This window comes from Streptococcus sp. 29892 (assembly GCF_032594935.1).
In the GTDB taxonomy this organism is placed as follows: domain Bacteria; phylum Bacillota; class Bacilli; order Lactobacillales; family Streptococcaceae; genus Streptococcus; species Streptococcus hyiners.
The window spans coordinates 1126404-1357089 of sequence record NZ_CP118734.1; the positions used below are offsets into that span (position 1 = coordinate 1126404).

Below are 230686 nucleotides of genomic sequence, written 5' to 3' on the forward strand. Positions count from 1 at the left end.
AAATGATGGCAACCATCTGATTTTCCATCCAAAATGGAACCAGGAATGGCATAGACTTCTCTTCCTCCTTCCAAGGCACGTTCGCAGGTAATGAGGCTACCAGACCGCATCTTAGCTTCGCAGACTACCAATCCTTCCACCAAACCAGCTATAATGCGATTGCGTTCTGGAAAATGATATTTGAGAGGGTCTGCACCTGGTTCGTATTCAGTCAAAACTAAATGGTGTTTTCCGATATAGGTCTGTAATTCTCTGTTTTCTTTGGGATAAATCTTATCCAAACCCGTTCCAATGACGGCAATGGTTTGTCCACCATTTTTCAGGCTAGCAATATGGGCAGCTGTATCAATTCCCCTTGCCAGACCACTAACAATGACAAAACGATTGCTCAATTCCTTGATAATTTTCTGAACAGACTGAATACCATTTTTACTTGCATTTCGTGTACCAACGACTGCCAGCTTGGATTTTTCCAGCAATTCTAAATCCCCTTGATAAAACAAAAGTACAGGTGGATTATAAATTTGCTTCAATGCTAGTGGATAGACATCATCCAAAATCGAAAAGGATGGAAACTTGTTAAATTCTTCCCGACAAGATTTGATATCCAAATTCTTATAGTTTTCCATGAATAACACTGGATTTTTACATTCAGAAACGACAGCGATATTTCGCAAAGTCAATTTTTTACCATGTAAATCTTGATAGGCCAAAACCTTATTAATATTAAGATTTGTCAGACCTGCTTTTTTCCATTTAAACAATTCAAAATTATTCATTTTCTTCACCTCACTTACTCTATTCGCAAGGCAAAGAAAAAATTCTCCCGAAGAAGAATTATTTTTTAGGTATTTCTTTGATAACACGCGCAGGATTGCCCGCTAAAACGACATTATCACCAAAAGACTTAGTCACAACAGAACCAGCACCAACAACCACGTTGTTGCCCAAGGTCACGCCAGGTAAGATTGTCACACCACCACCAGCCCAAAAATTATCACCAATGGTAATTGGAGCTCCATATTCCAAACCAGAATTTCGTTCATCAGGATCTAGTGGATGAAGTGGAGTTAGCAACTGTACATTTGGACCAAGCATGGCATTTTTGCCAATGGTAATGGGACAAACATCCAACATGGTACAGTTAAAATTTGCGTAAAAATCCTCTCCGACATGAATATTACTTCCGTAGTCACAGTAGAAATTTGGCTCCATGTAGATACGTTGGCCTGTAGTTCCAAACCAGTTCTTCAATTGATCCGAACGAACCTTACCATCAAGTTCATCGTTAAATCGTTTCATATTTTGACGAGCTAAAATCCGCATCTGAACCAATTCTGGATCACCAGCCTGATAAAACTGACCTGTAATCATTTTTTCTCTTTCTGTCGACATACCCCTACTCCTATTTTTTAATGATTAGATTGATGGCTTGAGCAAGACGAGCTTCTTGTTCTTCAGGGTTTTCAGACGGATGAGCAATACAGTCTTGGACCTTCTGAGCAATGACCATTCCCATCATACTATTGATACTGGAACGAACAGCACTCAACTGAGTTACAATATCGATACACTCTTGATCTTCTTCAATCATTTTCTGGATGCCTCTGAGCTGACCTTCGGCCCGTTTCAAACGGTTAATCATCTTTTTCTTATCAGTATTCATACCCTATATGGTACTGCTTGAAGTGAAAAATGTCAATTTTTTACCTTGACATCTTTTGAATTCCTTGATATATTTTAGATACCCCTAAGGGTATAAAAAGGAGTAACAATGTTTAAACAACTATTATCTGGAATTTTTTCAAACTCTGACAGTCTTCCGATAACTGATGTAGAACAAGCAATACAATCATCGAATGCTGTTTTGCTTGATGTCCGCGAAATTGACGAATTTGCTAGTGGTCATATTCCACAAGCTATCAACCAGCCCTTAAGTCAGCTTGACCAATTTAAAGGCGACAAAACCAAGAACTATCTTATCATTTGTCAATCTGGCATGCGTAGCCAACGGGCGACAGAATATCTAAAATCCCAAGGCTATCAAGCAATCAACGTTAAAGGCGGTATGAATGCCTGGACAGGAGGAATAGCATGAAAATAATTATTGTAGGTGGTGTCGCTGGTGGTATGTCAGCAGCTACTCGTCTCCGTCGTCTGATGGAAGATGCTGAAATCATCGTTTTTGAGAAAGGACCTTATGTTTCCTTTGCCAACTGCGGTTTACCTTATCATATTTCTGGAGAAATAGCAGAGCATGATAGCTTATTGCTTCAAACGCCAGAAAGTTTGAAACAACGCTTCAATCTAGATGTCCGCCCCTTTCATGAAGTCATTAGTATCGATGCTGACAAGCAGACTGTCACAGTGAATACTCCAAGTGGACAAATCACAGAAAACTATGACAAATTGATTTTATCACCCGGCGCCAAACCTATCATTCCAAATCTATCTGGTATTGAAGAAGCAAACAATCTCTTTACTCTTCGGAATGTACCTGATTTGGACAAGATTATGATTAAACTAGACCAGATCAAGTCTGGTCATGCTGTGGTAATTGGTGCTGGATTTATCGGTCTAGAGATGGCTGAAAACTTAGCTTTAAAAGGCTTGAAGGTGACACTTGTCGAACAGGCTCCCCATGTTTTGCCAACATTTGACCTAGAGATGGCTCGATATGTGGAAGCAGAGTTAACAAGTAAGGGTGTCGAGGTTATCACTGGGCAGTCTGTCACTGCTTTTCATGAAAAAGGACAGGTTCTAGAATTGTCAAATGGCCAACACTTGGCATCTGATGTGACCATTCTCTCAGTTGGAGTTGCCCCAGATAGTCAACTGGCTAAAAATACTGGGATTGAGTTAGGACTACGAGGAGGTATCCTTGTTGATCAGAACTACCAAACCAGTCAAAAAAATATTTACGCCGTTGGGGATGCTATTGTCGTCAAGCAAGAAATTACTGGTCAAGACACCTTGATTTCTCTGGCTTCTCCTGCCAATCGTCAGGGACGACAGGTAGCGGATGTCATTGCTGGACTTGCTAGAAAAAATAAAGGTTCTATTGGAACAGCTATCGTTAAAGTCTTTGACCTAGCTGCCGCGTCAACTGGTTTAAGTGAACGTACTGTTCAATCACTCGGATATGAGCATGCCGTTATTCATACTACTGGAAAAGACCATGCTGGTTATTATCCTGGTGCGACTGATATTGTGCTGAAACTCATTTTCTCTCCAACTGACGGCAAAATTTTCGGTGCCCAGGCAGTCGGTCAAAAGGGAGTAGATAAGCGGATAGATGTCCTTGCCACTGCTATCAAGGCTGGACTAACGATTTTTGATTTGCCTGAGCTTGAATTGACTTACGCTACGCCATTTGGCTCAGCCAAAGACCCTGTCAATATGATTGGCTACGCTGCTATGAACATCGCAGAAGGGATTAGCCAAAACATCCAGTGGCACCAGTTAGATGAGGAGCTAGCAAACGGAAAAATCTTGCTTGATGTTCGTAATCCTGGCGAGGTAGCAAAGGGCCAGTTCAAGGAATTCATTCATATTCCTTTAGACCAACTCCGTGAGCGAATTGGAGAACTGGATGCTTCAAAAGAATACATTGTCAGCTGCCATAGTGGACTTCGTTCTTATATTGCCGAACGCATCTTGAAAGAAAAGGGTTTTGACGTTAAAAACCTAGATGGTGCCTATTCACTCTATAAGATGGCATTGCCTGAAAATATAATCCATCCATAAGCAACTAACCTTCTGTGATTTTGGGTCCAGAAGGTTTTTTCTTGACTTTTAATATGCAATATCTTACAATCTAGTTATTATTACTAGATATAAGAAGGTTGATAATCTATGAAACATTCCCTCCCCTACTGGCATGAATTACCTGATTTGGACCTCTATTTAGACCAAGTTCTGCTCTATGTTAATCAAGTAGTCAATTCTCAGGAAAGCCTTGAACAGAAAAGTTTATACTCAATGAAAATCAACAGTAGCCTAGAAAACGAAGCCGATGATAGAACTGGGGTTCATCAAGGCAAGTTGACAACGGATAATGTTGATATTCGAAGAGTATTAACGGCTGCCATGATCAATAACTATGTCAAACACAAGCAGCTCGAAAAACCTGTTAAGAAAAAATACCAGAAGCAGCAAGTGGCGCGCTTGATTGCCCTCACTATCTTAAAAAATGTCTTTTCCATTCAAGAAATCAGTCAGACCTTACATCTTCTTCTCCAGACAAACAGTTCTGAAACACTATACAATCATTTTGTTGACTGTATGCGAAACGAGGAAAATGAAGAAACACCTGACATCATTCGCTACGCTTGTCAATCCGTCAAACTCTACTACAAAACCCGTCAACTCACTGTTGAATTAGAAAGGAAATTTCATGAATCCTAGTTTGAAATTAAGTCTAAAACTTTCATTTGGTGAAGAAGTCGCAAATAGTGTCACACATGCAGTTGGGGCCTTGCTTATGCTGATTTTACTCCCTATTACTGCTATTCATTCTTTTCAAGATTATAATGTGACAGCGGTAGTCGGCATGTCCATCTTTGTTATTAGCCTCTTCCTCATGTTCCTATCCTCTTCCATCTACCACTCCATGCCCTATGCTTCTACTCACAAGTACATCCTGAGGATTATCGACCATAGCATGATTTACATTGCCATCGCTGGGAGCTACACACCTGTTGCCCTTTCCTTGGTCGGTGGTTGGTTGGGGTATCTAATTGTTGGTCTACAATGGGGATTAACTATTTTTGGTATTCTATACAAAATATTTGCCAAAAAAATCAATGAGAAATTCAGCCTCTTTCTCTATCTCTTTATGGGCTGGTTGGTTGTCTTTATCTTGCCAGCCATTCTTCAAAAGACTGGACTTGTTTTCGGCATTCTTATGCTGGCTGGTGGATTATCTTATACTATTGGAGCCCTCTTCTACGCCAAGAAAAAGCCCTACTTCCACATGATTTGGCATCTCTTTATTCTACTGGCTTCCGCACTACAATATATGGCCATTGTCTATTTTATGCTATAAGAAAACAGCGTCTAGATTGTTCTAGAGGCTGTTTTTACTACATTAAACTAACTATCATACCAAGCAAGTAAAGGACTGACACGATTCCCAAAAATACCAAATGCGCCTTTCGGCTCATGACCACATAACCTACAAATTCACGAATGAAGGCATTAAGGCTAAAGTAAAATTTGGTTTTGGCGCCATAGCCGATACACTTGATTTTCAATTGTCGGGCCAATAGCAGAGCTCTGAAAACGTGATAGTAATTGGTTACAAGGGCAAATCGGCTGCCTGGTTTCATCAAGGCATAGGAGAATTTCAAATTTTCTTCTGTATTGGTCGATTGGTTTTCAATAATGATATCTCCCGCAGGGATACCCTGTTCCATAGCATAATTTGCCATTGCCTGTCCTTCTGCTATGATTTCATCAGGACCTTGTCCGCCTGACATGATCAGCTTGCTGCCAGGATGTTTCTGGTAAACCGCTATGCCTTTATCAATCCGAGAAGCCAAAAGTGGCGTCACCTTGTCACCAATCAAACCAGCTCCAAGAACCACCACATAATCAAGCTTCCCAGGGAAAAGATTGACCAAGTTGACAAAGCTAGATGTCGTATAAAGCATACTGATGATAATGGCATAGGACACTAAAAATCCAACATAGACAAACACTATATTGAAAAAACTGATAGCAGAAAGGGTGCTTGCTACAGACGGCGCGATAAAGAAATAGAAAGTTAAGCTGATAGCTAATCCTAACGATAAAAAGTTATGAAAACGGACACCTTCTCGCTTCAAAATCCGAAAACCGTTCAGATAGAGGGTAATCAGCAAGACAAATGGACCACTCAAGAAGGCTAGAGCCAATACCATTGCCAGAGCGATTGCCAACAACCGCAAGATTTCATTCGTTTCTAAAATACCTGTTGAAACAATCCAAGCCAAAGCCCAGACGAGGATGTTCAAGACAAAAAGAGAGATAAAAATCGACCGTCGCTCCCGGAAATAAAGAAGAGCAAACAATCCTACGGAAGCTAATAAAAGCCAGAAAAAGACTGTCACGACGATTTCCCTCCTGCTAGCATGGACTTAATAGGCTCAAAGGTCTTACGGTGAATAGGCGTAATTCCTTGCTTGTTCAAGCCTTCCAAATGCTCTGCTGTTCCATAACCTGCGTTTTTAGCAAAACCATAGCCAGAAAACTCCTTGTCATAGTCCGCCATCATCTTGTCCCGCGTCACCTTGGCAACGATTGAGGCTGCTGCGATAGACAGGCTATTGGCATCTCCCTTGATGATGGAAGTTTGCGAAATAGGCGTATCCAGCTTCATGGCATCGATGAGCAGGTGGTCAGGTTTCTGGCTTAATTTCCCCAAAGCCTCCAACATGGCTAACTTGGTCGCCTCGTAGATGTTGACCTGGTCGATAACAGCAGCATCTTTTATTCCCACACCGACTGCCACCGCTCGCTCCATGACCTCTTGGTAAATGGCCTCGTGCTTGGACTTAGGGATTTTTTTGGAGTCGTTGAGGTAGCGGATTTTACAACCCTTGGGCAAGATGACCGCCGCTGCCACCACAGGACCTGCTAGAGGCCCCCGACCGACTTCGTCGATTCCAGCGATAAACTCCATCCCATTTTCATAAAGGGCTTTTTCGTAACATAGCATAGCTTCTAAGCGGGCATCTTCTGCCGCTTCTTTTTCCAGCTCCTTTTGGCGTTTCTTGATGGCGGTCTGGACCCCTGCTCGCTCATCCTGAGATAGTTGGTCCCAGACTGGACTGTCCAGACTGTCTACCTGAGCCAGCAGAGCAGTCACTTCCTTAATCGTTGCCATCTAAGTCACTCACCCTGTCTAATGTATAAGTGCCCAAGCGACCGTCCCGAACCTCCTTGACAAAGAGATTGTAAAAACGGTCATAATCATCACGGAAACCTAGTTTTCTTGTCCAGTCCATGATGAGTTCAGGCGTTTCCTGCTCCAAATCCATACCCTTAAACCGCTCTTCTAGGCGTTCTGGATAGTTTGCCTTGAAATAGTCCAGACCAAAAATGGTCACTTCATCCATTGGCAAGAGTTGGTCCTTGATAGCCCCAGTCAGAGCCAACTTGAGACCGACTTCTTGGTCTTCAAACTTAGGCCAGAGAATCCCTGGTGTATCAAGGATTTCGAGGTCTTTGTTGGACTTGAGCCACTGTTGGCCTTTGGTTACACCTGGTTTGTTACCGACAACGGCAATCTTCTTCCCAGCCAGACGGTTCATGAGGGTGGATTTGCCTGCATTTGGAATACCGATAATCATGGTCCGCAAGGTTTCTTTTTGAATACCTCTCTCTCGGAGGCGTTCAATCTTGTCTTTCATCAGACTCTTGGCTGCGTCGGTCACCTTTTTCACCGTCGCTTGTTCCTTTGAGTTGATTGCAAGGGTGCGAATTCCTTGACCTTCAAAGTAGCTCTGCCATTCTTTTGTACGAACAGGGTCTGCCAAATCAACCTTATTTAAAATCATAAGCTTGGGCTTATCACCAACAATTTTGGTCAACATGGGGTTTTGGCTGGATAGGGGCAGACGGGCATCGACTAAAATAGTCACGAAATCAACGTGCTTGATGTTCTCCTGTACCTGTCGACGAGCCTTGGACATGTGGCCCGGAAACCATTGAATAATTGCCATGTAAAACCTCCTTTGTATTACTTCATTGAAAAAAGCCGTCAAACGGCTTGTTTTGTCCTATTATAGCAAAATTAAGACAGTTTGTCATATTCATTGATAAATGAATATGAATAGTTGCTTATTAGGGGAACAAAAATAAAAATACCTACAATCTTCGTTTACATACTTAATTGTAGGTATTTAAATTCTAAAATCTATTGGTTAAAACAATTCTTTATAAAAAGCGATGGTTTCTTCCAATGTTGGCATGAATGGGTTACCCGGTGCGCAGGCATCAATCAAGGCATTCTTAGATAGGTATTCAAAGTCAAACTCTTCTTCCTTGATGTCCAACTCTGTCAATTTCTTAGGAATACCAACTTTAGCCGACAATTCTTCAATTTGTGCAATAGCGTAGTCTGCACATTCCTCATCAGATTTACCTGCAATATCAAGTCCCAGTGCTTTAGCAACATCACGGAAGGCTGCAGGCACACGTTTGGCATTCTCACGTTCGATGATTGGCAAAATCATAGCGCAGCAAACACCATGCGGCAGGTCATAAACAGCACCCAACTGGTGAGCCATTGAATGAACATAGCCTAAGCCAGCATTATTGAAACTCATACCTCCAAGGAAAATAGCATGAACCATAGCTTCTCGAGCTTCGATATCCTGTCCATTCTCAACTGCACGAGGTAAGTACTCTTTAATAAGCTCAATCGCACCCATAGAGAGTTTCTTAGTCACGCCATAAGCACCCGGTGTTACCAAAGCTTCAATAGCATGAGTTAGAGCATCCATACCTGTCGCTGCTGTCAGAGCCGCTGGTTTAGAGAGCATGAGTTCAGGGTCATTGACTGACATGACAGCCAAGCTATTTTTGTCTACCATAACCATTTTTACCTTACGTTCTTCATCGGTAATAACATAGTTAATGGTAATTTCAGCAGAGGTGCCCGCTGTTGTGTTGATAGCCACAACAGGCAAGCCAAGTTTTTCAGACTTATGCAAACCTTCATAGTCTTGTGGCTTACCACCATTGGTTGCCATAATAGAAATACAGCTTGCCGCATCTTGAGGGGATCCGCCACCAACTGAGATGATGAAATCACAGTCATTTTCTTGAAGAGTAGCTAGTCCATCATAAACATTTTTACAGGTTGGGTTTGGATCAACCTGACTGAATACTACATAGTTTACTCCTGCTTCATCCAGAGGCTTGGTTACCTTAGGAAGAATATCGCTAGTGCGGATAAATTCATCCGTTACAAGCAGAGCCTTCTTATAACCCAAATCCTTAACGTAACCACCGATTTCATTGACACAACCGCGACCAATCAAGTTGACCGCTGGGACGTAAAATGTTGCCATAGACAACCTCCTGTAAGATTTATAGTAGTTAATGACATTGTTTTCTTTATGTTATTATACTATAAACATCAGATATATTCAACTATTATGTGACGTTTTTAACAAAATAAAATGATATCTAAAACTCCTAATCTTGCTTGCAATCACATCAAATTTCATTCTGATTTACTCAGCTGGCAATTTGAAATATCCCTGTCCAGTTTGCAAAGGCTTCCTTACGCATTTTTTCAATTTCTACTCGGAAAGCTTGGACAAGACTGGCACGATTGAAGGATGGAGCTATTTTGTGTCTATCTGTCATCACTTTTTGAACTAGAATTTCTACCTCTTCCCCATCCCTAATTCCTATATTCCAAAGTTCTTGTAGAACACTTGTATGAAACTGTTTCTCGTATTCTTTCATAGCCTCAATAGTCCAGTAATATTCACTACTTTCATCTTTTAACCATTTCCAAACCAAATCAGCTTTCTTAGACTTTGGCTTTTCTACTTCACAGGCCTGACACAACAATAACTGGTTGGACATGCTTTCTACATGAAACCATTTCCCTGAAACAATCGGAACATTTTTTACTCCACAAGTGCTGTGGCAGCGCCAGCAAAAAGGATTTAATGTTTCAGTATTCTTTAAAATACCTAAGTCCAGCAATTGGTCCGACCAATATTCTACAACTGACAAGAGGTTTGTCGTTTTCTTATTCCAAATAAACATGTTCATATCTACCTTTCTACATTCTTTCCAGCATCTGGGCTTGAACTAAACTAGCTTGTATCATTGCTAATTCTACAAGACAAGCAAGATTGGTTAGGTCTGCATTTTCAAACATTCGGTGAGAGATAAATAACTTTGGTTGCAATCTCGTGAGCGGTTTTGCCCAGGCTTGAACACAGACATCAAACTGTTTGACCGACTGAAAATAAACTTGACTAACCAACATATAGGCTCGGCTATTTAACAAATAAGCATAATCCTGCATTAAATCACGACAAAATGAGGCTAGCCATACTGCTGCATACTTTTCTTCATCCTCTAGATAATGATTTAATAGCTGAAAAGTTAGCAGACTACCTCTGCTCATTTCAGGACTAACTACTTGAAACTTGCTTTCCTTGCTCATCAAGGGATGCAAATGGAAATGTTCTGCATAGACTTCCCATTCTCTGTAAATATCTGCCCAAGTAATCTCAAGATTATTTTTCATTTTTACACGCTCCAACTAGGATTTGATACCATCATAACACCATTTTTTATTTTTGTCAAACATGTTAAACAATATTTGTCAAAAAAATAGTCTTATGGTATAATATGTTAAACAAAGCGAGGTACAAGCATGATTTTGGGTGATATCTTAAAAGAATTTCGAACTAAAAACAAACTATCTATGGATAGGTTTGCAGAACTTTCTGGTTTAACAAAGGGATATATTTCTATGTTAGAAAAAAATCAGCATCCTAAAACAAAAAAAGCTCTTCTTCCTACCATGGAAACACTGGAGAAGGTTGCAAAAGGCATGAACATAGCTGTTTCTGATTTGGTTCAGAAACTTGATGACGACCAAGCTATAGCCCTGACGCTTACCCCTGCCCAATTTGGACAATTTAAACAATCTATTTCTCAGCAAGCGCAGTCCTTAGATCAAACACTGAAGGGTGAATTTCATGACAGGTGGATTGCTTTCGGGCAAGAACAAGTAGCAGCAATGCAAACCTCTAATTCTAAATCAGCAACTGTACTTCATCTAGATGACTACCGTGAACGAACGGAATTGGCTGTTCCTGGCAAGGTTTCAGCTGGTACTGGCTACTGGCAGGATACAGACTTTGACAACATGGTGTCCTTTTATATCGAAGATATCCCTGAAAATTATCAATATGATACAATTGCTCAGGTTGTCGGAGATTCCATGGCACCTAGTATTCAGGATGGGGACTACCTCTTTATTCGTCTGACGCCAGACATTCCTCTGAACTCAATTGGGATTTTCTCAGTTAATGGGGAAAATTTTGTTAAAAAATACAAGGGTTCTTACTTACAATCCCTCAACCCTGACTATGAGGATATTGATTTAAACCAGGAAGATGACATCCGTCCTATCGGTAGAGTAATTGATGTCTATAGTCAATCCTAACATATAGGAAAGCCAAACATAACAATAGCGAAAAGGAGGCCTTTCAGCCTCCCTTTTGTCTTTTAAATTGGAAAAGTCCATTACCAAAGTTACACGACAATTAGTTAATGATTAAGTAATTATTCTGCTACCCTTATGTCTTTGATTGTCCTCTTATTTTGTTGTCTAAGTGTGGAGATTGCTTATTATGATGAAAATCACTAGAGGTTTTCTGATTTTCTTGGTTGCTAGCCAAGGATCTACCTTGACCATACAGTATTTACGACACGAATAAGGATTAGCCTACTTTTGATTGAACTGGGTAGCAAGGCTAAGTGTGAGTGAATGCTAAGCATTTTGCCAACAGATGCCTTCAGGCACCAAAGTAGGGATAACGGACTTTTCCCCTATTAGCCATCGTCCTTTGGAGAAAATGGCTAGTAGTTAGCTTGATTAAATGAACGCTTGAATACTCCTTTCAACCAAAATAGATGGCGTTCAACATCTCATCTTCATTATCTGATTTCTTCTAAGAATAGTATACCACTTTTAGAAAACGCTATCAAACAATTATGTGCTCGAATGTTATTTTTTATTGCTCCATTTTTTTAACATATGCTTCCCACATCTTCTGCTGGGGTTTGGCAAAGGGATAGATAGGAAAGTCTTCTACGGAAACCCATTTTAATTCTTTGGTTCCTAGAAGTTTGGTTGTTTCTGCAACTCCTTCGACCAATTCTATCTGCCATTTGCGGTGACTGAAAATGTGCTGAACGGTATCAAATTCTTGCTTCTGCCAATCAACAGCCATATCATAATATTCTGTAAAGCTCTGTCGTATATCTAGCTGAACAACTTCTTCTGCAACTTCAAAGAGCGAAACTTGTTTGTCAACGACTGCCCCTTTTTCCAAAAGCGGAAAGGACCAAAAACCTGATAAGAGTCCCGCTTCATTATTTTTTTCCAATAAAAATTGATTATCTTTATTGCGGATAATAAAGCCTTGATAGGCAACTGGAACTGGCTTTTTCTTTGGTGCTTTGATAGGGTATTTGTCCATGGTGCCATTTAAATAAGCTGCGCTAAAGTCTTTGACTGGACTGTCCTGGGGGCGTGGGTTGACTGGTGATTCTATATCAGAACCCAAATCCATCAGGGCTTGGTTGAAATCTCCGGGTCTATCTGGGTCAATCAAAATCTCCATCATGGCTTGAAAAATCTTGCGATTAGTCGGTAAGCCTATGTCATAATCCACTTCAAATAGACGACTGAGAACACGCATAACGTTGCCATCTACTGCTGGCTCTGGCAAATTAAAGGCTATACTTGAAATGGCTCCTGCAGTATAGGGGCCTATGCCTTTCAAACTGGAAATTTCCGCATGCGTGGTCGGAAATTGCCCTGCAAAGTCGTCCACCATTTGTTGAGCTGCCTGTTGCATATTGCGAACACGGGAATAATAACCCAGTCCTTCCCATAGTTTGAGAATGACCTCCTCTGGAGCTTTAGCCAAATCAGCAATAGTCGGCAAGTGATGAAGAAAACGTTCGTAGTAAGGAATAACAGTATCCACCCGTGTCTGTTGGAGCATGATTTCGGACACCCAAATTGCATACGGATCCCTGGTTCTTCTCCACGGTAAATCTCTTTTATTGGCATCATACCAGTCCAAAAGTGCCTTACGAAAAGCTTGAACCTTTTCTTTCGGCCACATATCAATTCCATATTCTTTCAAATCTAACATGAATCTAGTATAACACAAAGAAAAGGGAGTGAGAAAGAACTCATCTGATAAAAAGAGTTCGTCAACAAGTCCTTATTTCCAGTTGTTGATACGAACTCTGAGAAATGGCGTTGGACTTTATACGAAAACTCAAAAGAATGCAAAAACTCCCTCCCTATGATATAATCAAAGTGAAAAAATTTTTTATGTTAGGCTACTAGCTCGTCCCTAGTAGTCTTTTTCTGTGCTAAAAATTCAGGATACGTTATCTGCTCTTGTAAGAGGATATAAGCTATTTTTAATAATTGATGTGCGAGTGCAATTGTTGCTTTTTGTGAACCACGCCGACTTTGAATCTGATAAAATCGGTCTGCTAAAGGACTTCCTTTTTGTTTTTTGACAGCAAAAGCGGCTTGGCATAAACATTTCTTCAAATAAGAATTTCCGTGTCGAATCTTAGTACTTCGTTTTTTACCAGCACTCTCATTATTACCTGGACAAAGTCCAGCCCAAGAAGCTAAATGTCCAGCAGTGGGAAACTGACTCATGTCAACACCAACCTCAGAAATGATAACAGAAGCTGTAATGACATCAATGCCTGGGATGGAATCCAATATTTCTACATGGTTTTCATATTGTGATAGATAAACATTAATTCGCTCTTCCAACAACTCAATCTGCTTCTGATAAAAATCATAAATCTCTAAGGATTGCTTTAACATGAAGCGATGATGGTCAGAAAAATAGCCATCCAAGGCTTCCAGAAGCTGCGGCACTTTCTTCTTCAAGCTGGTGTAAACTGATTGATGGACAATGCGAGGTGTGATAGGCGTCCCATCAACCAGTAGCTGAAGGAGATTGCGACCAGATAGTCCCATTATATCTTCGATATAGGTTGTTAGCTTGATACCACCTGATTGAAGAATTTTATGGATACGGTTTGTTTCTCGATTGCGACTTTCCACATAATGTTTTCGTTGTCTGGTCAACTCCCTCAATTCTTGAATGGTTTCATCGGGAACGAAACTCCGAGGAAGCAGACCAATTCGTGTTAATTTGGCAATCCAGTGAGCATCCTTCTTGTCGGTTTTCTGACCTGGAATAACCTTCATGTGGGCTGGTTGAGCGAGTATCAACTTGAAGTCATCACATAGAGCATGCCAGACAGGTCGCCAATAAACACCTGTACTTTCCATACCAACAGCTTCCACATGAAATTGACTGAGAAAATCGTGGCAAGCACGTAGGCCTTTAGTCGTTGTATCAAACGTAGCCATCTCACGCTTTGGACGAGTTGAGGTGAGTGGTCCGTGTAGGATACAGACAACGATATTGGCTTGATGGACATCAATACCTGCACAAGATTGATAGAGAACATCCATGATAATTCCCTCCTTCTAAAAATTAGAGAGCTTATCTACCGAATTTTTGTCGTATTTTTATACTCATGCCTATCGCATATTTTGGGGTGCTCGTCAGTAGAGTGGATCAGTTTTGCCCTCGATTATTAGAATCATTAAGTCGTCAACCACAAAGCCCTCACTAAGATTATACACCTAGTGAGGGCTTTATGTTCGTTTTCATTATTCTGTGGGTGAGGGCGGAGCCATCATGGATGTATTGCCCAGCCTCATAAATATATCAACTAAGGATCCTATATTTGTTAATCAAACTAGATAAGGCTTTCCATACTCATCTTTCTAGCTATTTTGCATTTGGTAATAGATACCTTTTTTAGCCATTAAATCATCATGATTTCCTTGCTCAACAATTTTTCCAGCCACCATAACTAAAATCAAGTCAGCTGATTGAATGGTTGACAATCGGTGGGCAATGATGAAGCTGGTCCGCCCTTCCATCAACTTGCCAAAGGCTTCTTGTACCAAGAGTTCCGTCCGTGTATCAATGGATGAGGTTGCTTCATCTAATATCAGGATTTTAGGGATTTTAACAAAGACACGCGCTATGGACAAGAGCTGACGTTGGCCTTGTGATAAAGAAGCTCCACCATCTGATAGTACAGTATCGTACCCTTCTGGCAACTGTCGAATAAAGAAGTCTGCATTGGCTGCCCTAGCCGCTTCAACGACCAATTCCCTTGTGGCATTGGGATAGCCGTAGGCAATATTATCATGAATGGTGCCAGATTTGATCCAGGTTTCCTGTAAAACCATGCCAATCTGCCTACGAAGGTCCTCACGGCTATACTGACTAATGGGAACCCCATCTAACACAATCTGACCAGCCGTCACATCATAAAAACGCATGAGAAGGTTAATCATAGTTGATTTCCCAGCTCCTGTTGGTCCAACAATGGCAATTTTTTGACCGGATTTGACATCAATATTCAGGTCTTCAATCAAAGATTGCTCATCTCTATAAGTGAAAGACACATTTTCAAAGGAAATAGCTCCCTTTAACTCCTCTGAATCGATTTTCCGCTCTGCCTGATCGTCAATACTAGCTTGAGCCAAGATAACAAACAGCCTGTCTGCACAAGCTAAAGCGCTTTGCAATTCCGAAAGGACCGAAGAAATATCATTAAAGGGCTTACTGTACTGACTAGCATAATTGAGAAAAGTTGTCAGCGAGCCAACGGTAAAATTGCCAGCCATAATCCTCATGGCCCCCAGACCAGCTAGCAAGGCATAGATGAGTGCATTGACAAAGCGGGTACTTGGATTGACCGTTGATGAGGAAAAAATGGCTTTTTGAGAATAGGTCGCATACTGGTCATTGACTGCTTGAAAATGCGCTGTAAATTGCTCCTGAGCATTGAAAGACTGAATCAAGGTCAACTGACTGATGGATTCCTCAAGCAACTGGGACTGTTGACCACGCGCCTGAGTTTGCTTTCTATAATAACCATAGGACTTCTTGGCGATATAGCGTGCTATAATCAGCGAAAGCGGGGTCAAGGCTACGACGACCAACATCATGGTCATATCTAGCCTAGCCATTGTAAAAATGGTTAGGAATATGGTTAACAGACCAATGAAAAATTGGTTAAAAATCATTAGCAAGCCATTGGTCAACTGCTCACTATCACTAGAAAAACGAGCGACCAAGTCACCAACAGACTGACGGTCTAAATAAGATAAGGGCAGCTGATGCAACTTGATATAGACCTGCTCACGCAAATCTGCAACCATACCATAGACCAAACGATTGGTTTCAAGGGGGAGATAGGATTGCACCAAGGTATTGAGTACGATAACAAGACCCATTTTCCCCAGTAAAACAAGCAAAATCTGCCTATCTGCTAGCAACACCGCATCAACAGCTTGACCAATCAATATTGGTAGATAGACTGTTAACAAGACCTGTGCCAAGGTTCCCACCAGCATGAAACTTATTCTAAGAGGCTGCTTGCAAACCAATCGAATCAGTTGCTTAAAACTAGATTGCTTCATGGCTATCCTCCTCCCTATGTTGAGATTGGTCGATTTCTTGGTAAATAGCAGAGCTTCTCAGCAAATCTTCATGGCGACCAAGTCCAACTTGGTGACCTTGATCCAAAACTAAAATCTGATCTGCCCTACGCAAACTATTGGTTCTTTGTGACACCATAATCAAGGTCTGCTCAGGAAATTCTTGACGAATTGCTGCCAATAAGCGACTTTCCGTCAAATAATCCAGAGCGGATGTTGCATCATCCAAAATCAATATTGGAGCCTTCTGTAAAATAGCACGCGCAATGGTCAAGCGTTGTCTTTGTCCGCCAGAAAAATTCTTCCCAAAGGCTTCTACAGGACTATCCAGACCACCTTTTTCCTCAACGAAAGATTTAGCCTGTGCAATTTCCAATGCAGACCACAAGTCGCTATCCGCCACAGTGTCTAAGCCCAATGAGAGATTGGAACGAATGGTTCCGGCGAAGAGTTGAGCCTCTTGAGGAACTATCGCTATTTGTTGCCGCCAAGTTTTCAAATTCCGAGGACTTTTCCCGTCAATAGAGTGAGAAAGCTGTTGTATCGGTAAGGAATAAAGTGCTTGTAACAAATCCACCAAGGTCGATTTACCAGAACCTGTACCACCAATTATTCCCATAAACTGTCCCTTAGGCAGTTCAAAGGTTATATCCAATAGGACCTTCTCTGCAGATTTTGGGTAAGCAAAAGAAAGATGGTTGACAGAAAAAATCAGCTCTTTATCCTTACTAAGTCCTTCTGGCAAATCAGCTTCCACATCCTCAGATTCTTGTTCAAAAACCTCTTGGATACGCTGGGCTGAAATATAGGTCTGATTAAGGGTAGAAACAACCATAATCATCTTAACCAGCTCAACCAGAATTTGCAAAAGATAGTTGATGAGGGCAACCAACATCCCTTGTTCAAGTAAGTTTTGTGAAACTGCACCATTTCCCTGCCAGATGAGAATGAGCAAGGTGGTATTAACAATAAGAAAAGTCAGGGGAGATAGGAGGCTAGACCAAAAACCAGCCTGCAACTGGTGTTTCTTGTAGGTCTGATTGATGCCCTGGAAAGTCTTGATCTCACGCGCTTTTTGTCCGAATGCACGAATAACCCTCCAACCCATAACCGTATCTCCTACCTGCCCTACCAGACTATCTACATCCTTGCGGATGGATTGATACATGCGGCTAGTAATAATGGAAATTCCTGTCACTATGATAAGTAAGAGGATAATCATTCCTAGAAAATAGACAGACAAACTAGGACTAATGTAGAAGGCCATCATCAGCGAACCAAATACAACAATCGGCGCCCGTAAAAATAAGCGTAAAAATGTATTGATGCCTGTCTGAATTTGCAAGGTATCACTGGTCAGTCTGGTCAATAGACTTGAAGACGAAAGAATATCCCGACTAGATTTTGGAAGCGAAAGAACCTTCTGGTACAAGTCATTGGTCAAAGCTTTTGTCACTCCAACTGCTGCCTTGGCCGAGAAATACTGGGCAGTAAGTGAAACGAGAATACCGACACAAGATAGACCGACCAATAATAAAAGCATGGCAACCAGGTCCCCCTGATTGCCATTTGGAATGATTGTATCAACAATGAAAGCGATAATTAAAGGGACTAGGAGCTCAAAACTAGCTTCTAATAGTTTAAAAACCGGACCTAGAATCGCTTCCTTCTGATAGGGTTTAAAATATCTAAAAAATCTTTTCATCCGTTTATTCAGCAGCAATTGCTTGTGCAGCTGTGATGATACCAAGCTTGTAAACATCTTCTGAACTGCATCCACGTGAAAGATCGTTCACAGGCTTATTCAAACCTTGCAAGACCGGACCTACCGCTTCGTAACCACCAAGACGCTCAACTACTTTGTAAGTAATGTTGCCTGCTTCAATAGCTGGGAAGACAAAGACATTGGCTTGACCTGCTACTGGACTTCCAGGTGCTTTCAAACGTGCTGTATCAGGAACCAAGGCAGCATCCATCTGCAGTTCACCGTCAATCAAGAGGTCCGGACGAAGTTCTTGAGCCAAGCGAGTTGCTTCTACAACCTTGTCAACGCGCGGACCTGAACCTGAACCTTTTGTTGAGTATGAAATCATAGCTACTTTTGGATCGATACCAAATGTTTTAGCAGTTTCTGCTGATTGGATTGCAATCTCTGCCAAGGTTTCTGCATCTGGTTCAATGTTGATTGCACAGTCACCAAAGACAAACTTGTGCTGGTCTTTAACCATCAAGAAGACACCTGAAGTACGTTTTACACCTGGTTTTGTCTTAATAATTTGAAGGGCAGGACGTACAGTATCTGCTGTTGAGTGGATAGCACCTGACACCATACCTTCTGCTAATCCCATTTGCACCAACATAACACCAAAGTAGTTGACATCACGCAAAATTTCATCTGCCTGCGCCTCATCAACCTTGCCTTTACGAAGAGTAACAAATTCATGTTTCATGGCATCAAAGTTTCCGTAGTTATTAGGGTCAATAACTGTGATACCAGGGTTTGAGAAACCAAAATCTGTCAACAAAGTATGGACAGCTTCCGGCACACCGAGGATAATTGGCTCTACCAAACCTTCAAATTTCAAACGAGCTGCCGCACGCACAACGCGCTCATCTGTACCTTCTGGGAAAACGATACGTAGTCTTTTACCTACGATTTTTTGCTTCATTTCACCAAATAAATTCCGAATTTCCATCTAAATTCTCCTTAAAATTTTATTTATTAGTTAACATTTTGATAACAGCCTGAAAATCGTCTGGAAGACCTGCTTCCAAGTCAATCCTTTGGGCTGAGAAAGGATTGTCAAAGGCCAAGTTGTGACAATGTAAGGCCTGACGTTGAATACCACATTCTAAACTGCCACCATACATATCATCTCCCAATAAAGGAAATCCAATATGTGAAAAATGAACACGAATCTGGTGGGTTCGACCTGTGTGCAACTGAATATCCACTAGATGAATATTGCCCCAAGATTGAACAAGTCGATAGGAAGTATGGGCATATTTACCCGTCTTGGTCACACAGCGTGTGATAATACTATCTTCTGGACGACCAATTGGAGCAATGATATCCCCCTCAGCTTCCAAAACACCATCTCCCTTAACCAGAGCATAATAGCGTTTGTGAATGAGCTTGGCCTGCAACTGCTTGTCCAGTCGAGCATGGGCATAACCATGCTTGGCAAAGAGCATGACCCCCGATGTATCCCTATCCAAGCGCGTGACAATATGAACCTGTTTGTTTTCATAAGCTTGATCGACCAGATAGCCCTTGACAAAATTGGCAATGGTAGAAGAATGGAGTGCTGAGGGTATCGAAGCATATCCAACTGGCTTATTGATAGCAAGAAAGTGGTCATCTTCATAGATAATATCCAGCGGAAAAGAAATCGGTTTCAAACTTCCGGTCAAATCCTCCTCAGCTGGTATGTCAATTGTAACCCTATCTCCAATATCAAGCAAGTAAGTTGCATTGCGTTCTATATCATTAACCCAAATATTGCCACCTGTGTACTTGATTTTTGCCAACAAGCCCTTGGAAACACCATGTTTCTTCAGAAAGGTTTTAATCTTGGTATGCTGGTCAGCTATAAATTCAAACCGCATTACTCCACCTCTCCAATGAAGGCATCTTTGACCCGATTCCAGAAACTGGTGTGGCTAGGGGTAGCAAGAAAATGAATTTTATGCTGGTCAATCTGGTACTCTATCTTTTCGATATTATCATAAACATAGGTCTTGTTATCAACGGCAATAGAATAGCGGTCACTATGTTTGGGCTCAATGACTATCTTGTCTTTTTTGGGAACCACAATAGAAGAACCCAAGGTCCGATAAACGCGGTTATTTAGACTGGCTACTTCTGCAATCTGCAAGGCCTCAATGGTCGGATGCAAAACAGCACCACCTAAAGATTTATTGTAGGCCGTCGAACCAGTTGGAGTAGATACTGAGATGCCATCTCCCCTAAAGCGTTCAAACGGTACATTGTTGATAATGACATCCGCCACCATGGTTTTGGATAAACGCTTGATGGTCGCCTCATTCAGAGCACGCGCCTCCACAACCCGACCATCCAGTAGTTTGACCTTGACATTCAAAATGGGATAGGACACCCTTGCACCTGTATCTAATTTAAGGTTTTCAATCAGTTTATCTACTTCAAAGTCACGGTAATCCGTATAAAATCCTAGATGGCCTGTATGAATACCGACAAAACGCACACGGTCAATCAACTTTTCATACTTATGAAAGGCCGACAGGAGCATACCATCACCACCGATTGAAATCACAATATCAGGATTTTTAGGTGTCAGTATGAAATTTGCTTCTTTCAATTTTGTCCAAAGTTCTTTGGAAACTGCCTCACTCTTTGGATTTCGGCTAGCGAGCAGAGCGATTTTTTTTCTACCTGTATTCTTCATCTGTATCATCACTATTTCCGACACCGTCATTCAGCTTCCTATGTGCAGGATCGAATAAGGCCTGGGCCTCCTGAATGTCGTTACGGATTTTTCGCATCTCCTCATCTAATTCATAGGCAATCTTTGCTGTTACTTCCAAGCGTTTCTTGATTTCTTCAGGAAAATTTCCCTTATACTTATAGTTGAGGGAATGCTCAATAGTCGCCCAGAAGTTCATGGAAAGAGTACGGATTTGGATTTCTGCCAGTACCGTTTCATTGCCATTTATGGTGTCCACGGGGTATGAAATAACTACATGATAGGACCGGTAGCCAGAAGCCTTTCGGTAGTTAATATAATCCCTTTCGTGGACAATCTGCATATCCTTGCGCTTGCGTAAAATCGCCAAGACTTCCTCAATATCGTCCACAAATTGAACCATAATTCGAAGCCCAGCAATATCCTGCATATCTTGAGCAAGATTTTCTAACTTAATCTGTCGTAGGGCCATCTTTTCCTTAATGGATTCAATAGGCTTTACCCGACCAGTCACGAACTCTATAGGAGAGTGGCGATTGGCTTTCCGGTACTGCTTGCGAATACCACGCAGTTTGATTTTCAACTCACCTACTGTCTGGATATAGGGGTCTAAAAATTCTTCCCAGTTAAAGTCCATACTGCCCCTTTCTTGTCAAAATTTTTAAATTGTATTAGAATAACACAAAGACTATTCTATTATAACACATTGAAAGGGTTTACTGCATGAAAAACCACCTTGAAATTGAGTATAAAACCTTATTAACCAAATCCGAGTACCTACGCCTTCTCTCTGATTTTTCAGACGTAAGCCCTGTTCTTCAAACCAACCACTATATTGACACTCCTGATTTAGATATGAAGAACCACCGTTTTTCACTCCGTATACGGACTTTTAAGGAAATAGCAGAGCTGACCTTAAAAATTCCCCAGGAAATTGGCAATCAAGAGTACAATCAAGTTCTAGACATCCAGACTGCTCATCAGTTAATCGAAAACTTCCAACTGCCCGCAGGACACATTGCCGACATCATCTCAGCCACAGATGTTCCGATTGACAAACTGGCTGTCTGGGGGAGCCTGACTACCAAACGTCATGAAAAAGAAACCTCCATCGGACTTATGGCTCTAGATGAAAATGAATATGCCGGGCAAGTGGATTACGAACTGGAAGTTGAAGTAACTGATGCCCACCAAGGAAAAATTCTCTTTGAAGACTTTCTCAAGAAGAACTCCATCCAATTTAAATATGCCCGTAGTAAGGTTGCACGAACTGCTAGCCATCGAAAATCAGTCCAATAAGGCTGATTTTTTTACTTGAATACTGAAAAAATTTCTTTTTTTTGATAGAATAGAACCATCTATTGTAAAATTTTCTTTTATGTTTCTCATAAAAGCTTAGTGTGTAAAAGGAGTTACTTGAAAATGGGTCAACCACTCGGTGAAAATAACATTAAAATCTTCTCACTCAATAGCAATCGTGCCATCGCTGAAAAAATTGCCGCATCAGCTGGTCTTCCACTAGGAAAATTATCCTCACGCCAATTCTCAGACGGTGAAATCCAAATCAACATTGAAGAATCTGTCCGCGGTGTAGATGTTTATATCATCCAATCTACTAGCTACCCAGTCAACAACCACTTGTGGGAATTGCTGATTATGATTGATGCCTGCAAACGTGCAAGTGCAAACACTATTACTGCTGTTATGCCTTATTTTGGCTATGCTCGTCAGGACCGTACCGCATCTCCACGCGAACCAATCACTGCTAAACTTGTTGCCAATATGTTGGTCAAAGCAGGTGTTGACCGTGTCCTAACACTCGATTTACACGCTTCTCAAATTCAAGGTTTCTTTGATATTCCAGTTGATAATCTTCTTACAGAACCTCTTTTCGCGTCTTATTACATGGAAAAAGGACTCTGTGGTGAAGACGTTGTCATCGTTAGTCCAAAAAATTCTGGTATCAAACGTGCGCGTAATATCGCGGAATTCTTGAATGCTCCTATTGCTATTATCGACTACGCTCAAGATGATTCTGAGCGTTCAGAAGGTTACATCATCGGGGATGTTGCTGGTAAAAAAGCTATCTTGGTTGATGATATCCTAAATACTGGTCGGACCTTCTCACAAGCCTCAAAAATCGTTCAAGAGGGCGGAGCTACTGAAATTTACGCTGTTGCCAGCCATGGTCTGTTCGCGGGTAGTGCGGCGGAACTTCTGGACGCTTCTCCAATCAAAGAAATCCTTGTAACCGATTCAGTCGCAAGTAAGGAACAAGAGCCTAAAAATATCGCCTTCATCACTGCTAGTGACTTGATTGCTGATGCCATCCATCGTATTCAAGAACACCAACCACTTAGCCCACTCTTTAAGTTTACAAATCCTGAAAAAAATAACTAGGAGTACCTTATTTGATTTATTTAGATAATGCAGCCACCACTGCCCTATCTCCCACTGCTCTCCAACGGATGTTGGAAGTAGCGCAAGAAACCTATGGCAACCCTTCCAGTATTCACCAGGCTGGTCGCAAAGCCAACCAAATTTTACGCCAAGCCAGACAGGATATCGCCCAAGTTCTCGATGTCCCAGCAGATCATATCATTTTTACAGCTGGAGGGTCTGAGGCTGATAATTTGGCTATTCAGGGCTATGCCCTTGCCAATCAAGCCAAAGGCAAGCACCTGATTACTACTGCTATCGAGCACCATGCAGTTCTTCATACCATGCAGTATCTTGAGGAGCGTTTTGGATTTGAAGTAACCTATATTCAGCCGATCAATCATGTCATCACTGCCCAGCAAATCCAAGAAGCCCTACGCCCAGATACCATCTTGGTTAGCACCATGTTTGCCAACAATGAAACTGGTCAACTGCTTCCCATTAAAGAAATTGGTCAACTATTGGCCGACCATCAGGCAGTCTTCCATGTAGATGCTGTGCAGGCAATCGGAAAAATGGATGTGAAGCCCGCTGACTATGGGATTGATTTTCTAGCTGCTTCTGCCCATAAATTCCACGGACCAAAGGGAGTTGGTTTTCTATATAGTCGCTTGCAAGGATTTGACGCACTTATTCATGGAGGTAAGCAAGAGCGACAACACCGAGCAGGCACAGAGAACCTACCAGGAATAGCTGCCATGGCACTTGCCCTCAAGGAACAAATCCAGTTACTTGAGCTACATACAGCCCATATCGAAAGTTTGAAAGAACATCTCATTTCCGGACTAGATGGGGCTACATTTTATATCAATCAAGCTGGTTCCCATCTCCCTCATGTCATCAACATAGGTTTCCCAGACAAGCTCAATGAGCAAGTTCTGATGAGATTAGACCTGGCTGGAATTGCAGTTTCAAGTGGGTCAGCTTGTACTGCTGGCGTTGTTCAGAACAGTCATGTACTTGAAGCCATGTACGGAACAAATTCCCATCGGCTAAAAGAATCCATCCGTATCAGCCTATCTGAAACAAATACTCTAGAAGAGATTGATATTCTTCTTACAGAATTACAAAAAATCATTGGAGGATAAAATGGCCTTTCAACAATCAGTTAACCTAAAAGATTGCGCATTTACCTATCACATTAGCTCTAACATCAAAAAATACACCCTGAGAGATACCACTTTTGAACAAACAAAAGCAGGGCACTACCAACTCACGCGCCTCTTGGAAGAAGTTCCTAACTCAAATCAGGGTTTTCTTTTAAAGATTATTGTCAATAAAGAGTTGAACGGTTTTAAAATCAACATCACAGACAAATCTGGCTTGCACTTGGTCAATATCTTTAAAGAAAATGGAAACAAGGTCATCCAGGAAAAATTCTACTTCTTGATGGATAGCTTAGTGGACCGTGACCTATTTACCAAGGAAGGTTAAGCATGATTATTATTCACTATCAAGATGCTTACAAAATAGACAGAAAACAGGAATTTGACAATCTGGATGCAGCCAAACTGGCCTTCTCAGGTTGCCTCACTCTTCCTGATTACTATCCTGTAACCAAACTAACACGAGATGGTCACGAGTTAGATTATAAAGGAACCATTGGTGACCTCTACCGCTACTTTCAAACACTAGACTAGGCAAGATTTCATGCTTAGTCTTTTTCAATCCAATCTGTTGATTTTTTCACAATCTTGGACTAGAATAGAAGAAAGAATTGAAAATGAATGAAAAATTGGTAGGCCTATACTCAAGTAAAATAAGCATTAGACCAGTCAGCTAGTATAGTATTGTCGCCAACCATATTTAAGGAGGTCATTGTGAAAAACGAAAAAAAAGCAGATATCCCGCGCGCAACTGCCAAGCGCCTTTCGCTCTACTATCGTATCTTTAAACGCTTTTATGCCGGAAATATTGAAAAAGCTAGCTCCAAGGAAATTGCAGAAGCCATCGGTATCGACTCCGCAACCGTGCGCCGTGACTTCTCCTACTTCGGTGAACTAGGTCGCCGTGGCTTTGGCTACAATGTAAAAGAATTGATGGATTTCTTTGCGGAAATTCTCAATGACAATTCGATTACAAATGTTATGCTTGTCGGTGTCGGAAATATGGGCCGTGCCCTACTCCACTACCGCTTCCATGAGCGCAATAAAATGAAAATTGTCATGGCCTTTGAAGCGGATGACAATCCAGCGGTTGGAACCGTTGATGAAAATATTCCCATCCATGCTATTTCTGAAATCAAGGAACGTATTTTGGAAGCAGGTGCCCAAACAGCTATTCTGACTGTCCCAAGTATCAAGGCTCAAGAGGTAACCGATATATTAGTAGAAGCTGGTGTCAAAGGCATTCTCAGTTTCTCTCCGGTCAATTTATCGGTTCCCAAAGATGTAGTCGTTCAGTATGTTGACCTGACCAGCGAGTTGCAAACCCTTCTCTATTTCATGCGCAAGGGTGAATAATGAACAGAGGAACCGAATTCCCGGCTCCTCTCTTTTTATCCTCTAAAATAGCTCACTTTCTTCCCTAAAAGAATAATAATCCTTATTGCCTACAATCAAATGATCCAACAAGACCAGTCCTAGTGTTTCGCAGGACTTTTTTAAATTCTCGGTAAACAATAAATCGTTCCTACTTGGCTCAACGGATCCCGACGGATGATTATGAACAATGATAATGGATGTTGCCATGCATTTTACCGCGTAATGCAAGATCTCTCTTGGCTCAGCAATACTCCGGTTGACACTTCCTATAAAAATAGTCTTTTGGCAGATAATCTGATTTTGCGTATTGAGATAGAGGGCAACTAGATGTTCTTGTTTTTTATCTCCAAGTTCTTGGATCATCTTTCGACCCAATTTCTCACTGCCTAAAATTCGTTCATTCAATAATAGCTCCGACTGGTTAATCCGTTTTCCTAGCTCAATCATGGCCTTGATTTCAATCGCTTTAACACGACCGATGCCCGTCAAGCTCTGCAATTCTTCAATGGAGAGCTCCCTTAGGGCGGCCAGACTTTCCAAGCGATTGAGTAGATTATTGGACAGGATAGAAACAGGCTCATTTTTGGTTCCAGTTCGGATGAAAATAGCCAATAATTCCTGATTACTTAATTTTTCTGCCCCAACTTCTAACAATCTTTCTCGTGGCAAAAGTGCCTCTTCCTTAAAATCAATTTGGTACATAAAATCCTCCTCACTTATTTTATTCGTAAACAAGCAAGAAAATGAAAAAAGACTGAGAAAATTCTCAGTCTTAAACCTTACTGACCATAATCATATTGGTTATATGATTTGTTAAATGAATCAAGTATATCTTGTGAGGTTTCAGTATAAGGCGTTGTTGATTCTAGCACACCTTTTACGATAATCCGTGCAGTCGCATCATAGTCTGTACAAGTTACCAATGTTACTTCTGTACGTCCTTCTACATCATCAATGACATAGACACTCTCAGGTGTAACTGTCTGCACACTGTCAATCACATAAGTATAGACATTGGTCTTGTCAGTGATATAGATTTTCATACCATTCTGGGCCCTATCCAATGGAGAGAAGAGAACATCCGCCGCACCGGCTACACCAAAAATGTGGTGACTAGCCAAAGCATAATTCCCTTTCCCCATTTCCTGGGTTTCCTTCATGGTTCCAGCACCGTACATTAGAGATGTGTTCCCCACACCTTTGAAAATAGGTAAATTGATTCCAAGTTCTGGGATTGAAATACCACCAATTACTGGCAACCGTTGCGCTTCCCATTGGGCCGCCAATATGGCTTCCGTTGAAATTGCCTGAACCTGTTCAAAATCAAAAGTAGTTTCTGCCTCTTTGTTTTTTTCAATGTCCTCAGCAGTCACTTTTGAAATTTGGTATTTATTGGTATTCCATCCAATTATAAAATTACGGATAGAGGTGTTAAAGATGAGAGCTAGAGAAATCAAAACCAGCAGCAAAGCTAGAAGATTACGCCAAATCCCACTTTTTCCTTTTTTACTTTTAGCACGTTTTGACATAGAACTACTCCTGCTCTTCTTCAGTCTTAGCATCTGCAGCATCTACCAGTGCAAATGTCATAATTTTTGCCTCATCATTTAGACGCATGACCTTGACACCCATGGTTGAACGACCAGTTTGGGAAATATTGGCAACACTTGTACGAATAATCACACCTGTATCGGTAATGACCATAATGTCCTCATCACCAGATACCGTTGTCAAACCAGCCAGAGATCCATTTTTCTCAGCAACTTTGAGGGTCCTAATCCCCTTACCACCACGGCCTTTGGTAGGATATTCGCTGGCTGGTGTTCGCTTACCAAAACCTTTTTCTGTCAAGACAAGGACTTCTTGTTCATCTGAAATCATGGTCGCACCAACCAACTGATCTCCCTCACGTAAATTGATACCACGAACACCCGTTGCAGTACGCCCCATATTTCGAACATCTGTTTCTGTAAAGCGAACAGAGTAACCAAATTTGGTTCCCATGATAATATCCGCCTGACCATTTGTCAAGAAGACGTTAATCAATTCATCATCTTCTTTCAAGTTCAAGGCCTTAAGACCACTTTGACGGATATTGCCAAATTCTGAAACACTGGTCCGTTTGACAACACCCTGACGGGTTGCGAAGAAGAGATAACTGTCTGCTTCCTGGTCCTTGGTCACGTTGATGATGGTCTGGATTGCTTCATTTTCTTCTAGCTTGAGCAAGTTGACAACTGGCAATCCCTTAGCCGTACGGCCATACTCTGGGATTTCATACCCCTTCAAACGATAAACACGACCTTTATTGGTAAAGAACAAGAGGCGGTCATGGGTGCTAGTCGAAACCAACTCACGCACAAAATCATCGTCCTTGACACCTGTTCCTTGAACACCACGTCCTCCGCGTTTCTGAGCCTGGAATTCATCCTGAGCCAAACGTTTTATGTATCCTTGATTTGACAGGGTAATCAAGACATCTGTTTCCTCAATCAAGTCCTCATCTTCAAGAGAAAGAACTTCTCCGACCATCAATTCTGTACGACGTGGGTCAGCGTATTTGCGTTTGACCTCATCTAATTCTTCCTTGATAATGGTCACAACACGCTCTGGTTTGGCCAAAATATCAGCCAAATCAGCAATCAAGGCAATCAGCTCATCATATTCAGACTGAATTTTGTCACGTTCCAAGCCTGTCAATCGACGGAGGCGCATATCAAGAATAGCCTGGCTCTGACGTTCAGAAAGCTCAAATTTCTCCATCAACTCAGCCTGGGCAATAGCATCTGTTTCTGAATTACGGATAATGCGAATGACCTCATCAATGTGGTCAAGGGCAATCAGCAAGCCTTCCAAGATATGAGCACGCGCTTCTGCTTTTTCTTTATCGAATTGCGTACGACGAGTGACTACTTCCTTCTGGTGTTCAATATAGGATTCTAAAATCTGACGGACAGAAAGAATTTTCGGCACCCCGTTTTGGATGGCCAACATATTGAAACTGAAATTAGTCTGCAACTGAGTTTGCTTGAAGAGATTATTCAAAATAACATTGGCAGAAGCATCGCGACGAACTTCGATGACAAATCGCACACCCTCGCGGTTGGATTCATCACGAACAGCTGTAATCCCATCGATACGCTTCTCTTGCACCAATTTGACAATATGCTCTTGTACCTTGGACTTGTTAACCATGTATGGAAACTCAGTAACGACAATGCGCTCACGGCCGTTTCCATACTCTTCAATCTCCGTACGAGAACGAAGGGTAATAGAGCCTTTCCCTGTTTCATAGGCACGGTGAATACCAGATTTGCCCATGACCAAGGCACCAGTCGGAAAGTCTGGCCCAGGAAGGACTTCCATGATTTCACGAGTTGTTACCTCTGGATTGTCCATCACCAGCTTCACAGCTTCGATGGTTTCGCCCAGGTTATGTGGCGGAATATTGGTTGCCATACCAACGGCAATACCAGTCGTACCATTGACCAAAAGGTTAGGGAAGCGAGCCGGTAGAACTTCTGGCTCACGCTCACTGGCATCATAGTTGTCCGCAAAGTTTACCGTGTTCTTGTTAATATCACGGAGCATTTCCAGAGCAATCTTGCTCATACGAGCCTCTGTATAACGCTGAGCAGCAGCTCCGTCACCGTCCATAGAACCGAAGTTTCCGTGGCCATCAACTAGCATATGGCGGTAGCTCCACCACTGCGCCATACGTACCATAGCTTCATATATGGCACTATCCCCGTGCGGATGGTATTTACCCATAACATCCCCTGTAATACGGGCAGATTTCTTATGGGGTTTATCTGGTGTAATCCCTAACTCATTCATTCCGTACAAAATACGGCGATGAACAGGCTTGAGACCATCACGCACATCTGGCAAAGCACGTGAAACGATAACACTCATCGCATAGTCGATGAAGGAAGATTTCATCTCATTGGTCAGGTTTACCGTTACTAAGTTTTTATCTTGCATCTTATGCCTCTTTCAACAGTCATTGTGCCTCTATTATACCATATTTTACGACAAAACTCTTTATTGAAAACTATCATGTAAACATTTTCAAAGTCCCTTTCACAAGTGACAAAATGTATAAAAAGTGCTAGAATGGTAGATGGTTGGGATGATATCATCCCCAAATAAAACTAAGGAGATGTTTAGAATGACTGCAACTAAACAACACAAAAAAGTTATCCTTGTCGGTGATGGTGCCGTAGGTTCAGCTTATGCTTATGCCCTTGTTAACCAAGGTATCGGTCAAGAATTGGGTATCATCGATATCAATAAAGACCGTACACAAGGTGACGCAGAAGATTTGAGCCACGCATTGGCCTTCACTTCACCTAAAAAAATCTACTCTGCTGAGTACTCAGATGCTCACGATGCAGACCTAGTTGTTTTGACAGCTGGTTTGCCACAAAAACCAGGTGAAACTCGTCTTGAATTGGTAGAGAAAAACCTTCGTATCAACCAACAAATCGTTTCTGAAATCGTTAAATCTGGTTTCAACGGTATCTTCCTTGTTGCTGCTAACCCAGTTGACGTATTGACTTACTCAACTTGGAAATTCTCAGGATTCCCTAAAGAGCGCGTTATCGGTTCAGGTACTTCTCTTGACTCAGCTCGCTTCCGTCATGCTTTGGCTGAAAAAATCGGTATCGACGCACGTTCTGTCCATGCTTACATCATGGGTGAACACGGTGACTCTGAATTTGCGGTATGGTCACACGCTAACGTTGCTGGTGTGAAATTGTATGATTGGTTGCAAGACAACCGCGACATCGATGAGCAAGGTCTTGTTGACTTGTTCGTATCTGTCCGTGATGCTGCTTACTCTATCATCAACAAAAAAGGTGCTACTTACTACGGTATCGGTGTTGCTCTTGCTCGTATCACAAAAGCAATCTTTGACGATGAAAATGCAGTTCTTCCATTGTCAGTATACCAAGCTGGTCAATATAAGGGTGTTGAAGATGTCTTCATCGGTCAACCAGCTATCATCGGTGCACACGGTATCGTTCGTCCAGTAAACATTCCATTGAACGACTCAGAATTGCAAAAAATGCAAGCTTCTGCTAAGCAATTGAAAGACATCATTGATGATGCCTTTGCTAATCCAGAAATTGCTGCTGGTGTTAAAAACTAAGTAGACTAAAAAGGTGAACCATTGGTCCACCTTTTTTCTATTTTCGTATATCATACCGTAACATGGCAATGCCATCGGTTACTGTAGACTCTACTAAAATCAATTTCTGCTCTTTAGTCAGGCCATCAAAAAGTGAAATACCCTCACCTAAGATTATTGGAATAATCCCAATAATGAAATGGTCAATCACTCCAGCTTCTAGACAGGTTTGAACCAAGCTAGCACCACCAAAAAGCCAGATATCACCACCTTCTTCTGCTCGCAATTGCTCGATTTCTGCAACAATGTCCTTTACAAATCGTACATTGTTATAGTTAGCATATTCAGAACGACTGGCAATAATAAACTGCTTTTCCTGATATCCCTCAATCATCTCCAGAGGGCAATCTTCCAATGATTTTCGCCCCATGATGACCGTATCACAGCTACTGAAAAATGCAGGATTATCGAATTGCAAGGTAGTGTCATATTTATCTGTACCATGCCCCTCTATCCAATCATAACTCCCGTCTGTTCGAGCGATATAACCGTCTAAACTCATTGCAATATTCAAAACTAGGTGTCTAGCCATAACTTTCCTCCTCACATATTCTCGAGTAACCAAGTATAACATAAAAATCTATATTAGGCAGAAGATGGATTTTAATTTCGAGCAAAAAGTGTCATCTATGCTGCCAGACTAGTTTGCCTTATGATTTTCAAGCTCATGATAAAAAGGTCCACTGGACCTTTACTCGCCTTCGAATTTTCATGCTCGTGAAAAAACAACCCGTCGGGGTTGTTATTCGCTCTCCAGTTTTCAAGCTCATGATAAAAAGGTCCACTGGACCTTTACTCGCCTTCGAATTTTCATGCTCGTGAAAAAACAACCCGTCGGGGTTGTTTTTTGGCTCTATAATTTCTGTAGTGGGTAAAACCACCATGGAGATTGTGGAGCCTTTTGGAGTGTAGAAAAAAGTCCCATATGACCTATAATGAAAAGCGACTAAACAACTCATTAGAAAGGGTTCATATGGAACAACTAAATCTTATCACAAATTTTCTCAGAATTAAAGACAAAAATATTACTATCTCTAATGAATATGACCTGGGAACTCACTTAGAACTCCACGGTCACTTGGATTACACAGCCCCTAAATGTCCCTCCTGTAAGGGACAAATGGCAAAATACGATTTCCAGAAAGCCTCTAAGATCCCCTACCTAGAAACAGCTGGTTTCCCACTGCTTATCCGTCTTCGAAAGCGTCGCTTCAAGTGTAAAGATTGCGGAAAAATAGCGGTCGCTGAAACTCCTCTTGTCAAGAAGAACCACCAAATCTCCGTCGCTGTTAACCAGAAGATTGCTCAATTACTCATCGAAAATCAAGCAATGACACATATTGCACACAGGCTATCTATCTCAACCTCATCAGTTATGAGAAAGCTTAATGAGTTCAAGTTTGAAACAGATTGGAATACCTTACCTGAGGTGATGAGCTGGGATGAATATGACTTCAAGAAGGGGAAAATGAGCTTTATCGCTCAAGATTTCAACTCCCTAAATGTCATAACTATTCTGGACGGAAGAGCACAAGCAACCATCCGAAACCACTTTCTACGCTATCCTAGAAAGGTTAGAAATCAAGTCAAAGTCATTACCATAGATATGTTTAGTCCTTACTACAAATTGGCTAGACAGCTATTTCAAAACGCCAAGATTGTTCTGGACCGCTTTCACATTGTGCAGCACTTTAGCCGTGCTATGAACCGCGTTCGTATTCTAATTATGAATCAATTCGACAGAAAATCGCAGGAATACCGATCCTTGAAACGCTACTGGAAACCTCGCTTTCTTATTTCTAGGCTCAGGCTAAATCAGTCCACCGGACTGATTTACTTCAATAAGATAGCCGTAAACTCAGCGATAAATGATTCTATCGCCCTATGTTTCGCATGCACTTGACTAACAAGGAAATTCTAGAAAAACTCAGTTCATTTCTTTGACCTTATCGAACAGGAAATAGCCAATGTTGATCCTATTTCCAGACGGTATTTAAGACATTTCTAAAGGATAAAGAAAAGGTTTTAAACGCCATGGAATTGCCTTATTCCAACGCCAAACTGGAAGCTACCAACAATCTCATCAAAATCATTAAGAGAAATGCTTTTGGTTTCAGGAACTTTGAAAACTTTAAAAAACGGATTTTGATTGCTTTGAACATAAAGAAAGAGAGAACGAATTTCGTCCTCTCTAGGTGTTAGCTTTTCATCTACCCACTACAGTTGACAAAGAGCCTGTTTTTTTACTTCGATTTAATATAGTTAACGCCGTCGGCTTTTGGTGCTACTGCTTTTCCGAAGAAGGCAGAGAGGGCAACGACTGTGATTAGATAAGGCGCGATTTGTAGATATACTGTCGGAATATCTTTCAAACCTGGAAGCTGACTTCCAACTACTGCCAAACTTTGAGATAATCCAAAGAAAAGACTAGCTAACATGGCACCAATTGGGTTCCACTTACCAAAGATAACGGCAGCCAAGGCAATGAAACCTGAGCCAACGATTGTTGTTGCTGAGAAGTTGATGTTTACGGATTGGGCACTTACTGCACCACCAACACCACCAAGGAAACCAGCAATCAGTACACCTGCGTAACGCATAGCATAAACATTGATACCAAGTGTATCAGCTGCTTGTGGGTGCTCACCAACTGAGCGAAGACGAAGTCCAAACTTAGTTTTATAAAGAATAAACCATGCAAGGAATGCAGTTGCGATAGCAACATAGCCCATCAAACTCGTATTCTTAAAGAAAATATCTCCAATAACCGGAATATCAGCCAATACTGGAAATGAAAACTTACCAAATGACTGAGTAATACTGTCAGTTTGTCCCTTGTTATAGATAACTTTGACAAGGAAGACACCCAAGGCTGGAGCTAGAAGGTTCAACACTGTACCAGATACGACGTGGTCTGCACGGAAGTTAATGGTAGCCATAGCATGAACTGCTGCAAATAGAACTCCAGCTAAACCACCAACTAGAATTGCTAACAAAGGAGTTGCTTTTCCAAAGGTTTCAGCAAATTCAATGTTGAAAACAACGCCAGCAAAGGCACCGATAACCATAATTCCCTCCAAACCAACGTTTACGATACCGCCACGTTCAGAGAAGACACCACCAAGACTGGTAAAAATCAGGGGTGCTGAGTAGATTAACATCTGCGAAATGAGTAAGGCAAGAATGGAAATATTCATCTTATTTCGCTCCTTTCGCTTTATTTTTTGCTTTAAGCAATTGCTCAAAGATAAATTTCACACCGATAAAGAAGATGATAGACGCTGTAACAACGTTAATCAATTCAGGTGGAATTTGGGCACGAACCATACCTGGTGCCCCAACAGAGAGAACACCAAATAGGAAGGCTGCCAATGGGATACCAAGCGGTGAGTTTGAAGCCAAGAGGGCAACAGACATACCGTTGAAACCAATATCCAAATTACCACTTTGAATGTAGACATTTTGGAAGGTACCAAGACCCTGGATAGCACCAGCAAGACCCGCAAGGGCACCTGAGATAACCATTGAAAGAATGATGGTACGTTTAGCTGACATACCTGCGTAGTCGGAGGCCGTTGGATTCAAACCAACCGAACGGATTTCAAAACCGAGAGTTGTTTTAGTTAACAAGAACCAGATTACAAGGACGGCAATGATGGCAAAGAAGATACCCAAGTTCATCCGTGAATTGTCAGTCAAAGCGCGAAGCCATTCTGTCTGGTAAGAAGCATTGGCTGAAACGTTGATCGTCGAATCCGTATTCTTCATCAAATCATCGGCAAATATTTCACGAATGATATAGTTACATGAGTAAAGCAAGATGTAGTTCATCATGATTGTGACGATAACTTCACTGGTACCAAGATAGGCACGCAAGATACCTGGAATGGAACCAGCTATACCACCGGCAATCATAGCGATGATGACTGTCGCTAAAATAAGAACTGGACGGGGCAAATCTGGATTTGACAAGGCAAACCAGCCTGCGAATACCCAGCCCACATAGGCTTGACCAGGCAAACCGACGTTGAAGAAACCAGCACGGCTAGCCACTGCGAAACCTAAAGCGGTAAAAATCAGTGGTGCCATAGCACGGAAAATCTCACCGATTGATTTTACATTACCAAAAGCTGAATAGAATAGTTCTTCGTAGCCCCAAATTGGGTCATAACCGAAGACAAGCATGATAATGGCACCTAACAACAGACCAGAAAATACTGCCAAAAATGGAAGGGCCACATTGTGATATTTCTTAGGCATGACTTTCTCCCTTCTCTAATTTTCCACCTGCCATCAAGACACCCAACTCCTGCTTGTTTGTCGTCGCAGGATCGACGATACCATGGATAGTACCGTCATGGATAACAGCAATGCGGTCTGAAACATCCAAAATTTCATCCAATTCAAAGCTGACAACAAGAACTGCCTTGCCCTTGTCACGCTCTGCAATCAAACGTTTACGAATGTACTCGATAGCGCCAACGTCCAAACCACGAGTTGGTTGGCTAACGATGAGAAGATCTGGGTTACGGTCAATTTCACGGGCGATAATGGCTTTCTGCTGGTTACCACCTGACAAGGCCTTAGAAGGAACTAATTCACTAGCACCACGCACATCGAACTCTTCCATTAGCTGACGTGCCTTTTCATTGATAATATTGTAATTCAGAATACCATTCTTAGAGTTTGGCTCTTTATAATATGTCTGCAAAGCAATATTTTCTGCAACAGACATTTGCAAAACCAAACCATCACGATGACGGTCTTCAGGAACGTGGCTGACCTGCATCTCAGTGATTTTACGAGGTGTTTTACCAACAACTTCCTCACCCTTGATGGTAATGGAACCTGATTTAACCTTACGCAAACCTGTAATGGCTTGGATAAGCTCACTCTGTCCATTTCCATCGATACCAGCAATACCAACTACTTCTCCAGCTCGAACTTCAAGATTAAGACCTTTAACTGCCGGAATGCCACGGTTTTCGTTTACTACCAAATCCTTGATAGATAGGATAACCTCCTTTGGATTTGAGGCGATTTTTTCTGTTTTGAAAGATACAGAACGTCCAACCATCCACTCAGCCAAGTCTTCATTGGTTGCACCCGCGACATCAACTGTTTCAATAGATTTACCACGACGAATAACGGTTACACGATCCGCAACGGCACGAATTTCATCCAGTTTGTGAGTAATCAGGATGATGGACTTGCCTTCTTCAATCAATTTCTTCATGATTTTGAGAAGCTCTGCTATTTCCGCAGGAGTCAAAACAGCCGTTGGCTCGTCAAAAATCAAGAGGTCTGCACCACGATAGAGGGTCTTCAAAATCTCTACGCGCTGTTGAGCTCCGACAGAAATATCTGCTACTTTAGCTGTCGGATCAACTTCTAGGCCGTAACGCTCGGACAATTCTTTGATTTCAGCAATGGCTTTTTTGAGGTCAATCACACCTGCCTTGGTTGTTTCTGAACCAAGAATGATATTTTCAGCAACTGTGAAAGCATCAACCAGCATAAAGTGCTGGTGCACCATACCAATACCTAAATGGGCAGCTTTAGAAGGTGAGTCAATTGATACAACCTCACCGTTAATTGCAATTTCTCCGCTGGTAGGCTCCAAAAGACCTGCCAACATATTCATAAGAGTTGATTTACCAGCACCATTTTCACCGAGAAGGGCGTGGATTTCACCTCGTCTGACATGTAAGTTGATGTGGTCATTTGCTACAAATTCACCAAAAATCTTGGTAATATTGCGCATTTCAATGACATTATCCCTAGTCATAATCTTCTTCCTTTCTGACGATCATTTTTGTCAGTAAAACCTACCAGCTTCTGATAGGCTTTACTGAGAAAAATTCTCAGCTCCGAAAAGGGCGACCGATTTCAGCCGCCGCTTCGGAAAATGCTAATTCAAAAGATTAGTTTTCTGGAGTTTCTGGAACTTCAACCTTACCATCGATGATTGCTTGTTTCGCTTCAGCGATAGCTTTTGAAGCATCTTCTGAAAGGTTGGTTTCAGCCAATTCTACACCTTTATCCGCAAGCGAGAATTGAACTACAGTACCACCAGGGAATTCTCCTGCAACAGCTTTTGTTGCGATATCTTTAACAGCAGTACCAACCTCTTTGATTGTAGAAGCCAATACGAAGTTAGAAGCTTTGCCATCTTTAGATGTGTACTCACCCTCTGCAGATTGGTCACGGTCAACACCGATTACCCAAACTTTATCAGCTTCGTTACGAGTTTCGTTTTCAGCTTTTGCAGCAGCAAATACACCGTTACCTGTACCACCTGATGCGTGGAAGATTACGTCAGCACCTGCAGCGTATTGAGCAGCAGCAAGTGTTTGACCCTTAGCAGCATCACCAAATGAGCCAGCGTAGTCAACTGTTACTTTGATAGATGGGTTAACAGATTTAGCACCTGCTACGAAACCAGCTTCAAAGCGGTCGATTACGACACCTTCCATACCACCGATGAAACCAACGTGGTTAGATTTTGTTGATTTAGCAGCTGCAACACCTGCCAAGTATGATGCTTGGTGGTCAGCAAAACCAACGCTAACAACGTTGTCAAGGTCTGGTACAACAGAGTCAACGATTACATAATGAGTATCTGTGTTGTTTGGAGCAACTTCAGCAATTGCAGATTCCAAGGCGAAACCGATACCAAATACAAGGTTGTATCCACCTGAAACAGCTGAATCAAGGTTCGTTACATAGTCAGATTCGCTAGCTGATTGGAAATAGTCATAGCCATTACCTTTTTCAAGACCAGCTTCTTTACCCCATGCAGTCAAACCTTCCCAAGCTGATTGGTTGAATGAACGGTCATCAACACCACCGATATCAGTAACGATCGCAGCTTTTACTGATGACTCAGCAGTTTCGCTACTTGATGAGCTATTTGATGTACGGCTACCGCAGGCAGCAAGAGTAAGTGCTGCAAGTGATACAACACCCAAACCAACAAGTTTCTTGTTCATTTCTGAACCCTCCTAAAAAATTCTTTGGCAACATTTCGTTGCAATGATAAATGGTTTCAGTCTAACGACTGGCTTACAAACTTAGGTCAAGTCTGTAAAAGAATATGGAAGTAATTCCCCGACTGTCATCTCGACTGTCGATTTATCTTTAGCGACCAAGGTCACTTTTAGATCCTGTTCAAAAAATTCTGCCATCACTTGACGACAAGCCCCACAAGGGGAGATTGGCTTTTCTGTTTCACCATAAATGACGATTTCAGAAAAATCAAGAACCCCCTCGGAAACAGCCTTAAAGATTGCTGTTCTTTCCGCACAATTGGTAAGACCAAAGCTAGCGTTTTCGATATTTACTCCTGTAAATATTTGACCATCTTTAGCAACCAAGACTGCACTTACTGGGAAGTGGGAATAGGGAACATAGGCCTGACGGCTATTTTCTACAACCAAATCAATCAGTTTAGTAGTCGCCATCCGCCTTTTCTCCCTTCATGATTGCAACACCTGATGAAGCACCAATACGAGTTGCACCTGCTTCAATGAAGGCAATTGCATCTTCATAAGAACGAGCACCACCTGAAGCCTTGACACCCATATCTGGTCCAACCGTTTTTCTCATGAGTGCAACGTCTTCAACAGTTGCACCACCTGTTGAGAAGCCTGTTGAAGTTTTGACAAAATCTGCACCCGCTTCTTTTGACAATTGGCAAGCTTTTACTTTTTCCTCTTCTGTCAAGAGGCAGGTTTCGATAATCACTTTGACCAGCTTATCACCGCTAGCAGCCACTACAGCCTGAATATCTTCTAAGACCAATTCATCGTTTTTAGACTTCAAAGCACCGATATTGATGACCATATCAATTTCATCAGCACCGTTTTCAATAGCATCTTTGGTTTCAAAGGCTTTAACAGCTGGTGTGTTTGCACCCAAAGGGAAGCCGATGACGGTACAAACTTTTACGTCACTATCCTTCAATTCTTGGGCTGCGTAGGCTACCCAAGTTGGATTGACACAGACACTAGCAAAGTCATATTCTTTGGCTTCTGCCAAAATCTGAGCAACCTGTTCTTTAGTGGTTTCTGGCTTTAAAATGGTATGATCGATATATTTATTAAGTTTCATACTTTCTCCGTACATTATGAAATAATCTCGATGATTTCTTTCGTTTTTACACTTACTTTATCTATTTTAACATTTTTCTTGAAATTTGTAAGCATATTTTCCGAAATATTTTCATTTGCGTAAATTGTTGCGATTTTTTCACCCTCGGCAATCGCTTCTCCGACTTTCTTATGGAAGACAATTCCTGTTTCATAGTCCAAATCGTCTGTCTTAACAGCCCGACCAGCACCAATTCTCATAGCAAATAGTCCGAATTCCAAAGCAGGAAGTCCAACGATGTAACCATCTTCATCAGAGAGTACGTCAACCTGATTAGAAACTTGAACCGGACGGTACAAGTCTTCCAAATCTCCGCCCTGAGCTACAACCATTTCTTCAAATTTCTTGAGGGCTGCTCCGTTTTCAATATGCTGGCAAACTTCTTCAACCGTTTTTTCAACGTTTGCTAAACTGAGCATGATTTGAGCCAATTCACAGATAAATTCTGTCACATCTGCTCTGCCATTTCCCTGAAGAATTTCCAAGGCTTCCAAAATTTCCAAGCGATTACCAATTGAGGTACCTACTGGCTGGGACATATCCGTCAAGACGGCTACTGTCTTGCGACCAACAGCTTTTCCAAGGTCAACCATGGTTCGTGCCAGAACACGCGCATCTTCGATGTTTTTCATGAAGGCACCTTCGCCAACCGTTACATCGAGAAGAATAGCGTCCGCACCAGCCGCAATCTTTTTAGACATGACCGAACTTGCAATCAAAGGAATGATATCCACAGTTGCCGTCACATCGCGCAGGGCATAAAGTAATTTATCAGCCTTAACCAGATTGTCCGATTGACCGATAACAGCCACACCCGTTTCCTGAACTTGCTTGATAAAGTCTTCTTGACTTATTTCGATTTGGTATCCTTTAATGGATTCCAACTTATCAAGTGTTCCACCTGTGTGGCCCAGACCTCGACCGCTCATCTTTGCAACAGGAACACCAAAACTTGCCACAAGCGGTGCCAAAATCAAGGTAACCTTATCACCTACACCACCAGTTGAGTGCTTATCAACCTTAACACCTGCAATCGCTGAAAGATCAATTTCCTCACCCGAATGCACCATAGCCATGGTCAAGTCTGAAATCTCTCTGGTAGACATTCCTTTAAAGTAGATAGCCATAGCCAAGGCTGACATTTGGTAATCAGGTACACTGCCATCCACATAACCATCAATCAACCACTGGATTTCCTCTGTAGTCAACTCTAAACCATCTCGTTTTTTCTGAATTAAATCAACTGCTCTCATTCTTTCACACTTTCAAGGATATAGTATCCCTTATCCTTTTTAATAATCTGGCAATTTCCAAACACTTCTTCCATCCGTTTTTTAGCGCTCGGTGCCCCTTGTTTTTTCTGGATAACTATTGTTAAGCTCCCACCGTCAACCAAGTGTTCCTTGGCACCTGTAATCACTTCATGCACAACTGATTTGCCAGCTCGAATGGGAGGGTTAGAAATCACATAATCAAAACTACCCTCAACTGCTTCATAGACATCGGATTGGAAAATCGTCGCAGAAACACCATTTTTCTCAGCATTTTTCTCGGCTAGCTCTAAAGCTCTGCTATTGACATCAATCATGGTAACATTTAGGTCATAAACTTTTGCTAAGGTCAATCCCAGAGGTCCGTAGCCACAGCCTACATCCAAGAGAGTTTTTCCCTTCGCTAGTTCTAGGGAATTCAAAAGCACCTGACTTCCATAATCAACCATTTTCTTACTAAATACACCAGCATCTGTTAAGAAAGTCATAGGAGTATCCAGCAAGCTGACACGGAGTTCATGAATATCATGTGCTGCACTTGGATTCTTTTCATAATACATATTAGACATACTCCGATTATACCATTTCTTAAAAACGTTTTCAAGAGTTTTGCAAGATTGGAAAATATGATAAAATGTAAGTATTATGTAAAACGCTTACTTCTATTAGAAAGAGTAAACTATGAAGAATGAATTTTTAAATTTTGAAGAAATCGACCGAAAAACCTGGCAACAGCTCCATCGTAAGACCACTATTCCCCTGAGCCAAAAAGAGCTCAATTCAATCAAGAGTTTCAATGACCGTATCCAACTGCATGAAGTATCTGATATCTATCTACCCCTTATCAACCTTATTCATATTTATCGGAAGGCTCGAAAGGACCTCAATTTCACCAAGAGCCTCTTCCTGCAAAAATCCATCAAACCTCAGCCTTTTATTATCGGTGTTTCTGGTAGTGTGGCCGTAGGAAAATCCACCACCAGCCGCCTGCTTCAAATCCTAATCGCCCGTACCTTTAAACACGCCAAAGTTGAATTGGTCACAACAGATGGATTCCTCTATCCAAATGCCATTCTGGAAGAGCGCCAGATATTGAACAAAAAAGGATTTCCAGAGTCCTATGATATGGAAAAATTGATTGATTTCGTGGACAAGATTAAAAACGGCTACGATTGTCAAATCCCTGTCTATTCTCATGAGATTTATGACATCGTACCGGATCAGCTTCAGGAAATTAAGGCCCCTGACTTTCTGATTGTGGAGGGTATCAATGTGTTTCAAAATCCACAAAACCAACGACTTTATGTCAGTGATTATTTCGACCTGTCCATTTACGTTGATGCCGATGTGGAACATATTGAAACCTGGTACCTAGAACGTTTCCAAAAATTATTAACTCTGGCAAAGAATGATCCCAACAACTACTACCATCGTTTTACTCAGATGACCTATCCAGAAATCATTGCCATTGCCCAAAATACTTGGAAAAATATAAACCTAGCTAATTTGGAAAAGTTCATCGAACCTACCCGAAACCGTGCAGACATTATTCTCCATAAGGCTGATAACCATGAGATTGATAAAATTTATCTAAAAAAATAAATTTCACTTGTCAAAACCTATCTTTTCAGATATAATGGTATAGTTAGTACAAGAAAGGGTGGAGGTGAAACCATTGGCAAACATTAAGTCAGCTATCAAACGCGCTGAATTGAACGTTAAACAAAACGAAAAAAACTCAGCACAAAAATCAGCTATGCGTACGGCAATCAAAGCATTTGAAGCTAACCCATCTGAAGAGCTTTTCCGCGCTGCTAGCTCAGCAATCGATAAAGCAGAAACTAAAGGTTTGATTCACAAAAACAAAGCAAGCCGCGACAAAGCACGTCTTGCATCAAAACTTGCTTAATAAAAAAAGAAACCTTCGGGTTTCCTTTTTTTTTATTCTCTCATACTCACCAACCTGTCACTTCAAACGTATAGGTCTGGTTATTATAATAGTACTGATAGGTATAGACATAACCCAGGGCATCAAAGAGGGAATTGTTGTCAGTTCCAGCTAGGTTTACCATTTCCTGCAAAGCTTGCTGGTTTGAAAATTGCAGAAAAATCCTCTCTGCTCCCTGCTCTTTCTGCTGACGAACACTTTCTAAGATAGCTAGCTCATCAAAGCTTGGGAAATAGGCTCCCATCTGCATATAATAATTAAGGGAATTGTCTTGAGCAGATGGATAGGCCAAGGGCCTTGACTGAAAAGGGTATTCCTTGCCCCAGTAAGCCAGTAAATCACTATCAGCCTTTCTACTTCTATTTAAAAATTCATCCGTAACACAGAGATAGTCATAAGAAATATCTGATTTCGCTTGACCACCCATGGCTTCTTCAAAGACAGGATCACCCCAGGTCGTGTCAATACCGTAGTACTGACCGCCAATCTGAACCAGGTTCCATGCATGGCCGATTTGGTTTCCCTGCTCACTATTGGCCATTCCACTCACATAGATACAATCTATACCAGCTAATTTACATAAATACTGAAAGGTTCGACTATAGCCTGCACATACAGATTTCTGTTCAAGAAGAACACTGGTAATGCCTTGTTCTTTCCAAGAAAGACTGTCATTGGACAGGGCCTCTAAATCATAGTCAGTTTGTTTGATAATAGTTTCGTAGAAAAACTTGACCATCTCATAATCTGAACCTTTAGGAGCTTGTTCTATAATAGTTCGGGCAAGATTTTCAAGTTGCCGACTGACTTGCTCAACATCATCAGGATAGGTAGGATTTGATAAGTCTGAAAAACCAATGCCATCAACCATGGCATCCGTTAACCAATAGTATTCTGGGAAATCATTGGCAACAGAAAAATAGACACGAGTATAGGTTTCCTGGTTGACCGAATCAATCTCAATCCTGCTTTCTCTTTTTCTCAAGCCATTGACAAATTGGAGATAGGCACGCCGTTCCCTATCTGTATCCAACTCTTGAAAATAAAAATTCCCCGCTACTTCTTCCCTTAGCGCAGACAATTCTGCCTCACGTTCTTTTTTCTCCTGAACAAATTCAAATTGCAGGTCTTTTAGTTTGTCTGCAACTTGGTCAGTTGAACAAGCAGTCAAAGTGATTACCGAAAGACTGAGCAGAGTAAGTAGGGATAGTTTGCGTGCATAGAGATTGTCTTTCATGGCTCACTCCTAACAACTATTGGCTCTTGAACTAGTAAAAAGACAGATTCCAGAGCTCTTACAAATTAGTATATCATACTTGACAAAAAAGAGGAGTAGGGAAACCTGTTTAAAGGTTACCCTACTCCTCCTAGTTTATCTCATTTATTCAAGAACCAATCTTGCTTGTATTATTTAGGAAGATGAACTTCAAAAATACTCCCTTTTGGTTGATTATCTTTGACAAGAATTTGACCATTGAGGGATTTGATAATCTGTTGAGCCAAAGAAAGTCCCAGACCAAAACCACCTTTTTGGCGTGTCCGTGCCTTATCAACCCTATAAAAGCGGTCAAATATTTTCTTCTTATCTGCATCTGAGATACCTAGACCATTATCAGCTACAGCGATGGAAACATGGCGCTCCTTCATAGTAGCCGTAATGTGAATGTCACCATTCTCATCCGTGTATTTCATTGCATTATCAAATAATATCGTTAATAATTGCTTCAACAGAACCCTGTCCGTTCGGAAGGACTTTTGAATGAGATTGTTACACTTAAATTTCTTGCCATTTTCCTCAGCAATGATACGGTAGTTTTCAAACACTTCATCCAAGTAGGCAGGGCTCACCTCTACCATATCTAGCTTAAATCCATCATCACGCCGAGCAAGATTGAGCAGATTGGTCGTCAGTAGGCGCATATTTCGTACTTCTTCCAGACTAGAACCAATACTCTCACTACTGTCCAAAATCGTTGCTTCTGGATGACGGAATAGACTTTCCAAGCGATTTTGCAATACTGCTAGTGGTGTACGCAATTCGTGGCTAGCATTCTCAACAAAATCCTTTTGCTTTTGATAGCTAATTAAAATTGGTTTCATGCTGAGATTAGCCAAGTAAATACTAGCGACAATCGAAATCAACCAAGCTGAAATCATAACTACAGCTACGGTTGATTCATAAGTTCCAATAGAAGACTTTATCTGACTGACATTGACCAAAATCGTTGCGCAGGTAATATCATAGTTAGAATAATAGCCCAAATCCTCTGCGGATAATTCAACCGTGATATAACGGTAATGTTCCTCGGAACCAAATGGAGTTTCAACCGTCAACTCCTTGATTTCCCCCAACTTTTCTTTATCGACTTTCAAATCGGATAAACCTGTAAAATTATCTGGGTTCAAAAGCGCACCACTCTTGCTGTAGAGCAAAACATGGGTATTGGTGCCCAACCTCATTGGTTGATCACCTTTCTTATCCTTTGGTTGTGGATCCTCCGATGAAGCAGTAGTTGAAGAGGAATTTGTTGCAGAAGGTTGCTCACCTTCATCATGGATAATAAATTCAGAATCTGGCTCATAGGTCCGCGCAATTGCAAAACCAATCATCATAGAGGGTTCATCCTTAATCCGACTTAGTGTATCATCTGTCGTCTGATACATAGTGGAGCGCATGAGCTGAAAGATGATGGCTGTCATCAAACCAAATATCAGGGTAAATACAGCAAAATAGCGAATAAAGAAGGAAAAACTTTCCGTATTGACAATCTTTTTATATCTCTTAAACATTCTTTAGAATGTAGCCAACACTGCGAAGGGTTTGCAGATTTTCTCCGAAGGCCGTTCCTTTCAATTTTTTACGAACTTTTGACACATAAACTTCCACTACTGAAATGGTCGTATCGCTGTCAAATCCCCACAAGCGATCGAAAATCTGTGTCTTAGGTAGGATAACATTTTGATTTTGTAGGAAATAGACCAATAGTTCAAACTCTTTGCCCAGTAGTTCAACTTCTTTACCATCTACCTTTGTGGAATTAGTCGCAAGATCAACTGTCACATCACCGTAGGTCAATTGATTGTCGTTGAATTTACCTGAACGTTTAAGGAGGGCTTGAATACGCATTTTCAACTCTTCCAAATAGAAAGGCTTGGTCAAATAATCGTCCGCACCCAATTCAAATCCATGACCTTTATCTTCAAGACTTTCCTTGGCTGTTGTAATCAGAACAGGGGTTGTCACTCCTTTTTCACGCAATTCTTTCAATACTTGGAAGCCATCCTTCTCAGGCAACATCAAGTCCAAGAGAATAAGGTCATATACACCTGACTCAGCCTCGTAAATTCCTTCTTCTCCATCAAAAACCTGCATGACATCTGCAAAGTCATCCAGGAAATCAAAAACAGAGTTAGATAGACTTAAATCATCTTCTACCAACAAAATCTTTATCATATTTTTCACCTTTTTCTACTATGTAAAATCGTTCAAGGAACTAAGGAAGAACTTGAACTTTGATTTTCTGTCACTTTTATCGAGCTCACTCTGTATGACCAACAAAGCTGGGTCAATTATACCACTTTTTTCTTATTTTTCCTATTGGTTTGATGTTACGGAACTACCTGAAATTTGTGCTTTTATTTCTTTATTTTTCTCTTTTAGGGCATTGACTTCATCAGAGGAAGTATTCGACTGACTAGAACCACTTGTAACATCGGGTGGTATTGTAGCTTGATTAGGTGACATTCTATTGGTATTAGCATTGTGATCGGACGGCACTCCTCGCATTGCTCCATTTTTTCCAGGAGGCATACCTCGTAAACGACCATTAGGTGCTGGAGGTGTTTGGTTTCCAAGGATTGAATGATCTTGGTTTTGCGCCAAAGTGGCATGGCTTTGACTAGTCGCTATTCCTACACTTTTTGCAACGGACATCCCACCAGCAAATCCTACAGTGGCCGCAGTTATAGCAACCACTGCCAATACTGTTTTCGATTGCGACTTTAATAGATTGATGATTGACATGAAATCCCTCTTTTCAATTTATATTTATCAGAATAATGGTAACCATCTGATGATAAAAATAGTATAAAATGAAAAACTTAAAGCAAACTAAAGGTAGGTAGCACATTCTTATTCCATAAAAAAAGAAGTCCTTTCGGACTTCCATCTTACAATTCAGTGATGTCGCCTGTTCGTAGGTAAACAACCCACTCACAGATATTTTTAGCATAGTCACCAACACGTTCCAAGTAAGTCAACACTTGGAAATAGTCACGACCAGCAACCAAAGAATCTGGATTTTTCTTGATTTCCTCAGTTGTCAATTCTTGGATAGATGAGTAAAAACCATTGACCACTTCGTCACGTGCCGCTACTTCATAAGCACGCTCCATGTCCGCATCACCAAGGTAAAGTTCCAAGGTTTGCTCTACTAGTTGACGAACCTCGCGACCCATTTTCTTGATTTCTTCTTCAACAACAGGAATGCGAACTTCCCCCTTCATACGAATCGCAGCCTTGGCAACTGAAACAGCATGGTCACCCATACGCTCCAAGTCACTAGTAGCCTTCAAAACAGTGATAACACGACGAAGGTCTGTTGAAACAGGTTGTTGTAGGGCAATGATTTCAAGTGATTTTTTCTCTAGTTTCACTTCAAAAGCATTGATTTTCTTATCCGCTTCAATCACTTCTTTTGCTAACTCACGATCATGAGTGGTGAAAGCACGAACGGCATTATTGATTTGTGCCAACACTTCGTTACCCATGGCATAAAATTGATTATGGAGTTTGCCTAATTCTTCTTCAAACTGAGCTCTTAACATACGAACCTCTTTTCTATTTCTTACGGCCTAGCCGAATTTACCTGTGATGTAGTCCTCTGTTTCTTTACGTTTCGGACTGAGGAACATTTCTTTGGTCAAGTCATACTCGATCAAATCTCCGTCCAAGAAGAAACCAGTTCTATCTGAAATACGTGACGCTTGTTGCATCGAACGCGTTACCAAGACCATGGTATATTTGTCCTTCAAACCATAAAGCGTATCTTCAATCTTACCAGCTGAAATTGGATCAAGGGCTGATGTTGGTTCATCCAGCAAGATAATCTTTGGACTGGTTGCCAGTACACGGGCTACACAGACACGCTGCTGCTGACCACCTGACAAACCAACGGCTGAATCATGCAAGCGATCCTTAACCTCGTTCCAAATAGATGCTCCAGTCAAAGCGCGTTCAACTGTTTCATCAAGAATTTGCTTATCCTTAATACCGTTAATACGAAGACCGTAAACAACATTCTCATAGATAGACATAGGGAATGGGTTTGGTTGTTGGAAAACCATACCGATTTCCTTGCGAAGATCTACTGTATCTGTACGAGGACTGTAGATATTTTTCCCATTGTAATCAATAGCACCAGTCAAGGTCACTTCTGGGTTCAAATCGCCCATGCGGTTAATAGCACGCAAGAGAGTTGACTTACCAGAACCTGACGGACCAATCAAGGCTGTAATTTCATTTGGATAGAAATCAATTGAAACGCTATTCAAGGCCTTTTTCTTATTGTAGTAAACAGATAAATCTTTTACTTGTAAAATAGGTGATGTCATAGTTTTCCTTTCTATCCAAAGTGACCAGAAACATAGTCGTTAGTTGACTTGAGTTTTGCATTTTGGAAGATATTAGCTGTCTTGTCGTACTCGATTAAGTCGCCGAGATAGAAGAAAGCTGTGTAATCACTTGCACGGGCTGCCTGTTGCATGTTGTGCGTTACGATGATAATGGTGTAGTCTTTCTTCAACTCAAACATGGTTTCTTCCAATTGCATAGTCGCGATTGGGTCCAAGGCTGAAGCAGGTTCATCCATAAGCAAGATTTGCGGTTTTACAGAAATCGCACGAGCGATACACAAACGTTGCTGTTGTCCACCTGACAAGGTAAAGGCTGACTTGTGCAAATCATCTTTCACCTGATCCCAGAGGGCTGCTTGTTTAAGAGAAGTTTCAACGATCTCATCCAAAACTTTTTTATCTTTCACACCTGCACGCTCATGGGCAAAGGTGATGTTGCGATAAATTGATTTTGCAAATGGGTTGGGACGTTGAAATACCATTCCGATATGCTTACGAATTTCGTAAACGTTCATCTCTGGTCTGTTGATATCAATACCTTCATAAAGGATTTGGCCTGTTACCTTAGCAATGTCAATCGTATCATTCATACGATTTAGACTGCGAAGATAGGTTGATTTACCACAACCCGATGGACCAATCAAGGCTGTGATTTTATTTTTTTCGAACTGCATATCAATGCCCTTGATAGCTTCATTTTTACCATAGTAAACATGAACATCTTTTGTCGAAAGGGCAATATTTTCTTCTGGGAAAGTAATGATATGGCGTTCATTCCAGTTATAATCTGCCATTTTTTCTCCTTATAAGTCAGACTTCTAAGCTGCTGAAGTCATTTTCGCATGAAGTTTCTTACCGATATAACGAGCAGAAAGGTTGAAAATCAAGATGAATACCAAGAGGATGGCTGCTGAACCAGCTGACACTTGAGTTGCATCTGGGATTGTCCCTTCGCTGTTGACCTTCCAAATGTGAACCGCAAGGGTTTCAGATTGACGGAAGATAGAAATCGGACTCGTAACACTCAATGGATTCCAGTTTGACCAGTCAAGGGCTGGTGCTGATTGACCTGCTGTATAGATGAGGGCTGCTGCTTCACCAAAGATACGACCAGATGCCAATACAATACCTGTTACAATACCTGGAAGAGCTTCAGGAATAACTACGTGAAGAACCGTTTCCCAACGTGATAAACCAAGGGCCAAACCAGCTTCACGTTGCGTATGGTGAACGTGACGAAGGCTATCCTCAACGTTACGGGTCATCTGTGGCAGGTTAAAGACTGTCAGAGCCAAGGCTCCTGATAAGATGGAGAAACCATACTCAAACTGTACAACGAAAATCAAGTAACCAAACAAACCAACGACAACGGATGGCAGTGATGACAAAATCTCAATACAGGTACGGATGAAGTTTGTCAAAGGACCTTTCTTTGCATATTCTGCCAAGTAAATGCCTGCTCCTGTTGACAAGGGAACAGAAATCAAGAGCGTTACAACCAATAGGAAGAATGAGTTGTAGAGCTGAATTCCGATACCACCACCAGCTTTATATGAAGATGATTTGCTGGTCAAGAAATGCCAGTCAACATGTGGCAAACCACGGAGCAAGATATAGAGAATAAGTGATGTCAAAATAACAACAATCACCGTAGCGATGGAGTAAAGAATACCAGTCGCCAATTTATCAAATTTTTTAGCGTGCATAGTTTTTCTTACCCTCTCTCGTAATAAATTTCATAATCATGTTAAAGATAAGGCTCATCAAGAGCAAGACAAGGGCCAATGACCAAAGAACATTGTTTTGAACTGTTCCCATAACCGTATTACCAATACCCATGGTCAATACAGAAGTCAAGGTCGCTGCAGGCGTTGTGAGAGAAGTTGGGATAACCGCTGAGTTACCAACTACCATCTGAATCGCCAAGGCTTCACCGAAGGCACGCGCCATTCCGAAGATTACGGCCGTGAAAATACCTGGTTTAGCGGCATTCAAGATAACGCGCCAAATTGTCTGCCAACGAGTTGCACCCATTGCCAAACTTGCTTCACGGTAGTGACGAGGCACCGCACGCAAACTATCGACCGTCATAAAGGTTACTGTTGGTAAAATCATGACAAAGAGGACAAATACCCCTGACAAGATGCCAAAACCAGTACCACCGAAGATAGAACGGACAAAAGGCACAACCACTTGCAAACCAATGAAACCATATACTACTGACGGAATTCCGACTAGAAGCTCGATAACAGGTTGCAAGATCTTAGCACCACGCTTAGGTGAAATTTCTGTCATGAAAACTGCTGCACCGATAGCAATTGGTGTTGCTACGATAGCTGACAAAATCGTAACAATGAAAGAACCTGAAATCATCGGCAAAGCCCCAAAGATTTTAGAGCTTGGTTCCCACTTGCTTCCAAACAAGAAATCAGTGATGCTCACACCATCCACAAAGAAAGTCGATAAACCACGTTGCGCAACGAAAATCAAAATCATGGCAACGATAAAGACAATCAGCGATAGGCATAGGAAGGTAATGACCTTACCAAACTTCTCCAAGCGGGAGTTCTTAGACGGAGAAGATAATTCTTTAGCTAGTTGTTCGTTTTTCATGCTTACTCCTTCTCTGTCACTGTGCCATCAGCACTCTTTTCAACCTTCATATCATTGATAGAGATATAGCCCATGCTTTCAACGATACCATCTTGAACCTCATCAGACATCATGTAGTCCAAGAATTCCTCCGTTAATTCAGTTGGCTCACCCTTGGTGTACATATGCTCATAAGACCAGATCGGCCAAGCATTGGTTGCCACGTTTTCTGCAATTGGCTCAGCACCGTTTAGCTTGATGGTTTTTACTGAGTCATCAAGATAAGCGAATGACAAGTAGGAAATAGCACCCGGTGTTTGAGCTACGATAGACTTGACCATCCCGTTTGAATCCTGCTCTTGGCTTTGTGCCGCTGTATGACCATCCATAATAATACTATCAAATGTGGCACGGGAACCAGAACTTGCCGCACGGTTAATGATAGAAATCTCCAAATCCTTGCCACCAAGCTCCTTCCAGTTGGTAATCTCACCAGTGAAAATCTTACGAAGATCTTCTGTAGTAATATCGTCAACTGTTACCTTTTCATTAACAATAACGGCTAGACCCGCAACGGCAACCTGATGGTCGACCAATTTGCTAGCATCGATACCATCCTTCTCTTCCGCAAACACGTCCGAGTTACCAATCTGAACAGCTCCAGACTGGACCTGGGACAGACCTGTACCTGATCCACCGCCCTGTACGTTAATAGATTTTCCGATATTGACACTACCGAATTCATCTGCTGCGGCTTCAACTAGAGGTTGAAGGGCTGTAGAACCGACTGCAGTAATAGACTCTCCACGGTCAATCCATGAGGAACAACCAGCAAGAGCTACACTACTCAAAAGAAACAAAGCTGCAATTCCAAGCTTCTGCTTTTTTTTCATTTCGTTTTTTCCTTTACATTTTTCAGTGGAATCTCCTTATGATTTCCTTGTATTTTACAAGGAATTTACAAGTTATTTCCACTCATCCACTATATCATATAAAAAGACAAGTTGCAAAAAAAATCTGCTTAATTCAACTAAAATCTCAAGCCCTTAGGAAAGGCATTTTTAAGGATACCAGAAACAATTTTCGCAAATCCTAGACCATTTCCCTGAACTGCTACTTGGTACCAACCATTAGGTAGGTCCTTAGAAACTGCAACAGTTTGTCCAGAAACATAGGCTGGAAAATCATCTAAGATGATGTCAACTCTATGCTTGACTTCTGAACTGTGAAGTGCCAAACCCAAGGCGAAACTAGGTTCAAAGCGCTTCTTCTTGAAAGTGCCTAAATGAAGTCCATTCCGTGCAATCTTAACTTTAGACAAATCTGGCAATCCATCAGGCAAGAGATAGAGATTATCTCCAAAAACCTGTAACAAACCGGACAATTGAACAGCTAAATGCTTCTGCTCAAATTCTTTCCAGAGAGCTTGTTGTTCTCTATTTAAGTTTGATTTTCCTGGCTTCATTTTTTTCTGCTTGGCTTCACCTCTATATCTAAACTTGGCTACAAACTGCCCCTCTCCTGCAAAATGATGGGGATACATGCGAGCCGTTTGAGGATAGCCAATCCCTTCCGCCATGCCATTGATTTTGGGAATATCAATCAACTCTAGCTCATAATTCTCCAATAGCCAAGCGGCGATTTCTTCATTTTCCTCAGGTGACCAAGTACAGGTCGAGTAAATCAATTTTCCACCTGGCGCTAACATATCCAAGGCAGATCCTAAAATCTCTCTCTGCAGACTTGCACACTGGGCTGGATAGTCTTTGGACCAGTACTGAATGGCCGCAGGATCCTTTCTGAACATACCTTCACCAGAACAAGGAGCATCTAAAACAATCATGTCAAAATAGGCTGGAAAGACCTTGGCCAAGCGGTCGGCAGACTCATTGGTCACGACTACATTTCTTGCTCCAAACCGTTCAATGTTTTCAGCCAATATTTTTGCCCGTTTGCTTGAAATTTCATTACTCACTAGCAGTCCGGTATTGTCCAGATAAGAAAGCAGGTGGGTTGATTTTCCACCCGGTGCAGCAGCCAGATCCAAGACCTTCATTCCCTTTTCAGGACTGGCAACCTGTCCGACAACTTGGGCAGCTGGTTCTTGTGAATAGACCAAACCAGTCACGTGTTCTGGCGATTTTCCTGAAACCTTTCCATAATAGGACCAAGGCATATCTGGAATTGGTTGGTCAAAAGTGACTTGATGTTCCTTCAAGGGATTTGTCCGAAAACCTGAAATAGCTGGCTCATCAAAACTCTCAAAAAATGCTTGGGCTTCTGGACCAAGCAAATCACTATATTTATCAATAAAATCCTGTGGTAATTGCATTAGAATAAATACCTCTTCACTTCCTCTAAGTGTTGATTGGCAACGAGGACAACATGTTCTCTCTTATCAAATGAAGGGACTTCTGCTTCCAAACTCAGCAAACTAAATCCCAATCCTTGACCTAAGATACTAGCTGCGGCATAATCCCATGGATACAAATAGGAAGCGTAGGCAAATAACCTTCCTTCTAAAACATGGGTGAAACCAATACCTGCACTGCCAACTGACCGTGTGCCTAATGTTTGATTTGCTAAATCAGCCAAACCATGTTGATTGGCTGCGTAGAGTTGAGCATTCAAGCCCATCAGACTTTGCTGGAGGGGAGCAAATGTCTGTTGCTTTAACGGCTTCTCATTGCAACATACTAGAAAGTTTCCACCTCCGTGAAACAACTTGTCCTGTATCACATCATAAATCAGACCAAACTGTCCAACTCCGTTTTCAAAATAGGCGACCATAATGGCAAAATCATTTTTCTGTGCAATAAAATTGCTAGTTCCATCAATCGGATCGATGACCCATACATTTCCCTGTGAAATAGAACTGACGTCGCCACCTTCTTCACCAAAAATGAAGTCATTGGGATAATTTGTTTTAAGTTTATTAGTAAGATAATCTTGAACTTCCTTGTCCAAGTGGGTTACCAAATCCCTGGCACTAGCCTTTTCTTCAATTTCCAATTGATCATCTAAATGCTGACGTAAGAAATCACCCGCAGCCAAAACAAGTGATTGGGCTAAGCGATACTTAGTTTCCAAGACGGACAACCCCTTTCCCTTTCTCCTTGGCAACCTTGACAACTTGATAGGTAGAATAACCAGATACTTCTTCAAATTCTCGATCAATCTGGCGCTCCTGCCCCTTACTCTTTACAACATCCTTAAATTCTTTATAGCTGGTAAGGATAGCACTTGCATCCGCACCTTTTTCATAGGCTGCCTCCACCTGATTTAAAAAAGAAAGCACGGAGGAAATCTCCTCTGTGCTCCACGAAAAATCAAGTGGATATGAATAATTTTTGTTCATATCTTCTAAATCTATCTTTCTTATCCGATTTCTGCCCTCAATGTAGCATTTTTTAGTTCTTGTTTGCGGTATTTGCGTGGTAAGAATGCACGAATTTCATCCTCATTGAAACCGATTTGCATCCGTTTCTCGTCCAAAATAATGGGACGGCGCAAAAGACTTGGGTAAAGCTCAATCAGCTCAATCAACTGTTTAATGGACAACTCATCTACATCAACATTCAGCTTTTGAAAAACCTTGGAACGAGTAGAAATCAAATCATCTGTTCCATTTTCAGTCAAAGCCAATATCTTTTTCAGTTCATCCGCCGTCAAAGGGCTGGTCATGATATTGTGTTCAACAAAAGGGACTTCGTGACTGGTCAACCAAGCACGCGCCTTACGGCAACTGGTACAACTCGGTGATAAAAATAACGTAATCATCCACTAATCCCCCCTTCTACATTATCCTACAAGTCTATTATAATGCATTTTAGCTCAGTTTTCAATAGGAATTTTAGTCTAATTCTCTTAATTTTTCTAAAGCTTCTATTTTAGCTTCTAATCGCTTGATTATCTCTGTTTGTTCATCCATTTTTGAAAGCAATAAATCCAACTTGGTTTCTTTTTCTGTTTCAGAGAAAAAGCGGGTAATGGTCGAAGTCACCATACCAAAGGTACTAATTCCGACCAACATCAAGAGGATGGCGATCACTTTGGAAATGGTATCTTGAGGAACAATATCCCCATAACCCACGGTTGTCATGGTAACGATAGACCACCAAACTGCGTCAAAAAAGGATTTGCCTTCAATGGCTGATAACAGGACGCTAGCAGTCAAAACGGCCGAAACATTTAACATCAAGACTTTGGACAAACTGTTTGTATGTAAGAGCCTGTTAACCGTATTCCAAAAACGATTGGAAAGGGCAAAAATGCGAGCCACCTTGACCAACCTAAATAGCCGAGCCAAACGCCCCAAACGAAGAAAACTAAAGACGGAATCGAAAGGAATAATCGCAATCAATTCTAAAATATGGGTTTGAATGTAGTCTATACTATCATCTGCATAATAGAGGTTGACAAAGTAGTCACAGACGAAGATAAACCAAAGTAGCCAGTCTAAGGCGTTATAGCCAGCCGAACTTGCAATACTGGCATCTATCAGCTCAAGAATAATCAAAAAAACATAAACGATAGCTAGATAGGTCATCCCTTTTTCATATCGGGGATCTTGAATTATTCTTTTAATCATTTTTCCCCCATTGCAGAGCGAATACTTCATCCAACTTCATCTGTTCCATTAGGCTATCAATCCCATCAAATTTGACCATGTCGCGAATTTTTTCGAGCCAGAAAATAGTGATTTTTTCACCGTAAATAAAGCGGTCAAATCCAAAAATATGGGCCTCAATCCGCATTTCTGTTCCGTCAAAAGTGACATTTTTCCCAACGCTTGTCATGGCACGATAGCGTCTGCCATCCACTTCAACATCGGCTACATAGACCCCTTCTGATGGCAAATGTACTCGGTCAAATGGAGCCAGATTTGCTGTAGGATAGCCAATTGTGCGGCCTCTGGCATCTCCATGCACCACAATTCCTTCCGTCATAAAAGTATAGCCTAACAGACGATTGGCTAATGCAACATTTCCTGCTTGAATGGCTTGTCTGATACGGGTAGACGATACCTTTTCTCCATCTAGACAGACTTCTTCTACGATTTCAACCTGCCCATCAAATAGACTGGTCAAATCCTGGACATCTGCTCTGCAATTGCCGAAATGATAATCAAAACCAGCCACCAAGACCTGGGCATTAAGACCTCTTATGTAGCGGTCCAAAAACTGCTGTGGAGTATTGGTGGCAAATTCACTGGTAAAGTTTGTCAAAACCAGCTGATCCACACCGTATGTTTCTAGGAGGCGATAGCGTTCCTCTTGACTGGTCAAATGAAGCAAGAGCTCTGGAGCGAAACGAGCAAAGGCAAGGCGAGGGGACTCTGGAAAGGTCAGTACGGTCACCGACAAACCCTTTTCATCCGCCACCTTCCTAGCTCGGTCCAGGAGTGCCTTGTGCCCCAGATGAATGCCATCAAAATAACCTAGAACCAAAACAGTCGGCTCTTCCTGATGGAGTTCTTGATAATTTTTAATCGTTCTAATCTTCATAGTGTTTATTTTATCACAACTAGGCTAAAACTTCTTCAAGAAAAACCTTGCGAGGCTTATAGACTTGGTCACGTTTTTCTAGGATAGCCACCAGTTTCTCCTTATGAAAACCTGCCAACAAATTCGCCTGACTATCTAAGCTTATAAAACGACCAAATCTGGCATCAATAACTTGCTCAATCGTCAAATCAACAATAGGCAAATCACCAATTCCTTGTTCAATGGGACGAAGGAAGGAATAGTCAGCTTGAGCTACCTTGTCAGCAATTTCCTCGATTGTCAGGGCGTCAGCCAGGCTCATACCAGCTGAACCTGTCCGCTCCAGCTTAGACATATGGCTGGCATAGCCTAGTTTAGCTCCCAAGTCAACAGATAGGGTACGGACATAGGTTCCCTTGCCACAGCGAACTCGAAAGGTAAAACGGGCACAGTCATCTGCTAACTCAATCGGGCTGGTTCTCTCAAAACTGTATATGTCAATTTGGCGTTGAGGACGTTCGACTTCTTCACCCGCTCGTGCGTATTCGTAGAGTTTGCGGCCATTTACTTTGACGGCAGAGTACATGGGTGGAATTTGGGTAATGGTCCCTACAAAGCTAGCCATGGCCTCATCAACTGCCTGCTCTGCTATGTCCAAAACCGGTGTCCGCTCGACGATATCGCCCGAAGCATCTTCTGTCGTGGTTGAGTAGCCGAGGGTAATCTCCCCCTCGTAAATCTTGCCCTCTTCCTGCATATACTCAATCATGCGCGTGGCCTTGCCGACTGCGATGGGCAGAACGCCTGTCACATCTGGGTCCAAGGTTCCACCGTGACCAATCTTTTTCTCCTGCAAAATCTTGCGGAGCTTAAAAACAACATCATGCGAGGTCATCCCCGCCTCTTTTTTTACATTAATAATTCCTGAAATCATGTTTTCATTATAACACAAAGGACCGCTCTTGTGGGCGGTCCTGTATGATTTAGATATCCCGATGAAAATCGCTATCAATCTCAAAAAATGGTTGAATATCCTGGACATATTCCAAAACGCCTTGAAATTCTCCTTGGTCATCACGCACCGCCTTATAGACCACATAGACAAACTTGCCCATTCTCTCGGACTTGAACCACATGGTAACCTGGTCTTTTTGCCCTGTGCGGAGCAATTCAAAAATCTTCTTGACCTTGTCTACTATTTTGGGAGGATGGCAGAGCTCCACATGGCGTCCAATCTGACTGGGCGTTCGTTTGAAAATCATGTCTTCGACAGGGTGGCTGTCATTGTAATATTGGAAAATGTCATCCTTGTTGACAAAGGTTAATTCCAGCGGTAAATGATTGAGAATAAGATTGGCCTGCTCAACAGATAAATAACCGTTGCCGAAGGTCTGCGGACTGGTTCTGTCCTGAACAGTTTCTGACTTTTCCTTGGGTGTGAAGGTAATGGTAAACTGGCCTTCTGGCGTGTCGATAATCTGCTGGTTTGGGCTAGCTGGCTGCGGAGAAATGCTATCTGCGGCCTGCTCTGCTATTTCTCCAAAAACCTCCCGATGAGGCACCCACTTGGCTGTCGGCTTAACAATGGCGTAGCCGTAAGCGTCGCTGTCTGCTGCCACTTGGAGCCAGTCGTCCTGGGTGAAAATCTCCAGCAAAATCATGAGAAGTATGGCCTCTTCCTTGAACATCATCTCTTCAAATTCCTTGGCAAATGTTTCAAAATGGGCTTTTATTGCTGCTAGGTCGCCTGTTGCAAGGGTTTTGCGAGCCGTTTTGAAGAGGTCCCGAATCTCATCGTCCACACCCCACATGACCTTGGGCGGTGCATCATGACCGTAGCGCTCCATAATGGGAAAGAAGACTTTTTCCTTGCGGGTATAGTGGTTTTCAAACTGCCCCAAGAGGTCAAACTGGCGAGTCAGACCTTGCAGGAGCTGGTCTTGCAGTTCCGCATCCTCTGTCTGCTCATACTGGTCGAGGATACGACGGATGCGTAAAAGAGCCGCCCGCAGTGCTAGGTTTTCCTGCTTGAAGACATAGACAGGGTGCCCTTCCTGGTCTATATCCGCCACTTCCACATCTGCAATGGCTCCCTTGAAGAGGTTGGCGTGGATATTGCAAAGGCTCATGACGTCTTCAAAAGTGATGCCCGTATCACTGGACATGAGTTCATGCTCCATCATGGAGATTTCCAAAGCAGAAACTCCCGTGAAATGCTGATTAAACTGGTCCTGAACAGACTCTGGACTGGCACCATTGTGCAGGTCCAAGAGAATATTCTTTAAAATGTCAATCCGTTGTTCCATCATGCTTCTCCTCCTATTACCTCATAACCGTTGCATTCCAAGACCTGTTGAATACGGTCTAACGGAATCTTGGTCATCTTGGAGCCTGTCTTAAGACTGGTCACCTTACCAACTGTGTTGAGCATAGCTGGATTTGCCAAGGGCTTGAAACCAAGCTCCACCAGTATCTCCTTGACTTCTGGGTGCTGATTGATAATCTCTGCCACAGGCAGATTTAGGTCGATGGTGTTCATGAAAAGTACCTCTCTAGAAATTGCTTGATGGCTTGAGCCAATTCCGCTGGTTTATGAACATTTAATTCATGCCCTCCATCTTCGATGATAACAAGCTCAGCCTGTGGTATTAATTTGTTCAGTTCATGTGCAGGTTTCAGATTGGGTTTGTCCGTTGAGCCACAGATTAGCAAGGTGGGCCGACTGAGTTGACTAATTTCTTTCCTTAAATCAAGCTGACGCATGCTTTTCTGCAATTCTAACAACTGAGCCTTATCTAGTCCTTGTTTATTGTAAAAAGACTTGGGAAGCAAGGACATAATCGCGATTTGAAAACCAAACAACCAATTCCCCTCTAAGCGATACTGGGCCCCTGAAACAACCAGCCCTCGGCACTTAGGCAAGTGATTGGCTAGTGACAAAGCTAGAACACCACCTAGCGACAATCCAAAAAGTACAAAAGGACTGCTTTCCTGTTGCAACCTGTTCCGTAATTGACTGCAAAGGTGTTCAAAATTCTTTGCCTTTGGCAATTCCAATACATCGACCTCAACATCGGTCAAAGAGTTTTTCAAGTCATCGTAACTGGCCACAGTCTGACCTAGACCATGTAAAATAATGAGTTTCATCTGATTTTCTCCCGTATTTGCCTCATCTGCTCTTCCACAAATCGTTTTGCTAACTGCCTATCAATTACTGCCTCTAATCGTTCTCCCTTGTAAACTGCTAAAGTATCTTCTAGCAGAGTTTGGTACATAGGATGACAAACTGTGAGCACCCACTCCCCACTTTCTCTTTTTGATAGAATAATATTCTCATCAAGGTAGGCTAGCGTTCGACAAAGATTTAGTACCGCGTCAACAGGTCGTTCCAAGACTTTATTCTCGTAATCTTGAATGTCAAACCAAATACTGTCTAAGTAATCTTCTCGCCTTGGTTCTTCAAACAGTTGTTGTATATCTGGACCACATAAATTAATTCCTCTATGCCAGATAACCATAATATGTGCAGTTAAATCTTCGTCCCTTCCCTGCATATTATCACAATATTTTTCTATATTATCATGGATAGCCTGAATATGCATATTTGAAAAATGCAGTTCATATGGGACAGGATAATCACATGGTTTAAGACAACTTTTCAATACAATACTCATCTCCAACCCTTTAGGAGGAGCTTGGGGCAACAAAGTATAAAGAGATTGAATTATTCTTATTTTTTCTATCTGTGTTAAGGAATGTTCAACAACTACTAAAAAATCTACATCACTATTCTCCCAGATAAAGCTACCTGTTGCAAGAGAACCATGCAGATAGATACCAAGTAAATTCTCTCCTAATTCATTTTGGAATATGATACAAATTTCATTCAGTAATTCTTGAATATCATTCTTTCTCATCTTTCAACGCCTCAAACTTGGCCTTCATCGTTGGGTTATTGCGAGTGAGTTTTTTGACAGAAACGTCTTCCAGCTTGTTATTAGCCAGTCGGAGCTGGTTTTCGCTGGTAGTCAAGGCTGCCTTGACCGCCTCCATTCGCTTGATGGCCTTGTCGATTTCATCAATAGCCTTTTTGAAATTGGAGCTGGCTGACTGGTAGTTCTTAGCAAAGGCTGTTTTGAAGGTCGCCAAATCTTCTTCAAAATGGGTAATGTCGATATGCTGTTCTCTGACCAATGCCAACTCCTGCTTGTACTTCAAACTGTTGAGCGCAGCATTTCGCAAAAGCCCTATCAACTGAATAAAGAACTGGGGACGAACCACATACATCTTCTCGTACTTGTGGCTGACATCCACGATACCCGTGTTGTAGTAGTCGTTGTCCGCCTCCAACATGGTCACCAAAACAGCATACTCGCAGTCCTTCTCCCGACGGTCCTTATCCAGTTCCTTGAAAAAGTCCTCGTTCTTGTGCTTCTTGACCGTATCGTCCGCCTCGTTCTTCATCTCAAACATAATGGAGATGATTTCCACCCCATTCTCGTCCAGCTCCCGATAAATGTAATCGCCCTTGGAACCACGCGCCGACACCTGATTATCCTTCTCAAAGTAGGCATTGGGAAAGGCCAACTGCCGTACCTTATTAAACTCCGCCTCAGCATAGAGCTCCAAACTCTCGCCGATCGCCTTGGTCGATTGCTGGGCCTTGAAATTTTTGTAAAATTCCACCTGCTCGTCCGCCGCCTTGAGCCGCACCTCGTACTCCTGACGGGTGGTCGCCAGAGCCAATTCCTGCTTCTGCTCCTGCATAGCCAAAGCATTCTGAGCCGCGTCACGCTCCTTCTCCACCTGAGCCACCGCCTGCTGCAACTCCAAGTCCTTGGCTAGCTCGACTTGCCCCAATTGAGCCTTGAGTTCTTGGATTTCTTGGTCTTTTTTGGAAATAGCAGAGCTGATTTCAAATTCTGTCTGACTAGCCAACTTGTCCAACCTTGCAGTCAGTTCAAGGATTTCCTTGTCCTTTTGGGACATAGCAGAGCTGATTTCAAATTCTGTCTGACTAGCTAGTTTGTCCAAGCGTGCAGTCAGATCAAGAATTTCCTTGTCCTTGTCACCCAGTTTGGCCTGTAAATCATTTTCAGCCTTCTGGGACAATAATTCCCGTTCCCGCTCCAAGCGGTCGTGGATTTCCTTATCAAACTCCGCACCACGTACCTGGGCCAAAAGTTGACTGTATTCTGTTTCATTGACCGTAAAAACGGTAGCGCAATGAGGGCAAGTAATATTGTGCATAATTTTTCCTTTCATCAATCAAGCAACAACAGTTGCAACTATTTCCTCTTCCTGCGAACAAGATAGAAAATCAGTTCATATGTGACATATACAAAGCCAAGTATCCACAAAAAGTAAAAGAAGCGAGGGATATTCCGTGGATCGATAAAAAATAAGCGATAAAAAACGTAGATAGTCAAAGCTAGTATCCACCGCCAGCCCCAAGTCATTTTTCTCTTTATGAACCACTCCAACCAATCCTCACCTGAATTGTAACGTGTTTCATAATATTCTTCTCGTATTTGAGCCCACCATCTCTTCATTTGATACACCTCATTTTCTACAACTTCAATTCCTTTTCTAAGAAAGCCAACCATTTTTCCTGTAATGGTTGACCTGCAGGCAGATCATGACCTTCTAAGAGGTTTTTGATACATTCATTCTGCACCAACCAACCTGTCATATCTTTTTTGGCATCCGCATAGTCATTGCCAAAATCAACTGGGATTTCTTCCTCAAAGACAATCAACGTTCCTTGCTCCTGCTGGCTCAAGCTGAAAGAAACTTTGGCAGAGTCCCATGTGTAAGCAATTTTTTCCTGTGGTTGATAGGCTAATAAATCCATGGTTTCACGAAAGTCTTCCATTTCAAATATCAACTTGTCACCCTCAACCCTCAACTGAGGAAACCAGCGAGCAAAGCCACTATCCGTCGCCAACAAATCCCATGCCTCCGCCAAATTAGCTGGAACAGAATAGCAAATGCTGAGCAGGTAGTGCCCCGCCTCTTTCTTCACACTAATCTTCATATCATGCTCCTATTCTATCCTTCTATTATACCAAAAAACACCGGTCTATAACCGATGTTCTCCATTGTCTATAATTTTTTAATCATCAGCAAGCAGGGATTCCATTCATCCCAGAGGGTCGGAAATACCTCTAACTTGACAAAACCACAGGATTTATAAAAAGCAATGGTCTGGTCGTATTCCTTATAATGCCCTTCATCCACTGTCTTGACTTGCAAGTAGGCATAGTCCTTCCGAGCCTCTTCCTCCAAGGCTTGCATGAGCAAACGTCCAATTCCCTGGCGATGATAGGCTTTCTTGATGCCCATACAATGAACATCTCCGCAAGCCTCCGAAGAATTAGTCAGGGTCACAAAACCAACAGCTTCATCAGCATCATAGGCAGCCCAGCGGCAAGGCAGAACCATCTTGAATGTAAGCTCTGGTACTCTCAGGCAAACCAAACCATTCTGGCAAGTCCGCTAACACCTCCTCGATAATCCTTGCCTTGTCAGCGACAGTTGATACAGTTACAATCTTCATTTTTACTCCTTTTGGGAGATTAGTTTCTGATAACCTCCCCTTGATTCATTTTTTCTACAGCAATTCTATTTTTTAATACTTTCATCTCAATCGCCTCCTTTCTATTTTGTTCTATTATATAGCATTTCTTTTAGTATTTCAATCCGTCCTCTCCCGATTTGTGCTATACTAGATGTATTGGAAACAAGGAGGAATATATGATTAAATTACTCGCCCTTGATATGGACGGAACGCTCTTAAATGAGGAAAAAGAACTGATGCAACCACAGATTGATGCTATTCATAAGGCTGTAGAGGCTGGTGTAACTGTCGTTCTCTGTACAGGTCGGCCCTTGGTTGGCGTCAAACCCTTTGTTCAACAATTAGGATTTGATACTGAAGACGAATACATCATTGTTAACAATGGTTGTTCAACGCATTCAACAAAGGATTGGGCACTGATTGACTGGGAAGAACTGTCTATTGCTGATATTGACTATCTTGCTACTTTTATTGAGAATGACCATGTACAGATTTCCCTCTTCGATGAGGAAGACTATTTCGTTCTTGCGGAAAAAGCCAATGACCGAGTGAACTTGGATGCTAGTTTAGTCGGTATGACACCGCAGCCAATTGACTTGGACGAGGCAACGTCTGGTAAACACCGCTTCTTTGAAGCCATGTTTGTCGGTGAAAAAGAGCATATCGATATCTTTGAAAACCAACATAACTCTGTACTCAGTCAGAAATACTCCACCGTTCGTTCACAAGACTATCTCTTGGAAATTTTACCAAACGGTGCCAGCAAGGCAACTGGTTTGAAAAAACTGGCAGACCACCTCGGTATCCTCCCAGAAGAAATCATGGCTATGGGAGATGCCAACAACGACCTTGAAATGATTGAATTTGCTGGTTTGGGAATTGCCATGGGCAACGCCAACGAGCAGGTCAAGGCTATCGCCCAAGACATCACGGATACCAATGAGAACAACGGCGTTGCCAAGGCCATTGAAAAACATATTTTGAACAAATAAGGAGATACTATGAAATACCCAACACTCTTAGACCGTTTTTTAGTCTATGTAAAAGAAAATACCCGCTCAGATGAACACTCAACCACCACACCTTCTACTCAGAACCAAGTTGAGTTCGCACAGAACATCCTCTTGCCTGAAATGGAACGGATTGGCTTGCAGAATGTTCACTACCTGCCAAATGGTTTTGCGGTGGGAACACTCCCTGCCAACGACCCGAGTTTGACACGCAAGATTGGTTTTATCGCCCATATGGATACGGCTGATTTCAACGCAGAAGGTGTCAATCCGCAAATCATCGAAAACTACGACGGCAATCCAATTGCTTTGGGAACTTCTGGCTATGAATTGCATCCAAAAGACTTCCCACAACTGGCTAACTACCACGGTCAAACCCTGATTACGACAGATGGTACGACCTTGCTAGGTTCTGATGACAAGTCCGGAATTGCAGAAATCATGACGGCTATCGAGTACCTAGTCCAAAATCCCGACATCAAACATTGCGAAATCCGTGTCGGTTTTGGTCCTGACGAAGAAATCGGTGTCGGTGCAGACAAGTTTGATGTGGAAGACTTTGATGTGGACTTTGCCTACACCATGGACGGTGGACCTCTTGGCGAACTCCAGTACGAAACCTTCTCAGCAGCTGGTGCCAAAATTGACTTCCTTGGACGCAATGTCCACCCTGGTTCTGCTAAAGACCAGATGATTAACGCCTTCCAGATGGCTATTGATTTCCACAATGCTCTTCCTGAAGCAGACCGTCCTGAAAAAACTGAAGGTTACGAAGGTTTCTTCCATTTGATGAACATGGAAGGGAGTGTCGATACTGCTTCTACCACCTACATCATCCGTGACTTCGAGGAAGCAGACTTCCAAGCCCGCAAACAGCTCATGCTGGACATTGCAGAAAAGATGAATGCCAACTTTGATACGCCACGTGTCATTGTCAACTTACATGACCAGTACTACAACATGAAGAAAATCATCGAAAAAGACATGACCCCAATCAACATTGCCAAGGACGTCATGGAAAATCTGGATATCAAGCCACTGATTGAGCCAGTTCGCGGAGGAACTGACGGCTCTAAGATTTCCTTCATGGGCATTCCAACGCCAAACATCTTCGCTGGTGGTGAAAACATGCACGGCCGCTTCGAGTTCGTCAGCCTGCAAACCATGGAAAAAGCTGTTGATGTGATTTTAGGTATTGTAGCTTACAAATAAAAAAGAAAAGTAGGTTTTCTGAAAAAATCTACTTTTTTTGAAAATTGTTCGACATAACTATTGTATTATTTAAATAATACTGCTATAATAGAACCATCAAAAAGAAATGTAGTTTTATTATGATAGAAGAAACAGTTGCACAAGGTTTATTGGTTGGTATCTGGGGAAGTGTTGTGGTTTTCTCACTCATTTGGAATATCCTCCTTGCCATTTCCAATTAAATCCTCTTTAAAAAAGCTGGCTACGCTGGTTGGAAATCCCTCATTCCCTTCTACAACCTCTATGTTCAACAATGCATCACATTCGGGGAAGATAAAGGCTGGTTTATCTTCTTCTTGCTCATTCCACTTGCTGGACCGCTCTATGGCATCTATCTAACCTATTGCTACGGTAAAGCATTCGGTTTGTCAGATATTCAAGCCATCTTCTACGTATTGTTTACACCACTGTTCAACCTCTACATTGCCTTCAATGACGGAAGCCGTTACCAAGGTCCACAAACTTTCTTTATTGACTAATCCAAAACGAAGCAACTCCTCTGCTCACAGAAGGGTTGTTTTTTACTTGTTTAAAAAAAATATATAAAAAATTTATATAATCACTTGATTTTAGTAAAACATAGGTATATAATTTATATATAAATAATTTACATAAAGATAAAGAGGTGAGTTCATGTACTACCCCGTATCCTCTATCTTGATTGAATTTCTAGTCTTAGCCATCGTGGAAAAACAGGATTCCTATGGCTATGAAATCAGTCAGACCATCAAGATAGTTGCTGACATAAAGGAATCCACTCTCTACCCTATCTTGAAAAAATTGGAAAAGGCTGGCTACGTTACCACCTATACCCAAGAATTTCAAGGGAGAAAGCGGAAATACTATACCATCACACCTGCTGGACGTGAGCACATCCCCTTCCTGCAGGCTGAATGGAATACCTACAAAGACCATATTGACGGAATTATAGAAGGGAGCCTACGAAAATGACACGCGCAGATTATCTGAACCAACTGGAACAAGCACTATCTCAACTCCATCCAAGTGCCAGACAGGAAGCTCTGGACTACTTCAATGAATATTTCGACGAAAAAGCGGATGACGCGGCAGCTATTAACGAACTTGGAACAGCTGAAGAAGCTGCAAAGGAAATCATAGCCAACCTGCCCGAAGATGCCCTCATTGCTAAGGAAGACCAAGGCACTTCACAATCAACTAAAGCATTTGATTTCGATTTTGACTTTGACTTTCAATTTGACTGGGATGGTTTTTTCAACAATTTCAAACATTCAGCCTTTCAAGCTAGGAAAAGGATTGAATTGAAGGCGAAGATTGAAGAATTACCTAATTTTACAAGTTTACAGATTGTTCTCGAAGACCAAGCACTTAGTGTGCAAAGCTATGAAGGTGACAAGGTAGTATTACACAATCCATTTTCTGAAGAAATGTCCTATCAGGCTTTTGACCATCAACTAGTCCAAGATAGTTTGTACCTATCTAGCAAGCCACTCCCAGACCACCTCTACTTTTCCAACCAGCAAACTAGCTCTGCTATTCTCAAAATCCCTAAAAAACTCCTGCCCCTTACTAGTCTCAATCTGAAAACGACAGATAGTAGTCTGACGATGGCGGCTGTGCAGGCGAGCGAACAGCTAGTCATCAATGCAGAAGATAGCAGCATCAGCATGACGAAAGTGAGCTGTCCAAGCTCTGCCCTATGGTTAGAGGACGCTACACTAACTATCTCAGATGGACGACTGGACGAGTTGAAATTGGAAGCCAGCGATGCTGTTATCACTCTCTCAAGCATGAGCTTTTCAGATGCAAGGATAAGATTAGAAGATTGTGTCTGGAAGTTGAAGGATTTTGTCCTAGAAAAGAGCCTAAACTGTCAGGCTGAAGATTCTGTCCTAACCTTTAAACCGAATACAGACATCAGTTTGGACATCTGGGAGGAAGATTCTAGCCTTAAACTTCCAAAGGATATGGCGTTTACAATGATGAAAGAGAGGGACATCACTCATCTCAGCTACAAGCAAGAAAATAGCTCTGCTCAGCTAGCTATTCATTGTCAAGACTGCCAGCTTACTGTAGGATAAAGGAGGTTCCTATGAATCGCAAGGAATATTTACAGAAGCTTGAAAAACATCTCAAACACTTGCCTAAAGAAGATTTTCAAGATACCTTGGACTATTTCAATGAATTTTTCGATGAGAAAGAAAACGACGAAGAAGCTATTCAAGAATTAGGCAGTCCTAAAGAAGCCGCAAGTGAAATTCTAGCGACCCTCTACGAAAAAGAGCGGACGGAAAATAAGCCAAATACCCGCAATATGGTCTGGTTGACCATCCTCGCCATCCTTGCCGCACCAATAGGCATTCCCCTAGCGATTACCCTAGTTGCCCTCTTCATTATCCTACTCCTGCTCATCCTCAGCGCCTTTCTACTCCTTATCTCACTTTGGATTGTCCTCCTCAGTCTAGCAATCGCCCAGCTTCTCCTCGCCTTCGACCTCCTCACACTCTCATGGTCCTCCTCCCTCCTCTTCACAGGGCTAGCCCTCATCTGTTTGGCACTCACCCTCTTGGGTAGTAAATTCACTCTAGACCTTGGAAGCAAAACCTTCTTGCTTGTTTTACACTGGATACAAAGAACCATTCGCAAAGGAGATTATCATGAAAGAGCTTAAACCATTTACGAAAATTTGTTTGAGCCTGCTCAGTCTTGGAGCCATTCTCAGCCTTATCGGCTACCTAGCTGGCGGTTGGACAAATATGAAATTTGTAGCAGAAAACTATTTTCAGCCCCAAACTGCCAGTTTTAGTAACATTAGGGCAATAGAAGTTAATGAAAAACTGTCCATTATGCCCTCGCCCGACAACCAATTCCACCTCCACTACTATCGAAACCAGCATAAAGATATCGACCTTCTCAGTCACCAAGTTCAAGATGGAAAGTTAAGCATTTCTAGTGCCTTTCAAGGTATCATTTCTTATGATGGTTTGCTCGAACCTATCTTAAATCTTGTCAATGACCAGAATATTTCCTACTACCAACCTGTCTTACAGGTCCCTAAAAATAGCACAATCGAATCACTTTCAGGCAAGCTTGAAGGAGATCTGTATCTGGATAAAGTGACTATTCAAGATCTTGAACTCACTGTAGAAGATGGTGACATGTTGATTGAAAACAGTCACGTCAGCTTTACTCATTTATCACACCTCAATGGAGAAGTAGCAATCAATCATTCCACATTAACAAGTCCGAAAGACATTTCCAATACTGTTGGCAGTAGCCTAAGGATTGAGGATGGGGATTTTAAAGCTGAAAACCTAAAACTAGAAGGAAGACATGACATCAGTAATTACGATGGCTCAATCGACATCTCTATTCATTCACAAACAAAATCGGACCTCTACATAGATGCCAGTCAAAATAATATTAGAATGGAACTGCCAACCTATTCCAATACCCAAGCCAATAATTACCTCTTCATCTCTACACTGGACGGAGAATTGACTATTCGGTAATTGCAAAAAGCCCTCCTCAACGGAAGGCTTTTTAACTTATTTAAATAACAAAATAGAGATCAGTGCCAAGATGGCTGGTCCACCTTGGGTCAAGATAATTTTTGGACTAGATGTCACAGCTCCATAACCTGCTGCTCCAATAACAAACAAGACAAAAATAGTTGTAATTTCCAGGTTTCCTGTGAAAATTCCATATAAGAGGAAAATAGCCAACAAACCATTGTAAATACCTTGGTTTTTGAAAAGTGTCGTCACAGACTTACGTTGCAATTCATCCTTTGTCATATTAAAGACACGACTAGTAGAATCTGAATGGGTTGCAAAGGTTTCAAGATACATAATGTAAAGATGCTCAAGAGCTACGATACTGGCTAAAATAGTTGTAAAAATTGACATAGGTTTATTCTCCTTTTTCTTCAATAACTGTTTCAACTGGGAGGGTTTGAAGACCAGAAACTAATTTCTCCAGAAGATAGCTCAACTGTTCTTCTTCACTCTCGGATAAAATGTCTGCCATAGCTGCTTTCACAGCTAGGTGCTGGGCTGGCGGTTGGTCCTGTAAATCAGCCAAAGCAAGCTGGGTAGGTTGAACCAGCATTTCCCTTTGATTTTCAGGGTTACGCTCTCTACTGATATAGCCATTTTTCTCCAACACCTTTAGGTGACGGGTAATGGCCGCGCGGTCAATTTGAAGTTTTTCCTGTAATGTTTGCTGAGAACACGGATAGTCTTCCAGCAATTGCTGCAGGAGCTGGTACCTAGTTAAACTGATGCCCAAACGTTTTTCAAATAGACCTGTGACCGCTTCATCAGCTAATTTTATCTGATAAAGTAAACGAGAAAGATCTGGCATACTTTCCTCCTTTTTATTGATTTATCAATAGTTGATAAATCAATTATATCAAAAAATGAATATTCCTCAAGAATTTTGCTTGACTTTATCCAACTTTTTCATATAAAAATAAAGTTTTGGTATAATAGGATGAAATAGGGAAAAGGAGATTACCATGGAAGATACGAAGGAACTCAACTTAGCCATTGATGTGCTCATGCTAGCTGGGGCCATTCTCTTACAAAGCGGTGCTGAAATCCACCGTGTTGAAGATACCATGATTCGTATTGCTAAATCACAGGGGATTGAAGCAGTCAACGTTTTGGCTATTCCTGCTGCTATCTTCTTTTCTATTGACCATACGAATATCTCTCGGATGAAACGGATTGTCAATCCAGTGCACGATATGCAAAAAGTCTGTCAGGTCAACCAGGTTTCACGCTCCTTAACCGCTGGACAGGTCAGCTTAAACCAAGCACTAGAAGAATTAACCTCTATTCGCAACCAACCCCTCCCCTATACTCAACTTCAAACCATTCTTGCTGCTGTCCTAGCTGCACCATTTTTTACTATCATGGTAGGTGGTAATCCTTTGGAGGCTGTCGCAACCGCTTTTGTAACCCTTGTCGCCTTCCCCTGCTCCCTCCTGATTGACCGTCTAATCAGAATTGAATTTGTATCTAAATTTGTAGGCGCCTTGATCTTCTCCCTCCTAGCTTTGCTACTGGCAAACTATACAGATCTTGCCCTCAATCCTAATATGATCAATGCTGGTGCAGTCATGCCCTTTGTCCCTGGTATTGCCTTTACCAATGCCGTTCGAGATTTGATGACCAACCATCTCAATACCGGTATGACAAAAATCTTCCAAACCTTACTTGTCATCCTCTCCTTGGGAGCAGGGACAACTGTTGCGCTTTTGATTGTGGGGTAAACTATGGATAGTCTTCATTTTTTCTTACAGGCCCTGGCCTCCTATATTGCGATTACCGCCTTTCTCATTGTCCTCAATGTCCAGAAGCAACTGCTGGTTCCCGGTGGTTTATTAGGCATGGTTGTCTGGCTACTTTACCTAGTCCTCCTCGGTCCAACAAATGTTGTCATTGCAACCTTTATTGCTGCCATCGTCGGTTCTTGCATCAGCCAAATCATGAGCATCATCCTCAAAACACCATCAGTTATTTTTTCACTGGCCATCCTAGCACCTCTTGTCCCAGGCTACAGAGCCTATCTGACAACGACACAGTTTGTATCTGGAAGTTACAAAGAAGCCTTGGTCAATACCACCACTGTTCTCACATTAGCCTTAGTCATTCCTATCGGCATGGCCAGCGGAACAGTCTTGCTGCAACTCTATCGCTACCTACAAACGAAATCATCACCAGAAAAGTCTATCTAAGTTTCTTGAAACTGGGTAGACTTTTTGTTAGAATAAATGAATATGTTTAGGAGGAGCTATGAACCAACAAATTCAGAATTTAAAACTTGCCGAGCGTGGTGCCATCATTTCCATTTCAGCCTACATTATCCTCTCTGGAATTAAGTTAGCCGCAGGACATATTTTCCATTCGGACGCTTTGACCGCCGATGCCTTTAACAATATTTCGGATATTATCGGCAATGTAGCTGTCCTTATCGGACTGCGAATGGCACAAAAACCAGCTGATACAGACCATAAATTTGGACATTGGAAAATGGAAGACTTGGCCAGCCTGATTACATCTTTTATTATGTTCGTTGTTGGGTTTCAAGTTCTCTATTCTACTTTCATCAAAATCATGAGCAACCAGCCTGTCGAGATTGATATGACTGGTGCTGTAGTTGGGGTATTCTCAGCCCTTGTTATGATTGGTGTTTACCTTTATAACAAATCTCTTGCTAGGAGAGTTCATTCAAAAGCCTTAGAAGCTGCTGCAAAAGATAACCTATCTGATGCCGTGACCTCTATCGGAACATCCGTTGCCATCATCGCAGCTGCCTTCAATTTCCCCATCGTCGATAAATTCGCTGCTGTTGTCATTACCTTCTTCGTCTTAAAAACAGCCTACGATATATTCATGGAAAGTTTCTTTACCTTATCAGACGGCTTTGATGAAGAGCTCCTCCACAAATACGAAGAAGATATTCTCAAATTGCCCAAAGTAGTTGCCGTCAAATCACAACGTGGCAGAACCTATGGTGCCAACATCTATCTTGATATTGTATTGGAAATGAACCCCGATTTGTCCGTCTACGAAAGCCATGAAATTACCGAACAGGTAGAACAACTCCTTACACTGAAATACGGTGTTTTTGATGTAGATATCCATGTCGAACCTTCTGAAATCCCTCATGACGAAATCTTTGAACACGTCTTTGACAAACTCTACCGCTTCGAATCCGAAATCCAAGCGCATGAAGTTGGCTATGAAGACCTGATTGATGAGAATTACTTACTGATTGATGCCAAGGGGCGCTACCTTAATAAAATTGAAATGCTCCAAGCCCATCCTATACAATCCACCTACCTATCCAACTACCAGATGACCTCTATCAGCCAGAAATCCAAGCTGGTCACCTTTGAAATCGGTGACTATGTCCACACATCCCTCTGGCGACGCCATGAAAACTGGACAGTCATCTTCCATCAAATTTCAAAGAAACAAGCCTAGTCAGCTAGACCAGGCTTTTCATTTGGACATATAGTCATTTGAAGAGCTTTGATACATCGTCACTTTCGGCTTGCCGTACTCCACGAAAGTGACTTGCTTCGCAAGTCTTACTACCAACCTAGAACAGCCTTTAGGCTGTTCTAGCTGCCTGCACCTCAGTTCCTTGTCTGAAAGCTAATTCATTCGACTATACAAAAAGAGCACATGGCTCTTTTTCTTATATTATTAGTTTTTTACTGCATCTGTAGCAACATCTTCACCAAACCATTTTTGTGAAATTTCTTGGAAGGTTCCATCGCTATATAATTCTGTAAAGGCTTTATTGATGTTTTCAACCAGTGTCGTATCTGACTTACGAGCACCGACTGCGAAAGTCTCATTTTCAAATCCAGCATCAATAATGTTGTAATCTGCGATGATACCTTCTTGTTGCAAGTAGTAGTTGGCATACACACGGTCAATCAAGAGACCATTGATACGATCATTTTTCAAGTCAATCAAGGCTTCATTGAATGTAGCGTATTGACTAGCGTCATTGTTTTGAACAATGTCTTTCAAAATGGCAGGTTGTGATTCAAAGACTGAATAACCTGAAGAACCTGCTTGTGCGCCCAAGAGCTTGTCCTTCATATCAGATACTTGACTGATATTGGATGATTTTTTCGTCACAAGGACTTGTTGGTTATCCATGTAAGAATCTGTAAAGAGGACCTTCTCCTTACGCTCATCTGTTACAGAATAACCATTCCAAATCAAATCAATGTTTCCATTGTTCAATTCGGTTTCTTTCAAATCCCAGTCAATGGGCTGCCATTCAATAGCAATACCGTATTTATCAAATACTGCCGTTGCTAAATCAATATCAAATCCAGTGTAGCTACCATCTGTTTCTTCAAAGCCCATTGGGACAAAAGTCTTGTCAAACCCGATTGTGATGGACTTTTCAGATTCGTAAGTTGACCAATTATCAGACTTGGTCGTTGACTGGCTTGAGCCACAAGCAGCAAGGGCAAAAGTCGTTACAAGAGCCGCAGCTCCAAGCATCATTTTTTTCATATTCATCATCATATTTGTTCCTTTTCTTAGTGTTTTGGTTCAATTTTGATGATTTCATCTGCGATATTTTCAGCAAACTGCATATCGTGGGTGACCACAATTTGCGTAATTCCAGTAGCCCTATTTTCAAGAATGAGTTTTTCGACTTCTTTTCTTAATTCAGGATCTAGGGCAGAGGTTGGTTCGTCATAGCCGATAATCTCAGGATCAATCATCATAGCACGCGCCAAAGCCACACGTTGCTTTTGTCCACCCGATAGCGAAAACGGATAGGCAGTAGCATGGTTAGCTAGGCCAAGAGTATCCAAGAGTTTAAGGGCCTTGTCTTCCGCCTCTGAACGCGACATATTCTGCGTTTTCATAGGAGAGAGAACCAAGTTTTCCAATACGGATAGGTGTGGGAAAAGCTGGAAGTCTTGGAAGACAAAGCCCAGCAGATGTCGTTTACCCAACTCCTCAAGTGGCAGTTCCTGACCGTTGTAAATCAGGGTACCTGAATCAATGGTTTCCAAACCAGCCAACATCCGTAAAAGAGTTGTCTTTCCACCGCCTGATTGACCAACGATGGCAATGATTTTCCCCTCTGGAATAACCAAATCATAGTTGGAGAAAATCTGTTTATTATCAAATCGTTTGGATAGATTGCGTAGTTCTAACATGACTTCCTCCTATCTATAATAGTCAAATTTCTTTTCTACCTGCTTAGAAACAAGGGTCACAGCTCCAATCATCAAGAGATAGATAGCACCTGCGATAAACATAGGGGCTAGGCTAGCATCACGGTTGGCTGCTGTACGGCTGGCAAGCAAGAGGTCGCTAACACCCAAGGCATAGACCAAGGATGTATCCTTGACCAAGGTCATGACTTCATTGAAAACACTTGGTAGGACAATTTTCACGACCTGGGGCAATACGATATAGCGAATGGTCTGAACAGGTGTAAATTTCAAGACCTTAGCTGCTTCATACTGACCTTTGGGAATGGCCTCAATACCACCACGGAAAATTTCAGAGAAATAGGCCGCATAGTTGAGGGTAAAGGCCAGAATAACAGCAGGCATGCGGTCAAAGGTAATACCAACACTTGGCAGAACATAATAAACAAAAATCAGTTGCAAGAGCAAGGGGGTCCCACGCATAATTAAAACATAGAAATGCAAGAGCCATTGCAAGGGTTTGAACTTAATCTGCATCAAAAAGGCAAAAACAGCTCCCAGAGGCAAGGACAGTAACAATACTAGAAAAAATACTTGCAGGGAAACCACTGCACCATTTAATAGACTGGGCAGAACTTCCATAACATAATCCATAAAGTTCTCCTAAAAGAATGATTAGGTTCTAGTATAGCAGAAAATATCTTGTATTACAAAGAAAAGTTTTCAATTTTCTAATAATTTCCCTATAAATTGTATAAAATTGCAAAAGCCATCAAAATGAAAAGCGAACAAGGTTCATTTTCTGCAAAACAGAAAAACTTGTTCGCTTTAGTTCATTTGTAAACCTCCACACACTAGAGGCGCAATTTAGATGATAGCTACAATTTCTTCAATCAAGGCTGGTTCTGTCAAGCCTGTCACTTCTGCTACAACTTCTGGCAAGGATTTTTCCTGCAAAAGAGCTTGCAGTTGAACGGATTGCTCATCTGTTTCATCCTTGTAACCAAAGATATAGCTGACAGTCGCAAGGAGGTTATCATAAGACAAGCCACGTTCACGGAGTTCACGGATTGGGCGGATAAAGCGTTCGTCATAACCAAGCTTACGGATTGGCGTCCGAGCTACGCGGGCAATGTCATCCACGATATAAGGATTTTCGAAGCGGCTAATGATGACTTTATGGTAGTCCACCAAGGCTTGCTCGTCAAAGTTCCATTTGGCAATCAAAAGACTACGGATTTCTGCCAGCACAGCCTCAACCTTGCTTTTCACCTCAGGATTTTGCAAGGCTTCTAGGATAGTGGTCGCCCCAAAATGCGCACCTGTGTAGGCAGAAGTCGCATGACCTGAGTTGACAGAGAAGAGTTTACGTTCAATGAAAGGCTCCAAGTCCGCTTCATAGTGAACACCCTCTAGCTTCAAGTTTGGATTTTTCATGCCCTGGGTTTCAACCACCCACTCATTGAAAGGCTCAACTACGACAAAGAGTGGATCTTCATGACTTTGGGCTGGGACAATGCGGTCCACCGCTGCATTTGGGAAGCCGACAAACTCTGCTGCGTAAGCCAAACCTTCCTCTGACAAGTGTTTTTTGACTTCTTCGTAAAGAAAGGCAGAGCCACCAATCATATTCTCACAAGCCAAAACATCAAACGGTTGGGTATTGCCTGCTTGACGACGGGCTTCAATCCCCTCAGCAACTAAGCCAGCAATGAAAGGCAGGATGTTTGGTCCAATAGCTGTCGTTACCAAATCAGCTGTAGCAATAGCTGTGACAACTTCTTCAGGATTAAGACGGTTGTTAATCCCACGCACCCCTGAAACTGCGATATGGCGTTGACCTTCTTCTGCTATTTCAATCTCGTAAGCATGACGCTGGTTCAAGGCATCAATAATGGTTTCATTAACATCGACAAAGGCAATCTCAAAGCCGTTTTCAAATAAGATTTCTCCAATAAAGCCACGTCCGATATTTCCTGCTCCAAAGTGAACTGCTTGTTTCATCTCTTCTTCTCCCTTATCCTACACTATTTAACAGGGCGATTACTTCGTCTTCTGACTGAGCATCTGCCAATTTGACCACATTGTCCACATCCGCACAGAAAATTGAAATCTTTTGAATAATATCCAAATGCTCATCGCCCACGCCTGCAATTCCAAAGAGGACAGTCGCAATTTTCGGAGCTTCTTCTGTACCAAAGTTAACACCTGCTGGCACTTGCACTATTGTAATACCTGATGATAGGACTTCCTTTTTCGCCGCATCTGTTCCATGAGGAATGGCAATAAAATTGCCCATATAAACAGACAATTCTTGGTTCCGCTCAATCATTGCCTCGATGTAGGCTTCATTGACATGACCAGCTTGAACCAACTGACGTCCACAGTAGCGAATAGCCTCTTCTTTCGTTGTAAAGGCCTGGTTTAGTTTAATAAGGTTCTGTTGTAATTCCATGTTATTTCTCCAATTTCTTGATAGTTTCGGTAAAGATTGAATTGAGCAACTGGTAAATGATTTCCTGATTGCCCGTCCGGTAAATCTCTGTATAAAGTTTGTTTTCGATAATGGATTGACTGATGGCGGTCATCAATTCGCGGACTTCTTCCCTCTCGCCTATCGGCGTCAACATGACCAAAATGCGTTGAACTTCTTCCTGCTGATTGTTCATGGAAAGAGCAGAAACACTATTTTCCAATTCAGCGATGACAAATTGACTACGGCTCACCTGACTAGACTGAGTATGTATGAGGGCTAGATTTGTCTGAGGAATGGCTAGCGGGCTGGCAGCAAAACGTGTCAATAGTTTGTCTGCCAAGTAGGCTCTATCAGCCACATGGTCCAACTCTCCAACAGCAGCTACCACTGCCTCTTCAAAACTAGCCTGTTGACCCAGCTGGATTAAGCGAAAGGATTGCAAGACTTGGCTACTGGCTTTTAAATAGGCCTGCAGATCGTAATGATGCTCCTCTTTGATGTCTTCCCGTATCAAGACCGTGCGATTTTCTTGAATAGTTTGTAGGGTTTCCTGCAAGTCCAGAATTTCCTGGGTATTTGGGAAGGTAGAAATCAAAGCCAGTCCGTCTTGTCCGACAGGCTTGGTTGTCAGGCAATAATCATAGTGCTCCAAGTTCAACTGAGACAGATTTGTCGTACTCTGCACATCAATCCATTCCACAAAAGGTGCGATATTTTTGATTTTTGACACCAAAACACTTGTCGTCAGCGGTCTTTCGTCCGTCACCAAGAGCAAACGAATTGGATAAATGTCTGGACTTCTGCGCAAGCTTGATGCAAAGTGCAGGGTGACCAGTTCATACTCATATTCATTATGTAAGTAGGTCGGGAAGATATCCTGCATAACCAAGCTGACCAGTCGATGTAGGAAGGGATTTTTCTGGGTAGCCAGATAGGCAACATTGGTCGTGGCATGATCTGGAAAGAGCATAGGCACTGCCAAACTTAAACGAATGTGATTAAATAGCAGAGGAAAGAGAAGCCGATCCTTGATAAAATCAATTTTGGTAAAGCGTGATACCGAGTCAATCAGCTGGGAGATATTGTAGTAGAAGCTACTATCAAAGCTTTCCCGGAAGAGTGGCACCTCCTGGCGCTTGATAATCAACTCATCTAAGATACTTGCAAAGAAGATAATTTCTTGGATACTGTAAAAGCGTTTGCTGGCTTGGGCCAGACGCATGAAGACCTTCTGGGAAAAATCCAAGGCTTCCTTGGAAACGCCAACTCTATGGTCTAGCTCTCCCTGATTGTCAGCTAGGCTCAAGAGAATAATCAGCAACTGCTTAAGTTTAGAATCAATATCACCCAAAACAGTTTGGTGACTTTCAAAGGCACGACGACTTTCCTCTACTACTTCCTTGTCCAAACTTGGATAGTTGTCATAATCATCCTGCCAGAAGTCTTGAATAGCAATCGCATTGGCTAAAAGGATAGCTAAAAGTCGCCTTTTCTGACTATTTGTACCCTCTATTCCATAACCTTTGTGACGCACAAGACACAGGTCAAAATCCGCCAAGCGTTTTTCAATGACTGCAATATCCTGAATGACCGTCACATTGGAAACTAAGAACTGTTCTTGAAATTGTTCATTGGTTATCACTTCCTGACTGGTCAAGAGCTGATAGGTCATGAGTTCCAAGCGTTGACTAGGAGAATAGGAATCCAAAGTCTTGTAGTCTTCCAGAGCCGACAAATCACCAGACAAATAATACTTCTTCCCGTCCTTAACCAAATCGATTTCATGCTCGACCAAAAAATCTGTCAAATCAGACAAGGTCCGATAAACCGTTCGTGAGGACACTTGTAAAATATCAGCCATTTCTTTCAATGAAAGCTTCCCTACTTGGAGGAAAGCTTTCATCAATTGTTCTTCACGTTTTGTTAATAGCATAGCTTTATTATACTACATTGTTTCAAAAATTACTTGTGCATGCGAGCGACAATTTTGTCATACTCTGGTGTAGTCACTAGACTATCAACTACCAAGAGTTGCGCATTTGGAGCAGCCTGTTGTACTTCTGCTTGTTTGGCGATAGTAGTAACAATCAGAATGTTTTTAGCATTGTGCTCTGCTAATGTATCATAAGGAACAGTGGCAACTGGAATACCAATCCCCTTATTTTTAAAGATAGCTGCTAGAGTTGCTTGACCCATTGTAGCAGAACCTTGGGCTTGACCATAGGCAAAGACCACTTCGTCGATGTAGTTCAAATCTACTTCTGCTTCTGCTTCTAAACTTACTTGCCTGGGAGAAACCTCTTGGGCTTGACCGACTAGTTTAGCAACAATTTTATCATACTTTGGTGAGGTTAAGAAGTTATCAACTGCAACATGAATAGCGCGTGGGGTACGTTGAGCAGCACGGTCCGCCAATTCTTGCTGAGTAACAATCAAGGTATATTCTGTATCTTGCAAGTTGGCAATAGCCTTATTGGTAACAGGAATGTCCAATCCAGCTTTTTTAACTTTATCACGGAGAAGCGAAGCACCCATAGCAGAGCTACCCATACCAGCGTCACATGCGAAGATGATTTGTTTAACAGAATTTGCTGAGATTTCTGCTGCGACTGTTTCGACCGCTTGGCCTTTTGCAACAGCCTTGGCAGCTTTTGTTGCAGCCTGTGCTGCTTCTAATGATTCTCCTTCTGACTTGTCAGCTTTCAAGATGATAGAAGCTACCAAGAATGAAGCAAGAGCGCCTGCAAGAACACCTGCATATACAGCGAATACGTTTCCAAGGTAGCCATCACCTTTTGGCACCATACCAGTAATAGCAATAATTGAACCTGGAGATGCTGCTGCTGCAAGTCCTGCATTAAGAGTTTGGAAAACAAAAGTTCCAGATACACCACCAGCGATAGCCGCAAGGAAGAGAGCTGGTTTCATCATCACATATGGGAAGTAGATTTCATGGATACCACCGAGGAAGTGAATGACCATTGCACCCCATGAAGATGATTTAGCAGAGCCTTTTCCAAAGAAGGCATAAGCAAGCAAGATACCAAGACCTGGACCAGGGTTAGCTTCCAAGAGGAAGAGAACAGACTTACCGGCTTCCAATACTTGCTCTGTTCCAAGAGGGGTAAAGATACCGTGGTTAAGGGCATTGTTTAGGAAGAGAACTTTAGCTGGCTCAATGATGATATTAGCAAGTGGCAAGAGTTTCATATCGACAATAGCTTGTACACCATCACCAATCACTCCTGTCATACTTTCAACAAATGGACCAACAATCTTAAAGGTTACTAGCATCAAGGCGAAACCAATCAGACCAGCAGAGAAGTTATTAACCAACATTTCAAAACCTGGACGGATAGTTGGTTGTACTTTCTCATCAAATTTCTTGATTGCAATTGCTCCTAATGGACCAACTACCATAGCTCCGATAAACATTGGAACGCTAGAACCAGCAATCACACCCATGGTCAAGATGGCACCCATCACACCACCGCGTTGGCCATAGACATTATAACCACCTGTGTAACCAATCAAGAGTGGCAAGAGATAGGTAATCATAGGACCAACAATGGTCGCAAAGGTTTCATTTGGCAACCAACCTGTTGGAATAAAGAGTGAGGTTAAGACACCCCAAGCGATAAAGGCACCGATATTGGGCATGACCATGTTAGACAGCGTTGTCCCCAGTTTTTGAAGACGAACACGAATTGAAGTATTTTCCATATTATTTTTCCTCCTATTTTGTAAGTTTATTATACAAAACCTCTTAACACAATAAAACTCAAATCTTGTCACAATTTTTGTGACAAAGCAATCTTCAAAAATAAAAAAGACCAATGCATTGGCAAGAAGCCAGCTACATTCGTCTTTATATCTATCTATTATTCAACCGTAACTGCTTTTGCAAGGTTACGAGGTTTATCGACATCCAGACCACGCTGGAAGGATGCATAGTAGGCAATCAACTGAGTTGGGATCACCATAGAGATGCTTGACAAGAATGGATGCACCTTGTTAACAACAATATCATCACCTTCACGGTCCAAGCCTTCTTCCACCACGACCAAAGTGTTAGCACCACGGGAAACTACCTCTGCGATATTACCACGCGTGTGAGCGGCAACTTTTTCATTGGCAGAAAGCAGAGCGATAACTGGAGTACCGTCTTCAATCAAGGAGATGGTTCCGTGTTTCAATTCTCCAGCCGCAAAACCTTCTGTTTGAATGTAAGAAATTTCTTTTAACTTTAGAGCTGCTTCAAGAGTTACATAGTAATCTGTACCACGTCCGATATAGAAAGCATTACGCGTCGTTGCCAAGAGTTTTTCAACCTTGTCTGCAATCAAGTCTTTCTCAGAAAGGGTCGCTTCGATAGACTGAGCAACGATGGACAACTCATGTACCAAGTCAAAGTCGATGGCTTCTTGTTTGCCATTTGCTTCACCGACAGCTTTTGACAAGAAGGCAAGAGCAGCTACCTGAGCAGTGTAGGCTTTTGTAGAAGCTACCGCAATTTCAGGACCTGCGTGGAGCAACATAGTGTAAGTCGCTTCACGTGAAAGAGTTGAGCCAGGTACGTTTGTAATAGTCAAACTTGGAATACCCATTTCATTGGCACGCACCAAGACCTGACGGCTATCTGCCGTTTCACCTGACTGGGTCAAGAGGATAAAGAGTGGCTTCTTGCTAAGAATTGGCAAATGGTAGGCCCACTCAGACGCCACGCCCAACTCAACAGGGGTATCTGTCAAGGCTTCAATCATGTTCTTAGAAGCAAAACCTGCATTGTAAGAAGTACCTGCCGCCAAGATATAGATACGGTCTGCTTCTTGCACAGCCTTCACAATCGCAGGGTCAACTGTCATCTTACCGTCCGCATCTGCATAGGTTGAAATCAACTTACGCATAACAGTTGGTTGCTCGTCAATCTCCTTGAGCATGTAGAACGGATAAGTCCCCTTACCGATGTCTGACAAGTCCAATTCAGCCGTGTAGCTGCCACGCTCAATGGCATTGCCTTCATAGTCTGTTACTTGAACACTGTCTTTGGTCACGATTACCAATTCTTTGTCATGGATTTCCATATATTCACTGGTTTCACGAATCATAGCCATGGCATCTGAGCAGACCATGTTGTATCCGTCGCCCAAACCAATCAAAAGTGGAGATTTGTTTTTGGCAACGTAGATGACATCAGGATTTTCAGCATCAATCAAGGCAAAGGCATAAGAACCTTGGATGATATGAAGAGCTTTTTTGAAGGCTTCCAATACAGACAAGCCGTCTTCTTCTACGAATTTCCCAATCAAATGAACAGCAATTTCTGTATCTGTCTGACCTTTGAAATCATGACCAGCCAAGTAGTCGTTTTTCATTTCGAGGTAGTTTTCGATCACACCGTTGTGAACAAGTACAAAACGACCTGTTTGTGAGGTATGTGGGTGGGCATTGTCCTCAGTTGGTTTACCGTGAGTTGCCCAGCGCGTATGACCGATTCCTGTTGTTCCCTCAGTCTTATCGCCAACTTTTGCAGATAATTCAGCAATGCGACCTACTGCTTTTACCAAGTGAGCCTGCTCCCCACCTGTTACGAAAATACCTGCTGAATCATAACCACGGTATTCTAATTTTTCAAGTCCTTGAATCAAAATATCAGTTGCGTTTGTATTTCCAACAACACCAACGATTCCACACATATCATTTCACCTACGATGTTTCTTAACATCGGCTTTCATTTTTTCATAAATTGGTCTAGTCAACTTTTTTAAGAAAAAGACCAGTGAAATCAGTATATAACAAGTCATATCTATTGTCAAGAAAAAAATTGGTCTAGTCAGATTTTGAAAATAAACCAGAAAATTGATTGAAAAAAAGACCAGTCCTACTGGACCAGTCCTGTCTTGATAAAGCCAAATTCTGAGAGGGGACTTAAACGGAAGGTCAGTCGCCCAATAATCTGTTTTTCAGCAATTAAACCAAAGCTACGGCTGTCCTGTCTATTTGTCCGAACGTCGTTCAGAACCAGATAATGCTTTTTGGGAATACTGATATGTTGGCCACCAGTCAGGGTTGTGAGATTGAAATCTTCTGTATAACTCTCTTGAGAAGACGGAGTATGCAAATAATTCTCTGCAACAATCACATCGTTTTTATATAAGACATCATCCATATATGTAACTGTTTCGTCTTCTATGGCTATAATGCGACTGACATATTCTTTACCTTCATGCCTATAGAGAACGAAATCCCCATGTGTTAAGTCAGCCTTGCGAACAGTTACAATAAAGTCGCCTTCTTTGATATAGTCATTTGCCATCTGGGATGTGATAGTTACTGGTTCAAAAAACCATACTCTCAAACCAATCAATCCTAAAATCAACAGAATGACCAAACTTATCTGCTTTACTAAATCTCTCTTTACCATAATCTCTCCAATCAATACTATTATACCATAAACTCAGGCTATCCATTGATAAGATGATGGTATATTTCCTCTGCAATGACTTGATTTCCAAGAGGTGTCAAGTGCAAGCCATCGCTATAATATTCCAAATGCCCCTTGGTTAAGGGATAGAGGTTGATAACTGGCACATCCAATTCCTGACCAATTGCTGCAATAATGACTTGTAATTCGTCTTCAATAATCTGATTATTGAGCCCGAAGCGACTGGTTGGCACGAATGGTGGAATGACCAAGTAAAGATCTGGTTGACTAGGTAAACTCAAGTACCGCTCTGCCATTTCCTTGTATTCGCTAATAAATCGCTCCTTATTCCAGTAAGGACCACGGCTGTCATTACTGCCAATCATGATAATGACAATGTCCGCCTCGCTCTCAAGGGACAACTGGGCATTTTTCTCTTTAAAATAGGGATAATCCGACGTCGACTGAAGCGAACGGCCGCTCAAACCGAAATTAGACACCTGATAAAGATGCCCCAGCTTCTCTGCTAAAATACAAGGATAGGCATCTTTTTCACGGTTCTCCAGTCCGTAACCGTAGGTCAGGCTATCGCCAACTGTTGCAACTTTTATGGCCCCACTTCCGACTGTCAGGACCTCTGGATACATAATATCTGACACGTGAACTCCTCTGTTTTTCTTATTTATCTATTGTACCATCTTGAAAAAAATAAATAAACCCATGAATTTGTGATATAATGAACATATGAAAAACGTGATGATTATAGGCGGAGGGATTGTCGGCTCAACAGCCGCCTTCTACCTCTCCCAAGATGAAACTGTCAACCTCACCCTCATTGACCACGGTGTCGGCACCGCTACCCGTGCTGCTGCTGGGATTATCTGCCCTTGGATGGCTCAAAAGAAAAATAAAGATTGGTATAAACTGACTTCCGAAGGCGCAGTCTTCTATCGCAAATTAGTCGCAGATTTAGAGGCTACTGGAGCCAAGGATATTCCTTTCAAGCAAACTGGAACAATCGGCTTGAAGAGCAAGCCAGAATTGCTAGAAAAAATCCAAAAGATTGCGGAAGACCGCCGTGTCGATACTCCCACCATTGGTCAAATTACAAGCTTGCAAGGCGAAGAAATCAGCGATTATCTCCCTCTCCTCAAACCTGACTTTTACGGCATTCATTTAGAAGGAGGCGGCCGTATCGATGGTGGGCGTTTGATTGACATTTTGCAAGAAGAAGTTTTGAAAAATGGCGGAGCGCGTCTACAAGGACAGGCAAAATTGCTAGACGCTCACACTATCGAACTAGATGGACAAGAGCTGACAGCCGACCACATCATCCTAGCTACAGGTGCCTGGCTACCACATATCCTAGAACCTCTTGGTTATCAGGTTGATGTTCGTCCACAAAAAGGACAATTGTTAGAATTAGATACCCAATACGACACTAATAACTGGCCAGTCTGTATGCCCTATGGGCAAATTGACATCTTGCCTTTCGAAAATGGCAAAATCATCATTGGAGCTACACACGAGGATAAGATGGACTACGACCTGACACTTGACCCGGAAAAAGTCCAAGCTATGCAAGATAAGGCTGCTGAATTTATGCCAGACCTAGCCAACTATTCCGTTGCCAGAACACGGATCGGAACCCGTGCCTACACTTCAAACTATGCACCATTTTATGGTAATATCGAAGACATGAAGAATGTCTGGGTTGCTAGCGGTCTAGGTTCCTCTGGTTTGACAAATGGTCCATTCATCGGCTGGCAGATCGCGCAAGAAATTTTAGGGAAGGAAACCAGTTTCGACCGTACTGCCTATTCACCTAATAACTATATCCAAAAACTATAATATAGCTAAAAGGCCACTCGCTATGAGTAGCCTTTTTATTTACTGTTTCCTTTTTAAAAATGATGAAGCCAATAACCAGTAACTCATTAAGCCCGTCACTAAGAGAGCAAAAACAGCCAAATAAGGCAAGGGAACATGGCTACTCTCCATTTCATCTTTTGAGTCTATCATTACTTTTACTAGTTTTTCCTGTGTAGATGTATCTTGTTGTTGGGACAGTGTACTTCCAATTTTAGCAAGGCTAGCATCTTGTTGTCCATCTACTGTTTCATTTTTGAAAATCATCTCATCATGGCTTACGAAATACCAGCCATAATTTATAAGTTCGAATCTAGTAGATTCTTGAGAGGCTGCTTCCAAATGATTTAAATGTTTTAACTGAAGAGAAGGAAATTCATTATCATTAACACTAGTTATCACATGAACCGTCTCCGCCATCCTATTCCTTGATTCACTTACATTTTCTATTTTTGTATCTTTCTCTTTGATAGTACTGCTAAAAATTGAAATGTATCCTACTTGAAAATCATGTCGAACTGAATCACCATGAATGGATAGATGACCTAAAGGCAAATCATGTCGAACTGAATCACCATGAATGGATAGATGACCTAAAGGCAAATCATGTCGAACTGAATCACCATGAATAGATAGATGACCTAAGGGCAAATCATATTTAACTGAATCACCATGAATAGATAGATGACCTGAGTGCAATTCGTATCGAACTGAATTACCATGTATAGATAGATGACCTGAGGGCAATTCGTGTCGAACTGAATCACCATGTATAGATAGATGACCTAAAGGCAAGTCATATTTAACTGAGTCACCATGAATAGATAGATGAGCTAAAGGCAAATCATGTCGAACTGAATCACCATGAATGGATAGATGACCTAAAGGCAAATCATGTCGAACTGAGTCACCATGAATAGATAGATGACCTAAAGGCAAATCATATCTAACTGAATCACCATGAATGGATAGATGAGCTAAAGGCAAGTCATATTTAACTGAGTCACCATGAATAGATAGATGACCTAAGGGCAAGTCATATTTAACTGAATCACCATGAATAGATAGATGACCTGAGGGCAATTCGTGTCGAACTGAGTTTCCATGAACAATAAGATTCCCAAACGGTCTATCGTAAGCTAGAGCTTGCCCAACAGATTTCATGGGAATCCGTAAACTTTGCAGAGCGGATTGCAAGATTTCTGATAGTTCCTGCTTTTCCCTAACTTGATTGATTTGCTCCAGACCCTCAAGATATGTTTCTTTGATTAGGGCAATATAAGACCTTTCTTCCTTCTCCGAAAAACCCTCTTGATCACGAATAGCTTGGTGTAAGACTAATTTAGCTTCAGAAAGCTTCTGTCTAGCAGTCTGTTTTTCATCTTCCAATCCATTGAAATAAGTTTCCCAGTGCTTCCTACCAAGATTGATGGTATGAACGTAGTCCAAGTGTGAACCAAAAGAATTTCTGACAACATTATTATTCAGACGAGGATTTCCAGAAGTATCACGGGTAATACCCATTCGTTTCAAACCAATGGGACCATGCTGATCATCAGAATCCGTAATGTAGACCGCACGAATTTGCCCCTTATCATCATACTCTGCTCCCCATACCGTTACAATATGAGTAGTCGTCCCAAAGGTTCTATAGGACAGGCCAAGCAAGCTTTGATTTTCTAAGTTGGTTCGAACCAAATTCCCAAAATAGCGGTAATCTCCACTATACATTCGGTCAGTCAGCTTTTTCTCGTGAAAGACCTCATGGAAAAAACCACCCCGTTTATCTGGCACTAAATCTGGATTTTCTAAATTGACCCCTCCATGATTTTTAGGGGAGTAGCCATTGATAAATAAGTCCACCAAAGCATCAGACACAAAACCATTCAAGCGGTGCCCATAGTAGGTCTTGAAAAGGTTAAAAATACGGCTATTTTGTTGGTCTTCAAAAGAATTTGGATAGCGTCGTACATCCGTCAAAGGATAATCTTGCTGATTTTCTGCTGAACTATATTTTTCCTCAATGAAACGCTGAACATACGGACCATTCTGTTCCAACCACCAATGCAACATATTAGAAGAAACGGCAGCAAAACACAAGTTCAAATCTTCTAAGGAAGCATCCAAGCTCTTATTTGCATCATAATAACCCTTTCCGGCTATATAAGGCATGGTATACTCAATGAATTCTCCCGTTACTTCTTTTTTAAAATCACCACCTTGCCCCATGCTAGGAGGCGTTATACCTTGTGCCCAAATAATTTCTCTGTACTGACCATCTTCGCTAGTATAAAAACTGATAGGCTGTTCAACCACATCTTTCTGAACTGCTACTGGTAGATTAGAAGGGAGGCTACTATCTTCGTGCTCAGGGATGACCATCGTCTCCAAGTCTGCATGGATTTCGATACTAGTAGGATCTAAAAGCTGATCAACATTCGGTTCAAGCAACTCATTTTCCTGCTCAGAAGGGGCTACTTCATTCTCACTAGCTTGAGCTAGGTTGTCACTTTCCACTAAAATATTCAGACCTGTAAGCGCGCCAGCATTCTCTTGCTCTTCTGCCTCCTCTATGATTTCAAGCGACTGTGGTACCAAAGCTCCCTCCACCTGGATAGCTTCTCCTTCCAAAGCAGAAATCATTTCTGCCTTGGCAGATAGAGTAAATTGATTGGTAAGAAAAAGAAAAGCTACTGGAACTAAACCAACTGCTAGTTTTCTCAACGAAAAACGAATGTGAATGCCCATATGTCCATCTCTTTCAACTTATTCACCTCATATTATATCAATACAATTTGAATTTTGCAAAATCATACCATATATTCAAACAAAAAGCCTATCATTCAAACTAAGGAGCTTGATTGAATAGGCTTTTTCTTTATACATTATTTTACAGTGCGGATACGCATAGTGTTTGTTGAACCAGCAACACCTACTGGAACACCTGCAACGATAACAATATCATCGCCTGCTTCAACCAAACCTTGCTCTTTAGCAACACGCTCAGCCAAGTCAAACATATCATCAGTTGAAGCTGGTTTTTCAGTCACAACTGGAATGACACCCCAGTTCAACATCATTGATTTTTGAACTTTTTCAGTGAAGGTTACAGCCAAGATGTCTGAATCTGGACGGTATTTAGAGATAGCACGTGCTGAATAACCAGTTTCAGTAACAGTAACAATCAACTTGATGTTCATTGAATGGCAAGCATCCTTAACAGCTGATGCAACAACCTCTGTCTTAGAAGCACGATTGAAGTTATCTGAATTCAAACGACCGTATTCGTTCAAAAGAGTTTGTGCATTCTTAGCGATTGCTGCCATTGTACGAACAGACTCAACTGGGTATTTACCGTTTGCAGACTCACCAGAAAGCATTGTAGCATCAGTACCGTCGATAACAGCGTTAAATACGTCTGAAACTTCTGAACGAGTTGCACGTGGTTTTTCAGTCATTGTTTCCAACATGTTTGTCGCTGTGATCACTGCTTTACCAGCTGCATTCACTTTCGTGATAATCATTTTTTGGTAAACTGGAACCATTTCAAATGGAACTTCGATACCCATGTCACCACGAGCAATCATGATACCATCTGAAGCTTCAATGATTTCATCAATGTTGTCGATACCTTGTTGGTTTTCGATTTTTGAGAAGAGTTGAACGTGCTCATTACCTGTTTCTTTAAGGATGTTACGCACTTCTTCTACGTCTTTTGCAGAACGAACGAATGAAATAGCGATAAAGTTCAAACCTTGCTCCAAACCGAAGCGGATGTCTGCGTTATCACGATCTGCAAGCGCTGGGAAAGGAATTTTAGTGTAAGGAATGTTTACACCTTTTTGTTTAGCAATAACGCCGTCGTTTTCAACAACTACTACAAATTCACGTTTTTCAGCATCTTTTTCAACAACAGTCAAGCCAAGCTTACCATCGTCAACAAGAACTTGTTTACCAACTTCAACATCATCAAAGACATCCAAGCCACCAGCAACGTTCAAAGCGATGACTTCACGAGTTGACTTGATACCTTGCTTAGTTGCAACACGGATTTTCTCACCAGTTGTGTAAGCAAACTCTTTAGCTTCACCTTCAAACAATTCTGTACGGATTTCTGGACCTTTTGTATCCAACAAGAAACCAACTTTTTTACCAGCGATTTCTTCTGCACGACGTACAGTCGCCATACGATCACCTTGCTCTTGGTGGTCACCATGTGAGAAGTTGAAACGGAATACGTTAGCACCTTCAGTAATCAATTGGGCAATATTTTTTGCTGAAGCTTCAACATCTAGTTTTTCACCCCAGTAACCATCTTCACCGAATTTTTTACCGCCACGGATTTCTACCGCAGGACCAAGGGTTGCAACGATTTTTACACGTTTATTCATCTAACAAAAACTCCTTTTAAATATACTGGTCTTATGACCCTAGTTAACAAATGTATTCAGAAATTAGAACGAGATTTCTCTGTTCAAGGTAGCAAGACCCAAGTCAGCCTTGTGTGGGTTGTTGACAATGATCTTACCATCTTCTGTCAAGCTGAACAAGGCTCCTTCTTCAGCTGTACCAAGGATTGGGTTTTCAACCATTTGCTCATTTCGGATACCAACAGCAAGACCACCGCGACCTTCTTTGAGCAATTTAACAGCATGAGCACCCATGCGTGAAGCAAGGACACGGTCACGCGCAGTTGGTGAACCACCACGTTGGATGTGACCTAGTTCCGTTACACGAAGATCACTCACATCACCAGCAGCCTTCAATTCTTCAGCGAATTGGGTAACAGGCATAACACCCTCAGCCAAAACAACAATACTGTGTTTCTTACCAGTTTCATAGCCTTGCTTGATTTTAGCAACTACATCTTTGATATCAAAGTCTTCCTCTGGAACAACGATAACATCTGCACCAGCAGCGATACCAGACCAAAGAGCGATATCACCTGCATGACGACCCATTACTTCGATAACGAAAGTACGACGGTGACTAGATGATGTATCACGGATCTTATCAATAGCATCCATAGCAGTTGTAACAGCTGTATCAAAACCGATTGTGAAATCTGTACCAACGATATCGTTGTCGATTGTACCAGGTACACCGATTGCAGGGAAACCATGTTCTGTCAAACGCATAGCACCGTGGTAAGAACCATCACCACCGATAACAACAACACCTTCAATACCGTGTTTTTTCAACTGCTCAATCCCTTTCAGTTGGCCTTCCAACTTGGCAAATTCTGGGTAACGAGCAGAACCAAGGAAAGTACCACCACGAGAAATGATGTCACCAACTGAACGGATTGTCAATGGGTGAATATCACCGGCTACCATACCAGCGTAGCCTTCGTTGATACCATAGACCTCCATCCCTTCTGAAATTGCTTGGCGAACAACTGCACGGATGGCAGCATTCATACCAGGGGCATCGCCACCACTGGTCAAAACACCAATACGCTTCATTTCATTTGCTCCTTTTACTTTTCAATTTAACTGCCTTATTATAACACACTTAGGCAGAACTTGCTTGACTTTTTGCCATTTTTTAACGAAAAACCGTTTTCATGACAAATTCTCTCAACTCTTCCTCTAATTGAGGCGTTTTCATAACCTTATAATGCTCCGCTTGAATAGTCTGATTGGTATCTTGATAGTGGAGAATGACCGGAATACTTCCCTTATATTTTTCCAAAATCCGAGCAACTGCATGGTCATGCTCCCTGTTTTCCAACAAAATCCAAAATTTTTCCAGACTGACTGGCTCCATTTGTTCTAAAACCAGTTGCATTTGTCCATCTCGCTCCTGTACCCTTCCTGTCATGTAGGCAATTGTCCCTTCTCTCAGGTCTTGAGAAAATTGACGATAACTTTCTGGAAAGAGCGTCACATCCAGCTTTCTCTTGGTATCGGTTACCTGAAGAAAGGCCATCTGTTCACCCGTTTTCTTAGTCCGAATCAAGCGGATGGATTGAATTTGTACTAGGATGGTCACCCGACTAGCAGCCACCAAATCAGTTAGGTCTGTAAGAGCTCGCTTGGACTCACGGCAGATGTTGACCAAGGGATGTGGACTAATACCAACTCCCAACAAGCCCTGTTCCAATTCGAATTTTTCAGCCTCACTAAAATCCTCTGCCTCCGTCCAGCTATAATTTTCCTCCGCAAAAAAGGTCCCAAATGCCTCAGCAAAGACAAAGAGATTGTCTAGGTTTTCTAGAATTTTCTTTCTATTGCTTTCAAACTCATCAAACAAACCGATTTGAATAAGAGGGAGCAAGAGTTCTTTCTTCTTATAATTGTCAGGAAGTTTCAAGACAAAATCTTCCACAGACTTGTATGGCCGTTGATCCAGTATCCAGAGGGCAAAATCCTTAGGCAGACCTTTCAAGGTTTTCAAGCCCAGAAAAATCTGATCCTTGTCAAACTTATCATAGTAGGGTACGGTATTGATAGATAACTTGGCAACTTTAAAGTCAAATTGCAAGGCATCCTCGATGTAAGCACTGCTTGAATGATTGAGCATGACGTCAAAGAAGACATCTGGATAATGGCTCTTAAAGTAGGCCATCTGAAAGGCTAGGGCCGAATAGGCATAGGCATGACTGCGGTTGAAACCGTAACCTGCAAACTTGGCCATCATGGCAAAAATTTCTCGGGCTTTTCCTTCCTCATGCCCCCGCTCACGCGCACCTGCCAGAAACTCGTTTTCCATGGCCTGCATTTCTTGGACATTTTTCTTGGACATGGCCCTACGAAGCAAGTCGGCTTTCCCCAATGTAAAACCTGCATAGACCTGAGCTATCTGCATAACCTGCTCCTGATAGAGCATGATGCCGTAGGTCCCTTCCAAAATCGGTGCAATGGATAGATCCAGCAGGTCAATTCTTTCCTGCCCATGTTTGCGTTTGACAAAATTATCCGAGTAATCACTGGCACCAGGTCGGTTCAAACTGGTAGTGGCTACCACATCCTCAAATCGCTCTGGGCGAACCCGTTGTAACAGGCTAATGGCACCCGGTTGTTCAAACTGGAAAATCCCCTTGGTCTTTCCCGCTGCAAAGAGTTCCAAGGTTTTTCTATCTTCTAAATCAATCTGGGCAATGTCAATTTCTTTCTGGTAGCGTTCTCGAACCCCTTCTGCCATTTTTTGTACAAAGGTCAGATTTCGCAGACCAAGAAAGTCCATCTTGAGCAAGCCATTGGCCTCTACTGCATGGGCGTCATACTGGGTCACCAGCATATCATCCCCTATTTTCAAGGGAATGGTATTTGTCAATTCCTCGTCACTCATGACCACACCGGCTGCGTGAATGGAAGTCTGACGGGGTTGGCCCTCGATTTGCTGAGCAATGGCAAAGGCTTTTTGGTACTCGACTTTACTGTTGATAATCTGCCGGAAGGCTGCGTTACGTTGATATGCTGATGAAAGATTATCCTTAAATGAGATTTTCTTGGTAATATTGGTCAACTCATACTCAGGAGTTCCAAAGCGTTTGAAAACATCGCGAATGGCCTGCTTAGCACCAAAGGTTGAATAGGTCACGATCTGGGCAGCGTGAGTCCTACCATAGCGATCCCGTACATAACGAATAAAGTCAGGGCGATGAATATCTGGAATATCGATATCAATATCCGGCATGCTATAGCGTTCATTATTTAAAAAGCGTTCAAAGAGCAGCTGGTGTTTAACGGGGTCAATACCTGTAATATTCAAGGAATAGGCAACCAAGCTCCCCACCGCAGAACCACGTCCCATCCCCATATAGTAGCCTTGACTACGTCCAAAGCGGAGCAGGTCCCAGACAATCAAAAAATAATCATCAAAGCCCATCTCGTGAATAATGGACAACTCTCTTTCCAGGCGTTCCTGATAGACAGCCCCCGTCAATCCTTTTTCTTCCAAGCCCTGATAGGCTTTCTCCTGCAATTCTTCCACCGCAGGTCGTTCACGGTTGAAACGAGGTAACTTCAAGTCAGTGTTTAATTGGTAGGAAATACCTGCTACCAAATCACGCAGATTGTCTAGCGCCTGAGGAAAGCGACTGGAAAATAGACTGGTTAAACTATCCGCAGATAAAAGAATTTGTCGCTTGTCTATATCCGCCACTTGATTGAGTGGCACATTATCCCGAATGGCATGAAGAAACTGCAAGCTCTCCAACTGTTCCTCTTCAAAGAAACGAACGGTATGCATAGGAAAAATCGGGCCATGAAAATCTTGAACAGGTGTATCCCTTGTCACTCCGACATAATAATCCAGCCCAATATCCAGCTCTTCAATCCCTGAAAAGTAGGGAATGATGATAGCGATATCCACTAAATACTGGCGAATATCTTCAAAGTTATCCTGTCCAGTCATTTTTGCAGTCGATATTTTCAAGAGATTTCGATAGCCCTTGGTGGTCAAGGCAATCAACTGAGTTGTCACTTCTCGCTCCTGCCCCTCCAACTGCCAGTCCAATTCACAACCGATGATTGGCTGTATTCCTGCCTTCTGACAAGTTTCCATAAAACTGTAAGCCGCATATAGACTATTCTTATCCATCATCCCCAAGGCTTGGTAGCCCAGCGACTTGGCTCTACTTACATATTCTTCAATGGTCACCATGCTATCCATAAAGGTATAGACGGTTTTTGTATCTAGTTGTGCCAGCATGGTCTTCTCCTTTTTATTTCTTCTATTATACCAAATATTCTAGGAAAATTTTTTCAAGAAATGCAATCAAAAGACTTGCAATTTATCATGTTTTATTGTATTATTTTGTTAGAACATAGGTATTGGCGAAAAATGCCTAGAAAGGAAAGAATAATGGCTTGGAAATTTGACAACAATATGCCCATATATATTCAAATCAGTAATACTATAAAATTACAGATTGTGACCAATCAATTGAAATCGGGAGATAAATTGCCAACCGTGCGTGACTTGGCTGAAATAGCTGGCGTCAATCCAAACACGGTGCAACGGGCCCTGTCTGATTTGGAAACGGAAGGATTTGTTTACTCGGTTCGTACAACAGGACGTTTCGTCACAGACAATCAAGAATTGATTTCACAGACCCGCCTGCATTTGGCACAGAAAGAACTTGAAAACTTTGTGACCAATATGCTGGACTTGGGCTTCAATCAAGATGAATTAACCCACCAGTTAGATGATTATTTGAAAGGAGTGTCTTATGAATAACGCATATACCCTGGTCGAATTACAACAGGTTTCAAAATCCTATGGCGGTGCTGTAGCTCTCAATAATGTTAACTTGAAATTGACTGCTGGTAAGATTATTGGACTTTTGGGACCAAATGGTTCTGGTAAGACGACGTTAATCAAACTCATCAATGGACTATTGCAACCTGAGTATGGTCAAGTCCTTATCAACGGTCGCACTCCATCACCTGAAACCAAGGCAATCGTATCCTATTTGCCAGATACGACCTATCTTGATGAAAGCATGAAGGTTTCTGATGCTATCACCTTCTTTACAGATTTCTATGCAGACTTTGACAAGGAACGTGCCCTCCATCTCTTGCAAGACTTGGGAATTGACTTGAACAGCCGTATGAAACACCTGTCAAAAGGGAACAAGGAAAAGGTTCAGCTGATCTTGGTAATGAGCCGTCAGGCACAACTCTATGTCTTAGATGAGCCAATTGGTGGTGTTGACCCTGCTGCTCGTGATTATATTTTAAAAACCATCGTCAACAACTATTCGCCTACTGCCTCTGTTATCATCTCCACGCATTTGATTTCAGATGTTGAACAAATTCTGGACGAAGTAATTTTCCTTCAATATGGTAGCGTTATTCGCCATGAAAACGTGGATGACCTTCGTATTGAAAGTGGCGAGTCCATTGACGAACTCTTCCGCCAAGACTTTAAGGCTTAGTTAGAAGGAGATTGCTATGTTTAAGAAATTAGTCAAATATGAATTTCAATCCGTTGGAAAATGGTATTTAGGAATTTATGCTGGGGCTTTAACCCTATCTGCCATCCTTGGATTCTGGTTACAAGCTTTGAACCTACGAACACAAGCTGGAACCACTGAACCTGGAGGTGCTGAAATGGTCCTTTTCGGTACATTCTCAATGACCTTCGGTATCTTAATTGCAGCACTTGGTTTATCCACCTTTTTCATGGTCATCAATCGTTTTAGAAAAAATGTCTATGGCCGTCAGGGCTATTTGACCATGACCTTGCCTGTCTCCAGCCACCATATTATTTTAAGTAAACTCTTGGCATCTTTAGTTTGGTACTTTTTAGCAGGAGTTACCATTATTCTTTCTATCGGGATTGTTTTAGCGGTGCTCATGCTCGGAACTGAGGAAATCATGATTCCTGAATTGCATACTGTTGTACAAGCATTAGACTGGTCTGTGATTTTTGCTCATTTATTTTATTCACTTATCGAGTCAACAATGGGAATCTTGCTCATCTACTTCTCCATCTCTGTCGGTCAACTGTTTAAAGACCACCGACTACTGTTTGCCATTTTAACCTATATCGGCATTTCAATTGTAGTTGGTGTGTTTGGAACTCTCGTTTTTACCAACAACCTTGAGAACCTTTATAATGCAGCACAACCATTATACCCAAGTCCTATCTTAGCCTTGATCAATATTATTCTGGCCTTTGCCTACTATTTTGGTACACACTATATCATGACTAAGAAATTGAATTTGCAATAAGAAAAAGCTCTTTGCCTGTCGTTCTGACATGGCCTAGAGCTTTCTTTTTACAAATTATACTTTTGAGCTAGGACATCAAGTAAGTTTGCCTTTTCTTCCTCACTGGCAAAGCTTGCTTGGATAGCATTTCTATTGAATTGATAAAATTCGTCCTTGGTCGTTCCAAAATACTCTACAAATAGCTGATATTCTTTATTTAGGTTTGTATTGGAAACCGTTCGATTATCAGTATTGATGGTAATATTTGCTCCCGCTTGAACCAGCTGTTCATAGGGGAAGTCTGCTAGAGTTTGAGCTGCTCCGGTCTGGAGATTTGAAGTCAGGCACATCTCAAGCGTTGCTCCGCTATTGACAAAAGCCTGAATAACCTCAGTTTGACCACTAAGAGCCGTTCCGTGTCCAATCCGCTTGATACCCAAGGCCAGAGCTTGGGCTACATTGGTCACGCAACCACACTCACCAGCATGGAAGGTCATGGGGTAGCCTAGAGATTGTGTGTAGTCAATCAACTCAGCCAACTCTTGAGTTGGGTAGTCTGCTTCATTTCCAGCAAAATCAAAGCCAACCAATCCTTTCGGTGCCAAATCAGCAATAACCGAAAAGATTTCTCTGGTCTGACTTGGATCAGTTTGTTTCAGGCCACAGACCAAGAGCTTGGCAACTATACCAAAATCATTCTGAGCCTTTTCCATCCCACGCAAGACTGCATTCACAGCTTCCAGGATAGTCAAACCCTTGTCAGTCGATAATTCTGGTGCAAAACGTAGCTCAATATAAATAACCCCATCCTCTGCTGCTTGACGTAACACATCGTAGGTAGCTAATTCTAATGCTTCTACGGTTTGTAAAAGCGGACGGATAAAGTCAAAGGTTTTCAAATAGGTCATCAAGCTATCAACCTTGCCCTCTATACTGACCAATTTTCTGAGTTCCTCATCCTTGTCTGGAATGGAAATTTCTGCCAGTTGGGAAAGTTGTCGGATTACCGATAAAGATAGGGAACCATCCAAATGGCAATGTAATTCTGTCTTGGATAATTCTTGTACATTCAACATCAACACTTCCTCTTTCGTAAGTATATTGTTAACTATCATATCACATTTTTGACAAATTACAAGACAATTTCTACAAAAAATGAACATTATACTTATTAGATAATTTCAAGTGCAAGAAAAAAAGAACGATTTCCATCGTTCTTGCCATACGGAAGACATGGGATTCGAACCCACGCACGCTGTTACACGCCTACCGCGTTTCCAACACGGCCTCTTGAGCCTCTTGAGTAATCTTCCATATATGGAGCTGGTGGGAGTCGAACCCACGTCCAAACACCTGCTAACTTATTCGTCTACAACCATAGGTTATGTCTTGCTTTAACTTGGGCTCGATACATAACTCAAATCCAGACCAAGCGAGTTAGTATATCTCTTTTGGGACAGCCTAACTCAGCCCCAACGTAGCTTGTTATTTTAAGACCAATCAGCAAACACAAGCAATTCGCGACTGGTCACGCAGGCAGGTTATTAAGCTGCTAATGCGTAAGTGTTTGTATTTTTTGCAGTTATATTTAACTGGCATTTTTACATCTGCCGATGGGTTGCAGAACAAGCCTCATAATGCCTGTCGAATCCGTAACAACCCCTTAGGTTTGATACGAGAATTATTATAGCAGATTTTTTCATAAATAGCAAAGCTATTTTTTACAATTTTAAAATTTTTTGAAATATGGTACAATGTTATTATGTATAAATTTTGGCAAAAAACGATCCAAGTATTAAGTGTTGTTACACTTATCGGGACATTTGTTTTTCTTTTTTGGTTATATAAAATTGGTATTTTAAACGATCAGAATGTCTTGTCCGATTGGATTAAACATCAAGGTGCCTTTGGTAGCTTGTTTTTCCTAATCCTACAAATTATTCAAGTTATTTTCCCAATCATACCAGGCGGGGTCACTACCGTCGTTGGATTTCTTGTTTTCAATTTCTGGTGGGGATTTTTCTTAAATTATGTTGGCATATCCGTCGGTAGTATTATTCTCTTCTGGTTGGCTCGTCGTTATGGAAAAAAATTCTGTTTACTGTTTATGAGTGAAGAAACTTTTTTCAAATATGAGAGTAAAATAGATAATAAACGTGGTTATGAAATTTTCTTCATTCTATGTATGCTCTCACCCATTTCACCTGCTGATATTGTTGTCATGATTTCAGGCTTAACCAGTATGAGCTATCGAAAATTTATCACTATTACACTTCTCTGTCGTCCATTTTCCATTGTTGCCTACAGCTTCTTTTGGATTTATGGAAGCCAATTTTTGCAACAAATCCTTAAATAATAGACGAAATAGCCTTATCATCTGACAAGGCTATTTTGTTTATTCCGAAATACGTCGATACATATGTGGTCTACGGTCTCTAAAGAGTCCCCAGTCTAAGCGCTCACACGCACCCTTATCCAAGTCATAAGTAGCTAGCAAGACTGTTTCGTCCTCCCGTCCAGCCTTGGTCAAAATGTCTCCTGTCTCATCTGTCAAGAAAGAGGAACCGTAGAAACGCAAGCTAGAAGACTGTCCACCATTTTCTGCAGAAGGTTGTACTTCTTCCAAGCCAATCCGATTGGCCGCAATGACCGGGGTGATATTGGCCGCCGCATGGCCCTGCATGGTCCGCTGCCAATGACCTTGGCTATCCGTGTCCAAAATCGGCTCCGAACCAATGGCTGTTGGATAAAAGAGCAATTCCGCCCCATTCAAAGCTAGGCAGCGGGCGGTTTCTGGAAACCATTGATCCCAGCATATTCCGATACCAATCTTGGCATAACGAGTTTCCCAGACTTTAAATCCAGTATTTCCAGGTGTGAAGTAAAATTTCTCCTGGTAATAATGGTCGTCAGGAATATGGGTCTTGCGGTAAACTCCCAAAACTGTCCCATCCGCATCAATAACTGCAATCGAGTTATACAGGCTATTTCCATCTTTTTCATAGAAGGAAATAGGCAAGACCACCTGTAACTCCTTGGCAATAGGAATAAAGTGCTGAACAGCATCATTTTCCTCTACAGACTTGGCGTAGTTGTAATAATCATACTGGCGTTCCTGACAAAAATAAGGACGCTCAAAGAGTTCAGGCAGGAGAATAATCTGCGCGCCCTGCCCAGCAGCCTGTCTGACCAAACGCTCTGCGGTCGCCAGATTTTCGCTAAGATTCTGACTACACTGCATCTGGACAGCTGCTACAGTAACATTTCTCATAATTTCAATCCTTTTCGTAAGTTCTTTATGGGCGATACAATGGCTCTGAGACAAGGAAGACCGGAGCCGGCTATACTGGAGTATGCCAATCCGGCTTGACGCTGTATCAGAGTCATTTAGCCCCATAAAGGGGAATCTGCTGGGTGATACAGTGAATATTCCCACCCCCAAGCAGGATGTCACGGGCTGGTATACCGACGACTTTTCTGGTAGGAAAAAGCTGCGCGAGGAGCTCAAGTGCCTGCGCATCATGCTCATCAGTAAACTGAGGTACCAGAACCGCACCGTTGCTGACGTAGAAATTCACATAGGAAGCCGCCAAGCGTTCGCCTGCAGTTCGTTCTTCTTCCCCCTCTTCATAAACATAGCCTGGCAAATCCTCTTCTGTCACCAAAATGGGATTTTGGGGAATTGGCAGTTTGTGGACGGTCAACTTTCTGCCCTTGGCATCAACCTCTTTTTCCAAATAGTCCAAATCGGCCTTGGACATGGCATATTGGGGATCTGCCTCATCATCTGTCCAGGCTAAAACTATCTCAGCTGGACCAACAAAGGCCGCAACATTATCTACATGCTCATTGGTTTCATCGTTGAAAATGCCGTAAGGAAGCCAGAGAACCTTTTCAGCACCTAGACTATCTAGAAGCACTTGCTCAATCTGGTCCTTGGTCAGATGGGGATTACGACCTGGGCTGAGCAGGCAGGATTCGGTCACCATGATGGTTCCTTCGCCGTCACTATGGATGGCTCCACCTTCTAGGACAAAGGGATGGACATCATGGACTGGCAGACCGATGGCCTGACTAAATCGACTAGCCACCTGATCATCTGCTTCGTAGTCCTGATAAAGACCATCATAGCTTCCGCCCCAAGCGTTAAAGGCCCAATCGACAGACAAAGCTCTGCCATTTTCATGGACCAAGACCGTCGGACCTGTATCACGCGCCCAAGCGTCGTTGGTGGGGATGTCCAGGTAGGTTACACCATCACCCAGCATGGATTGTGCCTCCTCACGGTGTGCCTCGTCCACCAAGAGATAGACCTGCTCGCTTTCAGCAATGGTTTTAATGACCTGACTAAAGGCTTTTTTTGCCCCCTGACCATCAAAGGGCCAGGATCCTGGGCGAGTCGGCCACACCATGAGGGTACCATGATGGGGCTCATACTCAGCTGGCATGCGGTAGCCAGCAGCTTTTGGACTTTCTATCATGACAACCTCCCCTTGAAATCTCCATAGCCAAATTCTTTGATAATACGGCAGTCGCCTGTCTGATCCATCAAGACCAGACTTGGCAGACCGATGCCGTTGAAGGTATTGTTTTTAACAAAAGAATAGATGGCCATGTCCTCAAAATAGAGTTTGTCACCAATCTCCACAGGCTTTTCAAAGGAATAATCGCCGATGATGTCCCCCGTCAGACAGGTATTGGAAGATAGTCGGTAAGTATAGGCCTTTTCACCAGCCTCAAAGCCATGGCGAAGCGGTGGGCGATAGGGCATTTCCAAGACATCCGGCATATGGCAGGTAGCCGATGCATCCAGAACCAGGGTTTCAATGCCATTTTCAACGATGTCTAAGACCTCAGTCACCAGATAGCCTGCATTGAGGGCAATGGCTTCTCCTGGCTCGATATAGACTTCCAGCCCATAAGTTTCCTGCATGTGTTGGATTGAGGAAATCAGCAATTCTACATCATAATCTGCTCTGGTCACATGATGGCCTCCGCCCATATTGAGCCATTTAATACGGTGTAGATAGGGGCCGAATTTGTCCTCAACAGCATCCAAAGTGGTTTTCAAATCATCCGAATTTTGCTCACAGAGGGTATGGAAATGCAGGCCATCCACCAAGTCCAGCAGGTCTTCTGAAAACTGGTCAATGCGAACACCAAAACGAGAGCCTGTTGCACAGGGATCATAGAGGGCATGTTCACCTTGGGTGGAACATTCTGGATTGATCCGCAGGCCGACACTAACTCCAGCTGCTCTGCATTTGTCCGCATGCTTGCGGAGCTGGCGCGCTGAGTTAAAAACGATATGGTCTGCAATTTCCAAGATTTCATCCAAATCCGCATCCTTAAAGGCTGGGGCAAAGACATGGACTTCGCCCCCAAATTCCTCACGACCCAGCTTGGCTTCATAGAGACCTGATGCGGTGGTTCCAGCTAGGTATTGGCTAATCAGCGGATAGGTGGCATACATGGAGAAGGCTTTTTGAGCCAAGAGTACCTTACAGCCTGTACGGTCTTGAACAGACTTGAGAATTTCTAAATTGTTGACCAGCTTGGCTTCATCAATGACATAGGCTGGTGTTGGAACTTGTTCAATTCTCATCTAGTCCACCAAAACAGGATTTTCTACTACCTGCCAAGGCAGACCATATTGATTGAGCAAGTCCATGAATGGATCTGGATCCAATTCCTCCAAGTTGTAAACGCCTGGCTTCTTCCAAGTTCCGTCCATGACAAGCTTGGTTCCAATCATAGCTGGCACGCCAGTTGTGTAGGAAATAGCCTGTGAACCAACTTCCTTATAGCACTCTTGGTGGTCACATACATTGTAGATGTAAATAGTCTTCTCTACACCGTCCTTGATGCCTGTGAAAATACAGCCGATGTTGGTTTTCCCAACAGTACGTGGACCAAGGCTAGCTGGGTCTGGTAATAATGCCTTGAGGAATTGGATTGGCACCACTTCTTGTCCGTTGAAATTGATTGGGTCTGTCCGCAAAAGACCAACATTTTCCAAGCACTTCATGTGGGTCAAGTAGGATTGACCGAAGGTCATGAAGAAGCGGATGCGTTTGACACCTGGAATATTCTTAGCCAGCGACTCGATTTCTTCGTGATGGAGGAGGTACATGTCTTTTTGACCCACTTCTGGGAAATCGTACTCTCGCTTGATAGACATGGCTTCAACTTCCACCCATTTGCCATTTTCCCAGTAGGAACCTGGTGCTGAAACCTCACGCAAGTTGATTTCTGGGTTGAAGTTGGTCGCAAATGGATAACCGTGGTCTCCACCGTTACAATCTAAGATGTCGATGTAATGAATTTCATCAAAATAGTGCTTGAGTGCGTAGGCTGAGAAAACGCTGGTCACCCCTGGATCAAATCCGGATCCCAAAAGAGCTGTCAGGCCTGCTTTTTCAAAACGCTCCTTATAAGCCCACTGCCATGAGTAGTCAAAGTAAGCCGTAAATCCTTCTTCTGCACAGCGTTTTTCGTAAATAGCCCTCCATTCTGGATCCTCGGTGTCCTCGCACTCGTAGTTGGCCGTGTCGATGTAGTCCACACCTGTCGCCAAGCAGGCATCCATGATGGTCAAGTCTTGGTAGGGAAGGGCCACATTCAAGACTGCCTTTGGCTGGTAGCTTTCAATCAAGGCAATCACTTCTTCTACCTTGTCCGCATCCACTTGGGCAGTTTCAATTTTTACGGACGTTTTTTCTTCCAAAACAGCCTTCAAATCATCACACTTGGACTTGGTCCGGCTGGCAATCATGACTTCCTTGAAGGTATCTTCTGCCTGGCAAACCTTGCTGATGGCAACTTGGGCAACTCCGCCACAACCAATAACTAACAAACGACTCATTATTTTTTCTCCTCTTCTTCTAAAATGTCTTCCACGTATCGAGGCAAGAGAAATGCTCCGATGTGGAGGTTAGCGGTATAGTATTCTGTGAAAAGCTGGCGCGCTTTCCATTTTTCCTTGTCAAAATCTTCTATAGGATGGTATTTTTTAGAGGCAAAGCCAAATAACCAATAACCCGCCGCAGATGTCGGAATATGGGCCTGATAAACACGGCTGATAGGGAAGGATTGAGTCGCCTTCCGATGCATGGAACGAAAGGCAGACTCATCTTCGTCATAAAATGGTGAGCCATGTTGGTAAACCATGATGCCATCTTCCTTCAAAGCTCGGTAGGCGTTTCCATAAAATTCCTTAGTAAATAGCCCTTCCGTATGTCCAAATGGATCAGTCGCATCATTGATGATGATGTCATATTCGTTTTCACAGTTGCGCAAGAAACGCAGACCATCCTGTAAATAAACCTCGACCCGCTCATCTTCCAAGCCAGAGGCATAGTCTGGGAAATACTGACGACACACTTCAACCAACAACTCATCTGGCTCTACTACATCAATGCGTTCGATTTCAGGATACATACTGAGAACTTGGGCTACACCACCATCTCCTCCACCCAAAATCAAGATTTTCTTAGGATTGGGATGAACTGCCATGGGCACATGGACAGCCATCTCATTGTAGACAAAGTCATCTGCATCCGAGAATAAAACACGACCATTGAGGGTTAATATTTTTCCAAAGGCTGGTGAATCCAGTACAGCAATATCCTGAAATTCACTCTTGCCAGCGTAGAGCTGCTGGCTGGTCCGAATGGATAACTTGACATCTGGTGTTTGGACTTCTGAAAACCACATTTCCATCTTTAGCCCTCCTTTATAACGTTGATGTAGTTGACATCTGGATCTTCCGTACCTTGGACGGAGCAACCGCGCTCCTTGGCAAAGATGATGTAGTCAACAATTTCTTGGGTCACTCGTTCACCTGGTGCTAAAAGCGGAATACCAGGCGGGTAGCACATGACAAATTCCCCACAGACCTGACCAACTGCTTCTTGCAGGGAACGGCTTTCACGCTCTGCATAAAAAGCCTGCTGCGGTGACAATACCAGCTGCGGCTGGATGTATTCACCTGAAATCAGGTCCGAACCATCTCGTGAATAGAGACGCTTGATGTCAGCCAAAGCACCCACCAGCCGCTCAATGTCCTGCAAGCGGTCACCGATGGAGATATAGGCCAAGATATTGCCAATGTCGCCAAATTCAATCTGGATGTCATACTCATCCCGCAACAAATCATAGACTTCAATCCCTGTCAGACCAATGCCCTGCGTATAGATGGAGAGCTTGGTCACATCAAAATCATGCACCGTTTTACCATCAATCAATTCCTTAGAATAGGCATAGTAGCCACCGATTGCATTGATTTCACGACGAGCATACTCAGACATTTCAATGACTTTTTCAAAAGACTCTTTCCCTCGAAGGGCCAAATTTCTCCGTGAAATATCCAGACTAGCCAGCAAGAGATAGGAAGCGGATGTAGACTGGGTCAGATTGATAATCTGGCGGACATACTCCACATTCATATCAGGACCGACCAAGAGGAGCGAGCTCTGGGTCAGGCTGCCGCCTGATTTGTGCATGGAAACAGCTGCCATATCAGCTCCCACATCCATAGCTGCCTCTGGCAATTGGTCCGAAAAATGCAAATGAGCTCCGTGGGCCTCATCTACCAAAACTTTCATACCCGCTGCGTGAGCTTTCTCAGTCAAGGTACGCAGGTCCGAGCAGATACCATAGTAGGTCGGATTGTTGATCAAGACAGCAACCGCATCAGGATGCTCAGAAATCGCCCGTTCAAAAGCATCATTTTCCAAGGCAAGAGCAATACCAATCCGTGGCTCCACGCTCATATCCACATAGACCGGGATGGCACCACATAGAACCAGGGCATTGAGGGCTGACTTGTGGACATTTCGAGGGAGGATAATCTTATCGCCTGCCTTACAAGTCGCCAAAATCATTGTCTGGACAGAAGAGGTTGTCCCTCCAACCATGAGAAAGGCATGGCTGGCACCAAAGGCTTCTGCCGCCAATTCCTCGGCCTCCCGGATAATGGACACAGGATGCCCTAAGTTATCCAAGGGTTTCATGGAATTGACATCAATCCCCACGCATTTTTCGCCAAGTAGTTCTACTAATTCAGGATTTCCCCGCCCCCGTTTGTGTCCAGGCACATCAAAGGGAACAATCCGTTTTCGGCGTAACTGTACCAATCCCTGATAAATAGGGGCTTGGTGTTGATTTTTCATATCGAAAAACTCCTTTGCTTGATGGACTCCTACCCTTTTTAACAAAGCAAAAAGAGCAGGGTTCATCCTGCTCTACAATCCAAATTGACGTTTTTTATTCTTCTCTTGAGTTTATGTGCCTACCGTTTCCTACTCTCCAGTGCAAATATATACGTACTTTATTGACCGTTTCACAAGATGACGTGTGCTTTCACCACACTGACAAAATTAGAAATTAGGAAAAACTTCCCAACATCAACTTATAAAATGTAGGCTTTTAACCCTATCAATAATGTGGCTTACGCCACGCTTCGGCATTCGACCCGCCTGTCCGTAGGCTTTGGTTATGATAAATAGCAGAGCTACCCATCCCATATAGGTCTGATATTTGCTAGAATAGGTATAATAACTTTTCCTAGGCACGTTTATTGTAACACGAATATTCTGATTTGACAAGTGGAAAATTGATATATTTTTCAACAAAATAATGAACAATTCTAAAAAAATGACTTCGAATATTCGAAATCATCTTTTTTGAAACTATTTAATTCCTAAAGCAATTCGAGCGTAACGGCTCATTTTTTGAACTGTCCAGGCCGGTGACCAAACCAAGCGAACATCTACTTCCGTTACCTCTGGAACATCTTTTAAGACATCATGAATTTGATCGGTAATCAAGTCAGCCAAGGGACAACCCATGGTTGTCAGAGTCATATCAATCTCGGCCTTACCTTCAATAAAACGAATTTCATAAATGAGCCCCAAATTGATAATATCAATCCCTAGCTCAGGGTCAATCACGTCTTCTAGAGCATGAAAAATACGCTCTTGAATTTCTTTTACCTGTTCTTCTGTATAAGCCATTTTTCTCTCTTTCTTTTTCACTATTGCATTGTCATCTAAAGGAACAAAAATTTCATCCAAATGAGCCATGAACTATTGAAGGTTGGAAATGAAACAAACCAAGTCACTGGACGTTACGCTCGTTTCTAGTTTTTAGCGAGCGGTTGATTTTGTCTCCCAGACTCTCGCTTGTTGCCAATTTTTAGCAAGCGACCTGATAAGTGCCACAGGACTTTGTCCGCTTTCGGATTTCTAGGCGGACGTTGAGAAAGCCTATCCGTAGGCTTATGCCTCGCTTTCCTATTTCTAGGCTCGGGTTAAAACACCACGGGGTTAGCCTGCTCTCTTATTTTCAAGCAGGCGTTAAAAACCTCCCCCGGAGGTTTTTAATCCTCAATAAAATCTCTGAGTGGTTTGCTGCGGGATGGGTGGCGGAGTTTACGAAGGGCTTTGGCTTCGATCTGGCGGATACGTTCACGAGTTACGTTGAAGACTTTACCTACATCTTCAAGAGTTCGCATTTTTCCGTCGTCCAAGCCAAAACGAAGGCGGAGAACATTCTCTTCACGGTCTGTCAGAGTATCTAGCACTTCATCCAATTGCTCACGAAGGACAACACGAGTGGTATAGTCAACTGGGTTCTCAATTACTTCATCTTCAATGAAATCTCCCAAATGGCTATCATCTTCTTCACCGATTGGGGTTTCCAAAGACACTGGCTCTTGAGCAATCTTAAGGATTTCACGGACTTTTTCAGGTGTCATATCCATACGCTCTGCAATTTGTTCTGGCGTTGGATCCTGTCCTAACTCTTGCAAGAGATTGCGTTGTTCGCGAACCAATTTATTGATGGTTTCAACCATGTGAACAGGGATACGAATCGTACGAGCTTGGTCTGCAATAGCACGGGTAATGGCCTGACGAATCCACCAAGTCGCATAAGTTGAAAATTTGAAACCTTTTGAGTAGTCAAACTTGTCAACGGCCTTCATCAAGCCCATGTTTCCTTCTTGGATAAGATCAAGGAACTGCATACCACGCCCCACATAGCGTTTAGCAATAGAAACAACCAAACGCAAGTTAGCTTCAGCCAAACGTTGTTTTGCTTCAGGATCGCCAGCTTCAACCGCCAAGGCTAATTCTTGCTCTTCTTCGTTGGTCAAGAGTGGCACAACACCGATTTCTTTCAAGTACATGCGGACGGGATCATTAACCTTTGCGGACGTGCTTCCTAGCAATTCTTCGTCAGATAATTCTGGTTCTTCTTCAACCTGCAAAGCACGCGCAGATGGGTTACCTTCCTTATCCACAATCGAAATTCCTGCATCCTGAATTCGTTGAAGCAAGTCATCAATCCCATCAGCATCAAGTGTAAACGGAATAACCAGCTGGTCATTGATTTCATCATCGGTTGCCGAACCTTGTTTCTTGTGATTACGAATAAATTCAGCAACTTGCACATCAAAGGTCGTTACTTCTGTCTTTTTATCTTTTTTGTTTGTCATATTTACTCCATTTGTTTTCTTTTCTCGAGCAATTTTTGTAACTCATCGAGGGCAATATCAGCATTTCCTACATGGGAATGTTCACGGATTTTCCGTGTTAGGTGTTGATTTTCCTTTCGTAACAATTCCTTGTCACGGCGAAATTCCAATTCTTCAATTTCATTTTGCGCCACTTCCTTTGGCAGACGCTCTTCCAAAATCCGATACCAGGCTTGTTGGACGATATCATCTAACTGGGATAAGCCAAAACTACTAATCTCACCTTGATTTTTCAGTAATTCATACAATACCTGCAATTCCGGTGTCGCAAAATAAAAATCTTCTCGCAAACGAAATTCATTTAAAATATAAGGGTGCTCGACCATACGGTAAAGCAGGTGATTTTCAGTTCGGATAAGACCTGTCAGCCGGGAAATAGCCTGAACAGGCGGTGCATAGACCTGTTCCTTCTGTTGATGATAGGCTTGCTGACTTCGTTCCTGTCGCTGATGTAAGCGAACAGCATTCACAGCCTGCTCCACCTGACCATAGTCAAAATCGGATAGGACTTCCGCAACCTTATAAATATAAGAATTTTGCGCTGTAATCGACGAAACCCTTGCGATAATCGGAGCAATCCTATCCACAAATTCTATCTGCATTTGTAGATTATCTGGGTTTTCTGGCTTCAGATAGTGGATTAAAAATTCCACATCACTAATGCGGGATTTTGTCAAAACCTCTCGCAAGGCTTCTTCAGAATTTCTTTGTAAAAATTCATCAGGGTCCATATTGTCAGGCAGACTGACAATATCCACCTGAAAATCTCCTAATTCGTCCAAAGCCTTCATGGTAGCTGCCTGTCCGGCCCTGTCACCATCGTAGGTCAGAACGATCTTCTTGCAAAACTTGGCCAGATGACCAACGTGCTCTCTAGTCAGAGCAGTTCCCATAGAAGCAACCGCATTTTCAATACCAGCACGGTGGGCCGCAATAACATCCAGAAACCCCTCCATCAGATAGACTTCCCGCTGTTTCTTGATGACCGCCTTGGCCTTATCCAAATGATATAGTTCGTAACTTTTATTGAAAATAGCTGTGCTACGAGAATTCTTATACTTGGCTAATTGCTTGTTCTGCAGGTCTTTTTCTGTCCAAATCCGACCTGAAAAGGCAATCACTCGACCATATTCATCGGTTAGCGGAAACATGATCCGCCCTTGAAAAGCATCGAAAATCATATTCTGCTCACTGGGATTGAAAAGACCCGAATGAAGCAGGCTTTCTTCATCGTAGTTCTGGGAAAGTTTCTGATAAAGAATATTTTGCCCATCAGGTGCTAAACCTAGTTGAAAATTCTTAATAACTTCATCCGTTAAACCACGCTGATGGAGATATTTTCTAGCTTCCTCGCCCATCTTTGTCGTCATCAACAAGGCATGGTAAAACTTTGTCGCATCTTGATGGATATCATAAAGAGCTTGATGTGGATTTTCCTTCTTAGGCTGAAAATGATTGGTGGATACTTCTACCTGAAACCCAGCTTTTTCTGCCAAAATGGCTACCGCGTCAGTGAAAGAAACACCACGGGTTTCCTCTATAAATTTAAAAACATCTCCAGACTTACCACAACCAAAACAATGATAGAACTGTTTATCCTCAATGACATTAAAGGAAGGAGTTTTTTCTCCATGAAAGGGACAAAGACCAAGAAAATTGCGTCCAGCCTTGGTCAAAGCAACTGTTTCACCAATCACATCCACGATATTGAGGGCTTGTTTGATTTCTGTTATTTTATCTTTTGACAGCATATATCCTCCTCAACATCCTATTTGCTAATTGAAAAGTGGACACTCTTCCCTTAGTTTAACATATTCTATTTTATACCAAAACTTGAAAAATGTAAAATTTCTGAAACAAATTGCTTGTAAAATATTTTTTTATGGTTATAATAGATAGAGTAAAATTTTTTATGAAAGGACATATTTAGGATATGTTGAAAGATTTAAAAGCGTTTTTGTTCCAAGGTAATGTTATTGACCTTGCAGTTGCAGTAATTTTTGGTGCTGCCTTCAAAGCCATCATCGATTCATTCGTTGCTGACTTGATTACACCATTGTTGCTTACACCAGCTTTGAAAGCTGCTGGCGCAGATAAAATTGCTGACTTGAGCTGGAATGGTGTTACTTATGGTAACTTCTTGAGCGCTGTTATCAACTTCTTGATCATCGGTACTGTTTTGTTCTTCATCGTTAAGGCTGCTGAAAAAGCAATGCCTAAGAAAGAAGCAGCTCCTGCTGGTCCAACTCAAGAAGAATTGCTTGCAGAAATCCGCGACTTGTTGAAAAAATAATCAATAAGATAGTGAAACAGGCCCTGTGCCTGTTTTTCTTTTGCACTATGACAAAAATAAGATGTGAGCCAATACTCACATCTTTTCTTATCCTTCATATCCATTTGGATTTTTAGACTGCCAGTTCCATGTGTCGCGGCACATATCCTCAATCGTTTTCTCTGTTTTCCAGTTGAGTTCTGCTAAAGCCTTGTCTGCATTAGCATAGCAGGTCGCTACATCACCAGGACGACGGTCAACGATTTTATAAGGTACCGGTACACCATTCACTTTTTCAAAAGCCTGAACCAGTTCTAAAACACTGGTTCCTTGACCGGAACCAAGGTTATAGGTATGGACACCTGCTGTCGTTGAGATTTTTTCCAGCGCCTTGATGTGACCAAGAGCCAAGTCAATGACGTGGATATAGTCACGAACACCTGTTCCATCCACTGTATCATAGTCATTACCAAAGACGCTGAGTTCTGGACGTTTGCCAACAGCAACTTGAGCCACAAACGGCATAAGGTTGTTTGGAATACCAGCTGGATCTTCACCGATTAGACCTGATTCATGGGCACCGATTGGGTTGAAATAACGGAGAAGAGCAATGCTCCATTCCTTGTCTGCCACTTCTACATCACGCAGGATTTGTTCCAACATGACTTTTGTATAACCATAAGGGTTAGTTGCGCTGGTTGGCATGGTTTCAACTAAAGGCGATGGGTTGTTAAGGCCATAAACCGTTGCGCTGGATGAGAAGACAATCTTCTTGACACCAAACTCTGCCATAACTTCCACCAAAGCCAAAGTGGACATGATATTATTTTCATAATACATGACTGGTTTTTCAACAGATTCACCAACCGCCTTGTAGCCAGCAAAGTGAATTGCTGCCTCAATACTTTCTTTTTCAAAAACCTCACGCAAGGCAACCTTATTTGCTACATCCAATTCATAGAAAGTTGGACGTTTGCCAGTGATGGTTTCGATACGATCCAAAACCAAAATACTTGAGTTGGAGAGATTATCTACGATGACAACGTCTTTTCCCAACTTCAACAACTCCACAACGGTGTGACTACCAATATAGCCAGCTCCACCTGTAACCAAGATACTCATATAGAACTCCTTTTCACCTGGACAATATTTTATATACTTATTATAAGTTAGACAGGCTGAAAAGTAAACAAAAAAACAGCCCTCAGGCTGTTCAAATTCAATTAGAATTTTTTACGCTTGCGAGCTGCTTCTGATTTACGTTTACGTTTTACAGATGGTTTCTCGTAGAATTCGCGTTTGCGTGTTTCTTGAAGAGTACCAGCTTTAGTAACCGCACGTTTGAAACGACGAAGAGCATCATCAAGTGATTCGTTCTTGCGTACTACTGTTTTTGACATTATTTTCACTCCCCTCAATTTCAAAGTCTTACTTATTTTACTGTAAATTCACCACATTGTCAAGAGGTTTTTCTTGGCTAATGTTATTTTTTAACCATCCTAAGCCACAGCAAAGAGAGCACTTCATATAGGATGAAAAAGAGAATAAAGCAATGAAGGAAAAAATCCTGTGGAAGTATATAAATAACCGGATCTTTCAGCGGGTCAAAGAGCCAGGTCGAATCACCAGGAAAGAGCAGATGATGGAAGAGGACAAAAAAGCTATCAAAACCAATCAGCATGCCCATCACTGCAATCATCACTGGAGCAAGAGCCATCCACATAAAAACAGTTCGATAGAGTTTTCCATATCCTTTTCGCACCACTTCTTTCCAAAAATAGAAAACCGCAGGCAAACTAATCAGGAAAATAACCTGTGCCAGATGAAAGAGACCTTTCACATCCGCAAAATGTTTCAGACCATCAGCTGAAGAGGAAAAATTTGGCATGTCTAAAACACTTGCAAATGGATTGGTCAGATAGTTCATCAAGATATTAAAATTATAGGAAATATCTGATGACTTCATGTAAACAACTTTTTCCAACCCTAAAAAAGAAATCTCAAGCGGATAAACTAGCCAAGCTAGATAGATGGTTCCTAGAACTGCTGCCGACAAGACAAATAAAATCGTTCCGATAATCTGTAACTTAGTTCTCATCAAAACTCCATTCATCTAGGCTGTTGAGGACATGGGTCGGAGCAAGGGGCAAGCCTTCTACTTCTTCTGGCTTGGTAAATCCAGTCAAGACTAAAAGAGTTGGAAATCCATTGTCAATCCCTGCACGAATATCCGTCAGGTAGTTATCCCCCACCATAACCGTTTGACTGCGTTCTGTTCCTAAAATCTCCAGAGCTTTGTCCATGATAATGGCTTCAGGCTTGCCAATAAAGATCGGCTCAACACGGGTAGCAGCTTTCAAGAGTGCAATCAATGAACCAGCACCCGGCAGGTGACCTCGCTCCGTCGGAATGTTCAAATCAGGATTGGTACCAATAAAGGTCGCCCCCTTTTGAATAGCCAAGGTAGCAATAGTCAGTTTTTCATAGGTTAACTGAGTATCCAAACCGACAACAACATAGGCTGGATTTTCCGTATCTTCCACATAACCTGCCTCAAAAATAGCAGATTTGAGCCCGTCCTCGCCGATAACATAGGCGGTCTTTTCCCGCCCCAAGTCATTCATGTAGTCCACAGTAGCCAGACTGGCTGTATAGATGGCTTCAAGCGGTGTCTCAATGTTAAAATTCTCCGCCAACATAGCTTGTACCGTTTCAGGACGACGGGTGGTATTGTTGGTCACAAATAGATAGGGAATGTTGCGCTCCTGCAATCCATGAATAAACCGTTCACCAGCTGGAATTCGTTTCTTCCCCTCATAAATCGTTCCGTCTAAATCAATCAAATAGCCTTGATAGGTCATGCTTTCTCCTTAATCAAATCGTGTTTCCCAGTGCTCAGATCGACTGGCTTCCAAGCAAAGCGCTAATTGTTCTGGTGTATTTTTCCCAAGCGAGAGCGGTGGTAAGTCATCCAGACTGAAAAAGCCACTGGCAACTGTTTCCGAATTGGGCTGAAACTTCCCGCCAAGAAGACGACATAGAATGAAGACCTTGGTCACGCGGTGGGCAGACTTGGCAGGATTGTTCTTGTGCTTGTCCAAAATCGCAACGACTCGCAGAGCCTCCACATCCAGCCCCGCTTCTTCCTTGACTTCCTTGACTACATTGTCCTTGACAGACTGGTCCACATCGCACCAACCACCTGGTAAAGACCAGAGCCCATCGTTTTCCTGGACAAGTAGGATTTTATCCTCTTGGAAAATAGCTGCGCGGGTATCCAACTTAGGTGTCTGATAGCCTGTTTCATTGCAAAACAAGTCATTCACCACTTCCAAGGGCTGCCCAGACGGCTCCACCAACATTTCTGCCGCAATCTGTCTGATTTCTTCGAAACGCTCCATGTCATAAACATCTTTTCCATAGGCCAAACCTGTCTGAGCCAAGGCCTGTAAACGTACGGCCCATTCCAACCACTTATCCTGCGACATGATCTTCCCTCCATTCTATGACAGCTTGCGCATGGATATGCCCATCTACCACGATCTCATGCTGGCTGATGCCATCTACTGCCACCATGCGTGAACTCACCAAGCTAGTCGCCTCTACCTCCTTGAGATACTTGAGTTGGATTTTTTTAGGGACATGGCAGAGCAGAAAATCATAGCCCAGTGCTTCATACATCCATTCCAGATACTTGCCATTATTGACATGCCCATTCATATCCAAGTCAAAATAGCGAACAGGAAATTCTTGAACAGATGGATTTTCCAAGAGCTGATACTTAGGAGCCCGAGGCAATTTCTTGACCTGCTCAGACTGATAGGGTGCAATCAAGGCTTCTGGCACAGGCGCCACCTTGCGAGTTTCAAAATCAATCAGAACAAAATAACAAAGAATATCCAACAAGAGATTGCCGGCCTCATCATAGATATAAAACATCCGATGACAGAAAAACTTGTTATAGGCAACCGCTTCTGTTTTAATGGTAATGGATTCATTGTACTTGGGTAGGGCTTGAATAGTCAGTTCATAGTCTGTCACCACCCAAATCAAGCCAAATTCCTGAAAAACATAGAGATCACTGCGACCCAGTTCCTCTGACTGTCGCCCTGACACGCCAAGACAGTAGGAAATCAAGTCGGGCAGTTTGATGTCTTGTTTAACATCCACCATATCAAAAGGAATGGTGAACTCTTCTTGGTAGCTTAGTCCCATTGTGTCCTCTTTCTAATCTTCTATAATGAAACGCTCAGCAACTGTGTCGCCTAGGAACAACCCTTTTTTGGTCATCCGAAGCCAACGGTCTTCCTCTTGTAAGAGACCTTCATTTTTCAAGTCCCTGACCACCTGACCATAGCGGTCTTCAAAGGAGATACCAAACTTTTCCTCAAATCGCTCGATGGACACGCCAGTTTTTTTCCGTAGCCCTAAAAACATCTCTTCTTCCATCTGCTCGGTCTGGCTGAGGAATTCTTCATGCAAACGAGAATGACCTTTTTCGCGGATGGATTTGAGGTAGTGCTGGATAGGGCCGCGATTGCGGTAGCGCATGCCGTCGATGTAGCCCGAAGCCCCTGCTCCCAAGCCGTAATACTCGGAGTTGTCCCAGTACATGAGGTTGTGGCGGCTTTCAAAGCCGGGCTTGGTGAAGTTGGAAATCTCATAATGCTCGAAGCCGTTTTTCTCCAACTCCTGAAGAATATAGTCGAACATATCGGACTCCACATCTTCGTTGGGTAGATGAAGATTGCCACGACGCTGACGGTTCATGAAGACCGTATGATTTTCCAAAATCAAGCTATAGAGGCTCATGTGGGGAATGCCCAGCTCCAAGGCCTTGGCGACATTATCGACCACCTGCTCCATGGTCTGACCAGGCAGGGCATAAATCAGGTCAATGGAAATGTTGTGGAACCCAGCTTCCTTGAGGGCAGCAATGGTTTCATAAATCTGGGCCTGATTATGGCTACGACCGATTTTTTTCAACATCCGATCGTCAAAGGTCTGGACACCTAGCGACACCCGATTGCACTTGGATTTTTTTAGTACTGCAATCTTGTCTGCCGTCAAGTCACCAGGATTGGCCTCAATGGTAAATTCTTCTAGCTCCGACAAGTCCAGCAAGTCCTCCAGATTGGTCAAAAGGTAATCCAACTGGTCTGCCGAGAGAGCCGACGGTGTTCCGCCTCCGATGTAGAGGGTCTTAAGGGCTGGCAGGTCGTAAAACTTGACCTCTTCCATAAGGGCTGCCAAATACTCATCAACAGGCTGGTTCTTGATAAATACCTTGGAAAAGTCACAGTAGTAACAAATTTGGGTACAAAATGGAATGTGGATATAGGCAGATGTCGGTCGTTTTTTCATAAGAACTATTATAGCATACTGTCAGTGAAATTATTTTCTAGATACTTTATCCTCCCCCTCAAATAATGATATAATGAAATAAAAAGGAGGCCCTCTATGAGAAAAGAAGCTATCTATGACTGTATTAACCTGATCCTGTCATTTCTGCTCTGTCGCTGGCTCTTCATGACCTTTCTCTTTTACCAGTTCACGGCCATATTCATGACGATTGATTTTTGGCCGACACTTGCCGCAATCCTGTTAATGACCGGGTTTTGCTTTACCCTATTTCGACTTGTCTATAAGCCCCACATTTCGCGACTGACACTTTGGTTTTTCTACGCTTGCTACGGGCTTCTGCTAGTCTATCTTCTCTTTTTCAAAAGCATGGGCATCCAAGGTGTCAACTTGGATCTCCTTAGCACCTTCTCTCAAGACCTATTTCTCAATCCTGCTATATTGGTCTTTAATCTCTTACTCTTTTTACCACTTGGGTTGCTCTTTTCATTTTCTTGGAAAAAACTTTCTCTCTTTGTTGGGGCCATATTGCTAGTTGAAGCATGTCAATTCTTCTTTTCACTGGGCTTCTTTGACCTTGGTGACATCTTGCTCAACACCTCTGGTTTTGCCCTTGGAAACTTCCTGGGACAATCCGCAATCTCTCAATCTTTTAAAAATAGAATACAGAAAAAATGACCCCGCAAGGTCATTTTTAATTTATATTATTTACTTAGCTTCCAAATGCCAGATATCTTCATTGTACTGTTGGATAGTACGGTCAGATGAGAAGAATCCTGCTTTGGCGATGTTAACGATGACTTTGTCCAACCAGCTGTCACGGTCTTCGTAATCTGCCAACATTCTTTCCTTAGTTTCAATGTAGTCTTCTAAGTCTAGCAAGGTCATGAAGTGGTCATTATGCTTGAGGTTGTCCTGCAAGCGCCATAGACGTTCATCAATACCACCAGCATGACGAATGGTATCAGATGTGATGAAATCAATCAATGGACGGATAGCATCTCGTTCGTAGAATGCATATGGATGGTAAGTTCCATTTGCATAGTGGTCAATAACAGTTTGGCTATCTTGACCGAAAATATAGATATTTTCATCACCGACCAACTCATGAATTTCCACGTTTGCACCGTCGTCTGTACCGATAGTTAAGGCGCCGTTGAGCATGAATTTCATATTACCAGTACCTGATGCTTCTTTAGACGCAAGAGAAATCTGTTCTGAAATATCTGCCGCTGGGATGATGAAGCTTGCTTCGGTTACATTGTAGTTTTCAATCATAACCAGCTGCAAGTGTGGTGCCACTTCTGGATCATTTTTAATAACCTGTGACAAGACCAAAATCAAGTGAATGATGTCTTGGGCAGTTGTGTAGGCTGGAGCTGCCTTTCCACCGAAGAAGACAGTCAGTGGACGAGTTGGAATATTGCCAGCCTTGATATCCAGATACTTATGGATCACATAGAGGACATTCATCTGTTGACGCTTGTACTCGTGCATGCGCTTGATTTGTACATCAAAGATGGACTCTGGATTGACATGTACACCTTGAGTTTTGGCAATATGACGTTGTAGTTTACGCTTGTTGTGCTGCTTGGTTTCTTCCAACCATTTCTTCAATTCTTTACTATCTTTGTGGTCCAAGAGTTTTTCCAACTCGCTAGCATCGTGGTGGTATCCATGTCCAAGCAAACCATCCAGGTAGCTAGCTAGGCTTGGGTTAGCATGCATGAGCCAACGGCGGAAGGTAATACCATTTGTCTTGTTGTTAAACTTCTCTGGATAGAGCTCGTAGAAGGCTTTCAACTCAGAAGTTTTCAAAATCTCTGTATGGAGGGCTGCCACACCGTTGATAGAGTATCCATAGTGAATATCCATGTGGGCCATATGGACACGACCATGCTCATCGATGATATTAACGGCTGGGTCATTTTTCACCTCTTTTGCTCGACGGTCCAATTCCTCGATAAATGGCACCAAGTGTGGCACCACACGATTCAAGAAATCAAGTGGCCATTTTTCAAGGGCTTCTGACAAGATAGTATGGTTAGTATAGGCAGTCATCTTCTTAACAATTTCGATTGCCTCATCAAAGGAAATGCCACGAAGCTCCAACAATCGAATCAATTCTGGAATAACTAGCGATGGGTGGGTATCATTGATTTGCACTACTGCATAGTCTGGCAAGTCATGGAGGTTTGAACCTTTGGCTACTGCTTCGTCAATCAAGAGTTGGGCTGCGTTTGACACCATGAAATATTGCTGGAAGATACGGAGAACTTTACCTTCATCCGTTGAATCATCTGGGTAAAGAAAGAGAGTTAAGTTGCGGAAAATGTCTTCCTTGTCAAATTCAATCCCATCGTAGATGATATTGTCATCAACAGAACCAAGGTCAAACAAGCGCAGACGATTCTTACGCTCTGTCTTATAACCAGGTACATCGATATCGTACAACTTAGACGTCAAAGTAAAGTTAGCGAAAGGTACTTGATAAGAAATTGGTGACTCGGTCAACCAAGAGCGTGGCGTAATCCATTCATTTGGCACTGCCGATTGTTGGTGGTATTCAAACAACTGACGGAAAAGACCGAAGTGGTAGTTAAGACCAACACCATCTCCGTTAAGACCAAGACTAGCAATGGAATCAAGGAAGCAGGCTGCCAAACGACCCAAACCACCGTTACCAAGAGATGGCTCCATCTCCACATCTTCAATGGCAATCAAGTCCTTACCTGCAGCTGCTAACTGGCTTTTCACCTCATCATAAACACCCAAGTTAATCAAGTTGTTAGACAAGAGTTTACCAATCAAGAATTCCGCAGAAATGTAGTAGACTTTTTTCTTCTGCTCATTGGTGTATTTTGCTTCACTCTGTTGCTTTGTAAATGCGAGCAAAGCATAATAAAGTTCATGGTCGGAACAGTCCTCGATACGCTTGGCATACATGGATTGGACAAAATTTTGTAAGTTAATCACTGCTTATCTCCTTTTGTATATGTTAATGTAATCATTCAGAAACGTTTCTTATTTTTTTGTAAACGTTTTCTATATGATAATTATACCCTATTTAACGAAAAAAGGCAAGCTATTATACCATCCTGTATATAGTTCGCCTTTTTATTTTATAGCATTCAGAATGGACTGATTAGCCCTGTCCCTTATTTTTTGCGATTATCTTTAAATTTTACAACCACACGAAGTTGACGCTCAGGGTGTTCAGTCAAATCAATCATTTGAACGCGGGCTTCAAGAATGTCACCATGTCCATAGAATAACATACGACTAATCAAACTATTCTTGTGCTTTGGAATGTAACCTAACTTTTTCCCTTGATACAGAATTACAACAGCCTCTGAATCATAGGGGTTAGTTGGCTCCGCAAGCATTTCCAAAGAAGTTCCCAGCTTCAACTCTTTTAACCATCGCTCCCTTCTCGTTTTCAAGGAGCGAGCTCAGACAGTCCACTGGACTGTCTGACTAGTAAGCAAATCCTGCCAAATGAAAATCTTCAACATGCCGTGTCGGTTCAAAGTTGGCAAATGTCATAAGTAGCCTCCTTAATAAAATCGTTCAGCTTATTCTGCAATCAGAGTTTCCAAGCCGACCTTCATCATGTCTGTGAAGGTGTTTTGACGTTCTTCTGCTGTGGTGTCTTCTTCTGGATTGACCAAGCTATCTGAAATGGTCATAATAGCAAGTGTTTCAACGCCAAATTTAGCACCCAAATAGTAAAGAGCTGCCGCTTCCATTTCAACTGCTTTAACACCGATTTGCCCCAGTTCCAAGTTACGACTGAAGAGTTTTGGTGAGTAGAAACTATCTGAAGATAGAACATTGCCCACATGAGTAGTAATATCGAGTTCCTTAGCAATATGGTAGGCCTTGTCCAAGAGATTGAAGCTAGCAATCTGTGGCAGGTCATATTCTGGCCAATCAATGTTCATCATTTTAGAGTTGGTTGCTGCTGCCTGAGCCAAGACCAATTCCCGAACATGGACATCCTTGTTAAGCGAACCTGCTGTTCCCACACGGATAAGCTTCTTAACGCCGTAGTCGTTGATAAGCTCATGGGCGTAGATAGAAATGGAAGGCATTCCCATACCTGTTCCCATGACAGATACGCGATGACCTTTGTAAGTACCAGTATAGCCAAACATATTGCGGACTTCATTGAAGCAAACTGCGTCTTCAAGAAAGTTTTCCGCGATAAATTTAGCACGAAGTGGATCACCAGGAAGCAAAATCTTATCGGCAATTTCACCTGGTTTAGCAGAAATATGAATAGACATGTATTGTACCTCTTTGTTCTATTTTCGATTGCTTACAATTCAGCCAAGATAGCTTTCACCAATCCCTTGAAGTTGCCCTTGATTTGCTCGGTTACTTCTACGACTTCCTCGTGGTTGAGTTCCGATTGGAAACCAGCCGCAAAGTTGGTGATGGCAGAAATTCCCAAGACTTTCATACCTGAGTGGGCCGCCACGATAACTTCTGGCACTGTTGACATACCGACTGCGTGGGCACCCATGGTCTTGAAGGCCAAGATTTCAGCTGGCGTTTCGTAGGTAGGACCTGTCACACCAAGGTAGACACCATTGTCCAACTTGATACCCAGTTTTTCCGCAACAGCATGGGCTTTCTCACGGTATTCTTTGGTGTAGGCGTTGGACATATCTGGGAAACGTGGACCAAATTCTTCCAAGTTTTCACCAATCAATGGGTTTTGACCTGTCATGTTGATGTGGTCTGTAATGGCCATGAGGGTACCTGGACCGTAACCGATACCACCTGCGGCATTGGTGACAATCACGCCTTCACAACCAAGAGCTTTCATGACACGAACTGGGAAAGTCACAACTTCCATCGGATTTCCTTCATAAAAGTGGAAACGACCTTGCAAAGCCAAAACCTTGCGACCAGCCAAATCACCGTAAACCAACTTACCAGCGTGCCCAACAACTGTTGATTTACCCCAGTTTGGAATATCTGCATAGTCGATGACAATGGCATTTTCAACTTCTTGGGCCAATTCACCCAAGCCAGAACCCAAAATCAAACCGAATTCAGGTTTAATCATTCCTTTTTCTTCTAAGAAATTTTTTGTTTCATAAATTTTTGCAAGTAAACTCATTTTTTCTCCTTTTATAAATAAGTTGACCAGTCATATTCTGGCATGTTTTCTTCGATAATGTCAAGGGGACGGCAGAGAAAGGCTGTCTGTTCTCGCTCGATAATAGGACGGTTGAGCAAGGCAGGTTCTGCAACTAGACGTTGAAAAATGTCTGTTTCAGACAAACCTTGTCGTTCCTCCTCCGTCAACCGAACGACTGCTGAAGGTTGATTGCCCATTTTTTCCAAAAGAACTGTCAATTCTTCCGCAGTCAAGGGATTTTCTAAATAATTAATCCACTTAACATCAAAGCCCTGACTTGGCAGTAAGATTTGTAATTTCTTGCACTTGCTGCAGTCGGGATTGTAATAGACCGTCAGTTGTTCCATTAAACCAGTCCGTCCAAGAAACTCTCACCAATCATGGCTTTTTCGACACCGAAGTTTTCTGCGATAGTAGCGGAAATATCTGCAAAATGTCCAACTGGCAAGACTCCACTTCCCTTGAATGACTTGCTGTAAGCCAAGAGTGGCACATACTCACGAGTATGGTCCGTACCTGCATAGGCAGGGTCATTTCCGTGGTCAGCCGTAATCAAGAGCAAATCGTCCTCACGCATATTTTCGATAATTTCTGGGATACGGGCATCGAATTCCTGCAAGCAATCGCGGTAGCCTTCGATATCACGGCGGTGACCATAAACAGCATCAAAGTCCACCAAGTTGGTGAATGAGAAACCTTTCTCAAAGTCAGCTAACTGCAAGGTTTCAATCAAGACATCGACACCGTGCATATTTGACTTGGTGTGGCCCATGTCATTTGTGATACCTGATGCGTTGAAAATGTCGCTGATTTTGCCGACAGAGTAGGTTGGCACGCCTGCATCAGCAAGTTTGTTGAGGACAGTTGCTTCAAATGGTGACACGGCATAGTCATGACGATTGGCAGTCCGAGAGAAATTGCCTGGCTCACCGACGTATGGACGGGCGATGATACGACCAAGAAGAGCTGGGCGTTCAAGGGTGATGGAACGAGCATATTCACAGATACGGTACAATTCATCCAGTGGAATAATGTCTTCGTGGGCTGCAATCTGAAGGACAGGGTCTGCGGAAGTATAGACGATTAACTCCCCAGTTTCCATTTGGCGAGGACCAAAGTCATCAATGACAGCTGTACCTGAATAGGGCTTGTTTGCCTCGCGGATGATTTTACGACCTGAGAACTCTTCGATTTTTGTCAAAATTTCCTCAGGGAAACCGTCCCAGAAAGTGTCGAATGGCTCAGTGATATTAAGACCCATGATTTCCCAGTGACCTGTCATAGTGTCCTTGCCGAGCGATACTTCTTCCAACTTAGTCACATAGCCAGTTGGACTTTCCTCAGCTGGAACAGTGGCAAGAGCTGTGTCACGAGGGATATTTCCAAGACCGATTTTAGCCATATTGGGCACTGCTAACCCTGCCTTCTCAGAGATATGACCTAGTGTATCAGACTCTGTGTCGTTGACACCAGCATTGAAAAACTTGTCTGCATCTGGTGCCGCACCGATTCCAACAGAATCCATAACCACCAGATGAATACGTTTAAATTTAGACATAAGAACTCCTTTTTCTAAGAACTTGTATTGATAAGCGAGGTGCTGAATAGTGAATACAGGTTCTATTGTTCGTCTTTTCATTATACCACAAAAACGCCTCTCATAGTTACTTTAATGAGAAGCGTTTTCACTTTATTTCTTTTCAAGAATTTTTGGTCCCTGCGGTGTGCCGACAATGACCTTAGAAATCAAGCCTATAAAGAGCCCATGCTCTACGACACCAACTGTTCTATCCAATTCATCAGCCAAGGCGTAGCTGTCTTCAATCCGTTGCAAATCAAGGTCAATGATGAAATTTTTCATATCAGTCACATGTTTCTGACCATCCTTCATCCGAAAACTTGGACGATAACCCTTTTTCTCGAAGAGGCGGAAAAGATTTTCAGAACCATATTGCACCACTTCCACTGGCAACTTGAAGGCGCCAAGGGTATCGACCACCTTAGATTCATCCACAATCCAGATGCTATCCTTGCTGTTGACCGCAACCACCTTCTCCATAAGCAGGGCGGCACCTCCACCCTTGATACCATTGAAGGCTCCGTCAACTTCATCAGCTCCGTCAACTGTCAAGTCTACATAGTCAACTTCATCTATATTCTTTAAAGGAATTCCTAAAGAGGCTGCGTGGTCTGCAGTAGCATGAGAGGTCGTTACACCTGTAATCTGCAAACCTTCTTCCTGCACCCGACGTCCGATTTCTTGTACAAAATAGTAGGCTGTCGAACCTGTCCCCAAGCCAACAATCATACCATCCGTCACAAACTCCGCCGCCTTAATCCCAACTTGTTCCTTTAAATTTGTCATGAATTGCTCCTTTCAGCTAAACCGTTTACATTCATTATAGCATGGATAGAAAATTCTGCCTACTGATTTCTACAAGAAGGCTAATAAAACCTACCCCATCTATAATTTTTCCACATCTTTCAGCTTGACAGAAACAATCTTGGACACACCAGATTCTTGCATGGTCACCCCATACATAGCATCCGCCGCCGCCATGGTCCCTTTTCGGTGAGTCACGACGATAAACTGGCTGTCCTTATCAAAGCGGTTGAGGTAGTCCCCGAAACGCTTGACATTGGCCTCGTCCAAGGCTGCCTCCACCTCGTCCAAGATGACAAAAGGAATGGTCTTGACGCGGATAATGGAAAATAGCAGAGCGAGGGCTGAGAGGGCCTTTTCGCCACCTGACATAAGATTGAGCGATTGGATTTTCTTACCCGGAGGCTGAACTGAAATCTCCACACCCGCAGTCAAAATATCCTGCTCCGTCAATATCAAGTCCGCAGAACCACCGCCAAACATCTGTCTGAAAGTCTGCTTAAAGCTTTCGCGAATGGCTTCAAAGGTGACCTTAAAGCGTTCCTTAACTTCATCATCCATTTCATGAATGGTATTCAAGAGCAAATCACGCGCCGATAATATATCCGTCCGTTGTTCATTGAGGAAGGTCAGACGGTTATTGACCTCATCATACTGCTCAATAGCATCCAGATTGACTGGACCAAGAGCACGAATAGAACGTTCCAAGTCTTTCAAAGCTTGTTCAGCAAGAGGCAAATTCTCTACTTCGTTTGCCTGGTCCAGAGCCGCTTCAAAGCTCAATTTGAAATGCTCTGTCAAATGACCAAGTAAGGTCCGTAGCCGATCTCCAGCCTGCTCACAATCAGCTTCCAGCTTGGCCTGCTTGCGAATGAGGTCATCATTTTTCAAACGAGCCTGGTCCAAACGACCTTCCAAGTCTTCAAACTGACCGTCAATATCTTCCAACTCAAATTTCAAGCGGATTTGAATCTGATTGGTTTGGCTTTGTTTATCAGTCGCAGCCTGTAGTTGCTCTTCCAGAACTTCAATACTAGTATCTTCTAAAGCCTCAACCTTCTGGTTAATCAGGTCTTCCAGGATAGAGATTTCCTTTTCAGTAGTCCCTTTTTCTTCCTGTAAACGACCAAGGTCTGTCTGTTCAAAGCGCAGCTGACTAGAAACTTCTGCCTGCTCCAAGGTCAATTGACCTTTCTGACTTTGTAGTTTTTGCAAACTTTCTTGGATACTGTCGCGATTATCACGCACCTGATTGATTTGATTGTCTAAGGCTTGTTTTTTCTCTGTCAAGGCTTGAAGGCTGGCTTCTTCCTTGCTAGCTTCATCTTCTAACTCAGTCAAAATGCTTGGGCTGACCTGACTCATTTGTAAGTCATACTGCGCGGTCACCTGAGCTAGACGATTTTCTGCCTGTTCTTGATGAATTCTTGCACTCTGCTGGCTCAGTCTAGCCTCTTCCCCCTCAGTCTTGATGGTTTCCAAACTTTCTCTGACCTGGTCTAGACTTGTCTTCTTAGTCGCCACCAAGTTTTCTTGCTCTTTCAACTGGCTAGACAGCTCTGCTGTTTCTCCTAAAAGAGCATCGAGTTCAGGCTTAATGAAAGTGGTGCTGTTATTTCTATTGCTACCACCCGCAAAGGCGCCGCCAGGACGGATTTCAGCACCGTCCATGGTCACCATACGGACCTGAAACTTGGTCGCACGCGCCGCCTGATTGGCATGGTCAATGCTATCAAAAATCGCAATAGTGCCTAGCAAATTTTGGAAAATAGCATCTAGATTTGGTTGATAGGTCACGAGGTCGCTGGCCAGCCCCAAGAAACCATCTGAGGTTTGAAGTAGGGCAAGTTGCTGACTGGACAATTGACGCGGCTTGATAGTGGTCAAAGGTAAGAAGGTAGCCCGTCCTTGACGTTTTTCCTTCAAGAAAGCAATCGCTCGCTTGGCTGTCGCCTCGTCTTCGACGATAACGTTTTGGCTAGCTCCTCCAAGAGCAATTTCCAGAGCCGTCTGGTAACGAGTATCGAAAGTCAATTGCTCACTGACTGCCCCGATGATGCCACCCAGACTAGACGAAGCCTGCAAAACAGCCTTGACCCCTGCGTAGAAATTGGAGTGATTTTTTAAGATGGCTTCCAAACTAGACTGGCGAGCTTGTTTACCCTTCATTAAATCCAGTAAATCAAAAAGACTACTTTGCTCAGCCTGATAGACTGCCTGTGCCTGATCTAGCTCTTCTTTCTTAGTCTGATAGGCTGCCAATAATTCCTTCAAAACTTGATTGGCCTTCTCTGCAGCAAGTCGGCTCTTATCCAATTCTTCTTGAGCCTGATTTTTCTCAGCTTGCAGACGTGCTAGGTCAGCAGATTTACTTTCTGATAAGCTGATTTGATTGGCAATATCCTGCTGAATCTTGGTCAAGCGGTTTGATGCTTCAGCCTCTTCCTGCATGAGGGCGACATACTGCTCACGCAGATGGTCCAAAACCTGATCTGGATCTTCGGAGAAGTAGGAAATTTCCTTATCCACCGCAGCAATATCTTCTTTCAAGCTAGACAAAGAACGCTCCAACTGATCAATTTTCTCTTGCCTTTGCCCAATCTGTTGTTCCAAACTAGCCCGCTTCCCTAGCATACTTTCCAAACGCTCTTGAGCCTCTTGGCGACTGGATTCATTCTGACTAGATTCCAATTTATGAACCTCAATTTTTCGCTCCAAGTCACTGATCAACTTGGTCAAATCCAGCAAAATAGCCTGTTCACGCTCCATTTGCTCGGATAGGCGATGGCGTTTTTCTTTTAAGGACTGGTTTTCTTGCTCCAGCTCCGAACGCTGTTGGTAGTAGCTTGCTAATTCTAACTTGACTGCCTCAAGCTCGCTTTCCTTGGCAGTCAAAGCTTCTTTACCATTTGTCAACTGAGCAACCAAAACATCCAGATACAGTTCCTTACGTTGGCCATCAAGTTCCAAGAATTGTTTAGCCGTTAGCGCCTGTTTCTCCAAGGGTTTGACCTGATTGTCCAATTCATAGATAATATCGTCCAAACGGTCCAAATTTCCTTGAGCCTGTGCTAGCTTGCTCTCCGTTTCTTTCTTACGGGTCTTGTATTTTAAGACCCCTGCTGCCTCTTCGAATATGGCTCTGCGTTCTTCTGGCTTGGAATTAAAAATAGCCTCAACCCGTCCTTGCGAGATGATAGAAAAGGAATCACGCCCCAAACCAGTATCCATGAAGAGATCGTGAATATCCCGCAGACGAACCTTCTGACCATCTATCAAGTATTCGCTATCGCCAGACCGATAAATATGGCGTTCTACCTTGATTTCTTTATTCTTATTGGCAATAAAACCTGAACTATTATCCAAGGTTACCACTACTGAGGCATAGTTAAGAGCCTTACGGCTTTCAGTCCCCGCAAAGATAACATCCGGCATCTTGCCTCCACGCAGGCTCTTGGCAGAAGATTCTCCCAAGGCCCAACGCAGACTTTCTGTAATATTGGACTTGCCCGAACCATTTGGTCCTACAACAGCAGTCACCCCACGGTCAAAAACTACCTTAGTCTTATCTGCGAAGGACTTGAAGCCCTGCATTTCAATCGATTTAAGATACATACCTATCCTCTAGCCTCCACAGCATTTTTTGCGGCGGCTTGTTCAGCTAACTTTTTGGAACGACCACGACCACGACCAATCACATGCTGGTCTGCAGATACCTCGACTTCAAAGGTCTTATCGTGGGCAGGACCTGATTCAGCCACCACCTGATAAGAAATTGCAATCTCACCATTTACCTGCAGGATTTCCTGTAAGGCAGTCTTGTAGTCGGTCACGCGCTCAAAATTCCCCTCTTCCAGACGAGGAATCATGACCTTATGAATAAAGTCCTCCACGGTCTTTTCTCCCTTGTCCAATAGCAGAGCTCCTAAGAAAGCCTCGAAAGCATCTCCCAAAATGGTATCACGATTGCGCCCCCCAGACTTCTCTTCTCCTCTACCAAGACGAAGGAAGCTATCAAAGCCACAGGCACGCGAAAAACCAGCCAAGGACTCCTCACGAACAAAGGTCGAACGCAACTTGGACATCTCCCCTTCCGGTCTATCAGGATATTTTTTATAGAGGTACTTGGAAATCATCAACTGGAGAACAGCGTCTCCTAAAAATTCCAAGCGTTCATTATGTGAAATTTTTAGAAGGCGATGCTCATTGGCATAAGAAGTATGGGTAAAAGCCGTTTCCAACAAATTCAAATCCGAAAAATCAATCCCAAAATCCGCCAAAAGTTTTTTATGTAAATCTTTCATCATCTAACTCCTTTCTAAAGAGTAATCCTTACAAAATAGAAGTTTCAAATTCACTTCATCCTAATATTATACCACATTTCCCACAGGACTTCCCTCTGGAGCTGAACATTCAACAAATAGCCCTCTTCATCTTTTTGCAAACATTTACATATCCATCCTTTTTCGATAAAATGGAAGAAAAAAGAAGGGAGTTAACATGCAAAACAAACCAAAACCACTCAACACCTCGCTCCTCTCCCTCTTTCAATTCATGGGAGCTGTTTTAGTCATCGCCCTCCATTGCCGCAGACTATTTGAAGCAGACCAGCTCCACTTCATCCAAAAATCCATCTTTAGTCGCATGGTCGTTCCCTACTTCATGGTCACCGCCAGCTTCTTCCTCCGACGCAACTACCCTAGCCTCTCCAAACAATACCTGATCCGCTACAGCAAGCAGTACCTGACCTGGTCCGTCCTCTACCTACCCTTCTACCTCTTCTACCTAACCCTCCAAGAAATCCCCCTACTCCACTACCCCCTCGCACTCCTAGTCGGACTGACCTACACAGGCACCAGCTACCAACTCTGGTACATGCCCGCCTTCCTGCTAGGTCTTGTCCTCGTCCACTATTCTTTAAGGAAATGGGGCTGGCGCATCACAGCTTGTCTAGCCTGCCTTCTCTATCTCCTAGGCTCAGTCGAAACCTACTCCTCCTACCTGGCAGAATCGATTTTCCTGACCGCATTTGACAGCTACAAAACCTTCTTTTTCACCAGCCGCAACGGCCTCTTCTACGCACCGATTTTTGTCCTGACAGGCTTTTATCTAGCCGACAAACTCAATCAACCCATTTTCCAATACCGACAAAAAACCAAACTACTTGTCTGCATAGCCCTTTTAACTTTTGAGGCTACAATCATCTATCTCAATCAGGGCTACGACAAGAACTTTCTATTTAGCCTGATTCCATTCACAGCCTATCTAGTCGCCTGGACCCTAACCACAGACCTCTTCCGCCAAAAGAAATTCCAATTTCTCAAAGAATACGCCAGCTATTATTATTTTATCCATGTTATCCCAGTCGAAGCCAGCTTTTTCTTCCTAGAAAATCATTCCCTGACTATAATACAGCAAGGTTGGCTAGTCTTCTTTATCACCATCATCACTTGCCAACTGCTCAGCTGGTTAATCATTAAACACAAAAGAACCTTGTAAGATCTAACTTACAAGGCTTTTTTACAAATTAAAATCCTCTTTCAACTTATCAATCACCTGTTGGAGCAGGTCGCGATTGACACTGTATTTGACATCGCTATTTTTTGTATTGAAGAGAAGTAAGTCACCGTTAATCAGCTTTTGGGTGTGGAAAGACACTGCCGCCCCTGTAATAGCCAGACGTTCTGCAATGTCCTTGCTCTTGGCATGGGGCTTGGTCAGCTCCACCAAGACCTGATAACGCGTACTATCGCTGATGACTTTAAGAGCCGTTATCAAATCATCCAGATCCAGCTCGTCATTTGACAGCATCATCTGATCAATTCGACAGGATGCTAAAAGAGCGACTTTCATATAGTCAAATTGTTCATTGCCATAATAAGCAAACCAATAATTCCACGGACTGAGAACGAAGAATTGAGCATTTTCAACACCCAGAGTATCTAAGCTGGTCATGGCTAACTGCTTGGATTCTCTGTAGAGTTTTTCAATGTCAAAATCCCTAGCAAAGGCTTCCCGCTCTGCTCTTGCCCCTTCAAAATATGGCTGATAGATTGGGAGTAGCTTGTTCAGGAGATTGACAGACAGCTGAACTGTTTCTAAAGGATTGCGAATAGCCAGTGACCAGTACCACTTATCTGCTGGTTTTTTATCTGTCTTTTCCAAGAGTTCCATGAGACTGAGGGTCTTCTCACGGTGACCGTCATTTTCAGACGCCAACATGGTTCGCATGGCATCTTCTACTTCTGCTTGAGACAGCTTTAAAATCAATTGACAAGCTTCCTCAACTGTCTTTGGATCCTGCCCATCATTCAAGAGATAGAAATAAAGACTATGCAAAATGTTAAAAATATGTCCCCAAACAAAGACTTGATTGACTTCCTGACGAAAATCTGCCAACTTTTCTTCAATCTCATCACGAATGTCTAAGGCATCTTTGAGAATGTCTTTTTCTTTCTGTGAAAAATCCGCCTCAATCGGTTCCTCACGTTCTCTAACAATTAAAGGAATAAAGAATTTTTCAACAATTTCGCTTCTATAATCTCGGTAATCTAATTTCATACGCATACTTTCTAAGCTTGAACTACTTGGTTATTTGATTTACGACCTGTAAGAATAGTATAGCTTACTAGTCCCACAGAAAGCAAGAGGAAGATGAGGGAAATACTTGTCGCAGAAAGCACCGTCACCATAAGGGCAACCAAGGCTTGACCACCTACCATACCAATCTGGCAGAAACTGTCAATCCCACCACCGACAGTCGCCAATTTATCTTCTGGCAATTCATTGACAACCAAGGCATTCATTTTGGGATTGAAAATGCCCAAAGTAACTGCCGTTACAAAGATCACTGCTAGTACCACATAGATGTTGTGAAGAAAGAAACCTGAGAAAAGTAAAACAGGCATCAATGTAGAGAACTTGAGGAGGTTTATTAGACTGACATTTTTAAAGAATGCCATACCCAGACTAGAGCCCAAAATGCTACCGACTGAGAAGAGAATAGAAACCAAAGCAACGGTTGTTCCTACATTGACAATCACAAAGTCTGAGAACTCCTTCATATTTAGAATAACTAATGGTGAAAGTGCGGTAAAAATGGCATTCAGGCTGGCAATAGTAATAATTGACGCTTTGAGAACAGGAATATTCTGCACGGCTTGGTAGGAATCTTTGATACTCTGTCCAATTCCTTTGACAATACCAGCTTCAGTTTCCACTTGCTCAGCTTGCTGGATAGGATTTTCCTTCAGTAGCTTGGCAAGAGCTGGACGGAGGGTTGCCATGATGGCAAGACTGACCAAGAAGGTTCCTGCATTGAAGAAGGCGAGATTCTGGTAAGACATAAAGCCGATGAGAATGGCACCGCTAGCTTGGAAGGCGATTTGCAGAAGTGATCTCACTGTCATCTTGAAGGCCATTGCGGTTTCGCGGTCTTCCGCTGCCACAACCCGCAAGCTGACTGGCATATAAAGCCCATTTTCGTATTGACCAGCCAAGTCTGATAGGAAATTGATGACGCAGACCACCGCTACAACCCAGAGGGCAGGTGCAAATCCCATCAAGCAGCCAACAAAGGCATAGAGAACGACACGAACCAGCAGGGTTGCCAGAATGGTATCCAATTTGTTTCTGGTCTTGTCTGCCCAAATCCCGATAAAGAGGCCAGCCAAAATCGGCAAGGTTTCAGATACGGTAATCATAGCCAGGGCAAACTTGGTATCTGGAAGTAGCAAGACATAGTTCATCAGGGCTAGGTAGTAGAGTGTGTCACCAAAGTTGGAAATCAAATCCGCTACAAAGCTGGATAGAAATAATTTATTGTTGACTAGTTTCTTCATAAGCATCTCCTTAAACAGATATTAAACGTTTGTTTAATATTATTTTACACTTTATTTTAATAAAGTCAATGCTTAATTTTATAAAAATTAAATATTTTTTAAACAATTATTTAATTTTTCTTCTATCTGGCTTTTTCTTGACAAGATAAGCACAGTTTGTTATAGTATTGTTCGGGCACCTCTTTTGAGAGGTCGGAGAAAAGGCTCCCTAGTTTTAGGGAGCTATTTTTTGTTTTTCCCGAAGTTTAGTACATCATCGGAGGACTTATTGGATGAAAAAAATCGCATTTGATTCAACTAAATACTTGAATTTGCAACGTGATCACATTTTAGAGCGTATTGCCCAATTTGAAGGCAAGCTCTATATGGAATTTGGTGGAAAAATGTTGGAAGATTTCCACGCAGCCCGTGTTTTGCCAGGTTATGAACCAGATAACAAAATCAAACTCCTCCAAGAGTTAAAAGACCAAGTAGAGATTGTCATCGCCATCAATGCCAGCAATATCGAACATTCTAAGGCACGCGGTGACTTGGGTATTTCTTACGACCAAGAAGTCTTCCGCTTGATTGATACATTCAATGATATTGATATCTATGTTGGTTCTGTGGTCATTACCCAGTACCGCAACCAACCAGCAGCAGATGCCTTCCGCAAACAGTTGGAAAAACATGGCATCAAATCCTATCTCCACTATCCAATCAAGGGCTATCCTTCTGATATCGACCACATCATTTCACCAGAAGGCATGGGCAAAAATGACTACATTGAAACCAGTCGCAATCTCGTCGTTGTCACCGCACCTGGACCAGGTTCAGGAAAATTGGCGACCTGTATCTCCCAGCTCTACCATGACCAGTTAAATGGGGTAACTTCTGGCTATGCCAAGTTTGAAACCTTCCCCGTTTGGAACTTGCCACTCCACCACCCAGTAAACTTGGCTTATGAAGCAGCTACCGCAGACCTGGACGACCTCAACATGATCGACCCCTTCCACCTTCAAACTTATGGAAAAACTGCGGTCAACTACAACCGTGATATCGAGGTCTTCCCTGTCCTCAACCGAACATTTGAACGCATTTTGAACAAATCCCCTTATGCTTCACCAACTGACATGGGGGTCAACATGGTGGGCTACTCCATCGTAGACGAAGAGGCTGCAATCGAAGCATCTAAGCAAGAAATTATCCGCCGCTACTACCAAACCTTGGTTGATTTCAAAGCGGAGCGGGTGAGCGAGCAAGCAGTTAAAAAGATTGAACTCCTCATGAACGAAGTAGGCGTGACACCTGCTGACCGTAAGGTTGTTATCGCTGCGCGCGAAAAAGCAGAGCTGACTTCCAGCCCTGCCCTTGCTATTCAGTTGCCAAATGGTGAGATTGTCACAGGTAAGACCTCTGACCTCCTCAAACCAACTGCAACTGTCCTTCTCAATGCCATCAAGCAAATTGCTAAAATCGATGATGAAACACTTCTCATCGAACCAAACTACATCCGTCCAATTCAAGAATTGAAGTCAGATTATCTGGATAAGACAAATACACGACTCGATGCAAGTGAGATTCTTAACGCCCTTGCCATCACTGCTCAAGATAGCCCTCTTGCTGCACGTGCCATGAAAGAATTGGGCCAATTAAATGGTAGCGAAGCCCACTCAACCGTTATCCTATCCGATGAAGACAAGAGCGTTCTCCGCAAATTAGGCATCAATTTAACCTTTGATCCTATCTATCAGCACAATAAGTTTTATCAGAAGAACTAAAGACAAAAATAGACTTGCCCCGGCAAGTCTATTTTTTGTTATAGAAAAAAAACAAGGATATTTCTAGCCTTGTTTTTCCATTTTATCTATTAGTTGAAATCAACATACTCTTTTTGAAGTTCAAGAACTTCTTCTGCCGTTGCACATTCTGTCAAGGCACGGTGAGCATACTCTTCCATCTTAGCTGTGTCAAGTGTCTTCATGAGGCTACGTGTACGAAGGACAGAAGTTGCACTCATAGAGAACTCATCCAAGCCCATTCCGACAAGAAGTGGAACAGCTTGTTGGTCACCAGCCATCTCACCACACATACCAGCCCATTTGCCTTCTGCGTGTGCAGCCTTGATAACGTTGTTGATCAAGCGAAGAATAGATGGGTTGTAAGGTTGGTAGAGGTATGAAACTTGTTCATTCATACGGTCTGCTGCCATTGTGTACTGGATAAGGTCGTTTGTACCAATTGAGAAGAAGTCAACTTCTTTAGCAAATTGGTCAGCAATCATTGCTGCTGCAGGGATTTCAATCATGATACCCACTTGGATATCATCTGCAACTGCAACACCTTCAGCCAACAAGTTCGCTTTTTCTTCTTCAAGGATTGCTTTTGCTGCACGGAATTCTGTCAACAAGGCAACCATCGGGAACATGATACGAAGTTTACCATGTACTGATGAACGAAGAAGGGCACGCAACTGCGTACGGAACATTTGGTTACCAGTTTCAGAGATTGAGATACGAAGTGCACGGAATCCAAGGAATGGGTTCATTTCGTGTGGAAGGTCGAAGTAAGGAAGTTCCTTATCACCACCGATATCCATAGTACGAACCACAACTGGCTTGCCATTCATACCTTCCAATACTGCTTTATAAGCTTCATACTGCTCATCTTCAGTTGGGAAGTCTTGTGAGTCCATGTACAAGAACTCTGTACGGTAAAGACCAACTGCCTCAGCACCATTATCGTTTACACCTTCAACGTCTTTTGGTGTACCGATGTTAGCTGCCAATTCAAAGTGTTTGCCGTCAGCTGTCACTGTTTGAGCATCTTTCAAGAGTGCCCACTCAGCTTTTTGTTTAGCATAGGCTTCGCCAGCTGCCTTAAATTCTGCAATCACTTCTTCAGATGGGTTGATAACAACTTCACCTGTGATACCGTTAACAGCGAGGACATCACCATCTTTCACGATTTCAGTAATATTATTTGTACCCAATACAGCTGCAATCTCAAGTGTACGAGCCATGATAGCTGAGTGGCTTGTACGTCCACCGATGTTTGTTACAAAAGCTTTAACAAACTGTTTGTTCAATTGCGCTGTATCAGATGGTGTCAAGTCGTGTGCGATAACGATAGACTCTTCATCAATTGTCGCTGGGTTTGGCAAACGAACGCCAAGCAAGTGAGCAAGGACACGTTTAGCAACGTCGCGGATATCTGCTGCACGCTCTTGCATGTATGGGTTATCTTCCATACCTTCAAAGATAGCAATGAACATATCCGTTACTTCTTTCAAACCAGTTTCAGCATTTGTTTTCTTAGCACGGATAGTTTCCTTAATCTGACCAATCATTTCTGGGTCAGCAAGAACCATCAAGTGTGCATCAAATACGGCTGCGGCTTCTTCACCAAGGCTAGCTACTGCGTTCTCACGAATAACAGAAAGCTCGTTTTGAGAGGCTGCAAGAGCAGCATCCAAACGAGCCTCTTCTGCATTTGTATCTTCAACTGTAACAGTTTCGAAGGACAAATCTGGCTGAACGAGTAGATATGCCTTAGCAACGGCAACACCATCAGATGCTGCAATTCCTTTAAGCATTTCTGTCATCTTCTTATGCCAATCCTTCTTTTTCCATTGTTTCAGTGATAGCTGCGATTGCATCGTCAGCATCTGCACCTTCAGCAGAGATTGTTACATCAGCGCCTTGACCAACACCAAGACTCATAACACCCATGATAGATTTAAGGTTAACTGATTTTTCTTTGTAGTTCAACGTGATGTCTGAAGCGAATTTGCTAGCAGTTTGAACAAGCAAAGTTGCTGGACGTGCGTGGATACCTGTTTCTGCCACGATGTGGAAGTCTTTTGAAGCCATAGTTGGATTCTCCTTTATTTTTACAAAATTTTGAGTTATTTTTGATAACCCTTACAAAAAGCATTATATCACTTTTTGAAATCATTTTCAAGAATTTTTTGCGTTTCTTTCAGTAAAACTATTTTTTATGAGATTATAAAAGTCCTGAAAACATCTTGAAAGCTTAGTTTCAAAGGATTTATGCTATTTACACAAGATATGGTGTTTGTTCGTTTTTTGTCATACTATATTTTGTGATAGTTCTGGACTTCCTTCTTGACTTTGCTCCCAAAATCTTGTATGCTAGATTGGTATATTTATTTTAAAAAGGAGAAATTGAATGGTTACCATCTATTCAAAAAATAATTGTGTTCAATGTAAAATGAGTAAAAAATTTCTTGATGAGCACAATGTGGCCTACAAAGAAATCAATCTAGACGAGCAACCTGAATTTATCGGACATGTGAAAAGCCTTGGTTTTTCAGCAGCGCCAGTTATTGAAACTGAAAATGAAGTTTTCTCAGGTTTTCAGCCAACTAAATTGAAAGCCCTAGTCTAATCCCCTACCTCCCTGTTATATAGAAAGAGATTGCGATTATGAGTTTGAAAGAATTAGGCGATGTATCCTACTTCCGTTTAAATAACGAAATCAACCGTCCAGTCAATGGACAAATTCCTCTCCACAAGGATCTAGAAGCAGTTAAAGCTTTCTTTAATGAAAATGTCCTTCCAAATACTAAGAAATTTAATAGCATTTTAGACAAGATTGCCTACTTAGTAGAAGAAAATTATCTTGAAAAAGAATTTTTAGATCAGTATAGCCCAGAATTTATCATTAAAATCCATCAATTTTTAAAGGACCAAAACTTCCGCTTCAAGTCTTTCATGGCAGCCTACAAGTTCTACAACCAGTATGCCCTTAAAACCAACGACGGTGCCTACTACTTGGAGAGCATGGAAGACCGAGTTCTCTTCAACGCCTTGTATTTTGCAGAGGGCAATGAAGAATTAGCCTTGAATTTGGCCAACGAAATGATCCATTTGCGTTATCAGCCAGCTACTCCTTCCTTCCTCAACGCAGGTCGTGCTCGTCGTGGTGAGTTGGTGTCCTGTTTCCTCATCCAAGTCACAGACGACATGAACTCTATTGGACGTTCTATCAACTCTGCTCTGCAATTGTCCCGTATCGGTGGTGGCGTCGGCATCTCCCTCAGCAACTTGCGTGAGGCAGGCGCACCAATCAAGGGCTACGAGGGAGCTGCATCTGGTGTTGTCCCTGTTATGAAACTCTTTGAGGACAGCTTCTCCTACTCCAACCAACTTGGACAACGCCAAGGGGCTGGGGTTGTTTACCTAGATGTTTTCCACCCAGACATTATCGCCTTTCTTTCGACCAAGAAGGAAAATGCCGATGAGAAAGTGCGCGTGAAGACCTTGTCACTTGGAATCACTGTTCCTGATAAGTTCTATGAGTTGGCACGTAAAAATGAAGACATGTATCTCTTCAGCCCTTACTCTGTTGAATTGGAATATGGTGTGCCTTACAGCTACCTTGATATTACTGAAAAATACGACGAGTTGGTAGCAAACCCACGCATTCGTAAGACAAAAATCAAGGCACGTGACTTGGAAACAGAGATTTCTAAACTGCAACAAGAGTCTGGTTACCCTTATGTCATCAACATCGATACCGCCAACCGCAGCAATCCTGTTGACGGCAAGATTATCATGTCCAACCTCTGTTCAGAAATTCTACAAGTCCAAACACCTAGTGTCATTAACGATTCTCAGGAATACTTAACATTGGGTACAGATGTGTCATGTAACCTTGGTTCAACCAATATTGTCAACCTCATGAAGTCACCTGACTTTGGTCTTTCTGTCCGTACCATGACACGCGCTCTTACTTACGTAACTGACCATTCGCACATTTCTGCGGTACCTTCTATCGAGGCTGGAAATGAACGTGCGCATTCTATCGGTCTTGGTGCTATGGGACTTCACTCATACTTGGCACAAAACTTGATCGACTACGGATCAAAAACAGCTGTGGAATTTACCAACATCTACTTCATGCTCCTCAACTACTGGACCTTGGTAGAATCAAATAACATTGCCCGCGAACGCAAGGCGACCTTCCACAACTATGACAAATCAAAATACGCGGACGGTACTTATTTCGACAAGTATGTGACTGGAGATTACCAACCGCAATCTGACCGTGTCAAAGAACTCTTTGAAGGAATTTTCATTCCAAGCGGGCAAGACTGGGCTGAACTACGTGAGAAAGTCATGGCAGATGGTCTTTACCACCAAAACCGCCTAGCTGTTGCACCAAATGGATCTATTTCCTATATCAATGATGTCTCTGCTTCTATTCACCCAATCACACAACGGATTGAAGAACGCCAAGAGAAGAAAATCGGTAAAATCTACTATCCAGCAGCAGGTTTGGCAACCGAGACCATTCCATTCTACAAGTCTGCCTATGATATGGATATGCGCAAGGTCATCGATGTTTATGCTGCCGCAACAGAACACGTGGACCAAGGGTTGTCCCTCACTCTCTTCCTACGCAGTGAGCTTCCAAAAGCCCTTTACGAATGGAAAAAAGAGAACAAACAAACAACGCGTGACCTCTCTATCCTCCGTAACTACGCCTTCAACAAAGGTATCAAGTCAATCTACTACATCCGTACCTTTACCGATGACGGTGAAGAAGTCGGTGCAAACCAATGTGAAAGTTGTGTAATCTAACGTAGCAAGATTAGCTGTTGGCAAGCCAACTATCTAATCTAAGCCAACCGCTATGAGCGGATTAGCTAGCTACCTCACTAACTCCGAAACTGAAGAAATATCGTCTTCAGTTTCTGCGTGTCGTAAGACACTAATGCTAAAGCACCTAATGAATGAACGGTACTGACCATCTCGTCACTACCTAAGTGGCTTACTATCGTCATTTGGTTTTTCTTTTATTACTTCGTTAACTCGCCTTGCCTAACTCCAGTTATGCCTGCAGCTCGTTGCCTAGTACTAAAAGTAAACTAAAAGACTGTACCTCGAAAAGTCGTTAAGTTCGAACGACTTTTCTCAGGTCGTAACTTGCAAGGGTTTAGCTGTTGATCAATCAACTAGCTAATCTAGGCTAACTGCTATTTGCAGATTAGCTAGCTAGCTAGCTTACGACAAATTACGCTACTTGCGAACAAAGCAATCTAATGAACGTCCTTGGGGCGTTTTTTAGCAAAAAATATGATACAATAGTGTAGATATTTCTAGAAAAGAAAGAGAGAAATATGGAAACCTACTACAAAGCCATTAACTGGAATGCCATTGAGGATGTGATTGACAAGTCAACTTGGGAAAAGTTGACAGAGCAATTCTGGCTTGATACGCGTATCCCCCTATCAAACGACTTGGATGACTGGCGCAAACTGACTGCTGAAGAAAAAGACCTGGTTGGTAAGGTCTTTGGTGGATTGACCCTCTTGGATACCCTTCAATCTGAAACAGGTGTCCAAGCTCTTCGCAATGACATTCGGACACCGCATGAAGAAGCTGTTTACAACAACATTCAATTCATGGAGTCTGTTCACGCCAAGTCTTACTCTTCTATCTTCTCAACCTTGAACACCAAGTCTGAGATTGAAGACATCTTTGAATGGACCAACAGCAACGAATACTTGCAACGCAAGGCAAAGATTATCAACGAAATCTACGAAAACGGTACTCCACTTGAAAAGAAAGTAGCCAGCGTTTTCCTAGAAACCTTCCTCTTCTACTCTGGTTTCTTTACGCCACTCTACTATCTTGGTAACAACAAGCTGGCCAACGTTGCGGAAATTATCAAGCTGATTATCCGTGACGAGTCTGTGCACGGTACCTACATCGGTTACAAGTTCCAACTTGGTTTCAATGAATTGTCCGAGGAAGAACAAGATAAGCTTCGCGACTGGATGTATGACCTCCTCTACCAACTCTACGAAAACGAAGAGGGCTACACACGCTCCCTCTATGATGCAGTTGGATGGACTGAGGAAGTCTTGACCTTCCTTCGTTACAATGCCAATAAGGCCCTCATGAACTTGGGACAGGACCCACTCTTCCCTGACTCAGCGGATGATGTCAACCCAATCATCATGAACGGTATTTCAACTGGTACATCTAACCACGACTTCTTCTCCCAAGTCGGTAACGGCTATCTTCTTGGTGAAGTGGAAGCTATGCAGGATGATGATTACCTCTACGGTTTATAATCAAAAAAAGCAGTTCATCTGAGCTGCTTTTATTATGCTAAAAATACAATCATCAAATAAGAAATGCCGTTGTTAAGCATATGTAGAGCCATTGGGTAGCGAATGTCTTGCTTCACCAAATAGAGCCAGGCAAAAGTTATCCCCATTGTAAAGTAAATCAAAAATTGTGGTAGGGTTGCTGGACCATGCACAAAACTAAAGAGGGTTCCTGAAACTAGACCATAGAGCACCACAGATTTGACATCCGATAATTTAGGGAAGAAATAGGTTGCCATGAAACCACGGAAAATCAATTCTTCAAAGATACCTGCAAAAATGACTACCAGGAAAAAGGAGTGAATAGGTGCAGACTGGATAAAGGCAACTGCATTTTTCTGATTGTCCGATTCAGGAACGGGTACTAGAAACTGGAGAATGAAGAATGCAAGATAGGCCAACAGTGGATAGGCCATATGCTTCAGCCAAGGCTTATCTAGCGTCAGCTGCATTGTTTTTCTTGGGTACAAGACTTTCCAAAGAAGGTAGGAAAAACCAATTAACAAGGGCAGACCCACAATCAGTCCAAACCAATACAAACCCTCTGCAGCACTAGCTGGAATACCCTCTACCTGCTCAGTAGCCCATGGTAACTGGAGGAACTGGGCACCGAATTGATAGGCAATGTAATAGGCTAATAATAAACCAGAATGTTTAAAAAATTTCTTCATTATGTATTCCTCCTTATTCTAAAACAGTCACATCAACAATATTATCGACCCGAACCAATTTGGTTTCCATCTCTCCTGTCGCTAATTCACGGGAAATTTTAACCCAATCCTCATCCACAGCTAAAATGCTGTATTCGTAAATGGTCATAAGTTCCTCATCGAAACGGATTTTGGCTTTACTTCCGACCAATTCTTTTAATAAAACAGACATCTGATTTTCTCCTTTTAGACCTTTTTGTAGTTTGTTCACCTTGCTTTGCAACTGCTTCACCTTTTTCCTATCTGACAGGTAAGTGAACAATAAATAAGCAAAGGCTATCCATAAAAATAGTTCCATTTTTACCTCCTAAATCAAACCCAGGCTTTTCATGACTAGCATGAGCAAAAATCCGAGAAGATTATTGAGACTGTGTAAGATGAGTGCATTGGAATAGTTACCTGAAATACGATAGACTAGACCTAAAACCAGACCCATACCTCCGTAGATAACCCAAGAACCGATATTGGTCGGACTATGTACAAGACCAAATAGAAAGCTAGACAGAAGCAGACCGACCACCGACTGCCTACCGAAGACCTTGCCCATCAGAATACCACGACAAATCAATTCCTCCAGAACTGGGGCAAAAAGTACCGCAAAGAGAAACAGGAGCACGGTCGGCATATCAGAGTTGTTGATCATTTCTTGGTTGGATGGTATTTTGCTATACCCTTCTTCCAGCGCAATCAGTTGCCCACCAATCATTTTCAGACCAAACATAACGATAAAAGCAAGGGTGACAAAGCCAATATTCGTGAAAACTCCCCACTTCTGCTCACTTTTCCATAAGCCTAATTTGCCCGTCACTATAAGTCCAAGCACCACTGCAACCAACAAGATAGCTACAGCAAGCAGTAGATTATGACCGTCAAAATTTGGTAAGGCGAAAATCGCCAACTGGGCTACCACGTTTAGTGCAACGATAGCCAGTCCCACTAAGAGAAACTTCCAATTCTTCACCACATTCCAATCTTTGACACTTCCAAGTCTATTCATAGCAATCTCCTTAATATAAACAATTATTTTTCGTTTGTTAAAAGATAAAGTCTTTTAGTTTCCTTTTAGTACTAGGCAACGAGCCGCAGGCATAACTAGAGTTAGGCAAGGCGAGTTAACGAAGTAATAAAAGAGAAACTAAATGACGACAGCAGAGCTGGCAAGCCCAAAACCATCGGCAAGAGGATGTTCAGATTTGACAAATCAATCTGCCCACTAGCCAGCCACTCTCCAAAAATATAGCCAACTGCGTAGAGACCAAGACCGATTAACAAAGCAAGATAGATTTTCTTAAAGACTTTCATTGTTCATTCCTCCATTTGCATTAGATGAATTGAATTTTCTTACGATTGGCGAAATAGAAGCTAACAAATCCTATAAAGGTCATCAGGACAACTGTCATAGGAGCGACAAACTGGAAATACTCGGCTGCAGATGTCCCGCTTTCCTGTGGAATATGTGACTGCCAGAGACCAATACTAACTAGCAGACTGTAGACGGCAATCTGTAGGGTTTGAAACAGAGTTCGTTTCATCATTTTCTTCCGAGCCAATTTCACATCAGCCTTGGCAACGAGCAATTTATCCAGACCCAACTGTTTGATAATGGCGTCCTGTTTGAATTGAGAATAAACCAGTGTCAAGAAGAGGCTAATTCCCATGACATCTTCTCCCAGCGCAAAGCTAACTAGAAAGCTGACCAGTGTCACTGTTATAAAAAGCATATACATATTGTTGCCGAAATTGGTCAAGGCCGCATAAGACACCTCGTCTAACTCACCAACGATATCATAGAAATAACGAATTGCTCGAATGTGTAGATTTTCCTTTTTCATTGCTATTACCTCTATTTGTCTATTTAAAATATTTCCGTATCATTTGTACATTGAGAATATTGATGTAAATGTGAAGAAAAGCAACAATCAAGAGTGCCAACAGCTGTTGTGTCTGGGTAATTTGCGTTACCACCATAATCAAAACGTATAAAAGTGGTAAGACCCATTGGTTCAAGTTGTGAACAATTAGATAACTTTGTTCAAAATTAGCTTGTCGTTCACCCTCATCTAGTGCATAAATATAATCTTTAATTTCGCTTGGTGTAGGAAAGGCTGACAATTTGTATTGACGAACTACCTGTGTCACCTTGAAGATTCCAATCTGAGCAGGAAGAAGAACGATAAAAGCTGCAATATCAAAGAGTTCGATTGTATAATAATCCGCTGAAATATTAGCACCTAGTATCATATTTGCCAAAACCAAACCTCCAAAAATATTGTAGAGAATCGTACCGTATTCTAAACTTCGAAAGGTTGTCTTGTAGAGCTGATCAAGAACATCATCATCTTCTTCACTTTCTTGATAACGCTTGAAGGTCGTAAAACTCTTGTACATAAGGTAGGCAAATCCAATGAAACTTGCAACCATAAATGTTCTTGTTACGAACAAAAGTGTATTGATATCATATCCCATTGCCTCAAAATAGCCCATGAAGAAGCCTGCTACAAATAGAGCTACTTCTAGCACTAAGCTGACTAAGATGAAAAAGATAATTCGCTTGCCTGTCGTTAATTGTTTCCCCTGTTTCATTCTTCTACCTCCACTAATTGAAAAACAATCTCTACATTTTCGTTAAAAATCTGTGCAATTCGCATGGCAATGACCACCGAGGGCGTATATTCGCCCCGCTCAATCAAGCTAATGGTCTGCCGTGATACTTCTGCTAATTTTGCCAACTCAGTCTGGTTGAGGCTATCCCGTGCCCGCAACTCCTTGAGCCGATTTTTTAAGACATATTCCATGATATTTCCTTTCTAGGCTTGGTAGATAATCAAGCCTGTTTCTGTGTCTTCGACAGCTATATTTCCCTCGGCAAACTTAACCAATAAAAGATAGGTATAGTAGAAATCGCCTGCACAAGCCGCTGCATGTATAGTAGCCAATATCAGATAAAGAGATACATCCATCCTCCAAAAAACTGCTACCATGGTCAAGCCCAAACTAATCACAACAAAGGGAGCCAAGCTGATTACTAGCATTTGCATCCGATTATAGAGCGAACCTGGACTGGTCGCATAGGCCATACCCGATTTCCATTTAAAACCAAACTTAACAGGATTTTCAGGACAAAAAATCTTGAAAAATAATCCATGAATAGCTTCATGTACAACTATCAAAACAGGAAATAGAACTGTTGCTAGCCATAACTCTGGTAAGGTAAGTGGCAAATTTTGATCTACATTAGCCAGCAAGGAAAACGCTAACTTACCAAATAGCAGAGCAAATGGGAAGACTAGAACAATCGCAAGAATATTCAATCCCCAGACAAATTTCTTATTTTCCATGATATTGACTTCATATAATTTCTTTTTCGCTTCCATCTTTCTTCTCCTTCATTCGCCTACAAGCTAGACTAAACTATATAGTCCTAGAGCAACTCCAATCAGTAAGCCAATAATACTTGCGCCTGCAATAATAATTGCTGCCATATCAGATGAAATGTGTCGTTTCATAAGGTTTCTCCTGTCTTTACTTAGATTTTGTTATTATTTTTTCTTTTTGTTAAATTGCAGAGCTAACACTAGTGTCGCCAACAAAGGAGGAAATAGATAACTTAACCCAGTCAAACTCATCTCAAAGCCTAGCAGATTTAGAACTTTAAAGACCAGAATATTGATCAAGAATAAGCTTAGGAAAAGTACCAACACTTTCATTCCATTTTTAACTGTCTTGTTCATTTTTCTTCTCCTTTTCTCTGCTGAGAGTGACTTCTAAAAGAAGGAGAGAATTCATCATCATCAAGAGTATCATGGTATCTATCTCCCGACCAAATACGATGTTTTTAACTAAACTATAAATCAAATATAGTGCAACTAGAACCTGCACTCCTCGCACAACGCTTGTTCCTGTAATCAAAATTCCTTTTTTATTGTTATTGTTTTTCATAACTTTCCACCACTTACTCTCGACTAATTTTAATCTTCTTCCTTCTGCTCTTTTCTGCCAGCTAGTTTCCACAAGCGCTCATCTGTCACTGCGATAGTGCAAATGGCAAGAACGACATGGGTATTATCCAACTGCTGCCACTTCATAATGTCAGCCAGTAGGACAAAAACTAGATAGATGATCGCCATAAGTTGTACAAAACGTGTGATGTCACTATTGTTTATCTTTTTCATATTTATTTCCTACTTTCTGTTTATTTACCTGATAAATTCGTTTTCATCACTTTATCTTGATATCATTGTAACACTTCTTTTTCTTTTTGACAAGTATCTTTGTCAAAAAAATAATAATTTTTGTCAAAAAGTTTATGAAATTTGTCAAAATGTAGCGAATGATGGTCAGAATGACTATAATAAGATACAAAAAAACTCTTCTACCCAAAGGATAAAAGAGTTTAGTGAGCGATTAGAGATTGTCAGCCACGCTGTTCAAGAGGGTTTGGATAGCAGAAGCATCGCTACCACCGGCCATGGCCATATCTGGCTTACCACCACCACGACCTGCTACGATTGGAGCAAGGACTTTGATGAGGTTGCCTGCATGGACATCGCTTGATTTGCTGGCTACAAGGACATTGACCTTGTCACCGATGGCTGCTACTAGCACCAAGACATCTGAGTAGTCTTTTTGCTTCCAGTTATCCGCAAAGGTACGGAGGGCGACTGCGTCTGATACTTGGACTTGACTGGCAATGTAGCGAACACCCTTGGTCTCTTTGACATCTTTGAAGACATCGCCTGCTGCCGCTGCTGCTGCTTTTTCTTTCAAGCTAGCATTTTCTTTTTGCAAGTCACGAACTTGTTCTTGAAGGTTTGCGACCTTGTTTGGCACTTCCTTGATTTGTGGTGACTTGATGGTCGCTGCTACTTCTTTGAGCGCATCTTCTTGGTCACGGTAGGCAAGGAAGGCTTCACGACCTGTTACCGCGATGATACGGCGGGTACCTGAACCGATACCTTCTTCTTTCAAGATCTTGAAAATGCCGATTTCAGCAGTGTTACCAACATGGGTACCACCACAGAGTTCAATAGAATAGTCACCGATGGTTACCACACGGACATTTTTACCATATTTTTCACCGAAGAGAGCCATGGCACCCATTTCCTTGGCTGTGTCAATATCGGTCTCAACTGTCACAACTGGAATAGCATTCCAGATTTGCTCATTGACTTCTTCTTCGATACGCCGGAGTTCTTCAGCAGTAACAGCCTCAAAGTGAGTAAAGTCAAAGCGGAGGAAATCTTGCTCATTCAAGGAACCAGCCTGAGTTGCGTGTTCACCAATGATCTTGTGAAGAGCCGCATGGAGCAAGTGAGTTGCCGTGTGGTTCTTCTCAACACCACGACGACGATGTGTATCAATTTCAAGTGTGTAAGTTTGACCAAGTGAAATGCTTGCGGACAGTTCAACTGTGTGCAATGGTTGACCATTTGGCGCTTTCTGCACATCGATGACAGTCGCTACAATATCACCAGTCGCGTTTTTGATGACACCACGGTCTGCCACCTGACCACCCATTTCAGCATAGAATGGTGTTTGGTCAAAGACAAGGAGAGCTTGACCTTCTGACACCGCTTCTGTCCGCTCATTGTCGGCGATAATGACTTCCAACTTGGCATCTAGGCTAGTTTGACCATAGACAAAGGTTGAGCTTTCAGTAATGCCTGCCAGGGTTTCATTTTGCATACCCATTGAACCGCCTTTGACAACAGCCGCACGCGCACGGTCCTGCTGCTCCTTCATGGCAGCCTTGAAGCCTTCGTGGTCAATCTTGTAGCCTGCATCCTCTGCCAATTCTTCTGTCAATTCCACAGGGAAACCATAGGTATCATAGAGTTTGAAGATGTCTTGACCTTCAAGCGTGTCCTTACCAGCCGCTTTCAACTGGGCCAATAATTGATCCAAGTGACCGCTACCAGCGTCAATGGTACGAGCAAAGGTTTCTTCCTCACGCTTGACGATTTTCTCGATGAACTCGCGTTTTTCAAGCACTTCTGGGTAATAGCTTTCCATGATGTTGCCAACTGTTTCCACCAATTTGTAGAGGAATGGTTCTGTGATACCCAAGCGACGACCGTGCATAACCGCACGACGAAGCAAGCGACGAAGGACATAACCACGGCCTTCATTTCCTGGAAGAGCACCATCACCGATAGCAAATGAAAGAGCACGGATGTGGTCTGCAATGACCTTGAAGCTCATATTGTCGCCATCTTGGTCATAGGTCTTACCAGAAATCTTTTCTACTTCACGAATGATTGGCAAGAAGAGGTCGGTTTCAAAGTTGGTCTTAGCCCCTTGGAAAATAGCTGCCAAACGCTCCAAACCTGCGCCCGTATCGATGTTTTTGTTTGGCAATTCCTTGTACTCAGAACGTGGTACCGCTGGATCTGCGTTGAATTGTGACAATACAATATTCCAAATCTCGATATAACGGTCGTTTTCAATGTCTTCTTCTAGCAAACGAATACCGATATTTTCAGGGTCAAAGTCTGTGCCACGGTCAAAGAAAATTTCCGTATCTGGACCAGAAGGACCTGCACCGATTTCCCAGAAGTTATCTTCAAGCGGAATGAGATGGCTTGGCTCAACACCAAGAGCAATCCAACGGTTGTAAGAATCCACATCGTCTGGATAGTAGGTCATGTAGAGCTTGTCTTTTGGAAAGGCAAACCATTCTGGACTAGTCAAAAGTTCAAAGCCCCACTCGATTGCTTCATCACGGAAGTAATCTCCGATAGAGAAGTTCCCAAGCATTTCAAACATGGTGTGGTGACGGGCTGTCTTACCAACGTTTTCAATATCGTTGGTACGGATTGATTTTTGAGCGTTTGTAATCCGTGGATTTTCAGGAATAACAGACCCATCAAAATATTTTTTAAGTGTTGCCACACCAGAGTTGATCCAAAGAAGTGTCGGATCGTTGACAGGTACAAGGTTTGCGGAAGGCTCAACAGAGTGGCCTTTTGATTTCCAGAAATCCAACCACATCTGGCGGATTTGTGCTGATGATAATTGTTTCATAAATATAAGATACTAAGGGCGTTTAGCGGACACCGTCAAAATAGAAACCTGACGAGGACGCTGGCGTCTAGGAAGTGTTTCTCTTTTTGACAAAGTCCCTAGCCCGAGTTCATTTCACAATAAACTCGATGCCCTTTCCTTTCGTTTTTATTAGACTGGTTCAATCTAGCAAGCTAGCCAACTAAACCATTTTTAAAAAATTTTATGTTAGGGTTAACTCGATGCATCTTCCATCATTTCGACATAGTCGATTGCGACCACTAAAGAAATGACCAAGTCTGCATAGTCATCCTCTAAAACCGTTACCGAGTAACGAGAAGTCAGATGAAAGAGTTCTTTGGAGATTTCAGCTACTAGCTGACCATCAGGTTTTTTCAGTTGAAAATCTAAATCCCAGATATTGCCTTCTAGGATCAAGCCTAGATTTTCCACGCTATAGCGGTCCTTTAAAAAGGTATATTCTTTTTGCAAGTAGAAAGAATGCCCGTCCGCCATATCAATGGTAAATTGGGGTAGGAAGGTCAAAAATTTCTTGGTAATCCGACAAACTTCTCCACCTCTGGCATTGGTCACCGTAAACCGCTTGGGAATTTCAAAGAAGGTGCCCTCTACCTGATAAGCAAGCTGTCCATGACTATCATGAATATCAAATTTTTCACCACCCAAGATAAAACGTTGTTTGACCTGAAATTGCTTCATGATTTCCTCCAAAAAAATGACAAGAAACCAAACGAAGGGCGAAAAACCGCGGTACCACCTTCATTCAATGACTTGTCATTCTCATTTCATATTCAATGATGTATTCCATTAAGTAGCAAAATACTCGGCTTAGATGGCTCGCAGCAACCGCCAATTTTCTGGACTAAGGGATCGAGTATTTATTCTTAATAGTTTTGGTCCTTATTGACCTGAAGAGCTTGATGACTCTGTAGTTGATGAGCTTTCGCTTGTAGTGCTTTCTGTTGTTGAGCTTTCTGACGTTGAAGAGCTGCTATCCTCTGTGGTCACGTATTGTGAAAGAAGGTTTTGGAAGGCAGGATCTTTAATCTTAACATTAGCTTTTGATAGGGCATCTTTCAAGACATTTGCTACCAAGGTTGGATCGTTTTGTTTTTGAGTTAAAATGATTTCCTTAAGCTTATCCTTGTAATCTTCCCAGTTAGCTGATTTTTCAGTCTTAGCTTCTAGTTTAATAACGTAGTAACTTGGTGCAAAAGTCGACTGATCTGTCACGGCAACAACAGAGGCACCTACTTGGCCAGGATTTAAAGCAAAGATCGCAGATTGAAGTTCCAATGGAACGGTTGTTGAGGTAGAATCAAACTTGATTTCCCCACCATTTTCCTTGGTTGCAGTATCTGTTGAATTATCCTTAGCCAACTGAGCGAAGTCAGCACCTTCAGCCTGAGCAGCTGCCAATACTTCCGTAGCTTTTGTCTCATCATCAAGTTTAATGATACGGGCAGTCACTTCCGGAGTGTAGGCATCATAAGCAGCCTTATAGTTCTCGTCTGTCAATTCCGCTTCGGCAGCTTGCTTGACAGCATATTCTACCAATTTGTTGGTACGGATCTGCTCTTTGTAGCTTTCAGTAGTCATACCTGCTGAAGCAAGTGCTGTCGCAAATGAATCACCATATTGAGCAGCCATTGTGTCATAGGCTTCATTCACTTCTGCATCTGTTACTTTATCACCATATTGCTCTTCAAAGACATGACCAATAACCATTGAAAGCAAGACTTGTTGAGCGCTAGCATTCGTCTTCACTTTCTCATAGAATTCAGATACTGAAATCGTGTTACCTTTCATGGTGATAATATCTTTGTCAGCTGTACTTGAACATGCTGCAAGTGTTACTGCCGCAAGGAGCGTCACTGCACCTGTAAGAATTTTTTTAGATTTCATCATTTAGAAAATTTCTCCTTTTCTTCATTAACCCTCTCATTATACCATAAAATCTTAAAAAGGGCTTAATTTTCTGCAAGCTTTAGGTCAACATTCTCTACATTTTTTCGTAGCATGAGCAGACCATCACTCATGGAAATCAAACTGGCTGTTAAATCAGGATTATCCAGGGTCGCATCAAACAAGCGTTGCAAGCCACGGTAAATCGTTCGCTGACCACGGCGAACTTCCATGATGTCTTTAGCAACATCACCGCCTTGGAAAATATCATCCAAAACAACCAAGCCACCGACCTTGACCTTTTTCAAGACCTCTGGTAAAAATACGATATATTTGGACTTGGCCGAGTCCATAAAAACAAAGTCATAGCTATCATCAGGCAGATCCGGCAGTAAATCCATCGCCTCACCTTCTAACAATTCAATTTGCTTGCGACTATCGAACTTGGCGAAATTTTCCTTGGCAAAACCAATCATCTCTTCATTGCGGTCGATGGTAGTAATCTGCGAATGCGGACTATTCTCGGCCATCAAAAGAGCAGAAAATCCAATAGCCGTTCCGATTTCCAAAATACGCTCTGGCTGTAGAGTTTGCATGAGCAAACGGAAATAAGCTACTGTTTCATGAGGGATGACGGGAATATTTTCCTGACGGGCAAAGTCCTCTAATTCCTTTAAAAATCCTGTATTTTGCGCCTGACGTGTTCGCATAAAGTCCACAATTTCTTCCTTGACAATAGGACGGCGCATATTGTGATTTGCGTTTTTAGAATATGATTCAACCATAGGGACAATTATAACACAAGTCACCAACATTTTCTTCTCTTATATACTAAAAGACAGGATTTCTCCTGCCTTTGTTTACATATTTTTTGCATAGTCTAGATGATAGCCTAGATTAGCAAAGAGTTTCTGTACACGTTTAATGGTAGCTACTTTACCGAATAACAGATGGTACTGGTCTGCATTCATCTCGACAGCAGCCAAACAAAATTGTTCACTAGCATATTTTTCATCAACTACCGCAGCCCAGTCTGGAATAGTGCCTGATAGGTTCAAGCCTGCAGAGTCCAATTTTAGTGAGATCCCTGCACTTCGTACTTGTTGCAAACGATCAAATGCAGAGGCAAAATCCAACAAAAAATCATTTCGTGGCCGAACACAGATATAATGATTGTGTTCTAGGAGAGCCAGTAAGATAAGCAAAAGATTATCCTTCTCATTCTCACCGACATGGCATAAGAATGCATCAAAAGCATCTGGTGAAAAAATACCTTCAAGCAAATCTAAAATATGGTTGGGATCGCTAGCAAAGACACATTCTTTTAATTGGATAAATAATTCCCTATCACCATTTGATAGTAGGTCTGCAATCTCAAAAATATCCTGTAAATTTTCTTCTGTCAGCATACTGCCTCCTATTCATCTTTATTTTTTAACTTGGAAACTCCCACATGATATGGGGTGCAAAAGGGTTGAGGTATTGATAAATGTCATTGAAATCAGCTCCCGAAAGATTATCAATTTTCACCTCAGCTAAAAAAGTTCCTGTTCTTCCTACAATACGCATCCGTTTTGAGTAAATATCCCGGTAAATGTAGACAATCTCATAGTGAATTTTCCCAATTTCTGCAACTGGAATGCTTATTCTATCTCCCCAAAGTTTGTTTTTATACTCTAAACACTGCTGATTGAGGACAAAGACTTGCCCTTGTTTCCGCCACAAAAAAGCATAGAAGGCAGAAGGAAGAGCTAGCAGCATGTAGCACAATCCTGATAGAATTGCAGGTTCTGGCTTAAAAATTAAGCCCATCCCAATCAATATAAATACCGTGCTAATAACCATAGGTATTACAATCGAGCGTTTGTAGGAAATCATATTAGAGATGCACTCCTTTCTCAACAAGAGCTTCCAACTCTGTCAAGCGGGCTTCAAAGACCTTGAAGGCATCGTTGAGATAGTCTTCCTTGGTCATATCCACACCAGCTTTTGCGATGACATTGAGTGGATAATCAGAGCTACCAGCCTTGAGGTAGTTGAGGTAGTTTTCCTTGTCCTCTGGGCTACCATTGACAATCTTGTCTGCCAAAGCAGACGCTGCCGCAAAGCCAGTTGCATATTGGTAAACATAGAAATTGTAATAGAAATGTGGAATACGAGCCCATTCGTACTGAATGTGTGGATTTTCTTCCGCAGACAAGCCGTAATACTTCTCATTAAGCTCCCCGTAGAGCTGGTTGAGGAAGTCTGCTGTCAAGACCTGACCTTCTTGGTCTGCTTTGTAAATAGCCTGCTCAAACTCTGCAAACTGGGTTTGACGGAAGACCGTTCCACGGAAGCCGTCTAGGTAGTGGTTGAGAATAGCAAAACGGGTCTTGTCGTCTTCTACTTCTGCCAAGAGCTTCTCTGTCAGGAGATTTTCGTTGGTAGTCGATGCAATCTCAGCCAAGAAAATCGAATAGTGACCATAGACATAAGGCTGGTTCTGACGAGTCAACATAGAATGAAGCGAATGCCCTGTTTCGTGAATGAGGGTGTACATATTGTCCAAATTGTCCTGCCAGTTGAGGAGCATAAAGGCGTTGGTGTCATAGGCACCACCTGAATAGGCTCCTGAACGCTTTCCTTCGTTTACATGAACATCAATCCAGCGGTTTTCAAAGGCTTCTTTGACAATAGCCGCGTACTCATCACCAAAGATATTCAAGGTATCCGCACAGGTCGCCAAGGCTTCCTCATAAGTAACCTTTGTGTCTGTGCTAGAAAGTGGTGTGTACATATCGTACATCTTAAGGTCATCAATACCCAAGAGTTTCTTACGCAAATTGATGTAGCGGTGCAAGAGCGGGAGGTGCTTGTTGACTGCTGACACTAATGTATCGTATACGGACTCCGGGATGAAGTTGGCTGAAAGGGCTGCGTGGCGGGCAGAGTCGTACTTGCGTAAACGAGCTTTCAGGTTATTGACCTTAACGTTAGACTGAAGGGTCTTGGCGTAAGTGTGCTGGAATTGCTCGTAGGTTTCGTAGAGAGCCTCGTAGGCTTCTTGACGCACCTCACGGTTCTGGGATTCCATAAAGTGGATGTAGTTGCCGTGAGAAAGTGGTACCAAGTGACCGTCCTCATCTGCGATTTCTGGGAAACGCAGGCTGGCATTATCCAATACCGAGAAGGTTTCAGATGGTGCTTCAAAAATCTCGCTGGTCGCTGCAAGGACTTCTTCCACTTCTTGTGACAAGATGTGGTCCTTGGCTGACAAGAGTTTTTCAAATTGGTGGCTGTACTGAACAAGGGCTGGCTCTTCTGCCTTAAAGGCTTCCAACTGCTCTTCGGTAATGGCCATAAATTCTGGCTCATAGAAAGCAAAAGTCTGAGAAAAAACTGAGTAAATGCTCAGAGCTTTAGCTTGAAATTCCTGGTACTTCCCTTCACGAGTGTCTTGGTCATTTTTCATGGACGCATAGACATAGAGTTTTTCAAGTCGACGCATAAGGCCAAGCTGGGTTTCGCTAATCTCCAAGAGACTCTTAGCAGAATCCAGCAAGTGACCTGCAAAAACCTTGGCCTTGTCTGTTTCTACCTGGATAGCCTCCAACTCAGCTTCCCAAGCCTCATCTGTTGGGAAAATTGTGGTCAAATCCCACTGGTATTTTTCTTCGATTTCATAACGTTGTTTAGACATAATGTATCCTCCGTAGCTCATATTCTACCATAAAAAAGCCCCTCTTTCCAACGGAAAGTGGAGGCCTACACTTTACTCACTACCAGTAAAGTAGGTTTTGGCATCGGCTACTGCTTCCTTGACAAAGCTATCATAGAATGCAAGATTGGGGATACCATATTTATTTAACAAACCGTCAACGTAACTGCTTCCTTCAGCCTCTTTGATACTTCCTTTTATCTCCTGATTATTAGCCTGATGGACAAAATTTCCTTGTAGGTCAATCGTTAAATCTCCATCATTTGCAAAAGCGATAGAGTAGCCACTAGCTACAAAATACTGTCCAATCTGTCCAGTAGCCTCACTTGCCTTCTCTTCGCCTTCATATTCGTCAGTCGCTACTGTATAGTCACCGCTTTCGACGAAATAGGTTACCTTACAACCACTTTGGTAGGAAAGCATATAATATTCATCAGTGTAAAGATATTCCGTACCATCTTCAAAGACTATGAGTGTTCCTCCGTCATCTCCTACTTCTTTAGATGCTACTTTCTGACTATGTTGGGAGGTAAATTTCTGTGCCTCTTCCTCATTGATTGTTTGCACTTGCTGACTCGAGGCAGTGCTGGTTTGTCCTTCCTTATACTTTACAGCACAGGCTGATAGGCATGCCAATAAGAGTAAAGAAGCACTTATTATAGTTACTCGACTCCGTTTCATCACAAGACCTCCTTGTAAACCTTTTCTTTTATTATATCATTATTTACACATATCGTCTATAAATTATAGGTGGATACAAGACTTGTTTTCTCTGATTTTCCACTTTGTCGTAAAACTGGTCAAATGCCTGGTAAATCGGTGTCAGGTCTTGCTTGATCTGGGCAAAGCCAATGGCAGAGCGGGGCAGGCGGATTTGGGGATAGAAGTCTAATGCTGTCTTGGTCAGTAGATTTTCTCCACGTCCATAAGCCTCTGCTTGCAGGGCAAGCCATTTAGGGGATTTGTAATAAAGCTGTTGAGCAATGTAGCGAGGCAAATCCTCATCCATTGGGCAAGTCATGCTAGATAGGGTTTGCTTGGCAAATGGTAATCGTAATATATCCAGTAATTTTCCCTGACCAAAAGGAAAGACTTTCGTTAGACAGTGGATCTTGCCACGCAGGTCTTCATGAATGAGGTAGCGAAGTCGTAACTCCTTCTTCTCGTCATCCAATTCCCAGAGATGAAAACCCATATTCATACTAAAGGAGAGAAACTGCTTATGCAATTTGGTCAACCTATCCTTGAGCCACAAATCCTTGCCTAACAACCAGAGAACCTGGTAACCAGCATTACAATAGGCTTGCGTCCGTTCCTGCAAACGAGAAATCGGCAGACTGGAACATTGGACTTCTAAGGCTAGACTATTATTGACCAATAAATCTGCTAGTTGGTTAATCTCTGGTAGGTATTTTTCCAACTCAACCGGCTCCTTTTCCACCAGCCAGCTGTAAAGCTCTGATTTGAGGGAGAGGTGCTGGGCAGATTCATTCTCCGTAAAAAATGGGCACTCTTTACGACTAACATGGGCAAAGTGTGGTCGCAGGATTTTACCAGAACGGTAGCGGACTGGACTAGAACACTGGGGACAATAAAAGTCTTCATCTCTCAAATCCTGAAGTTCTAGGAGATTGAACAAGTGATTGGTTTTATTTTTTACGATAAACATATTTCCTCCTCATCCTATGTATTCGTAAAAGCAGTCAAGATGCTCATTCTATTTCAGTAGAAATCATTTCTAAACATTATAATATATCATTTGTTTCCCTTATATTTTTTTGTTATAGTAGATACAAGAACGAATGGAGGCGCTTACTTATGACGCGTTTATCTTGTTTGCTATTTGGAACTCCGACTATCTTAGTCAATCAGGCGGAAATCACACCATCCTACGCAAAGATCAGTGCCCTGATCTATTATCTTATGTTAAAAGGTGAAGCTAGTCGTGAAGAGGTAGCTACACTCTTGTGGGGGGATAAGAATTCCGAGAAGGCTAGAAAAAACTTACGTAATACTATTTATCAGACCAACAGAGAGCTAGGATGTGAAGCTATTGTCAGTCCCAGCAGGTCCATGCTTGCTATCAATCCCCGTATTGCTATTTCCTGTGATGTGCAACTATTCTTGTCAGACCCTATGCACCAGCTCCATCTCTTCAAGGGTGTGTTTCTGGAAAATTTTTATATCAAGAATTGCCAGGAGTTTGACTTTTGGATAGAAAAAATCAAGTCCCAACTGGAAAAGACCTATCTGACAGCCTGTCAGCAGTTGCTGGAAAAACAAGAGCGCTTGTCTGACCTAGAGGGAGCTGAGCACCTCATCCTTCGGATGATTAGCATGGATGAATTTAATGAAGAGCATTATCTTAGCTTGATGAAACTCTATTTGGAGGAAGGACAGACTCGAAAGATTATTGAAACCTATCATCGCTTGGCACAACTATTGGATAAGGAGCTCGGAATCGGACCTGGTGAATCGATAAAAAACCTCTATTATCAAGTCGTCAGGGACCATGCAGAGAAAAAAGACTCCCAGCTAGCTCCCAAAACCGACTATTTTTTTGGAAGAATTGAAGAAATTCATGCTCTCGAACATTTCCTAGTCTCTGTCTTAGAAACTGGTAGTCGTGCCTTTTTCCTCCACGGTGAGGTTGGTTCGGGAAAACGAAGCCTGGTCCGTCAGGTCTTGGCTAACCAGGGGCAACGGTTTTCTATCATTCAGATCAACTGTTTACCAGAGGACCTCTACAAACCATACTCCATTTGGCGAAAGATAAGTCATAACTATCAATGGATTTTCCAAGAGACATTGGATACAAGACTGTCTTTGGAAGAAACTAGGAACCGTGAAGACTTGATTGATGGTTTGGAAAAGACTTGTCAGAAACAAGCTCTACTGTTCTTGATTGAGGATGCCCATTGGATGGATAAAGAGAGTTTACAAGTAGTGCTGGACTGTATTCATGCTCTTAGCCGTGCTCCTCTAGCATTTCTATTCACCAGAAACTTACGGCAAAATAAGGAAATGGATTATCTTGAGCATTACCTGTATAACCATCAGCTTGCAGAAAACCTTTGTTTGAAAAATTTATCCCTCGCTGACAGTCAAGACTTCTTAAAAGAACTGAGCCAGCAGGATGCTCTTTCTGATTTAGAGCAGATTTATCATTTTAGTCAAGGCAATCTCTTTCTCCTTGACCAATACGCCCAGCAAATCAGGGAGGGACGTGAATTCCATCCTCTAACGGCAGCTATTCGGTCAAAAATGGCTTTGCAGGTCCATGCCCTTGATACAAAAGAAGAGGAGTTACTCAACTACCTTTCGACCTGTAGTGCTGGAAGTGATGTTGGTTTATTGGCTGATTTAATGGGACTAAGCCATCATGAAATGGCTGTATTGGTGGATCAGCTAACCAGCAAATCCCTTATCCTGCAAAAAGAGGTTGATGATCGACTGGAAGTGCAATTTCGTCAAGCTGTCTTAGGAGAATTTCTCTACGATCAGCTACCTCTATCAAAAAGAAGAATTTTGCATGAACAAATTGCCTTTCATCTCATCCAAAAATTACAACTTCAACCCAACAACAGCGTCTTATTGCTAAAGATTGCAAGGCATTTTACTGCTGCCAAGCAACCTATAATGGCTCTGGAATATCGTTTACAACACTTAAATCTGGCAATCAAGTCACACTACGATCTTTTTCCTTTGGACTCTAATAATGACCAACTAAGTGGGGGCAAGGAAGAAGAGAATGTGCTCTGGATCCAGGAACAGTTGGCTGAGGTGCGGGAAAACATGGCCCATCTCGAAAAGCTTTATGGCGACCAGCGTCAGTTCCAGCTTCTTCAAGTTCGATTTGAATTTTATGAAGGTCGTTACCATATTCGGACTGGAAACTATCAGAAAGGTGTCGGCAGTATCCGTAAGGTGATTGCCAGAGCCCACGCCCTCCATGAACAAGATTATCTATTGAAAGGCTATCGACAGTTTATCCATTACTGCATCCAGATTGAAAACATTAGTGACCTGGGCTACTATGCTGAATTAGGTCTGGAAACTGCTATAGAGGCTAATGATCACCAAGCCATCGGAATGTTTCTACGCTTTAAGGGACTTTTTAATCTCATGTTAGGGGATGAGGAGAAGGCTAGTCGTCTTCTCTACGAAGCCATTGATTGCTTTAGTCTGACAGCTTCTATGCGGAAGAAATACGCCATTCAGATTGCTGCTGCCCTAGATTACTTGGCGGAGATGGCTCAGATTCGCAGAGATTTTCTGACTGCCATCCACCTGCAAAAAGACGCTATCGAATTGGTGCAAGGCCAGGCTCCCCAGTCATCTACTCTTGGTTTTTATATCGGCTTGGGGACTTCCTATTACCATTTACAAGATTTTGCAGAAGCTCATTCCATCTTCCAGGCGGCTATGCAAGAAGTCAATCAACAGATTTATCCTTGGAAAGAAGTGCAACTCAAGCTTTACTTGGCACTACTAGGTTGCCAGCAACAAGACTACACAGGAGTTCATGACCTGCTCGACAGGAAGGAAGCCTTGATTTCTCGCTATTCTAACCCACGAGATAAGGGCATGATTTATTACCTAATGGCAAAATTAAAGAATGAAATGAGGGACAATCCCCTACTAGAAGCTACATTTGCTCAAAAATTAGACGAGGACTTGAGCCACTACTACCACATCGCCAAACAATTCTTGAACCCTTATCGCGACCGTTTACTTCTGGAAGATTTGGAGAATTTCATGAAAGAAAACTAAATAAGTTCAACTACAAATACAACCAAAAAGGAAGGACCATCAGTGAATAGGTCCTTCCTTTTTTCTAGTTATCCTAGGAAAAGTCTTTATTTTCTGTCGTGTGTTTGAACCAAAATCCGTGTCAGATAGAAAATAAGCGTTGCTGCTAAGTTGGCCGTATGGTTGTCAATATCATGAGGTGGAGAGGTTTCAACAATATCGATACCAACAATTTTATCGCTAGCAGCTAAATACTGTAAGAGTAGAACGGCTAGGTTTGGATCAATCCCAAGAGACTGAATGGCGCTGACACCTGGTGCAGATCCCACTGAAAAACAATCCATATCAATGGTCAGATGGATAGCCTGCTGACGCTGAACAAACTCATCCAGGTAAGAGCAAATTTTTTCATAGCCCATTACATAGAGATTTTGCCCGGTTAAAAAGGAAATATCTGCTGATTTAGCAACAAAGTCAAAGAGAAAGAGATTGGTATTGTGTTCTTGAATTCCTAAGGCTAAGTAAGAAAATTCGTAACCCCTTGCCCTACAATCATCATAAATCTGCCGAAAACCAGTACCAGAATTTGGACCTGTTTGGTCATAAGGACGAAGGTCAAAATGAGCGTCGAAATTGATAACAGCAATCGGCTCTTCCTGCTCTAAGCCAGCCTGCAAACCCTTGTAATGTCCATAGGCCGTTTCATGTCCTCCACCCAGGACAATCGGAAAGAGGTTCAAGTCCAGCATACGCTGAACAGCTACAGCCAGACTGTCCTGTAATTCCGCCAAGCTGCAATTAGGCCCATCTATGTCCCCCACATCGTAAATCTTGACTTCGTTGCCCAAATGCCAAGGTAGTTTGGCTAGTTGGGTTCGGATACTACTGGCCCCCTCTACTGCTCCAACACGTCCATGATTGATATAGACACCTTTATCACTCTTAAATCCAATGATTCCAAAATGCTTGCCCTCTAAGCGTTCAAGTGTTTGGTCATTGAGATCGATAAATTCCATCACCATGCCCCATTTGGCAGTATAGAGATCATCATCAACCCCTCTTTGATAGTAGGAATAGGTCGTTGGATAATAGTTACTTAGCATGTTTTCTCCTAGTTATCGTCTTCATCATAAAACTCTGACAGAATAGGAGGTCTTGTTCCTTGATAAGACCTCCTATTTAGTATAGCTATCTTACTACTTCCTGTCAAATTCTGATCAGGCTGGCTTATTCATATTGGATAGTCAGAGAAACTGCCTCTTCCACTGCAGCCAAGAACTCCGGACTTTCAATCACAAGCGAAGCTTTATTGAGCTCATCGTAGATTTCAATGTCTTTGTCATTTTCGATGAAGTCAACCTGCTGTCTAAAGACTGTATAGGCTGGCTTGGTTCCCTTACCAAGTTGAGTACTGTTCCCTTTCAAATCCAGAGCTTGACAAGCAGCCATGATTTCTGTTGCAAGGACACGGCGAGCATTTTTCAGTATTTCCCCTGCCTTACGGGCTGCAATTGTTCCCATGCTGACAAAGTCTTCTTGGTTTTCACAAGATGGAATAGAATCCACACTGGCTGGATGAGAAAGAACCTTGTTCTCGGAAACTAGGGCTGCACAGGCATATTGGGTAATCATAAAGCCTGAATTACAGCCAGGGTGTTTAACCAAGAAGGACGGCAATTTGCTGAGCTGGCTATTGACCAAACGTTCGACACGGCGTTCAGACACATTTCCGATTTCTGCAATCGCGATACCCAATAAATCAAATGGCTGAGCCATCGGTTCTCCGTGGAAGTTACCACCTGAAATAACGTGGCCATTCTTACAAATGATGGGATTATCCGTTACAGAGTTGATTTCAATCTCTACTTTTTCCTTGACATAGGCAATCGAATCCTTGCTAGCACCATGAATTTGTGGGATACAGCGTAAGGTATACGGATCCTGCACGCGCTGAATGGTCGCCACTGTCGTGTTACCACTGTCTTCTAAGAGATGACGAATATTTCTTGCCGTCGCAAGTTGACCACTTTGAGGACGGATAAGATGCAATTCTTCTTCAAATGGACTGGTAATACCATTATGAACTTCCAGTGAAAGTGCTCCAGCAATATCTGACAGTTTCAAAAGCTGGATGGCATCGTAGGTCACTAGTACACCGATAGCCGTCAAGACTGTTGTGCCGTTGATCAAGGCCAAGCCCTCTTTTGCTGCTAGGTGAATAATGTCGATACCTGCTTGCTCCATCGCTTCCTTACCTGAAAGCAACTGTCCCTTGTAATAAGCTTTACCCAAACCTAGCATAGGTAAAACCATATGAGAAAGTGGAGCAAGGTCACCTGATGCACCCAAGGAGCCTTTTTCAGGAATAAATGGATGAACCCCCTTGTTCAACATCTCCAGCAATTTTTCAACGGTTTCAAGGCGAATACCTGAATACCCTTTGACCAGAGAGTTGATCCGAATTAACATAATAGCCCGAACCACATCCTCTGGTAAGGGATTGCCAAAACCGCTAGAATGGGTGCGAATCAAATTTTCTTGCAGTTGGATGGTATCTTCCGTAGGGATGCTTACCTTACAAAGGGAACCAAAACCAGTAGTTACCCCGTAGACTACCCTTTCTTCTCTGACAATATCATCTACAATTTTACGCGAAGCCAGGACATCTTCCTTAGCCTCTTCTGAAATCAAGCACTGCTGACCATCTCTGGCAACAGCTACAACATCTTCTAAAGTCAAACTTTTTCCATCTAATACAAGTGGTTTTGTCATAACTTTCATCCTTTCGTTTTTCAGGAGTGTTCCATTACACTTTCTTTCGTCCATGCATGAAGAAGTAAATCGCACTAGAAATCAGTAAACCGATGGCTCCATATACAAAGTTCATTGGGTTATCTCCCCAAATCATAATCAAACTAATAACTACTGCAATAGTTGGAATAACTGGACCAAATGGCAGACGGAAAACTACCTGTGCATTCGGCTCATCTTTGCGTAATTTATTGACAGCCAGTGCTGTTGGAATGTATTGGAAGAAACGGAAGACAACACTGAGGGTAGCAAGAATTTCAAATGAACCTGATAACAATAGTATACAAGCAATGACACAAGAAATAATAATGGCTACAACTGGTGCATCATTGCCATTTTTACGAGCAATGGCAGCTGGCAAAAGTCCTTCTTCTGCAATGGCAGCACCGAAACGTGGCACCATAATGGATTCACCCATGTTCAGACCGGTGATGGAAATGAGAGCCCCAATAGATACCAACCAGTAGCCAGCAGGACCGATCATCTTAACAAGAGCATCTTGCACAGGAGCCTTTGTATCCATTATACCAGAACCTAGCATGGCAATGGTACCACCAATAATGAGCATATACAAAATTGAAACAATACTAATGGAACCTAATATAGCTCGAGGAACATTTTTTTCTGGATTTCGCATCTCACCAGCTACGATAGAGAGGGTTTCAAAACCGATAAAGCCATAGAAAATATAGATGGCGGTACCTGAAATCGCTCCGAGCAAGGTTTGTCCTTCAGATAATTGAACAAAAGGACTAAAGTTAGACAAACCTTGAGGGATAAAGATAAGAGCACAAAGGGAGAAGAGTATAATCGGAATTAACTTGGCAATGGTTGCTGTAATGGTAAAGACTTTGGAGGTTCTCAAACCAGCAATGTTCATCAAGGACAAGAGAATGACCAAGCCGATACTAAGTGGAATATTCATTCCCTCAAAGGCTGGGAAAGTGATGATGAACATCTTAGCAAAACCTGCTGCCATAGCCGCCCAGGCAAACATGGTCACCATCCAGCCTAAGATGCCGACATTAAAACCAATAAAGTCACCAAAAGCACGTTTAGAATATTGAAAGGCACCGCCGTTTTTTCCAAAGTACCCTGCTACCTCAGCAAAACAGACCGCCAACATGATGGTCAAGATAGCCGTTCCTAGCATAACAGCGATGGAAGCTGGACCTAGGTCCCGATAAATATTTTGCGGCAAGAGAAAGATACCAGACCCAATAACAGCATTGATACCGTATAAGGTCGCTCCTGTCAGGGAGAATTTTGCACTCTCCTGCGTAGATAACTGTGTCTGTTTGTTTTCCATGATATGATCTCCTAAATCTTCTTCTAGATCATGTTTCTACTTAGGTCAGTTGACCTAAGTCTAGCAATAAGCGCCTTAGGCTTTTGGCAAGCTTGACAAGCAGTTAGATGAAGGTGCAGAGGAGGCAACTCATTGGTCTCAACTACCAGCAATTCCTTTGCTGCTAGATGACCACTTCCCCACCCTTCTATATGGAAATCCAAATTGACTAAGGCATAAATAAATTGAAAATCACCCTCACACTCTACCACCCACTTGTTCTCATCCATCACCTGTAAATCAGCTTGCACACTATCGTCAAATATAATATTAAAATCCTGTGCTTTTCCTACGCATTGGATGGATTGTTCCCCCTCAAACCGATGGATGTGATAAGGAGCCAGAGTTACTTGTTCGCCACTATTCATATCCTGCAAGACAATGGTTTGGTCTAAACTTAATAGAATGCGGTGATATGAAGGTAGCGAGGTAAAGGTAGATTGTTCCGTGTCCATACTTGCTGTGGACAATCGAAATTGAAAATTTCTTTCACCATAGGAAGACTGAGCAGGAAAGAGATAGAGTTGAGTGGTTCGTCCACCTGACCAGGAGGTTTCTTGGTAATCACTTGTTTTATACTTTTCAACTCTAATCATCCTTCCACCTCTCTTAGAAAAGACCTGTGATATTGCCCTGGTTGTCAATATCAATTTTTTCACTCGCAGGGACCTTTGGCAAACCTGGCATGGTCATAATATTGCCCGTCAAGGCGACGATAAAGCCAGCACCTGCTGAAACTTTGACATTACTGATGCTTACAGTAAAGTCTGTCGGAGCTCCTAAGAGATTAGGGTTATCTGAGAATGAATACTGGGTCTTGGCCATACAGATTGGATAGGAACCAAAACCTAGTCTTTCCAGTTCTGCTATTTCTTTTTTAGCAACTGCTGAGAGTTTAACCCCTTGACCACCATAGACTTTTGTAACAATTTTATGTAATTTGGTTTCAATACTGTCTTCTACATCATAGACAAATTGGAAATGATTTTCTTCTTGAGCAAGTTGGACGACTTTCTCTGCAAGTTGACGCCCTCCTTGACCACCATGTGCCCAAACATCAGACAGTACTATATCAACACCACGTTTGGCACAAGCAGTAGAAACTGCCTCTAATTCTGCCTCTGTGTCTAGTGGGAATTTATTGATGGCAACAACCGCAGGCAAACCATAGACTTCCTGTATATTCTCCAGATGTTTTTCAAGGTTTGGTAAACCTGCAAGCACTGCTTCTACATTTTCTTGAGCCAGGTCAGACTTGGCAACTCCACCGTGCATTTTAAGGGCACGAATAGTAGCTACGAGTACAACTGCGGATGGTCGTAAACCACTTAGACGACACTTGATATCTATGAATTTTTCAGCGCCTAAATCTGCCCCAAAGCCAGCTTCTGTAACCACATAGTCTGCATATTTTAAGGCTAATTTAGTAGCAAGAACACTATTACAACCGTGAGCAATATTGGCAAATGGACCGCCGTGTATAAGGGCTGGGGAGTGTTCCAGGGTTTGAACAAGGTTAGGGTGAATGGCTTCTTTCAAGAGTGCTGCCATTGCCCCAGCTGCCTTAAGATCTCCAGCTGTAACTGGTTGACCTTGGAAATTATAGCCGATAATAATTTTTTCCAGTCGTGCCTTCAAATCAGCTATATTTTCAGATAGGCACAGAATAGCCATTATTTCTGAAGCAACGGTAATATCGTAGCCATCTTCCCTAGGTACTCCATTTACCTTACCATGCAGGCCATCGACAATATGGCGGAGCTGGCGGTCATTCATGTCTACTACTCGCTTCCAGGTAATCCGACGACTATCAATTCCCAAGGCATTTCCATGATGAATATGATTATCAATCAAGGCTGCCAGCAGGTTATTAGCTACACCGATGGCATGAAAATCTCCAGTAAAATGCAAGTTAATATCTTCCATTGGAACAACTTGAGCATATCCACCACCTGCTGCACCACCTTTAACCCCAAAGACAGGTCCTAAAGACGGCTCACGCAGGGCGATAATAGCCTTTTTACCAATAGCAGTCAATGCATCGACCAAACCGACGGAAGTTGTTGTTTTTCCTTCCCCTGCTGGAGTTGGTGAAATAGCTGTTACCAAAATCAATTTCCCATCTGGTTGATCTTTCAAGGCTTCTAACTGGCGACTGTCAATTTTAGCCTTGTATCTACCATATAAGGATAAACTTTCTTCTGGAATACCTAAACGGTCTGCTACCTGTCCAATGGGTTCCATTTGGACGGAATTCGCAATGTCAATATCTGATAAAACCATAGCTCCCTCCTTTACACAATCTGGAGAATGTCTTCATATACCTGGTCTGCTAGGCTAGAACCAGCTTCCAAAATAGTCTGGCCTTGTTGGCGATAGGTTGCAACAAATTCTTCATCCTTGATACCAGATAGATTGATGAGAACATTGAGCCATGCCCCCTGCAAACCTGCCTTGAGCGAGAGGGCTGCCACCCCCAAATCACTGGCTGCATTGGTATTGGACTTGCCGACTGCCTCTGCTGTTACCTGAAGTGCCTGCAACATCGTTTCCATCATGCCAAACGGAGAGAGCGTTGCTGCCTTCAAGGCTACCTGCATAGCCTGCCTGCGCGCTTCTTTATCTTCCTCTGTTTCCTTGGGCATATCAAAGACAGCTGAAACCTGATTGAAAGCTTCAGTGTCCTCATCTATTGCCCGCAATAAACGCTCTTGCAAGTCACCAGCTACGTTATGAATGTCTTCAATAGCAGCCTGATAGTCAGCATACTTTTTCTTCCCAAGAGTCAACTCGCACACCATTTTTGTCAATGAAATACCATTGACAGCCGAGAGAGCTGCTGCTGAGCCTCCGCCTGGTGCTGGGGCATCTGAACCCAGTAATTGAGCAAATTCTGTAAGGGTTAAATCAACTAATGCCATCGGTCATACTCCTTATCCCAACAAATGATTTTCTAGTACCTGCTTGCTGTAATCAAACTCTTCCAATTGCAAGTAGTATTCTGCCACATCAACCAAGGCTTTTGCAGGTGCCAATCCAACGATTTCAGAACCAATAATCGACACACCATATCTCTTAGCCTCAAAACGAATGGTTTCAAAGGTACGATAAAGTGAGCATTTTTCCAAGTTCACCATGTTCATTGAAACCTGGGCAATATTTCTTCCTTCCAACATGACACCGATAGCTTTACAATACTTGTAGCCACCACCTGAACCACGGATGATTTTGGCAATCTTGTTGGCAATCTCTAAATTGTCTGTATCCAAATTGACATTAAAAGCAACCAGAGGCATCCGAGCGCCGACTGCTGTAACACCTGCTGTTGGATGAATCTTCCTTTCACCGAAATCAGGCGCCCAGTCTTCTTCCAATAATTTTTCAGGCATGCCTTCAAACTGACCCTTGCGGACCTTAGCCAGATTTTGTCGTTCTGGTCTGCTTGCTGCTTCTTCATAGAGGAAGACTGGAATAGCCAATTCTTTATTGATACGCTCAGCGACTTTCTTAGCCAGTTGAACACATTCTTCCATGCTGATGTCTTTTACAGGGACGAATGGAAGTACATCTGTCGCTCCCATCCTTGGGTGTTCACCTGTGTGCTTGGTCATATCAATCTTTTCACTAGCATATTTGACCAGTTGAAAAGCTCCTTCCTGAATACTTTCTTCATCTCCCACCAAAGTAAACACACTGCGGTTATGACTTTGGTCTGAAGAATAATCCAGCAAGGTCACACCCGGAACACTCTTAGCGGTTGCTACCAAGCCATCGATGATTTCCTGGTTACGTCCCTCTGAAAAATTTGGAATACATTCTACAAGTTTTGCCATTTGAAAACCTCTTTCTTATTATGATTGTTTAGCCGATTTACTTACTTTTCAAACAATTTAGCAACAGAAGACTGAATTAAGTCCTCATCTGCCAAATAAGGAATGGTGATATGGTCTGTACCTTGACGCATTTGGTTGTACTCAATAGCCGTTTCAATCGCATGGTCATTACGAGCCCAGTTCCGACGCGCTACACCACCCATGGTATCCCAAGCGATAGCTGATTTGATAATCTCATCCACGCGCTCGCTTCCATCCAATACCAGACCAAAACCACCATTGATAGACTTACCAATACCAGTACCACCACCATTATGGAGGGCCACAAGACTCATACCACGCGCCGCATTACCAGCGTAGCACTGAACAGCCATATCGCAGGTCACATTTGAACCATCCTTGATGTTGGATGTTTCACGGAATGGGGAATCAGTACCTGATACATCGTGATGGTCGCGACCTAGCATAACAGGCCCAATTTTCCCTTGACGAATGAGCTCATTGAACTTCAGCGCGATATTGACACGACCCATGCAATCTTGGTACAGAATCCGTGCCTGAGTTCCTACGACCAACTGATTTTTCTCTGCGTCGCGGATCCAGTTGTAATTATCACGATCTTGGTAACGGCGAGTTGGATCAATCACATCCATAGCAGCCTTGTCTGTAGTAATCAAGTCCTCATGCTTGCCACTCAAGCAAACCCAACGGAATGGACCGTAACCATAGTCAAAGAGCATAGGTCCCATGATATCTTCTACATAAGAAGGCCAGATAAAGCCATCTTTATCATCCAGACCATTCTTAGAAATTTCTTTGATACCTGAGTCATAAACTGACTTCATAAAGGCATTACCATAATCGAAGAAATAGGTTCCTCGGTCAGTCAGGGTCTTAATAGCTTGATAATGACGCTCCAGGGTTTTATCCACTAGACCAACAAAGCTTTCCTTATCCTCTGCGAGTAAACGAGTACGCTCCTCAAAGCTAATACCGACTGGACAGTAGCCTCCATCATAGACATTGTGACAAGAGGTTTGGTCAGAGAGAAGGTCAACTGGAATATTCTTTTCAACCACATATTCCAGCAAATCTACAATATTTCCATGATAGGCGATTGAGGTAGATTGGCCTTTCTCTTTCGCAGCCAGGGCCAAGGTCAGAGCTTCTTCTGGACTTTCTGCCAACTGACTAATCCAACCTTGTGAATGGCGAGTTTCAATCCGCGACTGGTCTACCTCGGCTACAATAGCAACTGCCTTAGCAATTTCAGCAGCCTTGCCCTGAGCTCCACTCATTCCACCTAAACCAGATGAAATAAAGAGTTTTCCTGTCAAATCCCCATCATCAGCTACACCCAATTTCAAGCGTCCAGCATTGAGAAGTGTATTGAAGGTACCATGAACAATTCCCTGAGGACCAATGTACATCCAGCCACCAGCTGTCATCTGACCATAATTGGTCACTCCCATTTCCTCAGCGATTTCCCAGTCCTTCATGTTGTCGTATTCACCAACCAACAAACCATTGGTAATAATGACACGCGGTGCCTCTGGTTTGGATTTAAATAGACCTAAGGGATGACCTGATTCGACCACCAAGGTCTGTTCTTCTGTCATGACCTCCAGGTATTTTTTAATCAAACAATATTGCATCCAGTTGGCACAGACCGAACCTGTTTCCCCATATGTGACTAACTCATACGGATAAAGAGCGATTTCAAAGCTGAGGTTATTATCAATCATGACCTGCATGGCCTTGGCAGCTGTACAATTTCCCTTGTAGTCATCAATCGGCTTGCCATAAATTCTTTCTTTTGGACGCCAGCGATAGCCATAAATCCGCCCACGAGTTCTTAATTCTTCCAAAAATTCTGGAATGACTTCCTCATGGTATTTTTTTGGAATATACCGCAGGGCATTTTTCAAGGCAATCTCTGTCTGAGCCTGTGTTAACCGAAAGCCCCGGTCTGGTGCTCGTCTGATGCCTTCCTCAAAGACTGTCTTTTCAGGCAAGACATCATCTAGCTTAATGGTCATTGCTGCCGCAATATCTTTTTCTTCAAAATGTGACATAGGTCATCCTCCTTTTGAATCTAGTGCTTGTTTCCTTCCTCAGAAATAGTTCCATCTCCGAGCAAGAACTTTTTATACATTCCTAGTTTACCTTTTATCCGTCTATATAAAGTCTGTTAATATGTTATTTTAACAACTTTTTATTTTTTGAGAAAAACGATTTATTTTTGACAAAAATTTGACGGTTTTGTATTATCCTAGAACTAAGAACATCATACAAGGGAGGACGCACTATGTTCGCAGACAAAATATTGACCCATTTCAATCAGGTATTTTGCCCCAATGACCCCGGTCATCCTCTAGCTGGTAAGGAAATGGCTGCAGCCACTATCTTAGAGGATGGCTACATAGCCATCAAGGATGGAAAAATTCTTGCAACCGGGACTGGAGAGCCTCAAGCAGACTTAGTTGGCCCTGAAACGATTCTTCTTTCATATCAAGGCAAGGTGGCCACCCCTGGACTGATCGATTGCCATACCCACCTGGTCTATGGAGGAAGCCGAGAGCATGAATTTGCTCAGAAACTAGCTGGCGTTTCATATCTGGATATTCTGGCAAATGGTGGAGGTATTTTGTCCACGGTACGAGCAACCAGAAAGGCTGATTTTGATACCCTCTATCAGAAATCCTATAGACTACTGGACTACATGCTAGACCATGGTGTGACTACCGTAGAGGCTAAAAGTGGCTATGGACTGGACTGGGAAACAGAGAAAAGACAGTTAGAAGTGGTGCAAAAACTTCATGAGGACCACCCTATTGATTTAGTTTCTACCTTTATGGCAGCCCATGCCATTCCATCAGAATATAAGGGAAATAATCAAGCCTACTTGGACCTCATTATAGAAAGCATGTTGCCACAAGTTAAAGAAGAAAACTTGGCAGAATTCTGTGACATCTTCTGTGAGCAAGGAGTCTTCACGGCAGAAGAAGCTCGTAGCCTGCTCACAAAAGCTAAGGACATGGGCTTTAAACTCCGTATCCATGCTGATGAGATAAAAAGTATTGGTGGGGTTGACCTGGCTGCCGAACTGGGTACAGTCAGTGCCGAGCATCTGATGGTGATTACTGACCAAGGCATTGATAAACTTAGTCAAGCCAAGGTTATTGGCAACCTCCTTCCAGCTACCACCTTTAGCCTGATGGAAGATACCTATGCACCCGCTCGGAAAATGCTGGATAAGGGGATGGCGATCACCCTGTCAACCGATAGCAATCCAGGCAGTTGCCCAACTGCCAACCTCCAATTTGTCATGCAACTAGGTAGCTTCATGATGCGTTTAACACCAGTTGAAATCTTGAATGCTGTGACCATCAACGCTGCCTATTCCGTAGACAGACAGACCCATATTGGTAGTTTCCACCCTGGAAAAGCTGCAGACATTACTATTTTTGATGCACCCAATATCGACTTCCTCTTCTACTTCTTTGCTACCAACTTAACAGACCAAGTCTATAAAAAAGGCCTCTGTGTCAGAGGTTAATAAGCAACAAAAAGGGAAGCCTCCTCGACTGGAAGCTTCCTTTTTCAATTTTCTTACCCAATCTGACTGCCGTTTGGCACGGATGGATCGACTGTTAAGAGTGTTAAATTGTCACCATGTTCGGCTGAGAGGATCATGCCCTGGCTGAGCAAGCCCATCATCTTACGTGGCTTGAGGTTGGCAACGATTTGGACTTTCTTGCCGACCAACTCTTGCTCATTTGGATAGTACTTGGCGATACCAGATAGGATTTGACGGTCCTGGCCATCACCTGCGTCCAGACGGAATTTGAGCAGCTTGTCAGAACCCTCCACCTTGGCTACTTCCTTGACTTCGGCCACGCGGATTTCCACCTTGTCGAAGTCCTCGAACTTGATCGCGGCTTTCTCGTTTTTGAGCTCCACATCAGCTGGGTCCCATTCTTTTTCTTCCTCTTGGGAAATAGCAGAGCTGCCACCCATTTGGGCTTGGATATAGGCGATTTCCTCTTCCATATCCAGACGTGGGAAGATAGGCGTGCCTTTTGCGACTACGGTCAAACCTGCTGGAAGACCTGCAAAATCAAGATTTTCAAGGTCGAATGCTATACCCAAACCAAGTTGTTCCATAATGGCATTTGAAGTGGTCATCATGAATGGCTGAATGAGGTGAGCCACCACACGAAGACCTGCTGTCAAGTGAGCCATGACTGCTGCCAACTTGTCACGGTCCGCTTCGTCCTTAGCCAAGACCCAAGGTGCAGTTTCATCGATGTACTTGTTGGTACGGGAGATGATATTCCAAACAGCTTCCAGAGCGCGTGGATAGTCAACAGCTTCCATATACTTGTGGTAGCTTGCCAAGTTTTCAGCTACAACTGCCGCCAAGTCCGCATCAAAATCTGTCACGTTGGCAACAAAAGTCGGTACCTGACCACCGAAATACTTGTTAATCATAGCAACCGTACGGTTGAGCAAGTTTCCAAGGTCATTGGCCAGTTCATAGTTGATACGGCCAACGTAGTCTTCTGGTGTAAAGGTTCCGTCAGAGCCAACTGGCAGACTACGCATGAGGTAGTAACGCAGTGGATCCAAGCCGAAACGCTCGACCAGCATTTCTGGGTAGACTACATTACCCTTAGACTTAGACATCTTGCCGTCCTTCATGACAAACCAGCCATGAGCGACCAAGCGGTCTGGCAACTTCATATCCAACATCATGAGCATGATTGGCCAGTAAATGGAGTGGAAACGAAGAATGTCCTTGCCAACCATGTGGTAAACTGTTCCATTCCAGAAGGTGTCGTAGTTGGCTGTTTCTTCCTGACCATAACCCAAGGCAGTTGCGTAGTTGAGCAGGGCATCAATCCAAACATAGACAACGTGCTTTGGATTGGACGGCACAGGTACACCCCAGGTAAATGAAGTACGGGATACTGCCAAATCTTCCAAGCCTGGCTCGATGAAGTTTTTCATGATTTCATTGAGGCGACCATCTGGCTGGATAAAGTCTGGGTGGGCCTTGAAGAACTCAACCAATTTATCCTGATACTTGCTGAGGCGAAGGAAGTAGGATTCTTCTGAAACCCAGGCAACCTCGTGACCGCTCGGAGCGATACCTCCTGTTACCTTGCCGTTTTCATCTCGGAAGACCTCTTCTAATTGGCTCTCAGTGAAGAATTCTTCGTCTGAAACAGAGTACCAACCAGAATACTCTCCCAAGTAAATGTCGTCCTGCGCCAGCAATTTTTCAAAAACAGCCGCCACCACTTCCTCGTGGTAATCGTCGGTCGTGCGGATGAACTTGTCGTAAGAGATGTCTAGCAAGTTCCAGAGCTCTTTAACGCCAACCGCCATGCCATCAACGTAGGCTTGTGGTGTCAAACCAGCCTCTTTTGCCTTCTCTTCAATCTTCTGACCATGCTCATCAAGCCCTGTCAGATAGAAGACCTCGTGGCCCATCAGACGCTTGTAGCGAGCCAAGACATCGCAGGCAATGGTCGTGTAGGCTGAACCGATGTGAAGTTTTCCAGACGGATAATAAATCGGCGTGGTGATATAAAATGGTGTTTTTGACATGATATAATCCTTTCAGAAGGCTAATGAAACCTTTTTCTAAACGCTTTATTTTATCACATTTTTATTCAAAAACAAAGCGACTTCCTATTCCAAACCCTCCACTATGTGATATACTAGTAAACAGTTATGAAAAAGTTTGAGGTTTCCTATGTTTTCTCCTAAGAATTTATTGATTCATCTATTTTATGTACTGATTGTGGTCGGTCTCTTTTTATATGGAGCCCAGGATTCACCCCTGATTGGCAATATGACCATGGCCCTGATTGCTTTGGATTTAGCTATTTTAGTCAAGGAAAATAGCCACGTGGCAAGCAAACTGCTCCTGACACCTTTTTGGCTCTTCTTCTATCCAAATACCTTCTTTACAGTGACCCAACTGACTACTCTCCAACTAGCCAGTAATACCCTATGGGAACAAAGCAGCTTGATACTCTTCATTCGGAATTTGTGTTATAATGGTGGAAAGGAGATAAGAGATGATCAAAAAAACTGCCAAATGGGAAAGGGACGGTTTTGTCCTACAGTCCTTTCAAACGGGCTTTGCCGAGAAATACTTTAAAGACTGCTTTTCCATGCCTTCTGCAGAAATCTACCGTTTGACAGGGAGCTCGGGAACTTACACTAAAGATGACGTTATCAACTTCTACAATCGGATTGTGGCTGACCCTGATCGGTTTGATTTTATCTTGATTGCACCTGACGGAACCTTTATCGGTGAGTCGGTCATCAATGAACTAGATAGGGAGAATAACTCCGCTAACTTTCGGATTGTTATCTTTGACGAGGACTATTTGGACCGTGGTTTGGGCTCTTGGGCAGTCGAGAAAACCAGAGATTTCGCTTTTGAGCAGGTTGGCTTACATCGCTTGGAATTGGAAGTTTTTTCCTTCAACCCGCGTGCCAAGCGTGCCTATGAAAAAGCAGGTTTTCGTTTAGAAGGTATCAAGCGTGACAGCCATAAGACAGCAGACGGTTATGCCGATACCCTCATTATGTCCATTCTAGAAAAGGAATGGAAAGTACTCAAAAAACCAGCCGACTAGGGCTGGTTTTTGTGTCTTGTCTCTGCAAACTTACCCAATCTGACTGCCGTTTGGCACAGATGGATCTACTGTTAAAAGTGTCAAATTGCCGTCGTGTTCGGCTGAGAGGATCATACCCTGGCTGAGCAAGCCCATCATCTTACGTGCCTTGAGGTTGGCAACGATTTGGACTTTCTTGCCGACCAACTCTTGCTCATTTGGATAGTACTTGGCGATACCAGACAGGATTTGGCGGTCTTGTCCATCACCAGCGTCCAGACGGAACTTGAGCAACTTGTCAGAGCCCTCCACTTTGGCTACTTCCTTGACTTCGGCCACACGGATTTCTACCTTGTCGAAGTCCTCAAACTTGATTGCAGCTTTCTCGTTTTTGAGTTCCACGTCAGCTGGGTTCCATTCTTTTTCTTCCTCTTGGGAAATAGCAGAGCTACCACCCATTTGAGCTTGGATATAGGTGATTTCCTCTTCCATATCCAGACGTGGGAAGATAGGCATGCCTTTTGCGACCACTGTCAAACCAGCTGGAAGACCAGCAAAGTCAAGGTTTTCAAGGTCAAATGCTGTTCCCAAACCAAGCTGTTCCATAATAGCATTAGACGTCGTCATCATGAATGGCTGAATGAGGTGTGCCACCACACGAAGACCTGCTGTCAAGTGAGCCATCACCGCTGCCAACTTGTCACGGTCAGCTTCTTCTTTTGCCAAGACCCACGGAGCTGTTTCATCGATGTACTTGTTGGTACGGGAGATGATATTCCAAACAGCTTCCAAAGCGCGTGGATAGTCAACTGCTTCCATATACTTGTGGTAGCTTGCCAAATTTTCAGCCACTACTGCCGCCAAGTCCGCATCAAAATCCGTCATATTTGCAACAAAAGTTGGCACCTGACCACCGAAATACTTGTTAATCATAGCAACCGTTCGGTTGAGCAAGTTTCCAAGGTCGTTGGCCAGTTCGTAGTTAATACGACCAACATAGTCTTCTGGCGTAAAGGTGCCGTCAGAACCAACTGGCAGACTACGCATGAGGTAGTAACGAAGTGGATCCAAGCCGAAACGCTCGACTAGCATTTCTGGATAGACCACATTGCCCTTAGACTTAGACATCTTGCCGTCTTTCATGACAAACCAGCCATGAGCAACCAAGCGGTCTGGCAACTTCATATCCAACATCATGAGCATGATTGGCCAGTAAATGGAGTGGAAACGAAGAATGTCCTTGCCAACCATGTGGTAAACTGTTCCATTCCAGAAGGTGTCGTAGTTGGCTGTTTCTTCCTGACCATAGCCCAAGGCTGTCGCATAGTTGAGCAGGGCATCAATCCAAACATAGACAACGTGCTTTGGATTGGACGGCACAGGTACTCCCCAAGTAAATGATGTACGGGATACTGCCAAATCTTCCAAGCCTGGCTCGATGAAGTTTTTCATGATTTCATTGAGGCGGCCGTCTGGCTGGATAAAGTCTGGGTGGGCCTTGAAAAACTCGACCAATTTATCCTGATACTTGCTGAGGCGGAGGAAGTAGGATTCTTCTGAAACCCAGGCTACTTCGTGGCCGCTCGGAGCGATACCGCCTGTTACCTTGCCGTTTTCATCTCGGAAGACCTCTTCTAATTGGCTCTCGGTGAAAAATTCCTCGTCTGATACGGAGTACCAACCAGAATACTCTCCCAAGTAAATGTCGTCCTGCGCCAGCAATTTTTCAAAAACAGCCGCCACCACTTCCTCGTGGTAATCATCAGTCGTGCGGATAAATTTGTCGTAAGAGATGTCGAGCAAGTTCCAGAGCTCTTTAACGCCAACCGCCATGCCGTCAACGTAGGCTTGTGGTGTCAGACCAGCCTCTTTTGCCTTCTCCTCAATCTTTTGCCCGTGCTCATCAAGCCCTGTCAGATAGAAGACCTCGTGGCCCATCAGACGCTTGTAGCGAGCCAGTACGTCACAGGCAATGGTCGTATAGGCCGATCCGATGTGAAGTTTTCCAGACGGATAATAAATCGGCGTGGTGATATAAAATGGTGTTTTTGTCATGTTTTTTCCTTTCAACTCAGGGCAAATGAAACCCTGTTCTTGATAACACCCCATTTTATCATATTTTTGTGCAAAAACAAAGCGACTTCCCATCCACAATCCTTCTAAGATATGTTATACTAGAAGAAGTTATGAAAAAGAATGGGGTTGTCTATGTTTTCACCTAAAAATCTCTTAATCCATCTATTTTTTGTTATTATTTGTGTCGGAATGCTCTTAAATGACGTTCAAAATACCGGCCTGATGTGGAATATGCTCTGGGCCTTGTTGGCCTTGGACTTTGCTATTTTGGTCCGCCAAAATAATCATACTGCCAGCAAGCTCTTGATCACACCATTTTGGCTCTTCTTCTATCCTAATACCTTCTACATTTTGACCGAACTGGTCAATCTCCAATTTACCAGCACAGCCCTCTGGGAAAGCAACAGCTTGCTCCTCTTTATGCTCTATGTCCCAGCTATTCTCTTTGGAATTATGGCTGGCGTGGAAAGTTTAGAAGCTATTTTCAAAAGCTACAATGTCAAATTCTATGGCTTGCGTTTGCTGATTATTGGTAGTCTATCCCTCTTTGCTAGCTATGCTATTTATATCGGTCGCTATGCCAATATTCGCTCTTGGGATATTTTCACGCGCCCCCTTGCTGTTCTTAATAATATGGTCGCAGCAATGTCTTGGGACACCTTCCCTTTTATCTTTGGCTTCACCCTCATACAAATCATGGTGCTAGTCTTTGCAGTAGATGAATAAATTCAAAAGAAACAGGTCAGCTGTTTCTTTTTGTTTTCTAATACTTAATCCAAGCTTAAACAAGTCCTAACAATTTGATGACAAGTCCCCATTCTCTGCCTGAATGTGATATACTAGCTTTTATATTTTAATGAAAGAGGTTTGTCATGTTTACAAAGAAAAATGTTTTTATCCATATTTTTTTCCTCATCATCGCTGCCGGTCTAAAGCGTTACGGTGTCACTGCACCTGACTTGACTTGGAATATGTTTTTGGCTTTGGTGGCACTTGATTTTGCTATCCTCACCAACCACACAAAATCTAATATCCTCAAAATCATTGCTGGGCTCCTCTGGCTCTTTTTCTACCCCAACACCTTTTACATGGTGACGGACATCGTCCACATGCACTTTGCCAACACAGTCCTCTGGCAACGGGAAAGCATGATTCTTTTCATGCTCTACGTCCCAAGTATTTTCTATGGGGTCATGACTGGCGTGGAAAGCCTGCGGCTGATTTTCTCTGCCTTCTCTATCAAGTCCTACTGGTTCAGGCTGTTTCTGATTGGTGGTCTTTCCCTTCTATCCAGCTTTGCCATTCACATCGGACGCTATGCACGGCTCAATTCCTGGGACATCTTTACCAGACCAAGCTTGGTCGTCAGCGAAATGATTGAAGTTATTTCTTGGGCTGCCCTGCCCTTCATCCTGGGCTTTACCTTTATACAAATCATGGTCCTAATTTTCTCAATCGATGAATAGCAAAAACCGGCAACAGCCTTGTACTGTTACCGGTTTTTCTTATCCAAAATGGAGTTGTTCAAAAAGATCTTGCAAGTCGGCAATGATCTCTTGATGAAAATCCTTATAATAGGTTTTCTGGTCAGAATTAGGAAGTTTTTCAATATCTGCTAAAATGTCCTGATAGCGTCGTAGAAGGTTCTTACCAGCCACTTTATCTATCTCATCCATTTCATCAATACCTGTTGCAATGTCATCTAAACTGTCATATTTTGCGATTATTCCCTCGGTCCACTCCCGCTTGTCCTTGTTGAGAGTGACAATCTTTTCTGTCAACCAGTCTTCAAACCTTTCCTCTTCTGTCAAAGACTGGCTATTAGCGGCGGTCTTAGTCACTCGGTCGGATTTACTAGAACGAAGGTAATTCCGATAAAACCAGACGGCAAAAAGAATGACTAGAATGATATTGACTGGAAAAACAAAGCTAAGGGTGAACAGTACGGTCAGCCACAAGATCAACTTGACATTTCTTGCCGCCTTCTCTGTACGTCTGTTCTTCTCCTCCCACTCGTCCAATATAGCCTGGGCTTGAGCAGTATAGGTTTCAACCAATTTTGCCAGTCGGACCTTTTTCTCTGGGTCATCTTCCAACTCCATAGCCAAATAGGCTTGATTGGCTCGAGCCTTGGCCGCCTCATAAGTCTGGACAGTCGCTAAGTATTCCGCATTGCTATTCATCTGATTCAGCAAGCGATCCGTCTGCCCTTTGATAAAGGTCCGATCGCTTGATGTTAATTTACGGTAAGGCATAACAACCCCCTCCTGAATATCTGAAATATACTAGCATTTTGCGCTAGCCTGTGTTCTTTTGCAATGCTCGTAACTATTATTTTCTTCTGCCAAACAATAGGCATAAAATGACCCAAGCACCTGCCAATGCGATAATGATTACAGGTGAGGACCAGAGTAAGATAAAAATCCAAATAAAGAGTTTCATAAAGAGTTCTTCCATTTGTCTTTCCTCCTACTTCCTACGTCTGAGACCAATCGCTATGGCGATACAGCCCACCAGATAACAAATCGAAAATGTTAAAAACAAAAACAATTCACTCATATATTTCTCCATTGATCTACAAATAATTAAAATTGTGCATGTAGCCAAACATCTAAAATATCTGTCTCTAGAATTATTCCAAAAGATCTCTGTACTCAAATTCACTCATCTTAGTGTCAAGTAACCTACGAGCAATTTGATATTCTCTAACTTCATCTTTGTTTAAATGTTTGATAGCCTTTTGTTGAAACCTCTGATAAGTATGAATAAAATCAATAATCTCCTGCCTTTCAACAAGTTCATGGTCAAATAATTCTGGATTGAAATGAATTTTGGCTAATTTTTCCAAGGTTTCTTCGTATAAGTTATAGTGTGCCATATGCTCTGCCAATAACTCTTGATGACAAGTCTTGGACTGAATCATACTAACAATTTGATTGGTATATTTCACTACTTGTATATGTGAAGAAATCAAATCTGGGTCATGATCCAAAAGATGAACTAACTTAGACTTCTCTGGATCTCTAAGTTCTACTTCGTTCGTAAAATTTTCTATACAAGCTTCAAGTCCTGAAAGAAATTCAAGGCTCTCAATATCCCTCATCTCTGCAACCAAAACACTACTAAATTCCTCCTTCAACTCATTAAGCCTGGTGATAATCGCATAAGCATAATTTAGTTTCGTTCGCGGTTGTAACTCATAAGAAAATGGATTTTCTAAATCCTCCATCCAAGCAACGACTCTTTCTATTAGATTCGTTACTTCTTCACGGAAGTCTTCCGAATCGATAGTTGCATACATCATTTCACTCTCAGCCAAGTAATTTCTTGGTTGCCCTCGAGAATTTAATTTTGACATAGTAAGTACAAACTCTTTTTGTTCAGGATCCCTCATTTTCACCTCATAAGTAAATCCAACCAAAATCTCTATAAAATCTAAATAATGGCTCAGCACTGGCACATGTCCCAGTGCGTAATACAACTCATCCTTAAAATGCTCTATTTCATTTAAAATGCAATAGCCCTGTTCTAGCACATCCCTAGTTTGATATTCATAAGGACTCTTTTCTTTCAGGTTAATGATCCAATTTCTAGACTTTAAAATTAGCTGGTTATGTAATGTTAGATAATAAGATAAATTTTGAATAGGGTAGATTTTCTGCTCATCCTCCTGATTTTCAAATTCATCTTTTGCTTTTGACTGCATATTTAAAGAGGATTCGTTGTCCCCTTTATAATACAGGCTGAGTAATATAAACAATAGCGGAAAAGTGATATACCAATATTTAAAAAAAATTATTATTGGATGATTCATCCTATCCCCTCACGATTTCTAATAATTTTTCATAGGAATCCACCACATCGTACATGTGGTCGTCCGCAATCAAACCTTTTTCCTTCAAGGCTTTGAAGTGGGCCTTGGCACACTCAATTTTTGCAAGCTCTGCTCCTTTCAGTTGCAAACTAGACATGGAACCCTTGGTTTCGGCTACAAAGTAGACATGCTTAACCGAACCATCTCGAAAGGCAATTGCCCAGTCAGGGTTATAAGCACCCAAAGGGGTGGAAATCTTAAATTCGCTTGGCAACTTAGTATAGACCATAACCTCTTCAAATTGATCCAGCTCTTCTTTGAACTTCCGCTCCGTATCCGAATCGACCTTTACATAATTATACACGCCTTTTTGCGATTCCAGTATCCGTTTGTCCGACAATTTTCCGCTTTCTGGATTATCCGTAAAAACAGAAGTGTCAAAGGTTTCTTCCAAGATATTGTAACGAATGTGCTCAATCACCTGACTGGCCTTTTGCTCATTGATCAGGCGGCTTGTTCGTTGGATAAATGCCTCAGGGTTATAGGCGAACATGTCAAACTTGCTTGGTGAGATCTGTTTCAGGATATTTGCAACTGTTTTTCGTTTCAACTCCGTGCGACTGGCGATTTCACCCAACAAATCATAGCGGAGTTGAATAGAAGACTTGTCCAATTCAGCCTGACGCTTGCCGTCTTTATTGACCTTGAAATCCAAACCTTGTTCAGCCTTCATTTCCCTTGCCTCAGCTTCTGTAATCATATAGCTTGGCTTTTTGACAAAGAGAGCCTCATTGATAACATTGACCGATTTTTCAATCAACTCCTCATCGTCAAACTCGACATAGTAGGTAGACTTGTGATGAATGCTTTCCCACAGACGTTTAAACTCTTGACGGTTGTAGTTGTCAGGATTGATTTCTCTAGCAAAGACAACTTCCGAATCATTTTCACGCTCAATCTGGTAACGATTGGCATCGTAAATAGATTCCAAAATGTCTTTTACCGCCACTTCATAGCCAGCCAGATTTTCAGATAATGTAAACTGATTGGTAGCCTTTTGTTCAAAGTAAGTGGTGGTCAGATTTCCCTTGCTGTCAATATAATCTTGTTTAATCAACTGGTATTCAATCTCTTTAGCCACTTCCTTGGTGACTGTCAGTTTTTGACCGGCTTCATTTTCCAAGACCTTATTGACAAAGAGGTCCACTTCCACCTTGCTTGGACGATCAGCCAAGATTTCCTTGAGTTCTCTTTGCAAGTTCTTAGCAAAATCCTCGTAGCTTTCATTGGCAATGACGGTCAATTTGTTAATATTATGAACATCAGCTCCTAAGAGTTCCTCATCCTGACGGACACCTTTTTGGTCAACAGCAAGACGCATCCCACGACCAATCTTTTGCCGTTTTTCTGTCTCCGTACCCGTATTTTTCAGAGTACAAATCTGGAAGACATTAGGATTGTCCCAGCCTTCTTTGAGGGCTGAGTGGGAGAAGATAAAGCGTACTGGCTCATCAAAGGACAGCAGACGCTCCTTGTCCTTCATAATCAAATCAAAGGCATCTTTGTCGTTGGACTGGTTGTTTCTCTTCTCAGTTGCCGATTTGTAATCCACAAACTTGACCTTGTCCGATTTTTTCACCTTATCAACGGAGAAATAACCTGCGTGAACGGGATTGCCTTTCTGATGATTATTTAGATAATGCCAAAAATTGCTGCCATGGAGGTTGGGATCTGCCAACAAGGCCTTGACCTGGGCTTCATATTCCTCTTCAAACATCTGGGCATAGGTGCCATTGTAGGCATCATTTTGCTCGTCGTAGCACTTGTACTTAGCTACCTCATCAATGAAGAAAAGGGATAGCACCTTGATACCTCGTTTGTAAAGGCCTTCTTCTTTTTGCAGGTGACTGGCAATGGTTTCCCGAATCTGGATACGACGGATGTCATCTTCGTTGGTTTCCCCAATCACTTCGCCCACATGGAGTTTGCGATTGGCACCGATTTGAATGGAATTTTCACCCTCACGCGCATCAAAATGACTCAAGGTCCAACCATCTTGATAGGCTGGGAGATTACCAGACTCTTCATAGAGAGCAAAAGGCTCTTCCACCAATTTGGTTACACGCTTGACATCGCCTGCCTTGGTTCGCATCTCAAACTCAATCCGAGCCTTTGGAGCTCCTGTTTTTTGCGGAACCAGTTCTTGTAGATAAAGGTAGCCTTGTGTACCTGTGGTAGAAGTCTGCTCCACGGTCTTAACGGCAATCTTTTTAACCAACTTTTTATTATAGGCGTCCAAGGCATCCAGACGATAAATCATATCGTGCTTGTCCTTATGAGTTGCTGAGTAGCGGAGGGTAAATAGGGGCTTGAAGTCCTCCAAGCGTTCTTTAGTCTTTTTCCCCTCAACCGACTGAGGCTCATCGATAATCAAAATCGGATTGGTCGCCGCGATGACATCGATGGGCTTTCTCCAGCGGAAACTTTCCTGCTCGGTGTGAATGCGACGGGCATCTGCTCCAGTGGCATTAAAGGCCTGGGAGTTGATAATCATGACCTGAATATCCGAGGAATTGGCGAACTTGTCCAGCTCTCCCAAACGGCTAGAGTCATAGACAAAGTAGCGTGGCTTCTTGCCATACTCCATCTGGAAATGGTCTGCCATGATTTCAAAGGACTTGAGCACCCCCTCCCGAATGGCGATACTCGGCACCACAATGATAAACTTGAGCCAGCCATACTGCTTGTTGAGCTCCATCAGGGTGCGGATATAGGTGTAGGTCTTCCCTGTCCCTGTCTCCATCTCAATGGTCAAATTGTAAGACGGATGACCATCCACTTTTTGGATGGATAGGTTTTCAGATGGTTTAAGTCCATAGCGGAGCTGCTGATTTCGCACCTGATGGCTGATAGTGTCCTGTGAAAGCTGGATGGGAGCATTGCGGAAACCGATAAAATTCATATCCAGTTCCGCACCTGTCCCTTGTCCTTTATCCATGTGGTAGTCAAAACCGCTATGTTTGCCCTGACCAGTAAAAACATCCACAACAGAGGCCACCGCATCTAACTGAAATTGCTGCTGCTTAAATTGAAGTTTCATTGGTTGCCTCCGTTAATAAAATCTTTTCCCAAATTGTTTGTAAATTCATCATGAACTTTTTTTATTCGTGAATTTGAAATCTTTTGTGACTTTCTAATTTCAAGTTCCATTACTGTTACCAAAGTATCGTTTAATTGGTCAAACGATCCATAATTTGTTGAACGAGGTTTTCCAATTTTTCTACAGTTTTGAATAACTTCAATCTCTTCATCCATAGCATCTACAAATTCTTGTAATTTTTCTGCAACAGTTTTACTAGCTATCAAAAACCCTTTTGCATACAATCCTCTTATAATATCATAGTATTCAAAAATTAGCTCGTGATCATTGTAGATTTTTTCAAGATAATAAGCTAATTCTCCATACAACTCAACCTTTTTTTCAAATAAAATCATGTGAGTATTATCTTTTTGGGTCTTCCACATTGCAAGAATAGATAATACTAGAGCTGCAATTCCAGTAAAAGTTTGACCAATGTTAGAAATCAATTCCCAGTCCATCACCCTACACCACCTTCACTTTGGTATTTGGGGCTTCTTCTTTGAAGATTTGACCTAGGTTGATTTTGGCTGCGGAGTTGGCAAAAGATTCATCCTTGAAGACCGCACGAAGCGGCTCTTCTTTGGCGATTTGGCGGAGGACGCTTTCTGAAATCTCATCTGCAAAGCAGGCTATCAAGGCACCACCTGCCACATTGTAAATGTCTATGCCGTCAATTTGAGTTTTAGCGATTGGAAGAGATAATTCCATGCCCCAGGTCAGCATAATCTGGAAGAGGAGGTCAAGGTCTGTACGACCGTCTTTGATGTTGGAAACACTGTCAAATAGGCTTTCTTGGCTAAAGCTGTCTGGTGTTTGGCTGACATCCTTGAAGTTTGAAGTATCCAGCTTATAAGCTCTAAAACCAAAGTCTTGCTTGCCGACTGTTTCAGGATGTTCTTCCTGAATCTTTTTAGCAGCCCGACGAATCCGCTCACGGGAAATCTGGTCAATGGTTTCATAGCCAGCCTCCTTGGCAGCTGATTTGTCTGCCACCTGCTCATCTAGCGTACAGAGAATGTACTTGCGGTTACCACCGTCTTCAGCGTTCAACTGCATAACTGCATCAGCCGTGGTGGCGGAGCCAGCGAAGAAGTCGAGAATTATTCCCTCACTTTTTAATCCTAATTTTATCGTTTCTTTCACAAATGAAGTTGGTTTAGGATAATCAAACACACGTTGATCATCGAATAATTTTTTAACCTCAAGTACAGCCTGTCTATTAGTATAGCCATCTAAATACAATGTCCCAAATGGCAATCTTTTTTCCGAATAATTACCGTCGGTATCAATTTTTTCATATATTTTGTAGTAAACTTTATATTTACTTTTATCTTTTTGAGATCTTGTGAACTCAATCATTCCCAGACTAAGGGCTTTTAAAAATTTATCTCTACCCCAAACCCAACGATATCCATTATTTCCTTCCTGGCCACCAGGAAAAATACTAACTAAATCGGGACCTTCTATCGCATAATCCAAAGATTCTATATAGCCAAGACCTCCATTTTCTAGCGGTTTGAGATAATAGTATCCTCTTTCCTCAAAATACTCATCTTTTTTATTATAGTGTTCTTGTCTTTGAACAGGCTTCTTGTTTAGCTCTGTACTAGAATTTTTAAGATAGACCAAACAATTCTCATGTTCAATTGCAATACCTTTAGAATCAGATTTTCCTCCCTCCATAACTTTACGAATAAATTCCCCAACAAAATTCTCCTCCCCAAATATCTCATCACAGATAGCTTTGAGGTTGGCTTGTTCATTGTCATCGATGGAGATAAAGATAACGCCACTATCTTTGAGAAGGTTGCGAGCAAGGACCAGGCGCGGGTACATCATATTGAGCCAGTCGGAGTGATAGCGGGCGGAGGATTTTTCATTCTTGGTCAAGCCCACTCGTTGCAAACCGTCCTCATCTCGCAGGTCCATCTCATCTGCCAGCTCTTCCTCACTCATCTGAAATTTATCTGAGTAGACAAAATCCTTGCCTGTATTGTATGGCGGATCGATGTAAATCATGTCAATCTTGCCCAGATAAGACTCCTGTAAGACCTTGAGGACTTCCAAGTTGTCCCCTGTTATAAAGACATTTTCAGACTTGTCAAAGTCAACACTTTCCTCAAGATCTGGGCGGAGGGTCTGGCTGGTCGGTTTACCTGCCTCCGCAATCGCTCCGCGTTTGCCGACCCAGGTAAACTCATAGGACTCCCGCCCCTCAACAATCTCTCGTGAAAGGAATTGGCGTAGCTTGTCAAAGTCAATGGCTGGTCGTAATCTGCCATTTTCATCACTACTTTCTGTTAGAACCTCAGGAAAAAGCTGACCAATTTTTGTAATGTTGTCTGATAAAATATCTTTTGAACTTAGGTCTAGCTTTTCAACTTGAGTGTAGTCTCCAAGCTTTCGCTGTGCTGTGCTGTGCTGTGCTGTGCTGTGCTCATGGTAATCTCCTTTTCTTAGGCTGTCAAGCCTTTTTTGATGATGTAGATAAAAAATTGTCAAACGATTTTAGTTTGTGGTATAATGGTTTTGAAAAAGGGATTGAGCGTCAACTCAATCCCAGTAGAACCGCTTTAAAGACGGTGGCTCATATTACGGAAATAATCCGTCCTACTCGCTCAAAAGTGGGGACGGATTATTTTTTGTCATCTTTGAAGATTTTATAGCACAAGCCTATCAAGGCGATGGTGAAACCACCAAAACTCAATAAAGTTTGTACCACTTCAAACGCTGTCAAAAGATTGTTACCCCCTTTCCGTCAGATTTTGATGAATTGCACATAGGCATCACCGTCCTCTCACAAAGAAAGTAACCACCGTCTTTCTCCTACATCCATTTATGGATACAGGAGCACTTTTCTACTGTTCTATTATACCATATTTCCCACAGATTTTACCTATATTTAAATGTTTGCTGAAACTTCATATAGCATTTGTCAAACGATTTTAGTTTGTGATATAATAGTTTCGAAAAAAGGATTGAGCACCAACTCAATCCCAGTAGCGTTTCCTTCCGTTTTCGAGAAACGACCTCAAACAGTCTCCCAGACTGTTTGAGCATTTTAAAGACGGGACGAATGAAGATTACAGTCAACCTGCTAGTTCACTCGGTCAAAGTTTCGTAGCGGTTGGCTGTCTTTTATTTTTTACGATTGTTAAAAATAAATGTCAGTAGCACGATTAGTAACGTGCCAAACTGAAACATCAGCCCAAGGGCCTCTGCGACAGACATTAGTTAGAGTAAAATCAATTGAGATGCTGATTGTCTTTGGCATCGACATGAGATTTTTGAAACAATACTTTTCAAAAATCGAATTAGTGCAACTTTTAGCCAAAATGACTAGATTTTGGCGTTTTTTGATGAGAAAGTTTTACTTTCCATCAAAAATGAAGTTGCCACCTCCCAAAATAGATTTCCGCCCCACTTTTGGAACTTTTCTACTGTTCTATTATACCATATTCTCCACAGAATTTACTGTGGATTTTTTTGAACCTGTATTCACTTGTGAAGTGCTTTCGTATAAGTAATAGTTGTTAGCTAATCAAGGCAGTTTTTTGAAGAAATACTTGCTGTATTTTGAAAAAAACTAACGATGAGTAGCTTAAAAACTAGCCTTAGATGAAGGTGCTGAACTGTGAATGCTGGTTCTCAACTGTTGGATTTCTTCTTCTAGGGCTTTGTAGGCCTTTCGAAGTTCCATTTGTTTGCGCATGGCTTTTTCGGCAAACATCTTTTTCTTGAGCTGGGCTGCTTTCTTTTCCATTGCTGCTAAGCGTTCCGTCTGCTCAATCTGGTCTTTGATAGAAGCTCCGCCCCCGACCAGTTCTTCTTCCCCCGCCTGTTTGACCAAGTTTTCATAAAACTGGTCCAAGTCCCTTTCTTGGTAGGTCAATGCCAGAGGTTTGTCTGTTTGAAAGTGACGAACAATCTTAAAATTTCGTCCCTCTCTCAATTGCGCCAGCTTTTCCTTAAAATGAATCACATACTGGCTAGTCCCGTCTGGAAATACCAGATGAAAGAGAGTGTAAAATCCCAGATAAGTGTCCAGCTCTGCTAGTAAGTGCGGGTCTAGTTGCTGGCTCAAAAGGTCAATCCGAAGGACGATAATTTGCTGAATGGTCTTGCCCACTGGAATGGGGAGGGTCTTGGCATCTAATTGATGGGTAGCGGTAATCTGGCCGATTTGTTGCCGGAGGAGCTGCTTATCAGCTGTAGACAGGCCAAAATTATCTAGAAAGTCCTTGTTGCCTTTTTGATAAGGCTTATAGAGGACTTTGGGTCTTGGAATCTGAGTAGAAGGTAAAAATGGCATCTTAGTCTTCTCCTTTCAAAACGGCAAAGAAGGCCATCAGTTCAAAATCATCACTTCCGTCCACCCCGCTATCCATAAAGTCAATGGTATCTGATGTGAAGAGGGACTCATTGAAGGTCTCTTCATCGCTCTCCACGAGATTTTCAAGACTTCTTTGCAAGAGGTAGGAGTAATGCTCCATTTTGGCGCCATCATCAGTGGCACGATTGTAGGTTGCCACCAAATCTTTCTCAGGCTGATGTTTGCCCTTGGTAATCATGCGTAGGTGCTCCAGCAATGCCTTGGTATCCGCAATGGAGTAGACTGTCTCTCCCTGCTCACTGATATAGACCAGATAGTAGGGGTGAAGACGATTTTTCTTACTGAGATGGGTCTGGTGGGCAATATTCTTCAAGAGGAAGATGGCTCCAGCTGGTTGACCTTGCCCTGCCTGCACCACTGCTTGAAGACCTTTAGGCATTGCCTCTAACTCTGGGTGTTTGGCTAAATAGCTGAGCAGGTCCATACGGTAGTCTTCCAAACCTAGATCCATAATGGAAATCCCCTCATTCATATCTTCCAAATCAACGACCTCTGTCTGGAGGCGTTCGAGCTGTTTCTTCCGATAATTATTATCCTCGATTTCCTCATTGGTCAAGACATTGTCATCAGCCGTTGAAGTCAATACAGAGATTTTCATTCTGGATTCCACACGCGCCTTGAGATCGATATAAGCATCCAAAGCTATGTTGGGCCAAAAATTGACCAGCTGGATATATTTGTTCTGACTACCGATACGATCTACCCGACCAAAGCGCTGGACAATTCGGACAGGGTTCCAGTGAATGTCATAGTTAATCATGGTATCAGCGTCTTGCAGGTTTTGACCTTCTGAGATAACATCTGTCGCAATCAAGACATCAATTTCCCGATGATCATCAGGATAAAGCAAGTCCTTCTGCTTGGATCTCGGTGAAAAATAGGTCAGAAGGGTGTTCAAATCCTTATTTTTGAGTGGCAAAGTGGTCGAAAAACCTTTTGTCCCTGAAATCTGGGCTGTATGAAGTCCATACTTATCCAAGAGATAGTGGCTAATATTTTTATAAAGATAGTCTGTTGTCGTCGCAAAGGCGGAGAAGATAATCACTTTCTTGTTATCTGGATTGATTGGCTGTGCCAATTTGTCATCAATCAAGTTAAACAAGGTCTGTAATTTCTGATCTTCCTGTGGTGTGATTAAATTGACCAGATCTTCTAATTCTCTCAACACTGTTTGGTCAGCCTGTAAATCCCTCTTCCAGGATAAATAGTCCATATCAGATAGCTTTATAGGGAATTTCTTTCCAACAAAGAAATCTGTATTGCTATCTTCGACATCAAAATCATCTTCAGCCAACTCTTGCAACTGAACACTTCCCTCACCACCTGCAACTTCAAACTCTTCTATGCTCAGAATTGTTTTGTCTACATAAGCCTTGACCACGTCAATCAAGGTATATCGAAAGGCCTCAATCGAACTTTCCAAACGTTTCAAGAGGTTAATCATCATCAGTTTCTTAATCCCCGTTTCCCGTCCAAGTTGGGTCAAACCTTGCCCTTCCGCTTTTTCATAGCGGGAACGTTTTGAGGGATGAATGAAAAGACTTGGCTGATAGATTGTTAATTGAAGTTGGTCTAACAGAGCATAAATCCGTTCATAAGTAATATCTCTTCGATTGACCGTCAAGTCTGGATAGAAGTTTTTAGGGGCCAGTCGTTCTGGAAAATCACCAATCGCATTTTTATCATAAAATTGTCGGATATGCTTACGGCTTCGTGCAATGGTCACGCTATCAAGGACTTTAAAGAAGTCAAAGTCTAGTTTGTCAAGTAGAGCAGCTGTTGTACGGTATTCTGCTGGTAACTCTGCCCATTGATTATAAGCAGCCTGTGCCAGACGGAAGATATCATTGATGGAGGATTTGGTATCTAATTTGGCATCAAATTGTGCCGCATCGCCTTCATAGGCTAGGGCAATTTGATTTTTCAAATCATTAAAGCGGTTATTGACAGGCGTAGCTGACAGCATGAGGACTTTTGTCGGTACACCGCTTTTGATGATCCGATTCATCAAGCGGGAATAGCGGTTTTCACGACCTTCTTCAATCTCGGCATCAGATGAACCACCGTTTCTAAAGTTATGCGACTCATCAATGACCACCAAATCATAGGTATCCCAACGATTTAGTGCCAAATCAATGCCATTTGATGTTCCCTTGTCACGACTGAGGTCTGTATGGTAGAGGACGTCATACTGGAGATAGCGGTCATAAATGGGATTGTTGACATAGTCGTGACGGTACATATTCCAGTTGTGCTCCAACTTTTTGGGACAAAGAACCAAGATCCGTTTGCCTCGATAGGCATAGTAGGTCATGACAGCAAGAGCTGTAAAGGTTTTTCCTAGACCGACCGAATCCGCCAAGATACAGCCGTTGTATCGTTCCAATTTTGAAATCAGCGACTTGACCGCATCCTTTTGAAAATCATACAAGAGATTCCAAATCTTGGTTTCCTTATACTGAACATGTTCATTTGGCAGTTGGTCTTGATTGACATCTTCTAAAAATTCACTAAAGATATTATAAAGCATGACATAGTAGAGAAACTCTGGCGAATGTTCCTTATGGGCCAGGGTCAGATTTTCTAAAACTTCCTCGGTCACATCACGGAAATATTCATCATTTTCCCAGTAGTCTTCAAAGTTTCGTAGATAGGTCAAACTTTGTGGCTCTGTGTAGAGATTGCGACTGGACTTAAAAAGTGAATTTTCATAGCCCAATTCCTTACGGTCAAAGTTTTTCAGCTTGTCAACCGCGATGATTTGACCGTTGTCAATCCGAATGCCGTTGTCAATTTCTTCATGGACATTGATAGACTTAAACTGAGCCTTTCGACGTACCCAGTCGGCACATTCTCTGGCAAGCGATTTTTGGGTCAGTTCGTTCATCAATTTGAGCTCGTACTCAGCTCCAAATATAGATGATTCTCGCTGTTTCTTGGGTATAGTATATTCGCGGTATTCTTTGGCGACTTCGTTGGTCGTGAAGGTTGGACTTGTAAAAATAAATTGCAGCTCTTCAATTTGCTCGAGCTCTTCTTTTAAAGACTGATAAGCAAACATGGAAAAGGTTGCTGCAGCCATCTTAACTTTACTGCCTTTTCCTAAATGTTCTTTTAACTGATCTCCTAAGAGAACCAGTCGGTTATCAATTTCCATAAAATCTCCTTCAAATGTTGATTCCAGATGTAGTATACCATCTTTAGACAAGGATTTCTAGCTCTCTATCCTCCTCACCATCTCCTCCATATCATAGTCAAAAAGCAGGTCATGGCAGTCCGTAAAAAGCTGGCGACGCTTGTCATCATCCACCACCGCGATATCCACTCCCCTATCGTCATAGCAATGATACAGAACCTTTTCCTTGCTAGATAGAAAGATAAGAGAAGCAGAAAGGTAGTTAAAGCCACCATGGTCAGCCTTGATAATCTCCCACAAGAGAGCTTTCAAATCTTGGTCAGCGACCGGAAAAAGATAGCGTTCATAGACCAGCACTTCTCCCGTCCAGTCCTCCACTTCAATCAAGTCAGGCTCAGGACACTTGTCAAAGTTAAATTTCGATGTAAAATGCCAAAGGTAAGTGTCGATGTCCCTATCTTCCAGTCGAAGCAGTGAAAGAACCACATAGTCGTATGCTGAACTAGCCCGCCCCAAAAGCTCAACCGCACGCGCATAAGCCCTATCCAGATACACTTTTCTAGGTAGCTCTTCAGCCTCTTCCGCAGGACCAATCTCAAATCGGAGCGCCAGAGGGGTCGCATAAAAAAATGGACCTACCAATTGGTGTTCTCCAAATTGAAAATCTGATAGCCAATCCTGTAAATGCATGATGTATCTCCTTCTATACTTTTGTATCATTATATCACGCTTATCAAAATTCTGTCTAGTTTTCCATAGGAAAATATGATAGACTAGTACTAAACACAAACTAGGAGAAAAATATGAAAACAGCATTCATTTCAGAAAAAGCCAAATCACGCTTTAACCTCAATTTTATCCTATCGCCTATCGTGGGCATTATCTTGATGATTCTAGCGGAAATTATCGGCTATATAGTCATAATGACCTTATTTTTCAACTACATCTATGACCCATTTGTATCACTAAGTTTGGAATTATTTTCCTTTGCCTTTATCAGCCTCGCTGTTATCCTCTGGGCTAGATTTCTTGAAAAGAGCTCCTGGTCTGGACTGGGCATGATAAAAAAAGGAGCCCTAAAAGACTTCCTACTGGGTTGGGGATTGGGTGCAGCCATGTTAACAGCCTGTGTTTTGCTCATGTGGGCCTTTGGTGTCGTGCAGTTTACTAGCTTCCATGTTTCGCCCGCCTTTCTGGGAGAATTTCTCATTCTGGTCTTGGCTTGGTCCGTTCAGGGAACGACCGAAGAATTACTCACTCGGGGCTGGATGTTTTCTTCCCTAGCTACCAAGCACAATATCCCTGTCGGTATCCTTATTTCTTCCCTCTTCTTCACCTTTCTCCACTTGGGAAATAATGCTATCTCCCTCATTCCTATCCTAGACCTGACCCTCTTTGCCATTCTGGCCTGTCTGGTCATGTTGAAAACAGGCAATCTCTGGGTGATTGGTGGTATCCATGCCGCATGGAATTGTTTCCAAGGAAATGTCTTCGCCTTTCCAGTGAGCGGTAACCAGGCTGGTCAAGCCTTTATTGCAGTAGAAACCTCTGGCCCAGACTGGTTGTCAGGCGGTGCTTTCGGTGTGGAAGGATCCGTTATCAGCCTCATCGTCCAAGGTCTTGTCATCGCCTGGTTGATTTACGACCTCTACTTTAAAAATAAAAACACAGCTCAATAATGAAGAAAGACTGTCGGCTATTCACTAGCTGACAGTCTTTCTTTTAAATCCTGATAAAAAATAGCTCTGCTGATTTGATAGTAAGGTCTGACATAGAATGATAGAAGGTTGAGGGTCAGACATTCACTGATAAACCAGACAAAAAATGCCAAGTCCAAACAGAAAGCTTTCCAATAAGCTCCCTTCATCAATAGCTGACTTTCTTGAAAAACAGCTCTAGGCTGATGGTAGCGGTCCTCTGCTAGTTGGTCATATAAAACAAATACGGTCTGGGAGAAGCGATAATGGATAAAGAAATAGATTAAACAGCCCAGGGCCAGAAGAATGAAGCCTGTCTGTAAGAGTTGGCTTGGATGATAAAGTGCCAGCTCTGCCATTGCCCCAGGCGATAAAATCATCAAACTATGCAAAACCAAACCGGCGATGAGATGGCCAATACCTAGGACCAGCGGTAGCCCCGCTAGAAAATCAATCAAGTAATGGAAAATCAGGGTGATTAAAACTGGTTTTGTCCACTCCTTTCTAGAAAGGGACAGGCTACCCTTTACATTAAGCTTATCTACTTTTCCTTTGAGAAAGGACATGAGCTGAAAGCTTGCTAGACCAAAGAGAATGTGTATGATAGCATTCAATATCGAGCTAGTGACCAGGGCCAGAGAGAGATGGGCTACCAAGCGTTCTACAACCAGACTGCTATCCTGCCTAAGCAGAAGAAAGCCTCGCAGGGCAACAAATAAGCCCCCGCCAAGATGACAAATAGACAATACCACTACAGGCGAAAAGGCGGCCGTCATGCCCTGGGTTTCCTCACGGATCAGGGTAGCTTCTGCCATCTTCTCCTTCATCCACATAATCATCCCTCCTTTCAACTCTCTACATATCAACTCAACCATTCGCTCTACTAAAGTAAAAGCTAAGCCACCGACGATGATATAAACCGATTACTTTCTGAGAAAAGACTTTTAAAGACAAGAGGATTTTTTGCCTTCAAGTCCTCATAAAACAAGACCCTACAGGTCCAATAATATGGATAAACATGGAAAGCTAGCAATCCCAAAGTCATGAAAATACCGATAAACCAGCCCAGGAAAGACAGGTCTAGCAAAAACAAACGCCATCTATTTCCTTTCATCAATTGCCAACTCTGTCTGAATAAGACCAAAGGTGAGGAGTAGGTCCCTATTGCCACATGGTCATAGAGCAGAAATTCGACCAGACTAAAACCATAGCCAATAAAACTGGTCACTAAGCCACCTATGATGAGCAAGGCTAGCCCTAATTGCATACTACTAGAATGAAATAGGGCACCGATGTCTGGTAGTAGTCCAAAATAGATAGCTCCTAAAGCTCCCTCATCTAACAGCGCCCAAGTAATCAAGCTGGTTCCAATCAAAATCGGTAGACTGCACACAAAGAGCAAGGCTCTTCGAATGACAACCGTTAAAACCAGCGGGAAGATATTCTTCTCATCCAGTCGGTTAAAACAATCCATGAAAGTCAGACGGCAACCTTCTTTTCGAACAAGTCGTATGAGCTGAAAACAAGCGGTGATAATCAGGCATTCTATAGCCATATTAAAAAATATGCTTGGTGGAGATAGGTGGATTTGAAAGCTACGAACACTACCAAATTCCTCAATCGTTTTGTTAAAAATAGGGATACCAGCCCAGCCATAAGCAAGCTTCAAGTAAGATGTAACCAGAGTAGAGAGAAAAGAAATCAAAATGGGGGGCATAAACAAGAAAATCATCCCATCTGTTGTACTTCTAATATCTCTTGCTTTCGCACGAATATCACTATTTAGCATAGATTACCCCTTTCGTTTAGCCTTCGGGTCTAAGACCAGCAAGGAAAAATCTCCTTGAGTTGATACCTACTATTGATAAACTAGCCTTTAATTATATATATTATACTATTTTGTACAAGAAATTTCTATAAATTCTATAAAAAAATTGCAAAAAATCCTAGTCTGAAAACTAGGATTTGATAAAATCAGATTACCATCCTTTCTCTACTCGATGACATCAGTTCTGTTCTTCTATTCTGTATTCCAAACCATACTGGTCACGCGATAGGTAGCCATAATCTACCAAGTAACGTCTTAAAATAGCATAATCATCATAGATCTCAGCTAGAAAGGCATTGACATCTTTTTCTGTAAATGTCGAGCCCTTCTTAGCCAATTCCTCCTGCAAGTAGGCAAATAAAACTTGCTTACTTTTCAATTTTTTCGGAATGACAAGCAACTTCCCATCTCGGAAAAATTTTTCGTGAATATCTTGACTGTTCATACTTCCTCCAAAAATCCTAGCCCGCAGGATAGGATTTAGTAGTATAGTCTTTCAGTTTGCTTTTAGTACTAGGCAACGAGCTGCAGACAGTACTGGAGTACGGCAAAGCGAGTTCAAATAATCTGAAATTATTTGAAGTTGGAGATAAGGAAACGGAGTTTCCTCATACGTCTAAGTAATAAAAGATAAAATGAAAGACTAAAGTTTAACGGATTTCAGCTCCAAGTGTTTCGAGCGACTTACTGATTTTCTCCATGTACTTAGCCACTTCCTCATCCGTCAGGCTATCCGAAGGATTTTGGAAGGTCAGGTTGTAAGCCATAGACTTCTTACCAGCCTCAATATTGCTGCCCACATAGACATCAAAGAGGGTCACCTTGGTCAAGCGTTTGACGCCCGCAGCCGCAATGGCATCCAAGACATCCTGATGTTTGACATCACTGCTCAAGAGCAGGGCAATATCACGGCTAACCGCTGGGAATTTAGAGATTTCGGTAAATGGCTGAGCAGGCTGGAGAGCTTCTTCAATCGCATCCAGATTGATTTCAGCCACATAAGTCTCAGGAATACCGTAGTCCTTAGCCGTTTGAGGATGTACCTGACCGACAAAGCCGATAACCGCCCCATTCAAATGGATTTCAGCTGTCCGACCTGGGTGCAAGGCTGCAATCTCACTAGTCGCCACAAAGTCAACTGCCAACTTGTAATGAGCAAAGATAGCTTCCAAAATTCCTTTGGCATGGAAGAAATCAACAGGCACAGCTGGTGTTTGGAAGTCCTTTTCAGCTACCAAGCCAGTCAAGACAAGGGCAAACTTGTTGATTTCTTGTGGCAGGTCTTCTTTTGGATTGCCAGACTGTTCAAAGATCTTACCGATTTCGTAAAGAGCCAAGTTCTTGTTCTTACGAGCCACGTTGTAGGCCACTGTTTCCAACATACCAGACACCATATTTTGACGAAGGGCAGAGCGATCAACGGTCATAGGCCACATGAGTTCGGTTACAGTGGTTGGACGAGCCGCAAACTCCACAGCCTTGTCAGGCGTTGTCAAGGCGTAGGAAATGATTTCTGTCAGGCCTGTACCTTCTGCCAGGCTACGTACTTGGCGACGGATGTTCTGGGTCAGGGTCAACTCGCCTGCTGTTCCATCCTCTTTCGGAAGAGTGGTCGGCAGATTATTGTAACCATAAATACGAGCGATTTCCTCTACCAAGTCTGCTGGAATGCGAATGTCCCAACGGCGACGCGGTACTGCGACTGTAAACTGACTTTCATCGCCAGTTGTTTCCATACCTAAACGACGGAAAATGTCTGCGATTTGTGCATAGTCGAGGTTAGTCCCGAGCGAGCGGTTAACGTAATCAATGGTTGCTGTGACTGGGACATCCGAAGTATCCACGCTGCCCGCAGCGACGATACCAGACATGACCTGACCGCCAGCCAGTTCCGCAATCATAGCAGCGGCTGTATTCATAGCTTCCGTCAAGGTCGCTACGTTGATGCCTTTTTCAAAGCGAGAAGAGGACTCAGAGCGAAGGTTGAGGCGACCCGAGGTCTTGCGGATCGACTTGCCGTCAAAGAGGGCAGCTTCCAAAACAACCGTTTTAGAATTATTGTCAATCTCTGTATTGGCACCACCCATGACACCACCTAGAGCAACCGCCTTGTCCGCAACGGAAATGACGATGTCATCGGCAATCAAGTCACGTTCTTCGCCGTCAAGAGTTACCAAGTTCTCACCCTCTTTTGCCTGGCGAGCCACGATTTTCTTGCCTTCAAACTTATCAAAATCAAAGGCGTGCATTGGCTGACCGAAGTAGAGCAAGATGTAGTTGGTGATGTCGACCACGTTGTTAAGCGGGCGGATACCTGCGTTCATGAGCAGATTTTGCAACCACTGTGGACTTGGTGCGATGGTCACATTTTCAATGACACGAGCCGTGTAGGCAGCCACCTTGTCTGACTCGATAGCCACTTCAATCACATCGCTGGCCTTCTTGTCACTTTCTTCCAAGACCACTGGCTTGAAGTTGACCTTGCTGTCATAGATAGCTGCCACTTCGTGAGCCACACCACGCATGGAAAGGGCGTCGGCACGGTTTGGCGTGATAGACAGCTCGATAATCTCGTCGTCCAGGTCCAGGTATGAAAAGATTGGCTCACCCACCACTGCATCTTCTGGCAGGTGGTAGATACCGTCCGCAAAGACCTTTGGCACAACTGAGTCGGACACGCCGATTTCGCTCAATGAGCAGAGCATCCCCAAGGACTCAACGCCGCGGATTTTGCCTTTCTTAATCTTGTAGTTTCCAGCGATACGAGCTCCTGGTAGAGCGCCGATCACCTTGATACCAGCTTTCACATTTGGAGCACCGCAAACGATTTGCGTGATTTCTTCGCCCACATTGACCTGGCAGATATTGAGGTGGGTATCTGGAATTGGCTCAGCAGATATAACCTGACCGACAACCAACTTAGAAAGGCCAGCACTCTTTTGCTCAACCCCTTCTACTTCAATTCCTGTTGTTGACATTTTTTCAGACAAGTCATGGCTTGTCGCATCAAAGTCAACCAGTTCTTTTAACCATTTGTAACTTACTAACATATTATCCTTTCTGGTGCAAAGGCCGTTTCAGAAGCCAATCCACATCAATCTTATCACCGACCGCAAACTCATGCTGGCCAAATTTTTCAAATCCGTATTTGGAATAGAATTTCTGAGCCTTGTAATTATGTTCCCAAACTCCCAGCCAGACCCAGTCACAACTAGACTGCTCTGCTTTTTCCAAAGCAAATTCAAACAAGACCTTCCCAAGACCGCGACCTTGAAAAGCCTGCAAGAGATAGATACGCTGGATCTCAAAGGCATTTTTCAACTCCTGCTCCGTCTGGGCAGGACCTTTGTTAAGCTTAAGATAACCAGCTATCTGATTATCTACTCTTAGAAAATAGTGCTGGCAATTGGGGTCCGACAACTCACGGGTCAAGACCTCCACGGAATAAGACTCCTCGAAGAATGCTTCCAACTCCTCTGGATCATTGTCATGAGCGAAGGTCTCTGCAAAAGTCTGCTTGGCCAACTCCTGCAAAACGGAAACCTCTTCTAAACGTATCGAATCTATCTGCATCTCATTGCCTCTCATTCTAACTGGGTTAAGTAAGCTGCTAGAGCGGCTACCTTTTCTCTCAATCAACAATCTACTAACTTTATCGGATTACTAGTATTTCAAGCAAAACGATATTTTTTGCTTGAAAGCCTAGTAAGGTAGCTAGGAAAATAGCTCAATAGCGATTTCCGTTCACCTACTCCAGCGGTGTTACGACGGTTCAAGGTTGAAAACAACATTTTTTTCAACCTTGAACCTAGTGAGGGGAGTAGGTAGACCGCCATAGCGGCTACCGTCCTGTTTCTAGATACTTTCAGTATCAGAAACAGGTCTCACATCAAAATTGCTCCGAGAATCGTACATCACCTTGGTAGAAACCACGAATGTCGTTGATACCGTAGCGAAGCATGGCAATCCGTTCTTGACCAAGACCGAAGGCAAATCCAGAGTACTTGGTTGAGTCAATGCCACTCATTTCCAATACTTGTGGGTGGACCATGCCAGCACCGAGGATTTCAATCCAGCCTGTTTTCTTACATACGTTACAGCCATCCCCACCGCACTTGAAGCAAGAAACATCCACCTCAACAGATGGCTCTGTAAATGGGAAGTAAGATGGACGGAGACGAATTTGACGCTCTTCACCAAACATTTTCTTGATAATCATTTCAAGCGTACCTTTGAGATCGCCCATGGATACATTTTCACCGACAACCAAACCTTCAATCTGGTGAAACTGATGGCTATGGGTCGCATCGTCCGTATCACGACGGAAAACACGCCCTGGCGAAATCATCTTCAAGGCACCTTTTGAAAAATCATGCTGGTCCATAGTCCGTGCCTGAACAGGTGACGTGTGGGTCCGCATAAGAATTTCTTCTGTGATGTAGAAGGTATCCTGCATATCACGCGCTGGGTGGTCTTTTGGCAAATTCATGCGCTCAAAGTTGTAGTAGTCTTTTTCCACTTCAAATCCGTCAACGATTTGGAAGCCCATGCCCAAGAAAATATCTTCGATTTCTTCAGAAGTTTGGGTCAAGACATGACGTTTTCCGACCTTAACCTGACGACCTGGCAAGGTCACATCAATGGTTTCTGAAGCCAATTGTTGTTGGATTTTTGCTGCTGCAACCTTCTGAGCTGTTTCTTCAAAAGCAGCTGTCAGCACATCACGAACTTCATTGACTTGTTTACCCACGATTGGTTTCATTTCGTTAGATAGGTCTTTCAAACCTTTCAATAAATCCGTCAAAGACCCTTTTTTACCCAAAACCGCAACACGCAGGTCTTGTAGTTCTTTCTCTCCTTGGTGCTGGATTTCTTTTAACTTTTCTAGTGTGGATTGGCTTAATTCAGCCAACTGTTGTTCAATATTTGACATAATTCCTCCAATAAAAAAACGCATGACACCACTCGTATCGGAGCGTTGTCACGCGGTACCATCCGTTTTCATCTGCAAGGCAGACCTTGTTTCTAAGTCCTTGTGTGAGTGAATTCGACCAACTTTCACTGATTGAGCTTACAGTCACGGCTCAACTCCCTGGACAGTTTCCATAGGTGTACTAGTCTCACAGACTTCTATTCGATTAGTATTAGTTTACCAAAGTTTCTAGATTTTAGCAAGTTAAATACCGCCAAAGACTACTCAACTATATACTCAAAAATTGGCTTGTTACCAATTCGTGTTCCCCTCTGCACCTGAATTTGCGTTCCTTTTGGAAGAGTAGCTGCATAATCTAAATTAATATAGTCTTCTATAGTGGCATCTACATCAACTGTTTCAACAGCCAATTGAATTCCAAAGGAAAGTCCCTCTTCTTCAACTAACATCCGAAATAGCTCTTGCACTTCTTTCTTATCCTTTGATGCTACCGAATAAGTGCCGTCTTGATAATGTAAGTATTCTTTTAATGTTGAAAATCGTTGCACCAAGCTTGGTTTAGGGTGAGTGATATCTAGATTAGACTCTGAGATAGTGTAAATATACCAGTCATCTAAAGTAGCCTGAGCTTCTTCTTGTTTTTCCTTTGCCACTAGATTTTCTATCATTTCATCGACAGGATAGACTCCTGCTTCAAAACGGCTATTAACTAGCTCTGATCCAAACAAGTCCCACATTAACTCATCCGCAGATTCCGTACCTGTATTTGAATAAGTCAACCTCTTGCGTTGATTATCCTCTAAATCCCAGATTCGACCATCGGTGACATAGACATAGGTTTCAAAATGACCAGCTTCCGACCAGTAGGTACTCGCTGTTTCAACCCTAACAACTTCTATTCCTAAACGTCCTTCTAATGCCTCTCTAACATAGAGTTCCTCGTTCGTCCGAGCAGATTCTGGAACCATACAGGCAGTAAGTAAAAATGAAAAAACAAAGATTGTTGTAAATTGCAGTAACCATTTCTTATTCATTCACCATAATCTCCCCACTATGATAATTGATACTCAAACCACTCTGCACATTTGGAACAAATACATTGAACTCTAAGCTACCGTCGGATGATTTTGCTTCTAGATGGCTTCCTACGGGAATTAGGTCGTCTTTTTCTGCATAGATTAGGGTAACACGGTAGCGGACACGCTTGTTCTTGTCCAAAGCTTTTCGTACCAAGGTTTCAAAGTAATTCTGACCTGTTGAGGTAGGATCATTGGCTTGGTTAGACCAGGCTGTTTGAACCGCTATGTTTTTTGGATTGCTTGTTGAGGCATCGAATCCAGCTAGACCACCAATCAAAGCATAGCCAAGCAGATGTCCACGATCAACTGCATGATCATATTCCCCTGGCAAATCATGAATTTGGTGCCAGCCAGCAGGAGTCCATGATGTACGCCCATTACCAGTTGCTTCACGATCCTTATACTGACGTGTTGACTTAGCCAATAGGGCATTGGCTACCGTTGGAACCGTTTCTCCTTGCACAGTCTTAGTCTTGTTATCCCCATAAGGTGCACTAGCGACTGAAGCATCTAAATCGGTCTTATTGCCGTTGATTAGAAAAGCTCCAGCTCCATTCCATTCAATGGAATTCCCAAGTTGTTTCCTTACTTTCTCCGTCAATACCGAACTAGCCAGCTCCTGGCTAGGTGTAAACTCGCTTGCTTGCGACTGATTGACATAATAAGAATAGTTTGCAGCATTGTCGCTGCTCGTATTATTTAAAAAGTAGCCACCACCAACTACAACAATAGTAGCTAACAAACTTAGTAGGCTCATAGCCTGTTTCTTTACATTTTTCTTCGCCATAAAATCCCCCATCAAAAAAGTAGGTTACCCTACTTTCCTGTAAATTTATTGATTAAATCCTGCCATTTTGCAGGGGATAGGACTGCAAATAAATTATCCCCATCACCAATGACACCATAGCCTACCATAAGTCCTAAAGCAAAAACCAGTAGGGCTAAAAGTGCTACGATAGCAACCAGAAGCAGATTTTTTCCAACATAGTTCAGATTTTCCTTAAACATTTTCACTTTCTCCACCTACACGTCTGATGTCAGCGCCAAGTCCTGCCAATTTCTCATGGAACCGATAATAACCTCGGTCCAAGTGGGACAATTTCCCAACAATCGTTTCACCTTCAGCGACCAAACCTGCCAAAATCAAGGCTGCACTTGCCCGCAAATCCGTTGACATCACCTGAGCACCCTGCAAGGTCTGACCACCTGTAATGATAGCTGTATCACGCAAAATTTCCGAATGCAAGTCCATCCGACGCATCTCTTCTAGATGCTGGAAACGATTTTCAAATACTGTTTCAATCATGGTTGATTCCCCCTTGGCAACTGCCATGAGAGCCGTAAACTGCGCCTGCATATCTGTTGGGAAGCCTGGATGCGGTAAGGTTTTTACAGTTACGGGTTTAAGTTTATCCACTTGCGAACGAACTCGGATACCCCCTTCTTCTTCTGTCACTTCAACCCCCATTTCTAGCATCTTAGATATGAGAGGACGGTTGTGTTCCCAGACAGCATCCTTGACCAAGACATCTCCGCCTGTCATTGCAGCAGCCACCATAAAGGTCCCTGCTTCAATACGGTCTTGAACAACTTGGTGTTCAGCTCCATGCAACTGGTCAACACCTGTGATGGTAATGGTTTCTGTACCTGCCCCCTTGACCTTGGCACCCATTTTATTGAGGAAAATTGCTAAGTCAACGATTTCTGGTTCCCGCGCAGCATTTTCCAAAACAGTCGTACCTTGAGCAAGCGTTGCAGCCATCATTAAGTTTTGCGTAGCCCCAACACTTGGGAAATCAAGATAGATATGAGCCCCCTGCAATTTCTCTGCACTCGCCTCAATATAACCCGCACGTTGCTTTATCTTGGCACCAAGTGCCTGCAAGCCCTTCAAATGCAAATCAATTGGACGACTACCAATGGTACACCCACCCGGCATGGATACCTTAGCATAACCATTGCGAGCCAAAATTGGCCCCAGAATGACAATAGAGGCACGCATCTGGCTTACATACTTATAAGGCGTTTCATTGCCAAGACGACCTGTCGCATCAATGTCAATAGTCTTGCTATCTTCATCAAATTTGACCCGAACTCCTAAACCACGAACGACGTTGTTCATGGTATAGACATCTGACAAAATAGGCACTTGAGTTAATTTGGTCTGTCCTTGACTAGCTAATACCGTCGCTGCCAATAAAGGCAGAACAGCATTCTTAGCACCTTCGATTTCTACCTGACCCTTCAAGCCAGTTTTACTACCTTTAACAATAATTGTGTCCATTTACTATCCTTTTCTTACTTAAATCACATACTTGCAAATGAGCGCCCCACCACCAACAATTCCAAGAAAAAGTTGGATACCAGGTAGCCCAGAGCAATGGCTAGAAAGAGAATGAGCAGGTTGATTTTCTGCTGGTTTTCTCCAGTAACCTTTAACCACCGTGACCAGTCAACTGTTGTCACCAAAAGATGATGGGCCAGATAGATAAACAGTATGTGACTAAAAAATTGTAAAATTGAAATAATCATGCTTCCATTATACCATGAAAACGAAAAATGAGATTGAACCAAGTCCAATCCCATCTCTTTTAGTGTGTTAATGTTTACCAACTCGAATACGGTTAATAGCCCTTTGAAGTGCAACTGTAGCACGTTTTTCCAAATCAGCATTGTGGGCCTTATGAGCTTCTTCAAGCTCTCTTTCGGCACGCAACTTAGCCCGTTCTGCACGACTGATATCAATATCACGTTCTCGCTCTGCTGAGTCCGAAATCACCGTAATCATATTTTTATTGATTTCAATAATCCCACCATTGACAGCAATCCAGTCCACGTGATTTTCATCATCAACACGGCGGACTTTCATTTCATCAATTTCTAAAACGGCAATCAGTTCCTCATGCCCGGGATAAATTCCCATCTCACCTTCGACAGTCTTTACCAAAACAAAGGCTGCATGGTGGTCATATTTCATTCCATCTGGTGTCACAATTTGAACAGTCATTTGTTCCATAGGCCACCTCTTAGAATCTCATTTTTGCAGCTTTTGCGACTACATCCTCAATCGAACCGACATTTCGGAAGGCATCTTCTGGTAGATGGTCATGCTTACCGTCCAAGATTTCCTTAAAGCCTTTCACTGTTTCAGCCACTGGCACATAAGAACCTGGCATACCTGTAAATTGCTCAGCAACGTTGAAGTTTTGAGATAGGAAGAATTGAATACGACGAGCACGTCCAACCAAGGTCTTCTCTTCGTCAGACAATTCATCCATACCAAGAATAGCAATAATATCTTGCAATTCTTGGTAACGCTGAAGGACACGTTTGACTTCCATAGCAACTACATAGTGTTCTTCCCCTACGATTTGTGGAGAAAGGGCACGAGATGAGGATGCCAAAGGATCTACTGCTGGATAAATACCAAGCTGGGTCAATTTACGCTCCAAGTTAGTCGTTGAATCCAAGTGGGCAAAGGCTGTTGCTGGCGCAGGGTCTGTATAGTCATCGGCAGGCACGTAGATAGCCTGGATAGATGTAACAGAACCTTTCTTGGTTGAGGTAATCCGTTCTTGTAATTGACCCATCTCCGTCGCAAGTGTTGGCTGGTAACCAACGGCTGACGGCATACGACCCAAGAGGGCAGATACTTCTGAACCAGCCTGCGTGAAACGGAAGATATTATCGATGAAAAGAAGTACATCCTGACCTTCCACATCACGGAAGTATTCCGCAATGGTCAAACCAGTAAGAGCAACACGCATACGGGCTCCTGGTGGCTCATTCATCTGACCAAATACCATGGCCGTTTTTTCAATAACACCTGATTCCTTCATTTCCCAATACAAGTCGTTCCCTTCACGAGTACGCTCACCAACACCGGTAAATACAGAAATACCACCGTGTTCTTGGGCAATGTTATGAATCAATTCTTGGATAAGAACGGTCTTACCAACACCGGCACCACCGAAGAGACCAACCTTACCACCTTTTAGATAGGGTGCTAGGAGGTCAATTACCTTGATACCTGTTTCCAAAATTTCGCTTGATGTAGATAACTCATCAAAAGCTGGTGCTTTTTTATGAATTGGCTCACGTTCAAAATCAGCTGGGAAAGGCTCATCAAGGTCAATGGTATCTCCCAAGACATTGAAGACACGACCTAGAGTTTCCTTACCGACTGGAACGGAGATAGGACGACCTGTATCAAGGACCTCCATGCCACGAGTCAATCCATCAGTTGATTCCATGGCAATGGTCCTAACAACGCCATCACCAAGTTCCAAAGCAACTTCAAGCACAACTTTTTGCTTGGAATCATCATTTTTGTATACAACGAGTGCGTTGTTAATCTCAGGAAGTTTATCTTCTGCTGCAAACGCAACGTCTACAACTGGTCCGACAACCTGAGTAATTTTGCCTGAACTCATTCTATTTCCTCTATTTCTATTACTCAAGGGCTGAGGCACCAGCTACAATCTCAGTAATTTCCTGAGTGATCGATGCCTGACGAGCCCTATTGTATTGAATTGTCAAATCGTTAATGACATTCTTAGCATTATCCGTTGCTGTCTGCATGGCCGTCATCCCAGCCGCATTTTCAGCAGTTTTGGCATCCAAAATCGCTCCGTAAATGGTGGATTCTGCATATTGGGTCAACAATTGCTCCAGAATGACTTCACGGTTTGGCTCCAATTCGAAAGTAGATGTATAACCATCTGCTTCATTATGGTCCAAATCCTCAACAGGAAGCATCTGCTGGACACGCACCTGACTGGTCAAACTATTGACATGGTGGTTATAACAGACATACAATTCATCGAAAAGTTCATTCTTATACATTTCAACAGATTTAGAAATGATTTTTTGAACCTCTTCAAAGCTTGGGTTGTCCGCTAGACCGCGCAATTCAAAGACAGGATTGATACCACGGGCACGGAAGAAATCAGCCCCCATACTACCAATGGCAATAATTTCATACTCATCTTTTGAGTCATGGTCCTGTTCAATCATGCCCATGACAGCTTTGAGAATACTGGAATTATAAGAACCCTTTAATCCACTGTCAGAGGTAATGACAATATAGCCTGATTTTTGAACTGGACGGCGAATCAGCATTGGATTGCTAGTGTCAGAAGCCATCAATTCTCCACGCAAGAGGTCCGTTGTAATCTGACGAACCTTGCTAGCGTAGATCTGAAAGGATTGGGCTAATTGCTCTGATTTGGCTAGTTTAGATGCCGAAACCATCTGCATGGCACCGGTGATTTGACTGGTTTTCTTAGTAGATGCAATTTTTGACTTGATTTCATTGAGAGAACCTGCCATCATTCACTCCTTTACTTAAAGACAGACTGGTCTTTGAAGGCTTGAATAGCAGCATTCAACTCATCTGTATCTGGAAGGTCTTTCGTCGTACGAATCACATCCAAAAGACTATCATAATGCAAATCAAAATATGCGTATAGCTCTTCTTCAAATGCCAAAATGTCATCAATTGGCACTGAATCCAAGAAGCCATTTGTCAAAGCATACAAAATCAAAACCTGTTTTTCAACTGGAAGTGGCTTATGCAAGGGCTGTTTCAAAACTTCGACAGTCCGACGACCACGGTTGAGTTTAGCCTGAGTTGCTGCATCCAAATCGGAACCAAACTGCGTGAAGGCCTCTAATTCACGGTAAGAAGCCAAGTCGATACGAAGGGTACCCGCAACCTTTTTCATAGCCTTAATCTGTGCCGAACCACCCACACGCGATACGGAAGAACCCGCATCAATGGCTGGACGGATACCAGAGTTGAACAAGTCGTCTTTCAAGAAGATTTGTCCATCCGTGATTGAAATCACGTTAGTCGCTATATAAGCTGAAATATCACCTGCCTGGGTTTCGATAAATGGCAGAGCTGTAATGGAGCCACCACCTAACTCATCTGAAACCTTGGCTGAACGCTCAAGCAAGCGGCTGTGCAAGTAGAATACATCACCTGGGTAAGCTTCACGACCTGGAGGACGACGAAGCAAGAGGGACAATTCACGGTAAGCAACCGCCTGTTTTGACAAATCATCGTAGACAATCAAAACGTGCTTGCCTTCATACATGAACTCTTCTGCCATGGCAACGCCGGCATAAGGAGCCAAGAATAGCAATGGAGAAGGTTGAGAAGCAGATGCCGTCACGACGATTGTGTAATCCAAGGCACCATATTGGCGAAGGGTTTCAACCTGCGTACGAACTGTTGATTCTTTCTGACCAATGGCAACGTAGATACAAATCATATCCTTGCCTTTTTGGTTGAGAATAGCATCAATGGCTACAGATGTCTTCCCTGTCTGACGGTCACCGATAATCAATTCACGCTGACCTCGACCAATTGGAACCAAAGCATCAATAGCCTTAAGACCAGTTTGCAGCGGCTCATTTACTGATTTCCGTTGCATAACACCTGGCGCTGGGTACTCGATTGGACGGGTTTTAGTCGTACGAATGTCACCAAGACCATCCACTGGTTGCCCAAGTGGATTGATGACACGACCAATCAAGGCTGAGCCAACTGGCACTTCCATGATTTTACCAGTCCGACGAACAACAGAACCCTCACGGATATCTGTAAATTCACCAAGAATGATGATACCAACATCGTTGGTTTCTAAGTTTTGGGCCATACCAATGGTGCCATTTTCAAATACCAAAAGCTCTCCACTCATGGCATTGTCAAGACCTTGCGCACGGGCGATACCGTCACCAATGTAGGTTACGACACCAGTTTCTGTATAGTCAAAGTCAGGCTGAAAGCCTTCAATTTGTTGTTTTAGTAAAGCGCTAATTTCTTGTGCATTTATCAAAAGAACACCACTTTCTATTTTCTAAAGTTTTTTTCTAACATCCTTCAATTGTGTCCGAACACTTGCATCGATTACCTTGTGGTTAACACTCACAATGAAACCACCAAGTAGACTTTGGTCTAATTCTTCGATGATAGTACGTACACGTAAGGAGAATCGTTCTTCCACTAACTGACGTAGTCGGTCTTTTTGCACCTCAGTCAAAGGATAAACAGAAACCACATGGGCTTCAAATTCATTTTTAAATTTACTAATCTGTAAACGGACACGCTCTAATGTTTCCAGTAGCAAGTCTGCATGCCCATCACGAATAATATCCTCAATCAAATCATTGATTTGCCAGAAACTTGATTGGCGAACGGTTCGTACGAATGCAGCTTTTTCCTCTCTTGATACCGTAGCAGACAACAAAAGACGATTGAGTTTGCTATCATGGATAATCGTAATCAATTCAGAAAGCTGGTCATACATTTCCCAAATTTCTGCATGATCACTGACTTTTTCAACAAATGATAGAGCGTATTTTTGCACAAGGGCATTTTCTCTAGCGTTCATCTACTTTTCTCCCAGCTTATCCAAATAACGATCAATCAAATTGCTGTGAGCTGCCTGGTCTAGGTCTTCTAAAATGATTTTACCTGCCAAATCAACTGCCAACTCAGCCACTTGAATACGCAGGTTTTCCTGAGCTTCACATTTTTCAGCTTCGATTTCCATCTGCGCTTTTTGTTTCAAGCCTTGGATTTCAACTTCTGCCTGTTCAAGAATACGTTTTTTCTCTAGTTTCGCTCGCTCAATAGCGTCTTGAATGATTTTTTGTCCTTCAACACGACCTTGAACCAATTCCTGTTCCCGTTGTTGAACCAGGTTTGAAGCAGCTCTTAATTTTTCATCTGCCGCATCAATATCATTGGCAATCTTATTGGCACGTTCTTCAAAAATACCTGTAATACGATCCCAAGCGAATACACGAATAAGGATTATCAATATCGCAAAAGAAGCCGTTACGAGAATAAAGTTTCCAAGAACAGTGCTAGATTGCATTGCTAAAATTGTTGCCATATTTTTCTTTCCCTTTCTTACTCACCATGACCGTGGATTTTTTTGTTCAAGTACATGGATACCAGCATGACAAATACATAGCCTTGCAAACATGAAATGAAGACAGAGAAGCCTGTCCAAACAATGTTTAGTGCAAATGCAACTGGATAAGCTACTGCACTTTGTTGTGATAGCTGTAAAAGAAGTGAAACCAAAACCTCACCTGCGTAAATATTACCGTACAAGCGCAAGGCTAGTGAAGCAAGGTTGGTAATTTCTTCTAAAATGTTCATCGGAGTCATTGCCAAAGGAGTCACAAAATCTTTCAGATATTGCTTAACCCCTCTACGGCGAATACCTTCGACATGACAAAAAACAGTTGCAATGGCTGCTAGTCCAAAATCGTAGGCCATGTTGGCTGTCGGAGATGTCCACAAATTATGACCTTCCGCTGTTTCCAACTTGGTCATCAAACCCAAGTTATTTGCTACCAAAAGAAAGGTGAAGACTGTGAAGAAGAACAAGGCGTACCTTTTAGCATCTTCATCTCCAAGATTTCCCTTAGTGAAATTGATAGTCAATTCGTACACATACTCCAAAACATTCTGTTTACCTTTTGGCTTCAGTTCCATTCGGCGACTAGCCCAAAAAACAAGTAAGAAAATAACGGAAATGGTTATAATAGAAACCAATACCATGGTCAGATCAAAGGTTACGGGACCAAGGGTAAGGGTTGGACTTAAATGTTCTTCCAATGGAGGTTCCCCCCTTTTCTATTTCTCTATTTTCTACTATTTCAAGACAAACATCATAGCCAAGGTTACGAAGAAAGTTCCCTCGATAAAGGCAACACCTAAGAATACACCAGCCATCAACTTGCTTTGCATTTCTGGTTGACGTGCAGTCGAACTAAGGTAAGAAGCGACCAATATACCCTCTCCAATACTAACACCAAGACAGGCCAAACCTAAAGCCAATGCGCCTAAATTCATAACGAATTCTCCTTTTAAAATTTAATACCATGTAAGGATACTCCTAAAACATCTATTTGTCAAGAAAATACCTCCTTTGGAAGCGTTTAATTCGCTATTGAAATAGAAAAAGAAAAGACCTGCTGTCTTTTCTTCCTATTTATATAGCAGAATGGATATGACTACTTTCTTCAATGAAACGTTTGGCCATATTTTCTCGATCGACCTGCTCCGTATCCAAAGTGATAGCCTCATCAGAAACCAGGTCCGTATCCGCAAAAAATTCAATATGATTTTGAAGATTGTACAATTCAACTGGCGCATCTCCACCAAACTCTCCATCAAGATTGAGAAGAAGGCGGCTGTCGGAACTAAGGTTTTCGATAGATAAAGACCTTGTCTTGATATACTCAATTAAATCACTCTCAATATGCTTCCCACCGTCCAAGACCTGCCCAATTAACTGAAGAATTTCAAACAAGTTTCCAGTCTTGACCATTATCAAGGTGAAATTCCCATCATCCAATTTAGCATCTGGAACAATTTGCTCAAAACCACCAATGGAATTAGTCAAGGCGACGAAAATCATCGAAACAGAGCCTTCAAATACTCCCCCATCGTGCGTCACTCGTACAGGTGTAAATTGGACTTGTGGCAAAAGCTCCGCCCCCTTGACCACATAAGCCAAATAGCCAAACATGGTTTTGAGCTGACTTGGCACACTGTAGGTCAATTCTGTCAGAGTTCCTGCGGCAGCGATGTTAATGAAGTAATGTTCTTGATAAAATCCATTTTTTTCATTCTTTGCCAAGCCAATATCCATCAAAATCGTCTGGTTTTTCCCAATCAGCTTGGCTGCTTCAATCGGGTTGCCACGAGGGACCTTAAGAGCACGCGCATAGTCATTGGTCGTTCCTGTTGGAATAATAGCCATCTTTGGTCTATTTTCAAGGGGAGCAATTCCGTTGACCACTTCATTGATGGTGCCATCTCCTCCTGCTGCGATGACTAGGTCAAAGCCCGCCTCTGCTGCTCTTTTCGCCTCATTTTTTGCTGAATCTTTTGTGGCCGTTGTCTGAAAAGCAGAGGTTTCATAACCGAAACCTTCTAAAATTTCTAGTACGTCTACCACATTTTTTTTCATGATTTCCTGACCTGAGGTAGGGTTGTAAATCAATCTTGCTCGCTTGCGTTCTTCCATATCCTATACCTTAAAGGCTTTCTAACCAAGCCTCATCTTTTATTTCAATTCCTAACTCTTGGGCCTTGGCCAACTTGCTTCCTGCGTCAGCACCTGCGACAACTAGGTTGGTCTTCTTGGAAACAGAGCCTGCTACGTTGGCACCCAAAGCTTCTAGCTTAGCTTTGGCCTCGCCCCGCTTCATCCGTTCCAACTTACCAGTTAATACGACCGTAAGTCCAGACAAGGCAGCATTTTCATCCGCTACCTGTCCCAGATAGGCTAAGTTTACGGCATTTTCCTTAAGTTCAGCTAAAAGTTGCTGGGCACCTGAGCTCACAAAGAAGCTGGTCAAGGACTTGGCTATTACCTGACCCAATCCTTCTAGGGAAGCAATCTCGTCTTGGCTGGCTTGAGCTAGGGCTTCCAAGTCGCCAAAGTTTTCCAGCAAAATCTTGCTGGCCTTGCTGCCGACATGGCGAATACCCAAACCGAACAAGAGCCGTTCTGCTGAATTTCCTTTTGATGTCTGAATGGCCTGATAGAGCTTGTCTGCGGACTTTTCCTTGAAACCGTCTAGGGTCAAGAGGTCGTCAACAGTCAGCTTGTAAATATCCGCCACATCCTTGACCAGACCTGATACAAAGAGTTTTTCCACAATGGAAGACCCTAGACCTGCAATATTCATAGCATCACGGCTAGCAAAATGCTCCAACTTGCTCATCAACTGACTTGGGCAGATGGGATTGATACAACGGAGGGCCACTTCATCTTCGTAATGCTGCAAGTCGCTCTGACAAGACGGACACTGGCTTGGAACAGGCATGACTTCTTGATCTTTTCGGTACTTGTCCACTACTTTCAGAACTGCTGGGATAATGTCCCCCGCCTTGTAAACAATAACCGTGTCGCCAATACGGATGTCTTTTTCTGCGATGTAATCGACATTGTGCAAGGTGGCACGACTGACAGTCGTGCCAGCTAACTGAACAGGGCTGAGATTGGCTGTTGGAGTGACGACACCTGTTCGACCAACGGTCCAGTCAACTGATAGGATTTGGGCTTCTTTTTCCTCTGCCGGAAACTTGTAGGCCACTGCCCAACGTGGTGCCTTAACAGTAAAACCTAATTCTTCTTGGATGGCTAGGTCGTTGACCTTAATCACGATACCGTCGATTTCATAGGGCAAATCTTCTCGACGCTCTGCCATTTTTTCAATAAAAGCCCAAACATCGTCCATGCTGTCGGCCAACTGGTAGTCGTGGTTGGTCACAAAGCCTAGAGCATCCAGCTTTTTCAGCACTTGCGACTGGCTGGTCGCTTCAGACGGACTAGCCTCTTGGTAGAGGAAGGTAGCAAGACCACGCTGAGCTACTACACCCGTATCCAGCTGGCGGAGGGTTCCTGCTGCTGCATTACGTGGATTGGCAAACTCAGCCTCTCCTGCCTCCTGACGTTGTTGGTTGACGCGGTCAAAAGAGGCTTTGGGCATATAGCACTCGCCACGGACAGTAATATCAACTGCTTGAGGTAAGGTCAGGGGAATATCCGCTACTCGCTTGAGGTTTTCGGTGATATTCTCACCGACACTGCCATCGCCACGGGTTGCTCCAACGACCAGGTTACCCGCTTCATAGGTCAGGGAAATGGACAGACCGTCAATCTTGAGTTCGCAGATATAGGTCGCCTGGGGAAATTCCTTGCGAACACGTTGGTCAAAGGCATCTAATTCCTCACGCGAAAAGGCATCCTGCAAGCTAAAAAGAGGATAGACATGGCTATATTTTTCAAAGCCGTCTAAAATTTTGCCACCAACGCGATGGGTTGGACTGTTGGGCAAAACCAATTCTGGATGGGCTGTTTCCAGTTCCACCAATTCTCGATAGAGTTTGTCGTATTCGGCATCAGACACGCTTGGTTTGTCTGAACGATAGTATTCGTCGGCATATTTGTTAAGTAAGTCTACTAATTCTGATATTCTTTTTTCCATAAGACAATTATACCACGACTTAAGATGGCAACTGAAGATTTTAGTTTTGAATTAGGTTAGGAAATTTTAAATACATTTGAGCAAAAAAAGGGTATAATAGATATATAATATTTTCGGAGGTGCCCTATGGCTGTAACATTTAAAAGACAAGATGATTTGGAAAAAATGCTAGAAGAATTTGCATCCTTTGACAAACTCGAAGAAGTTGAGTTTCCAGACCCAACAAGCACTGAAAAAAACAAGCAGAAAGTTGACGATAAGTAAGGATGTTTGGATTTGAGCAACTGCCCTCTTCTGTTTTACAGGCGGGGGCTATTTTCCTGTCAATTATCATTGAAGCCCTGCCCTTTGTTCTGATAGGTGCAATTATTTCTGGTTTCATTGAGGTCTTTATCACACCTGAAAAGGTAGTCAGATTTCTACCTAAGAATACCTTTCTGGCCATCCTCTTCGGGACCTTTCTAGGCTTTGTTTTCCCTTCTTGCGAATGTGGGATAGTCCCTATTGTGAATAGGCTCTTAGAAAAAAAGGTGCCTAGCTATACTGCTATTCCATTTCTAGTGACTGCCCCCCTTATCAATCCCATCGTTCTTTTTGCAACCTACACTGCGTTTGGAAATTCTTGGCTTCTGGCCGCCTATCGTGTTCTAGGATCTATCTTGGTCGCAATCGTCCTTGGTCTGGTCCTTGGCTTTTTGGTCAAAGAACCGATTAAAAACCAACAGACTGCCTGCCAACCGACCCATGATTTTTCAGATAAAACCAACTGGCAAAAAGTCGGACTAGCTTTTATTCATGCCATTGATGAATTTTTCGATACCGGTCGATACTTGGTCTTTGGTTGCCTCTTTGCTAGTTTAGTACAGGTCTATGTTCCAACAGCTATCTTGACTTCGATTGCTCACAGCCCTCTATCAGCTATCTTGCTCATGATGGGACTTGCCTTTCTGCTCTCCCTTTGTTCTGAAGCAGATGCCTTTATCGGTGCATCCTTTCTATCCAGCTTTGGTCTAGCACCCGTCATGGCCTTCCTTGTCATTGGACCAATGGTAGATGTCAAAAATCTACTCATGATAAAGCGTTATTTCACAGGTAAATTTATTCTGAGCTTCGTTACTATTACTTTCCTGGTTATCCTTGGCTACTGCATCATTCTAGGAGGGCTTGTATGATTCGATTTTTAATTCTCGCAGCTTATTTTGAAATGACTATGTACCTATATGTATCAGGCAAACTAGACCAGTATATCAATCTGCACTACACCTATCTGGCCTATCTGTCTATGATACTTTCCTTTATCCTAGCCATGGTTCAACTCTATGTCTGGGTAAAAAACATTGAAACACATAGTCATTTGACAAAAAAATCAGCCAAATTTGCTAGTGTGTTTCTCCTAATCCTCCCACTTACAGTTGCCTGGCTCTTTCCAACAGTTAGTTTAGATGCTACTTCTGTGGCGGCTAAAGGCTATCATTTCCCCCTAGCTGCTGAAAATGACACAGCTACTCAGGCTCAGGAGGGGACCAGCGTCCAATACCTCAAGCCTGATACATCCATCTATTTTACAAAGTCAATTTACCAATCTGAGATGCGCGCAATAGCAGACCACTATTTAGCTCAAGATGAAATAGAGGTGACAAGTGATAATTACATGGAGGTCATGGAGGCCATCTATGACTATCCAAATGAATTTGCCGGTAAAACAATTGAAATGGTCGGTTTCGTTTATAATGACCCAGACAAGACTGACCAGCAATTTCTCTTCCGTTTTGGTATTATTCATTGTATCGCCGATTCTGGTGTCTACGGTCTACTCTCTACAGGAGCTTCACAGACTTTTCCTGACAATAGCTGGGTCAAGGCCAGCGGAAAAATTAAGATTGCTTACCATCATTCCTTAAAACAAAGCCTACCAACACTGGAATTAGAGCAAATAGAAGAAATCCAGCAACCTGAAAATCCCTACGTTTATCGAGTATTTTAGAAAAATGAAGTCATAAAGTGAATTTTCTGACAATTTATGCTATAATGAGATTTATACTCAATAGAATAGGAAAGAATTTATGTCATCACATGTATTGTTTACCATTTTTGGTGCTAGTGGCGACTTAGCCAAACGCAAGCTCTATCCATCACTTTTCCGTCTGTACAAGGCGGGACATATCAAAGAAAACTTTGCTGTTATTGGAACAGCCCGCAGACCCTGGACCAAGGAATTTTTTGAGCAAACCGTCATTGAATCACTAGGAGATTTGCCCGACACGCCACGTCAGGCTCATGAATTTGCAAGTCATTTCTACTACCAAAGCCATGATGTCAATGATACGGAGCATTATGTAGCTCTTCGAAAATTACAAGATGACTTGTGTGAAAAGTACGATACCCAACACAACAAGGTCTTCTTCTTATCCATGGCACCTGAATTCTTCGGAACCATTGCCAAACACCTCAAGTCTGAGAAGATCGTTGACGGACAAGGTTTTGAGCGTTTGATTATCGAAAAACCATTCGGAACAAGCCTTGCAACTGCAAGCAAACTCAATGAGGAATTGGCGGCTGCCTTCGAGGAAGACCAAATCTACCGTATCGACCATTATCTTGGTAAGGAAATGGTGCAAAACATCTTCGCTGTCCGCTTTGCCAATATTATATTTGAACATATCTGGAACCGCGATTACATTGACAATGTCCAAATCACTTTCGCTGAGGCGATTGGGGTTGAGGACCGTGGTGGCTACTACGATAACTCTGGTGCTTTAAAAGATATGGTTCAAAACCATGCTCTTCAAGTCCTCTCTCTCTTGGCAATGGATAAGCCTGCCAGCTTCAAAGAGGAAGATGTCCGTGCGGAGAAGATCAAGGTCTTCCAACACCTTCGTCAGCCTTCTGACGAAGATCTCAAACGCAACTTCATCCGTGGCCAATACGCTGCAGGTTCCATCGACGGAAAAGACTACGTTAGCTACTTGGACGAACCAAATATTGCAGAAGGTTCTCAGACGGAAACCTTCGCAGGAGGTGTCTTCTTCGTCGACACCGACCGCTTCCGTGATGTTCCCTTCTTCTTCCGTACAGGTAAACGCCTGACAGAAAAAGGTACGCGCGTGACCATCACTTTCAAACATGCGGAAGATATTTTTGGTCAGCCTTCTGAAGCCAACGTATTGACCATCTTCATCCAGCCAACCGAAGGCTTTATGCTCTCTATCAATGGTAAGGAAGTTGGTTCCCACTTCGCTCTTACTCCTGCCAAACTCAACTTCCGCCACAATGCAACGGCACTTGGAAATTCACCAGAAGCCTACGAGAAACTATTTTTCGATGTGCTAAATGGTGATTCTACCAACTTTAGCCATTGGGAAGAAGTTAAGGCAAGCTGGAGCTTGATTGACCGCATTGTTGATTTGTGGGCAAGCAACCAAGTCCCACTCCACACCTATCCAGCTGGAAGCATGGGACCACAAGCAGCCTTTGATTTGCTAGAAAGCTACGGTTGTAAGTGGGTATGGACGCCAGATGTATGGTATCGTGAACGTGGCTTATTGAAATAAGATAGAAAAACTGGAGCAATCCAGTTTTTTTCGGAGATATTTATGACTGAATTAAACAACATTCTCACCCAACTTGAAGCAGCCAGCCATGCTGGCACCCTCAAGCGCTATGAAAAAATTGGCGAAACCAAGCCCTATTATGGCGTTCCAATGGGAGCTATTTCTGGTATTGCCAAGTCCTATAAAAATCGACTGGACTTGTTTGCCCCACTCTGGCAAACAGGTATCCTAGAAGCACAATACCTGGCTATTCAACTGGCTAAGACTAAGCCCAACCAACTGCCCCTAGAGGATTTAGAAAACTGCTTCGATGAAGAGGTTTCTGTCAATGTCTTAGACAAACTAGCTTCTATCATTCTCAGCAAACGAAAAGACAGTAGGGATTGGGAAGAAATCTTACTTGCCAAAGACGAGGCCATCTTTAACAGACTTGGCTGGTTCCTCCGTGCCAAATACTTTGCTGGCAAATCCGCTTCAAATCAAGAAATTGAAGAAACTCTAGACCAAATTCGCCAGCATTTACAAACCGCAGACCCGCAGGTTCAATGGACCATGAACCAATGCTTGGTAGAGATTGCAGTTGCCTATCCTGACTATCTGGAGCAAGGTCTTGCAATCGGTCAGGAACTCGCTGTCTATTCCGATATGAAGGTTCCAAAAGGCTGTACTTCTGCCTACGCACCCGACTGGATTGAGGCATTGTTGAGGAGGAAATAAGATGCAACATAAAGGAACTCAGGTATTAGAAACCCAACGCCTAGTCTTACGCCCTTTTCAAGCAAGCGATGTTGAACAAGTCTTCCAAAACTGGACTTCAGATGAAAATGTTACCACCTATCTGACCTGGCCAACTCATCAGACACTACAAGATACTGAAGACTATGTCCAGTTCTGTCTTCAATCCTATTCACAAGAAAAAGCGTACAGGTGGGTAATCGAGCTCAAAGAAAATCACCAACCCATTGGAGATATTTCCGTCGTCAGTCTAGATGAACGGGTACAGGCTGCTGAATTGGGCTGGGTCTTAGGCAGTAAATGGTGGGGACAAAATTATATGCCAGAAGCCCTTGAAGCAGTCACTCACTTTCTGCTGGAAGAAGTTGGTTGTTTACGGATTACGGCTGTTCACGATAGTGAAAATCGTCCTTCTGGTCGTGTCATGGAAAAAGTCGGCATGACCTACGAAGGAACTCTCCGACAAGCCGCTCGAAACAATCGTGGCATTGTGGATATTGCAGTTTACTCCCTACTGCATACAGATAGCAAATAAGCTGAGCTCAAGTCCTTTGTTCCTTTTCAATATTCGTGTTACCATCTCAGGGCAATTGTTGAATTATTAATGGAATCTTTTTCCTTCCTATAAAGTTTTTCCAACTTTCCCATATCATTTTCCCTCTATAAAGCAAAAAAGAGAGAACCTATCGTTCTCTCTTTTTTTAAAGCAATCTATAGAAGACTTACTTAGCAAGTTTTGCTTTTGCTGCGTCAGCAAGAGCTGTGAATGCTGCTGCATCGTTCACTGCCAAGTCAGCAAGCATTTTACGGTTTACTTCGATTTCAGCCAATTTCAAACCGTGCATCAATTGTGAGTATGACAAACCGTTCATGCGAGCAGCCGCGTTGATACGAGTGATCCACAATTTACGGAAATCACGTTTTTTCTGACGGCGATCACGGTATGCATAGTAGTAAGAGTTCATTACTTGTTCTTTCGCTGTGCGGAACAAGAGATGTTTAGCTCCGTAGTAACCTTTAGCTAATTTTAAAATACGTTTACGGCGTTTACGAGAAACAACGCCACCTTTAACACGTGCCATTTAATTTTCCTCCAAATAATTCAAAAAAGTAATTGTGCAATACTGATGCGAGATTAGCGCATTTGTGTAAGCATTGACTTGATACGCTTAAAGTCACCAGCATGTACCATACCTGCTTTACGAAGGTGACGACGTTGTTTTTTAGTTTTACCGTGGAAACGGTGTGAAGTATAAGCGCGGAAGCGTTTCAATCCACCAGAACCTGTACGTTTAAAACGTTTAGCTGATGCGCGGTGAGTTTTTTGTTTTGGCATTTTAATTCTCCTTTTAGCGTAAAAAGCTTATTTTTTATCTGAAGCTGGGGCCAATTGCATAAACATTTGACGTCCGTCCATCTTAGCACGTTGTTCGATAATAGCAATATCTTGGGTTGCTTCGGCGAACTCAGCTAATACTTTCGCTCCAACTTCTTTGTGGGTAATCATACGACCCTTGAAACGGATCGAAACCTTAACCTTATTTCCTTTTTCAAGGAATTTACGGGCATGACGAAGTTTTGTGTCAAAGTCCCCTTTATCAATAACTGGGCTTAGACGCACTTCTTTTACAGTGACAACACTTTGTTTCTTGCGTTGTTCTTTCTGCTTTTTCTGATATTCAAATTTGAACTTACCGTAGTCCATAATTTTAGCTACTGGTGGTTTAGCTTGCGGTTGAATCAATACTAAATCCACGTTTGCGCTATCAGCAATGGCCTGAGCCTCATTGAGCGGTTTGATTCCCAACTGTTCACCCTCAAGACCGATAAGACGAACTTCACGCACTCGAATTTCATCATTGATGAACAAATCTTGCTTTGCTATGGCTTTTCACCTCATTTTATATTTTTCGAGAAAAACGAAACGGACTTGCTAAACAAGTCCGCACTACACCATTATTCTTTCCGAAGAAATCTTAATCCGTAGAGCCAGACAACGTTAGTCGCAAGGCGAGAAGCTCTCACTTCTGCTTTTCTCAATACGACTATTCTAACACGTCCAAAACTACTTGTCAAGAATTTCTTTCGCTTTTTCTGAAATAAATTTCACTACACCTTCGATGGATACACCTGTTGTATCAAATGTGATGGCATCGTCAGCAGCTTTCAAAGGTGAAATCTCCCGAGTACTGTCTTTCAGGTCACGAGCTGCAATCTCCTCTTTCAAGATTTCCAAATCTGTTTCGATGCCACGTTCCGTATTTTCCTTAAAACGACGAAGGGCACGCTCCTCTACTGAGGCAATCAGGAAAATCTTAAGTTCAGCTTGAGGCAAGACGACTGTACCAATGTCACGGCCGTCCATAACAATGCCGCCCGCTTGGGCAATCTCCTGTTGCAAGCGAACCAACTCTTCTCGTACCAAGGGAAGTGCCGCAACTGCCGACACATTGTTAGTTACTTGATTATCCCGAATGGGCAAGGTAACATCCTGCTCACCAACAAATACCTGTTGTTGCCCTTGCGCATCCCTACCAAAACGAATAGGATGTTGAGCAAGTAAGGTCACAATACCATCTTGGTCAGTGACATCAATACCATTTTGCAAGGCCAAATAAGTCGCAGAACGGTACATGGCTCCTGTATCTAAGTAAGTATAGCTAAAATCTTTAGCGATAATCTTGGCAACGGTTGACTTGCCACTCGATGCAGGACCATCAATAGCAATTTGAATGGATTTCATAATACCTCTTATCTAATGCGGACAATATCACCTGGGTGAGCCAACCAAGAACCTGTCGCCATTTTTTCAGGATTTAAACGCTCTAACTCAGCAATGGAAATACCACCACGTGCCGCCAATGCTCCAACTCCCTCCCCTGCTTGAACTGTTAGGGTAGAACCATCTGCAGCTTCTGTCAAGCTTGAGCTAGTTTCCGTAGTTTCAGCTGTATCTATCACTTCCGTTTCCTCTGTTTCTGTGACTTCTGTTTCAGTCGTCGTTTCCGTAGGGACAGTTGAACTTTCTGCTACCACCGCAGCATTGCTTGGATTGTAAAACTCTTTCGTCGAATCCGTCTTACTGCCACCAACAGATAGATAGAAGGCAATTGCCCCTATAATGATGACAATGATAAAGAAAATAATAGCCAGTACGGTAAATACTTTCGTACTTGCCAATCCTTTACTCAAGCGGTCTTTACGACTTGCTGCAGCTGTTTGATACACTTCTTCATTCCATGGCTCTTGTGACATTCTCGGGACAACTCCTTGTTTTTTTCTAAAAATATGATTAAAATAATAGTATGAAAATAAAACTTATTCCTGAACGGTGCATTGCCTGTGGGCTATGCCAAACCTATTCACCTGTGTTTGATTATGATGACGACGGTATTGTGATTTTTTCAGATAGAAAGAACCTAGAAAGAGATAGCGACCTAACTCCCGACATACTCGAAGCCATCAAATCCTGCCCTACCAAAGCCATTTCAATTGATTGATTTGGCTTTTTTTGCATAATAAATTTCGAAGTAATCTTGCTTCAACAAATGGTCAGACAACACAACTTCCCCCGAAAATGCAGGATGTAGAGCTAAGTGATTTACAAAAAATTTTTTAGGCCATTTTCGCATATGATAGACCTTTCCTTCAGGAAATTCATTGGAAAAGATGCGGACAGCAATATAGGAAACTTCCACTTTGGTTATCTGAGCAATTTCTATATCTTGTATGGCAAATAAATTAGCCGATACAATGCGCAATTGGCTTTCTTTTATTTCAAAATACCTGTGTAATCCTAAGATCACTAAGAGTAAAAATAGAAATATTAGTAAAAGAAATATTCCTGACACGCGTAGTTTTTCCAGCAACAGGGTCATGCTCATGAAAAGTGGAATGAAGGTAAGTGACCAGTATATAATGCCCCAGGAAAGTTCTGGTTGCCAATGGTAACGAATTTTACCAAAAATTTTGATCATATCGGACCTCCATCTATTATTCTAGCACAAAACAAGAGATTTTCCTATGAAAATCTCTTGTTTTTGAAATTTTTTATTACATTTACATGACAATATTTGCTTTAGCGTAAAAAAATGTAATCTGTTTGAAATATTTTGATATTACTACTTCAACCATTACGATAAACAAAAAATAAGTTTTTTATAAATATTTTGTATATCATTCCTTATAAGCAAATTTTGTCACAATTAGTGTTGTAAACACGAAGGTGTGAAAAGCCTTGTTTTTTCTCAAGCCATATTTCTTCAAAGTCTGATACCGTTCCAACATTGGTTTATCCATGATGGTCACAAAGGCTTCAACAAGCTCCCTATGAGCTGGCGATAAGGGCTTATCAAGCAAAAAGCTGGCTTGTTTTTGACTATTTTTTATCAAATCCCAATAAACCTTGAATAAAATATGGGGACGAATCCATTTTTTAAATCGTTTAGAGAGAGTTCTGGCTCCCAAAACATTATCCGCATGTTGGCGGTAGAGTTCTCCAGGTTTGTCAATAAAAACCAGTTTACCCAAAGCCGATGCCAACAAAGCCAAGTACCAGTCATGCATCAAAACGTCTTCTGTTCCAGACCACAGTTCTGCTAGGGTATGGTTGATCATGGCAACACCACCAGTCACCGTATTCTCGGTCAATTCTTGCACCAACTCAGTATTGGCATGGTGGGACTGGGAACGGATCATACTCTCGGTCATGACTTGCAAGTCTTGGTTGACGACGGTCAAATCCATATAGACCATGAGAGGCTGGTCAGTCGGATATAATCGGGCTTCCTGCAAACTGACTTCCAGCTTGTCAGGCAACCAGACATCATCTTGATCACTGAAAAAATAATAATCAGCCTTCTCATACTGAACCAGGCGATGAAAGCTTTTTATCACCCCTATATTTTTTTGTTCCTCAAGATCTATCAAACGAATACGACTGTCCTGTCTTGCAAATTCTTGAAGCAGGTCTTTCGTTCGGTCACTAGAACCATCATCTCGTATCAATAATGTCCAATCCGAAAAAGTCTGCTCTTGGATAGAGCGAATTTGCTCAGCCAAGAACTGTTGACCATTATAGGTTGACATCAGTATGTTTACTTTCATTGTAAAAATAATTCCTCGTATTCTTGGACTATCTTTTCCCAAGTATAAGCAGTACTCATGTGCTCTTTGGCAATCCGTCCAAGTTCCTCTGCTTCTGCTTGTCCATCAATACTGTCAATCAGTTCAGCTAGATTGCCCTGTTCCTTAGACCAATAGTGGGCGCCATTCAGGGCTACTTTCTGGTTAAAATCAACACCTAGAACGAGATTTTCGTTGGTCTGAGCCAAAGCCTCGAGCAGGCTGGGATTGGTTCCGCCCACTTCATGTCCATGAATATAGGCACGGCATTGGTTTCGCAAATACTTGAGCAGATTGCTATCATAGACAGTTCCGACAAATTTAATCCGTTTATCCCGTGAAAAATCTGTTTCCTCTTCAAGCTTTTGGAAATAAGCAGAACCCTCATGATTGGCAACGATGACCAAATCACGCTCGGTCGAACTAGCCATAAATTCCTTGATAGCGGTCAGATAATTATTTTCAGGAACAAAGCGACCGATAATCAAATAATAACCCTTTTCAATCAAGTTCCATTGTCCAAAAAAATCTAAAACAGCTTGGCTATCTGCTTGATAGTCTGTCGGACTTAAATCCGTTCCGTAAGCAATAAAACGTGTACTTGTTCCTGGATAGGAAGTCTGAATGTAATTTTCAATACCTTCATTATCGGCAATCAATAAGTCTGCATGTTTTGCCATGAGCTTTTCAGCGTATTTTAGATAGGATTGGACAGGTTTGGACCACTTGCTACGTTTCCATTCCAAGCCGTCAGGATTGACAAATAAAATTCCGCCCACAGAGTGAATCTTCTTAGCAAAGGGAGCAATAAAGCCACCTATGGTATTTCCCAAAATATAGAAAATCGGCTGCTCAATCCCTTGGGCTTTGACCAAATCCAAGGCATAGGAAATGGCCATCATATCGTAGGCAATGACGCGGGCTGGGCCCAGCTTGGGAGGGTTAATCGTAAAGCAATCCGCCCCCTTGTATTCTGTGTGTTGGTGGTGACTGCTGTCCGACAGACAGGCCACATGGTAGCGGATATGGGGGCTGACTTGGTTGGAAACCAGTTGCTCGACAAAGGTTTCAAAACCTCCATACTGGGCAGGTAAACCACGGCTACCGATGATAAAAATGTGTTTCATAAGACCTAACTCTAGAAAATATAATCAGGCTATTATACCATAATTTGAGTTGGATTTCATAGAAAAAGCGAGTCGGTGCTCGCTTCCCTTATTTCTTAGCTTGGTTATAAAATGCTTCCAAGGCTTCTTGCCAAGTTGGGATATCAAAGCCTGTCGCCTTGGCCTTATCCAAATTCATAGTTGAGTTGAATGGACGTTTTGCCTTGGCTGGGAATTGGCTAGAATCCACTGGTAATACTTTGGTATTAGTATCTTTGAGGATTTCAGTCGCAAAGTCAAACCAGGTTGTATCTTCTGCTGCATCGTTTGACAAATGATAATAGCCAAATTCTTGACCAGTTTCAACCAAGTGAACCATAAATTCCGCAAGGGTACGGGTCCAAGTTGGGCGACCGTGTTGGTCATTGACAACTGTCAAGGTGTCCCGGCTTTCCGCAAGGTTTTGCATAGTAAAGACAAAGTTTTTGCCATAGTTACCAAAGACCCAGGCAGTACGAACGGTGTAGAATTTGTCTGCGAATTTCTCGACCGCTTCTTCACCCAGACGCTTGGTACGACCATATTCAGATTGCGGATCTGGTTGGTCATCTACTTGCCACTCTTGGCCAACTGGCAACTCACCGTTGAAGACGTAGTCTGTTGAGATATAGACAAGGGTCGCATCGTATTTAGCGGCTGCCTTGGCGACATTTTCAGAGCCTGTTACGTTAATCTTGTAGTTGAGTTCCTTGCCCTCGTCTTCTGCCATATCAACCGCTGTATAGGCTGCACAGTGGTAGACAACGCTTGGCTTGATTTCTGCAAAGAAGGCTTCTACTTTCTCTGCATCTGTGATGTCCATTTCTGCTACGTCAGCAGCAACATACTCGACACCACGTTCATCCAAGAGGTAACGCAACTCAGTTCCCAACTGACCATTTGCACCTGTAATTAAAATCATATTTACTCCTCGTTTCAAGAAAGGCTTGGGCCAAAGCCCCAGCCTTCAATTGTCTTATTTAATAACTTCTTGTGTTTTTGCGTAATTGGCTTCAACAGCTTCTTTTTCAGCCTTCCACCAGTCTTGGTTATCTGTATACCACTGGATAGTTTCTTCCAAACCTTGAGAGAAATCTGTAAATTGTGGTGTCCATCCAAGTTCATCACGAAGTTTGCTTGCGTCAATAGCATAGCGCAAATCGTGTCCTGCACGGTCAGTTACATGATCGTAAGCGTCTTTTGGTTGACCCATTTTTTCAAGAATCAATTCAAGCACTTCTTTGTTGTTCTTCTCTCCGTCAGCACCGATCAGGTAGGTTTCACCCATACGGCCTTTTGTCAAGATTGCCCAAACGCCAGTTGAGTGGTCGTTGGTATGGATCCAGTCACGAACATTCTTGCCTTCACCGTAAAGTTTTGGCTTAATACCTGCCAAGATATTGGTGATTTGGCGTGGGATAAATTTCTCGATGTGTTGGTAAGGACCGTAGTTGTTTGAACAGTTTGAAATCGTTGCTTTGACACCAAATGAACGTACCCATGCTTTGACAATCAAGTCGGATGCAGCCTTGGTTGATGAGTAAGGTGATGATGGGTTGTAGTTGGTTTCCGCAGTAAATTTCTCGCCTGGACCTTCGCCATGACCTGGCAAATCTTCACGCAAAGGAAGGTCACCGTACACTTCATCTGTTGATACATGGTGGAAACGGATGTCGTATTTACGAGCCGCTTCAAGAAGAGTATAAGTACCGATAAAGTTGGTATGGATAAATGGGCTTGGATCGTTGAGAGAGTTGTCGTTGTGGCTTTCTGCCGCATAGTGAACAATGGCATCTGCCTTAGCAGCCAATTTGTCAACCAATTCAGCATCTGCGATATCACCAACAACAAGCTCAACACGGTCACCAAGAATAGCTTCCAAGTTAGCCTTGTTTCCTGCATAAGTGAGTTTATCCAAAACAGTTACGTGAACGTCTGGATGATTGTTAAAAACATAGTGTACAAAGTTTGAACCGATGAAACCAGCTCCACCAGTTACGATAATATTTTTAAATTGAGACATTTTTTTCTCCGAAAAGTTTTTTCTTTTTTGTGTATCATCTTAGGTAGTGGGGTCGTAAGCAACCACCAAGGTATTTCATTACCAAACCATGAGCTTAAGGTCCCATGGTTTCCCCCGCTCCTTAGCAAAGCAAAGGGGCTTCTCACTACGGCGATGACATACAGAACTGCTCGCTTCGCTCGCTTTTTTTACCTCAAGATTTCCCTCAAGTAAGTAATCTTAGCAAAGTCTTTTTGATTATTGTTTTCTGCACGGTAGGAATCTTTAGAGGAGGCTTGGTAGATTTTCAGGTATTGTTCAAGTGTCGGTAGGTAGTAGCGAGCACCTGCTGTTTCTAGTTCTTCCAAATCTTCTAGCTCTACACCAGCAAATTCAGGCAGTGAATGTAGACCTCCGAATTCAACAGATAAGCCATCTTTATGAAATTCATGTTCATGACGGTCAACAAGGACATAACCTAGTTGGTTCATCATAGAAATCAAGGCGTCCGCCTGATAAATCCGTTGGTCGTCTGGGGCTTCCCAGCCACGTGGATCACTTGGAACATGAATATCTAAATCTCCTGCCTGCCAGTCCCTCCCTGTTCGCCTTTCCAAGCCAACTGAGCCCATTAACAAGGGAGTAATCCCTAACTTGTTTAACTGCTCTGCTATTTCCAAAAAGGCTTGAAACATTAGAGGTCCTCTTTTCTCAAAGGCTTGACGTCTTTGAGGAGTGGGTGATTTTTATCTGCTTCTGAAACTTCTGCTTCTTCTAGATTTTCCCACTGGATATCGAGGCTAGGGTCAGCGTAGTTGACGAAAGCATACTTAGGCTTGAGTTCCAAAGCCCAGTAGTCGTTGACCAAGTAACTGTAAGCCACGAAGTCTGACAAAACTTGAAAACCATTGGCTACGCCACGAGGAACGAAGATACCTTTTGAGGCATCGATAACAGTTTGGTAGGTATTACCGAAGGTCTCTCCTTCACGAAGATCGACCCAAGTTCCCAAAACCTTACCGCCGTCTGCTACTGAAATGTATTTATCCCAAGGCTCTGCGTGAAGACCACGGAGAACATTTTTGCGGGAGAAGGAAACATTATTTTGCAATTTTCCTTCTGCGAAGAAGCTTTCAGGGAAGCCGAGCGGCAACATTTTTTCCTTTTGGAAGTTCTCCTTAAACCAGCCACGGTTATCTCCGTGAACTGGAATGTCGAATTCTAACATTCCTGGAATAGCATCAACTGGTCGAGCGGCTAGTGTTTTACCGAAAAAATTTTCTGTCATTAGGCTTCTCCAATCAAACGGAGCAAGTATTGTCCGTATTCATTTTTCTTAAGTGGCTGCGCCAATTCATGCACTTGTTCTTTAGTGATATAGCCCATGCGGTAGGCAATTTCTTCCAAGTTCGCTACTTGAACATTCTGCAAGCGTTGAACTGTTTCGATGTACTGGGCCGCTTCTAGTAGGCTTTCATGCGTACCTGTATCCAACCAGGCAAAACCACGGCCCATGAGTTCCACAGACAAGTCACCACGATCTAGGTAGGCCTTGTTGACATCTGTAATTTCCAATTCACCACGAGGGGACGGTTTGATATTTTTAGCAATTTCTACTACATCATTGTCATAGAAGTAAAGGCCAGTAACCGCAAAGTTTGATTTTGGCACTTCTGGTTTTTCTTCGATAGAGATCGCATTCATGTCTGCATCAAACTCCACAACACCAAAGCGTTCTGGGTCTTTGACTTGATAACCAAATACTGTCGCACCTTTTTCTTTGCTTGCGGCACGTTGCAACATCTTGGTCAAACCATTTCCGTGGTAGATGTTGTCGCCCAAAATCAAGGCTACATTGTCATTACCGATAAAGTCTTCACCGATGATAAAGGCCTGTGCCAAGCCATCTGGACTTGGTTGTTCCGCGTAAGAAAGAGAGATCCCCAATTCCGAACCATCGCCCAACATATCCTTAAAACGAGGCAAATCTTGAGGTGTTGAAATAATCAAGATTTCTTTAATCCCCGCCAACATAAGTACAGATAAAGGATAATAAATCATTGGTTTATCGTAAATGGGCATCAACTGCTTGGAAGCTGCACGAGTTAGTGGATAAAGGCGAGTACCAGACCCACCTGCCAGAATAATACCTTTCATATAAGAGTACCTTCCCTCATTTAATATCAGTTCATTATACCATATTTTCAGAAATATTGTCATAAGAAAAAAGCCTGAACATCAGACCTCCCTCTCTTATTTATTAACCGAGTGCCACCTCCAAGACCATCATAATGATAAAGCCTGCCATGAGCCCAAGTGTTGCAATATCTGTATTGCCGTTTGTTTGTGATTCAGGTATCAACTCTTCCACTACAACGAAAATCATAGCCCCCGCAGCAAATGAAAGGGCATAGGGCAAAATAGGTGTCATATAGGTCACGGCTACCGCACCAAGCAGAGCTGCAATCGGCTCAACAATGGCGGACATGGAGCCCCAATAAAAGGCTTTCCAACGTGAGGCACCATCCGTCCGAATAGGAATGGCCAAGGCTGCACCTTCTGGAATGTTTTGCAAACCAATACCGACAGCAAGTCCTAAAGCACCTACAAAGGCAGCTGGACTGTAATTAGAAGCCAAGGCGCCAAAGGTCACACCAACTGCCAAGCCTTCTGGAATATTATGGATGGTGATGGCTAAAAATAGCAAAGCTGTCTTAGACAGATTTTTTCTGTTCTTCTCATCTCCACCTTCTGCCTGCTCTTTGTCACGCCCCAAGTGCAAATGAGGAACCCAAGCATCGACCAAGCGCAAGAAAATACCGCCAACAGCAAAGCCAACTGCCGCAGGAATCCAGGCTAGACTGCCATAGGAGGCCTCCGCATATTCAATAGAGGGAGCCAGTAAGGACCAGAATGAAGCCGCGATCATGACACCTGCTGCAAAACCAAGCATGGTATCCAGCAAGCGCCGACTAACCGTCTTAAAGAAAAATACTATGGCTGAACCAAGAATGGTACAAAACCATGTAAATAAACCACCAAGCAAAGCCTGTAACACCACAGACTGTTCTGTAAACCAAGCCATTCAAAAACTCCTTCTCTTTACTCATGCATGTTATATGTATTAGGATACCTTAACTGGTCTATAAAATCAAGAAACGAATAAAAAAGCCACGCTTCCGTGACTTTTACAGGTGTCTGAATGGGTTGGTTGATACGGTCGATGGAAGGATTTCCACGTCCCAACCTTCTTCTGCCTTCCAAGTTTCCAGTAAATCTGCAATTTTCTTGATAAACAAGGCTTCAATATGATGACCAGGATCAATGGCCAGCAAACCCTGGGTGAGCATATCCTGACCCGTATGGTAGTAAATATCGCCTGTGATGTAAACATCTGCCCCCTTGGCAAGAGCCTCATGGTAGTAAGAGCCGCCACTACCACCACAGATGGCCACACGGCTGACATACTGCTGAGCTTGATGACCATAAGTCACCAGACGGACAGCATCTAGACCAAAAACGTCCTTAACTTTCAAGGCCAACTCCTCCAAGGTCTGCTCTGCTATTGTCCCCACACGACCAAGCCCCTGCCCCTCGGCCGTTTCAATCAGATAAGTGGTGTCCTGAATGTCCAGAAGCTCACAGAACCAGTCGTTGAGACCGCCATCCACCACATCTATATCTGTATGGCTAACATAGACCGCAATATCGTGCTTAACCAGATCCAGATAGATCTTGGTCTGAAGATTGTCCGCCACCAAATCCTTGATCGGACGGAAAATCGGAGCATGCTTAACGATAATCAAGTCCACCTGCTTGTCAATAGCCTCCGCCACCGTCGTTTCACGGATATCCAGAGCCACCATGACCCGACGAATGTCCTTCTTGAGCGTACCGATTTGCAGCCCTTTCACATCGCCCTCCATAGCCAGAGATGGCGGACAAAAAGCCTGATAACGCTCGATCACTTTACTTGCTAACATGAAGCACCTCCTGAATTTGTTGGATTTTTTGGGAAATGGCAGAGCGGTCAGATTGGCGTTCAAGGGGCACTTGTTCCAAGGCGTAGGCCAACTTGTCCAGCTCCTTGAGCCACTTCTTCTGGAAGGTTGCAGACTGGTCTATCAGCAAACAAGGGCCAAACCGCAACTGGTCAGCAGTTAAATCTGACTTGCCTTTCTCCGCCACCAAGATTTCATAAATCTTGTCATTTTCTTCCAAGATTTCCTCTGCAATAATCTGAAAATCATGGGCGACTAACCAACGACGGACATCGTCTTCACGATTATTGGGCTGTAAAATCAGACGTTCTACAGACACAAGTTTATCTTTTCCAGCTTCAAGAATATCCGCAATCAGACGACCTCCCATTCCCGCAATGGTCACGGTGCTAATTCGATCAACCTGCTCCACTGCTGCCAAACCATTTGCGAGGCGAACTGAAATCTTGTCTGACTGCCCTGCCTGCTCAACATTTTGAAGAGCTGACTGGTAGGGACCTTGAACCACCTCACCAGCGACCGCAAATTCAATTCTGTCCTGTTCCACCAAAAAAAGAGGGAGATAAGCATGGTCACTCCCTACATCTGCTAGTCGAGCCCCTTGGGGCACATAGTCTGCGACTGTTGCCAGTCTTTTTGATAATCTTGTTTCCATTTTAATCTTTCCACATCCACATGGCATCCAAAAAGTCACTTGAAACTGTCACATTTTTAGCTTGTTGGCCTTCTCTTTCTGCATTTTTAGCTTCTACCTGAGCGACACTTGTGATGCCCTCCCGACGCCAGTTGCGCAAAATAGCCTGGATGTATTTCCAATTGGTTTTATTGTTAAAAACAGCTTCTTTTAAGGCGGCCCGAACCAAGTCAACAGAAGTCTTATCATCTTCGATTGTCTTCTGCAAATCCTCAATTTCATAAGGCGACAAGAGGCGCCCCAACGCCCGTTCAAATTCACCGACCATGGTTTTCAAGTCATTTTCAGCTGGAAGGAATTGTTCTGCTTCTTTAGGAGCTAATAACTCATCTAACTTTTCTAAGGCCGGAAAGGCATCGAAAATCATTTCAATTTCACCAGCAATGCTGATGGTCTTAAAGTCCAATAGGCCAGCTTCTTGCAAATTTTCAATAGACTGGTTGACCTGGGCAACAGTCCTGCCGATTGCCTGAGCAATCTCACTAGGAGCCAAGGCTTCTAGCGGTGATGTATTTTGATAAAAGAAAAATTGCCAGACCAAAAAATCATCTGCTGATGGAAAAAGCTCCTGATAATGAAATAAAATCGCTGCAGGAAGGACCAGTTGTCCCTGCCGAAATTGCTGTGAATAGTTCATATTTCCTCTTTATAGACTAAAGACTTGCTGAAAGGGCTGACTGCTCAAAGGTTTTCCAATCATAAGGTGTTTCCTGATAGACAGCATAGTTGATCCAGTTGGTAAAGAATTGTGCTGCTGGCAGGTTCCAGGACAAGGATGGTCTGCTTGTAGGATCATCTTCTTTGAAGTAATTTTCTGGTATATGAGGATTTTTGCCTGCCAAGCAATCCCGCTGGTATTCTTTGGCCAATGTATCTCTGTCATATTCCAGATGCCCAAAACTATAGACTTCTCTCAAGTCTTTGCTAGCTAAAATTGACAACCCCACATCCTTGCCCTGTGACAAAATCAACAAGTCATCTAGATGGGCAATATCCTCTTCCTTGACCTCTGTGTAGCGTGAGTGTGGTGACCGAAATTCGTCATCAAATCCACGCATGAGAGAACAAGTAGGGGAGGTTACCTCTTGACAATAAACACCTGATAATTTTCTTGCCATGGAGTGTTTTGGCACGCCATAGCGAGCATATAAACCAGCCTGCGCCCCCCAACAAATATGTAGGGTTGAATAAACATGGGCCTTAGACCATTCGAAGACTTGAACTAGCTCCTGCCAATAATCTACTTCTTCAAATGCTAAATTCTCCACTGGTGCCCCTGTGACAATCAAACCATCAAAAAACTCATCCTTGACCTGTTCAAATGTCTTATAAAATTGCTCCAAGTGATCCGAATGAGTATTTTTTGACTCATGACTTGCCATGTATAGAAATTCCACTTCCAATTGCAAGGGTGTGTTTGCTAAAAGACGGAGCAGCTGAGTCTCCGTCACAATTTTCTGTGGCATGAGATTGAGAATTAAAATCTTGATAGGACGAATGTCCTGGTGACTGGCACGGACGCTGTCCATGACAAAAATATTCTCTTCTCTCAAAATATCTACTGCTGGTAATGATTTTTCAATTTTAATCGGCATAAGCAACCTCCTGAGTTTCTTATATATATTATAAGACAGGTTGTTATACAATTCAATTAGAATAAAATAAGTACCAGTTATAAGTTTTGGCTATAACAATCTTAATAATGCATCAAGACTTTATAGTCGTAATCACCGATTGCTTCGCGACCCTTGAGATCATCCAACTCGATCAAGAAGGCACAGCCTGCTACAACACCACCAAGTTTTTCAATCATTTCGATGGTCGCTTTGACAGTACCACCAGTTGCCAACAAGTCATCAACAATAAGAACACGTTGACCTGGCTTAATCGCATCCGCATGCATGGTCAAGGTATCCACACCGTACTCTTTTTCATAGTCAGCTGAAATAACTTCGCGTGGTAATTTGCCTGGCTTACGAACTGGAGCAAAACCAATACCCAATTCAAAAGCAACTGGGCATCCCACGATGAAACCACGCGCCTCTGGACCAACAATCATATCGATTTGCTTGTCAGTCGCGTACTGAACAATTTCACGCACGGCATAGCTATAAGCGTTGCCATCAGCCATCAAAGGACTGATGTCACGGAATTCGATACCTTCTTTTGGATAATCAGGAATGGTTGCGATGTAATCTTTTAAGTTCATTTTCATCTCTCTTTAAATTTTTAGTTTTACTCTTTATTATACCATGAAATTAGTTTTTGGTACATTTCAAATCTTATATCTTTGGCAAAACGCCTACTCAAGCTAGCCACAAGCGCAGCTCTGCTATGTCCCTTATGGGAAAAATAGCCTTGGGAATTGAAATAGGATTGTTCCCAAGCTGTCTGATTAAACTTGCTTTCATGTTTAGAAATGCGAGTAGGAGAAAGGTAAGTCCCAGCTTTAGACCTAATCATTTTCTTACGAAAAGGAGGGTCATGCGGACCGACTGGAGCCATATCTAACTGGTAGTGGCGCTTATTATTGGCTCTGGCATAATTGAAAGAGGCTCCATTAACAACACCGTTTTTAGAAGGTCTTTCTTCTAAAATCAAGGCAAATTGTCCATCTTGCGCCAGGATGAATTCGCTATGAAATCCAATCAAGACCTTGAGATTGATGGGTAAGTTTTGCTTCTCATCCCTAGCAAATAATTGCTTATTATGCAGGCGGGCAGATTCCCTCAAACGATAGGACCAAACAGGCCGGCTAGCTAGGTAGGCTACCAAGGCCTGCCAATCTGATTTTCCTTGTCCATAGTGCTGACGCACCCAAGTCGCCTGCTGGTAGGAAATCAGATAGCGCAATTGATGGACTTGTTTGCTCAGTTCACCATTCTCCGCCAGCTCCTGACCAGGAAAGGCCTTGTCAATTAAGTCAGCAAACAAGTGCCAGAAAGAATGGTGGGGAGGGCAGTTACCGTCTATTTTCCCTAGCAAGTCAGGCAGGTGGCTTTGGTGTAGTTCTCCTGGAGCTTCCAAGATCTCCATAATCTGCTCTAGCAAACTCCGTGCTTTTTCTTTGGTCATAGACCAACTTTCAGCCTTTAACAACTTGTAAAAACTGGTCGAGGCAAAAATCGAAAGCTCATCCATGAAGTTTTGGACAGATACTGGAATTTCTGCTTTTGGCATTTTCAGCAAATCTTTAAGAAATGCCTTGTAAATTGCCTTTTCTGACCACCCTCTGCTCCTCAATACTGTCAAGGCTTGCCGGACTGGTTCAACTTCTTCCAAGGCTTCCAAGTCTTTTTTCCGGCGATTGATGTGCCAAAAATACACAAAGATAAGCAATAAAAGCAGAAGACCGAGAAATACAGGCATCATCAAGCTTGACCACACAGCCAGTCATAAATTTCCTGAACAGTGCCAAGTGCCATCAATTCTTGCTGGATAACTGTTTCTTTCAAGTCTTGGTAAATCTGACTTTCTGAGATTTCCCGTTTTTGTGCCTCCTTGTTAACCCGCATGACACCGTCCGTAATGGTCACAAATTCCAATTCTTGGAAAATTTGAATCATTTTCACTAACAGGGTGTCCTTGATTTTCAAGTAAGCAGCCAAATCTTTCAATTTATAGCGCACATCAAACTCGTCAAACTGATAAATAGTCTTGTACAATTTGGCAAATTGGTCCCGACTGCCATAACCATCCAGATAGTAAGGCTTGGCAATTTCATTTTTAAAGTAAATAGCCTCAAATTCATTTTCTTGGAAATAGCTGCGCAGACTGCTGATGTCTTCAGGCAAACTTGCTAGAACAATGGCTTTTTCATCCGTCTTGGAGTTGTCTAAATCCAAAACAGGAATGCCAACTGGCAGCTGATGTTGTTTACCGCGAATGTTATAGAGCTGGACACCATTGACCCTAGCATCTACCAGCATCAACTGAAGGCTGGTATTGCCATTCCACTTGTTAACAGAAAGAGTAACAGCTAACTCTAGGTCTTTGGCCTGTGAAAATTCTAGGGCTAAATTGCCCTTGCCAAAGGCCACCACATCAAATCCAGCTGCCCCTTTAGTAATACGAAGTTTGAGGTTGGCATTATTCTGCCCCATGGTCCGTGCAGATTCTACTTGGAAATCCTTGACATAGAAAACTGGTTTTTTATTGTCCATCCCGTAGGGTGCCAGTTTTTCAAAGGACTTGAGAGTGTCCAGAGTCAATTCTTCTAAGTCTAATTCTTCATCTAAAATCAGAGAAGACTTGCTTGAAAGGTCCAGCTTATTGTCAGTAATGTAGGCTGCTAGAGTATCTGCCAACTGGTCCAGTTTTTCCACTTCCAAGGTCATTCCAGCCGCACCCGCATGGCCACCAAAAGCGATAAAGAGATCTTGATGGTCTTTGAGGGCCTGGAAAATGTCCACAGCCTCAACCGAGCGGGCAGATCCCTTGGCCTTACCATCTTCAATGGACAAGACAATGACAGGCTGGTGTAATTCTTCTAGCAAACGGCCTGCCACAATTCCTAGAACACCTGGGTTCCAGCCCTCTTTGGCCAAAACTTGAACAGGTCTATCAGAGCGAAGCATGGACTTGGCCTCATCATAGATGGCTTGAACGATATCCTTGCGCTCGACATTCTTACTATCAATCATGAGAGCAATCTCATGGGCTTCTTCGTCATCAAAACCAGTCAAAAGTTCGATGGCTGGATTTGGATCGTCCAGACGCCCCAGGGCATTCAATCTCGGAGCAAGTTGGAAACCAACAGTTTCTTCGTCAAGGCTATCTACATCAATTCCTGCAATCTTCATCAATTCCTGAAGGCCTGCTCGCTCAGTCTGTTTGAGAAGTGACAGACCATACTTGACCATGACACGATTTTCGCCTGTTAGGCTAACCATATCAGCGATAGTACCAATTGCGACCAAGTCCAGCAAGTCTGCATGAACCGTTTCAAGAAGAGCACAGGCTAGTTTAAAGGCCACACCACAACCAGCTAGGTGT

General features: G+C 42.7%; 231 protein-coding genes, 1 tRNA gene, 1 other RNA gene, 2 pseudogenes and 1 other annotated feature (2 of these 236 only partly in view). Of the genes and pseudogenes, 51 read left to right on the forward strand and 184 right to left on the reverse strand.

The window, feature by feature from the left end; all coding sequences use genetic code 11:
* The 3 genes in view from dprA to PW220_RS05650 are tightly spaced (at most 58 nt apart) and all read right to left on the reverse strand, a layout consistent with a single transcriptional unit that may run on beyond the window.
* Positions 1 to 779: the 5' portion of a DNA-processing protein DprA gene (dprA, locus tag PW220_RS05640; RefSeq protein WP_248054085.1), read on the reverse strand. 64 nt of this gene lie to the left of the window's left edge; only the first 779 of its 843 coding nucleotides appear in the window; the start codon lies at positions 777 to 779; its stop codon lies off the left edge, out of view.
* Between the two features lie 58 nt (positions 780 to 837).
* Entirely contained in the window at positions 838 to 1395 is a 558-nt protein-coding gene (locus tag PW220_RS05645; RefSeq protein ID WP_248054084.1) for a sugar O-acetyltransferase, read from the reverse strand.
* Between the two features lie 10 nt (positions 1396 to 1405).
* A complete protein-coding gene (locus tag PW220_RS05650; protein WP_023370330.1) occupies positions 1406 to 1666 on the reverse strand; it encodes a metal-sensitive transcriptional regulator in 261 nt (86 codons plus the stop codon).
* 108 nt (positions 1667 to 1774) lie between these two features.
* Here PW220_RS05650 and PW220_RS05655 point away from each other — a divergent pair, with 108 nt between their 5' ends.
* From PW220_RS05655 to trhA, 4 genes are all read left to right on the forward strand, one after another.
* On the forward strand, positions 1775 to 2098 hold the full coding sequence (locus tag PW220_RS05655; RefSeq protein WP_024400619.1) for a rhodanese-like domain-containing protein: 324 nt from the start codon (positions 1775 to 1777) through the stop codon (positions 2096 to 2098).
* Positions 2095 to 3747, forward strand: coding sequence for an FAD-dependent oxidoreductase (locus PW220_RS05660; RefSeq protein ID WP_248054083.1), 1653 nt, complete (start codon positions 2095 to 2097; stop codon positions 3745 to 3747). The genes PW220_RS05655 and PW220_RS05660 overlap by 4 nt, the downstream gene beginning before the upstream one ends.
* 108 nt (positions 3748 to 3855) lie before the next feature.
* Positions 3856 to 4407 carry a DUF1836 domain-containing protein gene (locus PW220_RS05665; RefSeq protein ID WP_248050352.1) on the forward strand — a complete coding sequence of 184 codons (552 nt, stop codon included), beginning with the start codon at positions 3856 to 3858 and terminating at the stop codon, positions 4405 to 4407.
* The gene (gene trhA, locus PW220_RS05670) at positions 4397 to 5047 is read left to right on the forward strand and encodes a PAQR family membrane homeostasis protein TrhA (RefSeq protein ID WP_248054082.1); all 651 of its coding nucleotides are present in this window, start codon (positions 4397 to 4399) and stop codon (positions 5045 to 5047) included. Before PW220_RS05665 ends, trhA begins: the two co-directional genes overlap by 11 nt.
* A gap of 37 nt (positions 5048 to 5084) precedes the next feature.
* Here trhA and PW220_RS05675 read toward each other — a convergent pair whose 3' ends face one another.
* The 6 genes from PW220_RS05675 to PW220_RS05700 all read right to left on the reverse strand — a co-directional run bounded on the left by PW220_RS05675 (position 5085) and on the right by PW220_RS05700 (position 10261).
* Positions 5085 to 6092 carry a YdcF family protein gene (locus PW220_RS05675; protein ID WP_248054081.1) on the reverse strand — a complete coding sequence of 336 codons (1008 nt, stop codon included), beginning with the start codon at positions 6090 to 6092 and terminating at the stop codon, positions 5085 to 5087.
* The gene (locus PW220_RS05680) at positions 6089 to 6868 is read right to left on the reverse strand and encodes a ribonuclease HII (RefSeq protein WP_248044858.1); all 780 of its coding nucleotides are present in this window, start codon (positions 6866 to 6868) and stop codon (positions 6089 to 6091) included. The genes PW220_RS05675 and PW220_RS05680 overlap by 4 nt, the downstream gene beginning before the upstream one ends.
* Entirely contained in the window at positions 6855 to 7706 is an 852-nt protein-coding gene (gene ylqF, locus PW220_RS05685; RefSeq protein WP_248054080.1) for a ribosome biogenesis GTPase YlqF, read from the reverse strand. The genes PW220_RS05680 and ylqF overlap by 14 nt, the downstream gene beginning before the upstream one ends.
* A gap of 201 nt (positions 7707 to 7907) precedes the next feature.
* Positions 7908 to 9059: an iron-containing alcohol dehydrogenase gene (locus PW220_RS05690; RefSeq protein WP_105117912.1), complete on the reverse strand. Its 1152-nt coding sequence runs from the start codon at positions 9057 to 9059 to the stop codon at positions 7908 to 7910.
* 169 nt (positions 9060 to 9228) lie between these two features.
* Complete coding sequence (locus PW220_RS05695; RefSeq protein WP_316716099.1) at positions 9229 to 9738, reverse strand: hypothetical protein; 510 nt, start codon at positions 9736 to 9738, stop codon at positions 9229 to 9231.
* 49 nt (positions 9739 to 9787) lie between these two features.
* Positions 9788 to 10261, reverse strand: coding sequence for a hypothetical protein (locus PW220_RS05700; protein WP_248054078.1), 474 nt, complete (start codon positions 10259 to 10261; stop codon positions 9788 to 9790).
* 129 nt (positions 10262 to 10390) lie between these two features.
* On the opposite strand from PW220_RS05700, the gene PW220_RS05705 reads away from it, so the two are divergent.
* Entirely contained in the window at positions 10391 to 11188 is a 798-nt protein-coding gene (locus PW220_RS05705; RefSeq protein WP_248054077.1) for a helix-turn-helix domain-containing protein, read from the forward strand.
* Between the two features lie 571 nt (positions 11189 to 11759).
* Here PW220_RS05705 and mutY read toward each other — a convergent pair.
* The 8 genes from mutY to PW220_RS05745 all read right to left on the reverse strand — a co-directional run bounded on the left by mutY (position 11760) and on the right by PW220_RS05745 (position 21403).
* Positions 11760 to 12911: an A/G-specific adenine glycosylase gene (gene mutY / locus PW220_RS05710; RefSeq protein ID WP_161941376.1), complete on the reverse strand. Its 1152-nt coding sequence runs from the start codon at positions 12909 to 12911 to the stop codon at positions 11760 to 11762.
* A 188-nt stretch (positions 12912 to 13099) separates the two neighbouring features.
* Entirely contained in the window at positions 13100 to 14272 is a 1173-nt protein-coding gene (locus PW220_RS05715) for an IS110 family RNA-guided transposase (protein ID WP_398582923.1), read from the reverse strand.
* A gap of 318 nt (positions 14273 to 14590) precedes the next feature.
* Positions 14591 to 16303 (reverse strand): ABC transporter ATP-binding protein, encoded by a 1713-nt coding sequence (locus PW220_RS05720; protein WP_248055212.1) that lies wholly within the window; start codon positions 16301 to 16303, stop codon positions 14591 to 14593.
* Positions 16290 to 18026, reverse strand: coding sequence for an ABC transporter ATP-binding protein (locus tag PW220_RS05725; RefSeq protein ID WP_248055206.1), 1737 nt, complete (start codon positions 18024 to 18026; stop codon positions 16290 to 16292). Before PW220_RS05725 ends, PW220_RS05720 begins: the two co-directional genes overlap by 14 nt.
* Before the next feature lie 4 nt (positions 18027 to 18030).
* Complete coding sequence (pta, locus tag PW220_RS05730) at positions 18031 to 19017, reverse strand: phosphate acetyltransferase (RefSeq protein ID WP_105124856.1); 987 nt, start codon at positions 19015 to 19017, stop codon at positions 18031 to 18033.
* Positions 19018 to 19036: 19 nt separating this feature from the next.
* Positions 19037 to 19930 (reverse strand): RluA family pseudouridine synthase, encoded by an 894-nt coding sequence (locus PW220_RS05735; protein ID WP_248055205.1) that lies wholly within the window; start codon positions 19928 to 19930, stop codon positions 19037 to 19039.
* The gene (locus PW220_RS05740; protein ID WP_105124854.1) at positions 19930 to 20748 is read right to left on the reverse strand and encodes an NAD kinase; all 819 of its coding nucleotides are present in this window, start codon (positions 20746 to 20748) and stop codon (positions 19930 to 19932) included. The genes PW220_RS05735 and PW220_RS05740 overlap by 1 nt, the downstream gene beginning before the upstream one ends.
* Positions 20732 to 21403 (reverse strand): GTP diphosphokinase, encoded by a 672-nt coding sequence (locus tag PW220_RS05745; protein WP_105114800.1) that lies wholly within the window; start codon positions 21401 to 21403, stop codon positions 20732 to 20734. Before PW220_RS05745 ends, PW220_RS05740 begins: the two co-directional genes overlap by 17 nt.
* Positions 21404 to 21489: 86 nt before the next feature.
* Between PW220_RS05745 and PW220_RS05750 the strand changes: the two genes are divergently transcribed.
* The 6 genes from PW220_RS05750 (at position 21490) to PW220_RS05775 (ending at position 25667) form a co-directional block, all read left to right on the forward strand.
* Positions 21490 to 22065 carry a CYTH domain-containing protein gene (locus PW220_RS05750; protein ID WP_105117922.1) on the forward strand — a complete coding sequence of 192 codons (576 nt, stop codon included), beginning with the start codon at positions 21490 to 21492 and terminating at the stop codon, positions 22063 to 22065.
* A 123-nt stretch (positions 22066 to 22188) separates the two neighbouring features.
* Entirely contained in the window at positions 22189 to 23166 is a 978-nt protein-coding gene (locus PW220_RS05755; protein ID WP_105117923.1) for a ribose-phosphate diphosphokinase, read from the forward strand.
* An 11-nt stretch (positions 23167 to 23177) separates the two neighbouring features.
* Entirely contained in the window at positions 23178 to 24293 is a 1116-nt protein-coding gene (locus PW220_RS05760; RefSeq protein WP_105117924.1) for a cysteine desulfurase family protein, read from the forward strand.
* A gap of 1 nt (position 24294) precedes the next feature.
* Complete coding sequence (locus PW220_RS05765) at positions 24295 to 24639, forward strand: DUF1831 domain-containing protein (protein ID WP_105117925.1); 345 nt, start codon at positions 24295 to 24297, stop codon at positions 24637 to 24639.
* Between the two features lie 2 nt (positions 24640 to 24641).
* A complete protein-coding gene (locus PW220_RS05770; protein ID WP_248033663.1) occupies positions 24642 to 24845 on the forward strand; it encodes a DUF4649 family protein in 204 nt (67 codons plus the stop codon).
* Between the two features lie 180 nt (positions 24846 to 25025).
* A complete protein-coding gene (locus PW220_RS05775; protein ID WP_105117927.1) occupies positions 25026 to 25667 on the forward strand; it encodes a redox-sensing transcriptional repressor Rex in 642 nt (213 codons plus the stop codon).
* A gap of 42 nt (positions 25668 to 25709) precedes the next feature.
* On the opposite strand, the gene radC is transcribed toward PW220_RS05775, so the two are convergent.
* The 3 genes from radC to gyrA form a co-directional block, all read right to left on the reverse strand.
* Positions 25710 to 26390: a RadC family protein gene (gene radC, locus PW220_RS05780; RefSeq protein ID WP_172049738.1), complete on the reverse strand. Its 681-nt coding sequence runs from the start codon at positions 26388 to 26390 to the stop codon at positions 25710 to 25712.
* Between the two features lie 77 nt (positions 26391 to 26467).
* Positions 26468 to 27217, reverse strand: coding sequence for a class A sortase (locus PW220_RS05785; protein ID WP_105117929.1), 750 nt, complete (start codon positions 27215 to 27217; stop codon positions 26468 to 26470).
* 4 nt (positions 27218 to 27221) lie between these two features.
* The gene (gene gyrA / locus PW220_RS05790; RefSeq protein ID WP_248055203.1) at positions 27222 to 29672 is read right to left on the reverse strand and encodes a DNA gyrase subunit A; all 2451 of its coding nucleotides are present in this window, start codon (positions 29670 to 29672) and stop codon (positions 27222 to 27224) included.
* Positions 29673 to 29859: 187 nt separating this feature from the next.
* Here gyrA and PW220_RS05795 point away from each other — a divergent pair, with 187 nt between their 5' ends.
* Positions 29860 to 30843 carry an L-lactate dehydrogenase gene (locus PW220_RS05795; RefSeq protein ID WP_105117931.1) on the forward strand — a complete coding sequence of 328 codons (984 nt, stop codon included), beginning with the start codon at positions 29860 to 29862 and terminating at the stop codon, positions 30841 to 30843.
* Positions 30844 to 30880: 37 nt separating this feature from the next.
* Here PW220_RS05795 and PW220_RS05800 read toward each other — a convergent pair whose 3' ends face one another.
* Positions 30881 to 31414, reverse strand: a complete 534-nt coding sequence (locus PW220_RS05800; RefSeq protein WP_248055196.1) for a dihydrofolate reductase family protein — start codon at positions 31412 to 31414, stop codon at positions 30881 to 30883.
* Positions 31415 to 31855: 441 nt separating this feature from the next.
* On the opposite strand from PW220_RS05800, the pseudogene PW220_RS05805 reads away from it, so the two are divergent.
* Positions 31856 to 33084: pseudogene (locus tag PW220_RS05805) on the forward strand (ISL3 family transposase).
* A gap of 41 nt (positions 33085 to 33125) precedes the next feature.
* Here PW220_RS05805 and PW220_RS05810 read toward each other — a convergent pair.
* From PW220_RS05810 to PW220_RS05845, 8 genes are all read right to left on the reverse strand, one after another.
* Positions 33126 to 34079: an ABC transporter permease gene (locus PW220_RS05810; protein ID WP_105117933.1), complete on the reverse strand. Its 954-nt coding sequence runs from the start codon at positions 34077 to 34079 to the stop codon at positions 33126 to 33128.
* Position 34080: 1 nt separating this feature from the next.
* Positions 34081 to 35142 carry an ABC transporter permease gene (locus tag PW220_RS05815; protein ID WP_248055194.1) on the reverse strand — a complete coding sequence of 354 codons (1062 nt, stop codon included), beginning with the start codon at positions 35140 to 35142 and terminating at the stop codon, positions 34081 to 34083.
* A complete protein-coding gene (locus PW220_RS05820) occupies positions 35135 to 36670 on the reverse strand; it encodes an ABC transporter ATP-binding protein (protein WP_248032937.1) in 1536 nt (511 codons plus the stop codon). The genes PW220_RS05815 and PW220_RS05820 overlap by 8 nt, the downstream gene beginning before the upstream one ends.
* Before the next feature lie 136 nt (positions 36671 to 36806).
* The gene (locus PW220_RS05825; protein WP_172091498.1) at positions 36807 to 37874 is read right to left on the reverse strand and encodes a BMP family lipoprotein; all 1068 of its coding nucleotides are present in this window, start codon (positions 37872 to 37874) and stop codon (positions 36807 to 36809) included.
* 81 nt (positions 37875 to 37955) lie between these two features.
* The gene (locus tag PW220_RS05830; RefSeq protein WP_105117936.1) at positions 37956 to 38345 is read right to left on the reverse strand and encodes a cytidine deaminase; all 390 of its coding nucleotides are present in this window, start codon (positions 38343 to 38345) and stop codon (positions 37956 to 37958) included.
* Positions 38332 to 38994, reverse strand: coding sequence for a deoxyribose-phosphate aldolase (gene deoC / locus PW220_RS05835; RefSeq protein ID WP_105117937.1), 663 nt, complete (start codon positions 38992 to 38994; stop codon positions 38332 to 38334). The genes PW220_RS05830 and deoC overlap by 14 nt, the downstream gene beginning before the upstream one ends.
* Before the next feature lie 14 nt (positions 38995 to 39008).
* On the reverse strand, positions 39009 to 40286 hold the full coding sequence (locus PW220_RS05840) for a pyrimidine-nucleoside phosphorylase (RefSeq protein ID WP_105117938.1): 1278 nt from the start codon (positions 40284 to 40286) through the stop codon (positions 39009 to 39011).
* Complete coding sequence (locus PW220_RS05845) at positions 40283 to 40873, reverse strand: class I SAM-dependent methyltransferase (RefSeq protein ID WP_105117939.1); 591 nt, start codon at positions 40871 to 40873, stop codon at positions 40283 to 40285. Before PW220_RS05845 ends, PW220_RS05840 begins: the two co-directional genes overlap by 4 nt.
* Positions 40874 to 40985: 112 nt before the next feature.
* Here PW220_RS05845 and coaA point away from each other — a divergent pair, with 112 nt between their 5' ends.
* On the forward strand, positions 40986 to 41906 hold the full coding sequence (gene coaA, locus PW220_RS05850) for a type I pantothenate kinase (protein ID WP_105114818.1): 921 nt from the start codon (positions 40986 to 40988) through the stop codon (positions 41904 to 41906).
* Positions 41907 to 41964: 58 nt separating this feature from the next.
* Positions 41965 to 42213 (forward strand): 30S ribosomal protein S20, encoded by a 249-nt coding sequence (gene rpsT, locus PW220_RS05855; protein WP_012027069.1) that lies wholly within the window; start codon positions 41965 to 41967, stop codon positions 42211 to 42213.
* A gap of 46 nt (positions 42214 to 42259) precedes the next feature.
* On the opposite strand, the gene PW220_RS05860 is transcribed toward rpsT, so the two are convergent.
* From PW220_RS05860 to PW220_RS05975, 24 genes and pseudogenes are all read right to left on the reverse strand, one after another.
* Positions 42260 to 43489 carry a transglutaminase domain-containing protein gene (locus PW220_RS05860; protein ID WP_248055192.1) on the reverse strand — a complete coding sequence of 410 codons (1230 nt, stop codon included), beginning with the start codon at positions 43487 to 43489 and terminating at the stop codon, positions 42260 to 42262.
* A 170-nt stretch (positions 43490 to 43659) separates the two neighbouring features.
* Positions 43660 to 45042 carry a sensor histidine kinase gene (locus PW220_RS05865; RefSeq protein WP_248055191.1) on the reverse strand — a complete coding sequence of 461 codons (1383 nt, stop codon included), beginning with the start codon at positions 45040 to 45042 and terminating at the stop codon, positions 43660 to 43662.
* Positions 45035 to 45706: a response regulator transcription factor gene (locus PW220_RS05870; protein WP_105117942.1), complete on the reverse strand. Its 672-nt coding sequence runs from the start codon at positions 45704 to 45706 to the stop codon at positions 45035 to 45037. Before PW220_RS05870 ends, PW220_RS05865 begins: the two co-directional genes overlap by 8 nt.
* 141 nt (positions 45707 to 45847) lie before the next feature.
* Entirely contained in the window at positions 45848 to 46276 is a 429-nt protein-coding gene (locus tag PW220_RS05875) for a hypothetical protein (RefSeq protein ID WP_248055189.1), read from the reverse strand.
* A gap of 146 nt (positions 46277 to 46422) precedes the next feature.
* Positions 46423 to 47079, reverse strand: coding sequence for a phosphate signaling complex protein PhoU (gene phoU / locus PW220_RS05880; protein ID WP_105117944.1), 657 nt, complete (start codon positions 47077 to 47079; stop codon positions 46423 to 46425).
* A 27-nt stretch (positions 47080 to 47106) separates the two neighbouring features.
* Positions 47107 to 47865 (reverse strand): phosphate ABC transporter ATP-binding protein PstB, encoded by a 759-nt coding sequence (gene pstB / locus PW220_RS05885; protein ID WP_171998850.1) that lies wholly within the window; start codon positions 47863 to 47865, stop codon positions 47107 to 47109.
* Between the two features lie 11 nt (positions 47866 to 47876).
* A complete protein-coding gene (pstB, locus tag PW220_RS05890) occupies positions 47877 to 48680 on the reverse strand; it encodes a phosphate ABC transporter ATP-binding protein PstB (RefSeq protein WP_172091490.1) in 804 nt (267 codons plus the stop codon).
* Positions 48681 to 48704: 24 nt separating this feature from the next.
* Positions 48705 to 49592 carry a phosphate ABC transporter permease PstA gene (pstA, locus tag PW220_RS05895; RefSeq protein ID WP_044758719.1) on the reverse strand — a complete coding sequence of 296 codons (888 nt, stop codon included), beginning with the start codon at positions 49590 to 49592 and terminating at the stop codon, positions 48705 to 48707.
* A complete protein-coding gene (gene pstC, locus PW220_RS05900; protein ID WP_029176378.1) occupies positions 49582 to 50499 on the reverse strand; it encodes a phosphate ABC transporter permease subunit PstC in 918 nt (305 codons plus the stop codon). Before pstC ends, pstA begins: the two co-directional genes overlap by 11 nt.
* Before the next feature lie 2 nt (positions 50500 to 50501).
* Positions 50502 to 51371 (reverse strand): phosphate ABC transporter substrate-binding protein PstS, encoded by an 870-nt coding sequence (locus tag PW220_RS05905; RefSeq protein ID WP_171998847.1) that lies wholly within the window; start codon positions 51369 to 51371, stop codon positions 50502 to 50504.
* A 137-nt stretch (positions 51372 to 51508) separates the two neighbouring features.
* On the reverse strand, positions 51509 to 52810 hold the full coding sequence (locus PW220_RS05910; protein ID WP_248055187.1) for an RsmF rRNA methyltransferase first C-terminal domain-containing protein: 1302 nt from the start codon (positions 52808 to 52810) through the stop codon (positions 51509 to 51511).
* A complete protein-coding gene (locus PW220_RS05915; protein ID WP_248055185.1) occupies positions 52810 to 53568 on the reverse strand; it encodes an inositol monophosphatase family protein in 759 nt (252 codons plus the stop codon). Before PW220_RS05915 ends, PW220_RS05910 begins: the two co-directional genes overlap by 1 nt.
* Positions 53558 to 53836, reverse strand: a complete 279-nt coding sequence (locus PW220_RS05920) for a UPF0223 family protein (protein WP_105125428.1) — start codon at positions 53834 to 53836, stop codon at positions 53558 to 53560. Before PW220_RS05920 ends, PW220_RS05915 begins: the two co-directional genes overlap by 11 nt.
* A gap of 20 nt (positions 53837 to 53856) precedes the next feature.
* Positions 53857 to 54258: a Spx/MgsR family RNA polymerase-binding regulatory protein gene (locus PW220_RS05925; RefSeq protein WP_105125429.1), complete on the reverse strand. Its 402-nt coding sequence runs from the start codon at positions 54256 to 54258 to the stop codon at positions 53857 to 53859.
* Positions 54259 to 54331: 73 nt separating this feature from the next.
* Entirely contained in the window at positions 54332 to 55069 is a 738-nt protein-coding gene (locus PW220_RS05930; RefSeq protein WP_248043482.1) for a potassium channel family protein, read from the reverse strand.
* The gene (locus tag PW220_RS05935) at positions 55062 to 55985 is read right to left on the reverse strand and encodes a bifunctional riboflavin kinase/FAD synthetase (protein ID WP_248055184.1); all 924 of its coding nucleotides are present in this window, start codon (positions 55983 to 55985) and stop codon (positions 55062 to 55064) included. Before PW220_RS05935 ends, PW220_RS05930 begins: the two co-directional genes overlap by 8 nt.
* Before the next feature lie 19 nt (positions 55986 to 56004).
* On the reverse strand, positions 56005 to 56895 hold the full coding sequence (gene truB, locus PW220_RS05940; RefSeq protein WP_248055238.1) for a tRNA pseudouridine(55) synthase TruB: 891 nt from the start codon (positions 56893 to 56895) through the stop codon (positions 56005 to 56007).
* 52 nt (positions 56896 to 56947) lie between these two features.
* Positions 56948 to 58273, reverse strand: coding sequence for a DUF438 domain-containing protein (locus PW220_RS05945; RefSeq protein WP_248055178.1), 1326 nt, complete (start codon positions 58271 to 58273; stop codon positions 56948 to 56950).
* A complete protein-coding gene (locus tag PW220_RS05950; protein ID WP_029172144.1) occupies positions 58270 to 58503 on the reverse strand; it encodes a DUF1858 domain-containing protein in 234 nt (77 codons plus the stop codon). Before PW220_RS05950 ends, PW220_RS05945 begins: the two co-directional genes overlap by 4 nt.
* On the reverse strand, positions 58500 to 59111 hold the full coding sequence (locus PW220_RS05955) for an alpha/beta fold hydrolase (protein ID WP_248055176.1): 612 nt from the start codon (positions 59109 to 59111) through the stop codon (positions 58500 to 58502). Before PW220_RS05955 ends, PW220_RS05950 begins: the two co-directional genes overlap by 4 nt.
* Complete coding sequence (locus PW220_RS05960; RefSeq protein ID WP_248055175.1) at positions 59108 to 59881, reverse strand: aminoglycoside adenylyltransferase domain-containing protein; 774 nt, start codon at positions 59879 to 59881, stop codon at positions 59108 to 59110. Before PW220_RS05960 ends, PW220_RS05955 begins: the two co-directional genes overlap by 4 nt.
* A complete protein-coding gene (locus tag PW220_RS05965; RefSeq protein WP_248055173.1) occupies positions 59868 to 61214 on the reverse strand; it encodes a DUF2130 domain-containing protein in 1347 nt (448 codons plus the stop codon). The genes PW220_RS05960 and PW220_RS05965 overlap by 14 nt, the downstream gene beginning before the upstream one ends.
* A 319-nt stretch (positions 61215 to 61533) precedes the next feature.
* Positions 61534 to 62001: an SRPBCC family protein gene (locus tag PW220_RS05970; RefSeq protein WP_248055172.1), complete on the reverse strand. Its 468-nt coding sequence runs from the start codon at positions 61999 to 62001 to the stop codon at positions 61534 to 61536.
* Positions 62002 to 62069: 68 nt separating this feature from the next.
* Positions 62070 to 62523 (reverse strand): annotated as a pseudogene (locus tag PW220_RS05975) (GNAT family N-acetyltransferase).
* A gap of 197 nt (positions 62524 to 62720) precedes the next feature.
* On the opposite strand from PW220_RS05975, the gene PW220_RS05980 reads away from it, so the two are divergent.
* The 7 genes from PW220_RS05980 (at position 62721) to PW220_RS06010 (ending at position 68296) form a co-directional block, all read left to right on the forward strand.
* Positions 62721 to 63536 carry a Cof-type HAD-IIB family hydrolase gene (locus tag PW220_RS05980; RefSeq protein WP_248055170.1) on the forward strand — a complete coding sequence of 272 codons (816 nt, stop codon included), beginning with the start codon at positions 62721 to 62723 and terminating at the stop codon, positions 63534 to 63536.
* 9 nt (positions 63537 to 63545) lie between these two features.
* Complete coding sequence (gene pepT, locus PW220_RS05985; RefSeq protein WP_248055168.1) at positions 63546 to 64766, forward strand: peptidase T; 1221 nt, start codon at positions 63546 to 63548, stop codon at positions 64764 to 64766.
* Positions 64767 to 65062: 296 nt separating this feature from the next.
* Positions 65063 to 65284 (forward strand): DUF5684 domain-containing protein, encoded by a 222-nt coding sequence (locus PW220_RS05990; protein ID WP_248055232.1) that lies wholly within the window; start codon positions 65063 to 65065, stop codon positions 65282 to 65284.
* Between the two features lie 154 nt (positions 65285 to 65438).
* A complete protein-coding gene (locus tag PW220_RS05995) occupies positions 65439 to 65756 on the forward strand; it encodes a PadR family transcriptional regulator (RefSeq protein WP_105114847.1) in 318 nt (105 codons plus the stop codon).
* On the forward strand, positions 65753 to 66865 hold the full coding sequence (locus tag PW220_RS06000; protein ID WP_248055167.1) for a DUF4097 family beta strand repeat-containing protein: 1113 nt from the start codon (positions 65753 to 65755) through the stop codon (positions 66863 to 66865). The genes PW220_RS05995 and PW220_RS06000 overlap by 4 nt, the downstream gene beginning before the upstream one ends.
* Before the next feature lie 11 nt (positions 66866 to 66876).
* Positions 66877 to 67455, forward strand: a complete 579-nt coding sequence (locus PW220_RS06005) for a DUF1700 domain-containing protein (protein WP_248055166.1) — start codon at positions 66877 to 66879, stop codon at positions 67453 to 67455.
* Positions 67442 to 68296: a DUF4097 family beta strand repeat-containing protein gene (locus PW220_RS06010; protein ID WP_248055164.1), complete on the forward strand. Its 855-nt coding sequence runs from the start codon at positions 67442 to 67444 to the stop codon at positions 68294 to 68296. Before PW220_RS06005 ends, PW220_RS06010 begins: the two co-directional genes overlap by 14 nt.
* 36 nt (positions 68297 to 68332) lie before the next feature.
* On the opposite strand, the gene PW220_RS06015 is transcribed toward PW220_RS06010, so the two are convergent.
* Positions 68333 to 68692, reverse strand: coding sequence for a DUF1304 domain-containing protein (locus PW220_RS06015; RefSeq protein ID WP_248055163.1), 360 nt, complete (start codon positions 68690 to 68692; stop codon positions 68333 to 68335).
* Between the two features lie 4 nt (positions 68693 to 68696).
* A complete protein-coding gene (locus tag PW220_RS06020; RefSeq protein WP_248055161.1) occupies positions 68697 to 69149 on the reverse strand; it encodes a MarR family winged helix-turn-helix transcriptional regulator in 453 nt (150 codons plus the stop codon).
* Between the two features lie 154 nt (positions 69150 to 69303).
* Between PW220_RS06020 and PW220_RS06025 the strand changes: the two genes are divergently transcribed.
* The 3 genes from PW220_RS06025 to PW220_RS06035 are packed head-to-tail and all read left to right on the forward strand — an operon-like array spanning position 69304 to position 71779.
* Positions 69304 to 70062, forward strand: coding sequence for a threonine/serine exporter family protein (locus PW220_RS06025; RefSeq protein WP_248055159.1), 759 nt, complete (start codon positions 69304 to 69306; stop codon positions 70060 to 70062).
* A 3-nt stretch (positions 70063 to 70065) separates the two neighbouring features.
* Positions 70066 to 70527, forward strand: coding sequence for a threonine/serine exporter family protein (locus PW220_RS06030; protein ID WP_248055157.1), 462 nt, complete (start codon positions 70066 to 70068; stop codon positions 70525 to 70527).
* 58 nt (positions 70528 to 70585) lie between these two features.
* The gene (locus PW220_RS06035; RefSeq protein WP_248055145.1) at positions 70586 to 71779 is read left to right on the forward strand and encodes a cation diffusion facilitator family transporter; all 1194 of its coding nucleotides are present in this window, start codon (positions 70586 to 70588) and stop codon (positions 71777 to 71779) included.
* Positions 71780 to 72004: 225 nt separating this feature from the next.
* Here the strand turns inward: PW220_RS06035 and PW220_RS06040 are convergent, their stop codons facing one another.
* The 10 genes from PW220_RS06040 to PW220_RS06085 all read right to left on the reverse strand — a co-directional run bounded on the left by PW220_RS06040 (position 72005) and on the right by PW220_RS06085 (position 83050).
* Complete coding sequence (locus tag PW220_RS06040) at positions 72005 to 72847, reverse strand: amino acid ABC transporter substrate-binding protein (protein ID WP_248055144.1); 843 nt, start codon at positions 72845 to 72847, stop codon at positions 72005 to 72007.
* Between the two features lie 14 nt (positions 72848 to 72861).
* Positions 72862 to 73494, reverse strand: a complete 633-nt coding sequence (locus PW220_RS06045) for an amino acid ABC transporter ATP-binding protein (RefSeq protein ID WP_044764579.1) — start codon at positions 73492 to 73494, stop codon at positions 72862 to 72864.
* A 9-nt stretch (positions 73495 to 73503) separates the two neighbouring features.
* Entirely contained in the window at positions 73504 to 74145 is a 642-nt protein-coding gene (locus PW220_RS06050) for an amino acid ABC transporter permease (protein ID WP_248055143.1), read from the reverse strand.
* A gap of 213 nt (positions 74146 to 74358) precedes the next feature.
* Positions 74359 to 75495 (reverse strand): mannitol-1-phosphate 5-dehydrogenase, encoded by a 1137-nt coding sequence (locus tag PW220_RS06055; protein WP_248055142.1) that lies wholly within the window; start codon positions 75493 to 75495, stop codon positions 74359 to 74361.
* A 13-nt stretch (positions 75496 to 75508) separates the two neighbouring features.
* A complete protein-coding gene (locus PW220_RS06060; protein ID WP_248055141.1) occupies positions 75509 to 75946 on the reverse strand; it encodes a PTS mannitol transporter subunit IIA in 438 nt (145 codons plus the stop codon).
* 1 nt (position 75947) lies between these two features.
* Positions 75948 to 77900 carry a BglG family transcription antiterminator gene (locus PW220_RS06065; RefSeq protein WP_248055140.1) on the reverse strand — a complete coding sequence of 651 codons (1953 nt, stop codon included), beginning with the start codon at positions 77898 to 77900 and terminating at the stop codon, positions 75948 to 75950.
* A 29-nt stretch (positions 77901 to 77929) separates the two neighbouring features.
* Complete coding sequence (locus tag PW220_RS06070) at positions 77930 to 79690, reverse strand: PTS mannitol transporter subunit IIBC (protein WP_248055139.1); 1761 nt, start codon at positions 79688 to 79690, stop codon at positions 77930 to 77932.
* 158 nt (positions 79691 to 79848) lie between these two features.
* The gene (glmS, locus tag PW220_RS06075) at positions 79849 to 81663 is read right to left on the reverse strand and encodes a glutamine--fructose-6-phosphate transaminase (isomerizing) (protein ID WP_248055138.1); all 1815 of its coding nucleotides are present in this window, start codon (positions 81661 to 81663) and stop codon (positions 79849 to 79851) included.
* Between the two features lie 185 nt (positions 81664 to 81848).
* Positions 81849 to 82391 carry a signal peptidase I gene (lepB, locus tag PW220_RS06080; RefSeq protein WP_105117972.1) on the reverse strand — a complete coding sequence of 181 codons (543 nt, stop codon included), beginning with the start codon at positions 82389 to 82391 and terminating at the stop codon, positions 81849 to 81851.
* Positions 82392 to 82429: 38 nt separating this feature from the next.
* Entirely contained in the window at positions 82430 to 83050 is a 621-nt protein-coding gene (locus PW220_RS06085; protein ID WP_248055137.1) for a GDSL-type esterase/lipase family protein, read from the reverse strand.
* An 85-nt stretch (positions 83051 to 83135) separates the two neighbouring features.
* Between PW220_RS06085 and PW220_RS06090 the strand changes: the two genes are divergently transcribed.
* Positions 83136 to 84242 carry an NAD(P)/FAD-dependent oxidoreductase gene (locus PW220_RS06090; RefSeq protein WP_248055136.1) on the forward strand — a complete coding sequence of 369 codons (1107 nt, stop codon included), beginning with the start codon at positions 83136 to 83138 and terminating at the stop codon, positions 84240 to 84242.
* Positions 84243 to 84281: 39 nt separating this feature from the next.
* On the opposite strand, the gene PW220_RS06095 is transcribed toward PW220_RS06090, so the two are convergent.
* The 4 genes from PW220_RS06095 to PW220_RS06110 all read right to left on the reverse strand — a co-directional run bounded on the left by PW220_RS06095 (position 84282) and on the right by PW220_RS06110 (position 92918).
* A complete protein-coding gene (locus PW220_RS06095; protein WP_248055135.1) occupies positions 84282 to 87008 on the reverse strand; it encodes an IdeS/Mac family cysteine endopeptidase in 2727 nt (908 codons plus the stop codon).
* Between the two features lie 137 nt (positions 87009 to 87145).
* On the reverse strand, positions 87146 to 88651 hold the full coding sequence (gene pyk, locus PW220_RS06100) for a pyruvate kinase (protein ID WP_248033257.1): 1506 nt from the start codon (positions 88649 to 88651) through the stop codon (positions 87146 to 87148).
* Between the two features lie 63 nt (positions 88652 to 88714).
* Complete coding sequence (gene pfkA, locus PW220_RS06105; RefSeq protein WP_105117977.1) at positions 88715 to 89725, reverse strand: 6-phosphofructokinase; 1011 nt, start codon at positions 89723 to 89725, stop codon at positions 88715 to 88717.
* Positions 89726 to 89807: 82 nt separating this feature from the next.
* Positions 89808 to 92918, reverse strand: coding sequence for a DNA polymerase III subunit alpha (locus tag PW220_RS06110; protein ID WP_248055134.1), 3111 nt, complete (start codon positions 92916 to 92918; stop codon positions 89808 to 89810).
* Positions 92919 to 93071: 153 nt separating this feature from the next.
* Between PW220_RS06110 and PW220_RS06115 the strand changes: the two genes are divergently transcribed.
* The 3 genes from PW220_RS06115 to PW220_RS06125 are packed head-to-tail and all read left to right on the forward strand — an operon-like array spanning position 93072 to position 94945.
* Positions 93072 to 93446, forward strand: a complete 375-nt coding sequence (locus tag PW220_RS06115) for a GntR family transcriptional regulator (RefSeq protein ID WP_024378875.1) — start codon at positions 93072 to 93074, stop codon at positions 93444 to 93446.
* A complete protein-coding gene (locus PW220_RS06120) occupies positions 93439 to 94146 on the forward strand; it encodes an ABC transporter ATP-binding protein (RefSeq protein ID WP_024379421.1) in 708 nt (235 codons plus the stop codon). Before PW220_RS06115 ends, PW220_RS06120 begins: the two co-directional genes overlap by 8 nt.
* A 16-nt stretch (positions 94147 to 94162) precedes the next feature.
* Complete coding sequence (locus tag PW220_RS06125; protein ID WP_248055133.1) at positions 94163 to 94945, forward strand: ABC transporter permease; 783 nt, start codon at positions 94163 to 94165, stop codon at positions 94943 to 94945.
* A gap of 47 nt (positions 94946 to 94992) precedes the next feature.
* Here PW220_RS06125 and add read toward each other — a convergent pair whose 3' ends face one another.
* From add to ssrA, 3 genes are all read right to left on the reverse strand, one after another.
* Complete coding sequence (gene add, locus PW220_RS06130) at positions 94993 to 96000, reverse strand: adenosine deaminase (RefSeq protein ID WP_398582924.1); 1008 nt, start codon at positions 95998 to 96000, stop codon at positions 94993 to 94995.
* A gap of 149 nt (positions 96001 to 96149) precedes the next feature.
* A tRNA-Ser gene (locus PW220_RS06135) sits at positions 96150 to 96237 on the reverse strand.
* A 2-nt stretch (positions 96238 to 96239) separates the two neighbouring features.
* Positions 96240 to 96587, reverse strand: a transfer-messenger RNA (tmRNA) gene (gene ssrA / locus PW220_RS06140).
* 99 nt (positions 96588 to 96686) lie between these two features.
* Between ssrA and PW220_RS06145 the strand changes: the two genes are divergently transcribed.
* Positions 96687 to 97280, forward strand: a complete 594-nt coding sequence (locus tag PW220_RS06145) for a TVP38/TMEM64 family protein (RefSeq protein ID WP_248055131.1) — start codon at positions 96687 to 96689, stop codon at positions 97278 to 97280.
* 39 nt (positions 97281 to 97319) lie between these two features.
* Here the strand turns inward: PW220_RS06145 and aguB are convergent, their stop codons facing one another.
* The 9 genes from aguB to dnaG all read right to left on the reverse strand — a co-directional run bounded on the left by aguB (position 97320) and on the right by dnaG (position 108214).
* Positions 97320 to 98195 carry an N-carbamoylputrescine amidase gene (gene aguB, locus PW220_RS06150; protein WP_248055130.1) on the reverse strand — a complete coding sequence of 292 codons (876 nt, stop codon included), beginning with the start codon at positions 98193 to 98195 and terminating at the stop codon, positions 97320 to 97322.
* Positions 98196 to 98307: 112 nt separating this feature from the next.
* A complete protein-coding gene (gene aguA / locus PW220_RS06155; protein ID WP_248055129.1) occupies positions 98308 to 99405 on the reverse strand; it encodes an agmatine deiminase in 1098 nt (365 codons plus the stop codon).
* The gene (nspC, locus tag PW220_RS06160; protein ID WP_248055128.1) at positions 99402 to 100529 is read right to left on the reverse strand and encodes a carboxynorspermidine decarboxylase; all 1128 of its coding nucleotides are present in this window, start codon (positions 100527 to 100529) and stop codon (positions 99402 to 99404) included. The genes aguA and nspC overlap by 4 nt, the downstream gene beginning before the upstream one ends.
* Positions 100530 to 101789: a saccharopine dehydrogenase family protein gene (locus tag PW220_RS06165; protein WP_248055127.1), complete on the reverse strand. Its 1260-nt coding sequence runs from the start codon at positions 101787 to 101789 to the stop codon at positions 100530 to 100532. It abuts the gene before it with no gap.
* Positions 101789 to 102646, reverse strand: coding sequence for a polyamine aminopropyltransferase (gene speE / locus PW220_RS06170; RefSeq protein ID WP_043024956.1), 858 nt, complete (start codon positions 102644 to 102646; stop codon positions 101789 to 101791). The genes PW220_RS06165 and speE overlap by 1 nt, the downstream gene beginning before the upstream one ends.
* A gap of 2 nt (positions 102647 to 102648) precedes the next feature.
* Entirely contained in the window at positions 102649 to 104097 is a 1449-nt protein-coding gene (locus PW220_RS06175) for an aminotransferase class I/II-fold pyridoxal phosphate-dependent enzyme (RefSeq protein WP_248055126.1), read from the reverse strand.
* 519 nt (positions 104098 to 104616) lie between these two features.
* A complete protein-coding gene (locus PW220_RS06180; RefSeq protein WP_024379411.1) occupies positions 104617 to 104940 on the reverse strand; it encodes a metal-sulfur cluster assembly factor in 324 nt (107 codons plus the stop codon).
* Between the two features lie 365 nt (positions 104941 to 105305).
* A complete protein-coding gene (rpoD, locus tag PW220_RS06185) occupies positions 105306 to 106424 on the reverse strand; it encodes an RNA polymerase sigma factor RpoD (protein WP_105124944.1) in 1119 nt (372 codons plus the stop codon).
* Between the two features lie 2 nt (positions 106425 to 106426).
* Positions 106427 to 108214, reverse strand: a complete 1788-nt coding sequence (dnaG, locus tag PW220_RS06190; RefSeq protein WP_248055125.1) for a DNA primase — start codon at positions 108212 to 108214, stop codon at positions 106427 to 106429.
* A gap of 182 nt (positions 108215 to 108396) precedes the next feature.
* Here dnaG and mscL point away from each other — a divergent pair, with 182 nt between their 5' ends.
* Complete coding sequence (mscL, locus tag PW220_RS06195) at positions 108397 to 108756, forward strand: large conductance mechanosensitive channel protein MscL (protein ID WP_105108426.1); 360 nt, start codon at positions 108397 to 108399, stop codon at positions 108754 to 108756.
* Between the two features lie 87 nt (positions 108757 to 108843).
* Here mscL and galE read toward each other — a convergent pair whose 3' ends face one another.
* From galE to hemW, 7 genes are all read right to left on the reverse strand, one after another.
* Positions 108844 to 109857, reverse strand: coding sequence for a UDP-glucose 4-epimerase GalE (galE, locus tag PW220_RS06200; protein ID WP_248055124.1), 1014 nt, complete (start codon positions 109855 to 109857; stop codon positions 108844 to 108846).
* 101 nt (positions 109858 to 109958) lie between these two features.
* On the reverse strand, positions 109959 to 110135 hold the full coding sequence (gene rpsU, locus PW220_RS06205) for a 30S ribosomal protein S21 (RefSeq protein WP_000048054.1): 177 nt from the start codon (positions 110133 to 110135) through the stop codon (positions 109959 to 109961).
* A gap of 83 nt (positions 110136 to 110218) precedes the next feature.
* Complete coding sequence (locus tag PW220_RS06210; RefSeq protein ID WP_248055123.1) at positions 110219 to 110833, reverse strand: TIGR01906 family membrane protein; 615 nt, start codon at positions 110831 to 110833, stop codon at positions 110219 to 110221.
* Positions 110823 to 111596, reverse strand: coding sequence for a TIGR01457 family HAD-type hydrolase (locus PW220_RS06215; protein ID WP_248055122.1), 774 nt, complete (start codon positions 111594 to 111596; stop codon positions 110823 to 110825). Before PW220_RS06215 ends, PW220_RS06210 begins: the two co-directional genes overlap by 11 nt.
* A 9-nt stretch (positions 111597 to 111605) precedes the next feature.
* Positions 111606 to 112223, reverse strand: a complete 618-nt coding sequence (locus PW220_RS06220) for an NUDIX hydrolase N-terminal domain-containing protein (RefSeq protein ID WP_248055121.1) — start codon at positions 112221 to 112223, stop codon at positions 111606 to 111608.
* On the reverse strand, positions 112210 to 112950 hold the full coding sequence (locus PW220_RS06225) for an acyl-ACP thioesterase domain-containing protein (protein ID WP_248055120.1): 741 nt from the start codon (positions 112948 to 112950) through the stop codon (positions 112210 to 112212). The genes PW220_RS06220 and PW220_RS06225 overlap by 14 nt, the downstream gene beginning before the upstream one ends.
* Positions 112951 to 112962: 12 nt before the next feature.
* Positions 112963 to 114099 (reverse strand): radical SAM family heme chaperone HemW, encoded by a 1137-nt coding sequence (gene hemW / locus PW220_RS06230; protein ID WP_248055119.1) that lies wholly within the window; start codon positions 114097 to 114099, stop codon positions 112963 to 112965.
* 96 nt (positions 114100 to 114195) lie between these two features.
* Here hemW and PW220_RS06235 point away from each other — a divergent pair, with 96 nt between their 5' ends.
* The gene (locus PW220_RS06235) at positions 114196 to 114774 is read left to right on the forward strand and encodes a VanZ family protein (protein WP_248055118.1); all 579 of its coding nucleotides are present in this window, start codon (positions 114196 to 114198) and stop codon (positions 114772 to 114774) included.
* Between the two features lie 30 nt (positions 114775 to 114804).
* On the opposite strand, the gene PW220_RS06240 is transcribed toward PW220_RS06235, so the two are convergent.
* The 9 genes from PW220_RS06240 to rnc all read right to left on the reverse strand — a co-directional run bounded on the left by PW220_RS06240 (position 114805) and on the right by rnc (position 125935).
* Complete coding sequence (locus PW220_RS06240; RefSeq protein ID WP_248055117.1) at positions 114805 to 117072, reverse strand: glycogen/starch/alpha-glucan phosphorylase; 2268 nt, start codon at positions 117070 to 117072, stop codon at positions 114805 to 114807.
* A 182-nt stretch (positions 117073 to 117254) separates the two neighbouring features.
* Positions 117255 to 117506 carry an HIRAN domain-containing protein gene (locus PW220_RS06245; RefSeq protein ID WP_316716101.1) on the reverse strand — a complete coding sequence of 84 codons (252 nt, stop codon included), beginning with the start codon at positions 117504 to 117506 and terminating at the stop codon, positions 117255 to 117257.
* Between the two features lie 165 nt (positions 117507 to 117671).
* On the reverse strand, positions 117672 to 118385 hold the full coding sequence (gene deoD / locus PW220_RS06250; protein ID WP_248032349.1) for a purine-nucleoside phosphorylase: 714 nt from the start codon (positions 118383 to 118385) through the stop codon (positions 117672 to 117674).
* A gap of 32 nt (positions 118386 to 118417) precedes the next feature.
* The gene (locus tag PW220_RS06255) at positions 118418 to 119227 is read right to left on the reverse strand and encodes a purine-nucleoside phosphorylase (RefSeq protein ID WP_172049669.1); all 810 of its coding nucleotides are present in this window, start codon (positions 119225 to 119227) and stop codon (positions 118418 to 118420) included.
* A gap of 11 nt (positions 119228 to 119238) precedes the next feature.
* Complete coding sequence (locus tag PW220_RS06260) at positions 119239 to 119595, reverse strand: arsenate reductase family protein (RefSeq protein WP_248055116.1); 357 nt, start codon at positions 119593 to 119595, stop codon at positions 119239 to 119241.
* Positions 119595 to 120806, reverse strand: coding sequence for a phosphopentomutase (locus PW220_RS06265; RefSeq protein WP_105125330.1), 1212 nt, complete (start codon positions 120804 to 120806; stop codon positions 119595 to 119597). The genes PW220_RS06260 and PW220_RS06265 overlap by 1 nt, the downstream gene beginning before the upstream one ends.
* Positions 120807 to 120938: 132 nt before the next feature.
* Complete coding sequence (gene rpiA, locus PW220_RS06270) at positions 120939 to 121613, reverse strand: ribose-5-phosphate isomerase RpiA (protein ID WP_248055115.1); 675 nt, start codon at positions 121611 to 121613, stop codon at positions 120939 to 120941.
* A 99-nt stretch (positions 121614 to 121712) separates the two neighbouring features.
* A complete protein-coding gene (gene smc / locus PW220_RS06275) occupies positions 121713 to 125246 on the reverse strand; it encodes a chromosome segregation protein SMC (protein ID WP_248055114.1) in 3534 nt (1177 codons plus the stop codon).
* Between the two features lie 2 nt (positions 125247 to 125248).
* The gene (gene rnc, locus PW220_RS06280; RefSeq protein ID WP_248055113.1) at positions 125249 to 125935 is read right to left on the reverse strand and encodes a ribonuclease III; all 687 of its coding nucleotides are present in this window, start codon (positions 125933 to 125935) and stop codon (positions 125249 to 125251) included.
* A gap of 196 nt (positions 125936 to 126131) precedes the next feature.
* Here rnc and PW220_RS06285 point away from each other — a divergent pair, with 196 nt between their 5' ends.
* Positions 126132 to 127130 carry an acyltransferase family protein gene (locus PW220_RS06285; protein WP_248055112.1) on the forward strand — a complete coding sequence of 333 codons (999 nt, stop codon included), beginning with the start codon at positions 126132 to 126134 and terminating at the stop codon, positions 127128 to 127130.
* 21 nt (positions 127131 to 127151) lie between these two features.
* Here the strand turns inward: PW220_RS06285 and PW220_RS06290 are convergent, their stop codons facing one another.
* Complete coding sequence (locus PW220_RS06290) at positions 127152 to 128192, reverse strand: ArsR/SmtB family transcription factor (protein WP_248055111.1); 1041 nt, start codon at positions 128190 to 128192, stop codon at positions 127152 to 127154.
* Positions 128193 to 128203: 11 nt separating this feature from the next.
* Positions 128204 to 129472 carry an MFS transporter gene (locus PW220_RS06295; protein WP_248055110.1) on the reverse strand — a complete coding sequence of 423 codons (1269 nt, stop codon included), beginning with the start codon at positions 129470 to 129472 and terminating at the stop codon, positions 128204 to 128206.
* 272 nt (positions 129473 to 129744) lie between these two features.
* On the opposite strand from PW220_RS06295, the gene PW220_RS06300 reads away from it, so the two are divergent.
* A complete protein-coding gene (locus tag PW220_RS06300; protein ID WP_248055109.1) occupies positions 129745 to 131232 on the forward strand; it encodes a DUF1846 domain-containing protein in 1488 nt (495 codons plus the stop codon).
* Positions 131233 to 131321: 89 nt separating this feature from the next.
* Here PW220_RS06300 and ptsP read toward each other — a convergent pair whose 3' ends face one another.
* Together ptsP and PW220_RS06310 are read right to left on the reverse strand one after the other, a co-directional pair.
* Complete coding sequence (gene ptsP / locus PW220_RS06305) at positions 131322 to 133055, reverse strand: phosphoenolpyruvate--protein phosphotransferase (protein ID WP_105118014.1); 1734 nt, start codon at positions 133053 to 133055, stop codon at positions 131322 to 131324.
* A gap of 4 nt (positions 133056 to 133059) precedes the next feature.
* The gene (locus PW220_RS06310; protein ID WP_002936050.1) at positions 133060 to 133323 is read right to left on the reverse strand and encodes a phosphocarrier protein HPr; all 264 of its coding nucleotides are present in this window, start codon (positions 133321 to 133323) and stop codon (positions 133060 to 133062) included.
* A 319-nt stretch (positions 133324 to 133642) separates the two neighbouring features.
* On the opposite strand from PW220_RS06310, the gene nrdH reads away from it, so the two are divergent.
* The 3 genes from nrdH to nrdF all read left to right on the forward strand — a co-directional run bounded on the left by nrdH (position 133643) and on the right by nrdF (position 137558).
* Positions 133643 to 133861, forward strand: coding sequence for a glutaredoxin-like protein NrdH (gene nrdH, locus PW220_RS06315; RefSeq protein ID WP_248055108.1), 219 nt, complete (start codon positions 133643 to 133645; stop codon positions 133859 to 133861).
* A 38-nt stretch (positions 133862 to 133899) separates the two neighbouring features.
* Positions 133900 to 136059: a class 1b ribonucleoside-diphosphate reductase subunit alpha gene (gene nrdE / locus PW220_RS06320; RefSeq protein WP_248055107.1), complete on the forward strand. Its 2160-nt coding sequence runs from the start codon at positions 133900 to 133902 to the stop codon at positions 136057 to 136059.
* A 539-nt stretch (positions 136060 to 136598) separates the two neighbouring features.
* Positions 136599 to 137558, forward strand: coding sequence for a class 1b ribonucleoside-diphosphate reductase subunit beta (gene nrdF, locus PW220_RS06325; protein ID WP_248055106.1), 960 nt, complete (start codon positions 136599 to 136601; stop codon positions 137556 to 137558).
* A 32-nt stretch (positions 137559 to 137590) separates the two neighbouring features.
* Here nrdF and PW220_RS06330 read toward each other — a convergent pair whose 3' ends face one another.
* The 20 genes from PW220_RS06330 to PW220_RS06425 all read right to left on the reverse strand — a co-directional run bounded on the left by PW220_RS06330 (position 137591) and on the right by PW220_RS06425 (position 152601).
* A complete protein-coding gene (locus tag PW220_RS06330) occupies positions 137591 to 138265 on the reverse strand; it encodes a CPBP family intramembrane glutamic endopeptidase (protein WP_172091826.1) in 675 nt (224 codons plus the stop codon).
* Positions 138266 to 138278: 13 nt separating this feature from the next.
* Positions 138279 to 138602: a hypothetical protein gene (locus tag PW220_RS06335; RefSeq protein WP_172028556.1), complete on the reverse strand. Its 324-nt coding sequence runs from the start codon at positions 138600 to 138602 to the stop codon at positions 138279 to 138281.
* A gap of 9 nt (positions 138603 to 138611) precedes the next feature.
* Positions 138612 to 139301, reverse strand: a complete 690-nt coding sequence (locus PW220_RS06340; RefSeq protein ID WP_248055105.1) for a CPBP family intramembrane glutamic endopeptidase — start codon at positions 139299 to 139301, stop codon at positions 138612 to 138614.
* A gap of 101 nt (positions 139302 to 139402) precedes the next feature.
* Positions 139403 to 139606 (reverse strand): hypothetical protein, encoded by a 204-nt coding sequence (locus PW220_RS06345; protein ID WP_248055104.1) that lies wholly within the window; start codon positions 139604 to 139606, stop codon positions 139403 to 139405.
* Positions 139607 to 139626: 20 nt separating this feature from the next.
* A complete protein-coding gene (locus PW220_RS06350) occupies positions 139627 to 140136 on the reverse strand; it encodes a DUF3278 domain-containing protein (protein WP_248055103.1) in 510 nt (169 codons plus the stop codon).
* Between the two features lie 19 nt (positions 140137 to 140155).
* On the reverse strand, positions 140156 to 140887 hold the full coding sequence (locus PW220_RS06355; RefSeq protein ID WP_248055102.1) for a DUF3169 family protein: 732 nt from the start codon (positions 140885 to 140887) through the stop codon (positions 140156 to 140158).
* Positions 140884 to 141099, reverse strand: a complete 216-nt coding sequence (locus PW220_RS06360) for a helix-turn-helix transcriptional regulator (protein WP_248055101.1) — start codon at positions 141097 to 141099, stop codon at positions 140884 to 140886. The genes PW220_RS06355 and PW220_RS06360 overlap by 4 nt, the downstream gene beginning before the upstream one ends.
* Positions 141100 to 141111: 12 nt before the next feature.
* On the reverse strand, positions 141112 to 141678 hold the full coding sequence (locus PW220_RS06365) for a DUF3267 domain-containing protein (protein WP_248055100.1): 567 nt from the start codon (positions 141676 to 141678) through the stop codon (positions 141112 to 141114).
* Between the two features lie 165 nt (positions 141679 to 141843).
* Entirely contained in the window at positions 141844 to 142035 is a 192-nt protein-coding gene (locus PW220_RS06370; RefSeq protein ID WP_105107546.1) for a hypothetical protein, read from the reverse strand.
* Complete coding sequence (locus tag PW220_RS06375; protein WP_105107547.1) at positions 142019 to 142243, reverse strand: hypothetical protein; 225 nt, start codon at positions 142241 to 142243, stop codon at positions 142019 to 142021. The genes PW220_RS06370 and PW220_RS06375 overlap by 17 nt, the downstream gene beginning before the upstream one ends.
* 29 nt (positions 142244 to 142272) lie before the next feature.
* Positions 142273 to 142476 (reverse strand): hypothetical protein, encoded by a 204-nt coding sequence (locus PW220_RS06380; RefSeq protein ID WP_044677494.1) that lies wholly within the window; start codon positions 142474 to 142476, stop codon positions 142273 to 142275.
* Positions 142477 to 142708: 232 nt separating this feature from the next.
* A complete protein-coding gene (gene alaS / locus PW220_RS06385) occupies positions 142709 to 145327 on the reverse strand; it encodes an alanine--tRNA ligase (RefSeq protein ID WP_248055099.1) in 2619 nt (872 codons plus the stop codon).
* A 213-nt stretch (positions 145328 to 145540) separates the two neighbouring features.
* Complete coding sequence (locus tag PW220_RS06390) at positions 145541 to 146026, reverse strand: LURP-one-related/scramblase family protein (RefSeq protein WP_248055098.1); 486 nt, start codon at positions 146024 to 146026, stop codon at positions 145541 to 145543.
* A gap of 201 nt (positions 146027 to 146227) precedes the next feature.
* Positions 146228 to 147235 (reverse strand): peptidylprolyl isomerase PrsA, encoded by a 1008-nt coding sequence (prsA, locus tag PW220_RS06395; protein WP_105118027.1) that lies wholly within the window; start codon positions 147233 to 147235, stop codon positions 146228 to 146230.
* A 62-nt stretch (positions 147236 to 147297) separates the two neighbouring features.
* Entirely contained in the window at positions 147298 to 148017 is a 720-nt protein-coding gene (locus PW220_RS06400; RefSeq protein ID WP_248055097.1) for an O-methyltransferase, read from the reverse strand.
* A 75-nt stretch (positions 148018 to 148092) separates the two neighbouring features.
* On the reverse strand, positions 148093 to 148641 hold the full coding sequence (locus PW220_RS06405; protein ID WP_248055096.1) for a DUF6630 family protein: 549 nt from the start codon (positions 148639 to 148641) through the stop codon (positions 148093 to 148095).
* A gap of 25 nt (positions 148642 to 148666) precedes the next feature.
* The gene (locus PW220_RS06410) at positions 148667 to 149110 is read right to left on the reverse strand and encodes a hypothetical protein (protein WP_248055095.1); all 444 of its coding nucleotides are present in this window, start codon (positions 149108 to 149110) and stop codon (positions 148667 to 148669) included.
* A 1-nt stretch (position 149111) separates the two neighbouring features.
* The gene (gene pepF, locus PW220_RS06415) at positions 149112 to 150914 is read right to left on the reverse strand and encodes an oligoendopeptidase F (protein ID WP_248055094.1); all 1803 of its coding nucleotides are present in this window, start codon (positions 150912 to 150914) and stop codon (positions 149112 to 149114) included.
* A gap of 72 nt (positions 150915 to 150986) precedes the next feature.
* Entirely contained in the window at positions 150987 to 151616 is a 630-nt protein-coding gene (locus PW220_RS06420) for a hypothetical protein (RefSeq protein ID WP_316716102.1), read from the reverse strand.
* A 40-nt stretch (positions 151617 to 151656) separates the two neighbouring features.
* The gene (locus PW220_RS06425) at positions 151657 to 152601 is read right to left on the reverse strand and encodes a competence protein CoiA (protein WP_248055092.1); all 945 of its coding nucleotides are present in this window, start codon (positions 152599 to 152601) and stop codon (positions 151657 to 151659) included.
* A 149-nt stretch (positions 152602 to 152750) separates the two neighbouring features.
* Here PW220_RS06425 and PW220_RS06430 point away from each other — a divergent pair, with 149 nt between their 5' ends.
* Positions 152751 to 155705 (forward strand): ATP-binding protein, encoded by a 2955-nt coding sequence (locus PW220_RS06430; protein ID WP_248055091.1) that lies wholly within the window; start codon positions 152751 to 152753, stop codon positions 155703 to 155705.
* Positions 155706 to 155791: 86 nt separating this feature from the next.
* Here the strand turns inward: PW220_RS06430 and hutG are convergent, their stop codons facing one another.
* The 8 genes from hutG to PW220_RS06470 form a co-directional block, all read right to left on the reverse strand.
* Entirely contained in the window at positions 155792 to 156787 is a 996-nt protein-coding gene (gene hutG, locus PW220_RS06435; RefSeq protein ID WP_248055090.1) for a formimidoylglutamase, read from the reverse strand.
* A gap of 124 nt (positions 156788 to 156911) precedes the next feature.
* Entirely contained in the window at positions 156912 to 158456 is a 1545-nt protein-coding gene (gene hutH, locus PW220_RS06440) for a histidine ammonia-lyase (RefSeq protein WP_248055089.1), read from the reverse strand.
* A gap of 34 nt (positions 158457 to 158490) precedes the next feature.
* On the reverse strand, positions 158491 to 159804 hold the full coding sequence (locus PW220_RS06445; RefSeq protein ID WP_105209373.1) for an APC family permease: 1314 nt from the start codon (positions 159802 to 159804) through the stop codon (positions 158491 to 158493).
* A 23-nt stretch (positions 159805 to 159827) separates the two neighbouring features.
* Positions 159828 to 160439 (reverse strand): HutD family protein, encoded by a 612-nt coding sequence (locus PW220_RS06450; RefSeq protein ID WP_248055088.1) that lies wholly within the window; start codon positions 160437 to 160439, stop codon positions 159828 to 159830.
* Between the two features lie 13 nt (positions 160440 to 160452).
* Positions 160453 to 162126: a formate--tetrahydrofolate ligase gene (locus PW220_RS06455; protein ID WP_248055087.1), complete on the reverse strand. Its 1674-nt coding sequence runs from the start codon at positions 162124 to 162126 to the stop codon at positions 160453 to 160455.
* A gap of 11 nt (positions 162127 to 162137) precedes the next feature.
* The gene (locus tag PW220_RS06460) at positions 162138 to 162764 is read right to left on the reverse strand and encodes a cyclodeaminase/cyclohydrolase family protein (RefSeq protein WP_248055086.1); all 627 of its coding nucleotides are present in this window, start codon (positions 162762 to 162764) and stop codon (positions 162138 to 162140) included.
* Between the two features lie 12 nt (positions 162765 to 162776).
* A complete protein-coding gene (gene ftcD, locus PW220_RS06465) occupies positions 162777 to 163676 on the reverse strand; it encodes a glutamate formimidoyltransferase (RefSeq protein WP_105114266.1) in 900 nt (299 codons plus the stop codon).
* A 41-nt stretch (positions 163677 to 163717) separates the two neighbouring features.
* Entirely contained in the window at positions 163718 to 165751 is a 2034-nt protein-coding gene (locus tag PW220_RS06470) for a urocanate hydratase (protein WP_172081525.1), read from the reverse strand.
* Positions 165752 to 165984: 233 nt separating this feature from the next.
* Between PW220_RS06470 and hutI the strand changes: the two genes are divergently transcribed.
* Positions 165985 to 167235 (forward strand): imidazolonepropionase, encoded by a 1251-nt coding sequence (gene hutI, locus PW220_RS06475; protein WP_248055085.1) that lies wholly within the window; start codon positions 165985 to 165987, stop codon positions 167233 to 167235.
* A 53-nt stretch (positions 167236 to 167288) separates the two neighbouring features.
* Here the strand turns inward: hutI and metG (PW220_RS06480) are convergent, their stop codons facing one another.
* Positions 167289 to 169295: a methionine--tRNA ligase gene (metG, locus tag PW220_RS06480; RefSeq protein ID WP_248055230.1), complete on the reverse strand. Its 2007-nt coding sequence runs from the start codon at positions 169293 to 169295 to the stop codon at positions 167289 to 167291.
* Positions 169296 to 169545: 250 nt separating this feature from the next.
* On the opposite strand from metG (PW220_RS06480), the gene PW220_RS10365 reads away from it, so the two are divergent.
* Positions 169546 to 169851 carry a hypothetical protein gene (locus PW220_RS10365; RefSeq protein WP_398582936.1) on the forward strand — a complete coding sequence of 102 codons (306 nt, stop codon included), beginning with the start codon at positions 169546 to 169548 and terminating at the stop codon, positions 169849 to 169851.
* Positions 169769 to 170335 carry a GNAT family N-acetyltransferase gene (locus tag PW220_RS06485; protein ID WP_248055084.1) on the forward strand — a complete coding sequence of 189 codons (567 nt, stop codon included), beginning with the start codon at positions 169769 to 169771 and terminating at the stop codon, positions 170333 to 170335. Before PW220_RS10365 ends, PW220_RS06485 begins: the two co-directional genes overlap by 83 nt.
* 30 nt (positions 170336 to 170365) lie before the next feature.
* Here the strand turns inward: PW220_RS06485 and metG (PW220_RS06490) are convergent, their stop codons facing one another.
* Positions 170366 to 172369 (reverse strand): methionine--tRNA ligase, encoded by a 2004-nt coding sequence (gene metG / locus PW220_RS06490; RefSeq protein WP_248055083.1) that lies wholly within the window; start codon positions 172367 to 172369, stop codon positions 170366 to 170368.
* 153 nt (positions 172370 to 172522) lie between these two features.
* On the opposite strand from metG (PW220_RS06490), the gene PW220_RS06495 reads away from it, so the two are divergent.
* Entirely contained in the window at positions 172523 to 173116 is a 594-nt protein-coding gene (locus tag PW220_RS06495; RefSeq protein ID WP_172081535.1) for a DUF1361 domain-containing protein, read from the forward strand.
* A gap of 146 nt (positions 173117 to 173262) precedes the next feature.
* Positions 173263 to 173856 carry a DUF1361 domain-containing protein gene (locus PW220_RS06500; RefSeq protein WP_248055082.1) on the forward strand — a complete coding sequence of 198 codons (594 nt, stop codon included), beginning with the start codon at positions 173263 to 173265 and terminating at the stop codon, positions 173854 to 173856.
* Positions 173857 to 173895: 39 nt separating this feature from the next.
* Here the strand turns inward: PW220_RS06500 and PW220_RS06505 are convergent, their stop codons facing one another.
* From PW220_RS06505 to PW220_RS06550, 11 genes are all read right to left on the reverse strand, one after another.
* On the reverse strand, positions 173896 to 174645 hold the full coding sequence (locus tag PW220_RS06505) for a hypothetical protein (protein WP_248055081.1): 750 nt from the start codon (positions 174643 to 174645) through the stop codon (positions 173896 to 173898).
* A 76-nt stretch (positions 174646 to 174721) separates the two neighbouring features.
* The gene (locus tag PW220_RS06510) at positions 174722 to 174847 is read right to left on the reverse strand and encodes a hypothetical protein (protein WP_316716103.1); all 126 of its coding nucleotides are present in this window, start codon (positions 174845 to 174847) and stop codon (positions 174722 to 174724) included.
* A 175-nt stretch (positions 174848 to 175022) separates the two neighbouring features.
* The gene (locus tag PW220_RS06515; RefSeq protein WP_248055080.1) at positions 175023 to 176204 is read right to left on the reverse strand and encodes a hypothetical protein; all 1182 of its coding nucleotides are present in this window, start codon (positions 176202 to 176204) and stop codon (positions 175023 to 175025) included.
* Between the two features lies 1 nt (position 176205).
* Positions 176206 to 179304: a type III restriction-modification system endonuclease gene (locus PW220_RS06520; RefSeq protein ID WP_248055079.1), complete on the reverse strand. Its 3099-nt coding sequence runs from the start codon at positions 179302 to 179304 to the stop codon at positions 176206 to 176208.
* Positions 179301 to 179804, reverse strand: a complete 504-nt coding sequence (locus tag PW220_RS06525) for a hypothetical protein (RefSeq protein ID WP_024397358.1) — start codon at positions 179802 to 179804, stop codon at positions 179301 to 179303. Before PW220_RS06525 ends, PW220_RS06520 begins: the two co-directional genes overlap by 4 nt.
* A 4-nt stretch (positions 179805 to 179808) precedes the next feature.
* Positions 179809 to 181569, reverse strand: coding sequence for a site-specific DNA-methyltransferase (locus PW220_RS06530; protein ID WP_398582937.1), 1761 nt, complete (start codon positions 181567 to 181569; stop codon positions 179809 to 179811).
* 412 nt (positions 181570 to 181981) lie between these two features.
* Positions 181982 to 182068, reverse strand: coding sequence for a putative holin-like toxin (locus PW220_RS06535; RefSeq protein ID WP_392375917.1), 87 nt, complete (start codon positions 182066 to 182068; stop codon positions 181982 to 181984).
* Between the two features lie 416 nt (positions 182069 to 182484).
* Positions 182485 to 182577: a putative holin-like toxin gene (locus PW220_RS10370; RefSeq protein ID WP_221622108.1), complete on the reverse strand. Its 93-nt coding sequence runs from the start codon at positions 182575 to 182577 to the stop codon at positions 182485 to 182487.
* A 370-nt stretch (positions 182578 to 182947) separates the two neighbouring features.
* Positions 182948 to 183658, reverse strand: coding sequence for a DUF4391 domain-containing protein (locus PW220_RS06540; protein ID WP_248055078.1), 711 nt, complete (start codon positions 183656 to 183658; stop codon positions 182948 to 182950).
* Between the two features lies 1 nt (position 183659).
* Complete coding sequence (locus PW220_RS06545) at positions 183660 to 186896, reverse strand: helicase-related protein (protein WP_248055077.1); 3237 nt, start codon at positions 186894 to 186896, stop codon at positions 183660 to 183662.
* 57 nt (positions 186897 to 186953) lie between these two features.
* Positions 186954 to 187565, reverse strand: coding sequence for a DUF3885 domain-containing protein (locus PW220_RS06550; protein WP_248055076.1), 612 nt, complete (start codon positions 187563 to 187565; stop codon positions 186954 to 186956).
* A 113-nt stretch (positions 187566 to 187678) separates the two neighbouring features.
* Between PW220_RS06550 and PW220_RS06555 the strand changes: the two genes are divergently transcribed.
* Positions 187679 to 188554 (forward strand): CPBP family intramembrane glutamic endopeptidase, encoded by an 876-nt coding sequence (locus PW220_RS06555; protein ID WP_248055075.1) that lies wholly within the window; start codon positions 187679 to 187681, stop codon positions 188552 to 188554.
* 17 nt (positions 188555 to 188571) lie between these two features.
* On the opposite strand, the gene PW220_RS06560 is transcribed toward PW220_RS06555, so the two are convergent.
* The 21 genes from PW220_RS06560 to ligA all read right to left on the reverse strand — a co-directional run bounded on the left by PW220_RS06560 (position 188572) and on the right by ligA (position 208439).
* Entirely contained in the window at positions 188572 to 189411 is an 840-nt protein-coding gene (locus PW220_RS06560; RefSeq protein ID WP_248055074.1) for a DUF975 family protein, read from the reverse strand.
* A 56-nt stretch (positions 189412 to 189467) separates the two neighbouring features.
* Positions 189468 to 190361 (reverse strand): DUF975 family protein, encoded by an 894-nt coding sequence (locus tag PW220_RS06565; RefSeq protein ID WP_248055073.1) that lies wholly within the window; start codon positions 190359 to 190361, stop codon positions 189468 to 189470.
* Positions 190362 to 190578: 217 nt separating this feature from the next.
* Positions 190579 to 190845 carry a DUF2087 domain-containing protein gene (locus tag PW220_RS06570; protein WP_248055072.1) on the reverse strand — a complete coding sequence of 89 codons (267 nt, stop codon included), beginning with the start codon at positions 190843 to 190845 and terminating at the stop codon, positions 190579 to 190581.
* A 205-nt stretch (positions 190846 to 191050) separates the two neighbouring features.
* Positions 191051 to 193450 carry a phenylalanine--tRNA ligase subunit beta gene (pheT, locus tag PW220_RS06575; RefSeq protein WP_248055071.1) on the reverse strand — a complete coding sequence of 800 codons (2400 nt, stop codon included), beginning with the start codon at positions 193448 to 193450 and terminating at the stop codon, positions 191051 to 191053.
* A 1-nt stretch (position 193451) separates the two neighbouring features.
* The gene (locus tag PW220_RS06580) at positions 193452 to 193973 is read right to left on the reverse strand and encodes a GNAT family N-acetyltransferase (RefSeq protein ID WP_248055226.1); all 522 of its coding nucleotides are present in this window, start codon (positions 193971 to 193973) and stop codon (positions 193452 to 193454) included.
* A 316-nt stretch (positions 193974 to 194289) separates the two neighbouring features.
* Positions 194290 to 195333 carry a phenylalanine--tRNA ligase subunit alpha gene (gene pheS / locus PW220_RS06585; RefSeq protein WP_024378481.1) on the reverse strand — a complete coding sequence of 348 codons (1044 nt, stop codon included), beginning with the start codon at positions 195331 to 195333 and terminating at the stop codon, positions 194290 to 194292.
* 260 nt (positions 195334 to 195593) lie between these two features.
* On the reverse strand, positions 195594 to 196367 hold the full coding sequence (locus PW220_RS06590; protein ID WP_105124185.1) for a hypothetical protein: 774 nt from the start codon (positions 196365 to 196367) through the stop codon (positions 195594 to 195596).
* Positions 196360 to 197199, reverse strand: coding sequence for a DNA/RNA non-specific endonuclease (locus PW220_RS06595; RefSeq protein WP_248055070.1), 840 nt, complete (start codon positions 197197 to 197199; stop codon positions 196360 to 196362). Before PW220_RS06595 ends, PW220_RS06590 begins: the two co-directional genes overlap by 8 nt.
* Before the next feature lie 29 nt (positions 197200 to 197228).
* A complete protein-coding gene (locus tag PW220_RS06600) occupies positions 197229 to 197420 on the reverse strand; it encodes a DNA-directed RNA polymerase subunit beta (protein WP_105113934.1) in 192 nt (63 codons plus the stop codon).
* Entirely contained in the window at positions 197413 to 198696 is a 1284-nt protein-coding gene (gene murA / locus PW220_RS06605; RefSeq protein ID WP_248055069.1) for a UDP-N-acetylglucosamine 1-carboxyvinyltransferase, read from the reverse strand. Before murA ends, PW220_RS06600 begins: the two co-directional genes overlap by 8 nt.
* A gap of 23 nt (positions 198697 to 198719) precedes the next feature.
* Positions 198720 to 198944: a DUF1146 family protein gene (locus PW220_RS06610; RefSeq protein WP_105113989.1), complete on the reverse strand. Its 225-nt coding sequence runs from the start codon at positions 198942 to 198944 to the stop codon at positions 198720 to 198722.
* A gap of 67 nt (positions 198945 to 199011) precedes the next feature.
* Positions 199012 to 199428 (reverse strand): F0F1 ATP synthase subunit epsilon, encoded by a 417-nt coding sequence (locus PW220_RS06615; RefSeq protein WP_105145390.1) that lies wholly within the window; start codon positions 199426 to 199428, stop codon positions 199012 to 199014.
* A gap of 10 nt (positions 199429 to 199438) precedes the next feature.
* Positions 199439 to 200845, reverse strand: coding sequence for a F0F1 ATP synthase subunit beta (gene atpD, locus PW220_RS06620; RefSeq protein WP_105113937.1), 1407 nt, complete (start codon positions 200843 to 200845; stop codon positions 199439 to 199441).
* A gap of 19 nt (positions 200846 to 200864) precedes the next feature.
* Positions 200865 to 201743, reverse strand: coding sequence for a F0F1 ATP synthase subunit gamma (locus tag PW220_RS06625; protein ID WP_248055068.1), 879 nt, complete (start codon positions 201741 to 201743; stop codon positions 200865 to 200867).
* Between the two features lie 11 nt (positions 201744 to 201754).
* On the reverse strand, positions 201755 to 203275 hold the full coding sequence (gene atpA / locus PW220_RS06630; protein ID WP_161942060.1) for a F0F1 ATP synthase subunit alpha: 1521 nt from the start codon (positions 203273 to 203275) through the stop codon (positions 201755 to 201757).
* Between the two features lie 3 nt (positions 203276 to 203278).
* Positions 203279 to 203812 (reverse strand): F0F1 ATP synthase subunit delta, encoded by a 534-nt coding sequence (locus PW220_RS06635; protein ID WP_105113939.1) that lies wholly within the window; start codon positions 203810 to 203812, stop codon positions 203279 to 203281.
* Positions 203813 to 204319 carry a F0F1 ATP synthase subunit B gene (gene atpF / locus PW220_RS06640; RefSeq protein WP_248055067.1) on the reverse strand — a complete coding sequence of 169 codons (507 nt, stop codon included), beginning with the start codon at positions 204317 to 204319 and terminating at the stop codon, positions 203813 to 203815.
* A 17-nt stretch (positions 204320 to 204336) separates the two neighbouring features.
* On the reverse strand, positions 204337 to 205053 hold the full coding sequence (atpB, locus tag PW220_RS06645) for a F0F1 ATP synthase subunit A (protein ID WP_248055066.1): 717 nt from the start codon (positions 205051 to 205053) through the stop codon (positions 204337 to 204339).
* Positions 205054 to 205089: 36 nt separating this feature from the next.
* Entirely contained in the window at positions 205090 to 205290 is a 201-nt protein-coding gene (locus PW220_RS06650) for a F0F1 ATP synthase subunit C (protein WP_248055065.1), read from the reverse strand.
* A 139-nt stretch (positions 205291 to 205429) separates the two neighbouring features.
* A complete protein-coding gene (locus PW220_RS06655) occupies positions 205430 to 206470 on the reverse strand; it encodes a diacylglycerol kinase family lipid kinase (protein WP_248055064.1) in 1041 nt (346 codons plus the stop codon).
* Positions 206471 to 206480: 10 nt separating this feature from the next.
* Positions 206481 to 208439, reverse strand: coding sequence for an NAD-dependent DNA ligase LigA (ligA, locus tag PW220_RS06660; RefSeq protein ID WP_248055063.1), 1959 nt, complete (start codon positions 208437 to 208439; stop codon positions 206481 to 206483).
* A gap of 126 nt (positions 208440 to 208565) precedes the next feature.
* On the opposite strand from ligA, the gene PW220_RS06665 reads away from it, so the two are divergent.
* The 6 genes from PW220_RS06665 to PW220_RS06690 all read left to right on the forward strand — a co-directional run bounded on the left by PW220_RS06665 (position 208566) and on the right by PW220_RS06690 (position 213260).
* On the forward strand, positions 208566 to 208703 hold the full coding sequence (locus PW220_RS06665) for an SPJ_0845 family protein (protein ID WP_172028607.1): 138 nt from the start codon (positions 208566 to 208568) through the stop codon (positions 208701 to 208703).
* A gap of 2 nt (positions 208704 to 208705) precedes the next feature.
* Positions 208706 to 209611 (forward strand): permease, encoded by a 906-nt coding sequence (locus PW220_RS06670; protein WP_248055062.1) that lies wholly within the window; start codon positions 208706 to 208708, stop codon positions 209609 to 209611.
* On the forward strand, positions 209608 to 210423 hold the full coding sequence (locus tag PW220_RS06675) for a TIGR03943 family putative permease subunit (RefSeq protein WP_248055061.1): 816 nt from the start codon (positions 209608 to 209610) through the stop codon (positions 210421 to 210423). Before PW220_RS06670 ends, PW220_RS06675 begins: the two co-directional genes overlap by 4 nt.
* A 79-nt stretch (positions 210424 to 210502) precedes the next feature.
* A complete protein-coding gene (zwf, locus tag PW220_RS06680; RefSeq protein WP_248055060.1) occupies positions 210503 to 211990 on the forward strand; it encodes a glucose-6-phosphate dehydrogenase in 1488 nt (495 codons plus the stop codon).
* Between the two features lie 42 nt (positions 211991 to 212032).
* Positions 212033 to 212707 (forward strand): DNA alkylation repair protein, encoded by a 675-nt coding sequence (locus PW220_RS06685; RefSeq protein WP_248055059.1) that lies wholly within the window; start codon positions 212033 to 212035, stop codon positions 212705 to 212707.
* A 1-nt stretch (position 212708) separates the two neighbouring features.
* Complete coding sequence (locus PW220_RS06690) at positions 212709 to 213260, forward strand: GNAT family N-acetyltransferase (RefSeq protein ID WP_248055058.1); 552 nt, start codon at positions 212709 to 212711, stop codon at positions 213258 to 213260.
* A gap of 187 nt (positions 213261 to 213447) precedes the next feature.
* On the opposite strand, the gene rplT is transcribed toward PW220_RS06690, so the two are convergent.
* The 5 genes from rplT to PW220_RS06715 all read right to left on the reverse strand — a co-directional run bounded on the left by rplT (position 213448) and on the right by PW220_RS06715 (position 215980).
* The gene (gene rplT / locus PW220_RS06695; protein WP_012028296.1) at positions 213448 to 213807 is read right to left on the reverse strand and encodes a 50S ribosomal protein L20; all 360 of its coding nucleotides are present in this window, start codon (positions 213805 to 213807) and stop codon (positions 213448 to 213450) included.
* Positions 213808 to 213860: 53 nt separating this feature from the next.
* Complete coding sequence (gene rpmI / locus PW220_RS06700; protein WP_024375714.1) at positions 213861 to 214061, reverse strand: 50S ribosomal protein L35; 201 nt, start codon at positions 214059 to 214061, stop codon at positions 213861 to 213863.
* A 27-nt stretch (positions 214062 to 214088) separates the two neighbouring features.
* The gene (gene infC, locus PW220_RS06705) at positions 214089 to 214595 is read right to left on the reverse strand and encodes a translation initiation factor IF-3 (RefSeq protein WP_105118085.1); all 507 of its coding nucleotides are present in this window, start codon (positions 214593 to 214595) and stop codon (positions 214089 to 214091) included.
* Positions 214596 to 214635: 40 nt separating this feature from the next.
* Positions 214636 to 214764 (reverse strand) — a sequence feature (ribosomal protein L20 leader region).
* Positions 214765 to 214790: 26 nt separating this feature from the next.
* Positions 214791 to 215468, reverse strand: a complete 678-nt coding sequence (cmk, locus tag PW220_RS06710) for a (d)CMP kinase (RefSeq protein WP_248055057.1) — start codon at positions 215466 to 215468, stop codon at positions 214791 to 214793.
* 8 nt (positions 215469 to 215476) lie between these two features.
* On the reverse strand, positions 215477 to 215980 hold the full coding sequence (locus PW220_RS06715; protein WP_105125293.1) for an SAG1386/EF1546 family surface-associated protein: 504 nt from the start codon (positions 215978 to 215980) through the stop codon (positions 215477 to 215479).
* Positions 215981 to 216030: 50 nt separating this feature from the next.
* Between PW220_RS06715 and PW220_RS06720 the strand changes: the two genes are divergently transcribed.
* Positions 216031 to 216225: a ferredoxin gene (locus PW220_RS06720; protein ID WP_105118088.1), complete on the forward strand. Its 195-nt coding sequence runs from the start codon at positions 216031 to 216033 to the stop codon at positions 216223 to 216225.
* On the opposite strand, the gene PW220_RS06725 is transcribed toward PW220_RS06720, so the two are convergent.
* The 16 genes from PW220_RS06725 to recJ form a co-directional block, all read right to left on the reverse strand.
* Positions 216214 to 216702, reverse strand: a complete 489-nt coding sequence (locus PW220_RS06725) for an EbsA family protein (protein WP_172091680.1) — start codon at positions 216700 to 216702, stop codon at positions 216214 to 216216. The two genes, PW220_RS06720 and PW220_RS06725, sit on opposite strands and share 12 nt — an antisense overlap.
* A 199-nt stretch (positions 216703 to 216901) precedes the next feature.
* Complete coding sequence (locus PW220_RS06730) at positions 216902 to 217831, reverse strand: glycosyltransferase family 2 protein (protein ID WP_248055056.1); 930 nt, start codon at positions 217829 to 217831, stop codon at positions 216902 to 216904.
* Positions 217828 to 218976, reverse strand: coding sequence for a beta 1-4 rhamnosyltransferase Cps2T (gene cps2T / locus PW220_RS06735; protein ID WP_105209420.1), 1149 nt, complete (start codon positions 218974 to 218976; stop codon positions 217828 to 217830). Before cps2T ends, PW220_RS06730 begins: the two co-directional genes overlap by 4 nt.
* An 88-nt stretch (positions 218977 to 219064) precedes the next feature.
* Positions 219065 to 219916 carry a dTDP-4-dehydrorhamnose reductase gene (gene rfbD, locus PW220_RS06740; protein WP_105209421.1) on the reverse strand — a complete coding sequence of 284 codons (852 nt, stop codon included), beginning with the start codon at positions 219914 to 219916 and terminating at the stop codon, positions 219065 to 219067.
* A gap of 54 nt (positions 219917 to 219970) precedes the next feature.
* Positions 219971 to 221017, reverse strand: a complete 1047-nt coding sequence (rfbB, locus tag PW220_RS06745) for a dTDP-glucose 4,6-dehydratase (RefSeq protein ID WP_105118093.1) — start codon at positions 221015 to 221017, stop codon at positions 219971 to 219973.
* A gap of 188 nt (positions 221018 to 221205) precedes the next feature.
* Complete coding sequence (locus tag PW220_RS06750) at positions 221206 to 221691, reverse strand: phosphoribosylanthranilate isomerase (RefSeq protein ID WP_105118094.1); 486 nt, start codon at positions 221689 to 221691, stop codon at positions 221206 to 221208.
* Positions 221691 to 222284, reverse strand: coding sequence for a dTDP-4-dehydrorhamnose 3,5-epimerase family protein (locus PW220_RS06755; RefSeq protein ID WP_105118095.1), 594 nt, complete (start codon positions 222282 to 222284; stop codon positions 221691 to 221693). The genes PW220_RS06750 and PW220_RS06755 overlap by 1 nt, the downstream gene beginning before the upstream one ends.
* Positions 222284 to 223153, reverse strand: coding sequence for a glucose-1-phosphate thymidylyltransferase RfbA (rfbA, locus tag PW220_RS06760; protein ID WP_105118096.1), 870 nt, complete (start codon positions 223151 to 223153; stop codon positions 222284 to 222286). Before rfbA ends, PW220_RS06755 begins: the two co-directional genes overlap by 1 nt.
* Before the next feature lie 103 nt (positions 223154 to 223256).
* Positions 223257 to 224081, reverse strand: a complete 825-nt coding sequence (locus PW220_RS06765; RefSeq protein WP_248055055.1) for a ZIP family metal transporter — start codon at positions 224079 to 224081, stop codon at positions 223257 to 223259.
* Positions 224082 to 224184: 103 nt separating this feature from the next.
* A complete protein-coding gene (locus tag PW220_RS06770; RefSeq protein WP_248055054.1) occupies positions 224185 to 224979 on the reverse strand; it encodes a Nif3-like dinuclear metal center hexameric protein in 795 nt (264 codons plus the stop codon).
* Positions 224966 to 225652, reverse strand: a complete 687-nt coding sequence (locus PW220_RS06775; RefSeq protein ID WP_248055053.1) for a tRNA (adenine(22)-N(1))-methyltransferase — start codon at positions 225650 to 225652, stop codon at positions 224966 to 224968. Before PW220_RS06775 ends, PW220_RS06770 begins: the two co-directional genes overlap by 14 nt.
* Before the next feature lies 1 nt (position 225653).
* Positions 225654 to 226328 carry a DnaD domain-containing protein gene (locus tag PW220_RS06780; RefSeq protein WP_248055052.1) on the reverse strand — a complete coding sequence of 225 codons (675 nt, stop codon included), beginning with the start codon at positions 226326 to 226328 and terminating at the stop codon, positions 225654 to 225656.
* Between the two features lie 16 nt (positions 226329 to 226344).
* A complete protein-coding gene (gene metA / locus PW220_RS06785; RefSeq protein ID WP_248055051.1) occupies positions 226345 to 227286 on the reverse strand; it encodes a homoserine O-acetyltransferase MetA in 942 nt (313 codons plus the stop codon).
* Between the two features lie 101 nt (positions 227287 to 227387).
* A complete protein-coding gene (locus PW220_RS06790; protein WP_044690593.1) occupies positions 227388 to 227900 on the reverse strand; it encodes an adenine phosphoribosyltransferase in 513 nt (170 codons plus the stop codon).
* A 26-nt stretch (positions 227901 to 227926) separates the two neighbouring features.
* On the reverse strand, positions 227927 to 229063 hold the full coding sequence (locus tag PW220_RS06795) for a DUF3114 domain-containing protein (protein ID WP_248055050.1): 1137 nt from the start codon (positions 229061 to 229063) through the stop codon (positions 227927 to 227929).
* Positions 229063 to 230686 carry the 3' portion of a single-stranded-DNA-specific exonuclease RecJ gene (gene recJ / locus PW220_RS06800; protein ID WP_248055049.1) on the reverse strand. The gene runs 590 nt beyond the window's last position, so the window shows 1624 of its 2214 coding nt (coding positions 591-2214); its start codon lies off the right edge, out of view; it ends in the stop codon at positions 229063 to 229065. The genes PW220_RS06795 and recJ overlap by 1 nt, the downstream gene beginning before the upstream one ends.

Coding starts and splice junctions, on each gene's coding strand:
- PW220_RS05645 (WP_248054084.1), bottom strand. CDS start 1,395: ATGTCGACAGAAAGAGAAAAAATGATTACAGGTCAGTTTTATCAGGCT.
- PW220_RS05650 (WP_023370330.1), bottom strand. CDS start 1,666: ATGAATACTGATAAGAAAAAGATGATTAACCGTTTGAAACGGGCCGAA.
- PW220_RS05655 (WP_024400619.1), top strand. CDS start 1,775: ATGTTTAAACAACTATTATCTGGAATTTTTTCAAACTCTGACAGTCTT.
- PW220_RS05660 (WP_248054083.1), top strand. CDS start 2,095: ATGAAAATAATTATTGTAGGTGGTGTCGCTGGTGGTATGTCAGCAGCT.
- PW220_RS05665 (WP_248050352.1), top strand. CDS start 3,856: ATGAAACATTCCCTCCCCTACTGGCATGAATTACCTGATTTGGACCTC.
- trhA (WP_248054082.1), top strand. CDS start 4,397: ATGAATCCTAGTTTGAAATTAAGTCTAAAACTTTCATTTGGTGAAGAA.
- PW220_RS05680 (WP_248044858.1), bottom strand. CDS start 6,868: ATGGCAACGATTAAGGAAGTGACTGCTCTGCTGGCTCAGGTAGACAGT.
- ylqF (WP_248054080.1), bottom strand. CDS start 7,706: ATGGCAATTATTCAATGGTTTCCGGGCCACATGTCCAAGGCTCGTCGA.
- PW220_RS05690 (WP_105117912.1), bottom strand. CDS start 9,059: ATGGCAACATTTTACGTCCCAGCGGTCAACTTGATTGGTCGCGGTTGT.
- PW220_RS05700 (WP_248054078.1), bottom strand. CDS start 10,261: ATGAAAAATAATCTTGAGATTACTTGGGCAGATATTTACAGAGAATGG.
- PW220_RS05705 (WP_248054077.1), top strand. CDS start 10,391: ATGATTTTGGGTGATATCTTAAAAGAATTTCGAACTAAAAACAAACTA.
- mutY (WP_161941376.1), bottom strand. CDS start 12,911: ATGTTAGATTTGAAAGAATATGGAATTGATATGTGGCCGAAAGAAAAG.
- PW220_RS05715 (WP_398582923.1), bottom strand. CDS start 14,272: ATGGATGTTCTCTATCAATCTTGTGCAGGTATTGATGTCCATCAAGCC.
- PW220_RS05720 (WP_248055212.1), bottom strand. CDS start 16,303: ATGAAGCAATCTAGTTTTAAGCAACTGATTCGATTGGTTTGCAAGCAG.
- PW220_RS05725 (WP_248055206.1), bottom strand. CDS start 18,026: ATGAAAAGATTTTTTAGATATTTTAAACCCTATCAGAAGGAAGCGATT.
- pta (WP_105124856.1), bottom strand. CDS start 19,017: ATGGAAATTCGGAATTTATTTGGTGAAATGAAGCAAAAAATCGTAGGT.
- PW220_RS05735 (WP_248055205.1), bottom strand. CDS start 19,930: ATGCGGTTTGAATTTATAGCTGACCAGCATACCAAGATTAAAACCTTT.
- PW220_RS05740 (WP_105124854.1), bottom strand. CDS start 20,748: ATGAAGAATACAGGTAGAAAAAAAATCGCTCTGCTCGCTAGCCGAAAT.
- PW220_RS05745 (WP_105114800.1), bottom strand. CDS start 21,403: ATGGACTTTAACTGGGAAGAATTTTTAGACCCCTATATCCAGACAGTA.
- PW220_RS05750 (WP_105117922.1), top strand. CDS start 21,490: ATGAAAAACCACCTTGAAATTGAGTATAAAACCTTATTAACCAAATCC.
- PW220_RS05755 (WP_105117923.1), top strand. CDS start 22,189: ATGGGTCAACCACTCGGTGAAAATAACATTAAAATCTTCTCACTCAAT.
- PW220_RS05765 (WP_105117925.1), top strand. CDS start 24,295: ATGGCCTTTCAACAATCAGTTAACCTAAAAGATTGCGCATTTACCTAT.
- PW220_RS05770 (WP_248033663.1), top strand. CDS start 24,642: ATGATTATTATTCACTATCAAGATGCTTACAAAATAGACAGAAAACAG.
- radC (WP_172049738.1), bottom strand. CDS start 26,390: ATGTACCAAATTGATTTTAAGGAAGAGGCACTTTTGCCACGAGAAAGA.
- PW220_RS05785 (WP_105117929.1), bottom strand. CDS start 27,217: ATGTCAAAACGTGCTAAAAGTAAAAAAGGAAAAAGTGGGATTTGGCGT.
- gyrA (WP_248055203.1), bottom strand. CDS start 29,672: ATGCAAGATAAAAACTTAGTAACGGTAAACCTGACCAATGAGATGAAA.
- PW220_RS05795 (WP_105117931.1), top strand. CDS start 29,860: ATGACTGCAACTAAACAACACAAAAAAGTTATCCTTGTCGGTGATGGT.
- PW220_RS05800 (WP_248055196.1), bottom strand. CDS start 31,414: ATGGCTAGACACCTAGTTTTGAATATTGCAATGAGTTTAGACGGTTAT.
- PW220_RS05810 (WP_105117933.1), bottom strand. CDS start 34,079: ATGAATATTTCCATTCTTGCCTTACTCATTTCGCAGATGTTAATCTAC.
- PW220_RS05815 (WP_248055194.1), bottom strand. CDS start 35,142: ATGCCTAAGAAATATCACAATGTGGCCCTTCCATTTTTGGCAGTATTT.
- PW220_RS05820 (WP_248032937.1), bottom strand. CDS start 36,670: ATGACTAGGGATAATGTCATTGAAATGCGCAATATTACCAAGATTTTT.
- PW220_RS05825 (WP_172091498.1), bottom strand. CDS start 37,874: ATGAACAAGAAACTTGTTGGTTTGGGTGTTGTATCACTTGCAGCACTT.
- PW220_RS05830 (WP_105117936.1), bottom strand. CDS start 38,345: ATGGCGACTACTAAACTGATTGATTTGGTTGTAGAAAATAGCCGTCAG.
- deoC (WP_105117937.1), bottom strand. CDS start 38,994: ATGAAACTTAATAAATATATCGATCATACCATTTTAAAGCCAGAAACC.
- PW220_RS05840 (WP_105117938.1), bottom strand. CDS start 40,286: ATGAGAGCAGTTGATTTAATTCAGAAAAAACGAGATGGTTTAGAGTTG.
- PW220_RS05845 (WP_105117939.1), bottom strand. CDS start 40,873: ATGTCTAATATGTATTATGAAAAGAATCCAAGTGCAGCACATGATATT.
- coaA (WP_105114818.1), top strand. CDS start 40,986: ATGAAGAATGAATTTTTAAATTTTGAAGAAATCGACCGAAAAACCTGG.
- PW220_RS05860 (WP_248055192.1), bottom strand. CDS start 43,489: ATGAAAGACAATCTCTATGCACGCAAACTATCCCTACTTACTCTGCTC.
- PW220_RS05865 (WP_248055191.1), bottom strand. CDS start 45,042: ATGTTTAAGAGATATAAAAAGATTGTCAATACGGAAAGTTTTTCCTTC.
- PW220_RS05870 (WP_105117942.1), bottom strand. CDS start 45,706: ATGATAAAGATTTTGTTGGTAGAAGATGATTTAAGTCTATCTAACTCT.
- PW220_RS05875 (WP_248055189.1), bottom strand. CDS start 46,276: ATGTCAATCATCAATCTATTAAAGTCGCAATCGAAAACAGTATTGGCA.
- phoU (WP_105117944.1), bottom strand. CDS start 47,079: ATGTTAAGAGCTCAGTTTGAAGAAGAATTAGGCAAACTCCATAATCAA.
- pstB (WP_171998850.1), bottom strand. CDS start 47,865: ATGACATCACCTATTTTACAAGTAAAAGATTTATCTGTTTACTACAAT.
- pstB (WP_172091490.1), bottom strand. CDS start 48,680: ATGGCAGATTATAACTGGAATGAACGCCATATCATTACTTTCCCAGAA.
- pstA (WP_044758719.1), bottom strand. CDS start 49,592: ATGCACGCTAAAAAATTTGATAAATTGGCGACTGGTATTCTTTACTCC.
- pstC (WP_029176378.1), bottom strand. CDS start 50,499: ATGAAAAACGAACAACTAGCTAAAGAATTATCTTCTCCGTCTAAGAAC.
- PW220_RS05905 (WP_171998847.1), bottom strand. CDS start 51,371: ATGAAAAAAAAGCAGAAGCTTGGAATTGCAGCTTTGTTTCTTTTGAGT.
- PW220_RS05910 (WP_248055187.1), bottom strand. CDS start 52,810: ATGCAATTACCACAGGATTTTATTGATAAATATAGTGATTTGCTTGGT.
- PW220_RS05920 (WP_105125428.1), bottom strand. CDS start 53,836: ATGAACAAAAATTATTCATATCCACTTGATTTTTCGTGGAGCACAGAG.
- PW220_RS05925 (WP_105125429.1), bottom strand. CDS start 54,258: ATGATTACGTTATTTTTATCACCGAGTTGTACCAGTTGCCGTAAGGCG.
- PW220_RS05930 (WP_248043482.1), bottom strand. CDS start 55,069: ATGATTAAAAGAATAATTCAAGATCCCCGATATGAAAAAGGGATGACC.
- PW220_RS05935 (WP_248055184.1), bottom strand. CDS start 55,985: ATGAAGATTAGAACGATTAAAAATTATCAAGAACTCCATCAGGAAGAG.
- PW220_RS05945 (WP_248055178.1), bottom strand. CDS start 58,273: ATGATGGAACAACGGATTGACATTTTAAAGAATATTCTCTTGGACCTG.
- PW220_RS05950 (WP_029172144.1), bottom strand. CDS start 58,503: ATGAACACCATCGACCTAAATCTGCCTGTGGCAGAGATTATCAATCAG.
- PW220_RS05955 (WP_248055176.1), bottom strand. CDS start 59,111: ATGAAACTCATTATTTTACATGGTCTAGGTCAGACTGTGGCCAGTTAC.
- PW220_RS05960 (WP_248055175.1), bottom strand. CDS start 59,881: ATGAGAAAGAATGATATTCAAGAATTACTGAATGAAATTTGTATCATA.
- PW220_RS05965 (WP_248055173.1), bottom strand. CDS start 61,214: ATGCACAATATTACTTGCCCTCATTGCGCTACCGTTTTTACGGTCAAT.
- PW220_RS05970 (WP_248055172.1), bottom strand. CDS start 62,001: ATGAAGATTAGTGTGAAGAAAGAGGCGGGGCACTACCTGCTCAGCATT.
- PW220_RS05980 (WP_248055170.1), top strand. CDS start 62,721: ATGATTAAATTACTCGCCCTTGATATGGACGGAACGCTCTTAAATGAG.
- pepT (WP_248055168.1), top strand. CDS start 63,546: ATGAAATACCCAACACTCTTAGACCGTTTTTTAGTCTATGTAAAAGAA.
- PW220_RS05995 (WP_105114847.1), top strand. CDS start 65,439: ATGTACTACCCCGTATCCTCTATCTTGATTGAATTTCTAGTCTTAGCC.
- PW220_RS06000 (WP_248055167.1), top strand. CDS start 65,753: ATGACACGCGCAGATTATCTGAACCAACTGGAACAAGCACTATCTCAA.
- PW220_RS06005 (WP_248055166.1), top strand. CDS start 66,877: ATGAATCGCAAGGAATATTTACAGAAGCTTGAAAAACATCTCAAACAC.
- PW220_RS06010 (WP_248055164.1), top strand. CDS start 67,442: ATGAAAGAGCTTAAACCATTTACGAAAATTTGTTTGAGCCTGCTCAGT.
- PW220_RS06015 (WP_248055163.1), bottom strand. CDS start 68,692: ATGTCAATTTTTACAACTATTTTAGCCAGTATCGTAGCTCTTGAGCAT.
- PW220_RS06020 (WP_248055161.1), bottom strand. CDS start 69,149: ATGCCAGATCTTTCTCGTTTACTTTATCAGATAAAATTAGCTGATGAA.
- PW220_RS06025 (WP_248055159.1), top strand. CDS start 69,304: ATGGAAGATACGAAGGAACTCAACTTAGCCATTGATGTGCTCATGCTA.
- PW220_RS06030 (WP_248055157.1), top strand. CDS start 70,066: ATGGATAGTCTTCATTTTTTCTTACAGGCCCTGGCCTCCTATATTGCG.
- PW220_RS06035 (WP_248055145.1), top strand. CDS start 70,586: ATGAACCAACAAATTCAGAATTTAAAACTTGCCGAGCGTGGTGCCATC.
- PW220_RS06040 (WP_248055144.1), bottom strand. CDS start 72,847: ATGATGATGAATATGAAAAAAATGATGCTTGGAGCTGCGGCTCTTGTA.
- PW220_RS06045 (WP_044764579.1), bottom strand. CDS start 73,494: ATGTTAGAACTACGCAATCTATCCAAACGATTTGATAATAAACAGATT.
- PW220_RS06050 (WP_248055143.1), bottom strand. CDS start 74,145: ATGGATTATGTTATGGAAGTTCTGCCCAGTCTATTAAATGGTGCAGTG.
- PW220_RS06055 (WP_248055142.1), bottom strand. CDS start 75,495: ATGAAACAAGCAGTTCACTTTGGAGCAGGAAATATCGGACGTGGCTTT.
- PW220_RS06060 (WP_248055141.1), bottom strand. CDS start 75,946: ATGGAATTACAACAGAACCTTATTAAACTAAACCAGGCCTTTACAACG.
- PW220_RS06065 (WP_248055140.1), bottom strand. CDS start 77,900: ATGCTATTAACAAAACGTGAAGAACAATTGATGAAAGCTTTCCTCCAA.
- PW220_RS06070 (WP_248055139.1), bottom strand. CDS start 79,690: ATGGAAAATACTTCAATTCGTGTTCGTCTTCAAAAACTGGGGACAACG.
- glmS (WP_248055138.1), bottom strand. CDS start 81,663: ATGTGTGGAATCGTTGGTGTTGTTGGAAATACAAACGCAACTGATATT.
- lepB (WP_105117972.1), bottom strand. CDS start 82,391: ATGGTAAAGAGAGATTTAGTAAAGCAGATAAGTTTGGTCATTCTGTTG.
- PW220_RS06090 (WP_248055136.1), top strand. CDS start 83,136: ATGAAAAACGTGATGATTATAGGCGGAGGGATTGTCGGCTCAACAGCC.
- PW220_RS06095 (WP_248055135.1), bottom strand. CDS start 87,008: ATGGGCATTCACATTCGTTTTTCGTTGAGAAAACTAGCAGTTGGTTTA.
- pyk (WP_248033257.1), bottom strand. CDS start 88,651: ATGAATAAACGTGTAAAAATCGTTGCAACCCTTGGTCCTGCGGTAGAA.
- pfkA (WP_105117977.1), bottom strand. CDS start 89,725: ATGAAGCGTATTGGTGTTTTGACCAGTGGTGGCGATGCCCCTGGTATG.
- PW220_RS06110 (WP_248055134.1), bottom strand. CDS start 92,918: ATGCTGGCACAACTAGATACAAAAACCGTCTATACCTTTATGGATAGC.
- PW220_RS06115 (WP_024378875.1), top strand. CDS start 93,072: ATGGCTTGGAAATTTGACAACAATATGCCCATATATATTCAAATCAGT.
- PW220_RS06120 (WP_024379421.1), top strand. CDS start 93,439: ATGAATAACGCATATACCCTGGTCGAATTACAACAGGTTTCAAAATCC.
- PW220_RS06125 (WP_248055133.1), top strand. CDS start 94,163: ATGTTTAAGAAATTAGTCAAATATGAATTTCAATCCGTTGGAAAATGG.
- add (WP_398582924.1), bottom strand. CDS start 96,000: ATGTTGAATGTACAAGAATTATCCAAGACAGAATTACATTGCCATTTG.
- PW220_RS06145 (WP_248055131.1), top strand. CDS start 96,687: ATGTATAAATTTTGGCAAAAAACGATCCAAGTATTAAGTGTTGTTACA.
- aguB (WP_248055130.1), bottom strand. CDS start 98,195: ATGAGAAATGTTACTGTAGCAGCTGTCCAGATGCAGTGTAGTCAGAAT.
- aguA (WP_248055129.1), bottom strand. CDS start 99,405: ATGATAGAAAGTCCAAAAGCTGCTGGCTACCGCATGCCAGCTGAGTAT.
- nspC (WP_248055128.1), bottom strand. CDS start 100,529: ATGAGAATTGAACAAGTTCCAACACCAGCCTATGTCATTGATGAAGCC.
- PW220_RS06165 (WP_248055127.1), bottom strand. CDS start 101,789: ATGAGTCGTTTGTTAGTTATTGGTTGTGGCGGAGTTGCCCAAGTTGCC.
- speE (WP_043024956.1), bottom strand. CDS start 102,646: ATGGAAATGTGGTTTTCAGAAGTCCAAACACCAGATGTCAAGTTATCC.
- PW220_RS06175 (WP_248055126.1), bottom strand. CDS start 104,097: ATGAAAAATCAACACCAAGCCCCTATTTATCAGGGATTGGTACAGTTA.
- PW220_RS06180 (WP_024379411.1), bottom strand. CDS start 104,940: ATGGCTTATACAGAAGAACAGGTAAAAGAAATTCAAGAGCGTATTTTT.
- rpoD (WP_105124944.1), bottom strand. CDS start 106,424: ATGACAAACAAAAAAGATAAAAAGACAGAAGTAACGACCTTTGATGTG.
- dnaG (WP_248055125.1), bottom strand. CDS start 108,214: ATGCTGTCAAAAGATAAAATAACAGAAATCAAACAAGCCCTCAATATC.
- mscL (WP_105108426.1), top strand. CDS start 108,397: ATGTTGAAAGATTTAAAAGCGTTTTTGTTCCAAGGTAATGTTATTGAC.
- galE (WP_248055124.1), bottom strand. CDS start 109,857: ATGAGTATCTTGGTTACAGGTGGAGCTGGCTATATTGGTAGTCACACC.
- rpsU (WP_000048054.1), bottom strand. CDS start 110,135: ATGTCAAAAACAGTAGTACGCAAGAACGAATCACTTGATGATGCTCTT.
- PW220_RS06210 (WP_248055123.1), bottom strand. CDS start 110,833: ATGAGAACTAAGTTACAGATTATCGGAACGATTTTATTTGTCTTGTCG.
- PW220_RS06215 (WP_248055122.1), bottom strand. CDS start 111,596: ATGACCTATCAAGGCTATTTGATTGATTTAGACGGAACGATTTATGAG.
- PW220_RS06220 (WP_248055121.1), bottom strand. CDS start 112,223: ATGTCGCAGGATAAGTGGTTGGAATGGGCCGTACGTTTACAGGCCTTG.
- PW220_RS06225 (WP_248055120.1), bottom strand. CDS start 112,950: ATGGGACTAAGCTACCAAGAAGAGTTCACCATTCCTTTTGATATGGTG.
- hemW (WP_248055119.1), bottom strand. CDS start 114,099: ATGAAAAAACGACCGACATCTGCCTATATCCACATTCCATTTTGTACC.
- PW220_RS06235 (WP_248055118.1), top strand. CDS start 114,196: ATGAGAAAAGAAGCTATCTATGACTGTATTAACCTGATCCTGTCATTT.
- deoD (WP_248032349.1), bottom strand. CDS start 118,385: ATGTCTATTCATATTTCTGCTAAACCAGGTGAAATTGCCGATAAGATT.
- PW220_RS06255 (WP_172049669.1), bottom strand. CDS start 119,227: ATGAGTTTACTTGCAAAAATTTATGAAACAAAAAATTTCTTAGAAGAA.
- PW220_RS06260 (WP_248055116.1), bottom strand. CDS start 119,595: ATGGAACAACTGACGGTCTATTACAATCCCGACTGCAGCAAGTGCAAG.
- PW220_RS06265 (WP_105125330.1), bottom strand. CDS start 120,806: ATGTCTAAATTTAAACGTATTCATCTGGTGGTTATGGATTCTGTTGGA.
- rpiA (WP_248055115.1), bottom strand. CDS start 121,613: ATGACAAATTTAAAGGAACAAGTTGGGATTAAGGCGGCGGAGTTTGTG.
- smc (WP_248055114.1), bottom strand. CDS start 125,246: ATGTATCTTAAATCGATTGAAATGCAGGGCTTCAAGTCCTTCGCAGAT.
- rnc (WP_248055113.1), bottom strand. CDS start 125,935: ATGAAAGATTTACATAAAAAACTTTTGGCGGATTTTGGGATTGATTTT.
- PW220_RS06285 (WP_248055112.1), top strand. CDS start 126,132: ATGCAAAACAAACCAAAACCACTCAACACCTCGCTCCTCTCCCTCTTT.
- PW220_RS06290 (WP_248055111.1), bottom strand. CDS start 128,192: ATGAAATTAGATTACCGAGATTATAGAAGCGAAATTGTTGAAAAATTC.
- PW220_RS06295 (WP_248055110.1), bottom strand. CDS start 129,472: ATGAAGAAACTAGTCAACAATAAATTATTTCTATCCAGCTTTGTAGCG.
- PW220_RS06300 (WP_248055109.1), top strand. CDS start 129,745: ATGAAAAAAATCGCATTTGATTCAACTAAATACTTGAATTTGCAACGT.
- ptsP (WP_105118014.1), bottom strand. CDS start 133,055: ATGACAGAAATGCTTAAAGGAATTGCAGCATCTGATGGTGTTGCCGTT.
- PW220_RS06310 (WP_002936050.1), bottom strand. CDS start 133,323: ATGGCTTCAAAAGACTTCCACATCGTGGCAGAAACAGGTATCCACGCA.
- nrdH (WP_248055108.1), top strand. CDS start 133,643: ATGGTTACCATCTATTCAAAAAATAATTGTGTTCAATGTAAAATGAGT.
- nrdE (WP_248055107.1), top strand. CDS start 133,900: ATGAGTTTGAAAGAATTAGGCGATGTATCCTACTTCCGTTTAAATAAC.
- nrdF (WP_248055106.1), top strand. CDS start 136,599: ATGGAAACCTACTACAAAGCCATTAACTGGAATGCCATTGAGGATGTG.
- PW220_RS06330 (WP_172091826.1), bottom strand. CDS start 138,265: ATGAAGAAATTTTTTAAACATTCTGGTTTATTATTAGCCTATTACATT.
- PW220_RS06335 (WP_172028556.1), bottom strand. CDS start 138,602: ATGGAACTATTTTTATGGATAGCCTTTGCTTATTTATTGTTCACTTAC.
- PW220_RS06340 (WP_248055105.1), bottom strand. CDS start 139,301: ATGAATAGACTTGGAAGTGTCAAAGATTGGAATGTGGTGAAGAATTGG.
- PW220_RS06345 (WP_248055104.1), bottom strand. CDS start 139,606: ATGAAAGTCTTTAAGAAAATCTATCTTGCTTTGTTAATCGGTCTTGGT.
- PW220_RS06350 (WP_248055103.1), bottom strand. CDS start 140,136: ATGAAAAAGGAAAATCTACACATTCGAGCAATTCGTTATTTCTATGAT.
- PW220_RS06355 (WP_248055102.1), bottom strand. CDS start 140,887: ATGAAACAGGGGAAACAATTAACGACAGGCAAGCGAATTATCTTTTTC.
- PW220_RS06360 (WP_248055101.1), bottom strand. CDS start 141,099: ATGGAATATGTCTTAAAAAATCGGCTCAAGGAGTTGCGGGCACGGGAT.
- PW220_RS06365 (WP_248055100.1), bottom strand. CDS start 141,678: ATGGAAGCGAAAAAGAAATTATATGAAGTCAATATCATGGAAAATAAG.
- PW220_RS06370 (WP_105107546.1), bottom strand. CDS start 142,035: ATGAACAAGACAGTTAAAAATGGAATGAAAGTGTTGGTACTTTTCCTA.
- PW220_RS06375 (WP_105107547.1), bottom strand. CDS start 142,243: ATGAAAAACAATAACAATAAAAAAGGAATTTTGATTACAGGAACAAGC.
- PW220_RS06380 (WP_044677494.1), bottom strand. CDS start 142,476: ATGAAAAAGATAAACAATAGTGACATCACACGTTTTGTACAACTTATG.
- alaS (WP_248055099.1), bottom strand. CDS start 145,327: ATGAAACAATTATCATCAGCACAAATCCGCCAGATGTGGTTGGATTTC.
- PW220_RS06390 (WP_248055098.1), bottom strand. CDS start 146,026: ATGAAGCAATTTCAGGTCAAACAACGTTTTATCTTGGGTGGTGAAAAA.
- prsA (WP_105118027.1), bottom strand. CDS start 147,235: ATGATGAAATCTAAAAAAATTCTTACAGGTGCAGTGACGCTCCTTGCG.
- PW220_RS06400 (WP_248055097.1), bottom strand. CDS start 148,017: ATGGTTGAATCATATTCTAAAAACGCAAATCACAATATGCGCCGTCCT.
- PW220_RS06405 (WP_248055096.1), bottom strand. CDS start 148,641: ATGCTGACAGAAGAAAATTTACAGGATATTTTTGAGATTGCAGACCTA.
- PW220_RS06410 (WP_248055095.1), bottom strand. CDS start 149,110: ATGATTTCCTACAAACGCTCGATTGTAATACCTATGGTTATTAGCACG.
- pepF (WP_248055094.1), bottom strand. CDS start 150,914: ATGTCTAAACAACGTTATGAAATCGAAGAAAAATACCAGTGGGATTTG.
- PW220_RS06425 (WP_248055092.1), bottom strand. CDS start 152,601: ATGTTTATCGTAAAAAATAAAACCAATCACTTGTTCAATCTCCTAGAA.
- PW220_RS06430 (WP_248055091.1), top strand. CDS start 152,751: ATGACGCGTTTATCTTGTTTGCTATTTGGAACTCCGACTATCTTAGTC.
- hutG (WP_248055090.1), bottom strand. CDS start 156,787: ATGCTAAGTAACTATTATCCAACGACCTATTCCTACTATCAAAGAGGG.
- hutH (WP_248055089.1), bottom strand. CDS start 158,456: ATGACAAAACCACTTGTATTAGATGGAAAAAGTTTGACTTTAGAAGAT.
- PW220_RS06445 (WP_105209373.1), bottom strand. CDS start 159,804: ATGGAAAACAAACAGACACAGTTATCTACGCAGGAGAGTGCAAAATTC.
- PW220_RS06450 (WP_248055088.1), bottom strand. CDS start 160,439: ATGATTAGAGTTGAAAAGTATAAAACAAGTGATTACCAAGAAACCTCC.
- PW220_RS06455 (WP_248055087.1), bottom strand. CDS start 162,126: ATGGTTTTATCAGATATTGACATTGCGAATTCCGTCCAAATGGAACCC.
- PW220_RS06460 (WP_248055086.1), bottom strand. CDS start 162,764: ATGGCATTAGTTGATTTAACCCTTACAGAATTTGCTCAATTACTGGGT.
- ftcD (WP_105114266.1), bottom strand. CDS start 163,676: ATGGCAAAACTTGTAGAATGTATTCCAAATTTTTCAGAGGGACGTAAC.
- PW220_RS06470 (WP_172081525.1), bottom strand. CDS start 165,751: ATGTCACATTTTGAAGAAAAAGATATTGCGGCAGCAATGACCATTAAG.
- hutI (WP_248055085.1), top strand. CDS start 165,985: ATGTTCGCAGACAAAATATTGACCCATTTCAATCAGGTATTTTGCCCC.
- PW220_RS10365 (WP_398582936.1), top strand. CDS start 169,546: ATGGCCCTGATTGCTTTGGATTTAGCTATTTTAGTCAAGGAAAATAGC.
- PW220_RS06485 (WP_248055084.1), top strand. CDS start 169,769: ATGATCAAAAAAACTGCCAAATGGGAAAGGGACGGTTTTGTCCTACAG.
- metG (WP_248055083.1), bottom strand. CDS start 172,369: ATGACAAAAACACCATTTTATATCACCACGCCGATTTATTATCCGTCT.
- PW220_RS06495 (WP_172081535.1), top strand. CDS start 172,523: ATGTTTTCACCTAAAAATCTCTTAATCCATCTATTTTTTGTTATTATT.
- PW220_RS06500 (WP_248055082.1), top strand. CDS start 173,263: ATGTTTACAAAGAAAAATGTTTTTATCCATATTTTTTTCCTCATCATC.
- PW220_RS06505 (WP_248055081.1), bottom strand. CDS start 174,645: ATGCCTTACCGTAAATTAACATCAAGCGATCGGACCTTTATCAAAGGG.
- PW220_RS06510 (WP_316716103.1), bottom strand. CDS start 174,847: ATGGAAGAACTCTTTATGAAACTCTTTATTTGGATTTTTATCTTACTC.
- PW220_RS06515 (WP_248055080.1), bottom strand. CDS start 176,204: ATGAATCATCCAATAATAATTTTTTTTAAATATTGGTATATCACTTTT.
- PW220_RS06520 (WP_248055079.1), bottom strand. CDS start 179,304: ATGAAACTTCAATTTAAGCAGCAGCAATTTCAGTTAGATGCGGTGGCC.
- PW220_RS06525 (WP_024397358.1), bottom strand. CDS start 179,804: ATGGACTGGGAATTGATTTCTAACATTGGTCAAACTTTTACTGGAATT.
- PW220_RS10370 (WP_221622108.1), bottom strand. CDS start 182,577: ATGTCTGTCGCAGAGGCCCTTGGGCTGATGTTTCAGTTTGGCACGTTA.
- PW220_RS06540 (WP_248055078.1), bottom strand. CDS start 183,658: ATGCCATTTTTACCTTCTACTCAGATTCCAAGACCCAAAGTCCTCTAT.
- PW220_RS06545 (WP_248055077.1), bottom strand. CDS start 186,896: ATGGAAATTGATAACCGACTGGTTCTCTTAGGAGATCAGTTAAAAGAA.
- PW220_RS06550 (WP_248055076.1), bottom strand. CDS start 187,565: ATGCATTTACAGGATTGGCTATCAGATTTTCAATTTGGAGAACACCAA.
- PW220_RS06555 (WP_248055075.1), top strand. CDS start 187,679: ATGAAAACAGCATTCATTTCAGAAAAAGCCAAATCACGCTTTAACCTC.
- PW220_RS06560 (WP_248055074.1), bottom strand. CDS start 189,411: ATGATTATGTGGATGAAGGAGAAGATGGCAGAAGCTACCCTGATCCGT.
- PW220_RS06565 (WP_248055073.1), bottom strand. CDS start 190,361: ATGCTAAATAGTGATATTCGTGCGAAAGCAAGAGATATTAGAAGTACA.
- PW220_RS06570 (WP_248055072.1), bottom strand. CDS start 190,845: ATGAACAGTCAAGATATTCACGAAAAATTTTTCCGAGATGGGAAGTTG.
- pheT (WP_248055071.1), bottom strand. CDS start 193,450: ATGTTAGTAAGTTACAAATGGTTAAAAGAACTGGTTGACTTTGATGCG.
- PW220_RS06580 (WP_248055226.1), bottom strand. CDS start 193,973: ATGCAGATAGATTCGATACGTTTAGAAGAGGTTTCCGTTTTGCAGGAG.
- pheS (WP_024378481.1), bottom strand. CDS start 195,333: ATGTCAAATATTGAACAACAGTTGGCTGAATTAAGCCAATCCACACTA.
- PW220_RS06590 (WP_105124185.1), bottom strand. CDS start 196,367: ATGAATAAGAAATGGTTACTGCAATTTACAACAATCTTTGTTTTTTCA.
- PW220_RS06595 (WP_248055070.1), bottom strand. CDS start 197,199: ATGGCGAAGAAAAATGTAAAGAAACAGGCTATGAGCCTACTAAGTTTG.
- PW220_RS06600 (WP_105113934.1), bottom strand. CDS start 197,420: ATGTTTAAGGAAAATCTGAACTATGTTGGAAAAAATCTGCTTCTGGTT.
- murA (WP_248055069.1), bottom strand. CDS start 198,696: ATGGACACAATTATTGTTAAAGGTAGTAAAACTGGCTTGAAGGGTCAG.
- PW220_RS06610 (WP_105113989.1), bottom strand. CDS start 198,944: ATGATTATTTCAATTTTACAATTTTTTAGTCACATACTGTTTATCTAT.
- PW220_RS06615 (WP_105145390.1), bottom strand. CDS start 199,428: ATGGAACAAATGACTGTTCAAATTGTGACACCAGATGGAATGAAATAT.
- atpD (WP_105113937.1), bottom strand. CDS start 200,845: ATGAGTTCAGGCAAAATTACTCAGGTTGTCGGACCAGTTGTAGACGTT.
- PW220_RS06625 (WP_248055068.1), bottom strand. CDS start 201,743: ATGGCAGGTTCTCTCAATGAAATCAAGTCAAAAATTGCATCTACTAAG.
- PW220_RS06635 (WP_105113939.1), bottom strand. CDS start 203,812: ATGAACGCTAGAGAAAATGCCCTTGTGCAAAAATACGCTCTATCATTT.
- atpF (WP_248055067.1), bottom strand. CDS start 204,319: ATGGCAACAATTTTAGCAATGCAATCTAGCACTGTTCTTGGAAACTTT.
- PW220_RS06650 (WP_248055065.1), bottom strand. CDS start 205,290: ATGAATTTAGGCGCATTGGCTTTAGGTTTGGCCTGTCTTGGTGTTAGT.
- PW220_RS06655 (WP_248055064.1), bottom strand. CDS start 206,470: ATGGAAGAACGCAAGCGAGCAAGATTGATTTACAACCCTACCTCAGGT.
- ligA (WP_248055063.1), bottom strand. CDS start 208,439: ATGGAAAAAAGAATATCAGAATTAGTAGACTTACTTAACAAATATGCC.
- PW220_RS06665 (WP_172028607.1), top strand. CDS start 208,566: ATGGCTGTAACATTTAAAAGACAAGATGATTTGGAAAAAATGCTAGAA.
- PW220_RS06670 (WP_248055062.1), top strand. CDS start 208,706: ATGTTTGGATTTGAGCAACTGCCCTCTTCTGTTTTACAGGCGGGGGCT.
- PW220_RS06675 (WP_248055061.1), top strand. CDS start 209,608: ATGATTCGATTTTTAATTCTCGCAGCTTATTTTGAAATGACTATGTAC.
- zwf (WP_248055060.1), top strand. CDS start 210,503: ATGTCATCACATGTATTGTTTACCATTTTTGGTGCTAGTGGCGACTTA.
- PW220_RS06685 (WP_248055059.1), top strand. CDS start 212,033: ATGACTGAATTAAACAACATTCTCACCCAACTTGAAGCAGCCAGCCAT.
- PW220_RS06690 (WP_248055058.1), top strand. CDS start 212,709: ATGCAACATAAAGGAACTCAGGTATTAGAAACCCAACGCCTAGTCTTA.
- rplT (WP_012028296.1), bottom strand. CDS start 213,807: ATGGCACGTGTTAAAGGTGGCGTTGTTTCTCGTAAACGCCGTAAACGT.
- rpmI (WP_024375714.1), bottom strand. CDS start 214,061: ATGCCAAAACAAAAAACTCACCGCGCATCAGCTAAACGTTTTAAACGT.
- cmk (WP_248055057.1), bottom strand. CDS start 215,468: ATGAAATCCATTCAAATTGCTATTGATGGTCCTGCATCGAGTGGCAAG.
- PW220_RS06715 (WP_105125293.1), bottom strand. CDS start 215,980: ATGTCACAAGAGCCATGGAATGAAGAAGTGTATCAAACAGCTGCAGCA.
- PW220_RS06720 (WP_105118088.1), top strand. CDS start 216,031: ATGAAAATAAAACTTATTCCTGAACGGTGCATTGCCTGTGGGCTATGC.
- PW220_RS06725 (WP_172091680.1), bottom strand. CDS start 216,702: ATGATCAAAATTTTTGGTAAAATTCGTTACCATTGGCAACCAGAACTT.
- PW220_RS06730 (WP_248055056.1), bottom strand. CDS start 217,831: ATGAAAGTAAACATACTGATGTCAACCTATAATGGTCAACAGTTCTTG.
- cps2T (WP_105209420.1), bottom strand. CDS start 218,976: ATGAAACACATTTTTATCATCGGTAGCCGTGGTTTACCTGCCCAGTAT.
- rfbD (WP_105209421.1), bottom strand. CDS start 219,916: ATGATTTTAATTACAGGTGCAAATGGTCAGTTGGGAACTGAGTTGCGT.
- rfbB (WP_105118093.1), bottom strand. CDS start 221,017: ATGTCTCAATTTAAAAATATTATCGTAACTGGTGGAGCTGGTTTCATC.
- PW220_RS06750 (WP_105118094.1), bottom strand. CDS start 221,691: ATGTTTCAAGCCTTTTTGGAAATAGCAGAGCAGTTAAACAAGTTAGGG.
- PW220_RS06755 (WP_105118095.1), bottom strand. CDS start 222,284: ATGACAGAAAATTTTTTCGGTAAAACACTAGCCGCTCGACCAGTTGAT.
- rfbA (WP_105118096.1), bottom strand. CDS start 223,153: ATGAAAGGTATTATTCTGGCAGGTGGGTCTGGTACTCGCCTTTATCCA.
- PW220_RS06765 (WP_248055055.1), bottom strand. CDS start 224,081: ATGGCTTGGTTTACAGAACAGTCTGTGGTGTTACAGGCTTTGCTTGGT.
- PW220_RS06770 (WP_248055054.1), bottom strand. CDS start 224,979: ATGTTAGCAAGTAAAGTGATCGAGCGTTATCAGGCTTTTTGTCCGCCA.
- PW220_RS06775 (WP_248055053.1), bottom strand. CDS start 225,652: ATGGAAACAAGATTATCAAAAAGACTGGCAACAGTCGCAGACTATGTG.
- PW220_RS06780 (WP_248055052.1), bottom strand. CDS start 226,328: ATGAACTATTCACAGCAATTTCGGCAGGGACAACTGGTCCTTCCTGCA.
- metA (WP_248055051.1), bottom strand. CDS start 227,286: ATGCCGATTAAAATTGAAAAATCATTACCAGCAGTAGATATTTTGAGA.
- PW220_RS06790 (WP_044690593.1), bottom strand. CDS start 227,900: ATGAACTTAAAAGATTACATCGCAACCATTCCTGATTATCCAAAAGAA.
- PW220_RS06795 (WP_248055050.1), bottom strand. CDS start 229,063: ATGATGCCTGTATTTCTCGGTCTTCTGCTTTTATTGCTTATCTTTGTG.